This window comes from Chryseobacterium sp. POE27, from assembly GCF_039727685.1.
Classification (GTDB): domain Bacteria; phylum Bacteroidota; class Bacteroidia; order Flavobacteriales; family Weeksellaceae; genus Chryseobacterium.
In genome coordinates this window covers 1-230,686 of the sequence record NZ_CP152475.1, presented here as the reverse complement: position 1 = coordinate 230,686, position 230,686 = coordinate 1, and the positions used below count along the sequence as shown (strand labels likewise).

The following is a 230,686-nucleotide window of genomic DNA, read 5'->3' as shown; positions in this document are numbered from 1 at the left end:
GCAACATGATCTTTACAGCGGAAAAGCCGGTTTCAAAAATACAGACCAGGCCATTCTGGAAAAAGATACCATCCGCAACCTTATCAATTATAAAAAAGGAGTGATTGAAAAAATATTTGAAATTGACAGTCGTAAGAATAAAAAAAGGGACTTATCTAAAGATCAGAATTATTACATTTTAACGATGATGTCAAATTAATAAAGAAAAAATTACAATTAAAATTATATTTTTTTATATTTAACCATTTATTAATTTTCTATACATAATTTATTAATAATACTTTTATCATAAAATATTATTATTTGTGGAGTTATTTTTCTTTTCATAATTAATTTTTATTGAATATCCAATAAAAACAATTACTGTATATCGCTAATTCTCAGCGACAAAAATTACAAATTATTAGCAATTTTTCACAATAATGCTCTGATTTGAAGTCTATACATTTGCATCATATTTTTGAACTAATAACATTAAAAAATAATCGCATTTATGAAAAAGTGTATTCTAGCATCATTTGTTCTATTCGGATTTGCAACAATCGCTGCACAAACCGTTACTCTAAACGTAAGATTAAAGCCTATTCAGACTTTGGTCGTTAACAACTCACAAAAAATCGTTAACTTAGACTACGTAACTAAAGATGACTATGCTAATGGTGTATCATCCCTTAACGCTGACCACTTGAGCATTTACAGTACCGGAGGATTCCAGGTGAAAGTAAAAGCTGCTAACTCGGCTTTACAAAACGGAAATAAAAACATTCAGGCTAACACTATCCAGATTAAAGCCAGCGCAGGTACTGATGCCGTAAACGGAGCACAATATACACAAGGTGCTACTCTATCTGCTAACGAAACTACTTTAGTAACTTCCACTTCAGGAGGTGTTGACAAGAAAATCAACATCGAATACAAAGGTGCAGGTGCTAATGCATACCTAGACAACTATATTGCAGGACAGGATCCTACGGTATATACTACTGAACTTACCTACACTATTATTGCACAATAAGATACTGTAGATTATAATAAAAATAGAATGCTACAAGTAATTGTGGCATTTTTTTTCTGCTGTCACAGTCTTTACTTTTACAATGAACAAGACCCACTCACTCCATTTTTTTTTCAGCTTTTTTTCTGGTTTCTTTTCTTTCAATGATTCAGGCACAGACCGGCATTTCGGTTTCGCCTCCGAGGCTGTATTTTGAATCAACCGTAGGAAACAGTAATACACAGAAAATAACGGTTACTAACGTGAGTGCAAAAAACTCTTTGGATTTGGCCATAAGCCTTGGTGACTGGGAATACAATGAGAAGGGTGAAAACATTATGTCTGCAGCCAATACCCTGAAAGTATCCTGCGCAGGATGGATCAGTGTAAAAAAAGAAGACAATTATTTTACATTAGGACCGGGAGAGAGAAGGGATATTGATGTTACCATAACAGTTCCCAGTAAACTGTCTGATACATTGGAAGCACATTCTGCAGTTTTATATGTAAACCAGATGAATCCCGTGGATGATGTAGACAGCAAAGGTGCAAAGATAAAAGTAAGTATCCGGTCAGGAATAAAAATATTCCATAAACTTCTTCCTTCGGCTAAAACAAAAAAAATAGAAATACAGAATCTGACTTTTGAGAAATCTAAAAAGCAGCTGGAACTGTTTTTCGAAAATGAAGGAAATATATGGACAGACGGTAAGGTTTTCACAGATCTTGTCAACATGGAAAATGGCAAAAAAAGTGTCTGTTGACCCTATCGTATTCTACACCATGCCGGGTAATAAAAGAGAAATGGATATTTCTCTTCCCGCAGATCTTCCGAAAGGAAAATATACAGCATCCGTGATGATCGATTACGGTGATAATAATCTTGAACTCGGCGAGTTAAATTTTATGTATGATTAAAACACTCTCACTCGTACTGTTGTTAGCAGGGCAGTTTTTATATTCACAAATTTCTTATTATTCGTGGATCAATAGCTACCTGCAAATCAATTCTTACGATGGAAATACTAATCCCGATGCCTATACCGCAATGTTAAGCGGAAACGGCAATTTCAACGTTCCCTTCTGGAGGCTGTCTGCAAAGCTTAAACAGCCGATTATGACTAATGACGGACTCTATACGATGCCCGGAAACAAAGTTTCTTTACATCCGGTTTCGTCATCAGGCCAGGCTTATCCGAATCCTGTTCCTACTATTTCACAGATTGGGATGCCTCTTAACGTGGTACTTCAGCAGGGCCAGGAAGTATTTCTGGTTCCTAAATCCAACGCGTCCCTTTACAATCAGCCTTCTCAGCAGAACGGATATTACAGCTTACAGCTAAAATTCAGTTTAAGTGTGATAGGAGGTGCCTATCTGGGCAGCTACCCTTCCTGGATCAAATTCTATGCACCTGTGGAGTTCACGTTGTATGATCAGTACAATAATGTAATCGGCAGAATGGATCATAACTTTGAGCTGCAGATCGGTACGCTTTCCGGGGTTCCTCCCATAGATGCTCCTGAGCTTTCATTGACGTTTGCTCCAAGCGCACAGAATGCGCTACTCGAATTTAAAAATATAGATGATTATACCAACGGAGTAAGCGTAACATACAATAATGCCTTAATCGTAAAAAGCAATACCAATTACCAGATTAAGCTAAAATCACTGCAATCTCAGTTTACTTCTTCCTATGGAAATACTATCCCGATTGATGCGGTGAAAATGTCTCTAAGCTCCGCAGTGGCCAATACAAGCGTTTTTCCGATCTCATTGAGCGCAGTCTCACAGCTCGTCGCCAAAGGAAATGCCACACAGGGCAATACCGTTTATTATGATGTAAAATATTCAACCATTCATAATGATGAAATCTTTATTAACGCCAAATCAGATGACTATTCAGCAACTCTTCAGTATGAGATAACACCTCAATAAAAACTCAAATGTCCTCTAATAACCTACAGAAAATTTTCATTTTATTTTTTACTTTATGCATCTCGCTTACGGTTTCAGCGCAAACAGGTAACGGTATCAGCATGGAAATCCGCGACGAATCCAGTCTGGGAAGAGATCGTATTATAAGCACCATTATTGAAATTAAAAATAATTCCCAGACCCATTTTAAAGGCAAACTGTATGTGACTGTTCCTTCAGGATTCAGAAACATTTCCGGGAATATGGCCGAAATCGATATTGATTCGGGCAGCAATATCTATCTGCCTGTGAAAATTCTGATCAACAATAACGCAGCCTCCGGGAAAAGTGAAATCAGTTTTACTATAAAAGATATAGCGGATAAAGATGTTATCAAACAGACGATCATCCACGATATCCCCGAAAACAATTCTCTGGCAATCAGTACAGATACGCCTTTAATTTACATGAGTAATGTAGCCGATTCTATCGAAGTAAGAGCGAGGGTTTCAAATTTAGGCAACAAAACTCAGCATGTTACGGTTGTATTTAAAATTCCTGAAGCAGATCAGGGAAGTTTTTTTGTGGAAAAGAAAGGCATCGTGTCAGTACAGAAAGATTCGGTGTTTATCTATCGTTTCAGGCCATCAGGCAATTTAATGAAATCACCTCAATTCAGTGTAAACATCGTCGGATTTAGAGAGCCGGATAAGGAAATTTTCGGAAACAGCATCGTATCTATTCAGAACAATTCGTCGACACAGCATTACCAGTCTTTAGACAATAACAACCTTAATTACACCAAAAACAGTATTACCACAAGCTACAGATTTCTGGGAAATCAAACCTATCTCTATCAGCTTATTGGTTCGGGAGGTTTTAATCTTCCGTCCGGATATGTTTTTATCAGAGGAAATATTTATAAAACCAATGGCCCCGAAGATCCTGTTGTTAATAATACTTTCATCTCATATCGCAGGGAAAAAAGTGAATTTACAGTCGGGAATATCAGCAAGATCATAGAACTTTCCCTCTACGGACGGGGGGCAGAATATGCTTATACTTCGCAGGATAAAAATAAAAGATTGGAAATTGGCTTCATTGATCAAAGTTTCAGTCTGATAGATCGTACCTCTTTCCTAAAATCAGGCTACGGATTTTACGTCAGAGGAACATTGGGAGCAAGCAATGCGAGCCGAAATATTTCAGCTGCATATGTATTTAGAAGTGATCCTTATGAAAAGGTAAAGCATAATTTACTGGGAACCAACTTTCAGTATGCATTTAATAAAGAATGGAATCTCAGTGCCAAATTATACAGCGGAGTCAGCATTTATGAGAGCATCAACACGACAAAGCCATCGGGGGGCTTTGGAAACCCAGTATTCCGGGACTATTAACAAGGTGAATATCAGCGGAAACTATTCTTTTAGCTCAAACTATTATCCCGGAAATCAGAGAGGTATTTTCCAGCTCCAACAAAACGTTTCAGGAAGTATATTTAATGGTCACTCTGTGTATGCGAATATGATGATTTCTAATTTTTCGCCTAAATTTTATTTCTATAACAATAATTTAGAAACCAACAGTGCAAGACTTGAAACCGGATTCAATTTTCCCAAGAGAAAGAATTTCGGATTTGGGATCAGCTTTCAGTATCAGAATGAAAATTCCAATACATATAATACTTTTTTCGGTCTTACAGAAAATAAAGAGTTGAAAGAAATGACCGCAAAAAGATTGGTTGAGCGTATAAGCTGGTCGAGTACGGATAGAAAACACTCTTCCATTATAGGTATAGAAACCGGATTGGCAAACTATCCCGACAGCGATACCGGAAAATATCAGATGAGATTTACGGGAAATTATGCTTATAAATGGCTTAATTTTCAGTTGATCTATCAGTACGGAAGCTATTATCTTTCAGAATATGCATTTTCAAAATTATTGGGAAGTACCGGCACTTACGAAAAAACATCTGCTTCAGCTTTCGTTACGCATACGATGCTTAAAGGCAAACTGAGCATCAATTCAGGATTATCATACACCGACGATACACTTTACGGAAAATCGCCTTCCGGATTTGTCAATCTGAAATACTCAAAAGAGCGTTACGGTTTTTACATGAATTCATCGTGGTTCAATTATTCCCTGAATAATTTCAGCAACAATCTTCTCACCGTTGAAGTTGGCGTTACCATCAATTTACGAAGCAATAATCTGGATTCCGGAAAGAAAAGTAATATTAAGGCTTTTGTGTATTATGACCGTAACAATAACAATGTGTATGATGAAGGAGACGAAAAAGCAGCAGGATACATCATTATGCTTAACAATATCTCGTTCAAAACCAATGAAGGCGGAAATATAGAATACAAGGCGATTCCTTACAACAAATATACTCTGAGACAGGTTATTCAGCAGGGCTGGTATTATGATGAATCTGAATTTGATGTTAATACCCATCAGTATTCTTTACAGATTCCGCTGCATCAGAACGGGACCGTTCAGGGTAGAATAAATTATGTCTATGATACCAAAAAGGCAGTTGAATTTGAACCCAAATCCGGAGGAATAGCCTTTGAAATTTATAAAAATGAAAAAATAATAAGACATGTCATTACTGACGATAACGGAGAAATCATCTCTTTCATCGAATCCGGAGACTACAAGATAAAACTGAACGAAAATTCCCTTCCATCCAATACTTACTGTGAAAATACAGTGCAGGATTTCAAAGTGGAAGCCGGAAAAATGACTCAGCTTGCCACTTTCGACATAAAAGTAAAAGAAAAGAAAATAAGAGTTAAGAAATTTGCCAGCAAATAGCCTGAAATTCACGGATTACGGCTATCGGAATCAGCAGAAAAATAAAAATTTTAACAAATGGCATATAAGATGCCCTAATTATTTTGAATTTTTTCATCTTCTGACTACATTTGTACAAATTTAAATTTATGAATTACACGCTTGATCTCAATACACAGGAGTCTGGCTCAAACCTTGTCTTTAACACGATCACATTCGATACATTTAAGGTGAATATCATTGAAAGATATACCGGAAAAATGAATTTTAATCCCAAATTATGTGAGGTTATATTTAAAGTAAGAACACTTGATGACGAACTTGTTCAAAGAAGAGATGGAAATCTGAGAGTAAAAATCAAAGACAACAATTTTGAAACGTATCAGGAATTATCAAAAATATTAAGCTCGTATAATTACAAAAACAAGCTTCTCAACAGAAAAGAGGCAGATCAGAATTACGTTCATTTTATGCTGAGTATGATCATTCAAAATTATGAGCTCAATTAATTATCCGTATTGAGTTTGGCCAAAACACATAATGATCATTAGCTGGATTATGCTTTATGCGACAGCAAAACACTGCTGTCGTATGAATGGCTGAGCTCAGATACAGATATTAACTGCTTCCCTTAAAATTATTTACCCAGTGTAAGAGTACACTAATTTCTCTTGCCCGCGAATCCTATATTTCCCATTATTCTCAGTATCATTTACTAAGATACACTCGGTGACTCTTATTTGCTGATCCTCAATTCCAACGTTTTATTTCCATTATTTTAATATTTAAAAATCGAAATCAAAACATTTATCAGTCAAAAAATGGTAATTATAACATAATTTTCATTAAATTTATTTCAACAATAAAAGAGATATTTTTAAACATTTTAAATATCTCCGGCACCACACCAAATACTATATCATGAAAAAATTATGCTTGAGTCTATTATTAGTCACTCTTACTACAGAGTTATGGACCCATTTTAAAGCCTGTACAAGGGTCGTTTATAAAGGTCCGGAAAACACCGTAATTACAGCTCGGTCGATGGATTGGCGTGATGAAATACCCGCCAATATCTGGATTCTCCCCAAAGGAACAGAAAGAAATGGCGAAATAGGACCACTCTCCATGAAATGGAAATCAAAGTATGGCAGTGTTGTCAGTACTTCCTGGGATATTGCTACCAGCGACGGAATGAATGAAGCCGGCCTTGTAGCCAATCTCTTATGGCTCGGCGAGTCTCAATACCCTAAGTTTGATCCGAAAGGTAAACAAAAAGGAATTGCCATATCCTTGTGGGCACAATACTTTCTAGATAATTTCGGTACGGTAAAAGAAGCTGTAGATGAAGCAAAAAAAGAAAACTTTATCATTGTAAGCGATTATATTCCCGGAACGGAAAGATTTACCACCGTTCACCTTTCAATTTCAGATGCCTCAGGAGACAGTGCCGTTTTCGAGTATATTAATGGTAAATTAGTCATTCATCATTCCTCCGATTATACGGTAATGACAAACTCTCCTGTTTTTGATCAGCAGCTAGCCTTAAACAATTACTGGAAAGGAATTCCGGGAACCGTAATGCTGCCGGGAACCAACCGTGCCGCAGACCGTTTCGTAAGAGCTTCATATTACATCAATGCCATTCCCCGGACGGCAGATACCAGAACTGCAGTAGCAAGCGTTTTCAGCGTAATCCGTAACTGTTCAGTTCCGTACGGAATCTCTTCCGAAACTGAGCCAAATATTTCTTCTACAAGATGGCGTTCCGTTTCCGATCAGAAAAACCTTACCTATTATTTTGAAACCGTTTTTACACCCAATACATTTTGGGTAAATCTTAAAGAATTTGATCTGAGCAATAAAGGAAAGACCATGAAGCTTGATCTGAGCAATTTCCAAACGTATAATGGAAAGGCCAATACGAGCTTTAAAGAAGCAAAACCTTTTAAATTTTTAGGATTGAATTAATTCAGAAATAAACATCTCACTAAATATAATAGTATGGCTTTTCATATCAAAAAGACTGCAATATCCTTATTCATTATACTTTTCTATTTAACAGCCGCCCAAAAACCCGATTCTTTATACATTAATCAGGAAAAAGAAGAAGTAAAATATCCACAGCTTCAGATCAAAGGGCTGTTCCAGGCACGTTACCTGGTAGGAATGAGCAAAGATGTAGATGTAAATGGCCTTCACCACTCCGATCACAGCGGTACGGATAATAATTTCATGATCAAATACATGAGGGTTCAGCTGCGTGCGCAAATAAGTAAACGGACAGAAGTTGTCGTACTCGCCAACCTCGCTGATTTCAAGAATGATCCCAAATCAAGAGTACTGGAAAATGCCTATTTAAAATATACTTTTAGCCCCAAACTCGCCTTTACAGCAGGACAGTTCCGTCCATGGTTCGGGATTGAAGAGACCTACCCTATTGACATCATCAAATCGCTGGATTGGTCCAATCAATACACTGAGTTTGGAAAACTGGGCTGGACGAGCTTTCAGATCGGTCTTTCCGCCACAGGGCAGCTCAATCTTGGTGAAATTCCGTTCCAATATGCCGTTTCGGTCGTTAATGGGAATGGTAAAAATCAGGTTAATGATAATGACAATGGTAAGCAGTATTCAAGCCGGCTTGTATTCGGTTTATCGGAAAAATATCATCTGAATCTTGGCTTAAACGGCGGAGTCGGTGAAGTTTTCGGTAAAAAAATATATGCTGTAGGCGTAGATGTAAGCTCACTGGTTAATTTTGATCCAAGATGGAGTCTCGATATGCAGCTCGAAGCTAAACAGGCAACCAATCATCCCCTATACTTTGCCGCCAATCCGGAAACCAGGTCTCAGAATCCTGATGAATATCTTATCCGCGGGGCTTATTTCCTGCCAAACATAAGATATGAAGTTAATCACAGGAATTTAAGTGCCTTCGAGCTTTCATGCCGTTACGAATATTTAGATACCAATTTCAGATTAAATTCTAATCCAAGGCAAACCATTACCCCGATGTTCGGTCTTGAATTCCTGAAAAATTACGGAGCCAGAATTCAGCTGGGAATGCAGTTTGACCGCTACAAATATCAGGTAGAAAACACAACGCAGTACGACAATAATCTCTTTATTATTCAGGTTCAGAGCAGATTCTAAAACATTAAACTCAATCATCATGAAAGAAATAAATATTAAAAATGTTGCCATTACTTTTGCTGTAGCACTCATTATCTGGTTCATTCCTGCTCCGGAAGGTGTCAGCGAAAATGCATGGCATTTGTTTGCGATTTTTGCAGCTACTATTTTAGGAATTATCCTTAAAGCCGCTCCTATGGGAACAATGTGTATGATGGCAATTGGTTTTACCGCATTGACACAGGTCCTGGCTCCCGGAGACGCAGGAAAATCAATTACCAAAGCACTCTCCGGTTTCGGAGATAAAGTGATATGGCTGATCGGAATATCATTCTTTATAGCCAGAGGTTTCATTAAAACGGGATTGGGTAACCGCATCGCCTTTCTGTTCATCAGAATTTTCGGTAAAAGTTCACTGGGACTTGCTTACGGACTTGGGCTGGCCGATGTATGTCTGGCTCCTGCCATCCCAAGTAATACGGCAAGAGGGGGCGGTATCATTTATCCGATCATGAAGTCTATGGCGATCAGCTTCGACTCAGTACCCGAAAAGCCGGAAACCCACAGAAAGTTAGGTTCTTATTTAACCTTAAACAGTTATTATATGAACCTCATCTCATCTTCTATGTTCCTGACCGGAACTGCCAGCAACCCGATGTGCCAGAAATTCGCCGCCAATTTAGGAATTGATATTACCTGGATGTCATGGGCTGCCGCAGGTTTTATTCCGGGATTGGCAGCATTCTTTATCGTTCCTTTGGTTTTATATAAATTATATCCGCCGGAATTAAAAAAAACAGGCGATGCCCCGAGAATGGCCGCTGAAAAACTGAAGGAAATGGGACCTATCACCAAAAACGAATGGCTGATGCTTCTCGCCTTTTTTATATTGCTGGCACTCTGGATTTTTGGAGGAAGCCTTTCTATTGATGCTACCACAACCGCTTTCATCGGACTTACTTTACTTTTACTCACTTCTGTTCTCACTTGGGAAGATGTAAAAGCTGAAAAAGGAGCCTGGGATACGATTGTCTGGTTTGCCGTTCTGGTGATGATGGCAAGCTCACTCAATGAATTAGGATTTATCGGATGGTTCAGCAACCTGATCAAAACGGAAATTGGCGGAATGACCTGGACTGTTGCTTTTCCGGTGATTATCCTTGTCTATTTTTTCAGTCACTATATTTTTGCCAGTGCCACAGCGCACGTTGCCGCTATGTATGCCGCTTTGCTGAGCGTTGGTATCGCGGTCGGAATTCCTCCGATGCTGCTGGCAATGATGCTTGGTTTCCTGGGATCAATTTATGGAGTACTCACTCATTACGGCCACGGCCCTGCTCCGGTATTCTTCGGTAGCGGATATGTAGATCTTAAATCCTGGTGGCTTCGCGGATTAGAGATCGGAATTGTTCTTCTTATTATCTATATGGGAATTGGCGGACTCTGGATGAAAGTGTTAGGATATTATTAATAATCCGTTGTATATTTTGGTATTGGATTCGTCACTTCGATTTTTTTTCGTAACAAAGTGAAGAAAAAATGTATCGAGAACGGTATTTATCCTCAAAATCACAGACTTCTCAATATAATTTTTCAAAATCTAAGTCGAAGGAACGAAAATAAATCAAAATGCACAAAAGGTTGTGATGTGAAGTTATATTCTCGCACCTGCAAGTAATATTCTCGCGCCTGCAGATGATCAGACAGTATCTAAGCTTTACTGAGAAGATATTTTATCCTTGTCATCAGAAGGATCACAAGAGCAACCAACAATATCAAAAGATGAACAACCGATCCCAGATTCTCTGCAACCGATCCGCCGGCCTGCACAATGGAAATATACACCCTTAGAAACGGAGAAGCCGGCAGAAGATCCGAGAATACCTGAATTCCTTTTGGCAAAGACTGATAAGGCATGGAATATCCCGTCACCAGAAAGATCGGATAAGAAGAAAATACAAGAACCTGAAATGCAAAAAGTTTGCTTTTAAAGAAGCTCCCGATCAGCATTCCCAATATAATGACAGAAGCAATAAAGATCGCCGTAATAAAAGCGAGATCTACGAAATCACCCCTTACCGCTACACCGAAAATTGAAAAATTAACCACCGCAAAAAATAACCCGAAGATCATAAAAATACAGAAATACAGAACTCCTTTGCCTACAATTATTTTAGAAATGCTAAATCCTGAGATTTCATAAAGACTACGAAGTTTTTTCTCTTCCCGTTCTGATGTGAAACCCGCAGCTACCCCAATCAGAAGGGTCTGCTGAAGGATAATAGCCAGTAATCCCGGCAAAAGAAACGAACCGTACGTCATCCCTGAATTATAAAGCGGCCGGTAATCCATATTGATGGGATTGGTCATTTTCATAGATTCGTCTTCATTCATTCCCTGCTTATTAAAGTAGGTTTTCCGTACCCCCGCTCCTACGGTAAGGCAGACTTTGGTCACCGTACTCAGCAAATCACTGGAAGGCAGGAAACGCGATGCATTAAGAACAAGATTAACATTCGCCTGCTTTTGTAAAAGAATATATTTTTCCAAATCTTTCTGAATATAAAAATATCCTTCCACTTCACCTTTATACATTTTTTCCTGAGCTTCAGCAATATCTGAACTGGGAATAATATCAATCATCGGTGTTGAATTAAGCTGATCCGTCAACAACCGGGAAATTGCACTTCCATCGGCATCGATCAGGGCAAGCTTTACCTTTTCTTCGCCTTTATTAAGGTAGATACTGCCGTACATAAAAGCATACAGTACAGGTGCAATCAGCAAAATCAGAAACAGACTCGAATCTTTCGAGATATTTCTTACCTCCCTTTTCAATATGTCAACAATTTCTTTCAATGCTGAATGTTTTTTAGATATTGATTAATTTTCTTCTGAAAAACGACAACCGCAATGGGAAATGTGATACCGGTAAAGATCAGCAGTTTAACCATTTCAGGATATGCATACCTGATCGGAAGTTCCATGAAGTACAGCTTAATAAATCCGTCCAGAAAATGAGTGTATGGCATTATATCCGCATAGATCTGATCATACCACGGCATAGCCCATCTGGGAAATGTAAAACCACTGAACACAAATGCCGGAGAAGTAAAAAACAGCGCCACGTCTACTACAAAAAGAAGATTATCGGAGATAGCGGAAAGCAGCATCCCGATTCCTATACAGGCAAGAGCCAGTAAAGTGTACAGAATAAAAAAGCTGAAATCCGTTTGTGGCTTTCCCAAATCAAAAACAGGAAACACAACAAAACTGATCAGGATAAATAAAATCCACGCGATACAAAGATGAGCCAGCATTTTTCCGATAACGATCTGTGAAGATGAAGTGGAAATATCTAACAGACTTTCGATGGTATTTCTTTTAAATTCAAGATTGAGAATAAGCACAGAAGCCACAATCAGAGCCATCTGAAGTCCTACCGTTACCAATCCGGGCGTGAGATACATCTGGTAATTGAATTCCGGATTGTAAAGAATTGTTGTATTCAGTTTGATCGGTTGAACAAGCGTATTCGCTTTATCGGCAGGCATTCCCTGCTTTTCTGCTTTTTGAAGAACTACGGCAAGTCCACCTTTAATAATAATTTCGGCAGCACCTTTATAAATCATTTTGGCAGGAACCAGATAAGCACCATTGGTATATAAAGTAATATTCGACTGATGATTTTTCTTGGCATCCGATTCCATATTTTTAGGAAAATGAACGGCTCCGAAGATCTTTCCTTCCTTCATCAGCTTTTCAATTTCGGCATTGCTGAAAACCACGTGGGTAAAATGAATGTTCTCATTCTGCTCCATCATGTCTGTCAATGTCCGTGAAACTGAAGAACCGTCTTCATCCCAAACCGCCATCGGAAGCTCACGGGCAAACTGCTTCTGATAAATAAAGCCATAAAACAGAAAAATAATAGGCGGAATAACCAGCAGAACCACATAGAAATTCGGAATCGAAAAAATCCGTTTCCATTCGCGTACCATGATATTGCTGATTTTATTCAATGTTAAATTTTTAATTAGACAGGATAAGCTGTGCGATCATTCCTGAACGAAGTCCTTTTATTGTATTTAAATTTTCAGGCCTTACTTTGATCTGAAAAGTCCGTAGCTCGAATTCTCCGTTCTGCTTTTCGGGAACCCAGTCGGCATAACCTAATGCCGGAGCCAGTTCAGATACTTTACCTTTTACCGTTTCCGGAATACAGCCCGGAATTTTCATCATTACCAGACTTCCTTTCTCTATTTTGGTCATCTGATTCTGGCGCAAATTGAATTTCACAAAAAATGAATTGTCCTTCTGGATGGTCATCATCGGATATCCCGCATTCACCATTTCGCCTTTATTGGAAACAATAGTTGATATTCTTCCTGATACCGGCGCTTTCAGAGAAGCATTGTCTTTAATTTCCTGTGTAAGCTTTTCCGCATTCTGAGCCTGATTAAGAATAGCCTGTGCAGAGTTCTTCAACTCCTTATTACTGCCTCTTTGCAACAGCTGCACATTAAGATTGGCGGTTTCGAGTTCTTTCTGTGCCGCTTTATATTTAAAATAAATCACATCCCGCTCTTGCCCGGAAACAACCCCTTCCGAATATAAATTCTGAAACCGACTGTAGGTTTTAGACATCAGATCCATCTGCTGCTGAGCGATCTGCTGCAGATTTTTTGCCGAAGCCAATACCTCAGGCTCTACGCCACGATCTACTTTATCCAGCTGGTTGCTGGCAATTTCAACAGCTTCAGCAACCTGAGACTGAATGGTTTCAATCTCGGAAGTTTTCATTTGAGCTACCAACTGACCTTCTTTCACCTCATCCCCTTCCTTTACCGGAATATTCAGAACACGGCCGGGAAGCGATGCGGAAACATCTACAAATTCAGCATCTACCATTCCGATTACTGCATCTTTCGGCGTTTCGGCGGATTTATCTTTCAGGAGATAAACCAGCGCTGCCGCAAGTACAGCAATCGGAATAAAAACAGCCCAGTAGTTTTTTATAAAGTTTTTCATCTGTTGGTTGGTTATTCTTCGGATCACATCCGATTTATGATTGATTTATATAATATCTAAAAATTATTTACTCTAAACTATAATCACGGAATATAGTTTGTGATATTCTCAGGATTTCCTGTAATATAAAAATACGTTGCCAATGCAGTCTGATAAGCTACCAGAGAGGTGTAATACAACTTTTCAGTTTCGTATTGCAGTTGTAGTGCATCATTCACATCTTTTACGGATGAAAGGCTGTTTTCCATTCTTTTTCTAATCATTTCCGTTGTGTTATACGCCTGTTTTCTTGATGCATCAAACGTTTCGCTCTGCTCTTTAAGACTTACCAGCTTATTCTCTGCTATTTTGGTTGCAAGATTCACCGACTTTTGTTTTTGTTCTATCAAAAGATCTGCTTCTTTAACCAAAGATTCAGAAGCCAGGTTTTTGGAGCGGCGTTCCGGATCAAAAAGTGTCCATTGCAGTTCCAGCCCGATAAGCCAGGGAGGCGTAATGACGGGAAGATCTTTCCTGAAAAACTGAACATTTCCGATGGCAAAAAGATTGGGTTTTGATAAAGATCTTGTAATATCTACCCCTGTTTCAGCTTCTGCTTTTTTACTTTGAAGAAGCTTTATGTCTGCATTATTTCCAGAGGATATGAATGCTGGAATTTCGGTAGATTCATTCAGCTTTTCATTGATTTCTACCGGCTCATCAAGGGAAATTCCCATCATATCTTTCAGGATATACAAGGCATTCTCTTTTTCCATTACCAAACTCTTTAGGTTTGTTTCCCCATGAACTCTGGCAATATCCGCCCAGTTTTTCTGATAGGGAGGTATGATTTCAGCTTTCAGTAGATTGCCTGCGTAGGTTTCATTTTTCTGTAGAGATTCCAGGCTGTTTTTTTGTTTCTCAATCATTGAATTGAGATACATCACCTGAATATATTGTAAGGCAATATTGTATGCCGTAAGATCTTTTGAAGACTGAAGGTTGGCTTCACCGCTTTTCATCTGTTCTTCGGAAAGTTTGCGGGATGATTTTAATTTTCCTCCTAAATAAATCGGCTGACGCACGACAAGCCCTGCAAGAAAGTAACTCTGCTTGGTAATTTCCGGATTGTAATTCGGATACACGGCACCGATGATATCTTTTGAAGTCTGATAAATAACATCCTGTACCTGCTGAGAAAGCTGGTTTCCTGTCACCTGCTGATAAACAGTATTGGCGGAATAGACTGCCTGATTTGCCGAGCCTTCCACGATGCCGTCTTTTACCTGCTGAAGATTTACCCTTAACGGTTCACCGATGTAGTTGTATCCCGCGAGAAGATCCAGTTTGGGAAGTCCGTTATTTTGGGTAGCTTTAAAAAGCTTCTGCCTTGTTTCAAGAGACTGCTCGGCAAGCTTTACTATGGTATTATTTTGCTGCGCTTTTTCGATGCAATATTGTAAAGAAAACTGCTGACAGAATATTTTTGCTGAAAGTATCAGAAAAAGCGACAGAGTAGTTTTCTTTGTGTTCATAAGTACTTGTGTATGGTGATTATTTTTTCAGAACTCTAACAAATTTAATGAAAAAGTACCATAGTCACGTCATGACGGCCTGTTAAAAAACGGTGATTTATTCCTTTTACATGCTGTTTGTTTTTATTTTTAAATTAAAAAACCCTTCGTAAAGAAGGGCTACATTATAAAAGATTTACCATTTTATTCTCGGGAGAACTTTCTTGACTTCTCTTTCGATATTTCCTCCGGCTTTACGCAGCTCATTTCCGGTGTTGCGCAGTAATTTAACTGCTTCATGATTATATCCCGGGCCGACTGTAAAATCCTGAACTACATTGTTAAAGTTTCTCACGATATCATTGTTGGGACCAAAATGCTGGCTGATCTCTTTTCCCAGCGAATTCAGAGTCTTTACGATGGTATTGTTCTTTCCGAAACATCCACTGTCGCCGCCAACGCCATTTGTTAAGCACTTATTCAGCTCCATTGCGGTAAGTTGTCCGCCGGCACAACCTACAAAAACATAGGGCTGTCCGCCGGAAGTTGCGGCACACTGAACAGCAATCGTTGCTTCCGTATTCAGATTAAACTTATCTGCTCCGTAACACATGGCGGTATTCATAAAATTAACCTGACCAGTCTGTGCCTGCTGCTTTACACAGGAAACCAGCTTCTGCAGATCGGGATCTGAAACTTCCCCTGCCAGGCACAAAGGATACTTGCTGTAGTCGGCACCAAATTCTCTGTAACACTTGGTAAGGGTCTGGGCATATTGCTGTTCTCTGCTGCCTCCCATTACGGAGACCATACACAGCGTCTGTTCTTCAACGGTCGCGGAATTCTTAACACATTTATACACTTCATTTTCTTTTTTTCCGGTCATACTGGCGATCATACAGTCACCGAATGCGTTTTGATTGAGCTGATTATTGGATGTCAGTGACTGATTATAGCAATTAACTGCAGCCTGCTCCGAGGTCATCATCACATCGCCGAACGGCTGATCTCGGTTCACGAGATTGACAGGAATGGGTGTCACATTTCCACTGGCCGTCATAATTCCTATATTGGGATTGAACTGTGGAGGCTGATAATTTACCACCGGCGGCGCCGGTGGCTGGAAATCGTATTTTCCGATTACTCTGCTGCCTAAGGCATAATCTATTTCGATAAAGTTTCCACGGTAATCGAGGAAGTAGGCATTTCTGTAGGGATTAACAGCCGGCAGTCTCAGAAACATCATCCCGGAAGGATCACGCTGAGCAAAACCTCTGTTTCCCGGATTTCCGTCCTGAACGATCAGCCCGTTATCATATAAAGAGAAAGACTGCCCCCGCAGCTGATCGATAACCTTCCCGACATAGTTTTGTGCAGAGAAACTAACACTGGTAAAAAGGAAGAGGCAAATCCCCAGGACACATTTCATTTTTTTAATTAATGTTTTCATAATCAGTTATTTTTATAGCATAAAGTTACCTTTTTTACCTAAAAATTTTAACCGTTTTATTAAAAATACTACAAAAGTGTAATGCCTGCTGTGGTATTTCGTGATGATACCGCAAGAATATAATCTGCAGATATAAGAATATTGTTTTGACCTATTAATTTTGAACTGTTATATTTCAAAATCATTGAAACGCACTTATTTATCTTATTTCAAGTGTTTAAAATTGACTCTTTTATTTTACTTATCAAAGGTTAGACAAAGTCTCAAATAATACTAATCTATCCTGATTTTCTTTAACATATAACATCAAAAATAAGATAGCCATTAATTTTCCAATTAATCTATAAAAAGTTTGTAAAAGAAAACAATTAATCGTAATATTGCGATAAAATTATTCTATAAAATTATGGGAGCAACTAAAACAGATCACTTTACAGATGAACAAAATAAGATCGCTACGATTGCGAAAGCATTAGGACATCCCGCAAGGGTTGCTATTATTGAGTATCTCTTGAAAGTAAATACTTGTATCTGTGGTGATATTGTTAATGAATTACCACTGGCACAGGCAACGGTTTCTCAACATTTAAAGGAATTAAAGAATGCAGGCCTGATTAAAGGAAACATTGAAGGAACGGCAATTTGCTACTGTATCGATGAAAATACGTTTGGAATACTAAAAGATTATTTTTCCAATATAATTCTGACGACTACCAATCAGAAATGCTGTTAAGGCATTTTTTTTAAATACATATATCGTAATATTGCATTTAACCAATAAATAAAAAGCTTATGAAACTATCTGAAATTAAAGAAATCTTACCAACATTAGATAATGTTGAATTTCAATTAGAAAATGGAACATTTGTTCCTGAGCACTTCCATGTAACAGAAGTGGGAACTGTAACAAAACATTTCATTGACTGCGGAGGGACTATAAGAAAGGAAAGGGTTGTTAATTTTCAATTGTGGAATGCTGACGATTTTGAACATCGCTTAAAACCTTCTAAACTTTTAAATATTATAAAGTTATCAGAAGATAAATTGGGAATTGAAGATGATGAAATTGAAGTTGAGTATCAAGATACAACAATAGGCAAATTTGATTTGGAATTTAACGGGAAAAATTTTGTTCTTAAAAATAAAACAACAGCGTGTTTGGCTCAGGATGCCTGCGGAATTCCTACGGAAAAACAAAAACTCAACTTATCTGAACTTTCTAATAATCAAGCTTCTTGTTGCACTCCAAATTCCGGGTGTTGCTAAAATTCAATTAAAAAATAAACTATGTATCCTAAATTATCAGAAACAATAGAATTACTGAGAAATCAAGAAATCGGGGAAGAAAGAAAGGCTATTTTAGCACCATTAATTGATTTTATTCAAAAAAGGCTGGAAGAACAAAAAGAAGTAATCCTTAACTTTATTTGTACCCATAATTCAAGAAGAAGCCATTTATCACAGGTCTGGGCACAGGTTGCAAGTTTTCATTATGATGTACCGAATGTAACCTGCTATTCAGGAGGAACCGAAGAAACAGCGATGTTTCCTAAAGTTGCAGAGACTTTGCAGGAACAGGGACTGTTTATCAGTAAAATTTCTGATACAGAAAATCCTGTATATGCTATCAAGTATAATGAAGATAAACATCCAATTATTGGATTTTCTAAAAGATATGACAGTTCATTTAATCCTACTCGTGGGTTTGCAGCCATCATGACGTGTTCTCAGGCTGATGGCGGATGTCCTTTTATTGCAAGGGCAGATAAACGAATTCCTATTACTTTTGAAGACCCTAAAATTTCAGATGGCACATCTGAACAAACAAAGGTTTACAAGGAAAGAAGCTTGCAGATTGGTGCTGAAATGTTCTATGTCTTTTCACAGATAAAAAAATAAGAATGATTTAAACAAACGTAATGCAACCAAAATTAAAATTTCTTGACAGATTCCTCACTCTTTGGATATTCCTGGCCATGTTTTTAGGAATAGGCTTAGGATATTTCTTTCCTAAAATTTCTGAGGTTACCAATTCCTTATCAATAGGAGCTACCAATATTCCATTGGCAATTGGCTTAATCATTATGATGTACCCGCCATTAGCAAAGGTTGATTATTCATTATTGCCTAAAGTTTTTCAAGACAAAAAGGCCATTGGAATTTCTTTGTTACTGAATTGGATTATCGGTCCGGTTTTAATGTTCCTGTTAGCAATTATTTTCCTGAGAGATGAACCCAATTATATGATTGGTTTAATTCTTATTGGTTTGGCGAGATGTATTGCCATGGTACTTGTATGGAATGACTTAGCAAAAGGTAATCGTGAGTATGGAGCATTGCTGGTAGCTTTGAACAGTATATTCCAGGTATTAAGTTACAGTTTTATGGTTTGGCTTTTTATCAATGTGTTGCCTGAAAAATTAGGTTTGGCTAATTTTAATGTAAGTGTATCCATGAGAGATGTTACCGAAAGTGTTTTGATCTATTTGGGGATTCCATTTTTAGCAGGTTTTCTGAGCCGATACTTTTTAACTAAATTGAAAGGCTTGGAGTGGTACAATAGAAAGTTCATTCCTAAAATATCTCCGTTAACATTATATGCTTTACTATTTACGATTGTACTCATGTTCAGTCTGAAAGGAGATAAGATTTTAGAATTACCATTTGACGTTTTAAAAGTAGCTGTACCGCTAATAGTGTACTTCGTACTCATGTTCTTTGTAAGTTTCTTTATCAACAAATCATTTGGTATTCCTTATGATAAAAATGCTTCGATAGCTTTTACAGCAACAGGAAATAATTTTGAATTGGCAATTGCAGTAGCGATTGCAATATTTGGAATTCACTCTCAACAGGCATTTGTGGGAGTAATTGGTCCTTTAGTAGAAGTACCTGTTTTAATAGTGCTTGTTAGAATAAGCTTATGGCTAAAACGGATATATTACAAATAACTCCATCCTCTCCACTGGCTAACTTTTCAAAATAAAAATCCTGCAGAAAAATCGGCAGGATTTTATGTATATTTTGATTACATTTTAATTTCCCATGGCTTTATGGTCCGTAAAAAATCTGAAGTTTTCTTTTTTCTCAATAAGCTGCATCGGATATAATTCCGGATTGTAGGTTCCGTTCAGGATTTCATTCAAGGCATGTCTTTTGGTTTCACCGAATGCAACGGCCAGTATATTTTCAGCCTTATTAATGATCGGTGCCGTGAGTGTGATTCTGAACATTTCCTGAGGTTTCAGATAGTAGGCTTCAACCCATTTATCTTTTTCATTCAGAATTTCTTCACCCGGAAATAGTGATGCCGTGTGGCCGTCGTCTCCCATACCCAGAAGGATAAAATCAAAAACACCTTCATCTCCAAGAACGTTTCGGATCTGGGCTTCATATTCTTTTGCAAAATCTTCAGGAAGAACGTTATCCTTATACATTGGGAAAACATGACCTTTGTTGACAGGTACTTTGTCGAGCAGGGTTTCAAAAGTCATTTTCGCGTTGCTTTTGTCGTCATTTAACGGGACCCAGCGCTCATCAACCCAGAAAAAATAGATTTTGCTCCAGTCAATTCTTGTGGCATACTCATCTGCGAGTAATTTAAAAATAGCTTTAGGTGAAGAGCCTCCACTCAATGCTACGACAAACTTTCCTTTTTCCTGTATTGATTTTTCTGAAAGCTCAGCAAAAGTTTCCGCTGCTCCTTTATATAATTGATCTAAATCATCAAATACTGTGATATTCATTTTCAGTTCTTTACATTAATAGTATTCTACCACCAGCTGTGTCCCTGTCTTTCTACCAGTGCAACACTATCTTCCGGACCCCAGCTTCCTGCTTTGTAATTCGGGAATGAAGCATCTTTATTGTTTGCCCAGGCTTCCTGAATTGTTTTTACCACATCCCAGGCTTCTTCTACCTGATCAGAACGCATAAATAAGGTTAAATCACCCAAAAGAGCATCCAGCAGCAAAGTTTCATAGGCTTCCGGTGTATCTTCCTGACATACAAAATTATCAAATATCATCTCCACGGGTTTTAACGCCAATGAAAGCCCTGGTTTTTTTGCCATAAACTGCAGCCTGATATCCATCAGAGGCTGAATATTAATAATAAGACGGTTCGCTGCCAAATGATGTTGGGTATCCGAAAAAGTTGAATGCGGAAGTGGCTTAAACTGAATGGTAATGTAAGAATGCTTTTCTTTCATTTTTTTTCCGGTGCGTACATAGAAAGGAACTCCTTCCCAACGCTCATTGTCGAGATAAAATTTTACAGCCGCGAAAGTTTCAGTGTTGGAATCCGGTGCTATACCATTTTCCTGGCGATAGCCCTTTACCTCTACTCCATTCACTATATTTTTTCCATACTGTCCTCTTACTGCATAGTGATCAACTTTATCAGCAGGAATTCTGCGGATCGACTTGAGAACATCTACTTTCCTGTCTCTGATCTCACCGGATTCCAGTGATGCAGGCGGTTCCATCACCACCATGCAGAGAATCTGCAGCAAATGATTCTGAATCATATCTCTCAGTGCTCCGGTCTGCTCATAGAAGCTTCCTCTTGTCTCCACGCCAACTTCTTCTGCCACGGTAATCTGTACAGATTCTATATGTTTATGATCCCAAAGCGGTTCGAAAATAGAATTCCCAAATCTGAAAGCGAGAATATTCTGTACCGTTTCTTTCCCTAAATAATGATCGATACGGTAGATCTGCTCTTCTTCAAATGTTTCGGAGAGAAGATTATTCAGTTCAATCGCCGATTGTTTATCATGCCCGAACGGTTTTTCAATAATGATACGGTCTTTTTTAGGATCCGATGCGAGTGAGCTGCTTTTGATATGATTGGAAATTGTCGAAATAAAATTGGGACCGATGGATAGGTAGAACAATCTGTTGGCCCTTGTTCCGTAAATCTTATCGAAATCACTCAGCTTCTGTTGGAGATCCGTGTAAGATTTTTCCTCATCGAGTTGATGTCTGAAATAGGTAATATGCGCCTGAAAGCCTGCCCAGTCTTCCGAAGTAAGTTTCTTTCTAGAGAAGCTTTCAAGATTTTCTTTGACGTAGCTCTTAAAATCTTCATCGGTATTCTCTGCCCGGCCCAAAGCAAGGATATTAAACCCTTTAGGCATTCTTCCATCGATATATAAATTATAAAATGCCGGAAAAAGTTTTCTTTTTGCCAGGTCACCTGTCGCACCGAAGATGATAATGGTGGTGGGTCTCAGGGTTTTATTTTCGTTCATTCTTCTCCGAATTTATTGATTTGTACTGTTCCATGAAGTATGGAAAACACCTTCCCTGTCGATTCTCTGATAGGTATGCGCTCCAAAATAATCTCTTTGTGCCTGAATCAGATTTACCGGAAGTGATTTTGTGGTATAAGCATCAAAATATCCCAATGCTGTCTGCAATCCGAGACTTGGAATTCCGTTTAAAACGGCAAATGATGAGGTTTTTCGTAATGATTTTATTTTAGATTTTACCAGTTCGGAAATTTCTTTATTCAGTAAAATATTGGTCAGCTCAGGATTTTCCGTGTAAGCGGCATAAAATTTCTCTAAAAGTAAAGAACGGATAATACAGCCGCCTCTCCATATTTTCACCACATCTTTCAGCGGAATTTCAAACTGGTATTCCTCTGAAGCTTTGATCAGTAAAGCCAAGCCTTGTGCATAGCTGATAAGAGTTGCAAGATAAAGAGCATCTCCCACTTCACGGATAAACAATTCTTTGTCTTCAGGAGTGGTGATTTCTTTTTCTGAATATATTTCAGCAGCCTGAATTCTTTCTTCTTTATAAGCAGATAAAATTCTGGATGTCACGGCAATATCGATGGTCGGGATTGACACTCCTATTTCCATTGCCTGTTCGGACGTCCATTTTCCGGTACCTTTTGCGCCGGCCTTGTCTAAGATCTGATCCAAAAGGTCACCATCTGTCAGTGTATCTTTCTGTTTGAATATATCTCTTGTGATTTCTATCAGGAAAGAGTTCATTTCGCCGTTATTCCAGTCTCTGAATACTTCATAAAGCTCATCATTATTGAGATTTGCTCCTCTTTTAAGAAGATCGTAAGCTTCGCTGATCAGCTGCATAATGGCATACTCGATTCCGTTGTGTACCATTTTCACATAATTTCCGGCAGATCCTTTTCCCATATAAGCGGTACATGGTTCGTTATCCACTTTCGCCGCAATAGATTCCAGCATTGGTTTGAGAAGATTAAATGCTTCGGCATCTCCACCGGGCATGATACTCGGTCCTGTTCTGGCTCCTTTTTCTCCACCTGAAACACCGATTCCCATGAAATGCAGGTTTTTAGATGCCATATCGGCAATACGTCTGTTGGTATCCTGAAAATAAGAATTTCCGGCATCAATAACGATATCTCCTTTGGTCAAAAGCGGCGAAATATTGTTGAGAACAGCATCTACTGGTTTTCCGGCAGGAACCATAAGAATGATTTTCCTGGGGATTTCGAGTGATGCTACAAATTCTTCCAGTGAGCCTGTTCCTTTGATTTTCATTTCTGGGGTGGCATTGCTGTGGAGCTGATTTACTTTCTCCTCATCAAGGTCGAAACCTGCCACAGAGAATCCGTTGTCAGCGATATTGTAGAGAAGATTTCTACCCATGACACCGAGACCGATCATCCCGTAATTATATCCTTCCATTGTATTGATATTATTATAAATTCTGTTATAGAGACAATAAATTTACGCAAATGCATATGATGAAAAAAATAATGATGAAAAAAACATATTTCACATTTAAGTACAATACAAATAAAAATCTAAACAAAACATTAAAACTATTAGATTTATTCAAAACATACCACTTTTTATTATCATTTTAAATTTAAAAAGCTACTATTCTTTATTATTGACGAATTTCATTTTAAAAGAAATATTAAATATTTTCAAAATTGCTTTCATAAGATATTAATCCAAATCTTTTAGTTATTTTTGGTCTTACCACTGCTTTAAATAAAGTGATATATCTATGAAAGCTCTCAACATATCAGGAGTGATCAAACAAATTCGCTGGAAAGAGATCCTGGCTGTTGTTATTCTGCTGCTGGCTTTTGTTTTTTTCAGAAGCGAAAGGCACGAACTGACATCCATTGGTCCGCAACTCCGCAATTCCGATCCGGTATGGATAGGTGCAGGAATCTTTCTTTCTCTTGTTTATATTTTTCTTCAGGGATTAATGTATGTGACGAGCTTCAAAAGTGTCGGTATGAATATAAAAATTTCCGATGCTGTCGGCTTGTTTCTGAAACGTAATTTTTTAAGTGTATTTCTTCCTGCCGGCGGTGTAAGTTCTTTAGCTTATTTACCGAGGAATATCAGGATATTGGGGTATAAATCATCCAAAATTCATCAGGCCAGTGCCATTTATGGCTTTGTAGGGCTTCTGACAGTGCTTATTGTAGGAATACCTCTTCTTATATATGCTGTTTCCATCAATAAAAACCTGGGTAACAGCTGGAGCGGAATTTTGATATTATGTATTTTACTTCTAATTATATACGGCATTTTCGTGTCATTCAGAAAAAGAAACGGGCTTTATCGTTTCATCGAAAGAAAATTTCCGAAGATAATCAGTTCTTCTGAGGAAATTTTCAGCAGTGAGGTCGATAAAAAACATTTCTGGTACACCGTTGCCATATCCATTATTATAGAATTCTGCGGAGTCTTCCATTTATTGATTGCCATGTATGCCTTCGGTGTCCGGGATTCTTTTTCTGCGGCTGCGATCTCGTATGTCATTTCTGTTTTACTGATGATTGTTTCGCCTTTTCTGAGAGGTTTGGGAGCGGTTGAATTTTCACTCACATACATTCTTTCCAATTTTGGATATAAGCATTATGAGGGACTGGGAATTACTCTTCTTTACCGTTTTTTTGAATTCTGGCTGCCGTTATTGTTGGGGATTGCAGCATTTCTATGGAGTGGAAGGAAGCTATTTGCGAGGCTGTTACCCGTTATCATGATTTTCTTACTGGGAATTATTAATATTCTTTCGGTTATCACTCCTGCATTGGCAGATCGTTTAAGGCTTGTGAAGAATTACCTTTCATTAGATTTTATTCATCTCTCCAAAATGCTTACGCTTATTGCGGGCGTTCTGTTACTCGTTACTTCAGCAAATCTTTTCAAAGGAACCAAAAGAGCATGGTATTTTGCCGTGGCTCTTGCGATAACTTCTATTATTTTCAATGTTGCTAAAGCCCTCGATTATGAAGAAGCACTTTTTGCGCTGTTTACACTTGGCTTATTATTCTACAGTCGTAAGGAATATACTTTTAAAACAAACAGAATCTCACTTCAGCGGGGATTTGGATGGTTTATAGGTATTTTTACGGCAATTTTCATCTTTAATTATCTGGCATTTTATTTCATCAGCAAATCCCATTTCGGGATAGATTTCACCAAGCAACAGGCACTTTATTATACATTACACACTTTTCTTTTATTTAAAGATTCCGGGCTGGTACCGCATACAGGTTTTGCGAAAGACTTTCAGAAGCTTAATTATATTCTGGGAATACTTTCATGGCTGATGCTTATTTTTTCATTTTATAAAACAAATACTTATAAAAATCAGGATAATGACCAAAATCATAGTGACGCAGAAAATCTGGTTAAAGAATATGGCGTCTCCTCTTTAGATTATTTTAAACTGACCTGGGACAAACAGCTATTTTTTGCTGAAAACAGAGATGGTTTTTTATCTTACAGAACAGCCAATGGATTTGCCGTAGTATTGGAAGATCCCGTTTGTGCAGACCGTGATAAAACCAGCCTGATTCATGAATTTGAAATGCACTGTAGAAACCACAGCCTTAAAACCGCATATTACCGTGTGGGTGAAAGCAGCCTGATCTATTTTGATCCTTTCAGGAAACAGAAATTATTTATTGGCCAGGATGCGATTCTTGATGCTGAAAATTTCAGTCTGACAGGGAAGGAAAGAAAGTCACTGAGAAACGGAATCAATACCCTTCAGAAATCCGGATATTCGGCAGAAATAAAGTATGCGCCGCTGGATCAGGAAATGCTGGATCAAACAGAACGTGTTTCCAACGAATGGCTAAAGGAATTTGATAAGAAAGAAATCGTTTTTGCCGAAGGAATGTTTGACCGGGAAGTTTTAAAGAATCAGGATATGATCACAATTTCCGACCCCGAAGGGAATTGTGTTGCCTTTCTTAATATTATTCCCTATTGCGCACCGGATGAATGCAGCTATGATATGATCCGAAAAACGGAAAGTGCTCCCAATGGCAGTACCGATGCACTGATCGTAAAACTTGTAGATTATGCTAAAGCTAAAAACCTGAAATTTATCAATATGGGAATGACACCAATGGCAGGATTGACAGAACCCAACAATACTGCTGAAGAAGTGCTGAAGTTTGCTTACCAGAGAGTTGGAAGCTTTAAGCATTATCAGACCCTGAGAAACTTTAAGGAAAAATACGCAGATCTTTGGGAAAATAAATACCTGGTGTATGATAACGACCTCGATCTGCTTCAGTTGCCCGCAGTTTTAAATAAAATAATGAAACCGTGAAAAATATTTTTAAAATAACCATATGCCTGTTAATCAGTCTATTGATGAACAGTTGCCATTCTGAAAGTGATTTTAAGATCTCCCAATGGAATTCCCATTCCGACAAACCGATCATTTTTTATATCAGCGGTGATGCCGGCTTTAATACTTTCTCAAAGACCTTTGGCGAGAATCTCCATTCGTTCGGTTACGATGTTTTTGCCCTGAATACAAAAACCTATTTCTGGAATAAAAAAACACCTGAGCAAACCTCTTCAGATATTGAAAGTTATATTAATAAGCAGCTTAAAGGCCGTAAAAATCAACATGTTATACTTCTCGGATTTTCATTCGGAGCCGATGTAACTCCTTTTGTTTATAATCGTTTTTCTGATAATTTAAAAAGTAAAATTCAAAAGGTTTTCATCATCGGACCATCTAAGAGTAATGATTTTAAAATTCATCTTGAAGAGTATTTCGGGCAGGAAATCAAAGGTAGCCTGCCAGTGATTCCGGAAATTAACAAAATGGCAGAAGTCCCTGTAACGGTCGTTCTCTCCGATTTTGAATTTGCTCATTTTCCTTATCAGGAAATTACTTTGAAAAACAATTATCAGATGAAGCATATTACCGGCGATCATCATTACGGCGGAAATACAAAAATGCTGGCTGATTTTATAAATAATAATCTTAAATAATTTTTTTCTTTTGAGAAAAACCTATTTGCTGAAAACTGCGTCTAAATTGACTTGCCCGCTTGTATAAAAATTGTATTTTAGCAGGATTATTATTTAATTTTCAATCAAATAAAAAACCAAATGAAGATAGTTTCTTTGAAAATTGCCACTTCCGCAGCAGCAGTTTGTTTCAGCACATTTGCTTTTGCCCAGCAAAAATATTCTGTGAGTGGCACTGTGAAAGACATAAGAAACGGCGAATTACTGATCGGCGTTACGGTGAAAGTAGCCGAAGATCCTTCAATTTCAGTGGTTTCCAACGATTATGGTTTCTATTCTCTGTCCGTTCCCAAAGGCACTTATCATTTAATCATTTCAAATCCCGGCTTTAAAGATTTTCAGCAAAACATTACGGTTGAAGATGATGTAAAACAAGATTTACAACTAAGTTCTGAAGAAGAGAGAACTGCAAAAATTGATGAAGTGGTGATCTCCGGTGTTAAAAAGGACAAAAACCTGACCTCCGCCCAAATGGGTACGGAAACTTTAAGCATAAAGAATATCGAAAAACTGCCTGTTCTTTTTGGCGAAAAAGATATTATGAAAACCATTCAGCTTTTACCGGGAATCAAAAGCAACGGTGAAGGCAGCAGTGGATTCAGTGTGCGGGGAGGTGCTACAGATCAGAATCTTATTTTGCTTGATGAGGCAGCGGTTTATAATGCTTCTCATTTGCTTGGCTTTTTCAGTACTTTTAACAGTGACGCACTGAAAGACGCAAGCATTATTAAAGGAAATAGTCCGGCACAATACGGCGGCCGCCTTTCTTCGGTACTGGATGTCAAAATGAAAGACGGAAACAATAAAGACTACAACATCAACGGAGGAATTGGTCTTATCAGCAGCCGGCTAAGCGTTGAAGGTCCCATTCAAAAGGAAAAATCTTCATTTATCGTTTCAGGAAGAAGAACGTATGCCGATCTTTTCCTGAAGAGTACCAAAGATTTTAAAGATAACAAGCTCTATTTTTATGATTTAAATTTAAAAGCCAATTATCAGATCAATGAAAATAACAGGCTCTATTTATCGGGATATTTCGGGAGAGATGTCCTGGGACTGGGCGATACGTTTTCAACAGATTGGGGAAATACGACAGCCACCCTTCGATGGAACAGCATTATCAGCAGCAAACTGTTTTCCAATACTTCTTTGATTTACAGTAATTACAACTATAATGTAAGCTTAACCAGCAATAACAATACTTTCGGATTGTCTTCCAAGATCGAAGACTGGAATCTTAAACAGGATTTTACATGGTTTGCCGGAAATGAACATTCCGTAAAATTTGGACTTCAGTCGATTTACCATACCATTACACCAAGCAGTGCTTCAGGAACGAGTGTCAGCAGTTTTCCAAGAAATCCAAGATATTCATGGGAAAACGCTCTCTACATCAACGACGATTATAAGCTGACCGAAAAGCTAACCGTAAATTACGGATTGAGACTTTCTCTGTTCAGCGTATTAGGTGGAGATACTTTTAATACGTATGAAAATGGGAATATTACAGGTTCTGAATTTCTTGAAAAAGGTAAATTCGGAAAAACATATGTGAATCTTGAGCCGAGAATCACCGCCAACTACCGACTTAATGATTTCAGCAGCATTAAAGGAGGATATTCGAGAAATACACAGAATCTGCATTTGCTGAGCAACAGCGGAAGCGGAAATCCTACGGACCAATGGATAGGAAGCAGTTTCACGGTAAAACCGGAAATTGCAGATCAGATAAGCACAGGCTACAGCAGGAATTTCAGCAATAACAACTATGAAGTGAATGCCGAGCTGTATTACAAATCAATGCAAAACCAGATCGACTATAAAAACGGTGCGCAGATCACATTCGATACAGCCGCTGACGTAGAGAGTGAGCTTCTCTTCGGTAAAGGAAGAGCTTACGGTTTTGAAATTATTGCCAAGAAAAAAAGCGGAAAACTCACAGGATGGATTTCTTACACTTTATCTAAAACGGAAAGAAAGATCGACGGCATCAACAATAATGAGTGGTATAATGCCCGAATGGATAAAACACATGACCTCTCTATAGTAGCCACTTATCAGCTTAATCCGAAATGGTCTTTTTCAGGATTATTTCTTTACAGCACCGGTAATGCAGTGACTTTTCCAACCGGGAAATATGAGCTTAACGGCCAGACTGTATTCCAGTACAGCACGAGAAATGCAGACCGAATGCCGGCATATCACAGGATGGATCTGAATGCCACTTATGAACCAGAGAGCAATAAACATTTTAAAGGCTCATGGTCATTTGGAATTTATAATGTGTACGGTCGTGAAAATGCCTACACCATTACCTTCGAAGATAATCCTGATAAACCGGGGACAACAAGAGCAATGCAGACTTCTTTATTCCGTTGGGTTCCCAATATCACTTATAATTTTAAATTTTAATTATGAAAAATCTATTTCTCATCATATCATCAGTATTCCTATTAAACTCTTGTGAAAAAGAAATTGACCTTGACCTTGAGAATGAAAGCGGCCAGATTGTAATTGAAGGCAATGTTACTGATCAGACAGAGGCATATTTTGTGAGGATCACAAAATCTGTCGCATTTACATCAGCCAATCAATATCCTGCGGTAGAAAATGCACAGGTTATCATTAGTGATGATGCGGGACATACGGAAACATTGCAATACATAGGTAAAGGAAATTACCGTGCATCAACATTTACAGGCGAGCCGGGAAGAACTTACACCCTTAAAGTAAATGCGGAGGGAAAAGAATATACTGCACTGAGTACGATGCCCCAACCGATTTCTTTCGACGGTCTGCAACAGGATTCTTTTTCATTCGCCGGAGAAACCAGTTATACTCTTTTGCCTGTTTTTACAGATCCGCCTGCCTTGGGAAACCGTTATCTTTTCAGCTTTACCGTGAATAATAATCCAAAGAAGTTTTTTTCGGAATTTTCCGATAATGTGAACAATGGTATGCTTAATCAAAGACCTCTTCTATTACCCAATGATGACAGTGATCCGGGCGATATAAAAGTTGTACCCGGAGACAACATCAACGTAGAAATGCAGTGTATAGACCAAAATGTTTATACCTTCTACTCTGCTCTTCTACAGCTTTCTGATAATGGCGCAGGTGGTGGAATTACTCCTGCCAATCCGCCGAGCAATATCAGCAATGGTGCTTTGGGATATTTTTCTGCCCATACGGTAAGAAAGCTGTCTGCGGTTATTCAATAATTTATATAAAATTATTTTTCACCACTGTCCGGTTATAAATCCGGATCAATACTGTATTTCAATTAGTACTAAGAATATATCTTTGATTCGATCGGAAGACATATTAATTTTTTCTTCACCACCAGAAAAAGATCATCGAAATAAAAACGCAATGAAATATCATTTATCTGATTGATTACCTCCCCATCTTCGTTACTACATAAAAGTGCGAAATTTTCTCCTTCAATTCTCTTCAAATGCCAGTTTTGTATATCACAGTTCAATTTTGATTGTTCATCCACAATAAGATCCAACAGCCAATCGCAGTCTTCACCGCTAATTAAATCAAAAACACCCTGAGTAAGACTGTATCCTTCTTTAAAGCGATACAAATCCTCCGCTGATTTATACATATCGTATAATGTATTGGCTGAATTTCTTTTTTTTGCGCGTTTAATGCTCATGAAACTAGTTTTTTTAATAAGTGTTTTTTCCATTTCAGTTCTTTTTTATATTATTTATGTCTATGTCGAAGCAATGAGGTGTATCCCTTTGCTTACTGATCATTTTTACAAATTCATCATATTCGCCCGGCAACAGTAGGTAATTACCCACCTTCCAGATAATCATCTCGTTAAAGAAAAAATCCGGTGACGGGAATGATTTTTCAAAAAGGATATTGCTGTTATAATCTTTAGCTCTAAGAATATATGCTAAACCTTCTTCTCTCTTAAAAGTCCAGGATTCGAAAATATTATCTGCAGAAATTTTTGGCTGAAAACATATAATCTGTAAAAGCCAGAAACACTCTTCTTCCTTAGATATTTTGAAAACCCCTTCAGAAAGTAAATACCCTGATTCAAACTCAACAAAATCTTTCGAATGCACAAAACGACTGTAATAGTCATTCGCCGATTGCATATAATTTTTCATTTATATAATTATTCTATAATTTTGTTTTATCTTTGACAAATATAGACTAAATTCCGACCAATAAAAAATAATTATGGACAAAATTATGACCACAAAAGAAAGAATTTTACTTTTTCTTGAAAAAAAGAACATTAAAAAGGAATCTTTTTACAGAGAAACAGGCATAGCGGCGTCTAATTTCAAAGGTGTCGGCCTTAAAAGTGACTTGGGAGTAGATAAACTAGCAAAGATTTTAAAAGTATATCCTGAACTAAATGACAACTTGGTATGGCTGATTACGGGGGAAGGAAAGTTTGAAGTAGAGAATGTACAACAGAAAAAAGACCACCAGTCTGGTGATCTTTATAGTAGTGATATTAACGATAAAATTGGAGATCTGCTTGCGAACCTTTTCGCCCAGTATAATACGCAGGACAAAAGTTTAATGTTCTTGCAAAGTCAGATCAATAAAATTGAAAACAAATACAGTAAAGCGATTTCCGAACAAAATAAAATTTTAAATGAAATACTTTTAGCAACAAAATTATCTGCTAAATAAAATTAGTTCTTATTTACTATAATCTTTTCTGAACCGTACATAAAACTTTTCGTCGGTACAGACATGACTAAATAACCAAGCTCACTAGTAAAAACTTCCAAATCTTCAAGGGTTTTAATAAAACCATTGTTAATTTCTTTTTTTACCAAATTCATTTTTCTTATATATTCCTCTTCAGATATTACTGTATTGTCGTAATCTTCCCACAATTTATCCGAGAGAGCAACAAGAATCTTTAATCTTTCTCTATGACTACTCATGTTTTCCTACTCGTTTAAATAATATGGAAGAAAATCTCTCTAACGTGCTGTTGTTAAATTTATCAAGAAGGTAAATCTTCCGATAATAACTGTCAAGCATAAAAACCAGGACAATGATTACAATCAATAAAGATACGATTGCCATATCTGCAATCGCTGAAATCTTATTCTCATTGAAAAAAACAAATTTCACATAAGTACTTAAGTGAAAATATCCCGATATTAAAGCTGCGTAAAATGTAAATCTGTTAGCTTTGAACAATCCGCCCAATGCCAGCAGTATCATACAAACCGGTATTGATAAAAAGTAAATCGCAGAATCCAGATCCAGTCTTCTTTCACCGGCATTATTTTGTAACTGTACATTTACATCAATAAAATACCCAACTATATTGTTCAGAAATGGCAATATAGCTGCGATAACGACAAAAGCAGATGCTGAGATCTCAATGATCAGCTTACTTAGGCCTGTCCGGTTTTGTCGGGTCGATTGTATCGTCTGAGTTCCCTCCAATCTGCTGTGAGGTTCCGTCTGCGTTGAGCGGGGCTGGGATTCCTTGTGTTGCATTGATAATTTCCTTGGTTTTCAGTGAATCTTCTACTATTTTAGCTGTTTCTGTACTGGCTGTTTCCGTATTTTCTTTTGACGTTTTGGAAAACCGGGAACTTTTACTTTGTTCAGGTGTCGAGGGGAATTCCTCACTCCTATCCGAACAAGCCGCTAAAAGTGACAATAATGAGATTCCTGATAATAATAGTTTTATTTTCATAATAAATAATTTTTAATATCTAAAGATAAGACATCTGTCTCAAATTTAGTATAGTAAAAATATAAATAATTACTTTATTTCTAATACAAAATAACGGCAAAATATTCTCCAAAGGGATGTTATATCACCGCGTATTGAAATCAAAAGTACTAAAAAAATAAATACGAACACAATACTTAATAAAAATCAATAAGGAAAATATTTAAAATCAGATGATTACTCTACTTTTTGACATCAGTTTCATGTAATTCTGAAGTAATAATACAGCTTAAAAAAACAATTTAAATAAAATCATTAAAATCATATATATCAATATCTTACATCATATTTATTATTAAATGCATCTCTATTACTTTCTTTATTTGATAAGCAATAACTCCTTTTTTTGATTGTCTGAAAAAAAAATTAAAAAAAATTCATAACATTTTGGCGCACATTATCAATTGATCTAAAAAGTGTGAAAATTAGACCATCCATTATTCCGAAAATATTTTGTTATTTCGAAAAATTCAGTTTGAATAAATTGATATTTTAATATGCAAATCTCTGTATATTTTAAATTAGAAAAGACTGTTTTCTATCAAATTATAAGGATTTCATTTATACACAAGTAAAATATACCATAACTGCAATGATTCGTGACATGGTCTGAGTATTGATGTGACTTACCTTTGTAACCGCAATTCACAATGGTATGGAAAAACCTGCAAAAATTAAAACAATACTCGTCGCTATCGATTTTACGGAAAAGACTGATAGCGCAACGATACTTGCCGTACACATGGCAAAGCGCCATAATGCACGTATTATTCTCTTCCACAATTTCACCAATTTCTTCATTATTGACAGAACCGGGAGACAGATGGTAGGAGAAGAAACCGTCAGCAAACACTATAAAGAGGCAGAAGTTAGTCTCGAAAGGATGAAAAACTCCCTTGAGGAATCGTATAATGATATTACTTTTATGACCGCTATAGGAAACGATACGATCATAAACAGTATCAATAAAATAATTCAGTCTGAAGACGTAGACATTGTCATTACAGGAACTTCCGGAAAGCAAGGCATCAGGGAATTGATTTTGGGATCATCATCTTATCAGATCCTTACCGGAGCCAGTTGTTCGGTACTTTTGATGCCTGAAAACTCTCATCAATACACATTTGAGAAAATTCTGGTTCCTGTACGTGTTCTTGAAAAACTTAATGAAAAACTGGAGATTTCAAAACTCATTGCTGAAAAGAACAAAGGATTCATCAGTCTTCTGGGTGTTTCAGGAAACGAAAAGATCAGTGAGATCAGAAAAGTTTTTATAAAGATACGGGAATCTCTGAAAGGAGCTGATACGGAATATTATGCATCCTTTGTGGTAAGCAATGACAAAGCTGTTGAAATTTCAAAAGCTTCAAAGGATGCAGAATTTGATCTTATCATCCTGAATTACCAGGACGAAGAAAGCTGGAAATCATTCTTTGCGGAGAATTTTTTCAAACAGATCATTAACAATACCTCCGTACCATTATTGTTTTTTAAAGACGGAGAAACTACCATACAGAATTCAGAGCCGTCAGGCTATGATATTACAATGCCCTTTCCGGGTTAATAATTAATTTAGATGATAACATTAAAAATATACAGTTCACAACATTCAACACAACCAATCGATACCACAAGAATTACAGGATTTCTTTTTAAGCATCTTGAACAGTACGGAGATTCCGAAGCAGATATTGCCAAGGCTATACGCTACTCTCTTGGAGAAAACAACAAACCCGGCGGACTCATTGTCACCGCTACAGACGAATCCACAGAAGAACTCAGAGGAGTCTGTGTTGTCAATAAAACCGGTATGAGCGGATATATTCCGGAAAATATTCTGGTTTACATCGCCACTGATAAAGCGGTAAGAGGACAAGGTATCGGAAAGAAAATACTACAACAGGTGATCGAAAGCACAGACGGAGATATCGCACTCCACTGTGAAAACGAAAACCCGGCGAAGCACCTCTACGAAAAAATGGGGTTCACCAGCAAATACATTGAAATGCGATTAAAAAAATAACATGTCTTATATTACTTTAAATACACAAAAACTAGCTCAAAATTATAATCATTTAAATCATCTTTTTGAAAAACACCGGATCGAATGGGCAGTCGTTGCCAAACTTCTCTGCGGAAACGAAACATTTCTGAAGTGTCTTCTTTCCGTCATTGATAAGGATGTCTGCGATTCACGCCTCAGCAATCTTAAGAAAATCAAAGAGCTGTCACCCCAAACCAAAACCGTTTACATCAAACCTCCTGCAAAACGCCTTGCCGAAAGCATTGTAAAATATGCCGATGTAAGCTTTAATTCCGAGCTGGAAACTATAAAAGCTTTATCTGAAGAAGCATTCAGACAGCATAAAATCCACAGGATTGTCATCATGATCGAAATGGGAGAACTCCGTGAAGGCATTATGGCCGACTCTCTTCTCGATTTTTACGCAGAAGTCATGAAGCTTCCGAATATTGAGGTTACCGGAATCGGAACCAACCTGAAATGCCTTAACGGAATTCTTCCTGACCGTGAGAAACTAACAAAGCTTGTAAAATACAGGAGAATTGCCGAACAGCACTTTAAGAAAAATATTCCATACATCAGTGCAGGATCATCTGTAACGATCCCTCTTCTTAACAGCGGAAACGTCCCCGAAGGAATCAATCATTTCCGTGTAGGAGAAAGTCTGTTTTTCGGAACCGATGTTTTTAATGACACTTACCTTAAAGGAATGCATACGGATGTATTTCAACTGACTGCAGAAGTGATAGAACTCCACGAAAAACCAATGGTTCCAACAGGAAAGGTCGGTAAAAACCTTACAGGAGAAAGCCCGGAATACAATCAGAAAGACAGAGGCAAGACTTCGATAAGAGCGATTGTGGATCTCGGTGTCCTTGATATTGATGTTAAACAGGTTACTCCACTTAATGAAGGCATAGAAGTTCTGGGTGCTAGTTCCGATATGATGATCCTGAACATCACCAATGAGGAAAAAGACATCAAAGTGGGCGACGAGCTTAATTTCGGAGTGAGCTACCTCGCAGTCTTACGGGCGATGAATTCGGATTATGTCGACAAAAAGGTAATCACCACAGAAAAATTCAGGAAAGTATCTGAGAAAGCAACAGTATAATTACAATACTACCCAAATACCGCATGATCTGCGGTATTTTTTATATTTTTATGCATCACGAAAAGCTTTATAATTTGGAACAGGACATCAAAACACTGCAGCTGCATCATCTGGAAAAGGTACATGCCCTCAAAAATGAGATACAGATCTTGCCCATTGCAAAGCTTTTCGGGAAGATCAATATGCAAAAACCATTGAGAAACAGGTTCTATGCTGTTTTTCTCTTTAAAGATGCTACAGGATCGGTGGTGATTGACAACCAAATATATGATCTCAGAAAAGACCGTTTCTTTTTTTTAAACTACAATCAGGTGTACCAATTCAGCCCGCTATCCGAGCCTGAGGGATATGTACTTCTTTTTACCAAATCCTTCTACAATTATGTTTATACAGGAAATAAACTGATCAGAAGTGACACCGCATTGGTTACCATGCCACAAACAATCGATGTTAAAGCTTCCTCCAGAAATGAGTACTGGCAAAACTTTGAGGCCATCAGAAAAGAATTTCACAACACCAGACTGTTTTCAAAAGAGATCATCTGTATGCAGCTTAAGATCTTTATACTACGATTCATCAGAGCGGCAAAAATGACCAAAACACGCCGCATGGCTACCGACCATAAAAAGGAGATTGCTGAGAAGTTTTCCGAGCTGGTGAATCAGCATTACAAGCAATTCAAAACCACTGCTCCATATGCCGAAATGCTTAATCTTACTCCAAATTATTTAAATACTTTAATAAAAGATCAAATGGCTTTAAGCGCAGGCCGCTTAATAAAAAACCGTGTCATCCTGGAAGCCGAAAGACTGCTCCTGCACACTACCCTTTCCGTGACAGAGATATCCTACGAACTGGGATTTACCGATAACTCACATTTCGGAAAATATTTCAAATCCGTCAACCATATGTCTCCCAAACTATACAGAAACCAAAGCATTGTAGGATGAATCCTGAATGATGAAAGATATTCATTAACCAACATTTAACAAATCAAACAATACCACAGTTTTAAGTTTTTGTAAAGGGTTTTAGTACATTCGCCAAAAAAAATAAAAGTGCCCTATACGATAAAGACGACTAAAGATGGTTTGATCTATATTAAATCTTCCTGCATCATCAGTATAAGAAAACCCAATACCATTGACAGTGCAAAGGTTGCCGGCTATCCATTGATTATTAATGCCGATCAGGTAACGTTTCTGAGTTTTAATATGGAAAGTAAAGTAACCTACTTTATGATGAACGGTTTTCAGATCTCAATGAATGTTCTTTTTGATGAAGCTGAAGAAGCACTCCGAATTGCCAAAAGCTATGTTGAGAAAGTTATCAAAGCATAAACTTACTTCAACAAATAGCAATGCTTTATTATTTAAACCAATAAAAAACATCCGCAGAAATACGGATGTTTATTGATTAAAGTCTTGAACCTGATTTATTTGACTTTTAAAACCTTTAATATTTTATGAAAAATCTCATTGTTTTCATAAACTCCCATAAAGTTTTCGGTTCCGGGTCCGTAAGAAAACACAGGAATAAGCGTAGCCGAGTGATCTTCTGTTGTAAAATCTCCTTCCACAGTACTTGAAGCCATATCTCCGTGCGGAATACTGAAGCCGCCTGTTTCATGGTCGGCGGTAATAACAACCAAAGTTCCGGGATTACGATCGGCAAACTGTATGGCTTTTGTGATCGCTCTGTCGAAATCAATGCCTTCCGTCACGATCGTTCCTACGTTATTTGCATGACCGCCGGAGTCGATCTGTGCTCCTTCGATCATAATGAAAAAAGGCCTTTTCTTGTTGTTCAGAAACTCAAGTGCTCCCTCTACGGTTTCTGCCAGAATATTTCCACGGCCTTTTAACACCTGTGGCACCCCATTGTCGGAAAGGTAGAATGCTAAGCGATCCGCCTTATTCCCTGCAATCTCCTTTGTATTTCCGGCCACTTTAAAATTATCCGCTCCGGAAATCTTTGATTTCCCTCCTCCTGCAAAAAAGGTAAGCTTTGATTTTGTAAGATCTTCTGCAATCTGCTTTTCCATACCGCGGTCTTTTTGGTGGGCATAGAATGCAGCAGGAGTTGCACCTGTAATTTCGTCTGTGGTGATAACACCTGTATTAAAGCCTTTTTCAGAAAGAATTTCAGTGATATTAGGAATTGATTTCCCCGAAGGATCTACGCCGATAAAGCGGTTTTTAGTTTTCTTTCCTGTGGCGAAAGCACTTCCTCCTGCAGCAGAATCTGTAGTAAAATTATCTGCGGAAGTTGTTTTTATCAATCCGATATTTTTAAGCTGTGTTAAAGTCAGTTGTCCTTTATTTGCCAAAACAGAAGATGAAATCTGCGAAAGTCCGTTTCCGTCACCAATGAGGAAAATGACATTCTTCACAGGAATATCTTTATTCTCATACAAAAATTCTGGATGATACACTTCACTTACCAAGGTATTCTTAAAAGTTCTCTGATCCAGTTTATTAAGATACTCTGCACATTCTTTCGGATGATCCGTATTGATATAATCTACGCCTGCGTGTGCAAAAAATTCCCAGGACGTTTTGCCGTCAGGAATGGCCCAGAACCTGAAAGGTTTTTTGAAAGATTTTGCTTTTTTAATGACTTCCGTTACTTTAGGAAGATCATCTGTCGTTAATCCGCCTTTGCCGTTCCACACCGAATAGTCTTTAAAATTTAAACTGACCAATCCTACTTTTTCCCATTGCGGCGGCGTAAGATTTTCCAGCGACTGATAATCAAATTTTATAAAATCAGGGTAAGCGGTAAACTTTTCAGGAGACGGCTTGTTTCCGGAAATGACAAAGCTGATATTTTTATGACTGATGATTTCAGGATATTTGGAAATATGAGAGACTATATTTTTCAAAGTCGGCTCTCCGTCGGTTTTAAGGTCTATTAAAATCTGGACCGGCTGATTGCTGATGATGCCCAGCTCCAAAGCTTTTGCGATAGGCTTAAGATAAAGATTGTCAAACGTTCTTTCTTTTCCGATACCTGTCTGTTCATGAGAAACATAAAGCTCATTGTCAACAAGAAAAACATCAGCTTCAATCGATGTTGCTCCCGCACCCAATGCATACCAGAAAGGCACTTTCTGCTCATAATCGTTGTGCGAATGAACAGCATAATTCTGTGCAAAAGCCATGCTTGCTACTGTCATTGCCACTGTAAGGCCTATTTTCTTTATTCTTAAAAACATAATGATCTTATTTAATATGAATACCTGATTTTTTTAATGCTTCTACCAATTTATGATAGATCGTATTGTTTGGATAGACTCCGGAAAACAGTTCTTCGCCTTTTCCCATAGCAAACACAGGAACGAGTGCCGCAGTGTGCTGCCCGTCAATAAAATTAATCTGAACCTTATCTTTTACTTCTCTTTCTTTTCCGCCAGCCGGATCTTTTTCCATAAATTTCCCAATGCTTGCACCTCCTGTTTCATGATCTGCCGTGACCACCAGAAGCGTATTAGGATTCTTCTTAATAAAATCCATTACCACCCCAATTGTTTTGTCGAAATCGAGAACTTCTTTCACCATCATTTCGGCATTATTCGCATGGCCGCCCCAATCGATGAAGGAGCCTTCTATCATCAGGAAAAACGGTTTTTTATCATTGGAAAGAAAATCCAGTGCAGTCTGAGTCGCTTCCGGAAGGAAATCTTTTCGCCCTTGTACCTTGTTTGGAAGCTCATCCTGCGCCATCAGATATAAATTTCTCTTTCCAACAACCGGTTTTGAGAGAGATGTCGTATCAATTCTATAATTTTTCTTAGTTAAATCTTTCAGAAGATCCTTTTTGTCTTTTCTTTTATTAAAGAACTTAAGTCCTCCCCCTGCGGCAAAATCAATATCAGATTTGATAAAGTCAAGAGCAATATCCTCATGCAGATCGCGGTCTTTTACGTGTGCATAATAGGCAGCCGGAGTGGCATGGGTAATGCTTGTGAGACAAACCAAACCGGTTTTGTAGCCTTTATCCTGAAGCTGTTCAAGGATTGTCGGGATAGCAAGTGAATCTTTATTAAGGCCAATAGCTCTTTTATAAGTTTTTTGCCCCGTCGACAGAGCGGTTGCTCCTGCTGCAGAGTCTGTCACCCTGTCGCTCGTACATGAAGTTTCTGAAAGCCCAACATATTTAAAATTCTGGAAATTTGGCTTACCCTCTCCGAAATAGAATGCAGAGGTCACCTGTGAAACACCCATTCCATCCCCGATCATAAAAATGATATTAACAGGCTTTTGGGTTTGAGCATGCAAAAAAGATTCTAAAAGAAGCATTAAAAGAGCAGCAATCCTCTTTACATTAAGGCTTTTACAAACATAGTACATATTGATTATTATTTTGATAATTAATTATTTTAAAAACAACGGGCAAAATTACATCAAAAACAAGTCTTAAAAAGTAGAGTTAATGATACACAAAGCAATATTAACAGCTCATTCTCTCATTAGAAGCCATTTACCACATTTTGCTTAACACAAAGTTCACTGAAATTTAATTTTTCGCAATAAAATTTACATTTTGTTAAATTTAAAAAGCAGTTACTTAACGGTAATTTAACGACAATTGGGAGGAATTGAACCTAATTTTGCACCAAAATAATTAAGGAATGAAACGTATTTACCTCGTGCCAACTGTTTTGATGAGTTGTGTCAGCTTAACATTTGCACAAAAAAAAGAATCTGACACCATCACGAGTAACGACAAACTCAAAGACATCGACGAAATTGTAATGGTGGGATACGGATCACAAAAGAAATCAGACGTTACAGGATCTGTAGGAACTGTAAAGAGTGAAGATTTTAATAAAGGTCTTGTTGCCAATGTTGGCCAGCTGTTGCAGGGGAAAATAGCCGGGGTAAATGTATCCAATGTAAGTGGTGAGCCGGGAGCCAACCAGAATATTATCATCAGAGGGGTGGGAAGTTTACGTTCAGGAACAACGCCGCTATACGTGATCGACGGTTTTGTGGTGGATAACAGTAATGTAGGAGTTGCCAACAACCCGATGAACTTCATTAATCCTCAGGACATCGAATCCATAAATGTTCTTAAAGACGCCTCTGCTGCTGCAATTTACGGAGCAAGAGGTGCCAATGGGGTTATTGTAATTACCACTAAAAAAGGTAAAAAAGGAAGAACACAGATGAACCTTTCTTCCAATCTTACGATTTCAAGCCTTGCCAATAAAATGAATGTCTTCAGTGCAGATGAGTTCAGAAAACAGGTTACTGCAATGGGTGCCAAGCTTGACGATATGGGAGGAAATACCGATTGGCAGGACGAACTGACCAGAACTGCCATTTCCAATACTGTGAATTTCTCTGCGTCAGGAGCTACGGATACTTCAAATTACTATGCAGCTTTGGGGTATGAAAACCAAGAAGGTATCCTTTACAATAGTAATCTGAGAAGATATTCCGGGCGTATCAATGTTTCTCAGAAAGCCTTTGACGGACGAGTAAATATCGACTTCAACCTCAACGGAAGCAGAACAGAAAATAACAGACCGAGCGTTACCAGTATGGTTTCTACAATGCTTACTTTAAATCCTACGTACCCTGCTTATACGAATGGTGAGCCAACTACCGTTTTCAGCAATGGAGCTTTCAACCCGTTGATCCGTCAGGAAATATATAAGGATTTTACAGCCAACAACAGAATCCTGGCCAATATTTCGCCATCGGTTGAGATCATTAAAGGTTTAACCTATAAGCTGAATCTGGGGATAGATTATTCTACTGCCGACAGGGTAATTCAGAATACGCCACATGCAGTACCGTTGGAAATCGGAACTTTGAATTTAAATTATTACTCCAACAACAATACCCTGGTAGAAAATACTTTAACCTATAAATTTAAAATTAACAATCATGACTTCAATGTAATGGCGGGGCAGTCTTATCAAAGGCTTTATCTTGTGGCAAGAAGCTGGGATTATTCAGGATTTCCAAACAATGGTATAGAGCCTCAGTACCAAATCGGGGCTGCCAATAAGAATAATACAACATCCTCATCTATTGCGAATAAAAACGAGCTGCAGTCATGGTTTGGAAGAATCAATTATGATTTTAATGATAAATATCTCTTCACTGCAACGTTAAGGGCAGACGGTTCGTCAAAATTCGGAGAAAACAACCGTTATGGTTTTTTCCCTTCATTGGCAGCCGGATGGAATATCAGCAAAGAAAGTTTTCTTAGCAATGTAAATGAAATCAGCAACTTAAAGCTAAGGGTAAGCTGGGGGAAAACCGGGAATCAGGAAATCCCGAGCAAAATGACCAAAAGAAGCTACAAATCTGCTTCTGACGGCAGCGGGCAGGCAACGTATCCTTTAAATGACAGTTCGAATTATCCTGTAGGGGTGTACCTGGTAAGAACCGACAACCCGGATCTTCAATGGGAGGTTACCACACAGACCAACGTAGGATTGGATTTCGGAATTTTCAATAACCGATTGACCGGTACTGTAGATTTCTTTAAAAAAAGTATCCGATAATATCCTTTTGGAGATTAACCCTGTAGACCCGATCGAGCCTGCACCTACCATGTGGAAGAATATTCCCAATATGACGATCAACAACACCGGCTGGGAACTTTCTCTGAACTATAACAGTGAACCTACGAAAGCATTTACCTACAGCATCGGTGCCAATGCAGCATTCATTAAGAATGAAGTAAAAGATTCTCCGTACCGTGTGATTTCTACGGGTGAAGCACAGGGGCCGGGAACCACAAATGCCGTTATCAACGGGTATATCAACGGACAACCGATCGGAACATTTTATGTAAAAGAATTTTTAGGACTGAATGCCAACGGAACCAATATTTTCAGAGATGTAGACGGAGACGGTATTATTACGGATAATGACAGAGTTGCCGCAGGAAGTGCTCTTCCGGATTTTACATACAACTTTTATGTGAAAGCAGCCTACAAAAACTTTGATCTTGGATTAAACTTTAACGGAGTTGCCGGAAATATGATTTATAACAATACCGCTTCCACCTTATTTACAAGAGGAAGACTGGGACTTTCTCAGAATACAACCGATGCTGCAACCCAGTTTCCTAATGAAAGTACAAACAATACCAATGTAATTTCAACAAGATATCTTGAAAAAGGAGATTTCTTAAGGCTAAACAATGCTACTTTAGGGTACAGCCTTAATCCGAAAGTTTTAGGTATCGGTGAGCATATCAGAAATATAAGATTCTCTTTAACTGCACAGAACCTGTTTGTGATTACCAAATATTCAGGTTTTGATCCGGAAATCAATACAGGGCTTTCCCAGGGAGGTATTCAGTCTTTCGGGATTGACTACAGTACCTATCCAAAAGCAAGAAGCTTTGTATTCGGTGTAAACGTCGCATTTTAATTAAACCCTAAAAAAGAAAACAATGAAAAATAAAATTTTAATCTCTATACTAAGCTTAAGTGCTTTGGTTGCTGTAGGATGTACAAACCTTGAAGAGCAGGTAATCGATGAATCATTGGATGCACAATCGGATAACATCGTAGCTTCTTTTATTGCTCCCGCCTATGGTCCGCTTCCTGATGCCTTTACCCATACCAAAAACTACGGACTTCAGCTGATCAGTACAGATGAGGCAATCCTTCCTCCGAGAGGAAGTGGAAACGACTGGTACGACGGCGGAAAATATATTGAACTTCACCAGCACACCATGACAACCACCAACGTTGTGGTACAGCAGACATGGGATGCTTTCAGGCTGATGCTTTCCAGAACAGTGACAGCCATTGAAAAGCTACAGCCTTTAGCAGCAACCAATAGCGATGCAGCGAAAGCTGTTGCCGAAATGAGAGCGTTGAGAGCCTATTATAATATGCTGTTTCTTGATTATTGGGGAATTGCCTTTAAAAAAGATTCTTCAGGTCAGGATTCCCAGATTTTAAGAAGACAGGAAGCGATCAGTTATATCGAAAGTGAGTTTTTAGCGGTTGTTAACAATTTAGATAATACCGCCCGTCCGGGAAGAATGTCGCAGGCTGCCGTTAATGGCTTTTTAGCGCAACTTTATCTTAATGCCGCGGTGTACAGAGATCCTTACGGTACCCCTTCATTCGCAGCAGCAGATATGGATAAAGTCATTGAGTACACCAATAAAGTGATCAATTCGGGATTATTCACTTTATCTCCAGAATACTTTGCTATTTTTGATGATAACAATCACACGAATAAAGAATTGATCTTTGCCATCGATCAGCGTCAGGATCTTACCACTTCTCACAACAGATTGGGATACTGGTCACTATCCGGAAGTCAGTATCCGCTTGCCGCTTTTCCGAAAGCCAACGGAACAGACGGACCTGCCATTACTCCTGATTTCTACCAGACCTGGGTGCAGGCTTACGGAAGTACGGATCCTGCTCAGGCAGACGCCAGATTTTATAAAGAGAACTTTACGGTTCCTCAAAACCTAAAAGACCTTACCGGCGTAACCCCTGCCAACGATGAAGATCATTACTTCCTGGTAGATGGATCTACGTATGAGATCAACAGGGGAATCCAGAGAGGAATTCAGTGGGGGCTGAGAAATCCTGCAAACGGGCAGCCTTTCAAGATGAAGGACGGACAATACAAAATCTACCCGATGATCGAGCAAAGAAACGGATTTACCAACTATGTAAACCACGTCCTGGAAGTCGATCTTGAAGATCCTAGCCATAAAGATTACGCAGATGGTTACCGAGTATCGAAGTATCAGTTCAGCAGAACATCCGATACAGGAAGAAACAGAGGAAATGCAGATATCGTTCTTTTACGTCTGGCAGATATTTATTTAATGAGAGCTGAAGCGCAGTTGAGAAAAGGAAATGCCGCCGCTGCTTTGTCAGACGTAAATTTCGTAAGAGCGTCAAGAACTGCAAGACCGGCTGTTACGCCTCCTGCACTGACCAGTATTAATTTAAACACCCTTTACAGGGAAAGAGGTTTTGAGTTTTATTGGGAATATTCAAGAAGAACAGACATGATCCGTTTCGGACATTACGAAGATACCTACACTTCCAAAACCAATACAGATGTGAGAAAGAGACTGTTTCCTATTCCACAATCTGCAATAGACGGAGCATCAAGCGCACCAGGATATCTGGTTCAGAACCAAGGTTACTAATTTTTTTACTTTTATAATTGATGAAAGCTGCCCAGAAATAGGGCAGCTTTTATTTTTCAAGCCTATTTGATCTTTTGTACCAGGCATTGTCACTATCCGGTTTGTAACCTTCAGCTCCCGGAAGAATTATATACGGAATTTATCCATAATCATCCGTTAAAATCTGCGAGAGACTCTTACGCTCATCCTGACAAATAATTTCTTTTTCTGTACAATCCCTTTATTAAAGGGGTTTTCCGAAGATCACTGATCTCATAAAAAAAAGTAGTCTATCGTAGACTACTTTTCTCAGCTACAAATGTAAACAAATTCTTTTTTACTTGCAAACACAACAAATTGTTTTCTAATTTCTTAGTTTTGTTCATCATAAAGTCTTTAAAGAAAAACCTGGAGCAAAACAGCCGGAATTTACATCCCGTTTTACACCTGTTTTTTAAGAAGTTTTGCAATGGTGAGCCTTGTATGTAAAAAAAGTAGTCTACGATAGACTACTTTCTTACAAAACATGAGACTACAAATGATATTTCCCTCTAAAGCCCTCTCCCTCACACGCAAAAGCGTCGTATTGTTGTGCTTTTTGGTGGTCTTGATATCATCATTGTTGAGCGCTCAAACGTTTTTACACTCCGATTCTGTAGTCTTTGTATCCGAAGACTCGTATTTGTATGCAGAATCTCCAATATATATTTCCAGTCAAAACCTGAGAAAAGCATCTTTTAAGAAGTGGTCCGGGGTTTTGATTAAAACCTCTTGTTCCAAAGTTTCCCATAAGAAGTCCATAAGAAGTCCAACGGAAAATACTTGTTATAAGAGTAGTCCAACAGGCAGACATACCTTTGGTCTGTTTCCTAATTCATCTTCAATAGCTTTTATCGGAAGCTCTTTTCCGGTAAAGCTTCAGCATAAAATAATACCATCATCTTTTATTCTATTTATAAGCGCAAGAAGGGATGAGCAAAAACATGTTCATTTCACTTCTCTTCCTTTTCAGCTTAAACCTATTACGATCAATCATTTCGGCCGTCCTCCGCCTGTTCTTCAATCTTAAGGCACAAGAGTTTTTAACACATCAGTCACATAAGAAGTTAGGTTACAACTTTGAAAACAGAAAGAACACATCAGTTTTTGAAAATCTTTGATTTTCCTTTGCGACAAATGGTCATTCACTATTCACTCTATTTGTCATCCCGTAGGGATCTCAGCAAAGAATTCCACATAACATTTGTGAAATTAGTGTTCAACCATTAGTGCCATTCGTGTTTCGTCAATTCGAGTGTTTTTTCGTAACAAGGTGAAGAAAAAATATATCGAGAATGAATTTACCCTCAAACAAACTTCTTGATACGATTTCTTCAAAATCTACTCGAAGTGACGAGCCTGTCGAAGCTATTATTGAGTCGGAGGGTTTGAGAGTGGGAGCGTTTTAGGGTTGGAGGGGAATATGGGATGGTTTGAGAGGGGAAATAGTGGCTTCGGCTCCGCTCAGCCACCAAGACTCTCCCACACTCAAACTCTAAAACTCTCCAACTCTAAAAGCTCTGCGAGCTCTTATAAGTGCAACGCCTTTGTGAAACTAAAAAACACATCATAGATAAAAAAAATCTTCGTGCACTTAGTGTTCAAATAAACATAGACTAAGTCACCAAAAACATAAACAAACATAAATACAAAACAATGAAACAATTAATTACAACCGCTGTTCTGCTCTTCAGTATGACAGCATTCGCTCAAGTGGGGATTAATAACACGTCTCCAAAAGCAACCCTCGACATCACCGCCAAAACAACAGACGGCAGCAAACCCGAAGGATTGATTATTCCTCAGTTAACCGGAGATAAGATCCGTGCAGCTACCACAGCAACACCAACTCCGGTGTACGGAACGGCACAGAAGGGGCTTATCGTTTATGCATCTACCGCAGATTCGGCTCCCGCAGGGGCAACGGCCAGCATTACTGCGCCAGGATATTATTATTTCGATGGAAGTGCATGGCAGAAGATTGCAACCGGTAACACCTTAAATACCTCCCTTGCCAGCGGAAACATTTTGGTGGGAAGTGCATCGAATGTAGCCACAGCCGTAATCCCAACAGGAGATGTAGCCATTTCCAATGCGGGAATAACTTCCATAGGAGCAGGAAAAGTAACCAACGGTCATTTGGCCAGTGCAGCCGCTCTTACGGTAAAAGGAAATGCAACGAATGCGGCTGCATCCCCTACTGATATTGCCGCAGGAACAGACGGCTATGTATTGAGAAGAAGTGGAACTTCTTTAGGTTTCGGAACGGTAGCGACCGCAGGAATTGCAGATGGTGCCGTGACCACAGCTAAGATCGCAGCCGATGCCATAACATCAACCCAAATAGCCACTGGAACAGTAACCAATGCAGACTTGGCCAGTGCAGCCGCTCTAACGGTAAAAGGAAACGCAACAAATGCCGCTGCATCCCCAACCGATATTGCCGCAGGAACCGATGGTTATGTACTAAGAAGAAGCGGAACGACCTTAGGATTTGGGACGGTAGCAACCACAGGAATTGCAGATGGTGCGGTAACAGCTTCAAAACTTAATCAGATGTCCGCCACCTCAGGACAAGTTCTGGGCTGGAATGGCAGCAGTTGGGTACCTACGAGCAGTGATACCACCAACGATGCCTGGATCAATGACACGACCAACGGTCTGGTAAAGTTGGGAACGAAAGCAGATGGGACAGCGAGGTCAGCAGGGACAGACTTCGTTGTAAAAGATAATGGTCAGATCGGGATAGGAACAAGTTCTCCATCAACAAAGCTAGAGATTAATTCAAGTACATCTGGAGCAATTAAAATAGTTGACGGTACACAGGCGGACGGAAGGGTTTTAACTTCAGATGCCAATGGAGTCGGAAGCTGGTCACCTGCACCTGTTACTTCTCTTTATTTTTTATCATCTAGTACCTTCACTGGATCTACTGATTTTGCAGGAACCACCGCTCCTGTTTCTGGAGCCCCTTCAGGTGGAAGTACTCGTTATTTATCAACAGGGACAGTTGTCAATTTGGGACCAGCAACGGCTATTACTTCAGGAGCAGCAGGCTTGTCATATAGAATACCTGTAGCAGGTATGTATAGAATAACATTATATACTGATATAATTGCTACCAATATGAGTATGCGAATAACTGCTTACAGAAATGGAAGTACGATACTGAATAACTCAGATTCAGGTAATGGTTCCTCACTTGTAATGATCAATTTATGGAATTTGCAGGCAGGTGATTTCATTCTTCCAGCCAGTAATACTGTCCCAAGTGGAACTCAAGCGGTGGAAACGACTTTTACTGTAGAACGTGTAAATTAAAAATTGACAAATTAGTTCAGAGTCCGATGTCCGATGTCGCGGATTTGAAATCTCAGCTGGCGCGAGCGTCTCGCTCGTGCCGGTTTTAAGTAGGGTTCGAATAGGATGTGGCCACGAGCGGGACGCTCGCGCCAGCCACCTGATATCAACAAATTAATATCTAATAACAATTTAACAACCATTTTAAAAATAGCAAAACAATGGCAAACATATTACACAAAATCAAGGCATATCTCTACGATAACGTTTTAACGAAAGACAATCCCAATGATTTCACGGCCCGCACAGCCAGCGAGCGCAGTCTCAATGTACAGCAGATCTGCCAATCAGCAGCCAACCGTGGTGGTTCAGATATCTCCGCTTCAGCAATGGAGCATGCTACAGAGCTGTTCCTTAAGGAAATGGCGTATCAATTGTGTGATGGGTACTCCATCAATACTGGTTATTTCACGGCTAATACCACCATTCGTGGGGTATTTGATAGTCCGTCAGAGACTTTTAATAAAGATAAGCACAGTATTATCTTCCAGTTCAACCAGGGAGAAAAGCTACGGGCAGAGATTCCCAATATTGAAGTCGAAATCCTAGGTGTGGCAGAGGCTTCTGCCGTGATTCTTCAGGTAACGGATGTAAAGAGTGGCTCGGTTAATGATCTTCTTACTCCCGGAAGAAACCTCAAGATTGCCGGAAGCAAAATCAAAGTAGCGGGTAATGATCCTTTTATCGGGGTATTCTTTGTGAATGTAAGCACTAATCTAAGAACGATGGTAGAAGAAAGTGATATGGTAACCAATAATCCTTCGGAGGTTATGGTGGTGATTCCGAACTTGTCAGCAGGAACCCATCGCTTAGAGATCGTGACGCAATTTACCCAAGGTGCCCTGCTCAAGGAACCGAGAACCGCTACATTCGATAAATTGCTTACGGTACTATGATGAAGAAAATCAGTCATATTTGTCAACACCTCGTTGACCGCCCGATCAAGGGTGTGTAGATGGTAGCATCAACGAGGTGTTGACCGTACTGTCAAGGGTGTGTTGACGGTACGATGTAAGCAGCGTTGACAAAACGTAGATATTTTAGTAGGGAGGCTGTCCGGAAGGGCAGTCTTTTTTTGTTTGAGGGTTTGAGGGTTTCTGAGTGGAGGGATCTTGGTGGCTGAGCGGAGCCGAGGCCACCGAAACTTTATTAAGCGTTGCTATGATGTCTGTCACCGAAGCTATGCACTCCTGTCATCCTGATTCCTGCCGAAGTACTTCATCATCCGACATAGGAATCTGAGGCGTTAAGAAAAATAATTTTATGAACGTTAAGAAAATCCCACTGTTTGAGTGCGACACAAATATTAAACCGAAGAATTAATAGTGAATTCGCACGAGTTTTGGGATTTTTAGAGAATAAAACTATTTTTTAGCCTTCAGGTTCCAAGTCTTGAATTTTTGTTTCTTTTGTTTCAAGACAAAAGAAAAGTATAAAAATATATGTTTAGATTCTTTCAGAAGGACAAGGCTGAATCATAACATACGAATAGATGGCTGTCACTGAATTTATGCACTCCTGTCACCCTGAGCTTGTCGAAGGGACAGTACAATACTCACATCCTAATAACTAAGGCTTCGACAGGCTCAGCCTGACACCGTATATCACATTGTTTTTGAACACGAAGCCCACTAAGATTTTTTGAAAGTATTGTGTATATTTAGTTTCACAAAGCCGTTCCACTTAGAAGAGAAAACAAAGCCAACTATTGTAATGGCTGACTGCAATTGATAATAGGGACAACTTAAAAATTCCCCTCGGTGGAGGGGTGGCGAAAATTCAAAGAATTTTTGACGGGGTGGTGTAAGAATACTGCCACACAATCACCTTTATTTTAACCACTCCGATTGTCATCCCGTAGGGATCTAAGCACGAATCATTCCATATTACTATTACCAACTATGCCGAGATTCCTAACGGAAATCGAAGATTCGACGGAGTCAATGACAAAGTGGGGGTTTTAGGGTCGGAGGGTTTGAGAGTATGAGAGTGGGAGTATTGGTGGCTGAACGGAGCCGAAGCCACCATTGAACGGATGCTACCACGTTACCTTGTCATCCCGATAAGGATCTAGGCCCGAATCTTTCCATGCTAATGTTACCAACTATGTCGAGTTCCTAACGGAATGACAAGGTGTGTGTTTTAGGTTGGGAGAGTTTTAGAGTCGGAGGGTTTAGAGTTTGATCGTGGGAGAGTCTTGGTGGCTGAGGTGACTCGAAGCCACCACTGATGCTGAGTTTAAGGATCGGTTGAACAGTGTATAGATAAAAGAAATATTACTATCTTTAAATCGGGAATAATACAAAGAATAGTATTATCCTAACTCACTGTGATAATCCAGAAAATGTTCTGAGCAGACCAACGTTTATTTTAAATTATGCAACATCTAGATCATCTTTTACAGAACTATTTCGGTACGTTATCTCATGAAGAGCTGTCGTTTATTGAGCCCTATTTCAGGGAAGAAAAACTGACAAAGAATGACTTTTTTATCAGATCCGGAAAGATATGCAACAGGCTGAGTATTGTAAAGACAGGTATTTTAAGGGTGTATGCATTGTCCGAAGATGGTAAGGAAGTTACCCAATGGTTCGCTCAGGAAAACTTCTTATTGACTGAAGTTTCGGGATTCTTTTTTGATCAACCCAGCCGTTGGAATATACAGGCGCTTACCGAGACAGAGCTTCTGACGATCACTAAAGATGATTACATAAAACTTTGCCATGATTTTCCAAGATGGTCTGAGATTGAAAAGAGATTGATCATGAAGTGCTTTTCGATGATGGAAGACCGTATTTTTACTCACCTTTCGCTTACCGCCGAGCAGCGGTACAATCTGTACTTTGAGCAGAATAAGAGTCTCTTTACCCAGGTTCCGCTGCAATTCATCGCCTCGGTTCTAGGGATGTCGCCGGAAACCTTCAGCAGGATAAGAAAACGCCGGGTTTAAAATTCTTGACTTTTATCAAGAGGAACTTTGCAGAAATGAGGGAACTTTGCTTCATTAAATCAATATCGTCATGAACAGTAAAATGGATCTCCTTTTGAAACTTGAACAGGCAGGGCAGTTTATCCTTTCTATCCTTTTATTCAATCAACTCAATTTTGCCTGGTGGGTATTTCCTGCATGCATATTACTTCCTGATATATCGATGGTCGGATATCTGTTCGGCAATAAATCAGGGGCCTACACGTATAATTTCTTTCATCACAAGCTGGTTGCAGTTATCGTTATTGCATTGGGATTTTGGTTAGATAATTCCATCCTTTCACTGGCAGGGATTATTCTCTTTGGCCATTCGGCGATGGATCGTTTTTTTGGCTATGGCCTCAAATTTACAGATGGCTTTAAGCATACTCATCTCGGAGGGATCGGAACCAAAAGTGAGGAGGTAGAGAAATAAAAACTTCGTTGAAGAAAGTATTAAATTAAGCCCATTATCATTATAGATGCCTAAATCCTTTCATCATGCTACCCTACTCCATTTTTTTACCTATTTTTACGTGATAATAGATCAACGTATATGAGAAAAATACTATTCGCAGGAATAATAACTTTAGGAGGTTTTTTTAATGGCCAATGCACAGTGCAAACCGGTATCCTCCATTACAGAAAATTTTGACAGCTGGAAGGAGATCGGCCCATGCTGGACCGCTCAACAAGGAAAGGCAATGCTTTACGCCAGCGACAAAAAGATCATATTTTATTCCATGACCAATCCCGGTGAAAATATGTATCTGGTAACCCCTAGAATCAAGGCAGGAAACTATACTTTAACGCTTGATATTTCAGATAACGGAGGCGATACCATTCTGGAACTTTTCTCTATTAACAATACTTCCGATCCTAAATCTTATATTTCTATAGCTAAACCTTCAAAAATAGCCGGAGGTAAAAAAACATTCACCATTTCTCTGAAAAAAGAGGCGAATCTTGGGCTGAAAGTATTGCTGAATAGCGTTCATCAGGCAGTGTATGTAGATAATCTTTCTTTAAAACCTAAAAAATAATTGATTAATAATTAAGTTTTTTATTAACCATAAAAGCTACAAAAGATTTAGATTCTTTTGATTAAAGTTAATAAACATTAAGAATAAAGAACACAATAGTTTTTAAAATCTTTGATTTTTGTTCTTTTGAAAGCTTTGATCAGCTTATAAAACTTTTAAAATTGTCTTTTGCACCTTTTGCGGTTAAATTTAATTTAAACATTCTATTGTAATAAATCTCCAAAGTATCAGCTTTGGAGATTTATTTTGTTCACAGTTTATTATATTTGTGATCGACTAATAAACATCTTAGTTAAGACCATATCTTAATTAAAACAAAACTTTAAAATTATGGAGAACAGCAAAGCACCTGTATTCACGATGACAATCGTTGCCATTATTGTCGGCGGAGCATTATACAAACAGTTTGATTTCAAAACACGGAGCCTCGAAAACCCCGCTTTATCGGCACTGTATGCGATCATTTTTTTATTTGCCATTTTTATTCTGGTAAGAAATTACAGAAAGACCGCAAGAAAATAAATCAACACAGAAACTGTTTTGGATTATCCTCAAAACATCCCGGAACCATTTTTCAGTCCCCAACCACTTCCCCACTTCAATCTCAAAGCTAAATCTATTGAGGCTAGTTTGTTTTTGCATAACATCCAATCCGGATTGGCAATAAACTTGTATGTAAGTATCCCGGACATCGTCTGAAGATTCGTCGCAACATACAAAGCGACATTTTTAACCTGAAGACTCTTTTCTAAATTAACACTAAAAATATTCAATATGAAAGTATTATTTGTACTTACCTCCCACGATGAGCTGGGAAACACCGGCAAAAAAACAGGTTTTTGGGTAGAAGAATTTGCGGCACCCTATTATTCATTTAAAGATGAAGGATTTGACATTGTAGTCGCTACGCCAAAAGGCGGACAGGCACCCATTGATCCCAAAAGTGAAGATCCTGATGCCCAGACTCCCGCTACAGAACGCTATTACAAAGATGAAGAAGTGCAAAACATCATTGCCAATACCCACAGATTAAGTGATCAGAAAGCCGCAGATTTCGATGCTGTTTTCTATCCGGGAGGCCACGGACCACTTTGGGACCTGGCGTACGATAAAGATTCTCAACAATTAATTCTTGATTTCTATAATACGGAAAAACCTGTAGGAGCCGTTTGTCATGCACCTGGTGTTTTTAAAGATATAAAACTGGGAAATGGTGATCCGTTCGTAAAAGGTAAAAATGTTACCGGTTTTTCCAACACCGAGGAAGAGGCGGTACAGCTGACCGACGTTGTTCCTTTCCTGGTAGAAGATGAACTGAAAAAATCCGGCGGGCATTACAGCAAAACCGATGACTGGGGCGTACACGTTATTCAGGACGGCCTTCTGATCACCGGGCAAAATCCTGCTTCATCCGAAGTTGCAGCCGAAAAACTGATCGCGCTCCTGAAGAAAATAAAGTAAGCATAAAAACAAAACCATCTCTAGCAGGATGGTTTTGACTTTTATTCGCATTACTTAAACCATCATGATGCGTAATTAAAGTCAGCATTAACCACTCTCCTATTTTAAACTTTCAACAATGAACACACTCACAAAAGATATTATAAAAGGAATTGCAGTTGGATTATTGGCTTCTTTCATTAAATCTATCGCAGAACCGCCTTTACAAAAGCTGGGTGAAAGCTTATTTCCACCAAAACCAGATGAACTCGATTTACGGGGTGCAGATGTTACGTATCAGCCGGAAAATATGCCGCCGGCAGTATTGGCCAAAGAAATTTATAAGAACATTTGCTATAAGGAACTGTCGTACAATGACACTTTACAATCGATGAAAGTAATCCATTATACATTAGGAACCGCGATTGGAATTACGTATGTTTTGTTAGCAAATAACAATAAATACATTAAAGCAGGTGAAGGCTCCGCAGCAGGTATTGCGGTATGGGCATTCACACACGGTTCTGCCGTTCCGGCATTAGGGTTACAGGGAAAAGTTTCTGAAATGCCCACATCATGGTGGGTTTGGGAATTCGGTTCACACATCATTTTCGGACTGGCCATGGAACAGAGCCGGAAGATTTTAAATCAATTATTGAATTAACCGCAAAAGATGCAAAAGACAATTTTAAAAGTTTTATGAACTGATCATAGCTTTCAAAAGAATAAAATCAAAGATTTTTAAAAACTATTGTTAGCTTTTTCTTTTTATAAAAAGGGCTTAAGATAGAAACTTCTAATCTTTTGGAGCTTTTGTGGTTAAAAAAACTTATCACAAGCTTATAATGAAATTAGATTAATGTATTCGCTTACCTAGATTCTTTAACATAAATTTATTATCGCTGAGAAATAGAATTTTGATCTCGTTTTTGTATTTTAGGCAAAATTTTTAAAAGTGAAAAAAGTAATAGTTGCATTATGCATATCAGTATCAGCATTAGGTTTTGCTCAGGATTACTCGGTGCCGGCGGTGAGTCCGCGCCAGAAAGTTGAACAGCAGTTTTCTATGTCAAAAATTACAATAGACTACGGAAGACCGGGCGTGAAAGGAAGAAAAATATTTGGAGAACTGGTGCCTTACGGACAGGTTTGGAGAGCAGGCGCCAACTCATCTACCAAAATTACTTTCGGGCAGTCGGTGAATTTTGGCGGAAAAATCGTTCAGCCAGGAACATACGGATTATTCATCATTCCTACCGAAAAAGAATGGAAAGTAATATTAAACAAAGACTTCCAGCAGTGGGGCGCTTACACTTACGATCCTAAGCAGGATGTCGTGGATGTTACTGTTCCGGTAAACAAGCTTGCCGATAAGCAGGAATGGTTTGAAATCACGCTAAATCCAACAGGCGAAAATTCCGCAAATCTGGTTTTAAAATGGGACATGGCTCAGGCTGAGGTAGCATTAAAACCTTCAAGCCCTGAAGCTGTAACTAAAATTGCAGACAAACTAAAGGAAATAAAGAAAATAGAAGCTGACGCTGCCAAAACAAAGAGCTAAAAGTATTCAAATCATATATTCTGTCTGATCAGAATCCACAAAATATTATCCGATGAATTTTTCTATTCAAACTATATTAGAAAATCAGGAATATCAATTAATCCCCTTACAACAAGGGGATTTTGAGTCTTTATATAATGTTGCTTCCGATCCCGAAGTCTGGAAACAGCATCCCAATAAAGACCGATATCAAAAAGAGGTTTTTGAAATCTTTTTTAATGGTGCTATGAAAAGTGGCGGCGCTTTTAAAATTGTTGAAAAATCTACAGACGAAATCCTGGGAAGCAGCCGTTTTTATGATTACAACGAAAAAGAAAACAGCATTTTCATAGGATACACTTTCTACGGAACAAAGTGCTGGGGAAAAGGAATTAATCCACAGATCAAAAAACTGATGCTGGATTATATCTTTCAGTTTGTTGATACTGTTTATTTCCATGTCGGAAAAGACAATATTCGATCCAGAATCGCTATAGAAAAACTGGGAGCAGGGAACAAAGGCGAATATGAAATCGCTTACTTCGGAGAACCTTCAAGAATGAATATCTTATATCAAATCAAAAAAGAAAACTGGTTATGAAAAAATTTAAAATTCAGCAGACGCCATTTATAGTACCAACAACCGACGGAAAACTGATTGAGGAACACTGGGGAAATTCCACTGGAAACTCCAATATCTCTATCGCACACATGGTAGCGCCTCCGGATTGGAGCGAACCCCATCAGACACCCGAATTTGATGAATTCACCCTTATTATTTCAGGAAAAAAGCAATTTGAAATCGACGGTGAAACAGTGATCTTAGAAAAAGGACAAAGTATCTTCATCGAAAAAGGAGCAAGAATTCGCTACAGCAACCCTTTCCCTGAAGAATGTGAGTATGTCTCCATCTGCCTTCCCGCCTTTTCCATGGAATCGGTACACAGGGAAGATGAAGGAGTGGATTGAAAAATGTAATAATCTAAAAATGTAACAGTGTAACAATAATGAGATTAAATTGTTATACTGTTACATTAATTTATTGGTATATTATTTAAGGATTTCCTTAAGGAACATCAATGTATGATTCCAGGCTCTTTTTGCCATTACTTCGTTATAATCCGGTGACTTCGGATCCGTGAAGGTATGTTTTGAATGCGCATACGTAATGATCTGCCAGTCAGCATTGCCCTCATTCATTTCTTTTATCAAATTATTATAGTCTTCCGGCGACACACTTTTGTCATCAGCAGGATTTTCAACCAGAATTTTTGCAGCAATCGGTCCGTTTTTTCGTTCCTGAGCTTTTCCTATGCTTCCGTGTATGGAAACCACACCCACAACAGGCAGATTGCCTCTGGCCGATTCCAAAGCACCGGTTCCTCCGAAACAATAGCCTATTACCGCAATTTTATTTGCTATAGCGCCATTTTTCTTTAATTCTTCCAACGCAAGCGAAATTCTTTTCTGGTAAGCTTCATAGTTTTTCTTGTAATATCCTGAATTTCTTGCCGCTGTATCCATATTCGTCGGGATATTCCCTTCTCCGTAAATATCTGCGACAAAAGCAATATATCCTTGTTTCTCTAGCTCAGCAGCAGCTGTTTTTGCTTCGTCATCGATACCCTTCCAGGCAGGAAGAATAAGAACTCCCGGAAGCTTTTTCCCGGCGTTAGACGTTACCAGTCCATTGAGTTTTTGCGGACCGTCCTGATAAGTAACGGTTTTCAGTTTCTGACTGAAAAAATTTCCTGAAGTGAGTAAAATTCCGGCAAGTAAAATTGAACGTATCATATTTTGTAATTTAATTTTTTAAGGAGCTTTTTTTGACTATGTCGAATCGTATTTATTGTTTTTTGGAGCAATTTGATTACATTGGAAAGCAATATATATATATATCTTTTATTTGAAGCTTTTTGATTTCGTCGAATTGTATTTACTTATTTATTTTTTAAAGGAGCAATTTCCCGCTTTCGCTACTCGCTTTTCCTGGTTACGGCGGGCTTCGCCCGCCGTAACCAGGAAAGAGCTCAGACATACCGCTCAATCGCGGCTAGGAAAGTTTAGCATTTATAACAAATGAATGACAAAAATCTTTTATCTAAATTAATAAAAAATAACCCAATCATTAGCAATAAAATATTTCAAAGCTGTCATTCAACTTACATTTAATCAGGTTTATAAAACCGGTACTCTCCATTCTCATAATAGGCATTGATGTGGTGCAGACCATTCGTTAAAATAATTTCTTTCGCCCCAATAATAGAGTTGTATCTTGCTGTCTGCTCAAAGGTTTTCTCCGTCAGTTTTATTTGTGGTGCTTTACATTCAATTAAAATTTTAGGCTGAGTTTTCTCTGTGATAAGAAGATCTATTCTTTTGGTCAAACCATTTAAAACAATTTTTTTTTCAGTAATTAAAGCAGAAACAGAATAAGATTTTACGGTGAGATAATAGTGAACCCAATGCTGTCGCACCCATTCTTCAGGAGTGAGCAAAAGGTAAGTTTTACGAACCAAATCATAAATAAAAAACTTATCTTTGTCTCTCTTGAATTTAAAATCAAAAGTTTCCTGAAAATTCAGTTTTGGAAGTTCCATTTATAAGATGAAAGAATTAGATTTAATCCTCAAAAATATTAAAAATAAAGAAGTTTTACCGATTTATTTTTTCCACGGAGAAGAACCTTACTTTATAGATCTTGCTGTAAAAGCCTTCGAGCACGATTTTCTGACTGAGGATGAAAAGGCATTCAACCAGACCGTTGTGTACGGAAAAGATACGTCTTATCAGGAGATTCTTTCCCTGGCGAGACAGTTTCCGATGATGGGAGACAAGCAGGTGATCATTGTAAAAGAAGCGCAGGATCTGAAGCTGACCGAAAGTGAAAGCAGTGCTTTAGACGTATATGTTCAAAATCCTGTACCGTCAACAGTATTGGTTTTTGCCCATAAACATAAGAAGCTGGACAGCCGAAAAAAGGTTATGAAATCTTTAGACAAATCCAATGCATTATTTTTAAGCGAATCTATCAGGGAAAATAATCTTCCGAAATGGATTGCTGATGAATGTATTTCATTGGGAATAAAAACAGCACCCAATATCTCTCATTTGCTGGCAGAATACCTTGGAAATGATCTCTCAAGAATTGCCAATGAACTGAATAAATTAAAGATTATCCTCAAACCCGGGGATATTCTGGACGGTAAAATAGTGGAAGATCATATCGGGATCAGTAAAGAATATAATGTATTTGAGCTTCAGAAAGCATTAGGAACCAAAAATGCCAATGCAGCTTTTAAAATTGCACATTTTATGGGTAAGAATCCGAAAAACAATCCTTTCGTCATGATGCTGGCAAGTCTTTATAATTATTTTTCTAATGTGATCATTTATAATACGATGGCCGGTCAGCCACCGCAGGTTATTGCCGCACAGATGGGTGTAAATCCCTATTTTATAAAAGATTATGCAGAATCGGCACGACTCTATCCTCTAAAACATGCAACGAGAGTGATCTCTATTCTTCGTGAATTTGACATGAAAGGAAAAGGACTGGGAGCAGTCAATATGACAGAAGCAGAACTGATTAAAGAACTGGTTTACAAGATTATCAACGTCGATAAAATTAAGATGAAAGTATAAAGAAGTGAATGGTGAATAGTCAATTCATTTCATTTGTCAATTTACCTGAAGAGAATCCAAAGTTGACAATTGACCATTCACATATTAGATATTGACAAGTATCATTAAAATAACTTTAAATAAATATTAAAAATTACGAACTTAGCGGACGTAAATTTTAAATCTTTTGAAAAGCAAATTATGGAGCAAAACATTTTAGATTGTGTGATCGTTGGATCCGGTCCTTCCGGCTTTACAGCAGCAATTTATGCGGCAAGAGCAGATTTGAAACCTGAGTTATACACAGGTTTGGAGCCGGGTGGGCAATTAACTACAACTACGGAGGTGGATAATTTTCCGGGATATCCGGCGGGGATTACAGGTCCTGAAATGATGATGGATTTGCAAAAGCAGGCTGAAAGATTCGACACAAAAGTGCATTATGAGATGATCACCAAGGTTGAATTTTCTAAAGAAGTCGGCGGAGTTCACAAATTATATGCAGGAAACAAGGAAATTCTTGCCAGAACCGTGATTATTTCTACGGGTGCTACTGCAAAATATCTGGGTCTTGATGACGAGAAAAAATATGCGGGCGGAGGTGTTTCTGCGTGTGCGACCTGTGACGGATTTTTCTATAAAGGAAAAGATGTTGTGGTTGTGGGAGCCGGAGATACCGCAGCAGAAGAGGCTACATATCTTGCAAAATTGTGCAAAAAAAGTGACCATGCTGGTAAGAAAAGACACTTTCAGAGCATCCAAAGCAATGATTCACAGGGTACAGAATACACCGAACATCGAGGTTAAATTTCACCATGAATTAATCGCGATTGAAGGTGATAACAATCTGGTTGAAAGAGCGGTAGTAATCAATAATCAGACTCAGGAAACTTCTACGGTGGATGTTGACGGAATTTTTATTGCGATTGGTCACAAGCCGAATACAGATATTTTTGCAGGCCAAATCAATTTGGACGAAAATGGATATATCTTAACTGAAAAAGGCTCTGCGAGAACCAACCTTCCTGGAATTTTTGCCGCGGGAGATGTTCAGGATCATATTTATAGACAAGCGATTACGGCAGCCGGAAGCGGATGTATGGCCGCTATGGATGCAGAAAAATATTTGGCAGAATTACATTAATTATTGAATTTTAATTGAGACAAACGCATTTCTTGAAGTGCGTTTTTTTTATTATCAATACTACAAAACCTTCTTCATACAGCTTATAACCTGCAGTAATAAAAATATTTCTCTGATTTATAGTTGATTATTAAGTTTTGTTAAAATTTTATTGATAAATATTTTGGCAATAAACAAAAACTTTCTATATTTGCACCACTGAAAACGACGATAAAATCGGAGTTTCTGGAGAGTTGGCAGAGTGGTCGATTGCGGCAGTCTTGAAAACTGTTGACTGTAACAGGTCCGGGGGTTCGAATCCCTCACTCTCCGCCAGGTTAGAAACCAAAATAAGCTAAAACGCTGTAAACATCAATGTTTACAGCGTTTTTTGTTTTAGCGCAGGTATCAAAAAAAACCAAAATAGGTCACGATTTATATGTCCTATTTCGTGTCCCATTCAAAAAAACACAAAAATGGGTCACGAAAAATCAAGGAAAACCCGACCAATAGGTAGTCTAACGATTGTACATCTTGCAAAAAGTGGTAACAAAAAGTAAATTATTAATCAATTAAAGTTATCACACAATGAACAAAACATTCAACCTGTTATTCTTTATCAAAAAGAATAAAATCAGAAACAACGGAACCGCTCCCATCTACTTACGAATTACAATAGACGGAAAGGCAGCAGACATTGCTGCCAAAAGGTATATCGATCCGAAGAAATGGGATGTTAAAGCACACAAGGCATTGGGTAATTCGCAAGAAGCTAAAACGCTGAATCTCTATCTTAAAACTTTGGAACAAAAAGTTTACGATTTCCACTACCTTATGCTGAAAGAAGAAAACTTTGTAACAGCAGAGAGTTTAAAATCTAAATTGCTTGGAACCGATATTGAGCAAAGAATGCTCATTCCCATCTTTCAGGAGCATAATGACAAAGTGGAAGCCCTAGTCGGTCAGGATTTTGCTCCGGTACATTAGAACGTTATAAAACATCTTTAAAGCATACGCAGGAATTCATTAGTTGGAAATACAAAGTTTCTGATATTGATATCACAGAAATTGATCACGGTTTTATCAGCGACTATGACTTCTGGCTGCGCAGTGTCCGTAAATGTGGAAACAATACTGCTGTGAAATACCTCAAGAATTTCAAAAAGATCATCCGATTATGTATGGCGCACGGCTGGATCACGAAAGATCCTTTTCTGGGTTACAAAGCAAAGATCAAAGCTGTGGAACGTCCTTACCTTACCAAAGAAGAAATTCAGATGATCTACGAAAAGGACTTTGCATCAGATCGATTAAACCAAGTTCGGGATATTTTTCTATTTAGCTGCTATACCGGCCTCGCCTATGTGGATGTAAAGCAGTTGTCAAAATCCAACATCAATGTGGGGATTGATGGCGATCAATGGATTTTTACCCATCGTCAGAAGACCGGTACCTCTACAAGGGTTCCACTATTACCTATAGCTCGAGAAATGGTTTTAAAATATGAGAATCATCCGCAGTGCGTCAATTCAGATGTCCTTTTTCCTGTTTTGAGTAATCAGAAAATGAATTCTTATCTAAAAGAAATTGCGAGCGTCTGTGGAATCAATAAGGATTTAACGTTCCATATTGCAAGACACACATTTGCTACTACTGTTACTTTGTCCAATGGCGTTCCCATTGAAAGTGTGAGCAAAATGCTTGGACATACGAATATAAAAACCACTCAGCATTATGCGAAGATCCTGGATAAGAAAGTGAGTGATGATATGGCGGTTTTAAGGGGGAAACTTTAGCACGAGAGTTTATCCCGTAATTTTTCTATACTTTTTTGATATATATTTGAACATTTATTTTGTGGATTAACAAATTTGTTAAAAAAGAAAAGTTTAGTTGGAAAAACTTATAAAAATGTCAATATAAGGGGCTGAGGAATTTTGAACAAAATACATGATAAGAGATTGCTCCTAAATAACAGTGATTAACAGTGTAATTTAATTAATAAAACTAAAAAACAACCGTGAAGAAAAACACAATCTTATTATTTCCTATCAAAAAACTACGGGATATAACTTTCGAAATTGGTAATTATCAAAGAGGATACAAGTGGGGGAAAAAAGAAATTTTAGAACTACTTAACGATATTAATGAGTATAAGGAAGATTCCGGACTATACTGTCTCCAGCCAATTATTTTGAAGCCGACAGCTATTGAAAGACAAAAAATACAGATAGATGCCGAAACCATAGAAATCTTCGCAAAGAATGAAGTAATAGATGGTCAGCAGAGAACAACAACACTATTTCTATTGTTGTCATACTTAGAGTTTATTAATGCTATAGATTCTTCTTGGAAGTATGAGATCGATTTCTCAACCAGAACCCGTAGCGGTGTTTTCCTCAAAACAAAACTTCATGAGCTTTTTACTTTCAATATAGATGCACTTCAAGATTCTGATGTTACAGAGCGAGATTACAGCAATTTGAAAACTGCCAATGGGCTTTGGTCAGCTTTTATAATGAAGCATAAAGATTATGATACGGTAGATGTATATCACTTTTTTGTCGTCTGCCTTTTTATCCGCAAGTGGTGTGAAATAATGCTCATTAATAAAGGTTCTGCGGAGGGTTTTGTAAAGAAACTGCTCAACGACGTAAAAGTGATTTGGTATTCGCTGGATTCGGCAATGAACAATGATAGAGTGATAGACGTTTTTCTAAATAACAATAAAGGTAAAATAAAGCTAACAAGCTCAGAATTGATAAAAGCACTATTCATTTTGGACATTAAAAGAAAGGAAGTTCAGGAATTGGCAGATTTCAAAGTTAGTCAGTTTGCTTTGGAATGGGATGCAATAGAAAAATCATTACAGAAAGATTCCTTTTGGTATTTCATACAACCAAACGAAGATTTGTACACAGAGGGAACAAGAATTGATTACCTGTTTGATTTGCATCTTAATAAAAAAGCACAGGATAACCTATTTGCTTACAGATTTTATGAGAAAAATTATAACTACAGTACAGGAAAATCTCCTTCATTTGCAGATGAATGGGAAAAAATAGTACGGCTTCATAACAAAATTGTTGATTGGTTCAAAGATTCAGAACTTTACCATTTCATAGGTTACTTGACGAATGCCCATATCAAAAATCTTGGTCAAATAATAGAAAAACTTAAAGGTAAAGGTAAGAAGGATTCCAAGAAGGAACTCAAAACCTTCATTATCGAAGCTTTTAAAAAAGAGGCAACGGATGATAATAAAAAAAGTTTACAAGATTTACAACTTGGAAAATCTGCATTTTGAAAAACATAAAACAGAAACACAAAAAGTTCTCTTACTCCACAATGTTTTATACTATATCAATAACATTTCTGAAAATAAATTTCCTTTTGAGCTCTATGTAAATATGAAATGGAGCATAGAGCATATTATCCCCCAGAATCCTAAAGAAATTACGGACTTTGAATTGTACAAAAATTGGTTTGCGGAACAGGTAAAGTTTCAGTATGAAGGTAAAGAACTTGAAAACGTAGATATACTAGATCAATTAAAAAGTAAGAAATCCTTTGAAGATCTGAAAACCGATGAGCTGCTAGTTGGACGAATAGATGAATTAGTAAAATTGTTCGCAAATAGAACGCATCAGATTAATAATCTGTTACTTTTGGATAGATATACCAACAGTGCATTGCAAAATGATCTATTTGAAGAGAAAAGAAAAAAATATTGAGATTTGATAGAAATGGACAAACAGATTCAGGGGTCCCTGTTTTTATACCAGTCGAAACATTAAATGCTTTTAATAAAACATTCAACGAAAAATTTTCTTACGCACATTGGACAAATAAGGATGGAGAAGCGTATAAAAAAGGAATTGAAGAAAGGTTAAACGAATTTTTACCAAACTAAAAACTAATAAATGTCAATATCAAATTATACATTTTGGAAACTCCTCAATGATCAGGGAGTTGAGATACCATCTATCCAAAGAGATTATGCTCAAGGTAGAGATTACGGTAAAATCCCCGTAATTAGGAAAAAATTTCTTGAAGCGATCATCCATGCTCTTGTTTCCAGAGAAAAATTAGGACTTGACTTTGTGTATGGGAAAATTTTTGGGCTCAGAAATGAAGAAGAATATAAGAGAAATAAAAAAGCAATCGAGGTCTTGTTGAATAGTATAAAAACTTATGCTAATTCTATTGACCTTACTATTGGAGAAACTTTCGTTGAAGAGAAAGATTTTAAAGATCAAAAGTTAATCTATTTGATTCCCTTAGATGGACAACAAAGATTAACGACTTTATTTCTTATACATTGGTATTTAGCCAAGAGGCTAGGAAATTTTGAAGATTTATCGACATTGAAAAATTTCAAATATAGAACCAGGAAAAGTACGGAAAATTTTATTCATTTATTATGTACTGATGTTAAGTTGGATTTCAAACTTAATCTAAAAGAAGAAATTATTAATCAAGAAGGCTTTTCAAATACTTGGCAGAATGATCCGACCGTCAATTCTATGCTGAATGTAATAGAGGAAATACACAAATTAGTTGATCATAACTATTCCGAACAGGAATTAATATTGTTATATGAAGGTCTTACTACTGAAGATTTAATTTACTTTGATTTTTTAGATTTAAAAGATTTTAATCTTTCTGATGACCTTTATGTAAAAATGAACGCTAGAGGAAAGCAGTTATCTGATTTTGAAAATTTCAAAGCTTGGTTATTCAACAAAATCGAGCAAGAAAATTTAATAAAAGATAATTCGAGGACAGATTACAACCAAAATTTTGATGTTTCTTGGAATGATATTTTTTGGAATGCAAAAAGTAAAAACATATATGAGATTGATAGTAGTTATTTTGAATATTTCAAGCTTAGTTTTCTAAGTCATTTTATAAAAGAATACTCAGCAAAAGAAAATTCTATTATAAATAAAAATGCAAACGGATATTATATTAATTCAGAAGTAGTAGATTTATTGGTCAAAAAATCGCCTGACTTTGATTTCGAAAAATTTTTTGATAATGATGTTTTCAAAAATAATCTGCAAACCTATTTTCGATTTTTAGAATTATGTAAAGTTGAAACCACTGGAGAATCTAATATGATGATTTTAGATTCGACATTGGAAGAGTTTTTTAGTTTCTATCTTGAAAATGATTCTTTTAAGACTTTTAGCCAGTTTTACTTTTCAGCAAATATTATATCAACAAATTGGTGGCAAAAACTTTATTTTTTTGCTATTCAGCGTTATATTTTAAAAGTAGATAAATATCTCAAGCAATATTCTCAAGAAGAATTAAACCATTTAAGAGATTACAACCGCATTATTTCAAATTTAATCTTTAATGCTTATATAGATTCCCCAGATGATTTTAAAAATAATCTACATTCAATAGAGCTACTTCTTGAATCACTAGATTTTTCAAAGTCATTAATAAGACAAATAGATTTAATATCCACAATGTCTTTTCCTAAAATTCAGAAAGATGATGAGATTGCAAAATGTGAACTGCTTGTAAATGAAGATTGGAGAACTCCTATAGTGCTTGCGGAAAAGCATCCTTATTTTTATGGACAAATTAAATTTATTATTGATTTTTCGGGCAGAGATTTAGATGAATTTCAGAATATTTTCAATAAGATTAATCCTTTATTTCGAAAAGAAATTTTAAATCACAAATCTTTTTTATTACAAAGAAGTCTTCTTACAAAAAGTGATTATTTTGTTTCAAAATCTGATAATAAAAAATCATTTCTTAAAAATACTTTTGGTACCGTCAGAGAACGTAATGAAAATTGGAGACAGATTTTTAATGATGATAATAAAAACAAAATCTTGAAATCTCTAATACTTGATACTGATTACGATGAAAACAAATTAGAAATATCATTAAAAACTATTATTCAAAAATGTATTGGCTCTATTTCAATTGACGGTATTAGCTTTGAAAATTTACATTACAAAGAGTTATATATTAGATGTCCTGAAATTTTCAATTATGGACGAGAAAATCTTATACAGCTATTTAATAATCATTATGCTTATCAGCTAAATTCTACATCGACTATTGGTTATTTTAATGAACTAATTACGTTTTACATAAAAAATTTATATTTTAAAAATGTGAAGAAAGTTGAGTACAATTTTGAGATTGGATGGGATAATAATCCTTCTTTAGGAATAAATAATTACATTATCAAACTTGAGCCTTCCAATAATAGAATTACTATAGTCGAAAAATCTATAAATGTGTGCGAAGTCTGCTATAATATAAAAGAAGTTGTACGAAAGATTAATAATCTAACTAATGAAAAATCTAAAGAATTACCAGCAAACTAAAAAAGGTAGTGTCTCACTAACTGTGTAAGTTAAAAAGTTATTCTGGAAAATTTTGAGCCCTCATAGCTCAAAAAATTTTACGGAAATAACTTTTTATTATTTTTAATCATTACATAGTTATGATAGACAAAGAAGACTTATTAAACAACAAGGATTTCTATAAGTCCTTTAAAAATGGAGAAGACCTAACCTCTTTCTTCAAAGAAATGCATAAACGAGCTGTAGAACATATGCTTGATGCAGAATTGGACACCCATCTGGATAATGAAAAGCATCAGAAATCCATCACTGGAAATTTCAGAAACGGACACGGGACCAAGAAGATAAAATCCTCATTTGGCGAATCTGAAATTAAAGTTCCCCGAGATAGAGAAGGTAGTTTTGAACCTGCATTAGTCCCAAAGAGACACAACATCATCGAAGGTTTGGAAAATATTATCATCTCATTTTATGCTAAGGGAATGAGTGTAAGTGATATTGAAGAGCAAATTAAAGAGATGTATGATTTTGAGGTTTCTACTTCTACCATCTCACGAATCACCAATGCTGTTGCCAGTGAAGTGGTAAGCTGGCAAAACCGTCCGCTTGAAGATTTATATCTCATTGTTTGGATGGATGGCATTGTTTTCAAGGTAAGAGAAAACTCCAAAGTCATTAATAAAACAGTTTATCTGGCTGTGGGATTAAACCGTGACGGGAGAAAGGAGGTGTTAGGAATGTGGCTTGGAAAAAATGAAAGTTCAGCTTTCTGGATGGGCGTTCTCACAGATTTAAAAGCTCGTGGTGTAGAGGATATTCTCATCACCGCCACCGATAATTTAAACGGATTTACCCAGACTATCCGTTCTGTTTTTCCTGAATCTCAAACCCAAATTTGTGTTGTACACCAAATCAGAAATACCTGCAAATATGTAGTTTGGAAGGACAGAAAAGACTTTTCTGCCGATATGAAACATATTTACACTGCTCCAACAAAACAAGCAGCTGAAGCAGCTCTGGGTGATTTTGCAGAAAAATGGGAAAGCAAATATTCTTATGCTATCGCATCCTGGCGGAATAATTGGGATGAGCTGACTGTATTTTTTGAATTTCCTTTAGAGATCCGAAAAATCATTTACACCACCAATTTAATTGAAAATCTCAACGGGAAAATCAGAAAATACACCAAAAACAAAATGTCTTTTCCTACCGATGATGCCGTAATGAAATCAGTGTATCTCGCTTTAAAAGAAGCTACTAAAAAATGGACCATGCCAATTCAAAATTGGGGTATTGTTCTTAACCAGTTTATGCTTATTTTTGAACAAAGGCTCAGATTATAAAAATCCAAGCCCCTAACTTTTTAACTTACACACTTCGTGGGAGAGTGTCCTAAAAAAAGTGAGTTGATATTACATGTCAGATAAAGTCTTGGCTATTACATATTATTATTTTTACAATTCAATTATTACATGTTTTTGTCAATATGTAAATACTTAATCCCCTGTTTACTATAATTTATGTAATAAAAATTATATCCTAAAATTTTTAATATAACTCGATGAATAAGAGTAGCGTATGCATCAGATATTTTTTTTATCCTTTGTTGTTCTTCAACTGTATCATAATTTATAGCTTGATGGGTCATTTGGTTACGTGCTAATAAAGCTTGATTTTCAATAGATTTTTTATCAAAATGAATCTCTAGATATTTAAAAAACACTCGCATCTTTTCTCCAATACTAAAATTATAAGGATTCTTTATTTTATTAATTATAGATGACTTAAATTCATATCCCTCCAACTTTTTTTCTAAAGATTCGAGTTCATCTTTGATTAAAATATGATAATTATTCTTTTCATCTTTACTGTATGTTTTTTTGTAATCCATGAACTTTAACAAATGAATCTATTAAACTCTCTAAGCCCGAAGATAATGTTGGTAGATTGGTTCCTAACGGTGAACTTTGACCAATCCAAAGTTTCCATAAACAATCAGAAAGCGATATCTTATTATATTGATTAACGAAATTGCTAAAAAGTTCATTTAGAATTTTCTCAAGAAAATTTCTATCTTTTCCGTTACTTAATGGTATAGGATTCATATTTCTATTTTTATACAACTTTCTCGACCACGGATTTATTGATTCTGTTGCGATAAGTTCATATCCATTAATGAATGAGCTTGATCCAATATTTTGCAGATGACTTCCAAATATAAATGATAAAAACTCTTGTACTATTTTTCTGAAATATTGGTCTGGAAAATCATTTGAAATATTACGATACTCGACTAAAATTCCATCCATATTATCTGGTAAATATTTTTTATTTACTGCTTGAATACAAATAATTTGGTTTTGATAATTCAATACAAAATAATCCCATGAACTTGAGTATCCATTACCGAAGTATTCGATATTCTCTTCGTAATGATCTAAACTGGTTCTATATTTATAATGCTCACTAAAGTTTATTCTTTTTGTTAGTCCACTAAACAAAATATCAGGAATTGAGCAAAGAGAGTAATCGCATATTTTATCCGGTAGAATATTTCTATTATTTACTAATTCAATACCTTCTAAATATACTTCACATCTAAACTCAAAATATAATACATCATCTTTTTTAAATGGAATCTGATTAATAAATGAAATATCAAATCCCTTTATACGATATATATTTCCATTTGATTTGGCTTCAATTGTTTCACCTTTTATAAAGCCGACTTTTTTTAGTTCATCGTCTTCATAGTATTCCAATTCTTTTGGATTTTTTGTTACACCTTTTAATATCCCTTTTAGCCTATAATCATAATCTCTAAAAATTTCAATAGTCGAATTAGAAGGAATTTTATAATGATTAGTTAGTGAAAAAAGTTCAGTTACTTTTAGAGGAAACTCATTGCCTTCCCAATCATAACTTTGAAATTTTTTGTTATCAATCTTTTTCATTTATATCCGCAGTTTTTCATCACATCATTCTTATTATAAAAGTAAATACATTTTTTTTAGATAATCACTGTTATGTATCTCAACCATGTTTATTAATACAACTTTAGTTGAGATATTATTTTTCGTATTCGTTTTGAATGGTCTCTAATACATTTTCTAAATTTTCAGTAATATCTTTTCCAGTAAATCTTAAAACATTTATGTCTAATGTGTTTAAAGCTTCATTAATTTTTTTATCTTTATTTAAATCATGAAATTCTTTTCCGTCACAAAAGATTGCTAGCTTTTTATCTGGAAAATAAAAATCAGCTTGAGTAATAAGTTGTTCTTGTCCCAACCAAATGCCGCTGTCTTGCATTTCGAAATAGTTTGCAATGACATCTCCTGACTTAAAAATATTTGTCTGTATTATTGGAGTCAATTTCTTCAAATACATTCCCTGTAATAGAAATAATTCAATAGGAGAATCACACCCGAAAATTCTACGAGGTTCAGTATTTGAAAAGTTTTTAAAAAATAAATTCGTCTTATATTTTCTATATTTCGCATTGGTTTCTTTTGATGACGTACTATTCTCTAAGACTTTTGTTTCTCGTTTATCAAAAATTGGAGATAAAAAATACATTCCCCAATTAAAACCAACAGTATCAATATAATCATTATAATCTATATTTGAAAAAATTTGATAATCCATTCCCATTCCTTGTTTCCAAGATTGAAAAGGATTAAATTCTGTGAAAACTAAATTTCCTTCTTGGCTTAATTGTTCAACATCCATTTGCTCGAGTAATTCTATCCTCCAAGTATCTATTGTACCTTTGTTTGTCATAGGTAATAAAGAAATATTATACGGTAAACCTTTTAATGAACCGTCTGGACTGTCTTCTATGGCAAAAAAATTAAAAACAATTGAAATTGCTTGAAACTCATTTACTCCGATACTTTTATAATATTCGTATTCTATTTCAGAAGGATTTACTGTTAAAATTGCTGGATGACCTGAATCAGTTAAAAATTTTAATCTCGAATTTGTAATCGGCAATATTCCATTTAAGGCATGAAAGTCTAGATTTAATATCGGCGGAATATTTCTAAAATCAATTTCTAAATCTTTTTGTTTAGGAAAATTTTTATAATATTTTAAATTATCTTCTAAAAATTTAGGTCTATTCAGTATCATACAAATATTTGGTGCGATATGTTAATTAACTGTTACGGTAAAGTCGGAGGTGAATTTTGCTAGCAACAAAGTTTTATTAAAAACGAAAATAGATGTCCAGTTGAAGTCTTTCAGTATTAGTTTTTTTTAACATCATAAGCAGCGTATCACCTTAAAAGCTGCTCAAATAGTTTCTTCCATATTGAAATGTATTTTTCATCAACTTTATCGAAATTCTTATCAAATTTATTTTGCATATCTCTTGCAATATCGACTTTCCAACCTTTTTCTAAAATTATATTCTCTGTTCTAGCCCAGTCTTCGACTTGGTTTACAATAGGTTTATCTTTGGTATAAAAATCTTCAAAATCATTTTCTGCTCTATATTTTTTGTCTATCAGCCTAATTAATGAGTCTGGTTCCAACAAATCTTCAATTTCATAAATATCTTCCCCTATAAAATCTTTCACGCCAATTACTTTTTCTTTTTGGTCCAAATATTTGCCAGTTTTTAATTGTTTTTGGAAATCCTCTCCTGCTTTATCTGAGTCTAATAAAACAATAGGTAAATCATTATCTCGTGAAGCTACCAATTTTGAAACGGGTGACATTCCTCTAACTCCACCAGTTGGAATAAAAACAATCTCTTTTGAGTATTTTAAATCACCATTTCCAATCAAGAATCTTTTTATTAAACTTAAGTATATCTGGTCACTTGGTCCCTCAACTAAAATGGGCTTGCAGCCTAATAAAAGCGTGTCTGATACTGTCAAGCCTAATGCGGCATGAACAGGATAAATAGATTTTTCAGCATCAGTTTCATTATATCGCAAATTGGAAGAAACTTTTGTTCGGCCTGTTTCTAAATCAACATACACAGCTTTTACATTTGCCAAGTTATCCATATCAACCAAGAATGGAGAATGAGAAGTATATAGTAGTTGATTATCCTCTGACAATTTTCTGAAGAACTTCGCTAAGTCATATTGTGCAATTGGATGCAGCGATAAACCGGGTTCGTCTAAGAGTAATATTGTATTGTTATGTTCTTCTTTTGTTTCCACTAAGAATACAAGAAAAAAACTAAAAAACCATTGCAAACCTCTACTTCTTCCTTCAAGCTCAATATGTTCGGGACGAAGTTTATCGGAAACATTTATCCGGAAATGATTTCCATCAGCTTGAAAATCAAAAATATAATCACCTTGCAGCCACCATTTTTTAAAGCTAGTGGTTAATTCCGTCGCTGCAGATCGTAATAGAACACCTCTTTCTTTTTTCTTTTCAGACCATTCCTTTACTTCCTCATCTGTTAAATCAACTTCTTGCGAGCTTATTTCTTGCTCATAATGATTTAGTTTTTTAATAATGACTTTTCTATCGTTACCTAACTCATAAATTTCTTGAGGTGATAAACCAACATATTTAAAAAGTACGTCTAAAGTCCTAACTTTTGCTCTAGCTGATTCAGATAAATCTTTACGTTCTAAATCTTCAATTACCCGAGGTAAAAAGATTTCACTATCTAGATTTCCATAGTCAGAATAATAAACAAATTTTGGTATATTTTTTAGGACTTTTTGCCTAATTTCTTTAGTTGTTGAAATGGGCTTCGCATCAAAAGCATCAATGAAAAATTGAAGATTTTTAGAAATATTGTTTGCAAAATATTCTGGGATATTTTTCTTTCTGCTAAAATTTGTGTTCAATAAATTTTGAATTTCTATTATAATTTTTTCAATATCAGATTTAACAAAATAATCTTCCTCAAAGTTTTTCTTTAGGTTTTCTAACAGATCATTAATTAAGTTTTTGTTTTCATCAGATTCTTTAATGAAAAAATCTTCATTCGCAATATTAGTCTTAAATTGGTTCAAAACTGTTATTATCCTTTCACTCGAAAAACTTCTAACTTCCGAATATGGGAAAGATATACGATATTCTCCGTTATATTTTCTTTGTACTAAAGTTCTTTTGACTTGTTCAATATCACAATCTAATTCTGATGATATTTCATTTGCCAACTTATCGTTTAAAATAAAGTCAGCTTGTATGAATACATCCTCAGAGTGATTGTCTGTCTTGTATTTACTATATAAATTTCGTGGAAAATCGTCTAACGGTACGATTGGTTCATTGTTAGCAGGTCTCAATTTCCACAAAGCTATCAGCAAGTTAGTTTTTCCAGCTTCGTTTGTTCCAACTAAGCAAGTATTATCAGATACTTCTATCCAATCACTTTCTTCTATTGATCTAAAATTAATTACCTTAAATCTGTCTAATATTGTTTTCATCAGTTATAATTTTTGGTTTGGTATTATTAAATTATCAGAAAATTAAGTGCTGAATTTAATTTTAAAATTTAATTAATACAGCACCAAAATGAAGTTATTTCCAATTGCCGAAATCGAAGAAAAATTGTTTTAATCTATAATTATTGAATCTATTAATTCATTGTTGAAATTAAAATTGTCTATTACATTATTAATTGAATATGAAGAATTAAATTTATTTTGTATTTCAACTACTTCTTTTTCAGTGATAATTTCTTTAGTTCTGTCTTTAAATTCTACTAAAAAATTAAATACATCTTTCTCAGATACGATCGAAAATCCAAGAAGCAGAAAACTTAAGCCATTATCAGAGCTTCCTACTGCATTTAATGAAAAAACATATTTCCCATCAATAGGAAGGTATTGATGGCTATTATTTAAAAATCCCAGTTTATTTAGATGTGAATGAGTTAATGGAGCTTCATAATATTTAATGTCAGCATTCAATTTTTTTTCTTCTTTGTCTTTCACGAAGTATACATTCAATTTGTCATTATCTTTATTAACAAATCGTACTATATGTTGTTTTAAATGTGAATCGGTTAAAACATAGTAATGGTTTTCTTTCATATTATAAATATTTCTTTATGTTTTTAAATTACAGTTAATTTATATTCTGACTCTGTAAATGACAAAAATAAAAACCATTATAAAATTCACTATCAGTATTTTCACTGAATCTTCTCAGCGATTATTCTGCAATTGTGAAAGCTGTGACCCCAAATCTCGTCAGAATTTGTTTTTTGCAATTTTTCATCAGATTACAGGTATTGATAATTTATGTTCATTACTTTATTTTGAAATAATTGTACAAACAAATACAGAATGAATTAGTTCTCATTATTTTTATAAAAGTTCTGATTCAATTAATTCCAATTTGGCTTCCTTCAAAATTTTATTCATTATTTCCAAACATTCTTTTCTGACAGTATCGAATTTATTCCTTAGTTTGAAATCCATAATTTCAAGACAAGTTTCGTGTTGTCTAATTCTTCCATCTTGAATTCCTTGTAAATATAGCGTTCTGATTTCGTTAAGCTTTACTACGATTTTTCGTATCTCTTTTCTCCAATTTTCATTTGATAATTCAGTAAAGTCAAAAGTTGTAGCAATTAAATCTTTTCTCTATTATACAATTTTCCGGTCGAAATTGTCTGCATAGTATCTTTAATGGCCTCAATAAAATCTCCGCCACTTTCTTCATATTGCATATGTCTGTCAAAAGCAGGACGAGAAAATGCTCTTCTAAAAGTTAATAAAATATGTTCATTTTTGTCATATTGATAAATTTTATCTAAAACATCTGAAAAGTAGAAATACATTAAATCCTTATGGTTTAAAATCATTGCTTGCAGATCTTCCCAAAACCATATTTCTACTCGAAAAAGATTCTTTTTAGCTCTTTCCTTATTAATTGCTAATATTATATTTTGAATTTTTACATCTCTGAAAAAAGTTGTAGCAAAAATGAATCTTTCGAGTTGGGGATTAAAATTTTCTGCATTAATTATTTCTTTTTTTATAATATCTTCTGTTAGCAAACTGTAATTTAGTAACTGTCCTTGGGAACTTGTATTTATGACTTTTTTTGCCTGAATACCTGTTAGCCTACGTTTTTCATCATATCCTATTAGGTCTATACCATTTTGTTTTTGCCCTTTTCTCCCATACAGTTGCCAACCTTCATCTTTCCAAATTACATCTACCAGTCCTTTTAAAAAACTTTCAAAATCTTCCCACTTCTGGGGTGGTAAAAGAGTCAAATCGAAATTACCCATTTTATGATTTTTTTAGAATTGTTATAGCAATTTATTACTGATAGTTTTGAAAACTTAAATCCCTTTACCAAGCATTATACATTACAAATTGACGAATATTGAAATATTGATATAAAATATCTTCAATTATCAGTAATTTATCTATTGTGCTTAATTCTTTGATTATATTTTTTATATCATTTTCTAAATTTAAACCCGAAATCCTATTAATTGAAGCTGTCAACATAAAATTATATTCTTCGGACTCATCTTTTTAGTCCAAGTAATTCTGATAACAATCGGAAATTTTTATCAATTATATTTTCGCTATTATTATAATTTAATTGCTCAGAAACATCTTGAATGAAATAATATAAATTATTTGATTTCAAATATTCTAAATTTATTGGATCACTGTGAAATCCAACCTTATAATCTTTACAAAATGAATAATGATGATTTACGCTTCTATCCGAAATAATTTCGTGTGGCGGAATTGTAATTGAATTTTTGAATATTGTTTTATTTCTCCAAATTAAATCTCTTCCTCTTAAAGGATGGAAATAAACTTCACGATACTGAACTGGTAATAATGCAGACGAAAGGAATTTTAATTTTTCCAATTAGGTACTTTTAAAGAACAAAGGTGCAACATAAGCTGCTTTGTTATTCTGTGAGAGTTTATATAAGGCATTATGTTGTCCGTATTCTTTATCTTTTTTTAAAAGTTCAAATGCAAAAAAACCTTTTTCGGTTGGCAAAGAGACTGATTTTCGTTGATTTGCTATTTTCCCAGTAAATCTTGGCGAATAAAAATCAGAGCGTTTAAACTGAATATAAAAAGGTACAATGGTATTTAAAACTCCATCGTAACCTAATTCATTTTCATCAGCCTGAGAAATTCTTCGTATTTCTATATTTTTATCAAAGTAATAATAGCATCTATTCAATGCGGTCTCTATTGCTGAAATATAATCTTCTTCAATAAAATCGGGAATAATTTTTTCACCTTGTTTTTTTTAAAGTTTCATTGGTTACTGTTTAGATAATATAGCTAAAATAAATAAATTTCGAATAACTATATAACAAATCCCAACTCTCGTCAGTATTTACTGATTAAATTAAAAAACTCGAGTTATTTTTCAAGGTACTTCTGTATTTCAGCAGCAGAAGTTCCAACAGCCTTAACTGCTTCTTTCAACTTTTCTTTGGTAACACCAAACTTGTTTGACCAGTATTCTAGTTCCCAAGTTTCGTTCAGATTTACTTTACTTGTATCTTGCGGTTTTCTTTTACTTAAATCGTCACTCATAATAAATAATTTTTGGTTAGTAAAGTAAATGTAAAGAGGTTTGATATTATATCATCACGGTTTTCCGTAAAATGAAAAATCCCAACAATTAGTCAGGATTTTCTTATGTTATGATTTTTAAATTCTTTTTGAAGACGTTCAATCTCCATATTCAAATCATTTAATTCTTTTTCATTGAGCTTAGTAAATAAATGTAAGATATCAATCTCAAAAAAATTGCAGAATTTAACCACAATTTCTAACGTTGGATTTGTTTCTGCTCTTTCAATTCTACCCACGTGATTGCTTGATAAGTTAAGTTCATTGCTTACTTGTAACTGTGAAAGTTTATTTTTCAGCCTATTAAATTGGAACAGTTTTCCAATTTGAATTTTTAGTTCTTCTATCTCCCATATATACATTTAGTAAATTTTGTGTTTTAAAAAGATTTTCATCAACACATATATGTTGTTGTATTCGATTTTTTATTATATTTGTAAAATAAGTTACTGAAACGTAACTTTGCGATACTTCAACGAAATATTAGAAGCTATTGCTTAGAATCTCAACTTGAAAACTGGTACTTTAAAAGGGACGAGACGATAAGCAGAAAGCTCACGACCTAGGCGTGGGCTCTCTTATCTGTTCCAAGGTATACCAGTGCCTCAAGTTAGATATTGTAGAGTTCCACGCCGTTTTATTTCCTATGCAGTCCGCTATCTCTACAATTCTCTAAGCTGCTTTTACAAAATACAGTATCAGATTAAGACAGATACAATGGCAGCGCAACCATTGCGGCTTTACAGCTTTCACGGGACACAATTTTCATTCATATTAATTTTTGGCTTGTATGGGCAGGGAGCTTTGTATGAAAGATTTCCAACGCTTCCTCCTATGCGGTCAATAAACCCAACTAAAACGATTGAAAAATAAAAGGATAGACTTTGAAGCCCGATTTTGGTCCGGCAGCAAGAAACATTCCAGGATAAAACTTATTGAATCCTTTTTCCAGTTCAATGATCTGGTTACCGCCAAACAGATGCTCAATAACATTATGATATATGCAGGGAAAAAGAAAATGGCGATCAATGAAGATTCTTCGGCGATCTTCCATTTCCATCAGGCCTTGCGGTCTTTTGTGCGGGCTTGTTATGCAATCAAACTAAAACAAACGACCTGGGAAATGACTAGTTCTCCTGAGAATCCTTCTCCATTGATACAGGCTTCGCTTTCGGATGAGGAATACCGTAATCCAACCCTGGTATTTCAAAATGCTTTTGCAGAATACAGCATCAGGGATTTTTACTACCATATAGCCATTGCAGTCTATTTCTCGATGGGTGTATTTAAAAATGCTGAGGAAAGCAGCCTTATCAGCCCCTATATCCATCTTACCAAAATGCTGGATGCGGCACATCTTATCCTCGAAAGAAGAATCCAAAAGAATCAATAACCGGCAAATTAAAAATTCAGAGAATGGAAAACAGCACTTAGAAATTACCCCAAAATAAAAAATAAAAAAGCCCTTTCCCTCAGTTTGCCGACCACAGGAAAGAGCATAATCAGTTATTAATAATTATTAAAAACCTATTCAAAAGTATGAAAAATATCTTTTGCAGGGGAATCCTGTCCCTTGTTTTTACCTTGGTGGCGGCTACCACATCCTTTGCCCAGAACAACTCTGTTAAAGTCGGAGAAGCTCTTCCCGAAAGTTTCTGGTCAACCACACATCCCGTGGTCAACCACACGCAAAAAACCTTAGATCTTTCCCAGGATAAGAATAAATTGATCTTAATTGATTTCTGGAACACCTGGTGCAGTGCCTGCCTGATGAATATTCCCAAGATTACTTCTTTGCAGCAGAAGTTCGGGGACAGGATCAGGATAATTCCGGTAAGCAACCAGGATAAAGCGGCACTGGATAAATTTTTTTGCATCTCAAAACGGAAAGAAGTTTAATACGCTAACCTCCGTTTACAACGATTCCTATTTCCATCAACTTTTTCCGCACGCAGGCGTCCCGTTCATCATCTGGATCAAAGATGGAAAATTACTGAGTACCACCGACGCAACGCAGCTCACCGAGGAGACCATCAATGAGATACTGGACGGAAAACAATCCTCATTGCAGACCATTATCCAGATGGACCGTAAACGTCCGTTGATGCTTTCCGGGGATTATGATCGTCAGAAAAATATCCAACTCCTCAATTATTCATTCTTTGCCAAAGGCCCTATTCCCGACATTGGTTCCGGCGGAACATTCCGAACCACACCATCAGGAACGATCAATGGCAGACAATTTACCAATCTGCCTCTTTGGGATATGTATTATGCCATCGGCTTTGAACTATTCAGACAGCAGTCTCAAGAATCCTTTACGGGTAAAAGAATGCTTATCGAGGTTAAAGAACCCCAAAAGCTGATGCTTCAACAAAAAGCAGACGGTTCCAATGATACCTCCAATTTGTACAACTACGAATTCATCATTCCTGAAAATAAGGCTGATGCGCTTTATCAATATATGCTGGATGACATCAACCGCTATTCCGGTTATACGGTAACACTGGAAAAGAGACCTGTACAATGTCTGGTGCTGGTGAGAACAAGTCAGAAGGACAAACTGGCAACCAAAGGCGGGGAAAAACGTTCCACCTTTCCACGAACACCTTCTATCCTTAGAAATGCACCGCTCAGTACTATGATCAATATGCTGAACGGCGAAATTCCCATTAAAGAAATCTTTGTCGATGAGACCGGCTATACCGGAAATGTAGATCTGGAAGTTTCAGGTGTCAAAGATATTTCAACTCTAAGAAAAGAACTTCAGAAATATGATCTTGACCTGATCCCGGCAGAGCGAAACCTATTGATGATGGTCATTAAAGATAATTAGTAATGAATCTATCTGTCAATATTCTACTACCAACCGAACTGGACGATTTATCCTTTGGATTCTGAAATTCAAATTGTTCCGATTAAGACACTCTCACTTTTCTGATTCTAAAAATCACATTTAAAGAATTCCTTTGAACTAACATTAACTCAAAACTATACCCAACTATGAAGAAATTATTAATGCTTCCCACCATCTGCTTTGCTTTGCCAGTAATGGCGCAGCAGATGATTACTGGAAGTGTGATAGATGAAACCACCCGATTGCCGGTGAAAGGCGTAACGGTAGCCATACAGAACACCAAAACCGCGACCACAACAGACCAAAATGGGAAATTCAGCCTTAATACATACGAGAAAAAGATTAGCCTGGTTATTCTAGGAAAGGGCTATGAAGAAAAGGTGCTTCCTTTGGAACTGCCACTTTCAGAACCTTTGAGGATTTACCTGTCAGAGAAAGTGGCGCAGATCGATGAAGTGGTACTGACCACCGGCTATCAGAAAATACCGAAAGAACGTTCCACAGGTTCGTTCTCTTCCGTGGGTAAGACAGCATTGAGCACACAGGTCTCCACCAATATCCTTGACCGCCTGGCTGCCACTGCTAACGGCATTGTCATCAGCCGGGGAACTTCACAGGGAACACCCCAGATTATGGTCAGAGGACTCAGCACGATTCAGGGACCTAAAGCGCCCCTCATCGTTGTGGACAATTTTCCCTACGATGGTGACATCAGCAATTTGAATCCCAATATCGTTGAAAACATCACCATCCTCAAAGATGCCGCAGCAGCAAGCATCTGGGGAGCCCGGGCAGCCAACGGGGTCATCGTTATTACCACTAAAGCATCAAAATATAATCAGCCGATAACAGTAGATTTCAATACCTATCTCACGACAAGCCCCAAGCCGGATCTGAATTACCTCAAAGTAATTTCCAGTGCAGATTTCATCGATGTGGAACAGGAGCTTTTTAAAAAGAACTTTTATAATACAGACATCAACTCTTCCAGCCATCCTGTGCTTTCTCCGGTTGTGGATCTTCTCAACAAGGAAAAGAAAGGCCTGCTTTCTCACGAGGCGGTCCAGCAGGAAATTGAACGACTCAAAGACATCGATTCCCGTGACCAGTTCAAAAGGTATATGTACCAGCCACTCGAAAACAGGCAGTATTCACTCAGTATGGCTGGCGGTGCACCCCAGTTTTCGTGGACTTCTTCATTGGGCTATGACGACAATACCGGAAACCTGGGCGAGAAATATCAAAGGTTGAACCTGCGTTTCCAGAACAGCTGGCAACCATTCAAGAACCTGACACTGAATACCGGAATCTTCTTTACCCATTCAGCAACCAGAAACGGAAGAAGTGCTTACGGTAGTATTATTATGAAGACCAATGCAGTTCCGTATATGGAAATGGCCGATGCGAACGGCAATGCGCTTGTCGTCTCAAAATCTTTTGAGCAGGGCTATAAGTCAGGATTAGGCAATGGAAAATTACTGGACTGGAATTATTATCCGCTGACCGACTGGCAGCATTTCTCAGGTACAGGCAGAAGCTCGGAGATTATTCTCAATGCGGGATTGAATTACAAGATCCTGAAGGGACTGGAAGCTGACCTAAAATACCAGTACCAGCGAACTACCGGGCTATCCAACAGCCTGTATGATGAAGAAAGCTATTATGTCAGGGATTATGTCAACCGCTTCACGGTCATCAATTCCAACGGCAGCCTTACCTATAACGTTCCGAAAGGAAGCATACTGGATAAAACGACCTCTCAGCTGCTCATCAACAATTTCCGTGGTCAGCTGAATTTCAACAGAGGATTTGGAAAACATCAAATCTCAGCGATTGCCGGCGGGGAGGTCAGGGATGCCAATTCCCAGTCGGCCAATACCAGATACTACGGTTATGATCCGAACAACCTTTCATTTGGGACCGTGGACTTTAAAAATAAATATCCGCTGATCACGGGTGGTACTTCCTTTATTGATAACCTGAATGCCCTGCGGGAAACGAACAACCGTTTTGTATCCGTATATGCCAATGCTGCCTATACCTTTGATAACCGCTATACCATTTCCGGAAGTGCCAGAAGAGATGCGAGCAACCTGTTCGGGCTGAAGACCAATGACCAGTGGAATCCGTTTTGGTCGGCAGGAATGTCCTGGAATGTTTCTAATGAAAAGTTCTATCCTCTGAAGTGGCTTCCTGAACTGAAGCTCAGGGGTTCTTATGGTTATAATGGTAATATCAATCCTGCAATGGTCGCCGTAACGACAATGGCCATACTCGGTGTTTCCACCTACACCCAGGAGCAGATGGCCAGGTTTGACAACTATTACAATCCACAGCTTCGATGGGAAACGGTCAGGATGATCAATGCGGGACTGGATTTTGCGACCCGCAACAACAGGATCTCCGGCTCTGTGGAATATTTCCGTAAAAAAGGAGAAAACCTCTTCGGGCAGGTTCCGCTGGATTATACCATAGGATTGACAAGTCTTATATGGAATGTTGCAGGTATTGAAGGTAATGGTGTTGATGTGGAACTCAGGACCATCAACATCAATAAAGGATTCCGTTGGCTGACCACGGCTAATTTCAGTACATACAAAGATAAAGTGACAAAATACTATCCAAGCAGTACCATTGCCCGGAACTTTGTGCTTTCTAGTGTGCCTATCTCAGGAATTGAAGGCTTACCGGTCTATTCGATATTTGCTTACCGGTGGGCAGGGCTCGATTCCCAGAATGGTGATCCCAGAGGTTACCTGAATGGCGAGGTCAGTAAGGATTACGCCAAGATGATGGGAGCCGATGTGAAGGATCTGCAATATTTCGGTTCTGCGATTCCTACGGTTTACGGTTCGTTCACCAACACCTTTTCTTATAAACAATTGACCTTGGATGTAGGGATCACCTATAAGCTGGGATATTATTTCAGAAGGCCTTCCATCAATTATACCAGCCTTTTTAAAGATTGGGTCGGACACAGTGATTATGCTTTACGCTGGCAGAAACCCGGAGATGAGGCTTTTACGGATGTGCCTTCCAACCAGTATCAGACCAACTCCAACAGGGATGCCTTCTATGCAGGTTCGGCGGCTCTGATTGAGAAAGGCGACCATATCCGTTTGCAGTACATCAACCTGGGTTATGAGATCAGCAAAAAGCAGTGGCAGCAGATGCCGCTTAAATCCTTACAGCTTTATGCCAATATCAGCAACCTGGGAATCCTGTGGCAGGAAAGCAAAAGCGGGATCGATCCTGATTTTAATTTGGGCAGCAATGTGGTAAAGCCGCCTGTGATGTACACATTAGGTTTAAAAGCTAAATTTTAAAAATATAAAATGAAAAAATCAGAGATATGAAAACAATCAACGTAATCAAAATAATAAGAACAATAAAAATACTTCTTAAATCATCAGTGCTAATATTGGTATTACTATCCGCTTTGAGCTGCAATGATTTTTTAGACGAAAAGTCAGACCTGAAGCTGGCAACGCCTGATAAGCTGGAGGATAACCAAATCCTGCTTAACAACTACGGTTTTCTGAATGTGGATTTTGCATCCAGCGGTGAGACCAGCTCGGATGATTATTACCTGACAGATGCTGATTATAATGCATTGAGCTTTGAGGCTTCCAAACGTCTTTATACCTGGATGCCGGATAATGTGGCGACTTCTGTTTCCTCCGGAAATGATTGGTCAGCGTGTTACCGGAGCATCTACGTTTGTAATGCCGTACTTTTTAATATGAAGGATAAAAACTATACCGGCGAGCAGGCCGATAATATCAGAGGACAGGCGTTGGCTTTGCGTGCTTTCCGCTACCTGGATGCTGCTCAGATCTGGTGTAAGGCTTATAATCCCGCAACCGCAGGAACAGATTTGGGTCTTCCCCTCAGACTGGATCCGGATATGAATATTCCATCTGTACGATCAACGGTCAAGCAGACCTATGAGCAGATCATCAGTGATCTTCAGACGGCCATTCCACTACTGTTACAAAAGCAGATTTCCGGAATGCGGATCTCAAGGGCAGCGGCTTATGGCCTTTTAGCCCGAACTTATCTTTTTATGGGAGATTATGAGAAAGCGCTCAGCAATACGGAAGCGGCATTGAATATTGGTGGTGAGCTGATGGATTTTAATACCCTGAATCCTGATGCAGATTATCCTGTTGCGGAACTGAACAAAGAGGTCCTGCTCTGGGCAGCGATGAAGTATGAATACCATCTGATTCCGGCTAAGATCCCTGACCACATTTACCAGATGTACGATAATAATGATTTGCGGAAAACCATATTTTTTAGAAAGAACACTGCGAATGAAGTGTTGTTCAAGGCGTATTACAATAATGCCAACGGACCGATAGTGAGTGTGGCCATCGATGAGCTGTACCTGATGGCGGCTGAGTGTAAGGTAAGAATGAATAAAATCCAGGAAGGTATAGGTTATCTTAACACCTTGCTTATTAAAAGATGGAAAACAGGAACTTTTGTTCCGATAACTGCCAATTCACAAGCACAGGCTTTGGATATTGTTCTGAAAGAACGGCGGAAAGAGCTGCTGATTCGTGGACTCCGATGGCCAGACCTCAAAAGGTATAACCGGGACGGGGCTAATGTTACGTTGATAAGGACAATTAAAGGACAAACTTATAGCTTACCACCAAACGACCCTCGCTATGCGATCGCCATTCCGGAAGACATCATTACTCTGAGCGGAATGCCACAAAATCCGAGATAAACAAAACAGGGCTGGAATTTTCCAGCCCTGTTTTGTTAAGAATTGATCTGTTACGGTCTTCTTTCACTTGGGTGCCCATGAGACGACGGATAAATCTTACCTTCCGGTTGATCCGTGTGTTATAGGAACCATTATCTTATCTGCCAAAGTAATCAGTTCATTTTGAGTGCCTTGGTCGGCCTCATTTGACAATAGAACAATACCGGAATTCAAGTCAGGATAAAAAACCATATAGCTGCTGAATCCCAGGCTTCCTCCTGTATGTGAGATGCTTCTCCTGCCATCTTCTGTTATTTTTACTTTCCAGTTAAGCGCAACGGCACCATCCTCGATCTTGCCAAAAGTAGGCTGATGACTCAGAGATACCACAGGATCTTTTTCATTCAATTGGAAATCCATATATTTCAACATATCCGAAGTGGATGATGCGATGCTGGCTGCCACTCTGAGATCGTCCCAATCAATCACCGGCATTATTCTTCCTTTGCCGTCGTAGCCCTTTGCCATTTTTAATGGGACTTCTCCGGATTTCAGCAGATAGGTATTTCTCATCTTTAATGGCTTTGCAAAATATTTTTTCAGAAGATTTTCGTAATTATCATTATAAACACGCTCCATTATATATCCCAGCAATTGTGCTGCAGTATTACAGTGCTTCGAAATGCTGCCCGGCAGCACTTTTAATTTCACCTGATGAAGATCCCGATAGAGATCCTGCCTGCTGTAAATTGTGTGTACAGAATCTAAAATATAAGGTATAGCATCCGGATCTGCTTTGCCAAAAATATCTTTATCCGGCATCCAATTGGGGAGTCCCGATGTAAGATTGGCCAAATTCAGCAAAGTGATCGGTGTTCCGTTATATTCCAAGTTAGGATAATCTTCCTTCAGATATTTTCTTATGTCATCATTCAGGTTTACCTTTTTATCAAGAACGGCCTTTGCCAGTAGCGTTGAACCAAATGTCTTTGTAATGGAAGCTAGTTCGTATAGTGTATGTTCTGTCGGAAGATCCTGCTTATCTCTTTCAGTTGAGCCGTAATTATAGATAAATTTCTTCCCATTTTTGATAATACCTACCGAAATACCGACTCTCGAATTATTCTGCATAAATGCAGAAATCGATCGATCTACCAGGGAATCGGATGCTGTTTTTAATTTATTGTCGGTAGGAAATTTTATAGGACCTGTCTGCGCAAAATACCCTGACGCGCAGATTAAAGTGAACATTAATAGCGTTTTTTTCATATAGGCTTAAGTTTTAAAATGTGTTTACTGACACATTCTTATTTTTTATCTTTTAAATAATTGGCCGCATTGATATTGTCAGGATTCAGTTCTAACGATTTCCTGTAGTTAAGGATGGCTTCCTTACGATTTCCAAGGGTTTCCAGTATTTCACCATAGCTATCGTAGACATTGGAACTTTTTGGAAACAACAGGGTATTCAATTTAAAAATTTCCATTGCTTCATTTTTTTTGCCTAGTTCTATAAGCTGATACCCCCAGGAATTGACCTCATCCTCGGTCAGACTAAAGTTTTTATCGTCTTTACTGATTTTGTCGAAAATTTTATTGGCATCTTTAAAATCATTCTTTAACAGTTGCTGGCGCAGGAACTTCAAATTCTTACTTAATCCGAAGCCGTTTTTTACTTTCATATCCGGAAGATAGAAACCGGCAATTTCATCAATGAACCATTCGGGGTTTGAACCCTGGAGATTGGTAAGCACGACTACCGATAAATTGTCCTGAGGATAGACAAACAATGCGGAGCGCATTCCGCCAACGGGTGCCAGTGCAGGGTGCTCTTCTCTGACGACTGTCGGCCAGCCCAGGGCATAACCATTGGTCAACTTATTGAATCCTCCGATATTTCCGTTATTCAATCTGGCTGTAGCAAACATCTGATTCAGGCTTGATTGTTTTTTCAACAGTTTTTTGCTTTGGAGTGCAATAAGCCATTTGGCCAGGTCTTCGGAGGTGGAAATAATCCCGGTTGCCGTTCTGAAAAACAGAGGAAAAGTGGCATAGTCATTATGCAGCTTACCGTCATTGATCCACTTTCCGCCATCATTGTAAATGGTGGAATACGCGTTTGAATTATGTGGAATGACATCGTTTGAATCGCCAAAACGGGTGGAGACCATACCGCAGGGTCTGAATTGATTTTCTTCAATGAATTTTGTAAAATGCTGGCCGCTGAGTTTGGTTATGATCCTTCCTAAAATATAATATCCTGTCTGATTGTAACTGAATTTGTCTCCGGGATTAAATTCCATGGGTAATTTTCTTACCATTTCCCAGTTGCGATTTTCATCACCATCCCCCAATACCTGTTCCTTTTCGTTTATATTATTGGGAAGACCGGAAGTATTGCTTAAAAGCTGATCGATCCTTATAGATCTCCATTCGTTAGGAATGTCGTCAATATATATGGATATCTGGTCCTTTACGTTTAATTTACCCTGTTCCTGCAACTGCATTATTGCTACCCCTACAAAAGCTTTGGTCATAGAATTAATTGAAAAGGTTGTTCCTGAACTGGTTGCTACCTGATGTTCAAGGCTTGCGAAACCGTAATTTTTCAGTTTATCAATTTTTCCGTTCCGTACAATTGCTACCTGAAGACCAGGAATGTTCAACTGTACCATTTTTTGTTTGATGAATAGATCAATACTGTCTGTGGTGTTTTGAGCAGTCAGGTGTTTTGAAAATAATACGGCAAACAGAAGTGATATAAGTTTGATTTTCTGAAATGACTTTTTCATCTTAAATATTTAGTGGTTAATTATACTAATGACAATCGTAATAATCAATTTGTTACATTTATAAAAACCGCTCTTTTCACTATAAGAAAAAAAACAGGGCTGGAAAATTCCAGCCCTGCATCGTTAAGGATTGATCAGTTAAGGTCTTCTTTCACTTGGGTGAATCGCAAGAACCTGGGCATTGGTCAGCCCGTCGATCACATCATTCAGGCTGCTTCCTTCCGGAACGGTCATCGAACAAGGTCTGTTTCCTGACGTAATACAGGATGGACTTGTGCCTTCCTGCCAGTTGGCGACTTCAGCGAAAGCACCTTCTGACACATCACTGCTGTTGTAAAAGTACTGTTTGTCAGCAGACTTTTTCTCCATCACTTTGAAGGACATCACAGCCCCTGAAAATATCACGGCCGCAATCGCTACCGCATTAACTTTTAAAAATTGGTTGAATTTCATTATTCCGGTCTTTTTGTACATCAAAAAAAGATTACCTTAAAAACTTTAGAAATCTGCCTGGGAATTACGGATGAACCGGTAAGAATTACTTGTTGTACCCATAGTTTTCAAAACTTGCCATACCATTATACCGTATTCTTTGTGTTCCCGGACAAATTGTGGTTAGTAAATACATTAAAAATTGTCGGTTGTTAAACAGCTTTCGGCTGCCTAATTTTAAGGTTGAACATTAATAGCAAATTCAGTCATAATCATCCGTAAGCAAACTACGGTAACATACTTAGTCAGCAGGCCTGCTGTATCTTAGATTTAAACCTAAAGCAATAGAAGAAAGGATGACACAGCCAATATTGAAATACAGATGCTGATGCCAACTCATTTTCTCCAAAATTCCGCCGCAGGAACAAGGGAGATTTTTATTTGTCCTTAGTAGTAAAGCAATATATCCGGTGAAGATGAGCATCAAAACAAAGCTTCCTATCAGTCCTGTCGTTCTGGTTTTCCGGTAGCATAACAATCCTACAATCAGAAATTCAGCAATGATTATCATGTATGGCAGGAATTGTGAAAATCCATTCAACAATGATGATGCTGAAACCTGATTCCTAAAATTCTCAAAATCCATTAACTTACTGATGCCGACGTAACAAAACAGCAGGATAAAAAAAGTAGCTGATGAATTCTGAGATTCTTGTTTTCGACATTTTCATAATCATTATTAGTTTTTAAATTTCTTTCCAGTTTATTTGCCCTGAATTCTGAAGACTAAATTACAGTGAATGCAACACTACTAAAAGAAATCGTGGGAACGATTTATATTTACAAGTCACAAATGATACATTTTTACCACTATTTTTGTTTTTAAATAACTGAAAATAAAATATTTGTGTCGTTTTTACGATTTCTGTCAAGGCATTGGCTCCTACAAGTGATTTTAAAAAGATTTTTCCGGTAAATTTGAGTATATCTTATCGCTATGAATTATCATCATAAGCTTTCACTGCTGATTTTCAATCTATTGTCTTTCTTTATGTTGGCGCAGGATTTAGAAAAACTGACATACAAGACGATTTCAGACTTGTATGCGGGTTATCCTGAAAATGATGAAAGAGCAATAGTATTTGTAAACCGCTATATCGAAAAAGCCAAAAGCGAGCATTGCCTTAATAAGCAAATCATCGGTTATGAAGAAGCCATCTTTTATACTAAAAATGTAAACTGCAAATTATCTTACGCTGACAGTGCCATTTCTGTGGCGTTGCAAGCAAAAGTCCCTGATGTCATCTCAAGGTCTTACCTCGGAAAAGGAATCATTTACTATTACAACAAAAGACAGTATAAGCAGGCTTTGGAACAATATCTTAAAGCTTATCAATGGTCTCAAAATTCAGACAACGATTATCAGAAAAACAAGGTTATCTATCATCTGGGTATGGTAAAAAGTTATCTGGGTGATTATCAGGAAGCGTCCAGACATTTTAGAAATACAGCGAGGTATTTTGAGGAACGTCTCAAAGAAAATCTTAATCCCAACATCAAGCTGAATAATGAAGCGGGATATTTTAACAGCATTTATCGGCTCAGCAACTGTTATAGAAATTTAGGATTGTACAGTCAGGAAGATTCGTTGATTGATATGGGTTTGCAAAAACTGGAAAATATCAACGACCATCTATTGGAATACGGTTATTTGCAAACAGGAAAAGGCGTACAGCTTTTGAGAAAAGGAGATAAAAATGAAGCCTTAAAACATTTAAAACTATCACGTGATATTTTACTTATTAATCAGGATTACGGCTCATTAACATTGGTTTATTTTTATTTAGGAAAAGCATATTGGCTCCAAGGAAACAGGGCGGAATCTTTGCGTTACCTGAATAAAGTAGATTCTATGATTCATAAATTCCATTTCATAAGCCCTGAGATACGCTCGAATTATCAATATCTTCTTGATGATGCAAAACAAAATGGTAATGTTGATGGGCAATTATATTATATCGACCAGTTGTTGAAAATGGATTCAATTCTCATTGCCGATTTTCCAATGATGGCATCAAAAATCTATCACGAATATGACAGGATTCCATTACTACAGGGCAAACGATTGTTGGAAAAGAAAAATCATAATATTAACCTATTGACTATTGCTGCGGTTGTATCTATCATTATTATGTTGCTTGTTCTGCTAGATTACCGGCGGCGGATGAAAAAGAAAAGAATTGATATTAAGTATTATGAATTACTGGAAAGAATGAAAAATCAGGATGGTTTTGTTGAGACAATTCCCATTTCTTCCGGTAAAAAAAGAGCCTTTCAGCCAGGAAGTTATCGAAGATATCAAATCAAAACTTAAAAAGTTTGAAGAGCAGAAGCAGTTTCTGACTAAAAATCTGACTTTACCAAAGGTTGCCAAAATGCTTGGCCGAAACCATTCCCAATTGTCCTACGTGCTGAACGAGCATTTGAAAATATCTTTCACGCAGTATCTCAAGACTTTAAGAATCGGTTACATTACCAATCTTCTTATGGAAAATAAAAAGTTTCTGCTGTACAAAGTTGAAGATTTAGCCAAAGAATGTGGAATGTCCAGCCGACAATTGTTTTCATCCCATTTTCTTGAAATTAATGGGATGAGACCCATAGAATTTATAAATAAGAGATTGAAGGAGATTGAAGAGAATTGATTATTTGAAATAAATGCTTTGTAATCTTATACCGATACTTCTTTTACAATGCAAAGATGATTGGCGTAATTTATAATATGTAAATTTGAGTACTGTGTTATAAATAAATTTAGTTTTAACAATATGATAACATCTCTATAAATACTAAAAGAAAATCAAATTAAACTAACTGAAGAAATTATTGAGACAGCATACAAATTGTTGACTCACAAACTTGCATTTGGTGGGCTAACAGCTAGGAATGAAATCGCTTTTCAAATGGAGTTTGGACATATTCTCAAGACAATTGGGCAACTATATGAGTTTCGCCTTGTTGATAAATTTCACCTCGAGTTTGAGACTTATATTTCATTGAATGGGGCCAGTATTAAAAGTAAAACAAATAGAGCAAGAGTTGACTTGTTATTAAAATATCAAGATAATGACAACACGACAAAAGCAGCTATCGAATTGAAATTTTTCAAAAAAGAAAACCACAGAGAACCAAATAATCGTTATGATGTATTTAAAGATATTTCAAATCTTGAACTTTACAAAAGTCACGATATAGATATCTGTTATTTTATTCTAGCAACTGACCATTCCCATTATTGCAATCAAGACAATTATTCATTGGATACAGCAGATTTTGACTTTCGGAACAATAAAGAGTATAAAGCAGGAAAGATTTTGCAATATAAAACAGCAAAACCTTTTGGTCCAGACATAACACTAAAACAAGATTATACTTTTAAGTGGGACAAAATCAATGATTTGCATTTTTTAAAATTAAAAGTCTGAGACTTTTGGATCACTAAGTTCAACCGAAAAGTTAGAAAAACATTACAATAGCTTTACAGGTTCACACAGAGTCGGAAAAACAACTTGACGGAATAGATTCCACCGTAAACATTTGTGTAAAAATCATTTCATTACAGGTCATTTCTGGCATTATTTTATCAACACTAACGATAAAAATAGTAAATGAAAGATTTGTTGTTTGAAAATTGGGAAAAACTTGGTCAGGTCGCATTAATGACCATTGCCTCTTTTGTCATACTGTTCCTTTTCATCAGGATCTCAGGAAAAAGAACCTTGGCTAAGTTCAACGCTTTTGATTTTGTGGTCACGGTCGCCCTGGGTTCCACATTGGCTTATATGATGCTTGCGATGGTTCCATTGGCAGAAGGTGTAATGGTCTTATTTCTGATAATAGCTTTACAATACCTGTTCGCTAAACTGGTCAGTACATCGGACAAAATGGAACACTTGATCAATTCCTCTCCACGCTTACTGTTCTATAAAGGCAAATACCTCAGAGACAATATGAACACCGAGGCCATAACGGTTGATGAGATCAACGCTGTAGTGCGTCAGGAAGGAATTGAAAAGTTAGACGATGTTCTGGCAGTTGTCATCGAGCTCAATGGAGAGATCAGTGTCATCAAAAAATCGGATACTCCAGGTGGTAAAAGTTCTTTGGAAGATCTTGATATCCCTGAGGGTCAATAAAACATAGCTACTATGCAAGAAGTGTTGTCGTTATGAAACAATTTGATTCTTATTTAATAGTTTTACTTCACTAAAAAATCATTTTAGCAGGGACTATTTTAAAAATCTATTTTTTAGTATTAACTGTTTTTAACCAGCTTTGATAGATCGGAAACCAGACCCGGTCACCATTGGATCCGTTGCATAGAACGATGATGCCGCTTTTCGTTGGCAAATCCAAAAATAGAGCAGCACTCCAGCCTACATTTTCGCCGGTGTGTCCTATGGTTCTGAAACCTTCATAATTCATAAAACGATATCCCAGCCCGCTTTCACCTTCGTTGGAACTTGGAAGAACAGGCGTTTCCATTAACTTGATGGTGCTCGGTTTCAATACTTTATTCAATTGTTTTGGATTACGGTTAATTGACAATTCTGCAAAATGTGCCAGATCTTTGATAGTGGTCTGAAGTCCTGCCGCTGCTTTTTCAGTGAAGATCCGGTTTTTTATAGGATTACCATTTTCGTCATAGGCCGTTGCTGAAGTAGCCATCATTTCTACTGTCCATTCATAATTGGTATTTTTCATTCCAAGTGGCAGGAAGATATTATTTTTCATATAGGTGGCAAAACTTTGGTTCGTTCTCTCTTCCAGAAGCAGTTGTGCAAGAGTGTAACCTCCCCCGGAATAGTCCCATTTAGTTCCCGGCTCGCTGATAAGATGTACGGTTTCACCATTGCGTTTGGTTTTCCCGTTCAGTGATTCTTCCAGACTTAACAGTGGTATTCCTTGGTCTGATCCGCCGTAACCGTGTACCGAAAGCCCTGCTGTATGGCTCAAGATCCGTCTCAGTGTTACTTTTGATCTGTCAAATTCAGATTCCGGTAAATGCCATCGGGTTAGATATTGATCAACGGAATCGTCCAGTTTGATAAGATCTTTTTCCGTGAGCTGCATAAAGCCCCAGGCAGAGATCAACTTGGAGATGGAGCCAATATTAAAGATCGTTTCAGAAGTTACAGGTTTTTTGCTTGCAAAATCCGCATAACCGATCGACTGTATCCAGGCAATCTTTCCATCCCGGATCACGGCTACTGCAACTCCGGGAACATTATTCTTTATGGTAAGTTCATTACCTAATGTTTCAATTTCTTCATACAGCGGATCTGTTGTATGAAGAATTGCATTCTGAGAATGTCTGGTTGCCGAACAAGAGAAAATCATTCCCAAATAGACGATCAACAAGGTAAATGAGAAGAAGCTTTTTTAGGTGAATATTATTTCCCATAAATTTTAATTAGCCAACACTCAAATATCCGAAATAATAATCAGCTACAATAAAATATTAATTACGTTTTTATCTTTTCACTCTTTTCATTGGGAAGGTCTGTTTGCGTTTCTGTCCGTTTTTTTGTTCCTGAAATTTCTGCGATCAATGAATCGGAAGTGATTTTTGTGTAAGCGATGATCTGCGGAAAGTCGTGCTCTGGATTTTCAAAGACCAATTTATTTTCAGAAATAGTTTTGGCGACAAAACGAACAGGCAGACCACCATTTTGATTATTAACAGTGGGAATGTAAAACAACTTTTTATTTTCCTGCACGAGCCGGATCTTTTCAAAAACGATCGTGTCTTTGTCTTTTATGCTATAACTTTTCCCCGAAAATTCATTATTGCGAGCCTTGGTCCAGGTTTCATAGATGCTGCCTCTTTGGGTTTTATTTTCCCACGTACCGATTAGCCATTCCGCTTTTTGAATATCATTTTTATAATTTATTGTCCAGGCATAAAGAATAGCCAAACTAACAACCGTAATAAAAAATTTTGCTCCTGTTTTCATAATTTTAGCTCATTGAATAATTGTCATTTGGCAAAGTTGCAATGTTTTTGAAAACTAAAATTGTAAAAATGGGACAAGTCTAATCCGTGCCGTAAAAAAAGCGAGGACATTTTAAGGTGAGTACCATAAAATTCTTTGGGCGTAGATCCGGTAAATTCTTTAAACTCTTTGATAAAGTGTGCCTGATCGTAATACTCGTTTTCGTAAGCCAGTTCTGCGAGGTTGGAGAACTGATCGTTGAGCAACATTTTGAGGGCAGCCTGCAATCGGATCGTCCTGGATAATTGTTTTGGACTGAGGCCAATGGCTGAAGAAAATTTGCGTAACAATTGTCTTCGATTGACTTGGGTAAGCTGGGACAGTTCATCGACCGAAAGTTGTCCGTTGGCTGTGATTATAGTTTCAACAGTTGATTTGACAATGCGATCAATGGTTTCGATGTCGGTCAGTCGATCAAGTAAAAATATTTCAATAAGCTTTATTCTTTCCGAAGTGGAATTGGCATTTAGGACCTGTTGCCCAATTTCCTGTCCATCCTTTCCAAACAGCTTTTCCAATGAAACGGCGGTATTTTCCATCTCTTTTATGGAATTACTGGTAAAAGGCAAAAATCCTTCCGGATGAAAGCGAACGGAGAAAATTCCTGTCTCGCCAGTTGGCTCGATTTCAAGTGGCCGTGTCAGTTGTCCGATGACAAAACATCTGGGTTGGATAATGCTGTTCCTATTATCCAAGTATTGTTTGTATAGATCTCCATAATGAAAGATCATCTCCATACATCCGTCAGGAACGATGGTTTGCTTTTCAGACGTTTCTTCTTTCGGGCTTTCCAATGTCCAATAACTTTTGATAAATGCTGTTAAGTCCTGATCCGGTTCAAATGTCTGGTAATTCATCTGGCTTGTTTTTGAAAATCTATTTTGGACCGAATTTATAAAATGTTTTTGTAGTTATGCTTTTATTGCTATCAGTTCGATCATTACTGAAGTAATTAATTTCATTTTTACTGTTAATATCTAAAAGATAATAGTAAGTATTGGGTAAAATAGACGCAGGATATACATACCAGTTGGTTCCTCCGTCAAAGGATAAAAAGACAGATTCATACCCAACTAAATAAATTTCTTTATCTCTCTCAATAACTGTCTTACTATCGGAATAATCAGAAACTTTATCATTTAAAATCATCTTTCCTGAGCCGTTCTTAAAGATTAATTCTCGATCATTTACAAGCTGAAAATTTTTATAATCTCTTATACTATCTTTTTTTTGAAACTCTTGTTCTTTGTTAGAACTCTGAACATCCCTTTTCTCATCTACTTGAAACTTTCACTTATCATTGATCTTTTTTAACGATAATTGAAAATCAACGTTGTTATATTGATCTGGCCAGTACTTACCTAATATCACAGAGTCATTTTGAATCGATAATTCGTTATATTCAAAAAAGTTGTTGTTTTTAGGCGTTTTTAGAGAGTCGATCACTTTCATATTTTTAAGCAAGTAGTATATACCTTGTTCTCTTATTCTGTTTTTCAATTCATCCGGTTCAGTGACCTTGTAATATACTACTGCGTGATTTTTGTCAATAAAAGTAATTTTTCTTTCATTTTTGTATTTATCAAAAATTGAATATTTGTCAAATATCTCTTTTGCTTTTTTGTCCTTTTGCCAGGTTTTACCTTCATCTTTTGAGCTGTAAATATTTTTTTCTGGTGGTATCTTATTATATAAAATCGCTGAGCTATAATTATTAGATTCCTGTTTTATCCAAACAGGTAAATAGATCACTTTCACTTTACTGAAAGGATTCACGTAAGGACTTTCACAGTTAAAATTCAATCCATCTTTGTTTGGAAGGAAAAGTTCCACCCTATTTTCTTCCTTATATAAAGAGAAAGATGTTGTTCTATCCCCCGAAATATCAACCATTCCCCAAAAACGATTTGGATCTCTGGTAGGTTCAGGTTTTTCCATCCAGGAATACTTTATGGATAAATTATTAATCTTTGTAGGTTCTATTCTTTTTTCTAAAGTTAGATGTCCATTCAAAAAGTAATGATCTATAACATATTGATCTTCCCTGGTTTCTCGCAGATTGTCTGCAGGCTTGTAATATAGTAAACTTGAATTGTAAATGTTTTTAGGGATGATGAAGTATTTCCGGTTTAAGTTCTTTGTATTTAAAAATTTTACTTTTCCGTTTGTTTTAGGCAATTTGTTTGAGATGTATTTATTCCAATTTGGAAAATAATAGTGTCCGGCTAAAAATGGTAGCTTATAATTGAACTTGCAACTATTTTTGAGACAAAATTTATATACTCCTTATGCTACATTTTTAGATTGATTAGACATTAAATTTTGATACTCTTTTATGGTTAAATTTCCTAAAGCCGAATGCCTTCTGTGAGTGTTGTAAAATGTTTCTATATATTCAAACACAGAGTTTTTGACGTGGTCTCTAGTTTCATATTTATTTTGATAGACAAGTTCGGTTTTCAGAGTTTTGAAAAAGCTCTCAGCTACAGCATTGTCATAACAATTTCCTTTTCCGCTCATACTTCGGGTAATGTTTTTTCCGACTATTGATGTAAATTCTGTACACGCATACTGTATCCCTCTATCTGAATGGAAAATCAAGCTATCATGATCTTGTAAAGGCCGATGAAGCCTTGCGCCTTGCCATCTTCAAGGCTGCAATACTGGTGTCCTGAGCCTTCATCGTCTCACTTAATGACCAGCCGATAACCTTTCTGTCAAACAAATCAATGACTGTAGTAAGATACAACCAACCCTGACCTGTGCGGATATACGTAATATCAGACACCCAGACCTCTTTACTGCTTTTAACCTGAAAGTTTTGATTCAAATAATTTTCAGCAACAGGGTATCGATGAGATGAGTTGGGTAGTTTTCTTAAATTTTTTCTTTACAATACTTCTCAGGTTGCGTTCTCTCATTAATCTAGCCACTAAAGGACGTGAGGCTCTCATTCCTTTTGCTTCTAGTTCTCGGGCAATACGAGGGCTTCCATATCTCCCACGGCTCCAATGATAAATACTGAAGATTTCTGCTGATAAAATGGCTCTTCTTTCTGACCGACTACTCGGTTTTCTTTTCTTCCAATGATAAAAACTGCTCCTGCTTACCTTTAATACTTTGCACATCTTCCCGACAGGAAACACTCCAGCGTGTTCTTTGATAAATTTATATCTTACCCATCTCTCTTGGAGAAGATGCCTACCTTTTTTAAGATGTCACGTTCAAGCTTTGTTTCTTCCAGTTCCTTACGTAGCCTCAATAGCTCTTCCCTTATCGGATCAGAGGATATTTGTTTTTCCTTTGTAAGCTTACCTTCTTTGTGAAGCTTTCTCCAATTGACTAAACTTTCTTTACAAATTCCCAATTCTTCAGCTACCGAGGATATATTGCCTCGCTGCTCACTTAAAGATACTGCTTGGATCTTAAACTCTAAACTGTAATTTTTTCTGATCTTTTTCATACTCTTAAAGATAAAGAGTATAAGAATTGTGTCCTAACAAAGTTAGCAACTCCAACAAGAGGCTGTCTCAAAAGTAAGGCAGCCTCTTTATTCTATAATCTAAATGACTTAAGTTTACTTGGATTCTTAGTTTGTAGATTAATTAAAATTCTTTTCTTTTTGTCATTGGAGTATTGTAATATTAAAGTGTCTACTTTAAACTTTAATACATCATATGTCTTATTTTCTATTTCCAGAACATTATCTTTTTGTTGATAATTCCATTTCATAACCTGCTTAACGTCATCCATTCTAAAACTCTTTAAAGAGTTGGTTGAAAAATCAAAACCCTTATAGTCAATACTTCCATCAGGATAAAATATGTATCCATAATTAATATTTTCATAAATGTTTTCTTCTTTGTTGTATGCGAAAATATACCAAAAACTATTCTTTTCTGTTATTTTTTGTTCTAACGAACTTTTGGTACAGCTTAATAAAAAAAAACTATTTAAGATTAGGAGCGCTATTAGATTTTTCATAAGTTACAGATTTAGTTTTATTATCTGGAGTATTGATGTACATTTTCCCACTTGATTTATCAAATAATAATGAATAACCTGATTTGTTAGTATTAAAATCTTTTATTAAATCATCTGCTCTTTCTGTATTTCCCTCTTGATAATATGAATTCATTATTAATTGCGAAAAATATCCCACTTCACCTTCTTGATGGATTGTTGATGATTCTTTAAATGTCCAATGACTGACAGCTTTATTAGCAACCACGGCATGAGAATAAAAAGTAGAAGCTTCAATATTATGATTATCGTCATATTTATGCATGTTTTCATGATATGTAATATTCATTAAATCATATTTATTATTTACCATAGGATGAAGATAGCCGTTCTTCTGAGCATTAAAAACAATACCTCCATCATTATTATAATATGCGGTGGAGTTATTACTTCTTTCCGATGTTGTACTAATATTTGTCGCCCCAATTTTTGAACCATAATAGGCAATAACATTTTTACTTGCTTTCATATTAAAACCATAAGCATTCGACATGGGAAGATTTCCTAGTAATAAAGATTTATTATTATGAACCAGGGTAATATATTTAGAACCATTATTAACAACTCTATTAATACTACCATCATTATTTAAATAAATAATGTCTTTCGGTGCCATTCCGTCTGGATCGGTAAATCTTACTGGATTATCAAACGTATATACATACGGCGACCAGCTTGGCATTTTCTCCGCCAACGGATCTACGCCATACCAAATACTCAACCTCGGGTTATAATATCTCGCACCATAATAATACAATCCTGTATCTTCATCCAATTCCTTTGCATTGAACTTATATGGATTATTGTATGATCCGTCCATCTGCTCCAGCATGGTTTCTCCGAATGGTAAATTTAGGAAAAATTGTGTTGCATCACCTTGTTTATTCTTCGCTATGCTGGAAACGATGATTACCAAACAAAAATTTAAAGACTTCTTTAATAAAAATGTAGCGGCATTATAAACTAAAATCCCTCGCAAAGCGAGGGGAGTTTTTATATTGCTTCCAATACTAATATTTCACTATTATAAATTTCAACCAGCCTATTTTCTGTATTATAGTTATCCTCCTCCAAATAAAAAGGTTTATCTATAACATCTGATATTGATGAAACAAAATCTATAATTTTCTTTAGATTATCATTATTCAAAATATCCTCATAAATGACATCAAAGTCTAAATCATTTATTCCATTAAAATAACAGTTAACTTTAATGGTTTCCAAATCAATTACAGCCATATAACCATTTTCTGTATCTCCATCCCAAAAATGTAATAACAAATTATAGTCAATTTTTTCATATTCCTGATTTGATACATATTCTTTAAAAACGACATTATAGGTATTGTTTAAATATGATATTAATTTCTCCCAGTTTTCAATAGACAAATCATACGCTCCTATGTTAATAAAATATTTATTCTCAATTTTCTCAATTGCTTTTCTCACTGATTCTAAAATCATAATATTATTTTTTAAGTACTTTTTGAACATTAGTTACATCTCTTTTTGGAAGTTCTCTAAATCCACCAAACTCTCCTTGTCTATTAACATTAAAACCCCTGCCAGTTGCTTTATCATAAAAAGTTTTAGTTCCATTCTTTTCTAAATCTATCATTGGTTTAGAAGTAACAATATCATTTACAATTTTCATTGCATCTTCAGTTGCTGTTTTTCCTGAATATATTACATTTTCAAAACTACTTCCTGCTCTTCCAGCGTGCTTCTGCAAAGCTCTACCAATGGCCGACATTCCTCCTTTGGATGGGGCTAACATCGAATTCAATAATTTCCCTGCATTAGGGATAAATCTATTTGATATTTTTGATGCTATATTACTAAGTAATGGACCTGCTATTTTTCCAATTCCACCTCCTATAAGTGTTCCTGCAGAAGTATCTACAGCTTCATGTATAAATCTATTATCAGCACCATTATAAGGCTTCTTCTCTACCCAATAATCAGAATCTCCTCCAAGTCCACTATTAACCCAATTTTTAAAAGAAGCCCAAGTATTGGTTGTGTTTTGATAGTATCTTCCGCCTCTAATTGTTACAACTTGGGACATATCATTATCATCGTGACTCTTAGTCGCATATGATCTGTCTGCTTCCCATTTGGATCAATATATCGTATTGGATTTTGATATGTATAAATATACGGATTCAGGTTTCCAGAGTTGTAAACCCCGCCATTATGTTGCCCATCTCCGTAAAACTCAGCTTCCATTACAGGATTGTAAACTGCAAGTGGGTCGACACCATACGAAATACTCAACCTCGGGTTATAATATCTCGCTCCATAATAATACAATCCCGTATCTTCATCCAATTCCTTTGCATTGAATTTATAAGGGTTGTCATAAGATCCGTCCATCTGCTCCAGCATGGTTTCTCCGAATGGTAAATTTAGGAAAAATTGTGTTGCATCACCTTGTTTATTCTTCGATATTTAAATCTCCTTTAACTTTTATAAGCATACTATTATAGTTCATTTCCTTATCATACAGCCAAATAGTATCTGTATTATATTTGATAATTTTTTCTTTGCCACCTAAATAAGTTAAAATTGAATCTTGAGAAATATTCCAAGTATAATCAACAAGTATATCTCCATAGCCACCAAATGGCCATCGTTTATTTTTTATCTTAGAAAAAGAATATTTAGATATCTTGCCATTTTTATCAAACTTGAATGTAAATCCATAAAATTCTGATCTGTCTCTTGGCCACTCATAGTTCCAATATCCAATACTGTCATTATAGAGTATTGTTTTTTTGATTTCTTTTTTGAGGGTTTTTACAAGACATCAAAGCAAAAGCACCTATTAATAATGTAATATTTTTCATTAATCTGTAGGTTTTTTAAGGCTTTCAGCCCTTTTAGGTTTATAATTATTGATATGGACATTCATTTTATAGGAGCCCGATAACCACTCCGGAGTAATGGTAACTCCGGCAGTATTATTTTTATTAAAATCATTTATTCTACCGTTTACAGCTTCTACGCTCATCTCATCCTTTTCATACGCATTCCATAGATGTTCAGCATACCCAAATGCAACCGTGAATTGCACTCCTGAAGATGCTTTGCTATAATCGGATGAAGTCGCTTGATTGTAATAGATATCAGCGTGGGCAGAAAATGTATATTCACCAGATATATTTTCATATTTATGTCCTTTTGGTCCCGCTTCGTGATCTAATGTACTTCTTATATCGTAGTAATTGTCTAAATTGCCTTTTTTAGCACTCAATACTTTACCTGCAAAATAAACAGAATTATCCTTACTGCTGTAATAGGCAGTTGCTCCTTCTTTATAATTGTCTACTCCATATCTACCATAATAGCCCTTTTGTCTTGCATAATGTGCTAAAATATTACTTACAGCTTTTCTCGTTCCCCATTTACTATAATCTAACTCTGATAATTTTGCAGACCAAGTTACACCATGTACTATTACATTATTAGTTTTTTTATTATCTCTAAATATGAAATTACCATTAATATCGAAATGATCATCTGGAGGAACAGGCATTCTACCATCTGGATCAACATATTTTATAGGATTATCAAACGTATATACATACGGCGACCAACTTGGCATTTTTCCTGCAAGTGGATCCACCCCATACCAAATACTCAACCTCGGGTTATAATATCTCGCTCCATAATAATACAATCCTGTATCTTCATCCAGTTCCTTCGCATTGAATTTATATGGATTGTCATAAGATCCGTCCATCTGCTCCAGCATGGTTTCTCCGAATGGTAAATTTAGGAAAAATTGTGTTGCATCACCTTGTGAATTGGTAACAAAATTTGCTGTTCCCAAATGATCGCCATGCAGATAATATAAATCAGGATGCTGATACACTTCCCTTAGCTCGACAGAAACGTTGCTCCCCAAGTCTGTTTGTTGGAGGTATCGCTTAAAGTCAGCTTCCGTATCTGCTTTCTTTTCTGCTTTATCGTCAGAAGTTCTGCTTCTGTATAATACTGAAGGATCATCAAATCGATCAGCACCATCCATTAGTCGGCTCGCAAATCTTTTCGAACCCTCGAAGTAATGCTTTGTGTACTGACCTGTTGAACTTACTGTTACATAAGGATTGGGGTACAATTTATAATCGATCATTCTAAGTTCATCAATAATTACAGGTGCTCCGTTCTGATAAAGTTGTGTAGGCGCTTCTAATCCATACCGGATTACTCTTTCTCCTTTATCGTCATAAGTATGATACTGATAAACTCCGGTATTATCATTATAGAATGCTTTCATACGATCCTGCTCATCCCAGAACATTTTTCTTGTTCCATTATTATCGGTGTGGTTTACAGCATTACCATTATGGTCATATTCAAATGTTTCTGTATTACCTGTTGAGCTGTCATCTACTTTATCAAGCTTATGCGTAGCATCTATATAGGTATAATTGTTTTCATATGTATTTTCCGGAACTACGACCTGATCTCTTTCATGATGTTGGATTTTTCTAACAATCCCTCCGACATGATTATACTGCATTTCAAGATTATAGGTTGACTTCACCATATCATTTGATGTTATCGGTGGCATTTCCTCCCCTTGGTCAATGGTCGTACTTGTTATGGTTCCTATCAACCTGTTTAAAGTATCATACCCTAGTTCAAATTCAAATGCTCCGCCCATTCCATTTGCCAAAGGATTAGCAATATTTCTGATTTTAGTGATATTGGAATATTCATCATATCTGTATGAATTACTTAGCATTTGATTGTTTGATTGATCAAATAATGAGTAATAATTCAATCTTCTCTGTGAATCGTATTGATAAGTTTGAGAAGTTCCGTTACCATATTTGATATTTATACGCTGCTCCAAGCCATCGTAATCAATATTCTGAATGTAGGTTTCACCATTATTATTATTTACCGATTTAAGGTTTCCGCCTCTATCATAATGGTAAGAAACAATCTCATCATCAGGATATTTAATTTTAGTAATACGATTCCAGCTGTCATAATTAAAATAGGTTTTGAAATACTTTTCAGGAATATTGTATCCCCGTACAGTCCTTACTTCCGTCAGTACCTCACCCATTCTTCCATAGGTATATTTTGTACTTCCGGATCCGTCATCTTTTACACGAATTTTTCCTGCATTATTATTTGCTGCGGTCGAAGGATAGTATTCGTAATATACACTATTTGGGTTTGGGTCACCTGAAGGCAGATCAGGTAGTACAATTCCTGTCAATCTGTTGTAATCATATTTATAGAATATGAAATGAGTGCTTATGCTTGCATCATTTACCAGATTATCTGTTGTAAGTCTTAAAAGATTTCCTGCCTGATCATACTCGTATTCGGTTTTTCCTTTATCAGGATGCTGCTGATGCGTACGTCTTCCTACAAGATCATAATCATAGATGGTTTCTATTCCTTCGGGATCTTTTACGAAAATAAGTTCTCCTAGCGTATTGTATTTAAAGCCGGTCGTCAATGGTTGATTATCAAGATAATCGTCTTTTCGAACTAATTTCCCTTCCGCATTGGTATAGGATTCTGATTTTTCATTTGAAAATTCTTCCGTGATTTTAAACAAGTTATTGTCGATAGCATATTTTGTATATTTTACGACGCCATCTTCATCTGTAAATGCGATAACCCGGTCGCGGCTGTCGTATACATTAGAAGTATTAGGGCCGCCGAATGAACCATTCAGATTTTGACTACCCAAACCTTCAGATGACGGAATATACTGCACGAGTGGCCTACCTAAACCGTCATATGTTGTCCTACCTGATACTATTCTTGCTTCGTATCCATACAGATCGATATCTTTTTTGGTCTGTATAATTCTTCCCAGAAAATCGGAATAGGTATCCGTCATAATGGTGTTTCCGGAACCTGCATATTCAGGATCGTAGTTTGAGGTAGACGCTCTGTAAAGTTTAATGGTAGCATCGTTGTTTGCAATTCCTGCATGATCAAACCAGTATCTGTATTTTACGGTCGGTACGGTAGAACCGCTTGCAATTTCGTTTGGTCCCATGACCGTTCTTGTTCTTCCGAAACCGTCATAGGTGAATACCATTGCATTTCCACCTGTATCTACTTTTCTTGTTACAACATCGAAAAGCGGATTGTAAGTTGCCGTAGATTTAATATTGAATACATCTTTTACTTCAAGTATATATTTACCGGTTCCGGCTGTTCCATCATCATAGGTATAATCAATGGAATATCTCTGTAAATTATCATTTGGAGGATAAGTGACTTTTGTTACATTTCCTGCAGTATTATACAGAATATCGGTCGTAATATTATTAGTACCATCAAAAACAGCATAAGTACCTACATCTCCGTTGTTCGGGTTGATATTGAGAGCTCTTCTTCTTCTCAATAATTGTGAATTTGTTGTTCCTTTATATACCTCAACAAGAATTGGAACACCAATAATATTGTTATTGAATGCCTGATAAGAAATATTGGTATTATAAGACGTTGACGGACTTGTATATTGATACTTTTCAAGAAGACCTTTTGTGGTATATGTAAACTTTTCTGTTGTAACAATGCTTCCTCCAGATTCGTAAGTTGTTTTTATTTTTTCATCCAGTAAAGCAATAGCCATTTTTCTGCCTTCTCTGCCGCCACTGTCATAATTGAAGGCTAAATCGGAATTCAGATTGATAAGTGTCGCATTAAGCATGAACCTTCTCAATTTATAATTATACTTCATATCAGATAGAGTACCGTTACTTCCTACCACTGTAGTCTGATTCAATATTCCACTTAACAAATAGGAATTATTGAAATATTTATCAGTAGTAGTTCTTACTGCTGAACCATTGTTCATTTCCTGTTTAACAACAGTATCAAAACCAAAATCTTCTCTTTCTCTTCTGTCATATTTTCTATTTTGGAACTCATATAAGGTTTCCATCTTAGTTCCCTGATCTGTGGTATATTTTGCTGAAAATGCATCCGGCTCGAGGACACTTATACTTTTAACTACAAATTTTGCATACGGATTATTATAATTTGCTCTTGCCAATTTATAATCCATTAAATAGGTTCCTTTTGAGAAAGTATTTGTAATTGATTTTAATTTATTTGTTCTTCCAACCTGTGAGTAATTTACAATAAATCCACTGTTTGTATCCTGAACTAAATCTGTAAATCCGTCACCATTCATATCCTTGAATGCTTTTCTTGTTTCAGAAACGTTCATCCCTAAGTTCACAGTTGCTCCGGCTCCGGCTTTAATCCAAAGAATTAATACTACAACAGGAGGAATAAGGGTAATAGGCCCCATACTAAACATATAATCTCCTCCGAAAGAGAATGATCCGTTGAATGATCTTGTTTCATCCGCAAAATCAATATCTCCCCCACTCTTCATCAGGGGTACCCCTGTAGCAAAACTGCTTCCAAGGTTATATCTCACTGTAGTAGCTCCATTAGAAGCAACTTCAAGAATATCTATTAATCCGTCACTGTTTACATCTTCATATACTACATCTGCTGTTCCTGTTGAAGCTCCCGCACTTACTCCTGCACTGATTCCAAAACCAAAGCTGGATAGTGCCCCAAGGTTAGCCGAAGATCCTAATCCGACTCCTAATGAAATACTGAAGCTTGCTTTCGGATGAGATTTATAAGTAATCATATTTTGGTAAGTTGCGTCTCCTCCCAGGCTTTTGCCTAAATTCAAAGCAACTGTCATATTAGGGGTATTTCCTGCTCTTATTCTATCAGGAAGTCCATCGCCATTGATATCCATCCAAAATCCTGAACCTGCATCATATGAATTATAATACTGATTAAGACTTGCACTTACTGATGCACTTCCTGACCACGGCATTCCGGTATCTGGCTCAGTAGATGTTCCGTTATCTCCATGTGCTCCGATTCTACCTGTTACCGGAGGGCTATTGTAGGAGAAACCTGCTGAGTTACTTTTCATATAGCTTAAAGAATTCGTAGGATAATCGCCATATGAAACAAGCTGAATATCTTCCAAACTTCCCGTAGAATTAGTAAGTTGCATTGATGAAGGATAAACCATATCGGGATAACCGTCTCCATTCATATCTGTGAAAGTCTGTGTTTCTAAACTTGGCTCGTTAAGCGTTGTCTCTGAGTTTCCTCCACTTACTGGTCCTAAACTTCCTCCCAGCGTTTTATTATGTGACCCACTTCTTTGATCCCTGCTGATTGCTTTCATACTTGTATCCACCGAAAGCTGTCCCGAAGTATAGGTTGTCGGCGTTACAAGAGGAACTGTAGGAACAGGATCTGTAAAATAGGTAACCTCATCATCAGTTTTGAAAGTTTCTCCCGATGAGTACTGTTCAGGTCCTGAGCCTACCCAACGTTCTATTTTATCTCTTCCGTATTTTATTAATTGAGGCTTCAGAGGAGATATAATTTGTGAAACGGTACTATTCCCTGCATTAGGATCAGGTGTTGTCGCTAAAATACAATCGGCTAAAGCATCATAATTATTTTGTACATCCGGAATATTTAAACAGGTAGAATAAGTATTCTGAGGGGTAGTTGGTGTCGCAAATTCTGACAAACTGATAGGCCACCCATACAAATAGTTGTCATAAGCTCCCGGCTTATATAAAAATTGCCCCCAGTTGTTAAAAAACATAGATTTTGTATTATACATGGCCGTATTTACTGCAGTTGCAGTTGTTGTACCATACATTGTTGCACCATCATAATAAATATTGAATGGCTTTCCTGCAAAATAATCAGAATATTTATTAAACAATTCATAATCGCCGCCAGTCTTGCAGTAGACTTCAACTGTTACCAAATGATCATTACCTATAGATCCGAAAGTAGGGTTCCCGGTAAAAAAGGTAATAGGAGAAAGTCCCGAAATATTTGAACCGTCGATCATATTCTGTTCTATAAGCGTGCTATTACCTGGGGAAACAAGAACTCTTCTTTTTGCAAGAACCTGATTTCCTTTTTTTATAATATAATAGAAACTTCCCGTTGACAAAGTGGCAAAATTGGTAACATTTTTGTTAATCTGGATGCCAAAATCATGTGGACCATTAAAAAAACCAGTATATGGGACAGCATAAATATCCAGTTTTGGTTGTAACTTAGTAACCACAAAAGACGGATATTCAGGAATACCGAAGAACCCAATAACTATAGGTGTAGGACTGTAAGCAACAGAGGCATGGTAAGTTACATGAAGCTTCTCACTCCAGTTAGTCGCAACAAAATTTGTAAAAGAATCAGATTCCACAATAAATCTCAGATAGAACTTCTCACCGTTATGAACAGTAAAGTTTAGCGTATGTGCCTGAGTTGTTAAATTTGATGGGGTATAAATTTCCGGTGTAATAAGTGGTGTAATTGCTCCCGTATTTACATCTTCAGTTACAATTCTAAATTTTATATCATCTGATAAATCGGGCAGAGTGAAAGATAATACATCAATTGTAACTGTTCCCGGAGCATCCAATAGAATTGGCGCAATGGCATTATTTAAAAGAAAATTGCTTTCATAATTACCATTATTTAACTGAAACTGATCCTGTGACAATTCAAAAGTATTTGGGATCTCATTTCCTGTAACCTGATCTACGTAAGTAATGGTAGGGTTTGAAGTAACCGCTACGTTTTTCACTTTGTTTTTGTGTAGTCTTACGTAAATTTTCTCACCACTTTTTACAAATAACATGTCAGGATTATCAATACCGTTCGGAATACCATAGTTGGGATCCATAGGTACAGATTGCATCTGAGTATAATAATCATTATATCGGCTGATAACAATATTCTGAGGAGCATCTGTCGATAAAAGCTGTTTTAAATATATTCTTGTATTAACATAGGTAGGAGGTACGCTCCCGCTCTGAGGAGTAGGATTTTTAATCTCTACACCATAGTACATTTGATCTGATAAAGTGCTAGATGGATCTGAAACAAATGTTGGTGCGATTGAAACATTATCTGTAAACCTCACATATCCGTCTCTTGGTGCCACCCAGACTTTAACAATATCTCCAACATCCATCGGATCCGGTTCAGGTTCTCCCGGACAAGGGTCCGGAACAGATCCGATATCCCCGCACCATTTGATAGGAGCCTGTATTGCTTTCGCTTTTACAACCATGTTCTCAGTATATTCTGAATGCTTTGTCATGAAAGATGTATTGGCACCAGAATCAAATCTGTTGAACCAGACTTCTCCGTCATGCACAATATCCATCAGGCCATCTGAATTAGCATCAATCAAATAGGTTTTCGTAGAACCTTTGGTTGTAGAATTTGTTTCAGATTTACTGTAAATTATTGCTCCCATATCCCATCCCCTATTTTTGGTCTTCGTTTCCGTATAGGAAAAATCACCTCCGGTATAGTTTTCAATTCGCTTAGACTCTGAAAAGCTTAATTTTCCTTGATCATCCAGTTTTCCGGATCTTAAAAGCAGTCCCCTATTCGGATTTCTGTAAATCATGTCCTGGATACCATCTCCATTGAAATCTATTAACTGTTGAGCATTTCTTGCTTTAGCAGTAGAGTTTCCAAAAGGGAAGCCGAACATCAGATGTCCATAGGCTGCGCTTGAGGGAGTGTAAAAATTTAATCCCGCTGCAATTCTTATATTTAACCCTGTTTCGGTACTTATATTTCCATTGATCTTAGAAGGCCTGATTAAACTTGTTACAAAATCTGAATAAGGTTCATCATTAGACGCATTCTGAAAATTAATGGTAGTATCCGCCCCAAATATCTTTACGCTACCCGATCCATCTTTTACATCATTATAATAATCAAAAGTATAGCTGTCGGAGATCTCGTTACATGTAGGCTCTATACCTCCGGGGCCACCGCCATTACCACCGGTTCCATCGTCCATATCTCTTATGGGAGCCCTATTGTTTGATGTTTTGCTATCCTCGGGTTCTTTATTCTCTTGAGCAGCTTTTGCAAGCGTTGTAGAACACGGATTATTGGGAACGATATAAATTCTTTTCAGGAGAGTTTTATAAAATTCTCCGTTTATATAATCCATTTTATAGGTTCTGATAAGCTCGGTTTTATATTTAACCTCAATATTCTTTAACAGAAAAGCATCCGATCTCGGAACTCCCTGTTTTGCATTGACATTGATGTCTTGTCGGGTAATACTTGTTTCTTTATTGAAGTTTACACTATAATCTTTATTTTTTCCGTATTCAATTTTTTTAATCTGGAAAAATGCTCCTGATGCAAATTCATTATAATAAGTAAATTCCATTTTATTACCATGTGCATCTTCTACCATTCGAAGTCCCCAGTGAACAACTCCTCCCGAGCCAGAAAGCATTGAATCTGCAGAACCTCCATAGTATCTTTTGGTACCATCAGTAGAAGTCACTTTCCATGTATAATTACTTGGAGCTGTTCCTATTCTTTCAATAAGTGTAAAATCATGATTTTTTCTTAAATAGAACTGTTTTTTCGTACCATCATTAGGATCTGTATAGTCAGATCTGTTCTGTTTTTCGGTAGTAATAGAGGTATTGTTTTCGTTCACATCATTATGTCTGTGAGGAAGATATTCGTTGGGATACACCAGCATTTCTCCGTCTAAAGAGTAAAGTTCTGTTTCTTTTCCTTCATTAAAAACCGGCGTTCCCCATCTTGTATCCACGGTGATAGAAGATAATCCGTTGATATTCCAGCCTTCTCCCATCCAGCTATTTCCTCCTGCACTGCTGTAGCCTATTGATAATGAAGGCTGAAGCCCTCCCAAACCAGCAGGAACACGAATAGGATAATTGGCGCTCGCATCTCCTTGCTGTGTAGCCGTAGGAACATCCATCAATTGTAAGCCTGCCGTAGGATCTGCTGCTTTTAATCCGCTGATGTTTGTAGGTGTAAATGATTCGAGCTGTGAAGATTCAGGAACCGAAATAACTCCGTTGATATAATCGGTATCTCCTTTTGTCTCAACAGTAACTACTTTTTTCTCCAAATCTACTTTACTGCTAGGATCAACTTTCCATTTTTTTGATGTGTAATCGAAATAAAAAGCTTTCAGTTCTTTTGCAGATCTTGCTCCTAATTTCTTTTCATCGTATGGAAAAGAGAAAATCATATTTTTTGTAAATTCTCCTGAACGATTTTCCAAACGGTATGCGCTGGAGTTTACAGTCATGCTTTTAATTTCTCTGGAAACAGCAGGATAATCTTTTTTTCCTAAGCTTTAAAACCTGAACCTGAGCATTATTCTCAACAGAATTTTTTTCAATCGTAATGGTTGAGTTTTCATACGTTTCTGTATATTCTGCGTCCTTTGAAATAGTAATAATAAGGGGCGCAAATTTTTCTTCATTCAATGTTTTGAATGAAGATTTACTCTCAGGAATTTTATATTCTCTCGCTCCGCTTGCATTGGTAATAGACACAAAGCCTTTTGCTTTATCTGTGTCTGTAAGCTCAATTAAAGTTTCATATTCTCCTTTTACAGAGGATACTGATTTGTCTTTAACAAGTACAGATCCGCTTTCAAGACCTTTAATATAAAGCTTATTGCCTGATAACAAAGATGACGTATGATCGGAAGATTTAAGATTATTTTCAAAAATAATTTTTACATTTTTTACCTTATATTTTACTCCATTCAGAGAAGAGGTAAATAGAATTGTATTTTTTCCTTTTTCTAAAGAATTTAAAGAAATTTCTTCTTTCTGAGTGCTCCATTTACTACTTGCAACGATAATATTTCCTCCGAAAGCAATATTTTTATTAATTGATCTTGAAACTGAATTATAAGAATCCAGCCCGAAAAGATCATACACCAGATATGCTTTGATATTCTGTCTGTTTATTTCCGGAATATTAATCGTAAAAAAAGTTATCGGATATATTGTCTGATTCATCATCAGAAAATTCGCCGATGGTTCCCTGCTTTTCTTCGGAATAAAAAATATTATCTGAATTTTTACTTTCCGAAAATGCAGCATTTGAAATAAATTCAGTCTTAAAATCCTCTTTATTTAGGCCTTTAATAATACCAGAAGTATTATACTTAGAGAAATTCTTTTCTGAATCTTCTATTGAATCTATATCTTCTGCTATGGAATGGTAGACATATTTATCCATCATTCGGAGTTTAAAAGACCGAACTTTTTGTCTGTCTTGTTTCGTAAAGCTAGCAGATATGAACATGCAGGCAAAAAAACACAAAATCAGACAAGACTTTCTCGTAAAAGGAAGCTGTTTTCTGTTTATTTTCATGGTATAATTTATTCTACGATTAGTTTGAAAGTTTTTATGATTTTCCCGTTCTGAGTAAGGTTGACCAGATATGAACTCTGAAGCGGAAGATGATTGACATATGACCTGGCACTGCTACTGACCTTATCCAGGGCAATAAGTCGTCCACCCCCGTCATAAATAGAAATGATCAGGTTTTCCATTGGTGGGAAAACAATCGTGAAGTTCTGATCCTTTTTTACCGGATTTGGATACAAAGCAACTTTTGTAAGTTCCAGTGAAAGGTCTTTCGGATTTAATTCCTGGCCTGGGTAAGGATTCTGACTGCTAATATCTGCCTTGGTATCTTTTAGCGGAGTCACTCCAAAAGTGAAATGTGTTTTATCTCCGGAATCAAAAGCGTCCAAAAAATCTATCTTGCTGAAGGTAACGAACTTTTCATTCTCAACGCCTTGGATTTTTTTAATCTCACCATTATCTTTTTTAAGCAGCATCCAATAAGAAAGCGGCAATGAACGAGGGTTGAAAGCTTCTTTTTTTAATCCGCACCTGATAATCTGTCTTTGGAATTTTCCCACCAATAAAAGTGATTTCCCAGTTTCTTTCCAGGACATCCAAATCTTTTTCAGATTTTAATGACATGGCTTTATTGTCATCAGACCACATCACAAAGTTATTGTTATCAATGATGGCAGGATTTTCGGAATTGGTTCTATTGATAGTATTCATCCCAATGGCCAGGAATTGATCTGCCTGGTTTGATGATTGCTTCTGATAAAGCTCATTGCCGTCATCCCTGCCCAATCCAGTAGGACGATATTTAAACTCAGCGTGTTTTGCAGGGTCCCAAATTAGTTTTCCATTACTTCCAATGTATTTTCCTTTTTCTAGTGAAATACCGTACTTAATAGAAAGATAACTGTGTACTTTATTAAGCTCCATCATTTGAGCTTTTCTGGAGATAAAGATAAGTTCGTATAGATTTTGGTCTGAAAATCTTATCTTTAAACTGTCAGCTTTATTTTCCGAGTCTGCACTGGCAGTAAATGTAAAAATGCTGGGTTTTTGAACAACCTTGTCAGATATTTGCCCTCGCTTATATTTTGTATTGCCTAATGAAACTCCATTATCAGAATTATCCCATATTGTCTCGTCCTCCTTTGAAGTATGGACAACACTTAATGTGTGACTTCTATTTTTACTGTATTTAATATATTTTTTTAGAGCCTTTTCTTTAATCCCACAATGGAAATTCAGGAGATTTTCATCCTTACATCTTGTAGCTTCTCTTGAGGAGGGATTTACCCTTTCCCAAACCTGAGGATTTGTAGAGGCGAGTTGCGAGAATAAGAAATGAGAAAAAAAGAAAAATACGAGAAAGAGAAATTTAGGCGCGAGCGCATTATTCATAGCATTAGTTTTTTTGGTTATGATGCCTGATTTACAATCAGGACTTATTTTGAGGCCCTTAACTACTTTTTGAAAATTTATAAAGGGCAACTAAACAGAGTACTTATTAGACGGGGGACGTCATTATCTGCTATTCTATATATTTTATTAAGTGCACAGCGGATTCTTGATTATTAACCGCTTTTGATATTCTTTTATAATCCACTGTGAAACTATTTTCTAGCTGTCACCGCAAAAATATAATAAGTGGGTTCATCACACAATCCGTATTTTCACGGAAAACTCATCTCGGATGAATGTGTTTTCTTGGTGTAAAAATAAAAATAAAAATTTAGTTGTAAGCGACTTACGGTTATAAATTTAAATTCTTTAAATAGCATATCTAAATTTTCGAAATGACAACATTGGGAACTAAGCTGGCTCGCCTAAGGACAAATAAAGGATTTACACAACAGGAAGTTGCTGACCAATCGGAATAGCGTAATTTTCAAATTCGTATGTCCTGCGAGAATATTCCCCGACCATATGTGGTAATTGCCATTCTTCCCGTTAATGGTCATTCCTGCCTGAAAAATAGAAGCTGCTATGTATCGTTTTTATATATACGAGTAAAATCCCACCATAACTTCAAATCCCTTTTGTCCATTTAAAAGCCGTTGCGAATAAACAGTCGCGGTGCTTACTGTAAGCAGAACGAGTGTCATAATAAATTTGTTCATTTCACTTAATTTTTTAATTTAGAATATGAGTTTCAGCTGAGTAACTGATTTCGCGTGGATTAAATCGATATTTTCCACTTCGATTCTTTGGTTCCTATCACCATTACGTTTAAATATTTCAATGACCAGCATTTCATCAGCAGCAAGGGTGAACTGGTCAAGTACAAAAACGTTGCGTTCAGAACTATTCTCATCAATATCCGCAACGGAAAAATATGATCGTAAAGGAACCAACTCAATTTCCTGGCTGGCGGTCAGTTTGCCAGTTTTTCCTTGTCAACAATTTTGAAGGTCATAAAATTAACCGGAAAAGGTACATTGGTGTTGTTTTTTAATTCAATGTTGAAATAATACTTTCCATCGTAGATGTAGATTCCCTTGAATAAAAAACTGATCCCAAAACTGTAGGAACCGATATGCCTGATGAGTTTTTTATTTTTGACATATATTGTTCCTAAGGCGGCACTAGTTAAAGATGGCGCACTGCTTCCCATCCGCTGAATACGAAAGAAAATTTCTTCAAATCGCATTAAAGCTTAAAAGCCTACAATTTTAAAAGAATTATAGGCTTTCTTTTTTCAGTCCATGTGCCAAAATTTTCAAATTCCACTTGATTCCTTTCAGAACGGTATTAATTCAATTTTTATTAACATTTAAATTATTGAACTATGCTAGAAAAAGTTACGGGCTGAACTTCTTTTTGAAGAGCCAATCAGGAAAATCTAAAGACCTCATATGTACTTCCCAAATTCAGACCAGTTAAAAATAAAATTCTAAACCGGACGTAGCGAGGCTATTAGAAAAACTCTTAATTTTAATTAGTATGAAAAAGAATCAAGTTTACGGAATCCCAGATTGTAAAAGCAATCAAAGAGCATGAGAATGGCAAGAATGTTTACGATTTCTGCGGAGAATTAGAAATTGGCACCGCCACCTTTTACAAATTGTGTCAAAGATACGGAGGAGGAGCTTACATAAGATGAATACCACTTAACAAAATTTCCTGACATTTGTAGGATGAATGATACAAAAAGACTTTCCAGACTTGTAGCCATTTTAACGCAATTACAAACAAGACGGCTTGTAACATCTACTAAACTTGCAGAAAAATTTGGCGTTAGCACAAGGACAATTTACAGAGATTTAAAGGCATTAGAGCAAGCAGGTGTCCCAATTCTGACAGAAGACGGCAAAGGCTATACGCTGATGGAAGGCTACAAAATTCCACCTATTATGTTTAGTGAAAACCAAGTAAACGCCTTAATTCTTGCAGAACAATTAGTTTTAAAAAACAAAGACCGCTCATTAATTAGTGATTATGCCGAAGCCATTGACAAAATAAAAGCGGTTTTAAGACAAAGTGAGAAAGACAAAGCTAATTTACTTTCATTAAGAACAAAATTTGCAAAGCTTGATAATTATGAGATTAAGAGTAACATTTTATCTTCTTTGCAAAATGCACTTACCAATTTCTATCTTGTACAATTAGACTACATCAATGCAGAAAATAATAAAAGCAAAAGAATTGTTGAGCCTTTTGCTTTATTAAACATTACAGAAGGTTGGTTGATGGTTGCCTTTTGTCGTTTAAGAAAAGAATTTAGATATTTTAGGTTAGACAGAATTCAAAAATTACAAATTCAACAGGAGAAATTTACCCCACACAAAATGACCCTGCAAGATTTTTTTGAAAAATATCACGACCATTAAATACCCTTGACATAACGTTGTCAATGACTCATTTTAATTTTGTGACATTATTAATCAAGACAAAAATTTATGTTACAAAAAATTTCTAAAATCAGTTGGCTGGGAGTATTCCTCTCTTTAATATTTTATTCTTTTCTCGGTTGGCTATGGTTCACGGTATTATTTTCCAATCAATATGCCAGTACATTAGGCAAATTAGGTTTGATGCCTGCCAATCCAGAGCCAATTTATTTTTATGGACCACCTTTGACCATTCTACCAACAATAGTTACAACCGCTTTATTAATGATGGTGCTAAACATAAACACAAGGAAGGCGGCCATTGAGTTTGCCCTGGTAATAGGATTTGGATTTTTGGTCGCCAATACGTTTGACATTGCCATTAACCCAAATATCCCACACCCAATGTCGTATGGTTTGTTAGTTGGTGGATTTCAATTGGTTGGTATGTTAGGATCTTGCTTAATTTTGCAAGCAATGCGCAAAAAAAATGAGTAAGCAAGAAATAGAACAATTCTATCCTGAGACCAAACAGCATTGGCGAAAGTGGTTAGAGAAAAATCACATTCGTAAAGATGCTGTTTGGCTTATTTATTACAAAAAAAATGCGGGTAGCCCAACAATCAATTGGACTGACGCAGTTGATGAAGCCTTATGTTTTGGCTGGATAGATAGTAAAGCCGAAACGATAGACAAGGATACTTTTAGACAATATTTCTGCAAACGAAAACCCAACAGTACCTGGAGTAAAATCAACAAACAAAAAATTGAAACTCTGACATCAAAAGGATTAATGGCAAAGGCAGGTTTTGATGTTATAGATATTGCAAAACAAAATGGTTCCTGGACAATTTTGGACGAAGTAGAAGAACTGATTATACCATCAGAATTGGAAAAAGCATTTGAAAATTTTCAAAACTCAAAAGACTTTTTTTCTTCGTTAAGCAAAAGTAAGCAAAAGGTTTTACTCCAGTGGATAGCGCTTGCAAAGACAGACACGACAAGACAAAGAAGAATTTTGGAAATAGCAGAAAATGCTTCTCAAAAACAACAGCCCAAACAATTTAGACCGAAAAAAAAAGACATATAAACAGCACTAACCCAAAAGTGACAAGTCCGTTCTTCGTAAGACAGCTTAAATACATTTCTCCAAATGAAGTTTAGTGATAAAATCGCCATCTTCAGGTAGCCGCGAACCATTGTCAGTAAATTTCATTTATCATCCCTGATTCTGAGACCCTATTCCTTGTTTTTATTTAAAAATAATTTCAGTTTAGTAACAGGAATTGCTACTACCTCTTTTTCCAGGAAATTTCACATTGTTAGTTGCATGAATTACTTTTGCGCATTCAAATCACTGAAAGCAATGCAACCGATTGCACATAGTAAGCCTGCAAAAGAATTTTAACTATAAACATGCATGTATTGGATGAGTTAGTCTTCAAAAGTATTGATAATAAGATAATTATTTTATTAAAATTACAGACTCAAAATATTAATTTAGGTAAAATACTTTATACAAATCTTTTACTCTGAGCCAAGTCAGAAGCTAAATATCAAAAAACGTTGTAAATATTACTATATTATTTTAAGATTGATGATGTTTATCATTTTTTATCTCATTGAAAATCAATATTTTTAATCAAAAAATTAAATGAAAATAGAGCAAATTTATACAGGGTGTCTTTCCCATGCCGCTTATTTTTTAGAAAGTGATGGTGAAGTAGCTATTTTTGATCCGTTACGTGATGTAGATTCTTATATATCAATGGCTAAAGCCAATCATGCTGAAATAAAATATATTTTTGAAACCCACTTTCACGCTGATTTTGTGAGCGGTCATCTTGAATTAAAGGAAAAAACAGGAGCAGAAATTATTCTAGGTCCCACAGCAAACCCCTCCTATGAAGCTGTCATAGCAAATGACAGTGATCTTTTCAAAGTGGGCAAGTGTATGGTGAAAGCAATCCATACACCTGGTCACACGATGGAAAGCACATCTTATCTGATCTTTGATGAAAATGGTCAACAACACTCTATTATAACAGGAGATACTTTATTTATTGGTGATGTGGGCCGGCCGGATCTTGCACAACATGTAAACAGTGATCTTACCCAGGATAAATTAGCAAGGTTATTATTTCATTCATTAAGAGAAAAAAATAATGCCTCTTGACGATCACCTCATTGTATATCCCAATCATGGAGCCGGAAGTGCCTGCGGAAAAATGATGAGTAAAGAAACTACAGACACCCTAGGACACCAGAAAGAAACAAACTATGCGCTGAGAAAAGATATGACCGAAGATGAATTTGTAGCCGAATTGCTAAGCGGATTAACCGATCCTCCGAAATATTTCCCAAAAAACGTTTTGCTGAATATTAATGGTTATAATTCCCTTGATTCTGTATTAAAACAGGCTAAAAAGCCGATGACTCCTGATGATTTTGAAAAAATTTCTGAAACGGATGCAGTGATTTTAGATACTCGGGATGCATTTGTATTTTCAAAAGGTTCTATCCCTAATAGCATCAACGTAGGACTTGACGGGCATTTTGCCAATTGGGTTGGTGAGATGATTACTGATCTCAATCAGAAAATCGTACTGGTTGCCGATCCAGGCAAAGAAGAGGAAAGTATGATAAGACTTTCCAGGGTGGGCTATGACCATACTATCGGATATCTTCAGGGCGGTTTTGAAGCCTGGAAAAATTCAGGGAAAAAGATTGAAATTGTAGAACGAATCACAGCTCTAGAATTTGCGGAAAATTATGATCAGAAATTACCTGTTTTTGATGTAAGGAAAAATAGCGAATTTGAATCAGAACACATTATTGATGCGGTTAATATTCCATTAAATAAGATCAGCTCTCGTCTTGAACTTTTCCCCAGAGATCAAATGTTTGTAATACATTGTGCCGGCGGTTACAGAAGTATGATCGCTGCTTCTATTTTAAAGCAAAACGGATTCAATAATTTTAAAGAAATAGCAGGCGGCTTTTCTGAGATAAAGAAAACAAATATTCCAAAAACAAGTTATCATGCTCAAAAGACCTTCTTATAGACTGGGAGATCAACAATTTAATTAACATCTTTGCATACAAAAAAGCCTCGCAAGACAACTTGCGAGGCTTTAAATATTTAATTCTAAAGATTTACATTGTTTCCATTTTAAATGTCATGCTTTCGATGACTTTCAGGATAGCTTCTACCGTATCCATAGAAGTTAAGCAGGGAACACCGTTTTCCACACTCATTCTTCTGATCTGGAATCCGTCTCTTTCAGAACGTTTTCCTTTCGTCATGGTGTTTACAACGTACTGAACTTTTCCTTTTTGAATCAGGTCGATTAAGTTTACACTTTCCTCCCCGATTTTATACCCGATTTTGCACGGAATTCCTTTTTCTTCAAAGAATTTAGCGGTTCCCTCCGTAGCCCAAATCCTGAATCCTACTTCATGGAATCTCGCTGCCAGATCAGCCGCTTCCTGCTTGTGCTTATCGGCCACTGTAAACAAAATTGAGCCATGCATCGGAACTTTTCTTCCTGCTGCCACCAATCCTTTGTATAATGCTTTTTCAAGTGTTGTATCTTTACCCATAACCTCTCCTGTAGACTTCATTTCAGGGCCTAAAGAGATATCAACCTTCGTTAATTTAGAGAAAGAAAACACAGGAACTTTTACAAAAACACCTTCTTTATTGGGAACCAAACCGCTTTCGTAGCCCAAATCTTTCAGTTTCTGACCTAAAATAGCTTTTGTTGCTAAATTTGCCATCGGAACGCCTGTAATTTTAGACAAGAAAGGAACAGTTCTGGACGATCGCGGATTTACCTCGATTACATACACATTTCCTTCAAAAAGAACGTACTGGATATTCATTAATCCTACAACATTCAATCCTTTTGCCAGCCTTTTGGTATAATCTACCAGCGTATCAATTTCGCTTTGTGAAACATTCTGAGGAGGATACACCGCGATAGAGTCTCCGGAGTGAACTCCCGCTCTTTCGATGTGCTCCATAATTCCCGGAATAACTACTGTTTCACCATCGCAAATTGCATCTACCTCAACTTCTTTTCCAACCATATATTTGTCGACCAAGACCGGATGTTCCGGACTTGCCTCTACCGCAAATTCCATATAATGAGCCAGTTCAGATTCAGCATAAACAATTTCCATCGCTCTTCCTCCCAAAACGTAACTCGGACGAACCAATACCGGATACCCGATTTCGTTAGCAATTTTGATTGCTTCCTCTTTTGAAGTAGATGTTTTTCCTAAAGGCTGCGGAATCTGCATTTCCTGAAGGGCTTTCTCAAACTTATCCCTGTTTTCGGCTCTGTCTAAGTCTTCAAGCGTTGTTCCTAAGATCTGAACGCCGTGTGAAGCCAATTTATCTGCAAGGTTAATGGCCGTTTGTCCTCCGAACTGCACCACTACTCCTTTTGGTTTTTCAAGCTCGATGATATTCATTACATCTTCTTCCGTTAAAGGCTCGAAGTACAATTTATCTGAAATGGAGAAGTCTGTAGAAACCGTTTCAGGATTATTATTGATGATGATCGCTTCGTATCCCATTTCTTTGATTGCCCAAACCGAGTGAACAGTTGCATAATCAAACTCAACACCCTGTCCGATTCTGATTGGTCCTGAACCTAACACGATGATTTTTTCTTTATCTGAAGCTACAGATTCGTTTTCTTCTTCGTAAGTTCCGTAGAAATATGGAGTTTCAGATTCAAATTCAGCGGCGCAGGTATCTACCATTTTGTATACCGGCATTATTCCGTTTTCTTTTCTGAAATTAAAGATTTCACGTTCTGTTACATCCCAAAGAACTGCAATATTTACATCAGCAAACCCTAACTTTTTAGCTTCTAATAAAATTTCTTTATTGAATTTATTTTCAGCAATCGTCTTTTCGAAATCAATGAGTTTTTTGATTTTCCAGATAAAGAATTTATCAATTTTACTCCATTCTACGATCTGTTCCCAGTCATAGCCTTTTCTCAAAGCATCACCGATGATGAACAATCTTTCATCGTCACAAACTCTGATTCTTCTTTCGATTTCTTCTGCCGTTAAAGCTGCAGCCTGTTTCGTTTTTAAACCGATATGTCTGATTCCGGTCTCCAAAGAGCGGATGGCTTTCTGTAGAGATTCCTCGAAATTTCTTCCGATAGCCATTACTTCACCCGTTGCTTTCATTTGAGTCGACAATCTTCTGTCAGCCGTTTCAAATTTATCAAACGGGAATCTTGGGAATTTAGTTACTACATAATCCAAAGCCGGTTCAAAGCAAGCGTATGTTTTTCCTGTAACCGGATTCATAATTTCATCTAAAGTCAATCCAACAGCTATTTTTGCAGCAATTTTAGCAATCGGATACCCTGTTGCTTTTGATGCTAAAGCCGATGAACGGGAAACTCTAGGGTTTACCTCAATGATATAATATTCGAATGAATGCGGGTCTAATGCCAACTGTACATTACATCCACCCTCGATTCCCAACGCTCTGATGATTTTTAACGAAGCATTTCTCAAAAGCTGATATTCTCTGTCTGAAAGCGTTTGAGAAGGTGCCACCACAATTGAGTCTCCTGTGTGAACCCCTACCGGATCTATATTTTCCATGTTACAAACCACAATGGCATTGTCGTTTGCATCACGCATTACTTCATATTCAATTTCTTTGAAACCGGCGATTGATTTTTCGATCAAACACTGAGTTACAGGACTGTGTTTCAATCCTAATTCAGCAATTTCTTTCAATTCAACTTCGTTGGAAGCGATACCGCCTCCTGTTCCACCCATGGTGAAAGCAGGACGAACAATCACTGGATATCCGATATTATCAGCAAAATTTAATGCTCCTTCAACCGTGTTCACGATATCAGATTCAGGAACAGGTTCGTTCAGTTCTCTCATCAACTCACGGAACAAATCTCTGTCTTCCGCTCTGTTGATCGCTGAAAGCTTCGTTCCCAACACTTCTACTTTACATTCTTCAAGAATTCCTGATTTTTCCAATTCTACTGCCATATTCAGTCCGGTTTGTCCACCAAGAGTTGGTAAAAGCGCATCCGGACGCTCTTTTCTGATGATATGACTTACAAACTGAAGTGAAATCGGCTCGATGTAAACTTTATCTGCGATTTCCACATCCGTCATAATCGTTGCAGGATTTGAGTTGATCAAAATTACCTTGTAGCCTTCTTCCTTCAAAGACAGACAAGCCTGCGTTCCCGCATAATCAAATTCCGCCGCCTGACCAATGATGATAGGCCCTGAACCGATTACTAAAATTGTTTTTATGTCGTTTCTTTTCATTTTTTTCTTTTTTATTATACCACGGATTTTCATCCGTGGCTATTGTTGTTGAACCATTTCATGGTTCTTTTGTTTTTGGGTAGCCACGAAGTGGCTGAATCTTAATAGCCGTAGGTGAAACCTACGGATTGGGAATTTTAACCCCATTCGGACAACCCATGAAATGGGTTGAACATAATTTACCAAAGATATTTTTCATCAAATTCAATTCCATGAGATTTTAGCAAATTTTTATATTCATCCTCAAAAGATTCAGTTTTATGATGTTCCTTTTGATTTTTAATATAATTGACAATCATATCCTTTTCTCTTTCAGAATAAGTGAACGCTCCGTAACCACTTTGCCATTCTTCAAAATCAGGAAATAATCCGCATTGCTTCATCCACAAATTGCTTGAAACCTTTATATCTTTTACAAAACTGCTCAACGAAACCGACGGATGCAGATCTGTAAATAAATGAATATGATCCGGCATTCCATTAATCCTATAAAGTTTGCAATTCTTATTCTTTACAATTCCCCAAATGTATTTATATAATTCATCCTCATGCTCAATACTCAACACAGGTTTTCTGTGCTTCGTACTAAATACAATCTGATAATATATTTGGCGAAATGTTGACATTTTCTTTCTTATTTTTCCACGGATTACATCCATGGCTATTGTTGTTGAACCACTTCGTGGTTCGCTTTTATTTATTCTTAAAATCTTCCATTAACTGGATAAAATCATCAAATAAATAATTTGCATCTTCAGGGCCCGGGCTCGCTTCCGGGTGATACTGAACTGAGAAACAAGGATGAATTTTGTGTTTCAGACCTTCGTTTGTTCTGTCATTCAATGCGATGTGTGTTTCAATTAAATCTGTTCCTTTCAAACTTTCCTGATCCACTGCATAACCGTGGTTTTGAGAAGTGATCGCTACTTTGTTCTTTTCCAAATCTAATACCGGGTGGTTTCCTCCTCGGTGTCCAAATTTTAATTTGAACGTTTTTGCTCCACAAGCCAAACCGATTAACTGGTGTCCTAAGCAGATTCCGAAAATGGGAACTTTTCCTAAGATTCCGCGGATCATTTCAAGAGCCTGTTGGTTGTCTTCCGGATCCCCGGGACCGTTGGACAGCATTACTCCATCCGGATCCATCAATAAAATTTCTTCTACTGTCGTGTCGTGAGAAACAACCGTAATATCGCAGTTTCTTTGAGATAACTCTCTGATAATCCCTAATTTAGAACCAAAATCTACCAATACAACTTTCAAACCTCTGCCAGGATTTGCATACGCTGTTTTTGTGGAAACTGTTTCTACCTGATTGGTTGGGAAGGTTGTATCTTTTAATTCTGAAACAACTTCATTTTCATCAGCATCAATATTTACAATTTTTCCTTTCACAACTCCCTGATTACGTAGAATTCTTGTCAGTCTTCTCGTATCGATTCCTGAAATTCCTGAAAGGCTTTTCTTTTTAAATAATTCATCTAAAGTAATCTGAGTACGGAAATTGGATGGCAGATCACAAAGTTCTTTCACGATAAGACCTTTGATCGCCGGCTCAATACTCTCATAATCATCTCTATTAATCCCATAGTTTCCGATAAGCGGATAGGTCATACACACGATCTGACCGCAATAAGACGGGTCGGAAATCAGCTCCTGATACCCTGTCATTCCGGTGTTGAAAACCACTTCTCCTGCAGTTTCCAATTCTGCTCCGAAACCTTCTCCATGAAATACTTCACCGGACTCCAGTATTAACTTTTTCTTCATTTTAAACTTTTATCTTATTTCTATTTTATCTTTTCTTTAAACCACCCCGTCAAAAATTCTTTGAATTTTTGCCACCCCTCCAAAGGAGTGGAATTTACGCATACTACTTTTAACTTGATTCTTTTCTCTTGGTTCTTATTTAAAAGTATAGCCTTCTTTCTCCAAAGCTTCTTTTAAAATTGCCATTCTTGCAAAAACACCGTTCTGCATCTGTCTGAATATTCTTGATCGTTGGCATTCTACCAGGTCAGAATCAATTTCAACTCCTCTATTGATGGGCGCCGGATGCATGATAATGGCTTCTTTTTTCATCGTTTTCTCCCTTTCTTTTGTTAAACCATATTTCCTATGGTATTCGGAAGCGGAAAAACTCATTTTAGAGTCGTGTCTTTCGTGTTGAATTCTTAATAACATCAGAACATCAACCTCATGAATCATTTCATCAACACTTAAATACGTACCATTGATTAAGGCCCCTTCATCAAACCATTGTTCAGGTCCTGAGAAGTATACTTTTGCCCCTAATCTTCTCAACGCTTCTGCGCTGGAGTTGGCAACGCGGCTGTGTTTTACATCTCCCACGATCCCTACTTTCAACCCTTCAAACTTTCCGAATTCCTGATAAATTGTCATTAAGTCAAGCATGCATTGTGATGGATGGTTTCCCGTTCCGTCTCCGCCGTTAATAACAGGAATTTTAATATTTTTAAGGTCATCAAAATATCTGTCTTTCTTATCTCTGATTACAACCAGGTTTACGCCTAAGCTTTCAATGGTTTTTACCGTGTCATACAAGCTTTCTCCTTTATTTACGGAACTGTTGGATGCGTCAAAAGGTACTACCTGAAGTCCCAGTTTTCTTTCGGCGATATCGAAACTGGTTTTTGTTCTGGTGCTGTCTTCAAAGAAGAGATTTGAGCAAAAAACCTCGCCTTCAATTCTTACAGTTTTACCTTCTGCAAAAGCCAATGCTTCATGTACTATTCGGTTAATTCTCTCGGTGCTTAGTTCTGTAATCGTAAACATAATATTTTAAAATTTTTACAAAAAAAAAGCGAAGAAAATATCTTCGCTTAAAATAAATAAATATCGTAAAGGGCGTCTACGCCCGGTAATTCTAATGATATAAATACTGTGTTATTCATTAGGTGCAAAGATACAACAATTCTGCAAAATGACAAAACCAAAATTTGATTTAACTAAAAAATCTTATTCTTTCTTTATTTCATTTTTAAATATTATTTTTGTTCAAACTCAAGTTTGTTATGGATTTAAAAGATAAAATGATTCTCAGCATTATTCAGGAAGACTCTACGTATTCTGTAAAAGAAATTTCAGAAAAGATCGGTCTTACCTTTACTCCGACGTATGAGCGTATCAAACAATTGGAGAAACAGGGAATCATTGAAAAATATGTAGGTCTTCTAAACCGTGAAAAACTGGGTCTAAATATTGTTGTTTACTGCAATGTGAGACTGAAAGAACAATCCAAAAAAGTATTGGAGACTTTCGAGAAAAACATTATGCAGCATGATGAAGTTCAGGAAATCATCAGTCTTTCCGGCGAATACGATTATATGTTGAAAATCATTGCTAAAGACATTAATTCTTACAATGAATTCACTGTTAATGTGATTTCAAACATTCCTAATATTGGGCAATATCACAGTTCTATCGTGCTTCACGAGGTGAAGAAGTCTACAAAGTTTAAGATTGATCTGGATTAAAATTAAATTGAACCATTAAGGTTTTATTTAAGGAGTTAAGAATATTTAAGATTCGAAAGCGAATAATAAAACAGTAATTAAAAATCTATAGATTTTTCTCAATTAAGCTTAACTTCTTAATAGAAATCTTAATGGTTTAAAATAAAATCAACCCAATAATTTATTTTTCAATTTATTAAACTGATATTCTATTTTATCCAGACAAAGATTCCCGATACTTCCCTGATGCGTATGATTCAGGTTTTTAATTTCAAAATCAAACTCACCCTTTTCAATCTCCTGTCCTACCTTTATATAAGCATCTCGAAATGAGCTTCCGTTTTTCACTTCTTCATTGATTTTTTCTACGCTGAAAAGATATTGATATTTTTCATCCTCCAAAATTCCGTCTTTCACCTGAATGTTCGGTAAGGTATAATTTAAAATCTCCAGACATTCCTTTAATGAATCGATTGCCGGGAAAAGAATTTCCTTCGTTAATTGCATATCGCGGTGATATCCGGACGGAAGATTATTCGTCAACAAAATAAACTCATTCGGCAACGATTGAATTCTGTTGCAGCGCGCACGAACCAACTCGAAAATATCAGGATTTTTCTTGTGAGGCATGATGCTGCTTCCGGTTGTAAATTCTTTAGGAAAGCTGATAAAATCAAAATTCTGACTTAAATACAGACAAACATCGTACGAAAATTTACTTAAAGTTCCCGCCAAAGTCGCCATTGCCATCGACAGCATTTTCTCTGACTTCCCTCTTGTCATCTGAGCATACACTGAATTGTAATTCATCGATTGAAAGCCTAAATTATACGTCGTACTTTCACGGTCAATTGGGAATGATGAACCATAACCTGCCGCCGAACCCAGTGGATTTTTATTAATAATATTTTTAACCGAGAAAAGCATTTCCACATCATCCAACAACGCTTCTGCATACGCTCCAAACCACAATCCGAATGATGAAGGCATCGCAATCTGTAGATGAGTATATCCCGGAAGCAGAACATTTTTATGCTGTTCCGCTAGTTTGATTAATATCTGAAAGAATTCATCTGTCAACGATGTAATTTCACGGATTTCATCCAATAAATACAGTTTAATATCCAACAAAACCTGATCGTTTCTGGAACGCGCCGTATGGATTTTTTTTCCGGTATCTCCCAGTTTTTCAATTAAAACAGATTCTACCTGCGAATGAATATCTTCCGCATTTTTATCAATTTTAAAAGTTCCGTTTTCTATTTCTTCTAAAATCTCCGCTAAAACAGACAACATCTGTTTAGATTCTTCATTGGAAATAATTCCGACCTCTGCCAACATTTTACAGTGCGCCATTGAACCTTTGACATCGTATTTCGCCAAGCGTGCATCAAAGTCAAGATCTTTCCCGACTGTAAATTTGTTGACTAATATATTGGTGGCATTATCGTCTTTTTGCCATATTTTTTTCATAAAATTCTTTTTTTATTTTAAAATTTTCTTTTGCCCTGAAGCAAAAAGAAACAAAAGTTCAAGACTGGAAACTCCGGCTAAAAATTGAAATTGAATCCTAAAATCCCCAAAACTTGCGCAAATTCAAAACTTGTTCTTCGATTCAAAATTAGTGTCGCGCTTCAAACAGTGGGAATTTTTTAACGGATAAATTTAAATTTTCTTAATGCCTCCGTTTCCTAGGTCAATTTATAGGACCTTTTCAAGGATTTGGATATAAACATCAATTCCCTCTTCTATTTCCTTTATATATATGTATTCATCCGCGGTGTGGGAGCGTGTGCTGTTACCTGGACCAAGTTTTACCGATGTACAAGGAATAATCGCCTGATCGGATGAAGTTGGTGAGCCGTAAGTTGTCCTTCCGATTTCCAGACCTGCCTGTACAAACGGATGATCCATTTCAATTTTTGAAGAATTTAACCTGAAAGATCTTGCCGTCAAAGTTGATTTCATTTGCGATTGGATGATTTCAAATGCCTCTTTATTAGAATATTCATCCGTAACTCTTACATCTAAAGTAAAAGTGCACGATTCCGGGACAACATTATGCTGAACGCCTGCGTGAATTCCTGACAGTGTTACTTTAACCTCACCCAAATAATCCGAAACTTTTGGAAATTTAAAGCTTAAAATATGCTGTAAATCGTCCATACACTTCACAATCGAGTTATCTTCATTAGGATGAGCGGCGTGAGAAGGAGTGCCTTTCATTTCGCCGTCAATCACCAACAATCCTTTTTCTGCGATCGCCAGATTCATCTGCGTTGGTTCCCCCACAATAGCGAGTTCCACATTCGGAAGCTGTGGAAATAAAGCTTCAATCCCGTCAAAACCTGAAATTTCCTCCTCCGCTGTCAAAGCAATAACTAAATTATATTGCAAATCTTCTTTTTCATAAAAATATAAAAAAACCTGCGCCATCGAAACCAGAGAAGCACCTGCATCATTGCTTCCCAATCCGAATAATTTTCCGTCCTTTTCAATGGGTAAAAACGGATCTAAAGTGTAAGCTTTATTCGGTTTTACCGTGTCGTGATGCGTATTCAATAAAATCGATGGTTTGAAAACATCAAAATTTTTATTCACCGCCCAGATATTATTTTTAAAACGTTTTGTGGGAATCTGATGTTTTTTAAAAAAAGTTTCAATTTCTACAGACGTATTAAATTCATCTTTGCTGAATGACGGAATTTCAATCAGTTTCTTTAATAATTCAACTGCATTATTCAGTAATTCTTCTTTACTATAAACAGATTTCAGTTCCTTCATGATGGTTTTCGATATGTTTTTTTAGTTCGGATTCCTTAATTAAGAATACCTTATTGACTTTATTTTTCACTGCTCCAAGAGCATTTTCCAATTTTGGAAGAATTCCTTTGTGAAGTTTTCCTTCATCTTTTAAGGTTGAGAATTCGTCTTCAGAAATATTTTTAATCACAGATTCCGGATTATTTACATCTTCCAAAACGCCTTCTTTATCAAAGCAATACAACAATTCTACATCATATTTTACCGATAAAGCCTGTGCAATCACCGAAGCAATTGTGTCCGCATTCGTATTGAAAAGATGTCCTTTTTTATCATGAGTAATTGCCGAAAAGACCGGAACCAATTCCAGTTTAAGTAACTTAGAAATCAGTTTCCTATTCACGCTTTTTTCCGTAATATCTCCCACAAATCCGAAATCTATTTCTTCATCTTCTCGTTTTGTGGCTTTAATTAAATTGGCATCCGCTCCCGAAAAACCTATTGCTTTACATTTTTTCTGCTGAAGTTTTGCCACAATATTTTTGTTGATTCCTCCTGCATACACCATCGCCACAATATCCAAAGTATCTTTATCTGTGATTCTACGTCCATTGATCATCTTCTGTTCAATTCCTAATTTATCCGCTAAAGTTGTGGCTAGTTTTCCGCCGCCATGAACAAGAATTTTCCTTTCCTGAATTTCAGCAAACTGTTCCAGAAATTGCTCTAATAATTCCTCATCATCAATTAATGCCCCGCCAATTTTTATGACATATAATTTATTTTTCATTAAAAATTAAATGATTTAAAAATTCTGAACACATCATTTCTTATTCAATTCATCTAAAATTTTCGAGAAAACTGCCTGAGCAGAGAAAATCCGGTTTTTTGCCTGCTGATAAATGATCGAATTTTCACCGTCCATTACTTCATCACTCAATTCTACATTTCGACGAACCGGTAGACAGTGCATCACTTTTGCCTGATTGGTATTGGCTAATTTTTCGTTTGTTAACATCCAGTTTTCTTTTACTTCAGGCATCGCTGCATACTCATCAAAAGACGACCAGTTTTTAACATAAATAAAGTCTGCATCTTTCACAGCTTCATCCTGATTATGGATTACTTTTACGTCTTTCGTGAAGTTTTTATCTAAATCATATCCTTCCGGATTTGCGATGACAAAATCTACACCCATTTCCTGCATCCATTCTGCAAAAGAATTTCCCACCGCATGAGCAATTGGTTTGATGTGTGGCGCCCACGTTAGAACAACTTTCGGTTTACGGTTTACACTGAGCTTGTCGAAGTGCCAATTTTCTGTGATCGTGATGCAATCTGCCAGGCTTTGCAAAGGATGACGTGTCGCTGACTCCAACGAAATAACCGGCACTTTTGCATGTTGCTCAAACTGGCTTAAAATGCTTTCATTCACATCATCTTCCTTACTTTTCATTCCTGCAAAACAACGGACTGCAATGATATCACAATATTGGTTCAACACTTCAATCGCATCTTTGATGTGCTCAACCGTATCGCCATTCATTACGGCGCCATCAGCAAATTCCAAGTTCCATGCTTCCTGTGCGGCATTTAAGGTTAAAACATTTAAACCTAAATTTTGCGCTGCAATCTGGCTGCTTAAGCGCGTTCTCAAACTTGAATTTAAAAATACAAGTCCTATGGTTTTCCCTTTTCCCTTCCCGGTTTCCGAAAGAGGATTTTCTTTAATTTGTAATGCTTTTTTTATAATTTCCTGTAAGTCTTCAACATCACTTACAGAGGTGAATTTTTTCATTTTGATTTTTGATTTTAAAGATTTTTTATCTTACATATTTATGGTGAGTTTTTAACGCTATAGGTCGCGAAGTTTTTTTAATTAAACTTGAAAATATTTTTGTTCGCAAGGGCGTTTTACTCAGCAATTGAACGGCTCGTTTGTCATTCTGAGGAAGGAAGAATCTATTTTTTATTGATTGGAGGTTATTCACTACCACTTCGTTCCCGTTCAGAATGACAAAACTCACAGTTAGATTTCCTCAAGAACTGCTTTCAAAGCATCGATGAATATATCGGTTTCTTCTTTTTTTAATGGTAAGCGCCGGAAGAATCCTCAACACCGCCTTATCATTGGAATTTCCTGTGAAAATATGATGATCGTACAGCAATCTGTTCCTGACTTCGGAGCAGTCTCTATCGAGTTCAATTCCAATCATCAGACCCTTTCTTCGGGTCGTTTTAATATGTGGAAAATCTTTAATTCCATTTTCAATATAAGCGCCCATTTCCTGAACATTTTCAATGAGATTTTCATCTTTCATTACATCTAATACAGCAATCGCAGCAACACAAGCCAAATGATTTCCTCCAAAAGTGGTTCCCAATAAACCATTGGTTGCCTGAAATTTAGGATGAATTAAAACGCCACCAATCGGGAAACCGTTGCCCATCCCTTTTGCCGTTGTGATAATATCCGCTTCAATTCCAAATTCCTGATGAGCAAAGAAATATCCGCTTCTTCCGTATCCTGATTGTACTTCATCCAAAATCAAAACTGCGTTATATTTTTCACACAATTCTTTAATTTTATTTAAAAATTCAACCGTTGGAATCATAATTCCTCCAACTCCCTGAATTCCTTCAATAATTACCGATGAAATTTCGTTTCCTTGTTGGTCGAAAATTTCTTCCAGTTGTTCGATATTATTCCACTTAGACTTAATGAATCTTTCATCATAATTTACCGGAGCTACAATTTTCGGATTATCTGTCACCGAAACTGCCGCCGAAGTCCTTCCGTGAAATGAGCCTGAAAAATAAAGCACTTTACTTTTTCCGTTGTGAAAAGAAGCTAGTTTTAAAGAATTTTCGTTCGCTTCAGCTCCTGAATTACACAAGAATAAATTATAATCTTCTAAGCCTGAAAGTTTTCCTAATTTCTCAGCCAGTTCAGTCTGCAGTTGGTTCTGCACCGAGTTGGAATAGAAAGAAATTTTATCTAATTGGTTTTTTAATTGAGTTTTATAATGCGGATGATTGTGTCCGATAGAAATCACCGCGTGACCTCCATAAAAATCAAGATATTTTTCTCCTTTATCGTCCCAGAGAAAAGATCCCTGAGCTTTTATCGGATTGATATTGAATAATGGATATACGTTGAATAAATTCATGTCTATTTATAAATGATAATTGATGTTTGATGAATGATTTCATCTTTTTTATATTTTTCCTTTGTTTTGAAATCGAAGATTCGACGTAGTCAAACAAAAGAAACAAAAATTGCCTCCATAAGGTCGGCGAATGTTATTTCAAGACTGGAAACTGCGGCTAAAATTTTAAATAATGTCCTAAAATTTCTAAACTCCGTTTCCTAAGTCAATTTTAAATTAAACTGTAAAATTCACAATTGACTTATTGACTATTGACATTAAAATGCAACAGGCTTCAAGTTCAGTCCTGAATTTTCTTCCCAGCCCATCGCAATATTCATATTTTGAACCGCCTGTCCGGAAGCTCCTTTCAACAAATTGTCAATCGCTGAGTGAATAACTGCAGTATTCCCACTTTTTTCAATATGAATCACACAGCGATTCGTGTTGACAACCTGCTTTAGATCAATTGCTTTTTCGCTTACCTTTACAAAAGGTTCATCAGCATAAAAATCCCTAAACAATTGATATATTTTTGAAAGTTCTACATCTGTTTTCAACGTAGAACTCGTAAAAATTCCTCTCGCAAAATCTCCTCTCCACGGAACAAAATTCAAACTGATTTCATTGGTATTAAAAGAAACTAACTGCTGTAAAATCTCGTCAACATGCTGATGGGTCAAAGTTTTATACGCCGAAATATTATCATTCCTCCAGGTAAAATGCGTTGTCGCCTGCAAAGACTGCCCAGCACCTGTTGATCCCGTAATTCCAGTCGTGTACACCTCATTCAGCAAACCCCTTTGAGCCAATGGAAGCAAAGCCAGCTGAATTGCCGTCGCAAAGCATCCCGGATTTGCAATACTTTTTGCGTCTGAAAGTTGTTTTTTGTTGATTTCAGGCAAACCATAGATAAAATTTCTGTTTCCAAAATTTCCGTCCAAACGGAAATCATTTCCTAAATCGATTACCAACGTTGAATCTTTTACAGGATTTTGAGCCAACCAATTCTGACTTTCTTTGTGAGGAAGGCATAAAAATAAAATATCTACTTCTTCAGGCTTATCCGTTAAAATCATTTCACAAACTGTCGCTAAATCCGGGTACAAATCTGAAATTTTTGTCCCTGAATTTGAACGACTATATAAAAAACTCACAGACACTTTAGGATGAAAAGCCAGCAGGCGAACCAATTCGCTTCCCGTATAACCGTTGGCGCCAATGATTCCTATTTTTTTTTCATTTCATTATTTTTCACAGTTTCATCCATGAATATTACTATTGAACCCTATCGGGTTCTGATTTTTTGTTAATTTTATTTTCCATAGGCTTCACCTACGGCTATTAATATTGAACCCTTCGGGTTCACCATCATAATGCTGAATTAATCTGATGATATATATTTAAAGAATTGCTTACAATTTTCGTGTAGCCTTTCACGTCTTCTCCTGTCCACGCTCTATTTGCTTCACCGTAGCTTCCGAATTTATCGGACATTAGATCGTGTTCAGATTCAATTCCGTTTAATACAAACCGGTAAGGATGAAGGGTTACAAAAACTTTTCCGCTGACCGTTTTTTGAGAATCAATTAAGAAAGACTCAATATTTCTCATTACAGGATCCAAGAAAAGTGCTTCGTGAAGCCAGTTTCCGTACCAATCTGATAGTTGAGATTTCATCATCTGCTGGTATTTTGAAAGCGTATGTTTTTCCAGTAAATGATGCGCTTTGATGATCACAGACGCCGCAGCTGCCTCAAAACCGACTCTTCCTTTAATTCCCACAATTGTATCTCCAACGTGAATATCTCTACCAATTCCATAGGCCGAAGCCAACTTTTCAATTTTCTGAATTGCATATACTGAATGTTCAAAATTTTCTCCGTTCACAGATACAACTTCACCATTTTTAAACTCAATTTCCAATTCTGACGGATGGGTTTCTTTAATCTGAGAAGGAAAAGCTTCTTCAGGAAGATAATTTCTTGAAGTCAGCGTTTCTTTTCCGCCCACTGAAGTTCCCCAAAGTCCTTTATTGACAGAATATTGTGCTTTTTGAAATTCCATTTCATAACCATGACTTTTCAAAAACTCAATTTCTTCTTCACGGGACAAAGCCATATCACGAATCGGCGTAATGATCTCAACATTCGGACACATTACCTGAAAAATCAAGTCGAAACGAACCTGGTCATTTCCTGCTCCCGTACTTCCGTGAGCGATTGTGTCTGCTCCAACTTCAATCGCATATTTTGCAATTTCCTGCGCCTGAATGGTGCGTTCTGCACTTACAGACAGAGGATAAGTATTGTTTTTCAACACATTACCAAAGATCAAATATTTTACGCAAGAATTATAATAGTCTTCCTGAGCATCTACGCACCTGTATTTTTTAACCCCAAGATTCAGGGCTTTTTTCTCCAATTCTTTTTCGTCTTCTTTAGAAAAACCTCCGGTGTTTACAGTGACTGCATACACGTCATATCCCAGTATTTCGCTGAGATATTTGGCGCAGTACGAGGTATCAAGACCTCCGCTAAATGCTAAAACTACTTTCTTGCTCATTATTGTATTGATTTTCAGACTGAGATTTATCAGCGTTGTTTTTTATATTATCTGGAACGAAAAGCATCGCCGTGCAAAGACAGTTTTTTTCGTTCTTTTTTCATTAAAATATCATAATTCACACAACTTTTACAGCCGTTCCAGAATTCCTCATCCTGAGTGAGTTCAGAATAAATTACAGGCTTGTATCCTAAATCGCTGTTGATTTTCATAACCGCTAATCCTGTCGTCAATCCGAAAATTTTAGCATTCGGATACTTATTTCGTGATAAAGCGAAAACTTTATCCTTTATTAAGGTAGCTACTCCCAGGTGTCTGAAATCAGGAGAAACGATCAGTCCGGAATTGGCTACAAACTGACCGTGAGACCATGTTTCTATATAACAAAATCCCACCCATTTTCCTTTATCTGTAGCCACTACAGCGTTTCCTTCAGTAATTTTTTTACTGAGGTATTCTATGGAACGTTTTGCGATTCCCGTTCCTCTGCGCTGTGCAGAATCGTACATTTCCTGCTGTATTTCACTCACATACATCAAATGAATGGAGGAGGAAATTTCTATTTCCATTTATTTATCTAAAATTTTCCGCAAATTTAAAATATAATTTCTTTAATAAGCAAATAAAAAAGATTATTTTATTGATTTAATTTAATATTCAGGTAATTTTATCTTTATACTAAATTAATATTATGCTAAATTATTATATATTTGCTAAAAAGATATAGTTATGGAAAATAACTGTCCGAAATGCAACAACAACAAGGTTGTAAAAAGCGGAATTGTTAATGAAAAGCAACGCTTTTTATGCAAAGAATGCAACTATTATTTTACGGTAAAAAAATTAGGAAAACAGATCGATGATTATTATGTTACCAAAGCATTACAGCTGTATCTTGAAGGATTGAGTTTCCGTGAGATCGAAAGAATTATAGGTGTTTCTCATGTCACCATAAGTTCTTGGATTAAAAAATATAACATCACAAGACCTCCACATTCAGAATTTCATCCTGTCTACAAAATTCTGAAACAAAACGAGCTTACAGAATATATTTCTAAAGAAGAAAATCTTAAAAATTCAGGATTGATCATCACTCAGTTTGCTGATAAGTATATGTTGATTAAATGGGAGAGATTTAAGAAATAAGTTTTGGGAATTATGAGTTATTAATTATAAGTTTTGAGTTTTCTAATGTATAAATAAGACCAATAAATAATTATAAATCAAATAAATATCAAATTATTTTAAAAATTCAACCATTTCAAGAATTCATAATTCACAACTTAAAACTAATAACTATATATTTACCATTAATATATATTGAATTTTCGTAAATAAATTATTAATTACAATTTGGCATTCACAAAAAACAACGCCAAAAATTAATAATTTATGAAGAAAATACTTACTTGCATAGGATTAGCTTTAATGGGCGGTTCTTTATATGCACAAGGTTCTCCGGATTATGGCAACGGATTAAAAATTAACCTGAACCAACAGGGAGATAAATTCGTCCGCTTCATTTTGTGGGATCAGTTCTGGCTTAGAAATACACAGATGAATCCCGGAAGTATGGTAGGTGGAGAACCCACAGACAACTCCTGGAGCTTGGGAAACAGAAGATTACGTGCTTTAGCATATGCTCAGATTTCTAAAAGATATATGATTTTAGCTCATTTCGGAATCAATAATCAGACATTTATTAATGGAGGCGGCTCTGGAACTTCAGGAACAGGAGGTTACGGAAATGGTAAAAAGCCACAGATGTTTTTTCATGATGCCTGGAATGAATATGCCGTACTTTTACCCGGAGAAGCAGGAAAATTCAGTCTATCCTTAGGAGCAGGTTTACACTATTATATGGGTCTTTCGCGTATGACAATGGCTTCCACGCTGAATTTCCTTACGGTGGATTCTCCTATTTTTACGTGGCCGCTGATCGATAATTCAGACCAGTTCGCACGCCAGCTGGGTATGTTTGCCAAAGGAAAATACGGAAAACTGGAATACCGTTTCAGTTTAAACAAACCTTTCGCAACAGATCTTGTTCCTACAAATGTTACAGATGCGTCAAAAGCCGTAGCCGTTGACAACAATGGAAATCCGAGCTTTTCAAAAGCAGGCTATGTAGAATATCAGTTTCTGGATGAAGAATCCAATACACTGCCATTTAAAGTGGGATCTTATCTGGGGACCAAAAAAAGTATTTAATCTGGGTGCCGGTTTTTACCATCAGGCAGACGGAACCAGAACTTCAGTGAATTCAACTATTGAAAAGCATGATATTAGCCTTTGGGCGGTAGATGCATTTGCGGATATTCCTCTTGGAAATGCCAAAAATAAAATGGCTGTTTCTGCTTATGCCGGATATTATAACTACCAGTTCGGCCCGAATTACCTCAGAAATCTCGGCATTATGAATATTGCTGCTTCAGACCCCAATTTTGTTGGAAATAAAGCCATTGCAGGACCGGGAAACCTTCAACCGACTATCGGAACAGGAAATATTATCTATGCGCAGGCAGGATTGCTGCTACCAAGCCAAGCCGAGAAGCCGAAAATCAGGATTCAGCCTTTCGCAGCATTTACTCATAAAGATTTTGACGCCCTTAGCAAGCCTTCATCACAATTTGACTTCGGGGCCAACTGGTTTATCGACGGTCATCATGCGAAAATCACTACACAATATTCTACACGCCCTGTGTACACTAGCCCTACAGAAGATCCTACCTCCAAAGGTGAATTTATTGTTCAGTTTCAGATTTATCTTTAAACAATCAGGATAACAATTAATTATTAACAAACTAAATTAAACAATATGAGCGAAAAGCACTATGAAAGCTATGAGAATATGACGGAGAAACAGAAAAACCGCACCATCTGGAGCGTGATCACAGCCTCATCTCTCGGCACTCTTATCGAATGGTATGATTTCTACATTTTCGGAAGTCTTGCCGTTGTACTGGCTACAAAATTTTTCCCGGCAGATAATCCTACCGCTGCATTTTTGTCCACTCTTGCTACTTTTGCGGCAGGATTTGTGGTACGTCCGTTCGGAGCATTATTTTTTGGACGGCTGGGAGACCTTATCGGAAGAAAATATACTTTCCTTGTCACTCTTCTGATTATGGGATTTTCTACCTTCCTGATCGGATGTATTCCGAGCTATGAAACCATCGGATTTATGGCACCCGTTTTAGTTTTAATTTTAAGATTATTACAAGGGTTAGCACTGGGAGGCGAATATGGCGGTGCCGCTACCTATGTCGCAGAATATGCACAACCCAACAGAAGAGGATACTGGACGTCATGGATACAGACTACCGCAACAGCAGGACTTTTCATTTCTTTAATTGTAATTCTGGTAACCAAAACCTCACTTTCTGCGGAAGAATTTGATGGTTGGGGATGGAGAATCCCGTTCTGGATTTCCATTTTAATGGTTGGCGTTTCTTACATCATCAGAAAAAACATGAAAGAATCTCCACTCTTTGCAAAGGCTAAAAGCGAGGGAAAAACATCCAAAAATCCTTTAAAAGAAAGTTTCGGAAATAAATTCAATTTTAAATTTGTGCTTCTGGCTTTATTCGGAGCCGCTATGGGACAAGGGGTAATCTGGTACACAGGACAGTTTTATGCGATGAGCTTCCTGCAGAAAGTCATGAACGTAGAATCTGCACAGGTAGATTCTCTGATGGCTACCGCGCTGTTTTTAGGAACACCTTTCTTTGTATTTTTCGGGTGGCTTTCGGATAAGATCGGAAGAAAAGCCGTCATGATGACCGGAATGCTGGTCGCTATTTTGGCATACAGACCTATTTATGACTCCATGTTTAAAAGCGTAAATTTTGAAACCAAAACTGTAGCTGCTAACGGAATTACAGAAAAAAGAACCGTAAAAGTTCATGATAAAATCGCAACGGACAGCCTGATTACATTCCACAAAGAAACACTTTATACCGACGGTACTCTGGCGAAAAAAGACAGCATCGTACACTGGTCCGCAGCCGGCCCGGTAATGAAGGATGGAAAAGCGGAAGAACCTAAAGTAAGCCAATCTGTAAAACTGAATGATGACACCAAGTGGTATCTTGTGCTGATGGTCTTCATCCAGGTGATCTTTGTAACAATGGTATATGGACCAATTGCAGCATTCTTGGTAGAGATGTTCCCGGTAAGAATACGCTACACTTCGATGTCTCTGCCTTATCATATTGGAAACGGAGTATTCGGAGGATTGCTTCCAGCGGTAGCTACTTATCTTGTAACGACAGGAAAAGAAGCAGGACATGCAGCATGGTATCTGGAAGGACTCTGGTATCCGATCGGCGTGGCCACCGTCTGTCTGGTAATCGGGATATTCTATCTGAAAAGCAAGAACAATAATATTCACGAATAACAGTGGTTTCAATCAAATTTTTATTAATTTTAAATGTATTAAAATGAACGGACTCAAAAAAATATTAGGCCTTGTCTGGATCGCGGTTGCGCTGGTCGTAGGATATTTCGGAATTACAGTATTGGGAATTCCCAAAATCACTTCGGGAAAGCAGGAAGATCTTGTTTTCGGGATTATTATCCTGTTTGTTCTGATGCCTATTATCTCTGGCGGATTGGGAATTTTCGGATATTATTCCTTAACCGGCGAATATTCTGACGACAAAAACTAATGTAAACAATGAATGATAATTGGTAAACGATGCTAAACAGCATTAATTATCCAATTATCATTCATAAATTATCACCTATGAAAAAGAGACATGAACAAAAACTGATTTTGCTGAGCATCGGAATGATGGTTGCTTTCAGTATTCCTGTCTCTTTACTTTTTAACAGTGAGCAGGAAGTCTTGGGATATCCTATGCTTTTGGTATATCTCTTTGCCGTATGGATGATTTCCATCATCATTGCTTTGGTAATCGTAAAAAAATATGAGTAGTTTCGCACTGTTCTCTGTGGTTTTGCTCTATCTGGCACTTTTGTTCTTCGTTGCCTACATGGCAGAGAAGAAAAAGAGTAAGCTCTGGATCAACAATCCTTACATTTACGCACTTTCCCTCGCAGTGTACTGCACTGCGTGGACATATTATGGAAGCATCGGCGTTGCAGCCACCAGCGGGCTTAATTATCTTCCGATTTACATCGGACCTATCATCGTTATTCCTTCGTGGATTTACATCAATACCCGGATCGTAAGAATTTCAAGGATTAATAAGATCAGCAGCTTGGCCGATTTTATTTCACTCCGCTATGGAAACAGCAGAAGCCTGAGTGCCATCATTACGCTGGTTTGCCTTTTCGCGATCATTCCTTACATCGGGCTTCAGATTAAAGCTATTTCCGAAACCTTTCACCTCGTTACAGAAACCCCTGTTTCAAAAAATATCCTGACGGACAGCGCAACCTTTGTTGTGTTACTCATCGCTGTATTTTCTTCTTATTATGGGACGAGATATGTTGATGCTTCCGAAAAACGGTTGGGAATCATTTCAGCAATTGCCTTGGAAAGTTTTTTAAAACTGTTTTTCATTATTATCCTGGGGCTTTTCGTCATTTATTTTGTATTTGACGGATTTTCAGACATTTATCATAAAGCCAGCAAATTCAGTGATTTTAAAGCTAAAAATACTTTTAACGGAATTGAAGGAGCCCTCAACTGGATGGTACTTTGCATGATATCAGGAACTGCCATTTGCCTCCTACCGAGACAGTTTCACACGGCTATTATCGAAAACAGACAGGAAAAGCATATTAAAACAGCCATCTGGTTTTTTCCGTTGTATCTGTTGATTTTTACCCTGTTTATATTTCCGATTGCATGGGCCGGTAGGTTGATTTTCAATGGACAACAGGTAAATCCGGAATTTTATTCGATCCTGATTCCTCAACACTTTGACAATACAGTGATTATGGTGCTGGTTTTTCTGGGCGGATTAAGCTCCAGCATTTCCATGATTATTATTTCAGCGATTACTTTATCGATCATGCTTTCTAATAACATGATCATTCCGTATGGGTTGCTGGGAAAATTCAAAGCCGAAGATGAAACCCAAAATACACGAAATATTACCCGAATCAGGAAATTCAGCATTTTCGGACTCATCATTATGGCATTTGCCTTTTACAAATATTTTATCCTGAAAACTTCGCTGGATTCCGTTGGGCTGATTTCATTTGTGATTATTGCACAACTGGCTCCTGCCTATTTTGGAGCTATTTTTTGGAGAAGAGGAAGCTACAAAGGCGTTCTGGCAGGTTTAGTAGCAGGATTGGTGATTTGCTATTTCGGGCTGATTATTCCGCAATATTATTTTTCATACAATCAGGAATTTAAAGGAATTCTGAGAGAGATGTACGACGCTTTCAGTTTTTTCAACATTCCTTATCTCGGAAGGATTCCGCAGATCTTTTTCTGGTCGATGTTGGTAAACACAGGGCTTTTTGCAGGTATTTCGGTAAGCATGAAAGGAAATTACCGTGAAAGGAACTTTGCAGAATTGTACGTCGATATAGATAAGTATATTCAGAACCACGAAAATGCATTTATCTGGCGGGGAACGGCTTATGTTTCAGACATTAAAAATATTTTAGAGAGATTTTTAGGTAAAAAGAAAACTGAACAGGCACTGAGGATTTTCAATCTTAAATATAATATTGATTCAGAAACGGAAACGGCAGATTCAAGGTTTATTAAATTTTCTGAAAATCTTCTGGCAGGAAGGATCGGGACAGCATCTGCGAAAATTCTGATCGAAGGCGTCACCAAAGAAGACAAGATATCGCTTAAAGAAGTATTGAATATTCTTGAAGAATCTAAAGAAAATATTATTTTAAACAAAAAATTAACGGAACAATCCCAGGAATTAAAGAAACTTTCAGATGATTTGACGAATGCCAATCAAAGCCTGATCGTAAAAGACCGGCAGAAAGACGACTTCCTGGATTCTGTTGCCCACGAACTGCGGACACCGATTACCGCTATCCGCTCGGCCGGAGAAATTCTCGCTGATGACGATGATATCCCGCTGGAAATCAAAAAAGAATTTTTAAACAACATTATCACAGAATCCGACCGTTTGAGCGAGATCATTAATGATATTCTTTACCTCGATAAGCTGGAACATGGCGAAATAGCTCTCCACATTAAGGAAAATAACATTCTGGAAACGTATAAAAAAAGCGTTAAACCCGCTGCTACACCTAATTCAGCAGAAAAATATCCACATCAGTGAGGTCAATCTGTTAAATCATTTTATCTTTGAATATGATGAATCAAGAATGATTCAATTATTTCAGAATATTTTAGGAAATGCGTTAAAATTCACCGATGAACAGGGTACAATACAGACCAAGTTCTTCAGCAGAGATAAAGATTTAATCATCACAGTCTTCAACACCGGAAAACATATCCCGGAAGAAGATCTGAAAATGATTTTTGACAAGTTTTATCAGTCGAAAAACCAAAATATTTTAAAACAGGCGGGAAGCGGCCTCGGGCTTGCGATCTGCAAGAAAATTATCGAGAACCACGGCGGAACTATACAGGCAGAAAACAGTGGCCTGGGTGTCACTTTTACCATACAACTGCCGGAACGATAATAGAAAATGAAGTTGAACGATAAGAAAGCATTATGAAAAAGATAATCATTGCCGATGATGAGCATAAAATATTAATGTCGCTGGAATACAGCTTTAAAAAAAATGGCTACGACGTCTACATTGCCCGCGATGGGACGGAAGTATTAGAATTTTTGAAAACTATGGTTCCTGATGTTATTCTTCTGGATATTATGATGCCTAATCTGGATGGCTTCAGCACATTAAATATTATTAAGCAGGATGAAAAATTAAGAGACACTAAAGTTATTTTCCTGAGCGCGAAAAATAATCCGAAAGACATTGAAAAAGGTCTGGAAATGGGCGCTGATGCTTATGTAACAAAACCTTATTCTATAAAGAAACTGATGCAGCTGATTGAGGAAATGATTTAAAAGGATAAATAGATGAGAGATGAATAGATTATAGACTGATAGATAATAGACTAATAGATAATAGACGCAGAGAGAATTATTGATGATTCCGGAGAGAATTATGAAGCAACGCTAAAGTTTAGCACTTACTAATTATCAATTGTCAACAACAATGTAAAGCACAAAAAAATTACCATGAACGCAGAAAATTTATTTAAAAAAAAGTTTAGAACATAAAGAAGAATTCTGGAAAGAACAGGCTCAGGAAATCAAATGGTTTGAATTTCCGACAAAAATTCTTTCTGAAAGCGAGAACGGATATCCACAATGGTTTTCCGATGGAAAGCTGAATATGTGTTATTTGTGCATCGACAAACATATTGAAGATGGTTTTGGTAATCAGGCAGCGATTGTATATGATTCTCCGGTAACCGGACAGAAAAAGACATACACATTCAATCAGGCAAAAGAGGAAATTGCAAAACTGGCGGGAGGCCTGGTTTCATTAGGTTTAGAAAAAGGCGATACCGCCGTTATTTATATGCCGATGATTCCACAAACGCTTTTTGCTATGCTGGCGTGCGCAAGAATCGGCGTGATTCATAATGTGGTTTTCGGAGGTTTTGCACCACACGAACTTGTCGTAAGAATCGATGACTGCAAACCCAAAGCGCTGATTACAGCAACCGCAGGAGTGGAAATTGCCAAAAGAATTCCCTACCTGCCTCTGGTTGAAAAAGCAATTGAACTGGCTCAGGATAAAGTAGAAAACATCATTGTTTACAACAGGAAATTAGTAGATAACCAACACGAAATGTTTGATGGACTGATTGATTATCAGGAATTAGTTGAACAATCGATACCTGCGGATTGTGTTCCGGTAGAATCTACTCACCCACTCTATTTACTGTACACTTCAGGAACCACCGGAAAACCGAAAGGCATCACCCGAGACACCGGCGGTTACGCGACAGCGTTAAAATTTTCAATGACCAAGATTTACGGTGTTGAGCCCGGAGAAACCTATTGGGCAGCATCAGATTTCGGATGGGCAGTTGGCCACAGCTTTTCTGTGTACGGGCCTTTAATTAACAGAAATACAACTATTATTTTTGAAGGAAAACCAGTCATGACGCCTGATGCAGGAACCTTCTGGAGAATTATTTCGGAATATAAAGTTTCGGTGATGTTTACGGCCCCTACCGCCATAAGAGCCATCAAAAAGGAAGATCCGGACGGCGAATTGGTGAAAAAATACGATTTAACCCAATTTAAAAAACAATTTCTGGCCGGAGAAAGGTGCGACGTTGCCACACTTGACTGGTTTGCTGAACATATTGGAGTTCCTGCTATCGATCACTGGTGGCAGACGGAATCGGGCTGGCCAATGCTGGGGCTGATGACTTTTGACGACCAGTACACTATTAAAAGAGCTTCCGCAGGAAAAACCGATTCCGGGATATGATATTAAAATTTTTGATGAAAACGGCTATGAGCTGGATGCTCATCATGAAGGCTATCTGGTAATTAAACTGCCACTTCCACCCGGCGCATTGTTAGGAATCTGGAACGATCATGAACGATTTGTAAAAAGCTATCTATCACAATATCAAGGGTATTATTTTTCAGGAGACGGGGCGATCAGGGATGAGGACGGCTATGTATTCATTACCGGAAGAGTAGATGATGTAATTAATGTCGCAGGACACCGTCTTTCTACATCAGAAATGGAGGAAATCGTTTCTTCCCATCCGGAAGTAGCTGAGTGTGCCGTCGTGGGCATTGATGATGAATTAAAAGGACAGGTTCCTTTTGCAACAGTAGTCGTAAAAAACGGTTCTGCTATTTCGGAAGAACAGCTGGAAAAAGATATTGTAAAGATGGTCCGGGAAAATATTGGAGCGGTAGCCTGTCTTAAGAATGTTATGACCGTAAAGCGCTTACCCAAAACACGTTCAGGAAAAATCTTAAGAAAACTGATCAGAACGTTATTGGACGGAAGAGAATTTCAGGTACCGCCAACGATTGATGATGAAAACATTATCGGTGAAATTCAACAGAAAATTCAGCAGTATAAAGCATAGCAATAATTTATATTTCTTTTAATTAACAATAACTTAACATATTATTTGATTAAAAATAATCAATACAAATAATAAAATTTTTAAAAATCAAAACAGAAAAATAATTCTAAAACAGAAAGTATGAGAAACTACCTGATAGAAGATTTACCACATTATTTTGAAGAGTATAAAAACTCTATTAAAAATCCTAAAAAATTCTGGGATAAGATCGCCGATCAAAATTTTGTATGGTATCAGCGATGGAGTAAAGTGGTAAAATATGACATGAATGAAGCCAAAATTACCTGGTTCAAAAATGCAAAACTGAATATCACCAAAAACTGTCTGGACAGGCATCTTTCAGTGCGGGGAGAGAAAACAGCCATCATCTGGGAACCCAACGATCCGAAAGAAGAAGCACAGCATATTTCCTATAACGAACTGTACACCAGAGTGAATAAAACAGCTAATGTTCTGCGTGAAATGGGCATTGAAAAAGGAGACAGAGTGTGTATTTATCTTCCGATGATCCCTGAGCTGGCCATTACAATGCTTGCCTGTGCAAAGCTGGGAGCTGTACATTCGGTGATCTTTGCGGGATTTTCTGCATCAGCTGTTTCTTCCAGAGTGAATGACTGTGGAGCCAAAATGGTGATTACTTCAGACGGAAGCTACAGAGGAAGCAAAGTTCTTGACCTGAAAAGTATTGTGGATGAAGCTTTAGAAAAATCGCCAAGCGTAGAAAAAGTGTTGGTGGTAAAAAGAACCAATAACGAAATCAACATGAAAGAACACCGGGATTTCTGGATGGCAGATCTCTACGAAAGTGCATCTCCGGATTTCGTTACTATGATTATGGATGCCGAAGATCCGCTTTTCATTCTGTACACCTCTGGCTCTACGGGAAAGCCGAAAGGAATGCTGCATACCTGTGCCGGATACATGGTTTATACCGCTTACACTTTTAAAAATGTATTTAATTATAAAGAAAACGACATCTATTGGTGTACCGCTGATATCGGATGGATTACAGGACATTCTTACATTCTTTACGGTCCGCTTCTCAATGGTGCCACAACCGTTATTTTCGAAGGAGTTCCAACCTATCCTGAACCCGACAGATTTTGGGAAGTGATTGAAAAACATAAAGTCACACAATTTTATACGGCACCCACTGCTATCCGTTCCCTGGCAAAAGAAAGCTCAGAATGGGTAGACAAACACGATCTGAGTACGCTGAAAGTAATTGGTTCGGTAGGAGAACCAATCAACGAGGAAGCATGGCACTGGTTCAATGATCACGTAGGAAAGAAAAAATGCCCGGTAGTCGATACCTGGTGGCAGACAGAAACCGGTGGAATCATGATCTCCCCCTCTTCCTTTCGTAACACCTACCAAACCTACCTACGCCACCCTTCCTTTACCGGGAATACAACCGGTTCTGATGGACGACAAACGTAATGAAATCATGGGCAATCAGGTTACCGGAAATCTTTGCATCCGTTTTCCATGGCCTGGAATTGCACGAACGATCTGGGGAGATCATCAACGCTACAAAGAAACCTACTTTACCGCTTTTCCGGGAAAATATTTCACTGGTGACGGTGCTTTACGGGATGAGGTAGGTTATTACAGGATCACCGGCCGTGTGGATGATGTGATTATTGTTTCCGGACATAATTTAGGAACTGCTCCTATTGAAGACAGCATCAACGAACATCCTGCTGTAGCAGAATCGGCAATTGTCGGATATCCTCATGATATCAAAGGAAATGCTTTATACGGCTTTGTTATTCTGAAAGAAACCGGAGAAAGCCGTCAAAAAGAAAACCTTAAAAAAAGAGATCAATCAGCTGATTTCCGAACAGATCGGCCCGATTGCCAAGCTGGATAAAATACAGTTTGTTTCCGGACTTCCAAAAACACGTTCCGGAAAAATCATGCGTAGAATCTTAAGAAAAATTGCAGAAGGTGATTTCAGTAATTTCGGGGATATTACGACCTTACTTAATCCTGAAATTGTAGAGGAAATTAAAAATGAAAGAATTGATTAATCAATAGTGGAACGGGCTTAGGCCCGTTTTTTATTTAAATAATTAAAACTTAATAGATGTATCAAATAAAATTTTAAATATTTATAGATATTATAATAAAATAACAAAATCATTCAATTTATATTAATTTAAATAAGAAAATTTTAGTACCTTTAATCAAAATTAAAACCATTGCTATGTCAAATATTTTAGCTGGATTATTTGAACATCACAGCGATTATAAGAAATTGGAAGCAGATCTGGAAAGTTCTGGTTTTCAGAATTCAGATTACATTGTATATCTCAATGACGGAAATCATTCGCCCTACATGGTAAGTGTGGCCGTGAAAGACCATCAGATTGACAGTGCAAGGAATGTTTTCAGCCAGAATACCGTATTAAAAACGTATCTTTTTGAAAATATGGACCTTGAGCAAGCAAATTATATCGACATTAAAAATTATATTAATGTAAGAAATAAAGCAGAAATCCATAACAGTCCGGATGTGAGAATTAAAGGTTCTACCAGCGGAATGGACTCTGAGGTAAAGTTTTAAAACAAATGATAAGAATTAATAACCGGAATCCGTAGATTAGTCTACGGATTTTTCGTATTTGAAAAGTGCAAAAAATTTCGTATTTTCGTTTAAATATAGGCTTTAGCACGAATGAGTTACGACGTAGAACAAGAGAACAAAGAAATCTTAGCGCGATATAAGGACCTGATTTCTAACACATACAGAACTTTGGATGAAGAAAATAACAAGCTCATCCGAAAAGCGTTCGATATCGCACTGGACGCTCACAAAGACCAGCGAAGAAAAACGGGTGAACCATACATTTACCACCCCATTGCTGTTGCAAAAATTGTTGCAACAGAAATCGGTTTGGGCGCGACTTCCATTGCCTGTGCGCTTCTGCATGATGTGATTGAAGATTCAGATTATACATACGAAGACCTGAAGAAAATTTTTGGTGAAAAAATTGCCAATATCGTCAATGGCCTCACCAAGATCTCAATTATGAACCATCAGAATATATCGGTTCAGTCGGAGAATTACAGGAAACTTCTGCTTACCCTTTCAGAAGATTTCAGGGTAATCCTGATTAAAATTGCAGACCGTCTTCACAATATGCGTACCCTGGAAAGCATGGCACCGGACAAACAGAAAAAAATCGCTTCCGAAACGGTGTATATTTATGCTCCCATGGCGCACCGTTTAGGTTTGTATAACATTAAATCCGAACTGGAAGATTTATCTTTAAAATATAATAATCCCGACGTTTACACAGAAATCACCGAGAAACTTGAACTGGCCAAGGAAAACCGTGAACGCTACATTGAAGAATTTAAAAAAGAAGTTTCTGAAAAACTCCATGAAGAAGGATTAAACTTTAAAATAAAAGGCAGGGCAAAAGCTATTTCTTCCATTTACAGGAAAATGCTGAAGCAGGGCGTTTCTTTTGAAGAAGTTTATGACAATTATGCCATCCGGATCATTTACAGGTCTGACGCTAAAAATGAAAAATTCCTCGCCTGGAAAATTTATTCTATTGTAACGGATGTTTATCACAGTAACCCTTCGAGAATGCGCGACTGGATTACGCAGCCACGTTCCACAGGATACGAAAGTCTTCACCTAACGGTTCTGGGGCCCGACAAAAAATGGATTGAAGTACAGATCCGTTCCGAAAGAATGGATGAAATTGCTGAAAAAGGCGTGGCGGCACATTACAAATATAAAGAAGGCTACAAGCAGAGCTCCGATGACCGGAATTTTGAAAACTGGGTTACTGAAATACGCGAAGTGCTTGAACAGCAGCAGAATCTTTCTACCTCTGAACTTCTGGACAATATCAAACTGAATTTATATTCTAAGGAAGTTTTTGTCTTTACGCCAAAAGGTGAGATTAAAATTCTGCCTACCAATGCTACAGCTCTCGATTTTGCATTTTCCGTTCACTCTGATCTGGGCATGAAGTGTTTAGGAGCAAAAATTAATGGAAAACTGGTTCCGATTTCTTATGTTTTGCAGAATGGGGATCAGGTGGACATTCTCTCTTCGCAAAATCAGAAGCCCAAATCTGACTGGCTGGAATTCGTGGTTACTTCTAAAGCTAAGTCAAAGATTAAGAGTTATTTAAATTCACAAAAAAATCAACTGGTAGAAGATGGAAAAGAAATTCTTCAGCGAAAGCTTCGTCACGCAAAGATTAGCTTCAATGATGATGAGGTGAATAAGCTTCAGAAATTTTTTAATCTGAAAAGCTCACAGGAATTGTTCCTGAAATTTCAGAGTAACGAATTGGATGCAAGCAGCTTAAGAAAGTATATTGAAAGTAAAAATGTATTTAACAACCTACTTTCAAGATTCAGAAAATCTCCTTCAAAAAATACAGCTTATATAGAGCCGAAGGAACAGAATCTGGATATGATTGTCTTTGGAAAAGACGAAGAAAAACTGAATTACACTTATGCAAAGTGCTGTACCGTAATTCCCGGAGACAAAATTTTCGGGTTCATCACAATTTCAGACGGAATCAAGGTACACAGCGACAATTGTCCGAATGCTATCAATCTTCGGGCGCAGTATGATTACAGGGTTATTCCTGCCAAATGGGTTAATGCAGAAAGCTTTAAGAACAGAGTAAAAATTGAAATTGAAGGACTCGACAGAATGGGAATGATTAATGATATTACAACTGTAATCAGTGGTGCTATGGGAATGGATATGAAAAGTATGTCTATTGAATCTAATGACGGAATTTTTACTGGAAACATTAACCTTGAAGTGAAAAATAAAAGCCAGCTGGAGCAGACCTTTAAAAAGCTGAAAGATATTGATGGAGTTTCGAAAGTAAGAAGAATATAATTTAAAAAAATGAATCTGACAGTATATTTTAAGAAGTTTTTCAGCAGCAGCCAAACTTCGGGTATCCTCTTGATTTTTTGTGTATTAATCGCTTTATTAATTGCCAATTCGCACGCGGCAGCAAATTTTCAGTATTTTTTAGATAAAGAAATCGGCACTGCAGTTTTTGGTTTGAAATATCCTGTCAGTATCTGGATCAATGACGGCCTGATGGCTGTATTCTTTCTACTTGTAGGTCTTGAAATAAAAAGAGAAATGGTCGAAGGCGAACTCTCTTCATTTAAGAATGCTTCGTTACCTATTTTTGCAGCAATCGGCGGAATGGTGGTTCCTGCTCTTATTTATACAGCTTTCAACTTTGGAACGGCATATGGAAACGGATGGGGAATTCCTATGGCTACCGACATTGCTTTTTCACTGGCAATTATTTCCATGTTGGGTAAAAAAATTCCGAACTCAATTAAAATTTTTCTGGCTGCTCTGGCCATCGTTGATGATCTGGGAGCCATTCTTGTAATAGCGATATTTTACACCGAACAGATTCACTGGATGTATTTGTTAATGTCATTTGGTGTTACGGCACTTTTATTTTTGCTGAATTTTTTGAAGGTTAAAAAAATTGTTTTTTATCTTATTCCCGGCCTTTTTTTATGGTATTTCCTGCATCATTCGGGAATTCATGCAACAATTGCGGGCGTATTACTTGCATTTTCAATTCCCACTAATATTTCCGATACTGAAATCTCGCCCTTGGAAAAACTTGAACATAAACTCCATTTTCCGGTAAGCTTCCTGATTATGCCAATATTTGCATTAACCAATACCAATATCACTTTTACTACTGAAATGATTTCAGGACTTACAAGTACTTTAGGGTTGGGAATTATCTGCGGACTGGTTGCCGGAAAATTGATCGGAATAAATCTTTTTTCTTTACTGGCAGTAAAATTAAAATTAAGTTCATTACCTCAGAACAGTTCCTGGAAACAAATGCTGGGCGTGGGATTTCTGGCCGGAATCGGCTTTACAATGTCAATATTCATCGCATTACTATCCTTTAAGAATGAGACTGAAATTCAGGACGAAGCTAAATTTGCCATTTTGATAGCATCCTTTTTAGCAGCTGTTACCGGCTATATCATTTTAAATTTTAGCTCTAAACAGGGAATTGAAGAAGATTAAAATTAAGCTTTCAGGTACTATTATTCTTTGTTTTTAGATTCCTGATGTCTGGACTTTTTTTATTTGATCGGATAATAATTTTTCGATCCGGAGCTTTCTGATCGCAAGATTCAGTTCATTTCCGAAAAGAAGGAGATAAACATTTACATTTACCCAAACCATCAGAAGAATCATGCTTCCTATTGAGCCATACAAAACGTTGTAGCGGGCAATATTTTTAACATATAATGCAAAAAAATACGTAGTTACCACAAATAAAACCGTTGTTAAAATAGCTCCCGGAATTGCCTGTCTGAATCTGACGATCTTCACCGTTCCAAGCCAGTAAAAAAGAGTCAGAAGAATAAAATAAAATAAAGGAAAAGACACAAAACCAATGATTTCCGAAAGGTTATTAACCAGCCAAGAGACGTCATAAACGGGTGTAAACTGCTTTAGAACCACTTCTGAATAGTATATCCCGAAAAGCGCCAGAAAAACAATCAGAACAAACCCAATCGTAATAAAAAATGAAAGGATAAATTCTTTTACATCGGTCATCTTTTCATCCGTAGTTTCATTGAAACCATTTATAAGAGAAAAAGTTCCATTAGTTGCAAAAACCAATGCTAAAACAATCGTCAAATTGCTGATTCCCTTCATATTGGGAACAATACTCTTTTCGATATATCCACGCACGTCACCTTCCATATTAGAAGGAAAAACATTGTGCATCAGTACATCAAATATATAATACTGCAGCTTTTCATAATGAGGCATATAGGGTATAACTGACAATAAAAACAGGATAAAGGGAAATAAACTGATCGTAAAACTCCAGGAAATAGCGGCTGCCTTTCTGCCTATTTTTTCTTTAAAAATTCCCCGGATATAAATCTGAAACATCTGCCAAACCGATATTCCTAAGAGAGGAATATGTATATCATCGAAAAATTCTTTAACTTTTATTATAAATTTTGGGAGTTTTACAGCCATATTACTTTAAAATATTATCTATTTTATCAAAGTTTCTGTTTACAAATGTAGGAGAATTAAATCGAAAACCAATTCCTATCCTGAAAAGCCATTGTGTGGTAGAGTAAAAATTTTCATTGGAACTATTGATCCAGTTGAGCTGGGCTCCGCCTCCAAAAAACCATTTTCCATTGTCATATCCTATTCTTGCATTTGAATAAAGCCCGACATTAAATTCATGAAAATTTTCGTCGATCAGCTTTGCATAATATAATTCCGGGTAGACTTCCATAATAGCATACCAATGGGGTTTAATTTTCTTTTGGACACCTCCGCCCGACCGTAAAGCAATTCTGAAGTCCTTTGAAGGCGGATCATCATTTTCTGTAAAAATTTGTCCCTGATAGATTGTTTTGTTGACATCACTTAGAATATTATATTGGTAAAACAGCCCTGTACTTACTACGAAAACATCTTTCAGCGGTTGATAGGTCATATTGTTGAAACTTCTATAACCTGATTTATTTCCTACCCACAAATAGGTTGTTTCACCTTTAAAAGAACGGTATTTTGCATCAGGGAACTGCAGGTAACCTTCTTCATTATAATCGTTTCCGTACAACAGTTGCATAAATTCTCTGGTGTCCTGAAAATAGAGGCCTTTCACCTGGCTGAAATAGATATATTGCCTGATCTTGGGGGTGAGGAAAAAAGTGAATCCAAAGTTGAAATATTTTGATTTTCCTTTTTCCGGATCGTCATTATTGATATTCGTGAGCTTGGGAGCAAAAGAAAAACTAATGTCGAGCCAGCGATATCTTAGAAAAAATTCTGTATAAAATGCATCATTGGGTCTTAAACGGAAAACCTTATCTTCATATAACAAACCAAATGAATTATGAAGATAGCTTAATCCTCCAACAACAGAAATTTTCTTTTTATCTTTTTCAAAGTACTGATCTAACTCTTCATCACTAACTTCCTGAGAAAAGGAGATTAGTGGAAAACACAAAAGCAGAAAAGGCAGTATTGTTATTTTCATTGACTTGGCATAATACAAAAATAATAATTTTTTCAGACTTGGATTCCGGTATTGCAGAACGTGATTATGACATTTCTTGATTTATGAATATCTTTGAAGCTTAATTTAAAATAAAAATGCAGATTAACTTGCTTTGTATCGGTAAAACAGATGATAAGGAAATTACTTCTTTAATCAATTATTATCTAAAAAGACTTCCCCAGCACTGGAATTTTGAAATTACTGAAATTCCTGATGTGAAAAACGCAAGAAGTTTATCTGCTGATCTTTTAAAGAAAGAAGAAGCAAAACTGTTCATGAATTATATAGGCAAAACAGACTTCGTCCTGATTTTAGATGAAAAAGGCAAGCAGCTTACAAGCCGGGAATTTTCAAAGAAAATTGACACATGGATGAATTCTTCAGTGAAAAAAGTTCATCTTCTTATTGGTGGCGCGTATGGATTTTCTGATGACATTTATACCCGAGCAAATGAAAAAATATCATTATCGAAAATGACTTTCACGCATCAAATGATAAGGCTTTTTATTGTAGAGCAACTTTATCGCGCAGATCAGATTTTACAGGGAAAACCGTATCATAATGATTAATCAGTTTTTTTAGGTTTCGGGGGGCGGCTTCGCCGCCCCCCGAAACCTAAAACTTACCATAAACTTATTTTTTAACCTCGCATTTAGAGTAATATTCTATCAATAGAGGTTTTTCATAGCCCAGGCTTACCGCCTTATCAAGACTTGCGCAAGCTTCCTTTGGCTTTGCAGTTTCAAATAAAATTAGTGCTTTATTTACGTAAGCCTGCGCAAATTTAGGATCAATAGAGATTGCTTTATTAACATCTGCGAGCGCTTCTTTGTTTTTCTTTAATTTAAAATAAACATCACCTCTTCCGCTGTACAAAAGAGATTCCGGCTTTTCGGAAATCAACTGATTATAATCCTTCAGTGCGCCTTCAAGATCGCCACTGTTTTTTTTCAGATTGGCGAGTCCTGTTCGGGCGTAAATATTGTCCGGAGCAAAGCTTAATATCTGATTCAGGTCTTTTGCAGCCAGATCTTTTTTACCCAGATTTTCATACACTTTAGAGCGGGTAAGATACATGTCTGCATTTTCCGGTTCGAGCTTAAGACCTTGATTAAGATAATCCAATGCAGCCTGTTTATTCCCTTTCTGCCCATGAATAGAGCCCAAATTTGCATACACCGCAGCAGACATAGGATTGGCTCTCAATGCAGATTCGTAGGATTTAAAAGCTGAATTTGTTTTACCGAGTCTTCTTTGGGAAGTTCCGAGATAATTATAATATTCAGATTGTAATTTCTGGATTTTCTCACTCTGAACAAGCTTTGAATATTCTTCTTCAGCACACTTATAATCTGCTTTCTGAAAACATTCTTCAGCAATTTTTTTGTCTTGAGCCTGCAGATATACTATTGAAAATGTTAAAGTTAAAAAAAGTAAATGTTTTTTCATGAGGTTATATTTTGTTTGTTGATCACTTTTTTTTGCGAGCGCAGAAAACACCAGCCCCAATAAAGTTCCAACAAACGCCCCCACCAAAATATCTATCGGGAAATGCACTCCTAAATATATGCGACTGTAAGATACTATTACTGCCCACACAAATATAGCATAAGGAAACCATTTAAGCTTATTTTTTAATAAAATACTTAAATAGGTTGCCAAAAAGAATGTATTGGAAGCATGCGCAGAATAAAACCCGAACTGCCCGCCGCATTTTACAATCCTCATGTGATGCTCTAAGGCAGGATCATGACATGGTCTTAATCTCTCAATACCATGTTTGAAAATACCCGCAACCTGATCGGAAACCGTAACTCCTATAGCGACAAATATCAGAATAAAAACTAAAGATCTTAGTTTATAATTTTTAAATAAGAAATATAAAAAAATAATATAAAGCGGAACCCAGATCCATGTACTTGAAATCAGCATCCAAAACTGATCAAAAGAAGAATTCCCCAAATTATTGAGAAACAAGAATAGCTTTCTGTCTTCCTGAATAATTTCTTCCATATTATCTGCTTATAGGGCCTTCATAGGTTTCGTCTTCGGAAGGTTTCGGCTGTGGAGGTTGATTTGAGGTTTGAGAATCAGTAAGAATATCCTTCTGAACATCTTTCATCGGATTGAAATCTTTTGCAGCATCTCTCACCTTCTCAATCTCACGCTTAATCTCAGAAACAGGATTATCTGTTTCTTTCATGATTTCAGTTTTGATATCTTCCACTGCCCCACGCATCTTCCTTACCCCCGCACCCAGATCTCGGGCAATCTGGGGAAGTTTATCCGGTCCGAATAATACGACAATTGCTATAGCAATCAATGCCATTTCTCCAATGCTTAGTTCCATAACACAAAATTACAAAAGAAATGCGAAACTGAATATGAAATATTAAGTTTTAATAAAATATTAAGTTTGATAGCATTATTCTACTTTCAGTATTGCAATATCTCTGATGAGCTGTTCGATATCTGTCTGTAGAGTTCCGTTGTATATTCCTCTTATTTTTCTGTGCTGGTCTGATAAAATAATATGTTCCGTATGAAGAAATTCTGTGCTGTCGCGGGTAAAACCAAGATCTTCTTCGGCAAAATAGGACTTTCGGGCAAGCTTGTAGATTTCGCCTTTGCTTCCGGTAAGAAAATGCCAGTTGGGATTGGTTATTTTGTGAGATTCTTTAAAAGCTTTCAGCTTGGATGAAGTATCGATCCACGGAGTTACGGAGAAAGACAATAAAACAACATCGGGATCATTCCTGTATTTCTGATCTACCAAGCTCAGATTCCGAATCATGGTCGGACATATACTCCCACAGGAAGTAAAAATAAAACTTGCAATATGCATTTTATGATCGACAGTTTTATCCGTGATGGTTTTGTAATCCTCATCCGTAAATGAAAAAGTACCAATCCTATGAGTAATTTTTTCTGACGCTTCTTCCTTAGACAAAAAATATGGCGTAAAATCTGGTGTATTGTAATAAGGTACTGAACTTTCCTCCTTGTTTTTGCAGGAAAGAATACACAATAAAATCATAAAACTATTTCTGAAAAATACTGTCCGTGACATTTACGCAATTTTTTGTTCCTAATAATCCATATCTTTTTCCATGGTTTACCACATAATTGGATCTTATCTTTCCGTTGTCGTAAAACTGTTTCTGGATTCCCTCTTCATAGCCCAGTTTATAATGCATTTCTTTTACCAGACGGCCGTCCCTGTTCCATTCTTTGTATTCTCCATTATTTTCACCTTTAAGGAAAAAACCGGATATTTTCATATTTCCATTATCCCACCATTCTCTAAGACTTTTAACCTTTACTCCTTTATCAAAAAAACGTTGTGCAGATAATTTTCCACTGGGAAAAAACTGTTTCCATTCTCCATTTTCTTTACCATTTTTAAATTTCATTATTTCTGCCGTATCTTTCGTGCCAGGGTACAAAGAATAAACAACTCCTGAAAAGAGTTTACCATCATGAAAAACCTGGCCATTATTATTCTCCAGGTGAATTGCATTCAGATTATAATAACTCAGTTTTTTTTCTTCCGGTGATTCACATGATATCAATAAGAAAAATAAGAGATTAATTACTAACAGTTCCCGGTGTGCCATAAAAACCATTTCCGTTGATGTACGGATCATTATTTGTGATGTGATAATGGTAAATACCGTTAGGATAATCTGCTGTTGCAGATGTATGCCCGTGGTAAGCATCAAGTGAAGCATTTGTAACGGTTACGCCTCCTTCTTCAGGCCCGTAAACAGGAAAGCCATCCAGCAAAAAGCCAAGCAATGCAGATTTGGATGCTTTTACCGTGGTTAAATATTTAGGTTCCACATGATAATGATAATCTCCTGCCTGCGCCGGATGCCCCCACCATTGGTCAAAGGAAACAATTTCGCCTGAAAGAGGCTGATTTGGACCTGCATATTGGTTAAAAAAAGCAACTCCATTAAGAGAAACTCCTATAGGACCAAGAGGCGTGGCAGTATGAGCAGAATTAACAGCAGGATTAATCGGAATTTTAAATGTATAATTTTTTGTTGAAATAGAATTCGGATTTTTAGAAAATGTAAAGTCTCCATACGTAGTTCCGGAAAAGTTTTCATACAGGCTATTTGCTGCAGGGTAATAAATACTTTTATGGTCGGGTGTACCATTTGTTTTGATATAAACATAAGTACCGTCTGAAGTAATGCTCAAAGCACCGTAAATCTTCTTGTAAATTGTGGGAACTTCCGAATTGTTTTCATTATTGCTGTCGTCTTGGGAAGAATCGTCACCGGAACTGCAACCGGAAAATATTACTATTGTAATAAATGCCAATAAAATTTTAAAATTTTTCATATTCATGCTATTTTCATCAAATATATGAAAATAGCACAATTTAAAACCAGATTACTCTAAATTTAATCAACATAAACCTGTCAGACGAATCAAACTGATGATTTGCTTTATAGATTAATTTCTTCTTTTTTTAATTTTCTTTTTCTGAAAGTTGAAATACGTAATAATCACACTTATACTCATTAAAATAAAAGCCAGAAAGAATGGAGCCCCTGAAAACTTAAACGGTGCTTCATCATGAGTAAAATAGTAAAACAAATTCGTCATCATCGGCGGCCCGATAATCGCAGTCGCACTCATAAGACTGGTAAGCGCCCCCTGCAATTCTCCCTGCTCATTTGAAGGAACACTTTTGGTAATGACCGACTGAAGTGCAGGGCCACAGATCCCTCCCAGACAATATGGAATTAAAAAGACGAACATCATCCAGCCCTGAGTGGCAAATGCAAATAACAACATCCCGATGGCATAAAGCGTCAGTCCGTAATAAATGCTTTTCTGTTCGCCAAATCTCGGAGTTGTCCATCTGATCAGACCGCCCTGTACAAGACCTACCAGCAAACCAACAACGCCTAAAGATATCCCCACCATTCTTTCGTTCCAGCTAAATTTATACATGGTAAAAAAGCTCCAGTTACTCTGTACGGCATGCCCTGCAATATAGATTAAAATCAAAGAAACGATCAATCCTGAAATTTCCGGATGCTTTCCTAAAAATTTAAACGAACCAACCGGGTTCGCCCGCTTCCAGTTGAATTCTCTTCTTTTATCTTTATCTAAACTTTCAGGAAGAATAAAATAACCGTAAAGAAAATTTAACAAACATAATACAGCCGCCGCATAAAATGGAACTCTCGCTCCATAATGGCCCAACAACCCTCCTAAAACTGGTCCGATAATAAATCCGAGTCCGAAAGCAGCACCAATAAGTCCAAAATTCTTTGCACGGTCTTCATCTGTTGAAATATCTGCAATATAAGCACTGGCGGTAGTTACACTTGCACCCGTAATTCCCGCAATAATTCTTCCGATAAACAGCCAGAGTATCGTTGGAGCCAAAGCCAGTAAAATATAGTCAATCGCAAATCCGAAAAGAGAAATCAGAATGATTGGTCTTCTTCCGAATTTATCACTCAGGTTTCCAACAACCGGAGAAAAAATGAATTGCGTAAACGCATAGGCAAACCCAAGCCAGCCGCCATATTTTGCAGCCTCACTTATATCACTGTGAATCAGCTCCTCAATAAGTTTAGGAACCACCGGAATGATAATTCCCCATCCCGTAATATCAATGAGCAATGTAATAAATATAAAGCTCATCGCAGCTTTCTTCCTTGAGTTTTCCATAATGGTGCAAAAATAGTGAAATCGGAGAATAGTTTGAATTGTCAATTGGTAATTTTACTCGCAAAATCAATTTTTAAATTAAATTCACTTTGACTCCGAAGGAACTAACTATTAACTATTAAAAAATGCCAACAAAAAAAGCCTTTCGTACTGAAAGGCTTTTTCTTATTTATCGTAGTATAAATTATTTTGAAGCAAGTACTTCTTTATTCGTAGTCGACTTACCGTGAACTTCTTCTTCCTTACCGGTTTTCAAGAAGTCATAGGCAATTGCAGATGCTACGAAGATTGATGAATATGTACCGAATCCAATACCGATCAACATGGCAAACATAAATCCTCTCAGGTTATCTCCACCGAAAATAAAGATCGCTAAAATTACTAAGATCGTAGTAAATGAGGTGTTGAATGTTCTACCCAACGTACTGGAAATAGAATCATCAAATAATCCAGCCAATGTTAAAGATTTCTTCTCTCTTAAATATTCCCTGATTCTGTCGAAGATAATTACCGTATCATTGATAGAATATCCCAATACTGTAAGAATCGCCGCCACAAAATCCTGATTGATCTCCATATTGAATGGCATATATTTATGGAGTAATGAATATGCTCCCAAAATAATAACCGCATCGTGGAATAATGCTGCAACAGCACCAAGGGAGAATTGCCATTTTCTGAATCTTACCAAAATGTAGATGAAAATACCTGCCAAAGCCGCAATTACCGCAAGGATACCATGAGTTTTGATATCATCAGCCACTGTAGGTCCTACTTTTTCAGAAGAAATGATTCCGGCATGAGCTTTTTCAGGGGCTTTGAAATCTTTCATCGTTGTATTTGCAGGAAGGCTGGATTTTAATCCTTCGTATAATTTCTGCTCAACAGTCTGGTCTGCTTTTAAAGATTCATCTTCAATAAGATAATCCGTAGAAATTTTCAGCTGTTTGTCGTTACCGAAAGTTTTAGCTTCAACAGAAGAGTTCTTACCATCTTCAGTCTGAAACATTTTAACAAGACTAGCCTCAACATCTTCAGCATTTACCGCTTTATCGAATCTCACTACATAATTTCTACCTCCGGTAAAGTCGATACCGTATTTAAAGCCATGAATAGCGATAGATGCAATACAAACAATCGTTAAAATACCTGAAATGATGTAAGCATATTTTCTTTTCCCTATAAAATCGATCCATGTATTTCTGAAAAGATTTTTCGTAGCCCCCGTCCATACGGAAAGGTGTTTTCCTTTATTTAATCTTGAGAAGATCATTACCCTTGAGATCAATACCGAAGTAAAGAAAGTCATCAAAATACCGATTCCCAATGTTAATGCAAAACCTTTGATTGGCCCAGTTCCGAAAAGGAAAAGCACACCAGCAGTAAGCAATGTTGTTAAGTGACCATCTACAATTGCATTTAAGGCGTGTTTGAAACCATCTTTGTATGCTTCAAGAATACTCTTGCCGGCGAAGAGTTCTTCTTTTGTTCTTTCATATATAATCACGTTCGTATCTACCGCCATAGCCATCGTAAGCACGATACCCGCGATACCAGGAAGTGTAAGGGTAGCATCTACGGAATCCATAATTCCAAAAATGTAGAATAAGTTGATGATCATTGCAATGACAGCATATACCCCAGCTCCACCGTAATAGAAAATGATATACGCTATAATTAATAAGAATGCAATTCCGAAAGACATCATCCCGGCATCGATAGACTCTTGTCCCAGTGATGGTCCTACTACGGTAGCCTGAACTACTTTCGCACCTGCAGGTAATTTTCCTGCACCTAAAACATCTACCAATTCCTTGGCTTCTTCCTGAGAGAAATTACCGGAAATCTGTGTTCTACCATTAGGAATGGCATTCACAACATTTGGTGCGGTATAAACTCTGTTGTCAAGCGTTACAGCAACAGGTTTACCAACATTCTTTTCAGTCAGAGTTTTCCATTCTTTAGCTCCTTTGGAATCCATCTGCATATCTACCACTACTCTGCTCAGCTCATCATAGCCGATATTAGCAGTTTCAACAGCACCATCTACCGGAGCTTTTTGGTTGATATTCCCTCTGATTGCATATAATACTAAGCTTTCAGCATCAGTTGCTTCGGGCTTGTATCCCCACATGAATTGTGTATATTTAATATTAGCCGGACGTAAAGACTGCGCTACTTTGCTGTTCAGAATTTTGTTTACAGCAGCAGTATCAGACAATTTTACGTTGGCAACACCATTCGTTCTTAATTTATCAAGGTGAATAATATTCATGAAGTTTGTTGTTTTTGCAACCCCCATAGAATCACCTTTTGCAGCCACCACCGAAGTTAATGTCTGGAAATATGGCGCAATTTCAGGAACCTGCTGTACTTCCCAGAACTGAAGTTTTGCAGAAGTCTGAAGCATCTTTTTTTACTTTATCGATGTCCTTCATACCGGGCATTTCCACAGAAATTCTTGCGGTACCAGGCACTCTCTGTACATTCGGCTGCACAGCACCCATTTTGTCAATTCTGGTTCTGATTACTTCGTAAGCGGTACCTACAGACGCATCGATTTTTTCTTTTAACAATGCTTTTTACCTGCTCGTCAGGAGTATTGTACTTTACTTCAGTAAGCGTTGTGTTTCCGAAAAGTTCCGGATCTGCCAGCTTCAGATTTGTACCTTTTGCTTTGTTAATTGCATCGAACTGATCAAAAAAAGTTGTCGATGTAAGATTTTGTAGAATTCTTCTGAACTTCATCCGTTTTATTCAAAGCCTCGATAAGAACCGGATTGGTAGAATAATTTGTCAAATCATTCACCAGGTCTCTCTGGTTGATCTCCAAAAGAACGTTGATCCCGCCTTTAAGGTCAAGACCAAGCTTCATTTCCTTGTCTTTGGCTTTGGTGTAATAAAGTTTTGTGAATCCAAGATTCAGAGTATCCTTAGAAAGTCTAGCGATTTCTTTCTGATACTTCTCCGGATTGTCTCCTGCAATAGCAGTCGCCTGCTTTTCAATTTTGCTGGCGTACCATGTTGGTAATAGCTCGTTTAAGCAAATCAACCCTAGTACAATAGCAACAATTGTAATAAGTCCTTTTCCTTGCATTTTGTTATAACTACGTTAAATTAAGTCGGCAAATATAATCATTTTCTTGTATTTTATGAATATTTAACAACAGAAATCCTTTATTTTCAGATATATCGGCATTCTTATTTTCATTTAAGATTTAATAATTTTTTAATGGTATTTTAATGAATTTTATAATGTTTAATTGGTACGAAATTTTCATTGCTGTTTAATACACTAAATATCAAAATATTATGAAAAATCTACTTTTTGGCGCAAGCTTATTTTCTTCTTTCTTTTTTAATGCCCAAAGCATTAACCTGGAAGAATTTGCAGCCGGGTTTACAGCACCGGTAGAAATTACAAATGCCAATGACAGCAGAATGTTTGTAGTTCAGCAAAACGGAATCATCAAAATCGTACAGCCTGACGGAACTACAAATTCGACCAATTTCCTGAATATCAGCTCAAAAATAACCTATGGAGGTGAAAGAGGACTTTTAGGACTGGCTTTTCATCCGCAATACTCAACCAATGGGTATTTTTTTGTGTATTACAACGATACCAGCGGAAATATTACGGTAGCCAGGTACACCAGAAGTTCAAATCCTGATGTGGCCGACGTAACAACGGAAAAAATTATTTTAAACCAACCCAAACCGTTCGATAATCACAATGGCGGAAGCATACATTTTGCTCCCGACGGATATCTTTGGATCGTGACCGGTGACGGCGGAAGCGGCGGAGATCCTAATAACAACTCGCAAAACAAAAATTCTCTTTTAGGAAAACTCCTGAGATTGGATATCAATTCTACAGGAGCGTACAATATTCCCGCTGACAATCCTTTTGTAGGGACTGACGGAGCTGATGAAGTTTGGGCTTACGGATTGAGAAATGCATGGAAATTCAATTTCGACACTGTTTCAGGAAACGTGATGATTGCGGATGTCGGTCAAGGACAGATTGAGGAAATCAATAGAATGCCTTTAACACAAGCAGGAATCAACTACGGATGGAGATGCTACGAAGGTAATAATGCATACAACATAACAGGATGTGCTGCACAGTCCACGATGACATTCCCTGTAGCAGCATACGACCATTCAGGCGGAAAATGTTCTATTACAGGCGGATATGTTTACAGAGGAACCCAATATCCGGCTTTACAGGGAAAATATATTTTTGCAGATTATTGCTCAACCCAGATCGGAATCATGAATAATGATGATTCTATCACCTGGTCGCCTGCATTTTCCGGAAATAATTTTTCTACGTTTGGAATCAATAATCAGAATGAACTTTTTGTAGCCGCAGTCAATAATGGTAAAATATTCAGGGTAACAACATCAACTTTAGCAACGAATGAAAATGATTTTTCCTCTCAAATAAAAATTTATCCTAATCCGGCTTCCAAAAAGGTTTTCATAGAAGGAATTAAAGACAAAAATACAACAGTTGAAATCCTGAATACCGAAGGAAGAAAAGTTCTGGAGCAAGGGAAAATTGAAAATGATAACAGCCTGAATATTTCAGGAATTCCAAGCGGAGTTTATTTTATTCACCTTAATTCAGACAACCAAAAATCATACAGTAAAAAACTCATCATCAAATAACCGGAATACACATCCATAATCCCTTTAAGCTCCGGTATTTTAACCGGAGTTTAATTTTGCTTTCAAAATTAACCCTAATGACTTTAAAAATTCATCCTGATGATTTTCCGAAATTACCTTGATGATTTTTCTAAATTATCTTGACAAATTTTGAGATTGATACGGATGAATATTTCCGAAGGTAAAAATGTTAATAAAAAAATGTTTCTGTCCGGGTACATCGGGCAGAAACATTTTAAGAACATATTTTAATGTTATTTTTATTATATCGTCATTGAGAAAATCCTTGTTTCAGGTTTATTTCTCATCATTCTAAGGTCAAATACCATCGCTACATTTCTCGTAAAAGCTCTTCCTTTTTCCGTTATTTTGATCTGATTATCATGAATTTCAACCAATTCATCTTTTTCCATCTCTTTTAACATTTCAAATGCATTTTGCAATTCAGGAAATGAATTATGCATATCAAAATGAGTTTCAAGCTGGCACATCAAATTAAGAATATGCCTTCTTACTATAAGATCTTCTTTATTTAAAATATGACCTTTTACCACAGGAATTTCGCCTTCTTCAACCATTTTCTGATACTCTTCCACTGTTTTTACATTCTGTGCAAAAGCATACCACGAATCTGAAATAGCCGACATTCCGAGCCCGACCATCAACTGGGTCTTGCTGGAAGTATATCCCATGAAATTTCTGTGTAGCTTTTTTTGAATCAGAGACTGATAAAGATCGTCGTGTTCAAGAGAAAAATGATCCATTCCTACTTCGATATATCCTAAATCCTGAAGTAATCTTTTACCATCTTCATACAGCCGGCGTTTTTCCTCACCACTTGGAAGGTCGTTTTCATCAAAACCTCTCTGCCCAACACCTTTTACCCACGGAACGTGTGCGTAGGAATAGAAAGCAAGACGGTCGGGTTTTAATTCCATCGTTTTACGGATGGTATATTCCATCGCTTCCCAAGTCTGATGGGGAAGACCAAAAACAAGATCATGACTGATCCCCGTATATCCGATTTCCCTTGCCCATTCCGTTACTTTTTTTACGTTTTCAAAAGGCTGAATCCTGTTGATCGCCTTCTGCACTTTCAGATCATAATCCTGAACTCCGAAGCTTGCTCTTCTGAAACCAAGATCATATAAGGTCTGTAGATGCTCTCTGGTGGTATTATTAGGATGTCCTTCAAAAGAAAACTCCTGATCTTCGGCAATTTCAACCGTTTCAAAAATCCCTTCCAGTAAGGTTTTTAAATTCTGTGGAGAAAAGAAAGTTGGCGTTCCACCGCCCAGGTGAAGTTCCTTAAGCTTTGGCTTTTCATTAAATAAATTAAGATAAAGCTGCCATTCTTTCAATACACTTTCCATGTATGGTATTTCTACGCTATGCTGCTTGGTGATGCGTTTATGGCAGGCACAAAATGTACACAACGCCTCACAAAAAGGCAGGTGAATATAGATAGAAATCCCTTCTTCTGCATTCGATTCCTTAAACGTTCTGATGACACTCTGCTTCCACAATTCCGGGGAAAAACTGCTTTCATCCCAATACGGAACCGTAGGATAAGAGGTGTAACGTGGTCCGGGAATATTATATTTATCTATTAAAGAATTCATTTCGATTTAAAATTTTAATGAACTTTCGTAAAAGTTTCATAATGCAAAATTAAAGATATCTGATGAATTTCTAATCATGAAATATATTAGGGTCTTTTTCAGAAATTTATAATGACTCTAAATACTGCAATTTTTGCTCAGGATTATTTAACTGCAAGAGATGCAAAAGTTTAGATAATTTTAATTAAACCTAATCAGAATGTAAAAAGATCTAATCAGAGCGCAAAAGGACTTAAACGGATCTAAGGTTGCAGAGCCTGTAGTCTTTTGTTTTCTTTTGAATGTGCAGAAAACGGTTTACGGTTAAATTAATTAATTTGCGGTCCTAACTATCAAACAGATAATCAGAACTTCAGTTTCATCACAGAAATCTTGTCCTTTCCTGCGAATACAACTGTATTTTCATCAATCCACTGGCACACGAAAAATCCTTTTTCATCGGAAATTTTTCTCCAGGTTTTCCCAAAATCTGAAGAGTAGCTGATGTGTTGATCTCCTACTGCTATAATTTCTTGTCCTTTTGAATCGGGTTTTATTTTTACACAAGTCATGTAACCTGCATTTTGTCCCGAAGCCTGGATGGTCCAGCTTTCTCCGCCGTTATTTGTAGTAGCGATATTGTTGATATTCTCATTTTGCTTAGTATAATCTCCACCTACTGCAATACCGAATAAATCTTTGTAAAAATCGATGGAATAAATCCCTTGTGATGATGTTCCGGAAATAAAAGGCTGTTTCGGAAATTGCCAAACAATGTTGGTATCAAAATCTTTTCTAAAAACCCTGGAAGTAGCACCTCCTGTGGCGATCCACAAATGATTTTCCGATGATGCCATATTAGAATTACTTGCAGCAAATGCAGCTTCTCCTTTTTTTAAATTCCAACCCGTTTGTTTGATTTGTCCAAAAAAGATTATTTTTTTTATTATACTGCAAAATACGTGCATTCCCATCTTTGTCGGGATCGCTTAATGCAAATGCCTTATTTTCATTTACAAAATGTAGCGCATCATAAAAAGCAGTTTTCAAAGTATCTTCAAAAATAATACTATGTTTTAAGTTACTTTTATTGATCCGAAAAAAATAAGCCGGGCTTTCAATGTTTATCGTATAAAAATATTTTTTGTCCTGAGCTAAAGTTCTAAACTGAAGTTTTTTATCTGATAATTCTATCTGTCTTTGTTTTTTAGGATGTTTCAGATCAACAAAGCCAAATTTAGAATCCGTACCGCTGTACCAGACTTTGTTGTCATATATTTCAATTGCTCTTATACTAATTTTATCATTTAGAATAGTCGTAAAACTTTCTATTTGTTGAGAAAATGTAAAAACTCCCAATAACGAAAATAAAAGTGGTAAGGTCTTTTTCATAGGTAACAAAAATAAAAAATCCACAAACTTCTCTGTGGATTTTTTGAATTTATATTAAATTAATTATAAATCTAAATCGGTTTTTTGTAAAGGCTCCTGCTCTGCCTTGAAAGTTTCTCCGTAACCAACTTTGTGAAGCTTACTGTTTCTAAGACTATAGGTGAAATAAATGATCACTCCTAATGCAAGCCATGCCAATGAAAGATATTTTGCTTCATGGCTCAGGTTCCAGATTAGGTAAACATTGATACAGATTCCTAAAGTTGCAATAACAGGCAATGCAGGAACTTTAAATGTTCTTGGTAACTGAGGTTCCTTTTTTCTTAAAATCCAAACTGCCACACAAACCATTGTAAACGCGAACAACGTACCGAAACTTGTCATATCAGCCAATTTGCTAATTGGTGTAAATGCAGCAACCGTGGCAATTAAAATCCCTAAAAGCATTAAACTTTTTGCAGGAGTTTTTCTTACAGGATGTACATCACTGAACAATTTAGGAATAAGACCATCTTTAGACATTCCTAAAAATATTCTCGATTGTCCCATGATCATTACCATTAACACGGAAACCAGTCCTACTGTTGCAGCTATCGTGATAATATAACCCGCCCATCCTTGTCCGGCAATTTCAAATGCATACGCTACAGGCGCCTTAATCGCATCCGGATAATTTCCGTGAGGATCAAAATCCTTATAGTTCATCATTCCTGTAAGTACCAAAGACACTAATATATATAATGCTGTACAAACCAAAAGTGAAACAATAATCGCAAAAGGAACATCTTTTTTAGGATTAATAGCTTCCCCTGCCTGTGTAGAAACCGCATCGAAGCCCACATACGCAAAGAAAATGGCAGCAGCTCCCGATATAATACCCTGAATACCATATGCCTCTTTCATACTATCCCCTTCTTTAACCATTGTAGCTACAGGGATAAAAGGATTCCAGTTTTCAGTATTAATGAAGAAAGCACCAGCGACGATTACAAATATTACCGCAGAAACTTTCATAATCACAATAAGATTATTTGCTTTTGCAGCTTCTTTGGTTCCTTTAATAAGGATCGAAATCACTACAAGAACGATTACAAAAGCAGGCAAATTCATTGAAAACCCTTCTCCTGTATAACTTGCAGGATCTGAAGTAAGATAATCCGGCAAATGAAGCCCGAACATTTTCAAAAGCTTATTAAAATATCCGGACCAGGATACAGCCACCGTCATAGATCCCATTGCATATTCCAGGATAAGTCCCCATCCGATAATCCATGCAAAAATTTCTCCTACAGTTCCGTATGCATACGCATAAGCAGAACCTTCTACTGGTAAAATAGATGCAAATTCTGAATAACATAATGCTGCAAATACACAGGCGATTCCAGCGATAATGAAAGAAAGAGCTAATGCAGGTCCTGCATGGTAGTAAGCTCCGGTACCTGTAAGTACGAAAATTCCCCCACCAATAATAGCTCCGATTCCGATAGCTGTAAGACTCCATTTACCGAGCACTCTTTTGAGCTGACTGCTTTTCATATCATTTTCGAAAGCACTCATCGGTTTCTTGGTCCAAATTTTAGACATATTTTATTATTTATTAAAGATTTACGAAAATATAAAAAATTTAGAAACCTTAACGTTTATTAATAGATTTTCGTCATTTATTTTAAAGTAAGGTATATAAAAAACTGATTTTCATATTATTTAAATCATTTTAAAGTATCTCTTTTTTTGTTTATTTTTGATCTTATGAATCTATACGATCTTTTCGTAGAACCCTACGAAAGCTACACTACACTGCAGATTTTCCTTGAAGCCACCGCTACCGTATTCGGAATTTTAAGCGTTTATTTTTCCATTAAAAAAAATATCTGGGTATATCCCACCGGTATCATATCTACCCTGATCTATGTGTACATCCTCTTCAATTTCGGACTTTTGGGAGACTGTATGATTAATGTATATTATACTGTGATGAGCGTTTATGGATGGATTTTATGGGCGAAAAACTCAGAAGATCACGTCCATGTGGACGTTTCATTGGCATCAAAAAAAGAATGGCTGTATGGGATTTTACTTTTTGCTATAAGTTTAATCTTAGTAACTATAGTATATTATTATAAACCTTACATCGATAATCATTTTTCAATGAAAAACGTAAGTCTTGGTTTGTATCACCTCGATTGGGGCAACTGGCTCGACGTCGTTACCACCTCTGTATTTCTGGTAGGCATGTGGTTTATGGCAAAAAGACGGATTGAAAACTGGATTTTCTGGATCATCGGAGATTTTATCTGCATACCCATGATGATTTACAAAGGTCTCGGAATCACTTCGGTTCAATATTTGGTATTTACTATAATGGCAATCCAGGGCTATATTATCTGGAAGAATAGTTTAAGAAAAAGTTTAGAAAAGTCATGAAAAATTTATTAAAAATAGCATTAAGTGTTGTCACCATAGCGACTTTAGCATCGTGTACAGCCTACGCAGATCCGTATGCAAATACATACGGCGACCCATATTACGATAACGGATATTATTACGCCCCACAGGGATATTACGGTGGTGGCGGATATTGGGGAAATGACGGATATTATTACAGAAATAATATGAATTATTACTATGATAACGGAATTCCGTATTACTATCAAAACTATAACAATTCAAGAAGGAAGGTGTATGTTGAAAGAAGATCCGACAATGGAACAATCTCTGCCAGACCAAATAACGGATTCCGTGGAAATGTAAATGACGGAACATCCAACAATGGAAGTTTCAGAAACAATAACAGGCAAAATAACAATCAGAGATCAAATAACGGTTTCAGAAACCAGCAGCAGAATGCTCCTAAACAGCAGAATAATAGCGGGGGATTCAGAAATAACTCTTCGAATAATACTAATAATTCAAACAGCGGTTTCAGGAATAATTCGTCTAACAGCAATTCCAATAGCGGAGGTTTCAGAAACAATTCCGGGACGCCGACGCAACAAAGTACTCCTCAGCCGAATACCAACAGGAACACAAACGGCGGCGGTTTTAGATAAAAACGATTATAAATAAGAAAACGGACAGCTAACACTGTTCGTTTTTTGTTTTAATTGCACTAATTTTGCATGTTTAATTCGAGATAAATATCATCTATTATATGGAATTTTATAAATATCAGGGAACCGGAAACGATTTTGTAATGATCGATAACCGCTCCGGAGAATGGGACGATCTTTCCATTACCCATATTCAGAAACTTTGTGACCGCCGTTTCGGCATCGGTGCAGATGGTTTAATAAAAATAAACTCTGCGGAAGGTTTTGACTTCGAGGTGGATTATTATAACTCCGATGGTTCGAAAAGCTTTTGTGGGAATGGCGCGCGCTGCTCAGTTGCCTTCGCTTTTTTCCTTGATATTTTTGAAGGAAAATGCAGATTTACAGCTATTGACGGAGAACATATTGCAGAAATTCACAACGGAATTGTAAAGCTGAAAATGAATGATGTTAAAACCATTTTCAATGATGGTGAAGATATCGTAATGGATACCGGATCTCCGCATTATGTAAAATATGTTGAAGATATTGTTAATTATGAAGTTTTTGCAGAAGGAAACAGTATCCGTAATTCTGAAAATTATAAAGAAAAGGGAATTAATGTAAATTTTGTGGAAAAAATTAATGATGATGAAATTTTCGTAAGAACCTATGAACGAGGCGTTGAGGATGAAACATATAGCTGCGGTACCGGAGTTACAGCTTCAGCTTTAACTTTTCTCCAAAATAACAATCTAATTTCCGTAAAAGTAAAGACTTTGGGAGGAAACCTAAAAGTATATGCTGAAAAAGAGGGAGATTCCTTCAGGAACATTTGGCTTGAAGGACCTGCAAAACAGGTTTTTAAAGGTAAAATCGAACTTATTTAAAGCAAATATTTAATCAAAATTCTATGAAAAAAGCTATACTCATCGTTATTCTGCTTGTTTTTGTGATAGGTGGATTTTTTGGTTTTAGATTTTATACTAAATATTACGGGAACAATATTAAAAAAAGATGGTTATGTTCTCATTCCTCACAATGCGAATTTTAAACAGATTCTTGATTCTGTAGCAAAATATGTTGACAATAAAGAGACATTTGAAGCGGTTGCCAAAGAAAAAGAGTTGGATAAGCATTTCAAAGCGGGACGATATCATTTTCAGAAAGGTTTGGGAAATGCTAACCTTATCAATATGATCAAAGCCGGAAACCAAAGTGAAAACAGTTTCAGAATAGGTGACTTTGGAGACGTGTATCAGATGCTTGGAAAAGTTACAAAAAAAACAGAGCTGGATTCTTTACAATTCGTAAACGGATTGAATACCATTGCTATCGAAAAAGGTTATAATAATGCAGAAGATCTTAAAAAGTATTTCTTTATTGATACCTATAATTTTTTCTGGACGGTAACTCCTGAAGAATTTTTCAAAAAATTCAATGATCAGTATAATGAATTCTGGAACTCGGAAAGAAAGGCAAAAGAACAGCAATCAGGTCTTACAAGAGATCAGATTTACGCGTTGGCTTCTATTGTTTATAAAGAATCCGGAGGTAAGAAAGATGAAATGAGAACGATCGCAGGATTGTATCTTAACCGTTACCGAAAAGGGATGAAATTGCAGTCGGATCCGACGGTAATTTATGCTATCAATAAGCAGACTAATTTCCAACAGTCCATTAAAAGGGTTTTCTATAAACACTTATCTACTCCATCGCCTTATAACACGTACGCCAATAAAGGCATTCCTCCGGGACCGATCTGTGTAGTGGATAAGAATTCAGTGGATGCCGTTTTAAATGCTGAAAAAAATGATTACATTTTTATGTGTGCAGATCCGGCAAGATTAGGATACCATAAATTCACAGCAAGTGCAGAGCAACACGCCATTAATGCAAAAGCATATCAGGACTGGCTGAATTCAAAAAATATAAAATAATAATCATAATTAACTTTTTTTAACAATTTAATAATTAACATTTCGAATTTAAAAGCGACATATATATTACAAATAATAAATTAGGCTTGATATTTGAAATTAAAATCAATTGATAATTTCACAATATTAAGAGAAATCTTTCACGATTTTACACAAAAAGATACCTTATGAATCAGACGGAAATCATTAACATTTTTACAAAAAAAACCTTAGGGCTTACATTTGTACTTTCTGCAGCCGCTTTGGCTTTTGCACAGGAGAAGGTAGGTATTTCCGGGTCGGTAGTCAGTAAGAACAACCAGCCCGTTCCTTACGCATCTGTTACTTTCAGTAATAAAGCAAACAAACAATTCAGTGATGCTACGCTCACCGATGAAAAAGGCCAATATAAACTTGAACTTACTCCCGGTCAATATGACATTACGGTAGAGGCTATCGATTACAAAAAAAGTGTCGTTACAAAACAAATAACTGCTGCGGGCAATATAGGAGCACTTTCTATTGATCCTGAATCAAGTGCGACCAACATCAAAACCGGAGACATCCAGGGGGGTTGTTATTACAGCGCCTTCTACAAAACCTTACAAAGTAGAACTGGATAAAAGAACATACGATCCGTCTCAGGATATCGTAAGTAAAGGAGGAAATCTTCAGGATGTACTTGCGAATGTGCCTTCAGTTTCTGTAGATACGGACGGTACCGTTTCGATGAGAGGAAGTTCTAATGTGAAATTTTTAATTAACGGAAAACCTTCTGCCTTACTGGGAATTGATGACGGAGCAAATGCTTTGCAAAGCATCCCCGCTGACCAGATTGAAAGAATTGAAGTAATTACCAATCCTTCTTCTAAGTTTGAAGCAAGCGGAACAGCAGGTATTTTGAACATCATCCTAAAGAAAAGTAAAAAAACAGGTTTTAACGGAAGTATTACCGGAACTCTGGGATATTTACCTCAAACCAATCTCAACACCAATCTTAGCTGGAGAAAAGGAAATCTCACATGGTTCCTGAATGGTGGCGGTGGATATAGAGAATCTAAAAATACGAACAGAAATAATGCAACATATTTCACCCCGACACTAGATAATAAGGTAAATGCGGATCAAGAATCCATAACAAAGAGTAAAAACGATAACTATAATGCATCTACAGGTTTTGTGTATGATTTTTCTGACAAAACTTCAGTCAATGCATCAGGAACAGTAAGAACTTTTGATAGTGAAAATGACGGAAATGTATTTTATGGATATCGTTTTACTAATGGAAGCTTTTCGTCTGCGAGAAGACAAAATACCGGATCAAATAATAATCTTGCTTTTCAGGGAGACTTTGGACTAGACCATAAATTTGATGATAAAGGACAAAACCTATCGTTATCTTTAAGCTTGCAGAGAAATAGATCATATAACGATACAGATGTACTTCAGACTGAAAATGATGCTTTCACCCTACAAAATCTTATCGACCAAAATACGATTAATAAAACAGTAATTGCTAAGGCAGATTATGAACTGCCATTAGGAGAAAATTCTAAAATTGAGGCAGGATACAGATTGGATATCAATCAAAATGATTATGAAAATGATGTTTCACAAAGATATTCAACTACTGCAGATTATTTCTTTTTACCAAAGTTCACTTACAATGCAAATTACAAGGAGACCTTCAATGCAGGATATGCTCAGTTTAAAAGTAAAATTGGCAATCTTGCATATCAGCTGGGTTTAAGAAATGAATATTCTCAGATAGATATTAAATATCAAAATTTAGATTCTGATTCTAAACCGATTGATAAAACTAAAACTTACAACAACTTATTTCCTAGCGTTTTCTTAAGCTACGAAATAGCTAAGGACAATCAGTTTTTGGTTAATTACTCAAGAAGAATCGACCGTCCGAGATCTTTCTTCCTGATTCCTAATCCGAGTTATACGGATAATCAGAATATTTTCGATGGGAATATCGACCTGAATCCTTCTTATGTAGATTCTTACGAATTCGGATATAGTATTTCTAAAAATAAATTTACCATAAATCCAACCTTATATTTTAGACATACAACAGATGATGTAAAAATGGTTGTATTTACAGGTAATGATGGGGCTTTTCATACAAAACCTATCAATTTGGGAACCGATGACCGCTATGGTTTGGATCTTAATTTTAACTGGGATGCAACAAAATGGCTGAAGTTTTTAGGAAACGTAGATTTATTCGGGTACAAGACAACAGGTGTTTTTGCTGATGCCGGTTTAGTAAAAGAACCACTTTCATTTGAAGGTACCGGGTTTTCCAGCAGGGCAAGATTAACTACTACTTTTAAAGTTGATAAGACATTTAGTTTCCAATTCCAGGGATTCTACAGAGGAGCACAGAAATCTCAGAATCAGGATAGAAAAGACATGTATGCCATCAGCTTTGGAGCTTCCAAAACAGTATTGGCCGGCAATGGTACAATAAGTTTCAATATTCAGGATATCTTTAATACAAGAGCGATGAGAAGCCTTACGACAACACCTTCCTTTGAGAGAGAATCTTACATGCAATGGCAACCAAGACAGTTTGCCCTTTCATTTACGTACAGATTCAAGCAGGGTGAAAAAATAGAACAGCCTAAAAGGAAAAAAGACATTAACTCCAACGCTGCAGGAGACGATCAGCAGGGAGGTCCAATGTAAACTTCCTCTATACAACAAAAAAAATCCCGAAACTTAATTCGGGATTTTTTATTTAATTGTTTCAGCTTTTGAAACTTTTTCTAATTCTGCTTCGTAAATTCTTTTTCGCAAATCACTTGAAGAAAACCTGTGATCTCTCTTATTATAAAAGATCTCTATTCCTTTTTCTTCACAGTATTTTTTCCCTGTAAAATCACGGTCAAGATAATCGTCACCGATAATTCTCACATCAATCACAAAAGACTTTAGAATATCTTCCAGATCCTGCTCCGTGTAATAAGGAATAATCTCATCTACAGCATTTACTGCTTTTAATTGAATATATCTTTCAACGATAGTCTGTGTAGGCTTATTTTTATTAGGACGATCATGCGAAGGATCAATCTGCAAACCCACTATAAGATAATCGCAAACTGTTTTTGCTTCTTCAAGCATCTTGATATGACCTGCGTGCAACAAATCAAATGAGGAAAACGTGATGCCTATTCTTTGTGTTTTCATATGTATAAATTCTTTTAAATTATAACTTGGCTTCTTGATTTCGTATTTCAAGATACTTTTGCCATTCCCAAACGGTTTTCAGTGCTTCTTCCAGAGAAGTGTCGGATTTCCAGCCGAGTTCTCTTTCCGCTTTGTCTACATTGGCATAGGCTATTGTAATATCACCCTCCCTTCGGTTACAGATCTGATAAGGAACCTGTACACTGTTTGCAGTTTCAAAAGCTTTAACAACTTCCAAAACCGAAGATCCTTTTCCAGTTCCCAGGTTATATATATCAACCACAGTGCCATCAGAAGTATTTTGCATTAATTTTTGCAATGCTGCAACGTGAGCCTTGGCAAGATCTACCACATAAATATAATCGCGAACCGCGGTACCGTCTTCGGTAGGATAATCATTTCCCCAGATATTAAGTTTTTCACGGATTCCAGCCGCCGTCTGCATGACGTAAGGCACCAAATTATTCGGGACTCCAATCGGTAGTTCTCCAATTTTAGCAGAAGGATGCGCTCCAATCGGATTAAAATATCTTAGTAAAGTGATTTTCCGTTGATAAGCCTTAGCAAAATCAATTAAAATCTCCTCTCCCATCTGCTTGGTTTTTCCATAAACACTTTCCGGCATTTTAAGAGGGGTATTCTCGTCGATAGGCATCGTATCTGCCTGTCCGTAGACTGTACACGAAGAACTGAAGATGAAATTTGAAATACTTCTTTCTTTAAATTCCTGTAAAATATTAATTAAAGAAAATAAATTATTTTCATAATAATCAATCGGCTTTAGCTGGCTTTCTCCAACTGCCTTTGATGCTGCAAAATTAATACAGCCTTCAATATTGTGGGCATCAAAAACCTGGGTTAAAAGTTCTCTCCTTTTTAAATCAAAAGGATAAAAAACAGGCTTTCTACCTGTAATCTCTTCAATATTTTTTAATATAAATCGCTCTGAATTGGATAAATCATCCACAATAACAACTTCAAAATTGTTATTCAAAAGCTCTACAACTGTGTGCGAACCGATATATCCTAAACCTCCTGTTACAAGTATTGCCATTTTTTAATTTTTATTTTTTAATCATTTTGTGTTCCTATTGTATCGACTTCAGATATATCAAAACTAAATTTTCTTTTATTATTTAAATAAATTAGAGATGAAAAAAATCACAGAAAATATTACAATAATAGCAATAAATAAATATCTGGCTTCATCCTTTTCATATTTTGAATAATGAATACTAAAATCGAAAAAGTTTAAAATAATAGCTAAAAGATACATGATGCTGAGAAAGCTTACAACTTTGGCCGGCTTTACAAAAAGTAAAATTAAAGCAATTGAATAAATAATAATATAACCTGAATACAATACTATTTCTATACTTTGATTCAAATTTTTAAAAGTATATTTTTCAAAAAAGATTAGTGAATACAAGCTTAATGATGAAATCGTAAACAGAATCACACTAATTATAATATTAGCGATATATAATTTCTTGCTATTAAAGATATTTCTTCTCATTACTTCATAAACTCCAGCACCGCATCCGTAATATACTTCAGCTGCTCATCATCAAGCTCTGTATGCATCGGAAGAGAAATTACCTGATCCAACAGCTTGTCTGTATTTACAAAATCAGCATCATTACTTTCCTGATAATACGCTTTCTGTTTTCTCAGTGCTACCGGATAATAGATCATTGCAGGAATTTCTTTTTCTGTCAGAAACTTTTGGAGTTCATTACGTTTTCCGTTCAGGATTCTCAGGGTATATTGATGGAAAACATGAGTAGAATATTCAGCTCTTTTCGGCGTTAAAATATGTTCATTTTCGGCAAAAGCTTCATCATAATAATCTGCTGCCTTTTTTCTTGCTTCGTTATAATTGTCAAGATTAGGTAATTTTTTCCTCAAAATAGCAGCCTGAATACTGTCTAATCTTGAATTTACTCCAACCTCATCATGATAATATCTTTCGTACATTCCATGGTTGACGATACCTCTCAAGCGATGCGCCAATTCATCGTTATTGGTGAAAATAGCTCCCCCCATCTCCATAACAACCTAAATTTTTAGATGGAAAAAAAGAGGTTGTACCGACCGTTGACATTGTTCCTGCTTTTTTTACGGTTCCGTCTGAGAAATTAAATTCAGCACCGATAGCCTGTGCGTTGTCCTCGATAACATATAATTGATGCTCTTCGGCAATCTTCAAAATTTCCTCCATATTGGCACATTGCCCGAAAATATGAACGGGAATAATAGCTTTTGTTTTGGGAGTAATAGCTTTTTTAATCGCTTCTGTTGAGATCGTAAATGTATCATAATCAACATCTACCAAAACAGATTTCAATTTCAGTAAATGAATTACCTCAACTGTCGCCGCAAAGGTGAAATCTGCGGTAATGATCTCATCTCCTTCTTTAAGATCCAAAGACATCAAGGCAATCTGAAGTGCATCGGTACCGTTTGCACAAGGAATTACGTGTTTTACGTCTAAATAAGACTCCAATTCATTCTGGAAAGACTTTACCTCGGGACCGTTGATGAAAGCCGCCGAATCCATTACATTTAAAACTGCATTATCTACTTCATTTTTTATTTTGTAATACTGACTTTGTAAGTCAACCATTTGAATCTTTTTCATAAATAAATATTTCTGTAAAAATAAGGAATTTAAAATCCTTTCAAAAATTTTATTGATTTTGTTTTATCTTTATCTGAAAATAAATACATGAAAAAAATTTTACTCTTTTCTTTTTTAGCCGTTTGCTCTGTAAGCTTTGCGCAAACCTCACTTGTTTTTGTTTTTTTTAATGACAAACCCAACAAAGCAGCATTCTATGCCAATCCGCTGTCTGAACTTTCCCAGAAATCCCTTGACCGCAGAACAGCATTAGGCGTAGCACTCAACGATCAGGATGCACCGATTGAACAATCATATATTACCAACATTCAAAACTTAGGATTTACGGTTACAGATTATTCAAAATGGCTGAATGGGGTTGCCGTAAATGCTACTCCCACACAAATAGCATTGCTGCAGTCACAAACCTACGTTAATTCTGTAGAAAGTTTTGCTAAAAATACATCAGGAGTTCCGAAAATCAAAAATATCAACAAATGGAGAGATCCGATGGGTGATGCCAATAAAAATTTAACGGTTTTTGATTATGGTTCCGGTTCAGAGCAGATTGATCAGATCAACCTTCGCCCGTTGCATCTTGCAGGTTATACAGGAACAGGCGTTACGATCGCTGTCATTGATGCCGGTTTTCCAAATGTAAATACAGGTTCAGCCTATGCAAGACTCTGGTCGAACGGCCACATTAAAGGCGGATACGATTTTGTTACAAAGGGAACGGACGTCTACAATACATCACTTAGCGCTCACGGATCTGTGGTTCTGGGAGCTATTGGAGGCTATGTGCAGGACACCTTTGTAGGATCTGCTCCAGATGCTGATTTTTATCTTTACCGAAGCGAAAATGCCACCGTAGAAATCCCTGAGGAAGAACTCTACTGGATAGAAGCCGCAGAAGAAGCAGATAGAAAAGGAGTTGATATGATCACCACCTCTTTAGGCTATTCCACTTTTGACGATCCGAAATACAGTTATACGTATTCCAATATGAATGGCAGCACGTCTTTCATTGCGCGTGGTGCCGAAATTGCCGTTAATAAAGGAATGTTTGTACTATTTGCAGCCGGTAATTCGGGGGTTCAGCCGTGGCATTACATTATGACGCCGGCAGATAATGCAAAAGTATTCACCATCGGTTCCGTGGATGCTAACGGAGCATCTTCTGATTTTTCGTCTTATGGGCCTAATTCTGCAGGGGTAATAAAACCGGATGCCAGTGCGAGGGGCAGTTTAGCAACAACGGTCAACAATAACAATTCAACCGTTATAGTAAGTGGAACCTCTATAGCCACTCCGATTGCAGCTGGAGGAGTTGCGTGCCTGATTCAGGCATTTTCAACGATGGACAGGGATCTGATGAGGAACAAACTCAGGCAAACAGCATCCCTCTATCCCAATCATTCCGATCAGATGGGCTTTGGAATACTGAATTTTGGAAGTTTGTATAATAATATTTTAAATACTTCCGAATTGGTGAAGAAAAACAACATTGCTATTTTTCCGAATCCTGCTAAAGATATTCTTAATGTTGCTTCGGAAAGTGACGTTTTAGCACTGGAAGTTTATGACAATCTGGGAAGATTGGTCATGAAGGCTAATCATCAAAAATCGCTGAAGGTTGAAGATTTTGCGAAAGGAGTCTATTATCTGAAAATTCAGACGAAAGATAAAGTCTATTATGAGAAATTTATCAAAGAATAAAGCAAAAAACCTCTCGTGATGAGAGGTTTTTCATATGATAAGATTATTAAAAATCAAGCCGGTCAAAATCTTTAATTTCAGATAAAAGAACAGGTTTCCGATTATCAATGGTAGACCAGGTTTCCTTGAAAACTTCATCACCATCTTCTTCTGAATCTTTGTTGATATTATCTTTAAACTGTTTTTTACCTGTTAAAAAATTAATGCTCGTTTCGTTTTGCACAATCGGCCCGCGATTATAGCTCGAATCGTAGCCAATCAGCTGAAAATCATTATTTCTATATTTAAAAGTATAAGTCCAGTAGCCATATCTGCCGTGCATATAATTAATATAGAGGTTATTTTTGTCTATGGAGACATCCATTTCAGGAGCGTAATACACACCGCCATCTTCATTTTCGGACGAAAAACAGCTTTTGTTTTCAACAATCTTGTTATAGCTGCCATCTTCTGTTTTAAACAAAACAATAATTCCCCGGCGGTTGCGGTCCAGCTTTCCCCGGTATTCATGGGTGATAATTTTGTCTTTTTCGGTTCCTTTGATAATCAGAACATAATCTTTATGCCCGTCATTATTCAGATTACCTTCAATCTTATCAAAAATCACAAATCCTTTTGGAACAAAATCAGAAGGCTGTTTCTTCTCAATAGTTTTCACATGATCTTTCAATGCTTTTTCCACCGACAACGCTTCATTTTTGGCTGCAGGCGGCAATTTGTTTTGTGTTGAATCTTTACAGGAATCAAACAACAGCAAAGCGATAAATACGGAAACTGAAAAGAATACATTTTTCATACTACTAATTTTAAGCTGAATTTCTGCTCGCATTAATATTACCAAACAATGAACGTGTCACAAGCTTTTCATAAGCTTCTTTATTTCCTTCCCCCTTCTGAATTTTCATTAAAGCATATTGCTGAATACTCAGTAACGGAAGTACAATTCTTTCCCGGATCTTGACCGATTTTCTTGAAAGCGGATCTTCTTCCTGAAGCATTTTAAAACCTGTAAGTTCCAGCATAATATTTTTGGAAAGATTATATTCATCAAACAAAACATTCCAGAAAGCTCCGAATTTTGGGTTGTTTTTAATATAATACGTTAATGGAAAATACGTTTTATTCATGCTCATCATTGAGTTTAGCACCAATGTTTTAAAGAAATCCGAACCTTTATACAATTCTCTCACTTCATCAAATCTTCCCTGCTCTTTCATCCGCTGCATAGCAAAACCGAATCCGAAAAATCCCGGAACGTTCTGTTTAAGCTGCGCCCATGATCCTACAAAAGGAATCGCTCTCAGATCTTCAAATTTCAGTTCGTTACCGGCACCTCTTTTTGACGGACGGCTGCCGATATTGGTTTTTCCATAATATTCCAGCGTACTCATTTCCTGTAGATAAGGAACAAACATCGGATGAGCCTTTAAATCTGAATATTTTTTATAGCTGATATCCGCCAGTTCTATAATCAATGCCCTCTCCTTTTCTGTAAGATCTTTTTTGGAATTTTTAAAGACATCATTTTCCACACCGGCTGTGAGAAGCTGCTCAAAATTATATTTAGCCTGCTCTTTATTTCCAAAAATACTGGTAATCGTCTGCCCCTGAATCGTTAATTCAATTTTATGATTGGCAATGGTTTTTCCCTGAGAAGCATAGAAGTCGTGCGTTTTTCCGCCACCTCTTGCAGGAGGGCCACCACGCCCATCGAAAAAGACGACTTTGATGCCGCTTTCTTCGGACAATTTTGTAAGCACTTCTTTAGCCTTATAAATTTCCCAGTTGGCTTTCAGGTAACCGCCGTCTTTGGTTCCGTCTGAAAAGCCAAGCATGATCGTCTGTTGATTTCCTCTTCTTTCCAGATGTTTTTTGTACACAGGATTCTGGTATAGTTCGGCCATCACATTTTTCGAATTGGCAAGACCTTCCATCGTTTCAAAAAGCGGAACAATATCCATATTGATTTCTTCATCCTGATAGCCGCAGATTCTGAAAAACGCATAGACATTCATCACATCTTTCACTGCATCGGAATTGGAAATGATATAGCGGTTCATTCCTCTTGAGCCATTAAGCTTTTGGATGTCAGAAATTTGTGAAACCGTAAGCAAGGTATCTTTAACGATATCTTCAAAATCATCAGGATTAATCTTTTCCGAAACCCGAATTAAGCTGTTGAATTTTTCTTCATAATCAGCATCGGCATTCCCGTTCAGCTTAGCAAAAACTTCATCAATGACTCTCTGATGAATCCTGCTGTCTTGGCGAGCATCCAGCGTAGCGAAGTGGGTTCCGAAAATTTTCACCCGATCTCTGAAGTCAGTAAGTAAACCGATAAATAATGAATTATGCTGTTCTGTAAGAATTTTTTCTGCTTCGTCAATTCTTCTGATGATATCTTCAGCCGTTATTTTTTCGTTCCTGAAAATGGCAGCATACAGCTCATTGCTCAGTTTGGTAAGAACTTCAGAAACGCCTCTGAAGCTCAATCTTCTTCTTACCGATTTCAGATTATTATAGTAGGCTTTCAGTATAGCCGAATGAAGTTCTTCCGCTACCCTTTTGGTAACTTCCGCTGTCACAAAAGGATTTCCGTCACGGTCACCGCCGGGCCAGAAGCCTAGTTGGATGAGATCTTCATGAAGATGGAAATGTTCATTTCCAAAGGTTGATTTTATTTTATTGAAAAGTTCTCCGATCGAATCATAATACACATATCTCAGGTAATAGATAATGCTCATCGCCTCGTCAATCGGTGTGGGTTTTTCTTTGTTGACGAAAGGTGTCTTACCCAGCTGCTGCAAAAGCATATCGATATTGGTGATCGAGTCGTGGGTTATTGCATTTCTCAGATCATGGAGAATTCTCTGAACAGAATTCGGGTAAAACTGTGTCGGGTGTGCGGTAAAAACGATTTTGACGGTAAAGTCCTTCAGTTTCTGTCGGACTTCCTCAAGTTTATGATCCTGAAGCGAATGTTCATAGAGATTGGTGACTGTCCCTTTATCGCTGTCGGAATGAAGATTAGGAAATGCTGCATCTTCGATGCTATCGAACAAAACCACCTGTCTTTCGATGTATTGTATGATTTTAAAAAGGAGTTCGAGTTTCTGCTCTTCGGTTTGTAGATCGGTATGGCTTTTAAAGAACTCTTCAACGATTTCCTCGGGCGTTTTTCCGGCTTCGTAGCCGATTTTGCTTTCTTCACAAAGAAAGGGAAGCAGCATCCCGATATTCGTCATTTTATCATAAGGCAGGCTCATAAACAATGAATTGTAGATCTGGAACTTATTTTCCACGATCTGCCTGAATTTTTCTGCGCGTTGGTCGTGTATCATAATAACAAATGTAGGGGATTTTTAAGAAATTCGTTTTAAATCTATTTATAATTTCTTTTATAAAATAATAAATTATCGTATTTTCGACTTAATATCAAATGAACTAAATATATAAAATGAACAAAAAATATGATTTCTTCATCAGTCATGCGTCAGAAGATAAAGAAATATTTGTAAGACCACTAGCGGAAGAACTATTGAAATTAGGTTTTAAAGTTTGGTATGACGAATTAACATTGAAATTTGGAGATTCATTGTTCGAGGAAATTTCCAATGGAATTAGAAAATCAAATTATGGTTTAGTAATTATTAGTGAAAACTTCTTGAAGAAAGAATGGACTAAAAAAGAATTAAATGGATTAATTTCAAAAGAAATTTTCACAAAAGAAAAAACTATATTACCTGTTTGGTTAAATATTTCTTCCGATTCTATATATGAATTTTCACCATTATTAGCTGACAAAGTATCTATTAAAGTCATAAATAACGAAATTGATAAGGTGATTAAAAAGGTCTTGGAATTAAATAACACTAGTATTGTCGAATATGATGAAGTAAAAAAAAGTTCAATTCTTAATAAATTGTAATGAATTTGAACGTAAAAAATATATTATTGATACAGAAACTAGAATTAAAAATTTAGTTCATTTTGAAGAAGCATTCTTCGATTGGTATTGTTCTGACGAAAATTTAGAAGATGAGTTTTTAATAGAAAAGAAGAAAAGAGAATTATTACGTCAATATAATTTACCACTTAATATTGCGTACAATCCAGAGTTCAAACCATGTAGTGATATGAATTTAATGATTCGCCTGACAAAGAAATGGCTTTCAAAAAAAGCTTCAATTAAAGAAATTTATGAAATGATTTTTTTAATTGATTGGTATCATGAACTTGATTTACCATATATTTTGTGGGAATTTCCTAATGATTCTCTAAGTGATTGTGAAACATATGATTTTTGTTTTTGGGGTCCATATCTTATAAATGAAAAGAAAAAGGTATCTCATGAAATAATTAAGAATGAAAGTATAAAAGTATGGAGCGAATACTATGAAAATGGTCTCAATCCTATTTTATTAAAAGAGCTTAACATAAATCTTCACAGTTACCATTAGATATATTTTTACATTAATACAAATACTATGAAAAAACTCATCATATTCCTTCTACCCCTTCTCCTCTTCACCGCCTGTGGTGAAGACTGCTACAATGCGCCTCAACCGGTTGTTTTTGAATTCGTGAATGACGATGGAGAAAATCTTATTGCCAACGGAACGCTGACTACCTACTCCATTCAGGATGAAAATCACGTATCTATACAACTGACGAAAACCTCAGACAACAGAGTACTTCTCGAAAATGTCGGGGCTTATGACGGTACCAAAAAATATACGTTTTATTCTAATGTCAAGGTTTTTGATTTTACCATACAGTCATCAGAATTTAACAGCGGTTGTGAGGGCTTTCAGATCAACAAACTGACTTTTACAGGTATCGCCATCGATGTAAAGGATGAAAACGGATATTACAAAATTATATTCCAGTAAATTTACTTTTTACTTGTTTAAACTTTCTATTAACCGCAAAAGAGGCAAAAGATTTAGATACTTTTAATTAAATTTCATAAACATGAAGAATAAAGAACACAATAGTTTTTAAAAATCTTTGATTTTTATTCTTTTGAGAACTTTGTTTCTCTAATAACAACTTTAAAATAGTCTTTTGCCTCTTTTGTGGTTAAATTTAAAATAGTTTAAACAGCTTTTTTTGCTAAATTGAAAAAAACAACAGAATGAAAGTATTACTTCCGGTTTTATTTCTATGTTCAGGATTGATTTTCGGCCAGAAAACAGTTCCCGCAGATTACAAAAAAGATCCCGGAAATTTTAGACAATCCCGAATTGCTTTTTCCTTTTATTGTTCCTGATAAAAAATACGATTACTGGTCGGTGCTCCGCAACAATCCTGATCCCGACAAAGCCATCATCTATGAAAGTCAGGCACCGGATTTTATGACATTAAATGATCCCGCTCCGGAAAAAGGATTTTTTCAGAAATGCCTGGGAGAAGATTGCTTTTCTTATCTTTTGGCCTGTGAAAAAGGCAAAACGAAATACTTTTCCACCGAACAGCAACTGAGAAATTTTATCGGAACGGTCGATAATCTTCCGGAAGCTATTTTAATAGCCAACACTTACGGTTATACTGTTGACACAGGCAATGCATTGAGCAGCTCTTATAAAATGGATGATAAAAATATATTCCTATATCTCACCAAGCTTACAAACAATGCTGCAGGCAAAGAATCTTTTTTCATTAAAATCAACAGGAAAACGGGAAAGCACGAGGTAAAAAGCAATGGAGTTTATTAATATAAATACATCATTTCTATTTCTGTAATATCTGCAACTTTATTTCATACACAGAATTACTTTTTACGTTTAAAATAGGTCTGAATTCTATTGTACAGCGTATTGTTTAACTGATTCACCTTTTCAAACGAAGCTATAAAGCACTGAAAAATAACAAATTGTACTTGATCGGCTCTTCGGACTGGTTGATTGCTTCTTCGGAGTACTTGACCGGCTCTTCGGAATGGTTGATTGCTTCTTCGGAACGGTTGATCGCTTCATCGAACTGATTGATCCCCTATTCAAAGTACTTGACGATCTCATCGAAGTAGTTGATGGTCTCAACTGAATGCCTGAATGCCACTTTGCATACCAAAATACTTTAATCCGTCTGTTCGAGTGGGTCTTCGCAATGCAATGGAGAAAAACATATCGAGAACTTTTTACAATTAAGACATCTGTTCTCGATACAAAATTCTTTCAGAATTTTACTCGAACCGACGAAACGTTATTTACAATAGATCCGATAGTTTTAATAAAAATGAATCATTATAATTTTAAAACTTTATTAACGGTTATTTCACGATCCATTGCGTAAATTTGGGTTAAAATAAATTAAAGAACAATGCTTAATTTCGAATTTAAAAATCCAACTAAAATACTTTTCGGAAAAGGTGAAATTGCTAAAATTTCAAAAGAAATCCCGACCGAAGCCAGAATCTTACTCATTTACGGTGGTGGAAGCATCAAAAACAACGGCGTTTACGACCAGGTAAAAGAAGCGTTGAAGGATCATGATGTGTATGAATTCGGTGGGGTACCTGCCAATCCTGAGTATGAAGTACTCATTAATGCTTTAAACTTCATCAAAGAAAATGAAATCACTTTTCTTCTTGCTGTGGGCGGAGGATCTGTAATCGACGGAACCAAATTTCTCTCAGCAGCAGCCAACTATGAAGGTGAGCCATGGGAAATTCTTACAAAACCGGTAAGAACTTTTGAAGGAGAAGGAATGCCTTTCGGAACAGTATTAACATTACCGGCAACCGGCTCTGAAATGAATTCGGGCTACGTGATTTCAAGAAGGGAAACCAATGAAAAATTGTCTTCAGGAGGTCCTGGACTTTTCCCTGAGTTTTCAGTGCTGGATCCTGAAGTGGTAAAATCAATTCCGCCAAGACAGATTGTTAACGGACTGACGGATGCTTATACCCACGTTCTGGAGCAATATATGACAGCTCCTTCATCAGCCGATTTACAGGAAAGAATTGCAGAAAGTATCCTGATCAGCTTACAGGAAACTGCTCCGAAAGTTCTTGCAGATGATTTCGATTATGATGCAGCCGGAAATTTCATGTGGTGCTGTACGATGGCGCTCAATGGTCTGATTCAGAAAGGAGTTATCACAGACTGGGCAGTACATGCCATGGGCCATGAACTCACGGCTTATTTCGGAATAGATCATGCGAGAACGCTGGCGATTATTGCTCCTTCTCATTATCGCTACAATTTTGAAACTAAAAAAGGAAAACTCGCGCAATATGCAGAAAGAGTCTGGGGAATAAAAGACGGAAACATTGAGGAAAAAGCAGAAGCCGGAATCAAAAAGCTGGAAGAATTCTTTCACAGCCTGCATATTCAGACAAAACTTTCAGAATACACGGAAGATTTCAAAGGAACTGCGGAAAGAGTAGAAAAAGCATTCACAGAAAGAAACTGGATGGGCCTCGGAGAGTACAAAAAACTAACTCCCCAGGATGCTTATAAGATTGTGGAGATGAGTTATTAGGAAGCTGGAGGCTGGGTGATGGAGGTTTATTTTCACTATGTTAAAAAAAAATTAAGCGTATACGATAAACTTCCAGCATCCATCTTCAAACCTCAAACCAAAAAATCAAGCGGTATAATAGTAAACTTCCAGCATCAAGCTTCAAACTTCCGGCACAGATTATTTTTTCTACAAACATTCGTTTAAAAATCCTTAATTTCATTAGAGATATTTCAAATTTATTTATATTTTAGCATATTCTTAAATTTGTGAAAATGAAAAAACAATTACTTTTATTTGCCTTTGCCTTTTCTGCGTTATCGCTTAGCTCATGTCAGGATGATGATACCCAAGCTTATGAAATGGATATGATGAAAGGTGAATGGAAAACCAGTAAAACAGAAGTAATTTCAGGAAAAGACGATAAAACAGTTATTGAAACAGATGTTCCTACCGGATGTTCTGCGAAGAATATTACGGAATACAGAACTGATTATTATACTGCTTATTCTGCCTATACAGGAACGGGAGCAGACTGTCAACTAAGTTACAAATCAGAAGGAACGTATGAGTATGATACAGATACAAAAGATCTTACCATCAAATACACCAATGACAGCCCTAGAAAATACAAAGTAATTGTGCTTACAAGCTCGGAAATGAAACTTAAACAGATGTTCGGAAACATCGATCAGGACGGAGACCAGGTGATTGATAACACGTACATTTCCTACAAAAGATAAAATCAAAACTCTCGAATTTCTCGGGAGTTTTTTAATGAAAGAATTTTATTAACTGAAAATTATTAAAACAATGAAGAAGATGTTATCAGCATTTTTATTGCTGACTTTTGCGCTTTTCTTTTCACAGGAAAAGAAACCAATGTTCTGGCAGGACATTCAGAACTTTAAAAAACAGGATCAGGAAACGGCACCTCCTAAAGATGCCATTCTATTAATCGGAAGCTCATCATTCACAAAATGGACGGATGTTTCCAATTATTTTCCTGACAAAACTATTATCAACAGAGGTTTTGGAGGCTCAAGACTGACAGATCTTAATGATTATGCGACAGATCTCCTAAACTATCAGCCCAAACAGATTATCATCTACTGCGGAGAGAATGATTTTGCTGATGATGACAAATTAAAAGCGGATGTAATTGTAGACAGATTTAAAACATTTTATAAAAAAATAAGGACAAAATTCCCGAAAATAGAAGTTGATTATATTTCCATAAAATATTCTCCAAGCCGCGAAAAGCTTTGGCCTCAAATGAAAGAAGCCAACAAAAAAATTGCTGCTTTTATGAAAAAGCAACCAAATTCTGAATTTATCGACATTACAAAAGTAATGGAAGATAAAAATGGAAATGTGAGAAAAGATCTTTTCGTGGAAGATATGCTTCACATGACACCGGAAGGCTATCAGCTTTGGGCTTCGGTCATGCTTCCTTATATGAAATAAATAAATGAGATTGATACAAAATCATTTCATTCTGATTACAAACAACAAAACTCCCGAAAATTTCGGGAGTTTGTTTTTATTTCTTTTTCTTAGACTTAGAGATTGCTTTTTGCTGAGCCCTGTTTGCCCCGAATTTTTTCGGCGCTTTTCTTTTGGACGGGCCGCCCCAGTTTTCTTTCTTGTTTTTATCTTTCTTTTCATGGAAAGCTCCTCCGCCATCATTCAGTTTTACCTGAGCCGGATTTTTCATTACAACCTGCTCTTCTTCGGAAGCAATTTTTTTAGGATTGATCTTTACTTCTGCAGGGAAGTCGATATACTTTAGTTCTTTATCCATCAGCAATTCAATGTCAAGCGCTAAAGTTTCTTCCTTCTTAGTAACAAATGTCACAGCTTTTCCATCTTTATCCGCCCTACCGGTTCTACCGATCCTGTGAATATACTGTTCGGGAATATCAGGCGTTTCAAAGTTGATAACATGAGTAATATCTGAAATATCAAGACCTCTCGCCATTACATCTGTTGTAATAAGTCCTCTTATTTCCTCATTCTCAAAACTTTTCATTGCTTTGAGCCTGTAATTCTGTGATTTATTGGAATGAATAACATCAAACTGGTCCGGGAAAAGCTCATCGATCTTGGTAAAAACGAGATCTGCATTTTTCTTATTATTGGTGAAAATCAACACTTTTGACATCTCAGTATCTTTCTTCAATAAATATTCAAGAAGGTTGATCTTTGTATTAAAGTTTTCTACTTTATAAGCGGTCTGTTCAATTTTTTCGAGCGGAGTTCCGGATTTTGCTAATGAAATCTCAACCGGACTTGCAAAATACTCATCCAGCATTTCATCTACAGATTCTGTCATGGTTGCAGAGAAAAGAATATTCTGTCTTTTCTCCTTCATCATTTCAAAAATATGGGTCAGCTGCGGTCTGAAACCAAGATTCAGCATTTCGTCAAACTCATCAATAATCAACTTCTGAACCTCTTTCAGGGAAATAGCATTATCAATTGCCAGATCCATCACTCTCCCAGGAGTTCCTACCAGAATATCACAGCCTCCGTCGAACAACAGCTTTTGGGTATTGATATTCTTTCCTCCGTAAATTCCTATAACTCTTGCAGTGATATTTTCCGTTAATTTCTCAACAATTTCTGAAACCTGTACTACAAGCTCTCTTGTAGGAACAAGAATCAAAACAGTAGGATTTCCGTTTTTGTTATACTTCCATGTTTTAAGGACAGGTAAAAGATAGGCCAGCGTTTTTCCTGTTCCGGTCTGTGCAATTCCCATTACATCACGCCCGGAAAGGATAGGTTTGAGGCTCTTCTCCTGAATCGGTGTAGGTTCGAATAATTCCAGATCTGCCAAAACATCAAGAATCTTAACCGGAAGTTCAAAATCTGCAAAAGTGAGTTTTTCCATTTTGCAAAGATAGGTAATTAATTTTTTAAACTTTGGCGGGAAGCTTTGAAGATGGATGATAGAAGTTTTTTAGAGATAGAGATACTTCGACAGGCTCAGCATGGCATTTCTAATACTAACTGTTTTAAAGAAAATTTGTAGCGATGTCATGCTGAGCGAAGTCGAAGCATCTCTAACAATTATTTTCTTGTAATCCTTAACAAAATAATGACAACCAATAAAATTGAAAAAATAAAACCCAGCACCGCTACCAAAGACATCTCCCCTATTCTAGGTCCGGATTCTGATACAAAAACAATTGCTGTTGCAATGATATTTGCCCCTAGAATCATAGCCAGAATCAGATTGATAATGCTTGATTTTATTAATTGATTCGTTTTTTCAATATTTTTGATTTCGCTGGAAACAGTAAATTTATTTTCGTCTAACTTCTGTAGAACAGAACGTAATTCTTTGGGGATTTCATCTACATTATCTGTAAAGTTCATCACCTTATCCATTCCTGCCTTAAAAATATTCTGCGGACTTATCTTTTTCGTAAATATTTTTTTTGTGTAAGGATGTAAACTTTTTACAATATCCAGATCCGGATTAATCGTTCGTCCGACTCCTTCAATCAGACCTATTCCTTTAAATAAAAGATAAAAATAATCCGGCATATACAGTCGGTTATCCTTCAGGACATCTTTCATCTTATTCATTACGGCATGAGGATCAATTTCTTTCAGTGAAGTGCTGTGAACGAAATCTAAAATATCTTCAACATCACCTTCAAATCTCCTTTCGTCGGGAATCTGATAGCTGACTGCCATTTTCTTCAGATAACGTACAATTTTATGTGGATTTTTCGCAACGAAACTTACAATAAGATTCTCAAGAATTTCTTTATCATTTGGCGGAATTTTTCCAACTGCTCCGAAATCTATGAAAACAACTTTTCCGTCTTTTTTTACCAGAATATTTCCCGCATGAGGATCTGCGTGAAAGAAACCATAGTCGAGAATCTGTGACACGAAAAGCCTCAGACCGGCTTCAGAAACCGTGACAGGGCTGATGGAATTAGCAAGAAGTGTTGTTTTATCGGTCACTTTTATCCCATCAATAAATTCCATACAGAGAATATTATTGTTGGAAAACTCTTCGTAAACCGTCGGAACGTAAGTCACTTTACTGTTTTTGAAATTTCTCCTGAACTGCAGAATATTTTCCTTTTCATTAATTAAAGAAACTTCTTCCAGCAAAGATTTTTCAAATGTTGAAATGGCCTGTTTAAGATTTAGCTTGTCTCCGATCTCGGAATATGATGAGATCAGTTTTTCAATATCTTTAAGGAGCAATAAATCATCTTCGATAACAGACTGTACATCAGGTTTCTTTATTTTTAAGATCACCTCGGTGCCATCTGCCAGTGACGCTTTATAGACCTGAGCAATTGATGCCGTGGCCAGAGGCTCATTCTGAATGTCAGAAAAATGTTCGGAAACGACAATATTAAATTCATTTTCAAGGATTTCAGCAACATTCATTTCTATTTTATCCACCTTATCCTGAAGTTTCTGAAGCTCCTGGATCAGCTCAGGAGGAAGAAGATCTTCCCTGTTGCTAAAGCTCTGGCCAAGTTTTACAAAAGTAGGTCCCAGCTCCTCCAAAGCCAATCTGATTCTTTCGTAAACGGTACCTTTAGATACGATTTCTTCAGGATTGGCGGAAATTTCCACCTGCTTATTTCCAACATTCATCCTGGCCAGAAGATCTTTGAAACCGTATTTACTCAACACGGAAATCAATTTGGCAGATCTTTTAAATTTTCTTTGTTGCTTGTCAAACATAATTTATAAAAATACAAAAAAACAAGCCAAAATCATTTCAAAAAGCGTTCCCTAATTGTATGCAAATTTATACAACAAAAAGCTTTTTCCATTTTGAAACAGTATTACGGCTCAGCTTGTAATGTAAAGCAAGCTTGGTATTATTTAAGCCGTGCTGCTTCTGAAATTCCAGAATTTTAATAATGGTTGATTTGCTGTATGATCGGTGTTGCTGATTAGATTTTGTAATATCCTTCGTAGACGGAGGAAAAATGATGTTGTTAATCGCTATCACATCCAGCTCAGTAAAGACTTTTTTTATTTAAAATCTTTTCACATTCGCTCTTTTTTTCAGGAAACTTTTTATTGAGAATATCAGTATAAATCCTTCTAAAATCAGGCTGTGAAGTATTTTTTTTCATAATTAATTATTATTCAGATTTACCATATTTTTTAGTCCACCTATGCAGGGTAGATTTCGGGATTCTATATTCCTTTACAATCTGCGGCATTGTTTTTTCCTCATTTTCTATGAGTTCAACAATAAAATCAATAACTTCTCTTGTATAAATACTTTTACGGAAGTTTGGCAGCATTGATTTTTTTTCTTCTGTTTTATCAACTTTAGAAGGTGGTGCATAGAGAATAAGATGCTGGGAATATATCCTGAAAAAAATCATATTCCAGAAGTTTACTCCACCTCATAAGCACATCAGTATCAAGACTTTTAGAGGCATACATTTCATTAATCTGTGCTTTTGTAGATTTCATGAATTTGCAGATTCTCTCTAATTCTATTGAGGTATCGGCTACACGTGTCTGTATGATACTTCCGATATGTATTTCTTTATAGTCAAATTTCATCTCTGTTTACTATATATAATGTATGGTTATTTTTAATTCGCTGATTTTTAAACATTCATAAACTTTTATAAAGTCAACCTTAGATTGAGCTAAGAAAAATTTTATCCTAAATATTTATGAAATATTGTTAACATGGAAATTCTATCGTTGTGGTAAAAATTGCAGAATCGTTTCATCAGCTATCAATTTTCAGCTGAAACAGAACTCATAAGCAATACAAATATTTTATCTCTTAAAGGGGAATATTTTACTTTTTTCATACTTATTATCAACGACTTACTAAGTTCTATAAAATACGATTTGGCATAATATCAGTTCTCTTATGACTGGTATTCCGACAAATTTAGTCAAATTGTAACAATAATGCAATATGTTTAAAGTATTGATATTTAATATCAACGACAAAACAATTTTCTTGTAACATTTACTGGATGATATTTCAAGTTTTTATTGAAGAAAACTATTTGTAATGAGATGCATTAAAGTATTCTAATGCTATTAATTATCAGCTTCATACATGATCTAATCAATGATTAGAATTTAATTTTTAACATAGACTATCTTCCAGATAAGTATCGGATCTGAAACAAAAAATAAACCTCTCAAAAAGGAAGTTTATTTATCGGTTAGATTACAATTTACTTTAAATATGTTTCATAAAGATCTTTTCTGCGGTCTTTCATGACCTGAACGGAGCCGTGATGATGAAGGTCTTTGAGTAAGTTCAGATCCACATCGACGATCAGGGTCATTTCGGTATTGGGGGTTGCTTCTCCTTTTACGGCATTTGACGGAAATGCAAAATCTGATGGCGTGAAAACAGCAGCCTGGCCAAACTGAATATCCATATTATTGACTCCCGGAAGATTGCCTACACAACCCGCTATAGCAACATAGCATTCATTTTCAATTGCTCGTGCAGCGGCGCAGTGACGCACTCTCATGTAAGCATTCTGCGTGTCGGTAAGGTAAGGAACAAAAAGAATCTTCATCCCCTGATCTGCAAGAATTCTCGGAAGCTCAGGAAACTCAACATCATAGCAAATCACTAATCCGATTTTCCCGCAGTCGGTATCAAAAACACGGATTTCGCTTCCTCCTTTCATACCGTAATATTTTTTCTCGTTTGGCGTGATGTGAATTTTACGGTATTCATCGACTCTTCCATCTCTATGAAGGAGGTAACTTACATTATACAGATCATTATTTTCAAAAATCGGCATACTGCCTGAAATGATATTGACATTATAACTGATCGCCAAATCTGAAATTCTCATCTTTATTTCATCTGTCAGCTTAGCCAGCTCAATCATACTGTCTCTTTCGGAAAGCTTGTTGAAGGGCGCTAATAAAGGGGTATTGAACAGTTCCGGGAACAGCACGAAATCTGCTTTGTAATCGCCCATCACATCTACAAAAAATTCTACCTGTTCGTAGAAAGCATCAATATCCTTAAAATGTCTCATTTGCCACTGAACAAGACCAAGGCGGATGATGCTATCCTGCATCGTATTCGGTTTTTTGCTGTAATAGATGTTGTTCCATTGTAGCAGAACTGCATTTTCTTTTGAAGATTCGTCTTCTGGTAAATATTTTTTTAAAACCCTGATCGGTAAAAAGTTATTGGATAACTGAAAGGATAAAACAGGATCATAGATTTCTTTATCACGCACTCTCCTGATATATTCTCTCGGCGATAGTTCGCTGTGTTTATGATAATTCGGGATTCTGCCACCGAGAATGATTGATTTTAAGTTTAATAATTCACACAGTTCTTTTCTGGCATCATATAATCTTCTGCCCAATCTCAATTCCCGAAACTCGGGGTCTACAAAAACTTCAATTCCATATAAAACATCACCGGTAGAAGAATGGGTATTAAATGTATAATTTCCTGTGATATCACTGTATGTGTGATCGTCTCCGAATTCATTGTAATTAACTATAATTGAGAGTGCCACCGCAGCTAATTTACCATCTACAGTGATACATATCTGTCCTTTAGGAAATATTCCTGTTAGTTTTTCTATACTTTTTCTAGACCATATTGATTCTGACATTTGGGGATAGGCCCGTTTCATTGTAACAACCAATTCTTCATAATCCTGAACAGTCAGCGGTCTTGTTTCTATTTGCATTTGATGTAATTTTATTTAAATTTAGGGAAAAATTAGACAAACACAGTTTAAAAAATTTAAAAGATATTGCTAAAAAGCCATGAAAACATTTCCAATAATTCAATATATCACTTTGCTAATTATTTTTGCTTCAAGAATATTTTATTCCAATTCGATAATTAATTTAACACATAATTTCAATTTACTGTCTGTTTCAGAAATAAGGACTAATGATATAAAAACTTTTACTTATCTATATTTAATAGGATCAATGGGCATAAGTTATATTATTTTCCATAATCATTGGATATTCAAAGCTCTTTATTGTTTATTAATCTTTTTAAATATGCTGTTGATTATTTTTTCATTGAAGCAATATTAATCTAACTAAAAAGATGAAAAGAATTTCGGTTATTAATTTATTTGCAGCATTGATATATTTGTTATTATCAATGTATTTTCAAGCAGGTTTTTTTCTTGAATTCATCCCTGTTATTTTGTTAGTTCTAATCCTTAATTTTTATATCATCTGCCAAAATAATAACCGAATAATATTATATATTTTAAACAGTTTACTTTTTATAGTATTACTTTATTTCCTAAGCGCAGGAATAGCTCTAAGGCAAGATTGGTAAACCAAAAAATCCCGCCCGAAGGCAGGATTTATATCTAAAATTCAAGTCAAAATTATTCCCACTCAATAGTTGCAGGCGGTTTGCTTGAAATATCATATGCTACTCTGTTGATTCCTCTTACTTCGTTGATGATTCTGCTTGAAACGGTATCTAAAAACTCGTAAGGAAGTCTGCTCCACGTTGCTGTCATGAAGTCGATGGTGTTGGCAGAACGGACAACTGCTGTATATTCGTACGTTCTCTCATCTCCCATTACCCCGACCGATTTTACCGGAAGAAGCACTACGAACGCCTGAGAAACTTTCTCATACAAATCATTTTTATATAATTCTTCAATGAAAATATCATCCGCTTCCTGAAGGATTCTCACTTTCTCCGCGTCAACAGCCCCCAACACTCTGATCCCCAAACCAGGACCCGGGAAAGGATGTCTGTGCACCAAATGATGAGGAATTCCCAGCTCTTCACCTACTTTTCTTACTTCATCTTTAAACAATTCTCTTAAAGGCTCCAGCAATTCAAACTCCATTTCTTCAGGAAGTCCACCTACATTATGGTGAGATTTGATGACGGCCGAAGGACCGTTTACAGACTGGCTTTCAATAACATCAGGATAAATTGTTCCTTGTGCCAAGAATTTTGCCCCTTCAATTTTGTGAGATTCTTCATCAAAAACATGGATGAATTCGTTTCCGATGATCTTTCTTTTTGCTTCCGGATCATCAACTCCGGCTAATTTTGATAAAAATCTTTCTTTAGCATCAACCAGTTTAATGTTCATATGGAAATGTTCTCCATAATTATCCATTACTTTTTTGCCTTCATCTTTTCTCAAAAGACCTGTATCTACGAAAATACAAGTCAGCTGATCACCGATTGCCCTGTGAATCAAAACTGCAGCAACAGAGGAATCTACTCCACCGGAAAGTCCTAAGATCACTTTCTGATCTCCTACTCTTTCGCGGATTTCTGTTATTGTTTTATCGATATAGTTTGTCAGCTTCCAGTTTTTCTCTGCATTACAGATTCCGAATACGAAATTCTCCAGCATTTTTCCGCCTTCTTCCGTGTGGGAAACTTCAGGATGGAATTGCACGCAATAGATTTTCTTATCTTCATTTGACATGGAGGCCACTACACCCGACTGAGCATTTAACTCAAACCCCGGAGGCAGCTGTCCCACTTCGTCAAAATGACTCATCCAAACGATAGAATTATTAGTTACACCTTTTAATAAAGAACTTTCTTTTACGATTTCAAGGTGAGCTTTTCCGTACTCTCCTTTTACACCTTTATGAACTTTTCCACCTAAAAGATGAGCAGTCAACTGCATTCCGTAACAGATTCCCAACACAGGAATTCCTTGTTCATACAACTCTTTTTCAACAAGATGGGCATTTTCTGCATTGACAGAGCTTGGCCCTCCTGAAAGGATAATTCCTTTTGGCTGCTTTTCTAAAATTGTTTGTAATGGTGTATTGAAAGGTAAAATTTCCGAATACACACCCATCTCACGAATTCTTCTTCCGATAAGCTGGTTGTACTGTGATCCGAAATCTAATATGATAATACCGTTGTTCATTTTTTATAATTGATGAATGATGATTCTGATTAATTCCCTCCGGGTTTCACCCGAGGCTATTATGGTTTCGCCCTTTCAGGGCTCTCTTGAACTCTTTATTTAAGTTTTGGCTAAAGCCAAATTGATTTCTTTTTTCATTTATCGGGCTAAAGCCCGATCCTATTGATGGAACCTTTACAAAAAAAAGACCTGGATTTCTCCAAATCTTTTTCGTGATTTATGTTAGAACTTTCCGATGTCTTCTCTGTAGAAGCCGTAATCGAAATGTACATGACTTGCATCTTCGTAAACTTTCTTGCGGGCATCTTCGTACGTGGCTCCAGTGGCTACGATGTTCAGCACTCTGCCGCCGTTTGAAACTACTTTATCTCCTTTTGTAATGGCTCCTGCATATAACAGCTTGCTTTGTTTTACTTTATCTTCTCCCACGATTTCGAAACCTGTTTCGATGTTTCTTGGATATCCCCCTGAACACATTACCAGACAAATTGCTTTTTCGTCTTTAAATTTAAGCTCGATATCTTTTCCTTCCATACAATCCTGGATAACATCAAGAAGATTATTTTCCATTAAGGCCATCAATACCTGAGTTTCAGGATCTCCGAATCTCATGTTGTATTCAAGAAGATAAGTTCCGTTCTTGGTCACCATTAATCCGAAGAAAATGATTCCTTTAAAACCAAAACCTTCCGCTTTAAGTCCGTTGACAGTCGGTTCAAGGATATTTTTCTCAAAGTCTTCGTAATGTTCCTGGGTAAATTCCGGACTTGGAGCGACAGATCCCATACCTCCTGTGTTTGGTCCTGTATCGCCATTTCCTGCTTTTTTATAATCTTTTGCAGCAACACAAGGGAAAAGTTTATTACCGTTTGAGAAGGCAATAATAGATGCCTCAAAACCTTGTAAGTATTCTTCGATCACCAAACGGATTCCTGCATCGCCATATATTCTTCTGATCATGAAATCATGGATGGTAGCTTCAGCTTCTTCCAGTGTATCGCAGATCACAACACCTTTTCCTCCGGCCAATCCACTGGCTTTTATAACCAAAGGATATTCCTGTTTCTGAACGTATTCTTTAGCGTCATTGTATGAATCAAAAACTACAGCTTTTGCTGTTTTGATATCATAGGTCTGCATAAATTTCTTAGAGAAAGCTTTACTCCCTTCCAGGCTTGCCACCTTTTGGTTTGGTCCGAAAACTTTAAGGTCGTGCTTTTTGAATTCGTCCTTCAAACCAGCTACAAGTGGTGCTTCTGGGCCAACGATCGTTAAATCTACCTTTTCCTTGATTGCAAAATCTCTAAGTTCTTTAATCTCTGATAAATGAACATTTTTTCCTATTACATCAGTGGTAGCGTTTCCGTTGGCGAAAAACATCTTAGTAATTCTCGGATCATTCTGAAGTTTTGCTGCCAAAGCAGATTCTCTTCCACCTTCACCTATGATTAATATTCTCATACTTTATTTAATTATCTAGTCTATAATTTACAAATATATAATTTTGAATGCTATAAATACAATCTCAAAATATAATTTTAGCTAATAGCCAATAGCCGATAGCTAATTGCTTTACAATTAATGTAAAAAATGTCTGATCCCGGTAAACATCATCGGAATATTGTGCTCGTTGGCAGCGTCAATACTGTCCTGATCTTTTACGCTTCCGCCGGGTTGGATGATCGCCGTAATTCCTTCCTGAGCGCAGAAATCTACCACATCACGGAAAGGGAAAAATGCATCTGAAGCCAATACCAATTCTCCTGAGAACTTTTCTTTAGCTCTTTCGATCGCCTGTTGGGTAGCCCAGATTCTGTTTACCTGTCCGCCTCCGATTCCAAAAGCCTGAATTCCGTTGGAAACTACAATCGCGTTGGATTTTACATATTTCACTACTCTCTGAGAGAACAATAACGCTTTTTTCTGCTCTTCCGTAGGCTGAGTTTCAGTAACGACTTTGATATCATCTGAGAAAATGCTGTCATTATCCTGAACTAAAATTCCTCCGTCAATCTTCACCCAAGTTTGCTTGTCAGAAACCGGATTTACGATTTTTATAATTCTCAGATTTTTCTTCTTTCTTAAAATTTCTAAGGCTTCTTCATCAAATTCAGGAGCCATAACAATTTCAAGGAATGTTTTGTTTAATTCCTCCGCTGTTGCTGCATCGATTTTGTAGTTCATTGCAACAATTCCGCCAAAGATAGAAACAGGGTCGCACTCGAAAGTTTTCTGATAGGTTTCCAACGCTGAAGTTCCGATCGCAACGCCACAAGGTGTAGAGTGTTTTACGGCGCAACAAGCCATTTCTTCTTTGAATTCTGTTACCACTTTCCAGCAAAGATCCATATCACGAAGATTATTGAAAGATAATTCTTTACCTCCCAATTGTTCGAAATCTTTCATAGCACCGTTTTCGAAAGTAGAAACGTAGTAAGCAGCTGTCTGATGTGGGTTTTCACCATATCTAAGATCAGAAACTTTTTTGTAAGAGGCATTTAAATAAGTCGGATAATCTTCTTCTAAAAGCATTCTTGAAATCGCTGCATCATAGGCAGAAGTAAGGTTGAATACTTTTCCTGCTAATTTTTTACGGGTTTCGATATAGGTATCACCGTTTTGCTCCATTTCGATTTTCACGGTTGCATAATCTTCAACGTCAGTAATTACCGTCACAGAATCAAAATTTTTAGCAGCAGAACGAAGCATTGAAGGACCTCCGATGTCGATGAATTCCACCTTTTCGTGAAGAGAAATGTCTTTGTTTACATTTTCAAAGAAAGGATAAAGATTTACGATTACCATGTCAATCAGTCCAATTCCGTGTTGCTGAACGGTATTCATGTGCTCTTCATTGGAACGAACGGCCAACAATCCGCCATGAACTTTCGGGTGTAATGTTTTCACTCTTCCATCCAACATTTCAGGAAAATCGGTAACCTCATCAATCTGAATCGGATTTAAACCAGCGTCTTTCAGGTGTTTGAATGTCCCTCCTGTAGAAATCAATTCGTAATTTTGGGCTTCCAAAAACTGTGCGAATTCTATCAATCCGCTTTTGTCAGAAACACTGATTAAAACTCTTTTTTTGCTCATCTTACTTTAAATTTTTTCTTTTTGATAGGATTTTTATCCTATCCTGATTTAAATCGTCCTTTCAGGACTCTTTTGATCAAAAACTTTTACTTTCAATTTACTTTTTACAGCTATTTCAAACTGTCGACCGGGTCTTTCACCTCCGGTCTATTATTTTTACTTAGATTTTTCTTGTTTTTCGAAATATTTAAATCTAAATGTGTTTTGTATTAATGTAATAATGTATCAGTATAACAATGTAACAATCATTTAGATTGGTAAATTGGTACATTACTAGATTGGTACATTATTTAATACTTTGTTTATAGCTTTTGGGAAAATTTCGTATTCAATTAAATGAACTTTTTCCGCTACCGTTTCAGGAGTATCATTTTCTGTAATCTGGAATGATTTCTGAAGAATGGCTTCCCCTTCATCAATTCCTGATGTTACGAAATGTACAGTAGCCCCGCTTTCTTTTTCCTTTGCTTCAATCACCGCGTTGTGAACATGATGTCCCCACATTCCTTTTCCTCCGAATTTCGGAAGCAAAGCCGGATGAATGTTGATTATTTTACCGTTCCAGTTTTCACAGAATTCAGGTTTCAGAATGGATAAAAACCCTGCTAAAACGATTAAGTCTGTATTTCCAGGAATGACTTTGCTCAATTCACTGCTGAAGTTTTTTCCTCTCGGAATCAGAACGTTGTCTATATTATGATTTTTTGCTCTTTCAAGTCCGTAGCACTCTCTGTCGGCCACTACCAACGATATTTTTGCATTCGGGATTTCTCCGTTATCAATAGTATCGATGATTCGCTGAAGATTGGTTCCTGAGCCTGAAACGAGTATAACTAAGTTTTTCATAGATTAATGTAACAATGTATCAGTTTAACAATATAACAATTCATTAAAATTGGTAAAATATTACATTGTTATATTGGTACATTAAAATGATAAGTTTATCTTTTCGTTTCCTTCTGTAATTTCTCCGATTTCGTACGCATCGTCCAAAAGGTGTAATACTTTTTCTGCGTGTTCTGCATCTACCACAACGATCATTCCGACACCCATATTGAATGTTCCGAACATCTCTTCGTGAGCCACACCTCCTCTTTTTTCCAATTCAACCATGATCGAAGGAATATTGATTTTTGATGCGTCAATAGAAGCACACAAGCCTTCAGGAATGATTCTAGGAACATTTTCATATAATCCACCTCCGGTGATGTGGGCAATTCCGCAAACTTTTACTTCTTCAAGAACTTTATGGATATCTTTGTAATACAATCTTGTAGGAACTAAAAGTGTTTCATATAAAGGCTTCCCTTCAAATTCTTCATTGAAATCAGTAAAAACTTTTCTCACCAGTGAAAATCCGTTGGAATGAAATCCTGAACTTGGCAATGCAATAATTTTGTTTCCTGCTTTAATTCCTGAACCGTCAATAATCTGATCTTTTTCAACAATTCCGACGCAAAATCCTGCAACATCATAATCTCCGGGCTGGTACATTCCCGGCATTTCAGCTGTTTCTCCACCGATCAATGCGCAATTGTTGTCTTTACAGGCTTCCACCATTCCTAAGACGATTTCTGCGGCGATTTCAGAATCCAGTTTACCACAAGCTAAATAATCCAGGAAAAATAATGGTTTTGCACCGTGGCAAAGAATATCATTGGCACACATGGCGAAGCAATCTACCCCGATCGAATCGTATTTTTTTGAGTCTAAAGCTACTTTCAGCTTTGTTCCTACCCCATCGGTTCCGGAAACCAACACAGGATTTTTGTATCCTCCGATTTCATAAAAAGCACCAAAACTTCCCAAATGGTTCAGTACATTGGAATTATGGGTTTCGCCAACCGCTTTCTTGATCTTGTCAACGGTTTTGTATCCTTCTTCTTTGTCTACTCCTGCTGATTTGTACGTGTTGCTCATATTATTAATGTAAGAGTGTATCAGTTTAACAATTTAACAATGCTTTTAATTGTTAATGTGCTAAACTGGCACAATTTATTTCTATGTTTAAGTCTTAATTTCGAAAATAAAAAAAGCCGACAATCTTAGTAGATTATCGGCGTTGTATTATCTCAGAATTTCAGAGCCCACAATATTCCCTTTCTTGGAGAAACATTCTTTAAAAGTGGTCTGAATATTCATCTTTTTTTCTTTTTGCAAAGATATTAATTTTAAATTAATATTCAAATCTATTTTTCAAGGATAATTTCTACTGCCGAAATTTTTGCAATCTTTTCCTTCAATTCGCTGTCTTTCTCTTCATTAGAAATTTTCTGAGCCGATTTGTCAAAATTATCATTAAAGAAAGGAAGCGTAAAAGTATCGACGATATTTCCGCCGTGAAGTGGAAAACGTTTTGCTGCCGCTTCTAAAACACCCAATCCTCCTCTTGCTCCGGGAGCTGTTGCCATCAATAACATTGGTTTTTCATTCCAAACTGCTCTGTCTTTGATTCTGGAAGTCCAGTCGAATACATTTTTGAAAGCTGTGGAATACGTTCCGTTGTGCTCGGAAAGAGAAACCAAAAGTATATCTGCAGCATCAATTTTTGAAGCAAAATCTGCTGCCTGTTGAGGCACGCCATTTTCTACTTCACGCTGATGTTTATAGATCGGCATTTCAAATTGATTCATATCTATGATTTCCACTTCTGCATTCTGAATGAGTGAAGCTGCATAAGAAACTAAAAGTTTGTTGATCGATGTATCGGAATTGCTTCCGGCTATGGCTAAAATTTTCATTGTTTTTATTTAAGTTTACAAATTTAATATTATTTAAGGTAAGATGGCAAGTCCATCGGAACTTCCATTAAAAGAATTTCGGTATCTTCAACGGCTTCAATGTTGAAACTTTGGGTATCCCAGATTCCCAGACCATCTCTTTCATTTAAAATCCTGTCGCCAATTTTTGCGCTTCCTTTTAAAACAAATGCATACACCCCGTTTCCTTTTTTATGAAGCATATAATTTTTACCGTTGCCTTTGGTAAAGTTTGCCAGGTTGAACCAAGCATCCTGATGAATCCAGACTCCGTCGTCGTTTTTATCCGGTGATAAAATTTGCTGAAATCCATTTATTTTTTCACCTTCTTTAATGCTTTTCTGATCATACCTCGGTTCAACATCAACTTCTCTTGGAAATACCCAGATCTGTAAAAATTTTACTTCTTCATCCTTATTTTTATTGTATTCGCTGTGCATTACACCGGTTCCGGCACTCATCACCTGGATCTCTCCCTTTCTGATAACAGCTGTAGTTCCCATGGAATCCTTATGCTCCAGATCACCTTCCAGCGGGATTGAAATGATTTCCATGTTTTTGTGCGGATGTGTTCCGAATCCCATTCCCTGAGAAACGGTGTCGTCATTCAGCACTCTGAGAACTCCGAAATGGGTTCTTTCATTGTTTTGATAGTTTGCAAAACTGAATGTATGATAAGAATTCAGCCAGCCATGATTGGCGTGACCTCTTGTATCTGATTTATGATATACTGTTTTCATATTGTGATTATTTATGGTACAAATGTACATTATATCGTTGTCTAAAACTGTTGATATAGGATAAGAAAGAAAATATATAAACAGTCAGAAGATACATTTACTTTATTCAAATCATAAAATTTTATATCTTACCAGCAATTTAATAATTATGAAAAATATTATATCGTTATTTCTTCTCTTTTCAATTTGCTGTTATGGTCAGCAAAAACCACTTAAAAGCTGTATAAACGGAGACTCACTTATGACCAAATATCAAAATATACATACTGCGTATAATAAATTAATTGAAAAGAATAGTAATAATATTTATTTGAAAAATGACAGCTACTATTTTAAAATTTCTAACAATGTAGGGAATTCCAATCCTGAATCTCTGAGACTACTCTTAAAATACGAAGGAAAAGATGTTTTTATGAAGACTGACCCAAATGGCAACCTCTATTCAATTTATCAAAACACAAAGCCTGTGGAAGAAATCTTTTTCCCTAATAAAGATAATTTCGATTTAAAAGTAGAAAATTTGATTACAAATTTATCAATCAGGTATCTTGCGAAAGACAAAAGGCTATATGCCACTTATTATGAAAAAAATAAGGATCAGAAAAATGATATTGTCCTTGCCCAGATGTTTAGAAATTGTACGCTGGTTGCAGAAAAGAATTATAAAAAAGATTTCAGAATTGATAGAAAACAGCTATTGAAAAAGCTCCCAAAAAACTTTTATGATGCCGCGCTAGAGTATCTTGAAAAACAGAAAAATGAAAATAAAATAACCAATGAAGAATATACACAACTTAAAAAGAATGCAGAACTGATAAAAAATAAACTTGAAGCCGGAGAAGATTCCAATGAATTTTTCAAAAAAAGTATATATCAGTAAGATGTACTCAGATGACGAAACGCCTGTTTATCAGGTCGGATTACCTAAAAGACCTGATGGTAATTTCGTCAACTGGCTTTTTGAAATTAATGCAAGAAATAACACTGTACATGAAATTTCCTATATTCCTCATGAATTCTAATTTTCTGGATTATTTTCAAAAAAAAGCGGACACTATAGAGTCCGCTTTTTTTATTAATTTTAATTCTTTTAATTTAAAAATGTACCTGCTGAATTTCTTCTTCAATTTCCTTTGGGGTATCATGTTCTGATTTAATAAAAATCATTGTTAAAACAGCACCCAACAGCATACAGATTCCACCGACTACGATGTAATCAATTGCCATTTTGCAAAATACACCACTTACAATCGGACCTCCGAAAATCCCGTTAATGATCTGAGGAATCACAATAAAGAAGTTGAAAATTCCCATATAGACTCCCATTTTCTTTTGTGGGATTGAATCGATTAGCATGGCGTAAGGCATGGCTAAAATACTTGCCCAGGCAAATCCCAGTCCGACCATTGAAATCCAAAGATGATGAATATCTTTAATGAAATACATTGAGATTAAACCTAACCCTCCACAAGCTAATGCTAAGGCGTGCGTTTGTTTTTTACCTATAAATTTTGCAATCGGCGTTAAAGCAAAAGCAAAAAAAATGGCATAGAAATTATAACTTCCGAACAAACTTCCTGTTAAGTCACCAGCTTTATTAAATTCCGCAGAATGAGTATTATCTGGTGAAAGCCCAAAATGATGTGTCGCCAAAGCACTCGTTGTAAAAACCCACATCGTAAACAAAGCGAACCAGGAAAAGAACTGTACAATTCCTAATTTTTTCATCTGTGAAGGTACATTCGCAAAATCTTTAAAGATATCTGAAAGTTTAGATTTTTTTTCTACTACTTCCTTTCCTCCTTCAAATGAAGCAAATTCTTCCGGTGAGTATTCTTTGGTGGTGGTGATGGTGTACAAAATCGATAAGATCAGCACTGCTGCGCCAATGTAGAAAGCATAAATCACATTGTCTGCCACAAATCCTTCAGGTGCTTCATTTGAAATTCCCATTTTTGTAAGCCAGTTTGGCAAATCTGAACCAATTACCGCTCCGATTCCTATTAAAATAGTCTGAACAGAAAAGCCTATCGTTGCCTGATGTTTCGGCAGCATATCTCCCACCAAAGCACGGAAAGGCTCCATGGCAACATTTATAGAGGCATCCATCATTGCTAAGAAAATCACGGCCATCAGCAAAACATTTGCCGCTATCATCTGCGTTACAGAGGCTGCATTGGGAAGCATCACCAATCCGATGGCGCATAAAACCGCTCCTATTAAAAAATAAGGCTTTCTTCTTCCCAACGGACTCCAGGTGTTATCTCCCATGTGACCGATGATTGGCTGTACAATCAATCCTGTTACAGGTGCCACCAGCCAAAACCACGACAACTCATGAACATCTGCTCCAAAGTTTGCCAAAATCCGGCTTGCATTTCCATTTTGTAAACCAAAAGCCATCTGGATTCCCAAAAATCCCATGCTCATGTTAATGATCTGAGGCATTGACAGATTGGGCTTTACTTTTTTCATCATTATGTTAATTTGATTTTAATTGTTTAATTAAAGTATCTTCAATCGGAGTTTTTTCAACGACCACTTTATCTACAATCTCATTGGGAACCGTTACAGAAAGAACGTATTGTTTTACTTTCCATTGTCCGTTAATTTTTTCAACCACACCGGAACCGCGGCAGATCTTCATTTGAGTATCGAGCAATTCATCGAACCACGCCAGTTTTCCATCATTGCTGAAATAGATATTTCTTTTTAATGATGTGAAATCCCATGTTCTTTTTTTGTCGAAATGAGGTTTAGCCCAGATCATAAAAGCTTTTTTATCCCAGACTTCCGTTGCATCTGTTCCGATGAAGGTAGATTCATCTGCGAAATAATTGAAATAGGTTGTAAAATCTGCTTTTGCAGCTGCGACGTTGAATCCGTCGAGCATTGTCCCGATTTCTGCTTTTTCTTTTTCAAATTTTTTCTGAGCTGAAATGGTCGTAAAGCTCAATATACACATGATGAAAGTAAAGAATATTGTTGTTTTTTTCATATTTAATTATAAACCTTTAAATTTTATTTTTTAACGCAAAGGAGCGCAAAGCTTTCTTCTTAACTACTAACTGTTTTTAAGTTCACAAAGGCGTTTCACTCAGCAAAGGTGAATGAATTTATTTTTAAGTTACTTCAATTCAATAACCATAGAAGTTTTTGCGGGTATGGTGAGATTATTCTGTAATGAAAAGTCTTTATCGGAGATGATGTCTTTTCCTTTTGAAAATCCTTTTAATGATTCAGCAAAATGCTTCAAATCCAATGTTTCTTCTTTTTCATTGTTATTTAAAACAACCATTACGCTTTCCTTTTCGTTATATCTAAAATAAACAAAAACATTGTTCTGCGGGACGAAATTTTTAGTTTTTCCGGTGTGAATGACTTCTTTTCCTTTCCTCCAGTTCAACAGTTTTTTGAGTAAACTGATAAAATTCCTTTTGTTCGGCAGTCTGTTCTGAAGGTTTAAAAGCATTTACTTTGTCAGACTTCCATCCACCCGGAAAATCTCTCCGGATATCGGCATCGCCACCTTTATTTTTATCACCGCGCATTCCGACTTCCGAGCCATAATAAATCTGTGGAATTCCGCGAACGGTTGAGATCATTGTTAAACCTAACTTATAAGCTTTTGGATCATTATTGAATATTTCATTCCATCTTTCGGTATCATGATTTTCAAAGAAAACCATTACGTTATTGATATCGGGGTAAAGGAAATCACTTGCCAGGCTGTTGTATATACGATTCATTCCGCTGTCCCAGCCTTCTTTTTCCTTTAATGCTTTCGGCATATCGCCGTACAACATAAAATCCATCACCGACGGAAGATTGGAATTATAATTTGCCGCTTCACCCGTTTTTGAATCTTTCTGCCATGCCGAAATATATGCCGCTGTATTCAGCCATGTTTCTCCAACGATATTAAATTTCGGATATTCATCGGTAATTGCTTTAGCCCATTTAGCCATCGCCTCTTTATCGTTGTAAGGATAAGTATCTACACGAAAGCCTCCCAAATCTGCATATTCAATCCACCAAATGGCATTTTGGGTAAGATATTTTAAAACTAAAGGATTTTTTTGGTTGATATCAGGCATTGTTGTATCAAACCAACCATCCAACGCTAATTTTTTATCAACATCGGAAGCATTGGTATCAAACTGTGTGGTTGTTTTGTAATTGGAACGTTTAAAACCATTTTCTCCGCTACTAAACCAATGAATCCAGTCTTTTGTCGGCAGATCTTTGATCATCCAGTGTGAAACTCCCCAGTGATTGGTGACATAATCCATCACGAGTTTCATGTTCCTTTTGTTTAATTTTTGGGAAAGTTCACGATAGTCTTCATTGGTTCCGTAGCGGGCATCAATCTTATATAAATCGGTCTGCGCATAGCCATGATAAGAATATACTTTTTCATTGTCTTCATTCACCGGAGTGAGCCAGACTGCCGTTGCCCCGAGATTCTGAATATAATCGAGATTGTTGATAATTCCGCGCAAATCTCCGCCGTGACGTCCGTTGGGAAGGCTTCTGTTTGCTTTTTCCGTTAAGTCCGGGCTTGAATCATTTTTCTCATCACCATTGGCAAAACGGTCGGGCATAATCAGATACATTACATCCTTAGACATAAAAGATTCTCTATCCGCAGAATTGGGTTCTCTCTGCTTTAATTCGTAGGTGTAAGAGCTGGAGATTTTTTTGCCTTTTCTAGTATTTATCTTAAACTTCGGAACAGTGATCTCATTGGTATTTACAGTTATAAAAACGTAATTCGGATTTTCTACTTTCTGAATCTCTTTGATCTGAACTCCGTCTGAAATTTCGATTTCGTCATTGGCAACATTTTTTCCGTAAACCAGGATCTGAAGTTCAGGATTTTTCATTCCTTTCCACCAAAAGGCCGGTTCTACTTTTTGAATTTGTGAAAATGCAACGGATGCTGCCGATAAAGCAAATATTGTATATATTTTTTTCATTTTATGATTTTTAAAACGTTAACAAAGGTTCATCTTTGAAAGGTTCGTTTGTATGGTGTGTAATTATTAGCCCCGATAGAAACGGCATCCTTTTTCGTTACGGCCTCCGCTTCGCTCCGGCCGCAACGAAAAAGATACAGTACTTCGGCAGGCTCAGCATAAATTCCAAGCGGGAAAAAGCTTCTAAAAATAAAAAAAACTTTGTCAAAGATTAAACTTTGACAAAGTTGATAATATATTACAATGGTTTTATCGAAATTGCAAAACCGCCGCTTCGTGCCATTTTAAAATTGATCTTAGACTTACTCGTAATCTGTTTTTTATAAATGTGATAGCTTTGAGGATTGTCGATGTAATCTGCATCTTTTCCGTCTTCATAAATCGTCGCTTCGTACTTCTTACCTTTATCAAGGAAAGAGAAATCGACGGTATGATCACGTTTGTTTTCATCCGTAATCCCTCCTACAAACCAGTTTTCAGTACCTTTTGCTTTTCTTGCGGTGATGATATAATCTCCGGGTTCAGCTGATAAAATTTTAGTATCATCCCAATCTGCCGCTACATCTTTGATAAACTGGAAGGCATCCATGTGTTTTTTGTAGTTTTCAGGCAGGTCGGCAGCCATCTGAAGGGGCATGTACATTACCACATAAAGAGCCAGCTGCTTTACTAAAGTCGTCTTTACAAAACGCTTATCACCCGGGAAATAGTAATCCAATTTCGTCTGGAAAATCCCCGGTGTATAGTCCATCGAGCCCCCCCATCCATCTTGTAAACGGCAAAATGGTTTGGTGATCGGGGTTATTTCCGCCGAAAGCTTCGTATTCCGTTCCACGTGCTGCTTCAGCAGAAATATAGTTCGGGTAGGTGCGGCTTTCTCCGGTAGGTCGCACGGATTCGTGAGAGTTAACCATGATTTTGTACTCATTTGCCTTTTCTGCAATTCTGTAGAAATGGTTGATGGTCCACTGAGAATAATGATGCTCGCCTCGTGGGATCATATCTCCTACATATCCCGTTTTCACGGCATCGTAGCCATATTTATTCATTAGCTGATAAGCTTTATCGGCCCATCTCTCATAGTTCGTTGCAGAACCTGAAGTTTCATGGTGCATAATCAGCTTGATACCTTTTGAATGTGCGTATTCATTCAACATTTTGATATCAAAATCCGGGTAAGGCGTGATGAAATCGAAAACAAATTCTTTTGAATGCCCAAACCAGTCTTCCCAGCCGATATTCCATCCTTCGATCAAAAGCCCCTGGAAACCGTTTTCTGCGGCAAAATCAATGTATTCTTTAACTTTTGTATTGTTGGCAGCATGTTTTCCGTTAGGCGTTAATTTAGAAAAATCGGTTACTCCAATACGGACATTTGATTCCGGTTGGCCATATGCCCATTGTGATTTCCCGATGATCATTTCCCACCATACACCCATGTACTTTGTAGGATGAATGTAAGAAGTATCGGTATATTTTGTAGGTTCGTTAAGGTTGAAAAGCATTTTTGAATCCATCACTTCTTCTGCTTTCGGAGCCACAACAATGGTTCTCCAAGGCGTTACGGAGGGTGTCTGAATATATCCTTTTGCTCCCTGCCTGTCAGCAGTAAGATGTGTTTTGAATTTAAAATTAACCGCATCCACTTCAAGATGAGAAGCCGGATAATCTAAAACTGCCGCTTCTGCAACGTTAATATATAATGGTTCTTTACCTTCCTGCTTCAGCATTACCGGTGACTGCACTGCATTTTTTATCAAAGTCTGCGAAGCATTGGCATCTGCCGCTTTCGGCCATCTTGCAGGGATCTCGGAAAGTTTTGTCTCCTGGTATTGGTACTCCTGAGAATCATAATCGGCAACGATCCACCAGGCTTTCATGTCGGTTGGGAAATCAATCTCGGAATCTTCTTCACGGATTACGAAATAATTAAGGTTTTTCTGCTGCGGAAATTCATACCTGAAGCCCAATCCATCGTTAAAAAGTCTGAACTTAACGATAATATTCCTGTCAGTAGTATCCTGGTGCAGCGTAACTGCTAATTCATTATAGTTGTTAATATAATTTTTCTTCTCCCCTAAAATCGGTTGCCAGGTTTCATTTTTTGCATCACGTTTTTCGTCAACTTTCGTAAAGCCGTTATTAAGATCAAATTTTACATCTTCGGGTTTAGCAATTTCAGATGCAAATTTGATAGAAGTATCTTTAAATAATCTCAATCCCAGTTTTGAATCTTCAACTATTGTTTTTCCGTTGTATTTTAGGTTATAGAAAGGTACGCCCTGCTTCAGCTGGAAATCCATTTCAAATTTTCCGTCCGGCGATTTTAAAGATTGTGCATTAACACCCGCAAACATCATCGAGAACAATAATGCCCCAATTGTAATTTTCTTCATAATGATCATTTATAAACTTTAAAAATAAAGAAAGTGCTGCCGAAAAGCAACACTTTGCTATATTATTCAACTTAAATTAATATTATAATGGCTGGATTTTGTAAGTTCCCATTTTTACATCGATAGAAATTTTATAACTACCTCCTGTTCCATCAAATTTAATATTCCCGTTACTTCCTTTTGGTCCTAAATATCCAGTATTCCCATCAGCTGTAATATTTCCCCAATCCAAATCTCCCCAGCTTTGTTGTCCTAAAAATTTAAATTCAGAAGCAGCCGGAAGTGCTACAGTATATTCAAACTTACCATTTCCTAAGCTTGTCATTGGAATTGCCGTTCCTGCATTCCATCCATTGACAGTTCCTACTAAATATACATTAGCAGGATTCCAAGTATTAACAGATGAAGCTGAAACAGTGATGGATTTTACAGTTGCATCTGCATCAATAAGAACCTTATACATTCCTGTTGTCCCATTAAACTGGATATTTTCAGGAGTTGAGGCCGCTAAGTTTGTTGACCAAGTTTTAAAATATTTGTTCCCTGCGTTCATTCCCGCAGCATCAAGGCTATAATTTGTTGGTCCCCAATCTTGTTGTCCCAAAAATCTAAATGTTTTTCCATTTTCTAAATACGTATAGATTGTTGAAAGATTATCTTTTTTGTATAGTAATTGTGATGTCGCCGCATCCCAGCCTACAGCTGATGCATCACCTACTATATAAAATGATGGATAAGCGGTCATATAAGGCTGAACATTGATCGTTAAAACATTAGAATTAACAGGATTATAACTACCTAATTTAGAAGATAATCTTACTTCTATATCAGTAGCAACATTGGGAGCAAGGCCTGCATCTAACATCATATTATTAAAATCAGCAACGGTATAGCTAACTTTTTTAGCCCCATCTGCTAAATCTATATTTTTGGGGCTGGCGAAATTTGTTCCCTTTAAAGAAATTTGTAATTGATTCTTTTGAGCAACACTTACTCCATAATCAGGAGCACTCCAATCAAAAGTAATGGCAGTTTGAGCTTCATTATCTTTAATTAAAACTAAAGTAGTTTTATCTGCTTTTAGATTAGATGCTGACGGATTTTGTAAAACAGCCTGATCTTCATCTTTATCACAAGAAGCTATTAAAAAAGCTACCACAAAAAGTGTGAATATTTTAAATACATGTTTCATTTTAATAGTGTTTTTTTATTAATAGCCAGGATTTTGAACCAAATTAGGATTTGCTACAATCTCATTAGCTGGCAAAGGAAATAGATTTCTGTAGTCTTCAACAGCTTTACCATCTTTCACGCCCCCTTTCCAAGGCCATAGATAAGAGCCTGTCGTAAATTTACCATAACGAATTAAGTCCGTTCTTCTTGTTCCTTCCCAAGACATTTCTCTTGCTCTTTCATCTAAGAAAAAATCGGTATTAATTGATGTAACCGTATTACCTCCTGCTCTTGTTCTCAAGGCATTCACATACCCTAATGCAGTAGTAACATTTCCTCCCGATCCCCCTCTTGTAACAGCTTCCCCGTACATTAAATAAATATCAGCTAAACGATACAAAGGAATATCTGCGTCTACGAAATTACCAGAGGTATCTGACCCAGGTGCTCCATTAGAATATTTTATATTTTTATATTTGATAAATGCGTAACCGTCTGTAAAAGTTGCTACATTGTTAATTTCTAAATTCTGACCAGTCGTATAAAAATTCCCTCTTTGATCACTTGGAGAACCTGCAAATAGATTAACAAAAGATTTTGTAGTTCTAAGACCACCCCAGCCTCCATTTATTCCAAAATCAGAAGCAGGCATAGATCCTCCAACAGCAGCATGTACCATGAAAGTTGAACCACCATAAGTTTTTGTACTTGTACCATCGTAGTTTACAGATAGAATAACTTCAGGGTTACTTACATTATTATCAGCCATAAATAATGATCCATAATTTGATTTCAGAGAATAACCAGCACTTATAATTTTGTTACAATACGTAATACAATCTGTATATCTTCCTGTACCTGTGTAAACTTGTGCATTTAAATACAATCTTGCTAATAAAGCCCAAGCTGCCGCTTTATCTGCTCTTCCATACTCATTAGTTCTTGCATCTTTAAGATCATTGGCACAAGCCAAAAGTTCAGCTTCTACATACTTGAATAATTCTGCTCTCGTAATTCTTGGTGGAGGATTATTAATAATATCTGTAGTTTCTATTACATTAGGAACGTTTCCAAATAAATCTAATGCGTGATAGTAAGATTGTGCTCTCAAAAAACGCGCTTCGGCACGCATATATTTTGCCTCAGTCAGATTATTTCCTGTAATGCCGTTTGTGGAAAGTTTTTCATCTGTAGTGTTTTTAATAAATTCATTACTTATAGCAATTACACTATAGATTCTGTAATATATCGCTGTTATAAAAGGGTTCGAAGCATCCCAAGTCATTCTATGCATTTCTGGTAGACCAGAATCTGCCCAAGCGATAACAGCTTCATCAGTTGTTAAGACCTGCATACTATACATTTGACGAAGATAATTGGAAAATCCACCATCAATACCTCCAATATCAGTATTTGCATCTCCATTATTCTGATCTCCTTGTCCTCCAATAGCCAGCCCAGCATAGATTTTTGCTAAAGCAGGTTTATAGTTATTAAAGTCTTTATATAATACAGAGGAAGTAAGTCCTAAACTTGGTTCTCTTTCCAGATCTTGTGAGCACGAGCCTGCTGAAATTACAGTTCCCAACACAATAGATCCTATAATTATTTTTTTGTATAAATATTTATTTTTCATGTTAATTAAAATTGAAAGTTAAATCCTAATGAATAAACTTTAGGTCTTTGATAAAATCCATTATCTACACCATTAAAAATCTCTGGATCAATACCTTTATATTTAGTGATTACAAAGACATTTTGTGCCATAGCATTTATTCTTAAATTAGTTCCTTTCCCCATAAATTCTCCAACATTATAACCAACTGTCAAATTATCCATCCTTAAAAATGAAGCATTTTCAACAAACATATCAGAAAATAACTGGGTAGTTGCAAATTGTGTATTTAAAACACTTACATTAGTATTACTCAAGAAATTATTATTTTGAATATTCGCAATTGAACTGTTAGAAGCTGAATTATTATAGACATAGTTTCCTAAGATAGCCCTAAGTGTAGTTCCAAAATCCCATTTTTTGTAAGATATCTTAGTAGAAAAACCTAAAATTGCGCTTGGGTTAGGCGATTTATAAAAATATTTATCAGAATCATCAATTTTTCCATCTGTGTTTCTATCTACATATACTCCTTCAAGAGCTTTTCCATTACTATCATAAACTTGCTGGTAGACAAAGAAAGAGTTGGGTGCATATCCTACAGAATTCCATTCTATATAGTTATTAATTCCTGTAATATTTGATGATGATGTCTGAAATCTATACGAAGAATCAACATATTGTGAGAAGCTAATAATTTTAGGGTTTGCCTTACTGAAGTTAAAATTAACGTCCCATGTTAAATTCTCATTTTTTACAGGTATAATATTCAGATTAAATTCAATTCCTTTATTATCAATTACGCCTACATTTTTCGTAACAAAGTTATTAAGACCTCCTGCCCATGTCGGTACATTCGCAATCAAGCTGTTATCATCCGTTCTTTTTGCAAACAAATCTACCGAACCGTTGATTCTATTATTCAAAATTCCAAAATCTAATCCTATGTTTTTTGCAGTAGTAGTTTCCCATCTTAAATTTGGGTTATAAATATCTGGTCTTAGCAACGTGTAAAAAGTATCACCAAGCTGATACTGTGAAGTACTGCTATTACTATATGAATATGAACCAAAAGCGGTGTAAAAACCTCCTGTTTCTTGTTGCCCAGTTTGTCCCCAACCTGCTCTTAATTTTAAAGAATTAATAAGTTTTACATTCTTCAAGAAACTTTCTTCATTAATTTTCCATGCAACGGATACGCCCGAGAAATTACCCCATAAGTTATTTTTATCTGTACCGTTCCAGAAAGTAGATGACCCATCTCTTCTGATTGATCCGTTAATAATATATCTATTGGCTATAGTAAAAATACCTCTTGCATAGTATGACTGCATCGTTCTTTGGTTATCTCCCGCAGTCGAAAAATCGGTTTTTTGACCATTCCCATAATAAGTTGGTGCTACTGGAGTTATTTCATGTTTATCCTGATAAGAGTAACCTCCAATAATATCAATATTGGTAGCTATAGCGTCTATTTTTTTAACATAATTAAAATATGTTTCCAATAATTTACCTTTAGCTTCCTGCGAATATGAACGATAAGATCCTAAAGTGCCAATACCTTGTGCATAATTCGCAGCCACAGCCGTAGAACCGTCACTTTTTGCATAATCATAAGAAACATTTGCTACTAATCTTAAATCTGGTAAAAAATGAAGCTTATAGTCTACTTGTAAACTTGGAATGATTCTGAAAACAGATGATAGATCTCTTTTACTGTATAGTAGACCAAGAGGGTTTCTTGTTCCATTTACATTTAGTCCGGTAGCTGTGTTTGCAGGATCCAACCACTCATAATATCCTCCATAATTAGAATTACCAGAATATATCGGTTGTGTCGGGTCAAAATAAATAGCAGCACCTATCGCTCCTCCATCAGGGAATCTGTTTTCCGTAAATGTTCCTTTTAAATTTGCATTAATTGATAAATGGTTGTCAAAAAACTTTGGCGATAGATTTAATCCCAAAGAAGTTCTTCTAAATTCATTAGTTTTAACAATACCATTCTGTTCATTATATCCTAAAGATAATCTATAAGGTAAACCTTTAATTCCTCCAGAGAAAGACACATTATTATCAGTACCTAAAGCCTGTTGATAAATTTGGTCTTGCCAATTTGTATTAGCATTTCCCAAATAAGATTTTTGCTGTGTTGTACCATAGGTATTTACAAAACTTCTGAATTGATCTGCATTCATAACATCTGTATTCCCCATTTTAGTTGAGACAGAAAAATTGGTATTAAAATTTACCCTGAATTTTCCCGCCGTTCCTTTTTTGGTTGTAATTAATATAACCCCATTAGTTGCTCTGTTACCATAAATGGCAGTAGCAGAAGCATCTTTAAGAATATCAAAAGTTTCGATATCATTTGGATTAATTAATGATAATGGATTTGTTGCTCCTGCTAAACTATTCGTTTCTAAAGGAACCCCATCAATAACTATTAGAGGATCATTATATTGGAAAGAAGAACTACCTCTCACCCTGATTGTAGATCCTGATCCGGGAGCTCCTCCATTTCCAGTAACTTGTACCCCTGGTGTTTTACCAACAATCAATTGATCAGCAGTTGTAGCTCCTCCATTAAAATCTTTAGCAGTAACAGAAGTTATCGACCCCGTAAGATCCGTCTTCTTCTGTTTCCCATAGCCAATCAGAACAACCTCTTCTATTTTTTTCTCTTTCGTAGCAGAGTCGCTTGTTTGCGCATGAATTATTGTACTTGCCAATAAAAATGCAGGCGCAATTTTTAATACCGTTGTAAAATTTTTCACAATATTATTTTTATATAGTTTCTTTTTTATCGTACAAGGCCAGAGCCTGCTGCAATTTAAAAAAATTTAATAATTATCATAAATTTTAAAAAATTTTATTAAAATTATGTAAATTAAACGAACATTTTAATGCATACATTTAACTGTCAGTTATTTAAACTAAAATATGCATCACATAGCACTATTTTAAATTTAACAAAAAGTTAAACATTTGTTTAACTAAATGTAATATCCGACTGTCCTGATAGACTTTAAAACCGTTTAAAAAGAAGACTTACGGTATTCCGCAGATATTCGTTATCTTTGCACATAAAACTTTACTATAAATGTCGAACAGAAAGATGATTACGGCAGCTTTGCCTTATGCAAACGGACCGGTTCATATAGGACATTTGGCAGGGGTATATATTCCTGCGGATGTTTACGCAAGATTTCAGAGAAGATCAGGAAAAGAGGTAGCGTTTATCTGTGGTTCGGATGAACACGGAATTCCTATTACCATAAGAGCTAAAAAAGAAGGAGTTACCCCACAGGATATTGTTGATAAATACCATGAAATCATTAAGAAATCTTTCTCAGATTTAGGGATTTCATTTGATGAATATTCCAGAACAACTTCTAAAAAACATTACGAAACAAGTCAGGATTTCTTTAAGGTTCTTTATGAAAAAGGGAAGTTCACGGAAGAAGTATCTGAGCAGTATTTTGATGAGCAGGCAGGAGAATTCCTTGCAGACCGGTATATTGTCGGAACATGCCCTAACTGTGGCAACGAAAACGCCTACGGAGATCAGTGCGAGCGATGCGGGTCTACCCTTTCCCCATCCGAATTGATCAATCCAAAATCAATGCTTAGCGGAAATGTTCCTATTTTAAAAGAAACAAAAAACTGGTATCTCCCATTAAATGAATACGAAGATTTCCTTAACGAATGGATCATCGAAGGTCATAAAGACGATTGGAAACCCAATGTGTACGGACAGGTAAAATCATGGCTGAATGACGGACTGAAACCGCGCGCTATGACAAGAGATCTCAACTGGGGTGTCCCGGTTCCGCTTCCTGGTGCTGAAGGAAAAGTATTATATGTATGGTTTGATGCGCCGATCGGCTATATTTCTTTCACCAAAGAATGGGCAGAGAAAAACGGAAAAGACTGGAAAGACTACTGGCAAAGTGAAGAATCTGATCTGGTTCACTTCATCGGAAAGGATAATATTGTGTTCCACTGTATTATTTTCCCAAGTATGATGAAGGCTCACGGAGATTACATTATGCCGGCAAATGTTCCTGCTTTTGAATTCCTGAATCTTGAAAACGATAAAATTTCGACCTCAAGGAACTGGGCGGTTTGGGCGCACGAATATGTAGAAGATTTCCCGGGACAACAGGATGTTTTAAGGTATGCGCTTCTTTCATCGGCTCCGGAAACTAAGGACAATAATTTTACATGGAAAGATTTCCAGACCAAGAATAACTCTGAATTGGTAGGAATTTTTGGAAACTTCATCAACAGAGTTGCCGTGCTGATTCATAAATATTACGACGGCATTGTTCCGCAAGGTGATGTGAACGCTCCTGAACTACAGGAAATCAATAAGTCAGCAAAAGAAATTGCAGGGTTTTTAGAGAACTATGAATTCAGAAACTCTTTAACAGCCTTAATGAATCTTGCCCGTTTCGGAAACCAGTATTTACAGACTGAAGAGCCTTGGAAAACCATTAAAGACAATCCTGAAAAAGCGGCGCATTCATTATTTGTCGGCGCACAGATTGCCGTTGCTTTAGCACAGTTGTGCGAGCCTTTTATGCCTTTCAGTTCTGAGAAGTTACTGAATATGTTTAATGTTGAAAAACAAAGCTGGACTGATATTGAAACAAAATCTGTATTGATAGAAACAGGTCATAAAATCAATGAATCATCTCTTCTTTTCTCTAAGATCGAAGATGATGTTATTGAAGCCCAGATCCAAAAGCTGGAAAACACAAAACAAAACAATAAGAAAACAAACCCTAACGCCAACCCTATGAAAGAAGAAATCACTTTTGATGATTTTACAAAGATTGACTTGAGAACAGCTACTATTGTAGAAGCTGAAAAAGTGGAAAAAGCAGATAAATTATTAAAACTGACGGTTGACACCGGTGTTGATGTAAGAACTGTAGTTTCAGGGATTGCAGAAAGCTTTACTCCGGAAGAAGTGATCGGGAAGCAGGTGATGATCTTATTAAATCTGGCGCCAAGAAAAATCAGAGGAATCGAATCTCAGGGAATGTTATTATTAACAACGAAATCGGATGGTAAGTTATCCTTTGTAACTCCGGATGACAGCAGTGTAGAAAACGGTATTGAGATTGGTTAAAATTTAAATAAAGTATATAAATGGGCATTTCGGTGCCCTTTTTTTGTTATGGTAAGCAAAAATGTACTTCGAAAATTACCGGATAGTGAGCTCAAGAAATATCTTGTCGCAGGGAACCGGTTTACCCCGGAAGCCGTGGAGGCCGCTCTTGAAGTCCTCCAGGAAAGAGGTCACCTTTTCAGTGAATCTGAAAAAGCAACCGTCTATGAAATGATCCGGGCTAAAAGACAGGATGAACAAAACAGGGTAAATGAAGAAAAAGAGACCTGGAAGGACCATATCACAGAAGATCCCAATGCCATAAAGCTTTACTCCAGGACAACAATATTCATTATTACGATAGTATTCACTACTATTCCCGGATCTATTCTATTATGCCTGAATCTGCTGACAGTCAGAAAATATGCTGCTGCTGCTTTCACCTTATTGACGGGCATCGGGTATTTCTTTCTACAGACTTATCTTTTATCAACCATCTTTAATACAACCTATCACTCTTCCCGATACGGTCCTGAAATGGGAATTATTGCGCTGGGGCAATCATCTTACTGGTGACATCAGTCCTCTTCATGCCCAAAAAATTACCTTACAGGCCAAAGCCGCTGTTTCTTCCTGTTATTTTAGCCATCATGATGCTTATAATAATGCTTATCAACTTTAAAGGATGGTTTTCAGCATATCCGGTGCTCTCGGTTTTCAGGCTCATCAGAGATTTCTAAAGCCTGGGAATTTAAACCGTGTGAGACCTGCTTATTTTTTCGTCAGCCTCGCCAAATAAGAATCTTCATCCTTTAAAATTTTCTCTATTGCAAAACCATTATTTTCAGCAGCATTTTTCAAAGTATTAAAATCCAGATACAGCCATTTGATCGGGTCTTCAGATTCACCTTTGTAGTGAACAATATAATCGAGTTCGCCATAATATCCTTCTGCCGGAATATAGACACCGCCATCTTCATCGCGGTCGAACATATAGAGAATATCCGTACTGTCGATCAGGATCTGTCCGTTTTCATTCAGAAGGGAGTGCAATTTTTTAAGGTAAATATCAATTACTTTAAGGCTTTGAAAAATCCCGGTTCCGTTCATCAATAAAAGGATCGTATCATAGGTTTCATCCGAAAACTGAAGCATATTTCCACAAACTGCTTTCCGGATTCCCCGTAACCGGCACACCTCAATAGATTTTGGCGAAATATCAAGGGCCGTAACATCTAGGCTTCTTTCATTCTGAAGATACAGAGAATGCGAACCCGCTCCCGCTCCGATATCAAGGACTTTTCCCTGAGCCAGTATCAAAGCTTTCTGCTCGATTTCATTCATTTCTTCAAAATCACGGAAGAGATATTCTACTGGAAGTTCATCCAGTTCGGAAATTGAAGTTTCAGTCTGCAGATCCTGAGGATTTTCCTGATGGTAATAATCCCAGATCGCCTTTCCCATAAGGTCTTTCATAGTGCTAATTATGGCTGTAAAGATAGCTGTTTTTGATGTATTTTCCGGGTACTATTAAGTTATTAACGCTATGTCCGCAAGAAACGTTTGCTGTAGCAAAGCGAAATGAAGAATCTCTTGTAGTTATTAACGCTATGTTTGCAAAAGTCTATAGTTTTATGCATATTCTTTCGAACGCAAAGGCGCTTTGCTCAGCAAATGATAGCGAATCATAAAACCTGGGTGGCTGAGGTTACTCGAAGCCACCAAGGCACTACCAATCTGAAACACTCTCACACTCATACCCTAAAACTCTTAAACCATCCTCTTTTTTGCAAGATGATTACATCGTACGTCACAAGTACCATGCAAGGTAGCTTGCAAGCATCATGCAAGGTACGTCACAAGCATCGTGTTAGCCTCGACACAATCATCTTGCTCCGTACGGGCAGTTCATCTCGACCTGTCAACTCCTCATGCATCGGGCGGTCAACACATCCTTGACAGTACGGTCAACACATCCACTACAGTACAGTCAACACCGCATTGACAAGCAATAGCGAATTCGCCCAAAAACCTCTTTTGAAAGATAAGCCTATCAAAAAACGCAAAGCTCCATTCTATAACATAAAATGAAGCTTTGACTAAGTAAATGAAAAACAAGGTATCGTTATAGCGCAGGACCTGCTGCATCTTTTATTTCTTCGAGAAGTTTTTTTCTCTCGCGGAGTCTTCTTCTGGCAATGACCGATTTTCCGGTGAGCATCCTGATAAATCGTACGTATTCGAAACGTTCTTTTCCAAAATGATGGGTAAAAACATAGATCAGAATACCGAGGCCGGCAAGGATAATATATCCGAATATCTTTTTGGAGGCGACAATTATTGCATTCAGCTGAATGAGCTTCATATTGGCCGCGGCATTCTGCGGCGTCACCGTCATTCCATCCATATACACAGCAAGATCACCGACAGCCACTACCTGAAAACGATACTGAAACCAGGAATACAGTGCTGAAAAAACACCAACGGCGAGAAACGTTCTCCATACCAGCACCAGGCCGATGGCCGCCAACATATCATCCATTTCAAGTTTGTCCAGGGTATAAAACCATACTGAGATGAAGAGCGCTCCCATTCCGTATCCTTTCAGGAACATCGGAAGATACCAGTAATCATAGCTGAATTCCAATACCATTGAAAAATACATCACAATCGCATAACCCAGCATCGCTGCAAAACCGGAAAAAATGAATATTTTCAGCGGGATCTCTTTTTTAAACCAGAAGATGGCCGTCATACCTGCCAGTATCAGTCCGGGAATCATTAAGAGATTCAGCCGGGCATTTGTAAGTTGGTCGTATCCTAAAACTCCTACTGCAAAAGTATTCTGAATAGAGGTTGTCCCTAAAAACATTCCCAGACATAAGAGCATGAACAGCCCGTGCTGCACATTATTTTTAGTGAAAATTTTAAAAGATAAATAAGGTCTCTTTAACGTCAGCTGTCGTATGGCAAGCAATGCAAAACTGATGAATGCAGCAATTCCGGCATTGATGATCTTATCTGAATTGAGCCAGTCCTGTTGTTTTCCAAACGAAAAAACATAAGCCGAAAACATAAAGGTAGACACAAAGAGCAAAACACTGAGCCAGTCTATATAATGCAGAGGAACTTTTAAGGCAAAATATTTATCATGCATAAAAACCCAGTGCAGAAGAGCCAGAATGAAACATCCTACCGCCGCCATGATGTAGAAATGCTGCCAGTTGTAACGGATGGAAATATCGACCGCGTAATAAGCAACTATCTGATTCAAAACCAGCACAAAGGTGTAAAATGCGCCGTAAAATACTCCTCTATTTCCGATCATCGCCATCAATGGGAGAAAAAGCTCAATTGTCACCATCATTTTTAAAAACCCGATAACCAGAGAGCTGAACACAAAGATCATAGGGTCAAACGTCGTGGAATTCAGGTAGCTTAATAATCCCAACAGGACCAGCAAAACCACCATTTTATCTCTGACTTTAAATCTCATTTTCATTCTGAGAACGATGGGCATACAGGCGCCCATACCGATCGTAGTAGCATAATTCGCCCACATGAAATATTCGGTCATAGCACCTGTGCCACTGACAAGATAACTAATGTTTCCCGTGTACACCCCTCCCAATGGCATCACTACGGCAAGCAGCAATACAATGAGAAGAAGTTGTATAGGTTTGGGAACCCAGTCGTTGTATAGTCCTTTGTTGTACATGATATCTCTATTGTGAATAGTGAATGGTCAATTGTGAATTTAAAATTGACCATTCACATTTGACAATTGACTATTATTTAATATTTACATTCACATTCATCCCTGCACTTAGCTTATTGAGATCAGTTTTATTGTTAGATTCGGTAAATTCTATTCTTACCGGAATTCTCTGCTGAACTTTGATAAAGTTACCGGTAGAGTTATCTGTTGGAACACTGGAATATCTTGAGCCTGTTGCGGCAGAAATAGCCGTTACAACCCCTTCAAACTTTTGTCCGCCCAATGCATCTACGGTCATCATCAGCTTTTCGCCGATCTTCACATCCGGCATTTGGCTTTCAAGGAAATTGGCAGTTACCCATTTCTGTCCGTTTAACACAATGGTGGCAACCTGCTGTCCCGGCTGGATGAGCTGACCTTCAGAGATCGTTCTGCGACCCATTACTCCGTCATACGGTGCTGTGATCACGGTGTAGGATAGATTGATCTTTGTCATATCTAAAGCTGCTTTTGTTCTTTTAATCTCCGCATCATTGATTCCCAGTTTGCTTTTCACTTCGGTAGTAGAGAGGTTTGCAGACTGTTTTTGGTTAATTAAGGTTTCATAAGCAGCTTTCTGGGCTTCATATTCGGTTTTCACCTGATCGTACTGCTGTCTTGTCACCGCTTCGGAAGCCAACAGGTTTTTATAACGGTTAAGATTCTGTTCAGCATTCCACAGCCTTGCTTTTGCACCGGCAATATTGGATTCCATCACACTGACATTATTGGATACCGTATTTACGGAAGAACTGGTAGCTGTTCTCTGGGCAAGGGCATTCTGGTAAGCGGCCTCTGCCTGACCCAGCTGGGTAAGAATTTCGCGGTCATCAAGGATTACCAAAGTATCTCCTTTTTTAACCTTTTGATGTTCTATGAATTTTATCTCTTTTATATAAGCTGAAACCCTTGTGTTGATGGGATTGATGAATTCTTCCACCTGTGCTGCTTCTGTATAGGTTTTATCGCCCACATGATAATATTCGCGCACCAGCCAGAATAACCCGAAACCAATCACCAGGAAGACGATGGTATTGGAGATAATGGCTCTTATTCTGTTCTTTTTATTTTGTTTTTTCTTCGCTGCAGCAGTCCCTTGTACCTGAGCAGAAGATGCATTCTGTATATTTTGTTCCTTGCTTTCCATTGTTTATTTACCTTTTAAAAATTATAATGTTCCCGTAGATTTCAGAAGATTGTAATATTGATACAGCATGTTGATCTCTGCATTGGCATAATCTAATTCTGACTGTAATTTCTGATTCTGTGCATCGATCATTTCTGCCTGTACCGCCAGCTGATTCAGATATTTGGCTTCAGTAATTTTGTAGTTTTCTTCTGCCAGTTGTTTAGCATCATTAAGAATTTCCGCCTGCTGAATCGATTCCTGATATTTGATATAAGCGGCATTCACGGCCATATCCACATTCTGCTGAATCAGGGTTACAGCATCACTCGCCTGGTTTTTCTGAAGCTCACCCAACTTTACCCGTTCTTTGGTTTTGTATAAATTGTCGATGTTATAACTCAGTGAAATTCCTGTCTGCCACCCTCCCGAATACACATCGATTACAGGATTTCTCGTCGTGATAGGCCTTTGTAAAGTATATCCTCCGAAACCTGAAACCGTAGGCATCTTATCCGTTTTAATAATTTCAATATTCTTATCAGCAACATTAACATTGGTTTGTGCAGATTTCAGCAAAGGATTGTTGTCGTGGGCAAGATTCAGGTAATAATCTATTCCGATTCCGGATTCTTTGTTCCCAAGACTTTCAACCGGAACAATTTCTGTATCTGAAGGCAACCCGAGGGCGATATTCAGATTATAATTAAGTATTTTTCTATTGTTGATTAATGTCAGAATTCCCTGATCTAAATTTTTAATAGCCAGCTCACCACGAATCACTTCATTTCGGGTGACCATTCCCTGCTGATAGAATTTCTGAATGTTTTTAAGACGCTCCTGTGCTAGTTTTTTATTGCTCTGAAAAACCTCCTGCTGATTTAAAATTTTATAAACATCGAGATAGTTGGAGATAACCAGAAACTTTACATCCTGTTTGTTCTTTTCCAGATCTAATTCAGAAAGCTGCTCACGAAGCCCGGCCAGCTCAATAGATTTATTGACGAGTCCGCCTTTGAAAATCAACTGCGTCGCCTGAACACCATACGTGCTCCCATAATGAGGCATCGGAACGTTTGTGGACTGGGAAAAATCTTTATCTATAGCCACCGCATCACCTAGATAAAACTGGCTTGTAGAAGCAGTAATATTGGGAAGTTTCTGAAGTTTTACGACATTGGTATTCTGTTTCGCAATATCTATATTCTGCGCCGAAACTTTCAGCTGCTGATGATTCTGAAGGGCAAGTTCTGCCACTTCATTCGCTGTCATCTGTTTTATTTCCTGTGAAAAAAACAGCGCAGGAAAGACTGCTGTCATAAATGACAGCGCTGTTTTTATATTCTGTACCATTTTACCTTGTTTTACGAATGCAAAGTTATGGCACGAAGAAACTCAAACAAATGTTTGAATTTTGGAAAAAGATGTTCAAATGTAGGATTTTAGTTTTCGAACTGATTCCTGTACTGCGTAGGACTTTCGCCTAAATGTTTTTTAAAAAAGTGAGAAAAAGAATACTGATCACTGAAACCAAGCATTCCGGAAATCTCCGAAACAGGCTTATTTGAAGAATTCAGCAGTACCTTCGCTTCATTGATGACAATTAAAGCAATGATCTCACTGGCCGGCTTACCAGTAACAGACTTGATCACCGACGAAAGATGTCTGGTTGTAATCGACTGACGTGCGGCATAGTACTCGACATTTCTTTCTTTGTTATGATATTTCGCCACATCATTAAGAAAAACAAATACAATTTCTTCCTGTCTCGACATCTGATTCATGGCATTGCTGTCTTCTTTAGAAATGATTCCGGCCATCTGATAGCAGAATACAGAAAAAAAGATGTTCTACAATTTCTTTTTTGTAGGTCATCTCTGTTTCAGAATCGAGGATATATTTTAAAAAATTAACGCTTTTCCATACGACTTCCATTTCATCTGCATGAAAGGGAACACCAATGTTCATCTGCTGGCGGAAATACCTGTACGTTATTAATCTGTTGAATTTTAATGATAATGCTGAGATAAATTCTCTTTTATAGGAAACCATTCTCGACTGGAAATCGTCACTGATGGAAATCATTTCATAAACGGTCTCCGGATCTGTTACCATGAACATATTGGCCGAAAGCTCCAGATCACGGAAAGACTGCTTTAGTTTAATGGTTCCTGTTTTAATAAAGATAAATGCAGGATTATCGGGACGGAAAGGTTTGTCGACAGCAATTCTCTCGAAAATATTATGTTGCGTAAAAATCTCAACTCCGAATTTTTCTAAGACAGACATAACACAAATGTAAGCAATCTGTTGAGTGATTACAAAAATTTATTATTTTAGTGATTCCCAATTTATAACTATGAGAAAAATTGATTTGCTCTTTGCAGAATATAGTGAGAGTCACAGAAATTCTACGAACAAACTGATTCACTGGATCTGTGTTCCCTTAATTTTCTGGACAATTCTTGGTTTTATTTCACTTATTCCCTCGAAATCCATATGCTTTATCTACATTGGCTGTATCAGCTATGTAAGCCTTGTTGCAATGGCTTTAGTTACCTTATTTTATATGAGACTTTCTGTGCTTATCAGCATCGTAATGCTCATCATCATGGTAATCATGGAAAGTTTTGCGTACGGAATCAATATTCGCTTCAGGGGAAATTCCTGGATGGTTTATCTTTCTATTTTCATTATCACCTGGATCTTACAATTTGTAGGACATAAAATTGAGGGTAAAAAACCATCTTTCCTGAAAGATCTGCAATTTCTCCTTATCGGACCAATCTGGCTGTTAAGTTTCATTCTGAAAAAGCTGGGAATCAGGTATTAAATTTTAATATATATAAAAGAAGCTCCGAAACAATAACTTCAGAGCCTTTATTTTAAATTAATTGTGATTAAATGATGTTGCTTATACAGACTGGTTTTCTGTTTTTTTGCCTTTAAGATAGCCATGGATACTTTCTTCAGGAAACAGATCGAGTACTGTATTGATATCGATGATCTTATGTTTATTGAGGATATTTTCTATTGATTTTTTCGCATCGGGCTGGTTAATCAGCTGCTCTAAAATCCCGTATGTATTCACCATTTTTTTATGGGTATTTTCTTCATCGCCCCCAAACCAGGAACCGTTAAAATGATGGCTTACATAATTTTTCGGAAGATCCTGCGAGAAATATACCGAGGGATATAAGGTAACGTCATGTCTGAGCTTCTGTATAGTGTCGCTGTAGCGGTCTGCCCCATATTCTTTTTCAAGCATTTCAGAGAAAATATCGGTATTAATGCGTTCTTCAAAACCTTTCTGACGCTCATAATAATCCACAAAATCCGCGGCCAGTTTATGTTTAGGCTCAGCCATCCAGAATGCAGAATATGGAACGCCTTTTACTTCAAAGCCACAAACGGCTGTTTCATTAAGAAATTCATCCAGCGGCAACTTCAGTTCCATATCGGTATCCATATAAATGCCGCCATGTTCATACATCACCTTAGATCGTACATAGTCGGATACGAAGGCCCATTTTTTCTGTTCAAAAGCTTCTTTTACATATTGATTATCTTCCAGGGGAGAATTGCTTTCATTCCATTCTATAATCTCATAATCGGGATGAATTTTCTTCCATGATGCAATACAGTGTTCCGCAAGTTCGTGTTTTGCCTGGCCTCCAAACCAGCAATAGTGTATTTTTTTTGGAATCATATATTATTTTTAAGTGATTGGTTTCTTACAGATGGCAAGAGCCTTTATTTAATGTTTGCAAAAATTAAACCTTAAATTTTAATTCATGAATATTTAAATACCACAAAAAACAGAAACAAGTCCTGCACTGCATTGTAAGACTAGACTTTACAGAATTTAACTCTTTATTATTTAATGAAATCAATTATGGTACATTTATTTCTTTCATGCTCATGATTATATTTCTCTTTATCTTTAATTACAATTATGAAGCAAAACACTGAATTTCCGTACCTTCCGGAACAATATGTGAAAATCACACTCCCGGAATGGGCCAAAAATGCAACGGTTTACGAGCTAAATATCCGACAGTTCTCAGACAAAGGAACTTTTAAGGCCATTGAGCAACAGCTTCCAAGGCTAAAAAAAATGGGAATTGATATTATATGGCTGATGCCGGTACAGCCTATCGGAGAATTGCACCGTAAAGGAAGCATGGGAAGTTATTATTCGGTGAAAGATTATTTGAAAGTAAATCCTGAATTTGGTACACAGGATGATTTCAGAAGCCTGGTAAATGCTATCCACCGAGAAGGAATGTACGTCATTCTGGACTGGGTTGCCAACCATACCAGCTGGGATAATCCTCTGGTGGATGAGCATCCGGAATGGTACCGTAAATCCAGAAAAAATACATTTCAGTCGACACGCTGGAGAGACTATGACGATATCATCGAACTGGATTACCAATATCCTGAACTTCGGAAATATATGACGGAAGCCCTGAAATACTGGATCCGGGAATTTGATATCGATGGCTACCGATGCGATATCGCAAGTTTTATTCCTATTGATTTCTGGGAAAATGCCAGAACTGAGCTTGATGTTATAAAACCTGTATTCATGCTTGCGGAAGCCGAAGACCGTGAGCTTCACCGGAAAGCATTTGACGCTACCTACAACTGGACACTCTGGAACATCCTGCACCAGATCGCCCTGAATGAAAGAAGCGTAAAAACCCTTACTGAAGCGTATCTTGCGGAGCATGTATCTATCTTTCCTAAAGAAGGCATCCGTTTAAATTTTATTGATAATCATGATAAAAATTCATGGGAGGGCAATCAGTACAGCAATTTCGGAGATGCCCTGAAAGCGGCAACCGTTTTTACAGTAATGATGGATGGAATGCCACTCATTTACAGTGGTCAGGAAGCAGGTCTTGACAGGTCTTTAGAGTTTTTCGAGAAAGATCCGATTGACTGGAAATCTCATGAAAACGAAGAGCTTTACACCGTTCTTTTCAAATTAAAGCACCAAAACAAAGCGCTTTGGAACGGCAAATATGGTGGTGAAATGGTAAGGATCATCAATGACAGGATGGACCAGGTGATTTCATTTGTACGCGAAAAAGAGGGCGATAAAGTTCTCACCTTCATGAATCTCAGTAATGAATCTGTAATGGTACAGTGTGATACATCGTTTGATACCGGTGTCTACACAAACCTTTTCACCGGAAAGCAGCAAAATGTTCCGGATACAATGATTCTTAATATGGAGCCATGGGAATATATTATTTTACATGATGAGAAATAAACTCTTTCAGGGATGAATTAATGAAAAGAATTGCTTTTCGGATTAATCTTCCAATGCATATACTGCAAAGCTGGCAAGCCAGTGATCTCCACCGTAATTTCCCTGAAATAATAATGGAAGTCCGTTATTAAGGAAAACTGCTGAGGTTTTCTGAAATTCTTTTTTCAATGGATGATGATCTGGGAGTGATTTGGCAATCCCCTTCATACACCACGCTTTAGAGAAGGAAAGCCCCCCCCAGATGAACGGTTTGATAATCACTCAGATCACTCACAACCGGAATCTTTTCAATATTTTCCAGGCTGCGCTTTTCATAAAACCTGTTCAGCCACTGTACAAATTCTTTTTGAGGAAGAACTCTTCTCATCAAATCTGCAATTTCAAGACTCGGCGAGAAAAAATCTGAACCATCAGGTTCCAGATAAGCCGGAGTTTTTTCATCTTTTAAATAAAAATATTTTGCCTTTTCGATCAGTTGTTTTTCAAAATCGTTATTGCCTGTTGTCCTGGCCCAATCAATAGCAAAAGACATTGCAAATGCTGTGTTTGGGTGAACTCCCGTTCTGTTCGGATAAGTCTGTTTAGGCAGATAGGTTTTCCAGGCAATTAAAATTTTATCCATCAAAGGTTTGAGGTTCTGATGCCAGGTTTTGGCTTTCGGGGAATCCCAGCCAGCCAACTCTTCATCCAGTTTTAATAACCAAGCCCAACCGTAGGTACGCTCGAAAGTTCCTGTCAGCTGATATTTTGTAAAATAATCTGCTTCGGCCTGCAGATTTTCTTTTGTAAAGGAATGGTCGAGAATGTTTTCGATGTCTTTGGCAATTGCAAGGTTTGGCTTTGTTTTCAGTATGCGAACCAGCATCCAGTGACCGTGTACCGAACTGTGCCAGTCGAAACATCCATAAAAAGCGGGATGAAGTGCTTTTGGGCTTAAGGAAACTTCATTAGCATTGTTAATGATATGCGCTGTTTTATTCGGATATTCCTGATTGATACAGTGAAGTGGTTTCTCAGATAATTTTACGGCCATGTCATCCGTAAGTTTCGGAATTTCCTGGGCAAACGTTAATAACGGAAAGAAAATAACAGCTAAAAGACTTTTTTTCATTGACTAAAAATATAAAATTATTTCAACTTGATTTTAAAAATCAAATAAAAAGCAGCGAAATTAAAGATGATTATTGGTAATATTAACTTTTCAGTACAATTTTTGATGTTGATTCAATAAAAACTTCTATTCATGAGAAAATTACTTATACCTCTGTTTTGTTTATTATTAATCCATTGTAAAAAGAATGAAACACAGGCAGTCAATGCAGATATGGTTGATATCATCCAGGAAGATAAAGTAGCTACGGTTGATCCGCCACCACCGTCAAGTGTTGTAGCAAAGGAGATTCCCAGCCCGGAAAGTAGCCCACAAAATCCATCTTTACAAATTAATACGATCTCCAAAAAGATCATTAAAAACGGTGACATGAGAATCCAGGTGGGCGATATCAAAAAAGCTCAGCAGCAGATTAGTTCGATCCTCAAAAAGAATAAGGCATATATTCAGAAGGAAGATTTCCAGAATACGGATGTTGACGAAAATTTAGATATTGTCATAAGAGTTCCTCATCAGAATTTTGATACTTTAATTAATTCTTTTTCTAATGGAGTCGGTTCTGTATTGTCCAAAAATATATCATCAAATGACGTAACAGAAGAATATACCGATATTTCCATAAAACTCGGCAACAAGAAAATTTATCTCGAAAAATACCGTGATATGCTTAAAAGCGCAAAAACAACGAAAGATATGCTGGAAATTCAGGAAAACATTCGTGCGCTTGAAGATGAAATCGATGTAGCGGAAGGGAGACTGCGCTTTATCGATGACCGAGTGAATTACAGCACCTTGAATTTAAATATCTACAAAGAAAAAATCAGAAGTTCGGCTACTTCAAAAATAGGTTTCGGAAGTCGTTTTGGTGATTCCGTAACCGAGGGCTGGAACAGTTTTGTTGAATTTTTACTCGGTATTATTTCTTTTTGGCCATTCTTATTACTGGTTCCGATTGTTATCATTTTCCGGAAAAAATGGAGAAATAGGAAGAAAAAATAATATTTTTATAAGAGATCGCTTCGTCGCTTTGCTTCTCGCGATGACCTAAAACTATTTCCCCAACACAAACACCGCCGGAATTTTATGCAGTTCCGGTTTTTGTTTTTGCCATTCCTTAATCGTTTTTGTTTTAATGAATTCATGTTCAGGATCGTTGATATTAGCGGCGATGCAAAGCTTTGTATTCGGAGATAAAAATTTCGTCAGATCTTCAAAAAGTTGATTATTCCTGTAAGGCGTTTCCATGAATATCTGAGAATATCCCGTCTTTTGAACAAGATTTTCAAGCTGAAGAATTTGTTTTCTCTTTTCTCCTTTATCAATGGGCAGATATCCGTTGAACGTAAATTCCTGACCGTTGAAACCACTTGAAATCAACGCCAGAATAATTGATGAAGGCCCTGAAATCGGGATCACGCGGATATCTTTTTCGTGACACCATTTCACAATCAGGTTTCCAGGATCGGCGATACATGGAAGTCCGGCTTCGGAAAGCAATCCAAAATCCTGACCTTTCAGCATCAGCTCCTGAGCTTCTTTGATATCTGCATTTTCGGTGTATTTATCCAGTAAAAAAAGCTTCAGGTCCGATTGTTTCTTTTCCGGAGCAAAAAATTTAACAACCTTTCTTGCCGTTTTTTCATTTTCAACAAAAAAAGTAATCGGTCTGCATGATATACTCTTTTATTACCGGTGAAAAGTGCGTGATAGAAGTGTTTTCCGAAAGATAAGCAGGAAGTAAAAAAAAGCATTGTTTTATTTTTTTTAATGTAAAATTTCTTTTAAAATTGATTCGCAGCCACGTTCCAGTAAATGAAAGACATCTTCAAAGTCATTCATTTCTCCCCAATACGGATCCGGAACCTCAGCATTCTGATGATCGCCCATGGCTTCCAGAAATAAAGAAACTTTCTGCCTCTGTTTTTCATTTTTCGTCTTTGAAACCACATCTGCCAATACATCAACATCCATACAGTAGATTTTGTCAAATTTTTCAAAATCTGCTTCAGTTATCGGTCTGGATCGCTGTTTTGAAATATCAATTCCATGATTTGCTGCGGTTATTACAGCTCTTTTGTCAGGATGTTTGCCTTCATGAAGAGAAATAGTTCCTGCAGAATCTATAAAAAAATCCTGAGGAGCTTTAGCTTTCATTATTCCTTCGGCAAGAGGACTTCTGCAGATATTTCCCAGACAGACCATTAATATTTTCATGGCAATATATTGATAACGGATTAAATTTAAACAAAACTAAATAAAAAATGAAGAATAAAAATTATTCTCCATTTTAGATATTTAAATTAAATTATTTCTTATTGTTTAATTCTTTCAGATAATTCTTTAACATATTTTTTCACTTCCTTGTCGATCTTAGAAACGTCTTTAATGGTTTCGCAGGCATACATTACCGTAGAGTGATCTTTTCCGCCCATTTCTTCACCGATTTTAGTAAAAGTAGCATTGGTCAGTTCTTTCGCAAAATACATGGCCAATTGTCTTGGAAGAGCGATTTCTCTTTTTCTGGTTTTTGATAAAAGCTGCTCTCTTTTGATCCCGAAATAATCACACACCACTTCCTGAATATAAGGAATATTGATGATTTTCTTCTGATTCGCAGCAATCTTATTGATCGTATCCTTTAATAATTCAAGGCTTAGATCTGATTTATAAATGGTAGAATAAGCAATCACCGAGTTGATGACCCCAATGAGCTCTCTTACATTCGTTTTTGCTTCTGAAGCAAGGAAATCAAGCATATCATCCGTTAAAACGATACCATCTCTGCTTAATTTATCAACGATGATTTGTTTACGGGTATTGTAATCCGGAGATTTGATTTCTGCAGAAAGTCCCCACTTGAAACGGGAAACAATTCTGTCCTGAATATCCATAATATCCGCAGGAGCCTTATCAGACGTAAGAATGATCTGTTTTCCGTTCTGATGCAGATAATCAAAAATATGGAAGAAACTATCCTGTGTGGCAGATTTCCCCGAAAGGAACTGAATATCGTCAATGATCAGAACGTCTACCATCTGGTAAAAATTGGCAAATTCTGTCTGCTTATGAGCTTTGGCAGCCGAAATAAACTGCTGAATAAATTTTTCGGAAGATAAATATAAAACGACTTTATCAGGAAACTGGCTTTTCACTTCCAGTCCTACAGCCTGTCCGAGGTGGGTTTTTCCGACTCCGTATCCACCATATAAAAACAATGGGTTGAAAGCGGTTGCACCAGGTCTTTTAGCGATTGATCTTGCTACGGTTGCCGCAAATTTATTGCTTTCCCCTTCCACATAGTTATCGAAAGAGAAATCAGATTTTAAGTTGGAATCAATATTAATCTTCTTAATTCCCGGCACCACAAAAGGATTTACAATATTGGATGAAAAGCCCTGAGGCATCGTTTCTTGAACCTTTGGAGTAGGAACCGTCTTTCCTTTCATATTCATGGTAACGGGTTTTTCCAAACCGGAAGGTTTGTTTTCCATTACAGAATACCAGAGTTTCACACCTTTTCCTATATTTTTCTTCAGGGCAGCAGAAAGTAAGGACAGGTAATTATCCTCTATATATTCCTTGTAAAAATCACTCGGGACCATCAACGTAAGATTATTGTCAACCAAAGAAATTGGCTGTACTTTGTCGAATAGCAAATCGAAAGATTTTTCAAGTTTTTTCAGATCAGAATTATCTTCAGCTGCATTTAGATTGTCTCGCATGAACTGAAGGCACTTCTGCCATGTCATTATTAAATTTTCATCCAT

General features: G+C 36.7%; 202 protein-coding genes, 1 tRNA gene and 13 pseudogenes (1 of these 216 cut by a window edge). 103 read left to right on the top strand and 113 right to left on the bottom strand.

Going from position 1 to position 230,686, the window contains the following annotated elements:
- The 11 genes from AAHI02_RS01080 to AAHI02_RS01030 all read left to right on the top strand — a co-directional run.
- A protein-coding gene (locus AAHI02_RS01080) for a hypothetical protein (protein WP_346985043.1) crosses the window boundary here: on the top strand, positions 1-199 show its 3' portion. Its footprint begins 215 nt before the window's first position; 199 of the gene's 414 nt are visible here — the last part of the coding sequence; its start codon lies beyond the left edge, outside the window; it ends in the stop codon at positions 197-199.
- 294 nt (positions 200-493) lie between these two features.
- Positions 494-1,015 carry a hypothetical protein gene (locus tag AAHI02_RS01075; RefSeq protein WP_346985042.1) on the top strand — a complete coding sequence of 174 codons (522 nt, stop codon included), beginning with the start codon at positions 494-496 and terminating at the stop codon, positions 1,013-1,015.
- Between the two features lie 143 nt (positions 1,016-1,158).
- On the top strand, positions 1,159-1,758 hold the full coding sequence (locus AAHI02_RS01070) for a molecular chaperone (protein ID WP_346985041.1): 600 nt from the start codon (positions 1,159-1,161) through the stop codon (positions 1,756-1,758).
- The gene (locus AAHI02_RS01065) at positions 1,736-1,912 is read left to right on the top strand and encodes a hypothetical protein (RefSeq protein WP_346985040.1); all 177 of its coding nucleotides are present in this window, start codon (positions 1,736-1,738) and stop codon (positions 1,910-1,912) included. Before AAHI02_RS01070 ends, AAHI02_RS01065 begins: the two co-directional genes overlap by 23 nt.
- Positions 1,905-2,930 (top strand): hypothetical protein, encoded by a 1,026-nt coding sequence (locus tag AAHI02_RS01060; RefSeq protein WP_346985039.1) that lies wholly within the window; start codon positions 1,905-1,907, stop codon positions 2,928-2,930. The genes AAHI02_RS01065 and AAHI02_RS01060 overlap by 8 nt, the downstream gene beginning before the upstream one ends.
- Positions 2,931-2,938: 8 nt before the next feature.
- Positions 2,939-4,309, top strand: a complete 1,371-nt coding sequence (locus AAHI02_RS01055; protein ID WP_346985038.1) for a hypothetical protein — start codon at positions 2,939-2,941, stop codon at positions 4,307-4,309.
- Entirely contained in the window at positions 4,215-5,738 is a 1,524-nt protein-coding gene (locus AAHI02_RS01050; protein WP_346985037.1) for a hypothetical protein, read from the top strand. Before AAHI02_RS01055 ends, AAHI02_RS01050 begins: the two co-directional genes overlap by 95 nt.
- A 128-nt stretch (positions 5,739-5,866) precedes the next feature.
- A complete protein-coding gene (locus AAHI02_RS01045; RefSeq protein WP_346985036.1) occupies positions 5,867-6,226 on the top strand; it encodes a prevent-host-death protein in 360 nt (119 codons plus the stop codon).
- A 412-nt stretch (positions 6,227-6,638) separates the two neighbouring features.
- Entirely contained in the window at positions 6,639-7,688 is a 1,050-nt protein-coding gene (locus AAHI02_RS01040; protein WP_346985035.1) for a linear amide C-N hydrolase, read from the top strand.
- Positions 7,689-7,721: 33 nt separating this feature from the next.
- Positions 7,722-8,873: a porin gene (locus AAHI02_RS01035; protein WP_346985034.1), complete on the top strand. Its 1,152-nt coding sequence runs from the start codon at positions 7,722-7,724 to the stop codon at positions 8,871-8,873.
- Positions 8,874-8,892: 19 nt separating this feature from the next.
- Positions 8,893-10,323, top strand: a complete 1,431-nt coding sequence (locus AAHI02_RS01030) for an anion permease (protein ID WP_346985033.1) — start codon at positions 8,893-8,895, stop codon at positions 10,321-10,323.
- Between the two features lie 239 nt (positions 10,324-10,562).
- Here the strand turns inward: AAHI02_RS01030 and AAHI02_RS01025 are convergent, their stop codons facing one another.
- The 5 genes from AAHI02_RS01025 to AAHI02_RS01005 form a co-directional block, all read right to left on the bottom strand.
- On the bottom strand, positions 10,563-11,711 hold the full coding sequence (locus AAHI02_RS01025) for an ABC transporter permease (RefSeq protein ID WP_346985032.1): 1,149 nt from the start codon (positions 11,709-11,711) through the stop codon (positions 10,563-10,565).
- Entirely contained in the window at positions 11,708-12,874 is a 1,167-nt protein-coding gene (locus AAHI02_RS01020) for an ABC transporter permease (RefSeq protein WP_346985031.1), read from the bottom strand. The genes AAHI02_RS01025 and AAHI02_RS01020 overlap by 4 nt, the downstream gene beginning before the upstream one ends.
- Before the next feature lie 10 nt (positions 12,875-12,884).
- Entirely contained in the window at positions 12,885-13,883 is a 999-nt protein-coding gene (locus AAHI02_RS01015; RefSeq protein ID WP_346985030.1) for an HlyD family efflux transporter periplasmic adaptor subunit, read from the bottom strand.
- A gap of 83 nt (positions 13,884-13,966) precedes the next feature.
- A complete protein-coding gene (locus tag AAHI02_RS01010; RefSeq protein ID WP_346985029.1) occupies positions 13,967-15,397 on the bottom strand; it encodes a TolC family protein in 1,431 nt (476 codons plus the stop codon).
- Positions 15,398-15,572: 175 nt separating this feature from the next.
- The gene (locus AAHI02_RS01005; protein WP_346985028.1) at positions 15,573-16,826 is read right to left on the bottom strand and encodes a hypothetical protein; all 1,254 of its coding nucleotides are present in this window, start codon (positions 16,824-16,826) and stop codon (positions 15,573-15,575) included.
- 406 nt (positions 16,827-17,232) lie between these two features.
- Between AAHI02_RS01005 and AAHI02_RS01000 the strand changes: the two genes are divergently transcribed.
- From AAHI02_RS01000 to arsB, 4 genes are read left to right on the top strand one after another with little or no spacing between them, the layout of a single operon-like run.
- The gene (locus AAHI02_RS01000) at positions 17,233-17,559 is read left to right on the top strand and encodes a metalloregulator ArsR/SmtB family transcription factor (protein WP_346985027.1); all 327 of its coding nucleotides are present in this window, start codon (positions 17,233-17,235) and stop codon (positions 17,557-17,559) included.
- A 59-nt stretch (positions 17,560-17,618) separates the two neighbouring features.
- Complete coding sequence (locus AAHI02_RS00995; RefSeq protein ID WP_346985026.1) at positions 17,619-18,092, top strand: DUF6428 family protein; 474 nt, start codon at positions 17,619-17,621, stop codon at positions 18,090-18,092.
- A 21-nt stretch (positions 18,093-18,113) separates the two neighbouring features.
- Positions 18,114-18,725, top strand: coding sequence for a protein-tyrosine-phosphatase (locus AAHI02_RS00990; RefSeq protein WP_346985025.1), 612 nt, complete (start codon positions 18,114-18,116; stop codon positions 18,723-18,725).
- A gap of 20 nt (positions 18,726-18,745) precedes the next feature.
- The gene (gene arsB / locus AAHI02_RS00985; protein WP_346985024.1) at positions 18,746-19,777 is read left to right on the top strand and encodes an ACR3 family arsenite efflux transporter; all 1,032 of its coding nucleotides are present in this window, start codon (positions 18,746-18,748) and stop codon (positions 19,775-19,777) included.
- Between the two features lie 84 nt (positions 19,778-19,861).
- On the opposite strand, the gene pgl is transcribed toward arsB, so the two are convergent.
- Genes pgl through gndA form a run of 3 tightly spaced genes read right to left on the bottom strand, consistent with a single transcriptional unit; the run spans position 19,862 to position 23,511 of the window.
- Positions 19,862-20,572 carry a 6-phosphogluconolactonase gene (gene pgl / locus AAHI02_RS00980; protein ID WP_346985023.1) on the bottom strand — a complete coding sequence of 237 codons (711 nt, stop codon included), beginning with the start codon at positions 20,570-20,572 and terminating at the stop codon, positions 19,862-19,864.
- 26 nt (positions 20,573-20,598) lie between these two features.
- Positions 20,599-22,080: a glucose-6-phosphate dehydrogenase gene (gene zwf / locus AAHI02_RS00975; RefSeq protein WP_346985022.1), complete on the bottom strand. Its 1,482-nt coding sequence runs from the start codon at positions 22,078-22,080 to the stop codon at positions 20,599-20,601.
- Between the two features lie 12 nt (positions 22,081-22,092).
- Complete coding sequence (gene gndA / locus AAHI02_RS00970; protein WP_346985021.1) at positions 22,093-23,511, bottom strand: NADP-dependent phosphogluconate dehydrogenase; 1,419 nt, start codon at positions 23,509-23,511, stop codon at positions 22,093-22,095.
- Positions 23,512-23,839: 328 nt separating this feature from the next.
- Here gndA and AAHI02_RS00965 point away from each other — a divergent pair, with 328 nt between their 5' ends.
- The 4 genes from AAHI02_RS00965 to AAHI02_RS00950 all read left to right on the top strand — a co-directional run bounded on the left by AAHI02_RS00965 (position 23,840) and on the right by AAHI02_RS00950 (position 30,353).
- Positions 23,840-26,416: a phosphatidylglycerol lysyltransferase domain-containing protein gene (locus AAHI02_RS00965; RefSeq protein WP_346985020.1), complete on the top strand. Its 2,577-nt coding sequence runs from the start codon at positions 23,840-23,842 to the stop codon at positions 26,414-26,416.
- Between the two features lie 44 nt (positions 26,417-26,460).
- On the top strand, positions 26,461-27,093 hold the full coding sequence (locus AAHI02_RS00960; protein WP_346985019.1) for an AcvB/VirJ family lysyl-phosphatidylglycerol hydrolase: 633 nt from the start codon (positions 26,461-26,463) through the stop codon (positions 27,091-27,093).
- Positions 27,094-27,213: 120 nt separating this feature from the next.
- Positions 27,214-29,544 (top strand): TonB-dependent receptor, encoded by a 2,331-nt coding sequence (locus tag AAHI02_RS00955; RefSeq protein WP_346985018.1) that lies wholly within the window; start codon positions 27,214-27,216, stop codon positions 29,542-29,544.
- Positions 29,545-29,546: 2 nt separating this feature from the next.
- Entirely contained in the window at positions 29,547-30,353 is an 807-nt protein-coding gene (locus AAHI02_RS00950) for a DUF4249 domain-containing protein (RefSeq protein WP_346985017.1), read from the top strand.
- 68 nt (positions 30,354-30,421) lie between these two features.
- On the opposite strand, the gene AAHI02_RS00945 is transcribed toward AAHI02_RS00950, so the two are convergent.
- Both AAHI02_RS00945 and AAHI02_RS00940 read right to left on the bottom strand, forming a co-directional pair.
- Positions 30,422-30,829 (bottom strand): DUF6876 family protein, encoded by a 408-nt coding sequence (locus AAHI02_RS00945; RefSeq protein WP_346985016.1) that lies wholly within the window; start codon positions 30,827-30,829, stop codon positions 30,422-30,424.
- 1 nt (position 30,830) lies between these two features.
- Complete coding sequence (locus AAHI02_RS00940; RefSeq protein WP_346985015.1) at positions 30,831-31,265, bottom strand: DUF6876 family protein; 435 nt, start codon at positions 31,263-31,265, stop codon at positions 30,831-30,833.
- A 73-nt stretch (positions 31,266-31,338) separates the two neighbouring features.
- Here AAHI02_RS00940 and AAHI02_RS00935 point away from each other — a divergent pair, with 73 nt between their 5' ends.
- Positions 31,339-31,803, top strand: coding sequence for a hypothetical protein (locus AAHI02_RS00935; protein ID WP_346985014.1), 465 nt, complete (start codon positions 31,339-31,341; stop codon positions 31,801-31,803).
- A 2-nt stretch (positions 31,804-31,805) separates the two neighbouring features.
- On the opposite strand, the gene AAHI02_RS00930 is transcribed toward AAHI02_RS00935, so the two are convergent.
- The 3 genes from AAHI02_RS00930 to AAHI02_RS00920 are packed head-to-tail and all read right to left on the bottom strand — an operon-like array spanning position 31,806 to position 32,833.
- Positions 31,806-32,063: a hypothetical protein gene (locus tag AAHI02_RS00930; protein ID WP_346985013.1), complete on the bottom strand. Its 258-nt coding sequence runs from the start codon at positions 32,061-32,063 to the stop codon at positions 31,806-31,808.
- The gene (locus tag AAHI02_RS00925; RefSeq protein WP_346985012.1) at positions 32,056-32,577 is read right to left on the bottom strand and encodes a hypothetical protein; all 522 of its coding nucleotides are present in this window, start codon (positions 32,575-32,577) and stop codon (positions 32,056-32,058) included. The genes AAHI02_RS00930 and AAHI02_RS00925 overlap by 8 nt, the downstream gene beginning before the upstream one ends.
- Positions 32,522-32,833 (bottom strand): hypothetical protein, encoded by a 312-nt coding sequence (locus AAHI02_RS00920; protein WP_346985011.1) that lies wholly within the window; start codon positions 32,831-32,833, stop codon positions 32,522-32,524. Before AAHI02_RS00920 ends, AAHI02_RS00925 begins: the two co-directional genes overlap by 56 nt.
- Before the next feature lie 694 nt (positions 32,834-33,527).
- On the opposite strand from AAHI02_RS00920, the gene AAHI02_RS00915 reads away from it, so the two are divergent.
- From AAHI02_RS00915 to AAHI02_RS00895, 5 genes are all read left to right on the top strand, one after another.
- Complete coding sequence (locus AAHI02_RS00915; protein ID WP_346985010.1) at positions 33,528-34,436, top strand: universal stress protein; 909 nt, start codon at positions 33,528-33,530, stop codon at positions 34,434-34,436.
- A gap of 12 nt (positions 34,437-34,448) precedes the next feature.
- A complete protein-coding gene (locus AAHI02_RS00910) occupies positions 34,449-34,895 on the top strand; it encodes a GNAT family N-acetyltransferase (protein ID WP_346985009.1) in 447 nt (148 codons plus the stop codon).
- Between the two features lies 1 nt (position 34,896).
- On the top strand, positions 34,897-36,009 hold the full coding sequence (locus tag AAHI02_RS00905; RefSeq protein WP_346985008.1) for an alanine/ornithine racemase family PLP-dependent enzyme: 1,113 nt from the start codon (positions 34,897-34,899) through the stop codon (positions 36,007-36,009).
- Positions 36,010-36,083: 74 nt separating this feature from the next.
- Entirely contained in the window at positions 36,084-36,959 is an 876-nt protein-coding gene (locus AAHI02_RS00900; RefSeq protein ID WP_346985007.1) for a helix-turn-helix domain-containing protein, read from the top strand.
- A 108-nt stretch (positions 36,960-37,067) separates the two neighbouring features.
- Positions 37,068-37,349 carry a hypothetical protein gene (locus tag AAHI02_RS00895; protein WP_346985006.1) on the top strand — a complete coding sequence of 94 codons (282 nt, stop codon included), beginning with the start codon at positions 37,068-37,070 and terminating at the stop codon, positions 37,347-37,349.
- A gap of 95 nt (positions 37,350-37,444) precedes the next feature.
- Here AAHI02_RS00895 and AAHI02_RS00890 read toward each other — a convergent pair whose 3' ends face one another.
- Positions 37,445-39,226 carry an alkaline phosphatase gene (locus AAHI02_RS00890; RefSeq protein WP_346985005.1) on the bottom strand — a complete coding sequence of 594 codons (1,782 nt, stop codon included), beginning with the start codon at positions 39,224-39,226 and terminating at the stop codon, positions 37,445-37,447.
- 7 nt (positions 39,227-39,233) lie between these two features.
- Positions 39,234-40,361 carry an alkaline phosphatase gene (locus tag AAHI02_RS00885; protein WP_346985004.1) on the bottom strand — a complete coding sequence of 376 codons (1,128 nt, stop codon included), beginning with the start codon at positions 40,359-40,361 and terminating at the stop codon, positions 39,234-39,236.
- Positions 40,362-40,642: 281 nt separating this feature from the next.
- On the opposite strand from AAHI02_RS00885, the gene AAHI02_RS00880 reads away from it, so the two are divergent.
- From AAHI02_RS00880 to AAHI02_RS00835, 10 genes are all read left to right on the top strand, one after another.
- Positions 40,643-42,532, top strand: a complete 1,890-nt coding sequence (locus AAHI02_RS00880; RefSeq protein ID WP_346985003.1) for a SusC/RagA family TonB-linked outer membrane protein — start codon at positions 40,643-40,645, stop codon at positions 42,530-42,532.
- A gap of 7 nt (positions 42,533-42,539) precedes the next feature.
- The gene (locus tag AAHI02_RS00875; RefSeq protein ID WP_346985002.1) at positions 42,540-43,409 is read left to right on the top strand and encodes a hypothetical protein; all 870 of its coding nucleotides are present in this window, start codon (positions 42,540-42,542) and stop codon (positions 43,407-43,409) included.
- Positions 43,410-43,431: 22 nt separating this feature from the next.
- Positions 43,432-45,168: a RagB/SusD family nutrient uptake outer membrane protein gene (locus AAHI02_RS00870; protein ID WP_346985001.1), complete on the top strand. Its 1,737-nt coding sequence runs from the start codon at positions 43,432-43,434 to the stop codon at positions 45,166-45,168.
- Positions 45,169-45,685: 517 nt separating this feature from the next.
- Entirely contained in the window at positions 45,686-46,216 is a 531-nt protein-coding gene (locus AAHI02_RS00865; RefSeq protein WP_346985000.1) for a hypothetical protein, read from the top strand.
- Between the two features lie 626 nt (positions 46,217-46,842).
- Positions 46,843-48,507, top strand: a complete 1,665-nt coding sequence (locus AAHI02_RS00860) for a hypothetical protein (protein WP_346984999.1) — start codon at positions 46,843-46,845, stop codon at positions 48,505-48,507.
- A gap of 200 nt (positions 48,508-48,707) precedes the next feature.
- Positions 48,708-49,442, top strand: a complete 735-nt coding sequence (locus tag AAHI02_RS00855; protein ID WP_346984998.1) for a DNA-binding domain-containing protein — start codon at positions 48,708-48,710, stop codon at positions 49,440-49,442.
- Between the two features lie 1,481 nt (positions 49,443-50,923).
- On the top strand, positions 50,924-51,496 hold the full coding sequence (locus AAHI02_RS00850) for a Crp/Fnr family transcriptional regulator (RefSeq protein WP_346984997.1): 573 nt from the start codon (positions 50,924-50,926) through the stop codon (positions 51,494-51,496).
- A gap of 70 nt (positions 51,497-51,566) precedes the next feature.
- Complete coding sequence (locus tag AAHI02_RS00845; RefSeq protein ID WP_346984996.1) at positions 51,567-51,950, top strand: DUF4260 domain-containing protein; 384 nt, start codon at positions 51,567-51,569, stop codon at positions 51,948-51,950.
- A 169-nt stretch (positions 51,951-52,119) separates the two neighbouring features.
- Positions 52,120-52,557 (top strand): hypothetical protein, encoded by a 438-nt coding sequence (locus tag AAHI02_RS00840; protein WP_346984995.1) that lies wholly within the window; start codon positions 52,120-52,122, stop codon positions 52,555-52,557.
- A gap of 330 nt (positions 52,558-52,887) precedes the next feature.
- On the top strand, positions 52,888-53,079 hold the full coding sequence (locus AAHI02_RS00835; protein ID WP_346984994.1) for a hypothetical protein: 192 nt from the start codon (positions 52,888-52,890) through the stop codon (positions 53,077-53,079).
- Between the two features lie 29 nt (positions 53,080-53,108).
- On the opposite strand, the gene AAHI02_RS00830 is transcribed toward AAHI02_RS00835, so the two are convergent.
- Entirely contained in the window at positions 53,109-53,330 is a 222-nt protein-coding gene (locus AAHI02_RS00830; RefSeq protein ID WP_346984993.1) for a hypothetical protein, read from the bottom strand.
- Between the two features lies 1 nt (position 53,331).
- Here AAHI02_RS00830 and AAHI02_RS00825 point away from each other — a divergent pair, with 1 nt between their 5' ends.
- From AAHI02_RS00825 to AAHI02_RS00805, 5 genes are all read left to right on the top strand, one after another.
- Positions 53,332-54,018 carry a type 1 glutamine amidotransferase domain-containing protein gene (locus AAHI02_RS00825; protein ID WP_346984992.1) on the top strand — a complete coding sequence of 229 codons (687 nt, stop codon included), beginning with the start codon at positions 53,332-53,334 and terminating at the stop codon, positions 54,016-54,018.
- 118 nt (positions 54,019-54,136) lie between these two features.
- Positions 54,137-54,661 (top strand): DUF1440 domain-containing protein, encoded by a 525-nt coding sequence (locus AAHI02_RS00820; protein WP_346984991.1) that lies wholly within the window; start codon positions 54,137-54,139, stop codon positions 54,659-54,661.
- Positions 54,662-54,952: 291 nt separating this feature from the next.
- Complete coding sequence (locus AAHI02_RS00815; protein ID WP_346984990.1) at positions 54,953-55,558, top strand: DUF2911 domain-containing protein; 606 nt, start codon at positions 54,953-54,955, stop codon at positions 55,556-55,558.
- 52 nt (positions 55,559-55,610) lie between these two features.
- Positions 55,611-56,138 (top strand): GNAT family N-acetyltransferase, encoded by a 528-nt coding sequence (locus tag AAHI02_RS00810; RefSeq protein WP_346984989.1) that lies wholly within the window; start codon positions 55,611-55,613, stop codon positions 56,136-56,138.
- Complete coding sequence (locus tag AAHI02_RS00805; RefSeq protein WP_346984988.1) at positions 56,135-56,506, top strand: cupin domain-containing protein; 372 nt, start codon at positions 56,135-56,137, stop codon at positions 56,504-56,506. The genes AAHI02_RS00810 and AAHI02_RS00805 overlap by 4 nt, the downstream gene beginning before the upstream one ends.
- Positions 56,507-56,587: 81 nt before the next feature.
- Here the strand turns inward: AAHI02_RS00805 and AAHI02_RS00800 are convergent, their stop codons facing one another.
- Entirely contained in the window at positions 56,588-57,331 is a 744-nt protein-coding gene (locus AAHI02_RS00800; protein ID WP_346984987.1) for a dienelactone hydrolase family protein, read from the bottom strand.
- Positions 57,332-57,705: 374 nt separating this feature from the next.
- Positions 57,706-58,137, bottom strand: coding sequence for a type I restriction enzyme HsdR N-terminal domain-containing protein (locus AAHI02_RS00795; RefSeq protein ID WP_346984986.1), 432 nt, complete (start codon positions 58,135-58,137; stop codon positions 57,706-57,708).
- Positions 58,138-58,144: 7 nt separating this feature from the next.
- On the opposite strand from AAHI02_RS00795, the gene holA reads away from it, so the two are divergent.
- The 10 genes and pseudogenes from holA (at position 58,145) to AAHI02_RS00745 (ending at position 67,965) form a co-directional block, all read left to right on the top strand.
- Complete coding sequence (gene holA / locus AAHI02_RS00790) at positions 58,145-59,182, top strand: DNA polymerase III subunit delta (protein ID WP_346984985.1); 1,038 nt, start codon at positions 58,145-58,147, stop codon at positions 59,180-59,182.
- Between the two features lie 180 nt (positions 59,183-59,362).
- Positions 59,363-60,305: pseudogene (gene trxB / locus AAHI02_RS00785) on the top strand (thioredoxin-disulfide reductase).
- A 227-nt stretch (positions 60,306-60,532) separates the two neighbouring features.
- Positions 60,533-60,620: transfer RNA gene (locus AAHI02_RS00780), tRNA-Ser, on the top strand.
- 252 nt (positions 60,621-60,872) lie between these two features.
- Positions 60,873-61,271, top strand: coding sequence for an Arm DNA-binding domain-containing protein (locus AAHI02_RS00775; protein ID WP_346984984.1), 399 nt, complete (start codon positions 60,873-60,875; stop codon positions 61,269-61,271).
- A gap of 38 nt (positions 61,272-61,309) precedes the next feature.
- Positions 61,310-62,080 (top strand): site-specific integrase, encoded by a 771-nt coding sequence (locus AAHI02_RS00770; RefSeq protein WP_346986651.1) that lies wholly within the window; start codon positions 61,310-61,312, stop codon positions 62,078-62,080.
- A 224-nt stretch (positions 62,081-62,304) separates the two neighbouring features.
- A complete protein-coding gene (locus tag AAHI02_RS00765) occupies positions 62,305-63,591 on the top strand; it encodes a DUF262 domain-containing protein (RefSeq protein WP_346984983.1) in 1,287 nt (428 codons plus the stop codon).
- Positions 63,539-64,018, top strand: a complete 480-nt coding sequence (locus AAHI02_RS00760) for a DUF1524 domain-containing protein (RefSeq protein ID WP_346984982.1) — start codon at positions 63,539-63,541, stop codon at positions 64,016-64,018. The genes AAHI02_RS00765 and AAHI02_RS00760 overlap by 53 nt, the downstream gene beginning before the upstream one ends.
- A complete protein-coding gene (locus tag AAHI02_RS00755) occupies positions 64,015-64,197 on the top strand; it encodes a hypothetical protein (protein WP_346984981.1) in 183 nt (60 codons plus the stop codon). Before AAHI02_RS00760 ends, AAHI02_RS00755 begins: the two co-directional genes overlap by 4 nt.
- 10 nt (positions 64,198-64,207) lie before the next feature.
- Positions 64,208-66,643, top strand: coding sequence for a DUF262 domain-containing protein (locus AAHI02_RS00750; protein ID WP_346984980.1), 2,436 nt, complete (start codon positions 64,208-64,210; stop codon positions 66,641-66,643).
- 119 nt (positions 66,644-66,762) lie between these two features.
- On the top strand, positions 66,763-67,965 hold the full coding sequence (locus tag AAHI02_RS00745; protein ID WP_346983900.1) for an IS256 family transposase: 1,203 nt from the start codon (positions 66,763-66,765) through the stop codon (positions 67,963-67,965).
- A 125-nt stretch (positions 67,966-68,090) separates the two neighbouring features.
- On the opposite strand, the gene AAHI02_RS00740 is transcribed toward AAHI02_RS00745, so the two are convergent.
- From AAHI02_RS00740 to AAHI02_RS00695, 10 genes are all read right to left on the bottom strand, one after another.
- A complete protein-coding gene (locus AAHI02_RS00740; RefSeq protein ID WP_346984979.1) occupies positions 68,091-68,513 on the bottom strand; it encodes a hypothetical protein in 423 nt (140 codons plus the stop codon).
- Positions 68,488-69,576 carry a hypothetical protein gene (locus AAHI02_RS00735; protein ID WP_346984978.1) on the bottom strand — a complete coding sequence of 363 codons (1,089 nt, stop codon included), beginning with the start codon at positions 69,574-69,576 and terminating at the stop codon, positions 68,488-68,490. Before AAHI02_RS00735 ends, AAHI02_RS00740 begins: the two co-directional genes overlap by 26 nt.
- A gap of 115 nt (positions 69,577-69,691) precedes the next feature.
- The gene (locus tag AAHI02_RS00730) at positions 69,692-70,756 is read right to left on the bottom strand and encodes a DUF559 domain-containing protein (RefSeq protein WP_346984977.1); all 1,065 of its coding nucleotides are present in this window, start codon (positions 70,754-70,756) and stop codon (positions 69,692-69,694) included.
- A 146-nt stretch (positions 70,757-70,902) separates the two neighbouring features.
- Positions 70,903-73,029, bottom strand: coding sequence for an AAA family ATPase (locus AAHI02_RS00725; RefSeq protein ID WP_346984976.1), 2,127 nt, complete (start codon positions 73,027-73,029; stop codon positions 70,903-70,905).
- Between the two features lie 129 nt (positions 73,030-73,158).
- The gene (locus tag AAHI02_RS00720) at positions 73,159-73,539 is read right to left on the bottom strand and encodes a hypothetical protein (RefSeq protein WP_346984975.1); all 381 of its coding nucleotides are present in this window, start codon (positions 73,537-73,539) and stop codon (positions 73,159-73,161) included.
- A gap of 641 nt (positions 73,540-74,180) precedes the next feature.
- Positions 74,181-74,846: a hypothetical protein gene (locus AAHI02_RS00715; RefSeq protein WP_346984974.1), complete on the bottom strand. Its 666-nt coding sequence runs from the start codon at positions 74,844-74,846 to the stop codon at positions 74,181-74,183.
- A gap of 245 nt (positions 74,847-75,091) precedes the next feature.
- Positions 75,092-75,448 carry a hypothetical protein gene (locus tag AAHI02_RS00710; protein ID WP_346984973.1) on the bottom strand — a complete coding sequence of 119 codons (357 nt, stop codon included), beginning with the start codon at positions 75,446-75,448 and terminating at the stop codon, positions 75,092-75,094.
- A complete protein-coding gene (locus tag AAHI02_RS00705) occupies positions 75,449-75,775 on the bottom strand; it encodes a hypothetical protein (protein ID WP_346984972.1) in 327 nt (108 codons plus the stop codon).
- A gap of 185 nt (positions 75,776-75,960) precedes the next feature.
- Positions 75,961-76,137, bottom strand: coding sequence for a DUF3606 domain-containing protein (locus AAHI02_RS00700; protein WP_346984971.1), 177 nt, complete (start codon positions 76,135-76,137; stop codon positions 75,961-75,963).
- Between the two features lie 92 nt (positions 76,138-76,229).
- Entirely contained in the window at positions 76,230-76,538 is a 309-nt protein-coding gene (locus AAHI02_RS00695; protein WP_346984970.1) for a helix-turn-helix transcriptional regulator, read from the bottom strand.
- 500 nt (positions 76,539-77,038) lie between these two features.
- Between AAHI02_RS00695 and AAHI02_RS00690 the strand changes: the two genes are divergently transcribed.
- From AAHI02_RS00690 to AAHI02_RS00670, 5 genes are all read left to right on the top strand, one after another.
- Positions 77,039-77,569 (top strand): hypothetical protein, encoded by a 531-nt coding sequence (locus tag AAHI02_RS00690; protein ID WP_346984969.1) that lies wholly within the window; start codon positions 77,039-77,041, stop codon positions 77,567-77,569.
- Positions 77,570-77,715: 146 nt separating this feature from the next.
- Complete coding sequence (locus tag AAHI02_RS00685) at positions 77,716-78,075, top strand: thioredoxin domain-containing protein (protein ID WP_346984968.1); 360 nt, start codon at positions 77,716-77,718, stop codon at positions 78,073-78,075.
- Positions 78,076-78,241: 166 nt separating this feature from the next.
- Entirely contained in the window at positions 78,242-79,012 is a 771-nt protein-coding gene (locus AAHI02_RS00680) for a hypothetical protein (protein WP_346984967.1), read from the top strand.
- Between the two features lie 167 nt (positions 79,013-79,179).
- Positions 79,180-82,359 (top strand): SusC/RagA family TonB-linked outer membrane protein, encoded by a 3,180-nt coding sequence (locus AAHI02_RS00675; RefSeq protein WP_346984966.1) that lies wholly within the window; start codon positions 79,180-79,182, stop codon positions 82,357-82,359.
- Positions 82,360-82,385: 26 nt separating this feature from the next.
- A complete protein-coding gene (locus AAHI02_RS00670; protein ID WP_346984965.1) occupies positions 82,386-83,771 on the top strand; it encodes a RagB/SusD family nutrient uptake outer membrane protein in 1,386 nt (461 codons plus the stop codon).
- A gap of 96 nt (positions 83,772-83,867) precedes the next feature.
- On the opposite strand, the gene AAHI02_RS00665 is transcribed toward AAHI02_RS00670, so the two are convergent.
- From AAHI02_RS00665 to AAHI02_RS00650, 4 genes are all read right to left on the bottom strand, one after another.
- On the bottom strand, positions 83,868-85,019 hold the full coding sequence (locus AAHI02_RS00665; protein ID WP_346984964.1) for a serine hydrolase domain-containing protein: 1,152 nt from the start codon (positions 85,017-85,019) through the stop codon (positions 83,868-83,870).
- Between the two features lie 38 nt (positions 85,020-85,057).
- The gene (locus AAHI02_RS00660; RefSeq protein WP_346984963.1) at positions 85,058-86,542 is read right to left on the bottom strand and encodes a serine hydrolase; all 1,485 of its coding nucleotides are present in this window, start codon (positions 86,540-86,542) and stop codon (positions 85,058-85,060) included.
- Between the two features lie 138 nt (positions 86,543-86,680).
- On the bottom strand, positions 86,681-86,995 hold the full coding sequence (locus AAHI02_RS00655; protein ID WP_346984962.1) for a hypothetical protein: 315 nt from the start codon (positions 86,993-86,995) through the stop codon (positions 86,681-86,683).
- A gap of 280 nt (positions 86,996-87,275) precedes the next feature.
- Entirely contained in the window at positions 87,276-87,620 is a 345-nt protein-coding gene (locus tag AAHI02_RS00650) for a MauE/DoxX family redox-associated membrane protein (protein ID WP_346984961.1), read from the bottom strand.
- Positions 87,621-87,971: 351 nt separating this feature from the next.
- Between AAHI02_RS00650 and AAHI02_RS00645 the strand changes: the two genes are divergently transcribed.
- The 4 genes from AAHI02_RS00645 (at position 87,972) to AAHI02_RS00630 (ending at position 91,170) form a co-directional block, all read left to right on the top strand.
- A complete protein-coding gene (locus AAHI02_RS00645) occupies positions 87,972-89,348 on the top strand; it encodes a hypothetical protein (protein ID WP_346984960.1) in 1,377 nt (458 codons plus the stop codon).
- Complete coding sequence (locus AAHI02_RS00640; RefSeq protein WP_346984959.1) at positions 89,266-89,679, top strand: helix-turn-helix domain-containing protein; 414 nt, start codon at positions 89,266-89,268, stop codon at positions 89,677-89,679. The genes AAHI02_RS00645 and AAHI02_RS00640 overlap by 83 nt, the downstream gene beginning before the upstream one ends.
- A gap of 201 nt (positions 89,680-89,880) precedes the next feature.
- Positions 89,881-90,459 (top strand): hypothetical protein, encoded by a 579-nt coding sequence (locus tag AAHI02_RS00635; RefSeq protein WP_346984958.1) that lies wholly within the window; start codon positions 89,881-89,883, stop codon positions 90,457-90,459.
- A 234-nt stretch (positions 90,460-90,693) separates the two neighbouring features.
- The gene (locus AAHI02_RS00630; RefSeq protein ID WP_346984957.1) at positions 90,694-91,170 is read left to right on the top strand and encodes a YetF domain-containing protein; all 477 of its coding nucleotides are present in this window, start codon (positions 90,694-90,696) and stop codon (positions 91,168-91,170) included.
- A gap of 106 nt (positions 91,171-91,276) precedes the next feature.
- Here AAHI02_RS00630 and AAHI02_RS00625 read toward each other — a convergent pair whose 3' ends face one another.
- The 18 genes and pseudogenes from AAHI02_RS00625 to AAHI02_RS00540 all read right to left on the bottom strand — a co-directional run bounded on the left by AAHI02_RS00625 (position 91,277) and on the right by AAHI02_RS00540 (position 112,939).
- Complete coding sequence (locus tag AAHI02_RS00625; RefSeq protein WP_346984956.1) at positions 91,277-92,395, bottom strand: serine hydrolase domain-containing protein; 1,119 nt, start codon at positions 92,393-92,395, stop codon at positions 91,277-91,279.
- Positions 92,396-92,499: 104 nt separating this feature from the next.
- Positions 92,500-92,991 (bottom strand): DUF6265 family protein, encoded by a 492-nt coding sequence (locus AAHI02_RS00620; protein ID WP_346984955.1) that lies wholly within the window; start codon positions 92,989-92,991, stop codon positions 92,500-92,502.
- A 23-nt stretch (positions 92,992-93,014) separates the two neighbouring features.
- Positions 93,015-93,887: a helix-turn-helix transcriptional regulator gene (locus AAHI02_RS00615; RefSeq protein WP_346984954.1), complete on the bottom strand. Its 873-nt coding sequence runs from the start codon at positions 93,885-93,887 to the stop codon at positions 93,015-93,017.
- Positions 93,888-93,906: 19 nt separating this feature from the next.
- The gene (locus AAHI02_RS00610) at positions 93,907-94,179 is read right to left on the bottom strand and encodes a hypothetical protein (protein ID WP_346984953.1); all 273 of its coding nucleotides are present in this window, start codon (positions 94,177-94,179) and stop codon (positions 93,907-93,909) included.
- A 141-nt stretch (positions 94,180-94,320) separates the two neighbouring features.
- Positions 94,321-95,208 (bottom strand): hypothetical protein, encoded by an 888-nt coding sequence (locus AAHI02_RS00605; RefSeq protein ID WP_346984952.1) that lies wholly within the window; start codon positions 95,206-95,208, stop codon positions 94,321-94,323.
- A 108-nt stretch (positions 95,209-95,316) separates the two neighbouring features.
- Positions 95,317-96,493, bottom strand: a pseudogene (locus AAHI02_RS00600) (IS3 family transposase).
- Between the two features lie 92 nt (positions 96,494-96,585).
- Complete coding sequence (locus AAHI02_RS00595; RefSeq protein ID WP_346984951.1) at positions 96,586-97,014, bottom strand: hypothetical protein; 429 nt, start codon at positions 97,012-97,014, stop codon at positions 96,586-96,588.
- A complete protein-coding gene (locus AAHI02_RS00590) occupies positions 96,980-98,032 on the bottom strand; it encodes an RHS repeat-associated core domain-containing protein (RefSeq protein ID WP_346984950.1) in 1,053 nt (350 codons plus the stop codon). The genes AAHI02_RS00595 and AAHI02_RS00590 overlap by 35 nt, the downstream gene beginning before the upstream one ends.
- A gap of 14 nt (positions 98,033-98,046) precedes the next feature.
- On the bottom strand, positions 98,047-98,517 hold the full coding sequence (locus tag AAHI02_RS00585) for a hypothetical protein (protein ID WP_346984949.1): 471 nt from the start codon (positions 98,515-98,517) through the stop codon (positions 98,047-98,049).
- 4 nt (positions 98,518-98,521) lie between these two features.
- Entirely contained in the window at positions 98,522-99,121 is a 600-nt protein-coding gene (locus tag AAHI02_RS00580; protein WP_346984948.1) for a hypothetical protein, read from the bottom strand.
- A complete protein-coding gene (locus tag AAHI02_RS00575) occupies positions 99,106-99,441 on the bottom strand; it encodes an RHS repeat-associated core domain-containing protein (RefSeq protein WP_346984947.1) in 336 nt (111 codons plus the stop codon). Before AAHI02_RS00575 ends, AAHI02_RS00580 begins: the two co-directional genes overlap by 16 nt.
- Before the next feature lie 460 nt (positions 99,442-99,901).
- Entirely contained in the window at positions 99,902-109,219 is a 9,318-nt protein-coding gene (locus AAHI02_RS00570; RefSeq protein ID WP_346984946.1) for a SpvB/TcaC N-terminal domain-containing protein, read from the bottom strand.
- A 4-nt stretch (positions 109,220-109,223) separates the two neighbouring features.
- Positions 109,224-109,943, bottom strand: coding sequence for a hypothetical protein (locus AAHI02_RS00565; protein ID WP_346984945.1), 720 nt, complete (start codon positions 109,941-109,943; stop codon positions 109,224-109,226).
- Positions 109,903-110,169 carry a hypothetical protein gene (locus AAHI02_RS00560; protein WP_346984944.1) on the bottom strand — a complete coding sequence of 89 codons (267 nt, stop codon included), beginning with the start codon at positions 110,167-110,169 and terminating at the stop codon, positions 109,903-109,905. Before AAHI02_RS00560 ends, AAHI02_RS00565 begins: the two co-directional genes overlap by 41 nt.
- Positions 110,170-110,309: 140 nt before the next feature.
- On the bottom strand, positions 110,310-110,774 hold the full coding sequence (locus AAHI02_RS00555) for a T9SS type A sorting domain-containing protein (protein ID WP_346984943.1): 465 nt from the start codon (positions 110,772-110,774) through the stop codon (positions 110,310-110,312).
- Positions 110,764-111,690: a hypothetical protein gene (locus AAHI02_RS00550; protein WP_346984942.1), complete on the bottom strand. Its 927-nt coding sequence runs from the start codon at positions 111,688-111,690 to the stop codon at positions 110,764-110,766. Before AAHI02_RS00550 ends, AAHI02_RS00555 begins: the two co-directional genes overlap by 11 nt.
- A 737-nt stretch (positions 111,691-112,427) precedes the next feature.
- The gene (locus AAHI02_RS00545; RefSeq protein WP_346984941.1) at positions 112,428-112,643 is read right to left on the bottom strand and encodes a DUF4138 domain-containing protein; all 216 of its coding nucleotides are present in this window, start codon (positions 112,641-112,643) and stop codon (positions 112,428-112,430) included.
- 20 nt (positions 112,644-112,663) lie between these two features.
- Entirely contained in the window at positions 112,664-112,939 is a 276-nt protein-coding gene (locus AAHI02_RS00540; protein ID WP_346984940.1) for a DUF4138 domain-containing protein, read from the bottom strand.
- Between the two features lie 487 nt (positions 112,940-113,426).
- Between AAHI02_RS00540 and AAHI02_RS00535 the strand changes: the two genes are divergently transcribed.
- The 4 genes and pseudogenes from AAHI02_RS00535 to AAHI02_RS00520 all read left to right on the top strand — a co-directional run bounded on the left by AAHI02_RS00535 (position 113,427) and on the right by AAHI02_RS00520 (position 117,184).
- Positions 113,427-114,119, top strand: a complete 693-nt coding sequence (locus tag AAHI02_RS00535; RefSeq protein ID WP_346984939.1) for a YafY family protein — start codon at positions 113,427-113,429, stop codon at positions 114,117-114,119.
- A gap of 69 nt (positions 114,120-114,188) precedes the next feature.
- The gene (locus AAHI02_RS00530; protein ID WP_346984938.1) at positions 114,189-114,617 is read left to right on the top strand and encodes a DUF1761 domain-containing protein; all 429 of its coding nucleotides are present in this window, start codon (positions 114,189-114,191) and stop codon (positions 114,615-114,617) included.
- Entirely contained in the window at positions 114,610-115,209 is a 600-nt protein-coding gene (locus AAHI02_RS00525; RefSeq protein ID WP_346984937.1) for a YdeI/OmpD-associated family protein, read from the top strand. Before AAHI02_RS00530 ends, AAHI02_RS00525 begins: the two co-directional genes overlap by 8 nt.
- Before the next feature lie 564 nt (positions 115,210-115,773).
- Positions 115,774-117,184 (top strand): annotated as a pseudogene (locus AAHI02_RS00520) (MBL fold metallo-hydrolase).
- A 91-nt stretch (positions 117,185-117,275) separates the two neighbouring features.
- On the opposite strand, the gene carB reads toward AAHI02_RS00520, so the two are convergent.
- The 4 genes from carB to AAHI02_RS00500 form a co-directional block, all read right to left on the bottom strand.
- Positions 117,276-120,455, bottom strand: a complete 3,180-nt coding sequence (gene carB / locus AAHI02_RS00515; protein WP_346984936.1) for a carbamoyl-phosphate synthase large subunit — start codon at positions 120,453-120,455, stop codon at positions 117,276-117,278.
- 179 nt (positions 120,456-120,634) lie between these two features.
- Positions 120,635-121,081 (bottom strand): IS200/IS605 family transposase, encoded by a 447-nt coding sequence (tnpA, locus tag AAHI02_RS00510; RefSeq protein WP_346984935.1) that lies wholly within the window; start codon positions 121,079-121,081, stop codon positions 120,635-120,637.
- Positions 121,082-121,148: 67 nt separating this feature from the next.
- Positions 121,149-122,225, bottom strand: a complete 1,077-nt coding sequence (locus tag AAHI02_RS00505; RefSeq protein WP_346984934.1) for a carbamoyl phosphate synthase small subunit — start codon at positions 122,223-122,225, stop codon at positions 121,149-121,151.
- Between the two features lie 135 nt (positions 122,226-122,360).
- Complete coding sequence (locus AAHI02_RS00500; RefSeq protein ID WP_346984933.1) at positions 122,361-123,251, bottom strand: aspartate carbamoyltransferase catalytic subunit; 891 nt, start codon at positions 123,249-123,251, stop codon at positions 122,361-122,363.
- Between the two features lie 239 nt (positions 123,252-123,490).
- Here AAHI02_RS00500 and AAHI02_RS00495 point away from each other — a divergent pair, with 239 nt between their 5' ends.
- A complete protein-coding gene (locus tag AAHI02_RS00495) occupies positions 123,491-123,952 on the top strand; it encodes an Lrp/AsnC family transcriptional regulator (protein ID WP_042721718.1) in 462 nt (153 codons plus the stop codon).
- 147 nt (positions 123,953-124,099) lie between these two features.
- Here AAHI02_RS00495 and argH read toward each other — a convergent pair whose 3' ends face one another.
- From argH to AAHI02_RS00455, 8 genes and pseudogenes are all read right to left on the bottom strand, one after another.
- Positions 124,100-125,404, bottom strand: coding sequence for an argininosuccinate lyase (gene argH, locus AAHI02_RS00490; protein WP_346984932.1), 1,305 nt, complete (start codon positions 125,402-125,404; stop codon positions 124,100-124,102).
- A 228-nt stretch (positions 125,405-125,632) separates the two neighbouring features.
- Positions 125,633-126,715 carry a M20 family metallo-hydrolase gene (locus tag AAHI02_RS00485; protein WP_346984931.1) on the bottom strand — a complete coding sequence of 361 codons (1,083 nt, stop codon included), beginning with the start codon at positions 126,713-126,715 and terminating at the stop codon, positions 125,633-125,635.
- A complete protein-coding gene (argB, locus tag AAHI02_RS00480) occupies positions 126,690-127,484 on the bottom strand; it encodes an acetylglutamate kinase (RefSeq protein ID WP_346984930.1) in 795 nt (264 codons plus the stop codon). Before argB ends, AAHI02_RS00485 begins: the two co-directional genes overlap by 26 nt.
- A 33-nt stretch (positions 127,485-127,517) precedes the next feature.
- Complete coding sequence (locus tag AAHI02_RS00475) at positions 127,518-128,492, bottom strand: N-acetylornithine carbamoyltransferase (protein ID WP_346984929.1); 975 nt, start codon at positions 128,490-128,492, stop codon at positions 127,518-127,520.
- 231 nt (positions 128,493-128,723) lie between these two features.
- A pseudogene (locus AAHI02_RS00470) lies at positions 128,724-129,864 on the bottom strand (aspartate aminotransferase family protein).
- Between the two features lie 257 nt (positions 129,865-130,121).
- Positions 130,122-131,075 (bottom strand): N-acetyl-gamma-glutamyl-phosphate reductase, encoded by a 954-nt coding sequence (gene argC, locus AAHI02_RS00465; RefSeq protein WP_346986650.1) that lies wholly within the window; start codon positions 131,073-131,075, stop codon positions 130,122-130,124.
- 139 nt (positions 131,076-131,214) lie between these two features.
- Positions 131,215-132,408 carry an argininosuccinate synthase domain-containing protein gene (locus AAHI02_RS00460; RefSeq protein ID WP_346984928.1) on the bottom strand — a complete coding sequence of 398 codons (1,194 nt, stop codon included), beginning with the start codon at positions 132,406-132,408 and terminating at the stop codon, positions 131,215-131,217.
- A pseudogene (locus AAHI02_RS00455) lies at positions 132,380-132,977 on the bottom strand (GNAT family N-acetyltransferase). Before AAHI02_RS00455 ends, AAHI02_RS00460 begins: the two are co-directional and overlap by 29 nt.
- Positions 132,978-133,137: 160 nt before the next feature.
- On the opposite strand from AAHI02_RS00455, the gene AAHI02_RS00450 reads away from it, so the two are divergent.
- The 16 genes and pseudogenes from AAHI02_RS00450 to nhaA all read left to right on the top strand — a co-directional run bounded on the left by AAHI02_RS00450 (position 133,138) and on the right by nhaA (position 148,529).
- Complete coding sequence (locus AAHI02_RS00450) at positions 133,138-133,554, top strand: hypothetical protein (RefSeq protein WP_346984927.1); 417 nt, start codon at positions 133,138-133,140, stop codon at positions 133,552-133,554.
- Between the two features lie 246 nt (positions 133,555-133,800).
- The gene (locus AAHI02_RS00445) at positions 133,801-134,619 is read left to right on the top strand and encodes a hypothetical protein (protein ID WP_346984926.1); all 819 of its coding nucleotides are present in this window, start codon (positions 133,801-133,803) and stop codon (positions 134,617-134,619) included.
- Positions 134,555-135,181: a hypothetical protein gene (locus tag AAHI02_RS00440; RefSeq protein WP_346984925.1), complete on the top strand. Its 627-nt coding sequence runs from the start codon at positions 134,555-134,557 to the stop codon at positions 135,179-135,181. The genes AAHI02_RS00445 and AAHI02_RS00440 overlap by 65 nt, the downstream gene beginning before the upstream one ends.
- Before the next feature lie 45 nt (positions 135,182-135,226).
- Positions 135,227-136,807 (top strand): MFS transporter, encoded by a 1,581-nt coding sequence (locus tag AAHI02_RS00435; RefSeq protein ID WP_346984924.1) that lies wholly within the window; start codon positions 135,227-135,229, stop codon positions 136,805-136,807.
- A gap of 43 nt (positions 136,808-136,850) precedes the next feature.
- On the top strand, positions 136,851-137,078 hold the full coding sequence (locus AAHI02_RS00430) for a DUF6814 family protein (RefSeq protein WP_346984923.1): 228 nt from the start codon (positions 136,851-136,853) through the stop codon (positions 137,076-137,078).
- A 77-nt stretch (positions 137,079-137,155) separates the two neighbouring features.
- A complete protein-coding gene (locus AAHI02_RS00425; protein WP_042721707.1) occupies positions 137,156-137,347 on the top strand; it encodes a hypothetical protein in 192 nt (63 codons plus the stop codon).
- Positions 137,340-139,640 (top strand): histidine kinase dimerization/phospho-acceptor domain-containing protein, encoded by a 2,301-nt coding sequence (locus AAHI02_RS00420; RefSeq protein WP_346984922.1) that lies wholly within the window; start codon positions 137,340-137,342, stop codon positions 139,638-139,640. The genes AAHI02_RS00425 and AAHI02_RS00420 overlap by 8 nt, the downstream gene beginning before the upstream one ends.
- Positions 139,641-139,686: 46 nt before the next feature.
- Positions 139,687-140,007 (top strand): ATP-binding protein, encoded by a 321-nt coding sequence (locus tag AAHI02_RS00415; RefSeq protein WP_346984921.1) that lies wholly within the window; start codon positions 139,687-139,689, stop codon positions 140,005-140,007.
- 32 nt (positions 140,008-140,039) lie between these two features.
- Positions 140,040-140,399 carry a response regulator gene (locus AAHI02_RS00410; protein ID WP_346984920.1) on the top strand — a complete coding sequence of 120 codons (360 nt, stop codon included), beginning with the start codon at positions 140,040-140,042 and terminating at the stop codon, positions 140,397-140,399.
- Positions 140,400-140,586: 187 nt separating this feature from the next.
- Positions 140,587-140,685, top strand: a pseudogene (locus tag AAHI02_RS00405) (acetyl-coenzyme A synthetase N-terminal domain-containing protein); the annotation flags it as partial.
- 45 nt (positions 140,686-140,730) lie between these two features.
- On the top strand, positions 140,731-141,843 hold the full coding sequence (locus AAHI02_RS00400; protein WP_346984919.1) for an AMP-binding protein: 1,113 nt from the start codon (positions 140,731-140,733) through the stop codon (positions 141,841-141,843).
- Positions 141,785-142,462: a hypothetical protein gene (locus AAHI02_RS00395; protein ID WP_346984918.1), complete on the top strand. Its 678-nt coding sequence runs from the start codon at positions 141,785-141,787 to the stop codon at positions 142,460-142,462. The genes AAHI02_RS00400 and AAHI02_RS00395 overlap by 59 nt, the downstream gene beginning before the upstream one ends.
- Positions 142,463-142,582: 120 nt before the next feature.
- Positions 142,583-144,495, top strand: a pseudogene (gene acs / locus AAHI02_RS00390) (acetate--CoA ligase).
- 176 nt (positions 144,496-144,671) lie between these two features.
- Complete coding sequence (locus tag AAHI02_RS00385; protein ID WP_346984917.1) at positions 144,672-145,031, top strand: hypothetical protein; 360 nt, start codon at positions 144,672-144,674, stop codon at positions 145,029-145,031.
- A 111-nt stretch (positions 145,032-145,142) separates the two neighbouring features.
- Complete coding sequence (locus tag AAHI02_RS00380; RefSeq protein WP_346984916.1) at positions 145,143-147,347, top strand: RelA/SpoT family protein; 2,205 nt, start codon at positions 145,143-145,145, stop codon at positions 147,345-147,347.
- A gap of 9 nt (positions 147,348-147,356) precedes the next feature.
- On the top strand, positions 147,357-148,529 hold the full coding sequence (nhaA, locus tag AAHI02_RS00375; protein WP_346984915.1) for a Na+/H+ antiporter NhaA: 1,173 nt from the start codon (positions 147,357-147,359) through the stop codon (positions 148,527-148,529).
- Positions 148,530-148,562: 33 nt separating this feature from the next.
- On the opposite strand, the gene AAHI02_RS00370 is transcribed toward nhaA, so the two are convergent.
- Both AAHI02_RS00370 and AAHI02_RS00365 read right to left on the bottom strand, forming a co-directional pair.
- A complete protein-coding gene (locus AAHI02_RS00370) occupies positions 148,563-149,504 on the bottom strand; it encodes a YihY/virulence factor BrkB family protein (RefSeq protein ID WP_346984914.1) in 942 nt (313 codons plus the stop codon).
- 1 nt (position 149,505) lies between these two features.
- Positions 149,506-150,525: a DUF4421 family protein gene (locus AAHI02_RS00365; protein WP_346984913.1), complete on the bottom strand. Its 1,020-nt coding sequence runs from the start codon at positions 150,523-150,525 to the stop codon at positions 149,506-149,508.
- Positions 150,526-150,641: 116 nt separating this feature from the next.
- On the opposite strand from AAHI02_RS00365, the gene AAHI02_RS00360 reads away from it, so the two are divergent.
- Positions 150,642-151,115 carry a 23S rRNA (pseudouridine(1915)-N(3))-methyltransferase RlmH gene (locus AAHI02_RS00360; RefSeq protein WP_346984912.1) on the top strand — a complete coding sequence of 158 codons (474 nt, stop codon included), beginning with the start codon at positions 150,642-150,644 and terminating at the stop codon, positions 151,113-151,115.
- 64 nt (positions 151,116-151,179) lie between these two features.
- Here the strand turns inward: AAHI02_RS00360 and AAHI02_RS00355 are convergent, their stop codons facing one another.
- The 7 genes and pseudogenes from AAHI02_RS00355 to secD all read right to left on the bottom strand — a co-directional run bounded on the left by AAHI02_RS00355 (position 151,180) and on the right by secD (position 159,343).
- Positions 151,180-152,559: a phosphatase PAP2 family protein gene (locus AAHI02_RS00355; protein WP_346984911.1), complete on the bottom strand. Its 1,380-nt coding sequence runs from the start codon at positions 152,557-152,559 to the stop codon at positions 151,180-151,182.
- 1 nt (position 152,560) lies between these two features.
- On the bottom strand, positions 152,561-152,896 hold the full coding sequence (locus tag AAHI02_RS00350; RefSeq protein WP_346984910.1) for a twin-arginine translocase TatA/TatE family subunit: 336 nt from the start codon (positions 152,894-152,896) through the stop codon (positions 152,561-152,563).
- Between the two features lie 75 nt (positions 152,897-152,971).
- Entirely contained in the window at positions 152,972-153,616 is a 645-nt protein-coding gene (locus AAHI02_RS00345; protein ID WP_346984909.1) for an SCO family protein, read from the bottom strand.
- On the bottom strand, positions 153,588-154,163 hold the full coding sequence (locus AAHI02_RS00340; protein ID WP_346984908.1) for a toxin-antitoxin system YwqK family antitoxin: 576 nt from the start codon (positions 154,161-154,163) through the stop codon (positions 153,588-153,590). Before AAHI02_RS00340 ends, AAHI02_RS00345 begins: the two co-directional genes overlap by 29 nt.
- Positions 154,135-154,899 carry a YHYH protein gene (locus AAHI02_RS00335; RefSeq protein WP_346984907.1) on the bottom strand — a complete coding sequence of 255 codons (765 nt, stop codon included), beginning with the start codon at positions 154,897-154,899 and terminating at the stop codon, positions 154,135-154,137. Before AAHI02_RS00335 ends, AAHI02_RS00340 begins: the two co-directional genes overlap by 29 nt.
- 114 nt (positions 154,900-155,013) lie before the next feature.
- Positions 155,014-156,246, bottom strand: a complete 1,233-nt coding sequence (locus tag AAHI02_RS00330; protein ID WP_346984906.1) for a TCR/Tet family MFS transporter — start codon at positions 156,244-156,246, stop codon at positions 155,014-155,016.
- A 184-nt stretch (positions 156,247-156,430) separates the two neighbouring features.
- Positions 156,431-159,343, bottom strand: a pseudogene (gene secD / locus AAHI02_RS00325) (protein translocase subunit SecD).
- Between the two features lie 215 nt (positions 159,344-159,558).
- Between secD and AAHI02_RS00320 the strand changes: the two are divergent.
- Positions 159,559-160,920, top strand: a complete 1,362-nt coding sequence (locus AAHI02_RS00320; protein ID WP_346984905.1) for a PQQ-dependent sugar dehydrogenase — start codon at positions 159,559-159,561, stop codon at positions 160,918-160,920.
- Between the two features lie 263 nt (positions 160,921-161,183).
- On the opposite strand, the gene hemN is transcribed toward AAHI02_RS00320, so the two are convergent.
- The 4 genes from hemN to AAHI02_RS00300 form a co-directional block, all read right to left on the bottom strand.
- Complete coding sequence (hemN, locus tag AAHI02_RS00315; RefSeq protein ID WP_346984904.1) at positions 161,184-162,542, bottom strand: oxygen-independent coproporphyrinogen III oxidase; 1,359 nt, start codon at positions 162,540-162,542, stop codon at positions 161,184-161,186.
- Between the two features lie 344 nt (positions 162,543-162,886).
- Positions 162,887-163,378: a hypothetical protein gene (locus tag AAHI02_RS00310; RefSeq protein WP_346984903.1), complete on the bottom strand. Its 492-nt coding sequence runs from the start codon at positions 163,376-163,378 to the stop codon at positions 162,887-162,889.
- 7 nt (positions 163,379-163,385) lie between these two features.
- Positions 163,386-163,937, bottom strand: a complete 552-nt coding sequence (locus tag AAHI02_RS00305) for a hypothetical protein (RefSeq protein ID WP_346984902.1) — start codon at positions 163,935-163,937, stop codon at positions 163,386-163,388.
- A gap of 39 nt (positions 163,938-163,976) precedes the next feature.
- The gene (locus AAHI02_RS00300; RefSeq protein ID WP_346984901.1) at positions 163,977-165,497 is read right to left on the bottom strand and encodes an amino acid permease; all 1,521 of its coding nucleotides are present in this window, start codon (positions 165,495-165,497) and stop codon (positions 163,977-163,979) included.
- A gap of 165 nt (positions 165,498-165,662) precedes the next feature.
- Here AAHI02_RS00300 and pnuC point away from each other — a divergent pair, with 165 nt between their 5' ends.
- The 6 genes and pseudogenes from pnuC (at position 165,663) to AAHI02_RS00270 (ending at position 171,561) form a co-directional block, all read left to right on the top strand.
- Positions 165,663-166,337 carry a nicotinamide riboside transporter PnuC gene (gene pnuC / locus AAHI02_RS00295; RefSeq protein WP_346984900.1) on the top strand — a complete coding sequence of 225 codons (675 nt, stop codon included), beginning with the start codon at positions 165,663-165,665 and terminating at the stop codon, positions 166,335-166,337.
- Complete coding sequence (locus AAHI02_RS00290; RefSeq protein ID WP_346984899.1) at positions 166,334-166,963, top strand: hypothetical protein; 630 nt, start codon at positions 166,334-166,336, stop codon at positions 166,961-166,963. Before pnuC ends, AAHI02_RS00290 begins: the two co-directional genes overlap by 4 nt.
- Before the next feature lie 101 nt (positions 166,964-167,064).
- Positions 167,065-167,832, top strand: coding sequence for a diaminopimelate epimerase (gene dapF, locus AAHI02_RS00285; RefSeq protein ID WP_346984898.1), 768 nt, complete (start codon positions 167,065-167,067; stop codon positions 167,830-167,832).
- A 23-nt stretch (positions 167,833-167,855) separates the two neighbouring features.
- Positions 167,856-168,882 (top strand): annotated as a pseudogene (mltG, locus tag AAHI02_RS00280) (endolytic transglycosylase MltG).
- Positions 168,883-169,049: 167 nt separating this feature from the next.
- Entirely contained in the window at positions 169,050-169,484 is a 435-nt protein-coding gene (locus tag AAHI02_RS00275) for a carboxypeptidase-like regulatory domain-containing protein (protein ID WP_346984897.1), read from the top strand.
- Positions 169,399-171,561: a TonB-dependent receptor gene (locus tag AAHI02_RS00270; protein WP_346984896.1), complete on the top strand. Its 2,163-nt coding sequence runs from the start codon at positions 169,399-169,401 to the stop codon at positions 171,559-171,561. The genes AAHI02_RS00275 and AAHI02_RS00270 overlap by 86 nt, the downstream gene beginning before the upstream one ends.
- Positions 171,562-171,609: 48 nt before the next feature.
- On the opposite strand, the gene AAHI02_RS00265 is transcribed toward AAHI02_RS00270, so the two are convergent.
- The 3 genes and pseudogenes from AAHI02_RS00265 to AAHI02_RS00255 form a co-directional block, all read right to left on the bottom strand.
- Positions 171,610-172,062 (bottom strand): adenylyltransferase/cytidyltransferase family protein, encoded by a 453-nt coding sequence (locus tag AAHI02_RS00265; RefSeq protein WP_346984895.1) that lies wholly within the window; start codon positions 172,060-172,062, stop codon positions 171,610-171,612.
- A 19-nt stretch (positions 172,063-172,081) separates the two neighbouring features.
- Positions 172,082-173,116 carry a UDP-glucose 4-epimerase GalE gene (galE, locus tag AAHI02_RS00260; RefSeq protein ID WP_346984894.1) on the bottom strand — a complete coding sequence of 345 codons (1,035 nt, stop codon included), beginning with the start codon at positions 173,114-173,116 and terminating at the stop codon, positions 172,082-172,084.
- A 461-nt stretch (positions 173,117-173,577) separates the two neighbouring features.
- Positions 173,578-174,703 (bottom strand): annotated as a pseudogene (locus AAHI02_RS00255) (DegT/DnrJ/EryC1/StrS family aminotransferase).
- Positions 174,704-174,790: 87 nt separating this feature from the next.
- Between AAHI02_RS00255 and AAHI02_RS00250 the strand changes: the two are divergent.
- Positions 174,791-176,401: a S8/S53 family peptidase gene (locus AAHI02_RS00250; RefSeq protein WP_346984893.1), complete on the top strand. Its 1,611-nt coding sequence runs from the start codon at positions 174,791-174,793 to the stop codon at positions 176,399-176,401.
- 46 nt (positions 176,402-176,447) lie between these two features.
- On the opposite strand, the gene AAHI02_RS00245 is transcribed toward AAHI02_RS00250, so the two are convergent.
- Both AAHI02_RS00245 and AAHI02_RS00240 read right to left on the bottom strand, forming a co-directional pair.
- A complete protein-coding gene (locus tag AAHI02_RS00245; RefSeq protein WP_346984892.1) occupies positions 176,448-177,197 on the bottom strand; it encodes a hypothetical protein in 750 nt (249 codons plus the stop codon).
- Between the two features lie 10 nt (positions 177,198-177,207).
- Entirely contained in the window at positions 177,208-179,742 is a 2,535-nt protein-coding gene (locus AAHI02_RS00240; protein WP_346984891.1) for a phosphoenolpyruvate carboxylase, read from the bottom strand.
- A 116-nt stretch (positions 179,743-179,858) separates the two neighbouring features.
- Between AAHI02_RS00240 and AAHI02_RS00235 the strand changes: the two genes are divergently transcribed.
- The 7 genes from AAHI02_RS00235 to AAHI02_RS00205 all read left to right on the top strand — a co-directional run bounded on the left by AAHI02_RS00235 (position 179,859) and on the right by AAHI02_RS00205 (position 185,332).
- The gene (locus AAHI02_RS00235) at positions 179,859-180,329 is read left to right on the top strand and encodes a toll/interleukin-1 receptor domain-containing protein (protein WP_346984890.1); all 471 of its coding nucleotides are present in this window, start codon (positions 179,859-179,861) and stop codon (positions 180,327-180,329) included.
- A gap of 208 nt (positions 180,330-180,537) precedes the next feature.
- Positions 180,538-180,861, top strand: a complete 324-nt coding sequence (locus AAHI02_RS00230) for a hypothetical protein (protein WP_346984889.1) — start codon at positions 180,538-180,540, stop codon at positions 180,859-180,861.
- A gap of 27 nt (positions 180,862-180,888) precedes the next feature.
- Positions 180,889-181,293, top strand: a complete 405-nt coding sequence (locus AAHI02_RS00225; protein ID WP_346984888.1) for a hypothetical protein — start codon at positions 180,889-180,891, stop codon at positions 181,291-181,293.
- Between the two features lie 354 nt (positions 181,294-181,647).
- Positions 181,648-182,118, top strand: a complete 471-nt coding sequence (locus AAHI02_RS00220; protein ID WP_346984887.1) for a hypothetical protein — start codon at positions 181,648-181,650, stop codon at positions 182,116-182,118.
- A 604-nt stretch (positions 182,119-182,722) separates the two neighbouring features.
- On the top strand, positions 182,723-183,886 hold the full coding sequence (locus tag AAHI02_RS00215) for an iron-containing alcohol dehydrogenase (RefSeq protein WP_346984886.1): 1,164 nt from the start codon (positions 182,723-182,725) through the stop codon (positions 183,884-183,886).
- A 254-nt stretch (positions 183,887-184,140) separates the two neighbouring features.
- Entirely contained in the window at positions 184,141-184,608 is a 468-nt protein-coding gene (locus tag AAHI02_RS00210; protein WP_346984885.1) for a lipocalin family protein, read from the top strand.
- A 70-nt stretch (positions 184,609-184,678) separates the two neighbouring features.
- A complete protein-coding gene (locus tag AAHI02_RS00205; protein WP_346984884.1) occupies positions 184,679-185,332 on the top strand; it encodes a GDSL-type esterase/lipase family protein in 654 nt (217 codons plus the stop codon).
- 76 nt (positions 185,333-185,408) lie between these two features.
- On the opposite strand, the gene AAHI02_RS00200 is transcribed toward AAHI02_RS00205, so the two are convergent.
- The 13 genes from AAHI02_RS00200 to AAHI02_RS00140 all read right to left on the bottom strand — a co-directional run bounded on the left by AAHI02_RS00200 (position 185,409) and on the right by AAHI02_RS00140 (position 200,362).
- Positions 185,409-186,761, bottom strand: coding sequence for a DEAD/DEAH box helicase (locus AAHI02_RS00200; RefSeq protein WP_346984883.1), 1,353 nt, complete (start codon positions 186,759-186,761; stop codon positions 185,409-185,411).
- Positions 186,762-186,940: 179 nt separating this feature from the next.
- A complete protein-coding gene (locus AAHI02_RS00195) occupies positions 186,941-188,590 on the bottom strand; it encodes an AarF/UbiB family protein (RefSeq protein WP_346984882.1) in 1,650 nt (549 codons plus the stop codon).
- 67 nt (positions 188,591-188,657) lie between these two features.
- Positions 188,658-188,864, bottom strand: coding sequence for a hypothetical protein (locus tag AAHI02_RS00190; RefSeq protein ID WP_346984881.1), 207 nt, complete (start codon positions 188,862-188,864; stop codon positions 188,658-188,660).
- Between the two features lie 136 nt (positions 188,865-189,000).
- Entirely contained in the window at positions 189,001-189,165 is a 165-nt protein-coding gene (locus AAHI02_RS00185; RefSeq protein WP_346984880.1) for a hypothetical protein, read from the bottom strand.
- A gap of 28 nt (positions 189,166-189,193) precedes the next feature.
- Complete coding sequence (locus tag AAHI02_RS00180) at positions 189,194-189,433, bottom strand: hypothetical protein (protein ID WP_346984879.1); 240 nt, start codon at positions 189,431-189,433, stop codon at positions 189,194-189,196.
- 638 nt (positions 189,434-190,071) lie between these two features.
- Entirely contained in the window at positions 190,072-191,571 is a 1,500-nt protein-coding gene (locus tag AAHI02_RS00175; protein WP_346984878.1) for a carbon-nitrogen hydrolase family protein, read from the bottom strand.
- 666 nt (positions 191,572-192,237) lie between these two features.
- Complete coding sequence (gene guaA / locus AAHI02_RS00170) at positions 192,238-193,767, bottom strand: glutamine-hydrolyzing GMP synthase (protein WP_346984877.1); 1,530 nt, start codon at positions 193,765-193,767, stop codon at positions 192,238-192,240.
- Positions 193,768-193,989: 222 nt separating this feature from the next.
- On the bottom strand, positions 193,990-195,228 hold the full coding sequence (purD, locus tag AAHI02_RS00165) for a phosphoribosylamine--glycine ligase (RefSeq protein ID WP_346984876.1): 1,239 nt from the start codon (positions 195,226-195,228) through the stop codon (positions 193,990-193,992).
- A 117-nt stretch (positions 195,229-195,345) separates the two neighbouring features.
- The gene (gene purH, locus AAHI02_RS00160) at positions 195,346-196,863 is read right to left on the bottom strand and encodes a bifunctional phosphoribosylaminoimidazolecarboxamide formyltransferase/IMP cyclohydrolase (protein WP_346984875.1); all 1,518 of its coding nucleotides are present in this window, start codon (positions 196,861-196,863) and stop codon (positions 195,346-195,348) included.
- 273 nt (positions 196,864-197,136) lie between these two features.
- Positions 197,137-197,709 carry a phosphoribosylglycinamide formyltransferase gene (gene purN, locus AAHI02_RS00155; RefSeq protein ID WP_346984874.1) on the bottom strand — a complete coding sequence of 191 codons (573 nt, stop codon included), beginning with the start codon at positions 197,707-197,709 and terminating at the stop codon, positions 197,137-197,139.
- Between the two features lie 81 nt (positions 197,710-197,790).
- Positions 197,791-198,783, bottom strand: coding sequence for a phosphoribosylformylglycinamidine cyclo-ligase (gene purM / locus AAHI02_RS00150; protein ID WP_346984873.1), 993 nt, complete (start codon positions 198,781-198,783; stop codon positions 197,791-197,793).
- 269 nt (positions 198,784-199,052) lie between these two features.
- On the bottom strand, positions 199,053-199,604 hold the full coding sequence (locus AAHI02_RS00145; RefSeq protein WP_346984872.1) for an NAD(P)H-dependent oxidoreductase: 552 nt from the start codon (positions 199,602-199,604) through the stop codon (positions 199,053-199,055).
- A 29-nt stretch (positions 199,605-199,633) separates the two neighbouring features.
- Positions 199,634-200,362 carry a pirin family protein gene (locus AAHI02_RS00140; RefSeq protein WP_346984871.1) on the bottom strand — a complete coding sequence of 243 codons (729 nt, stop codon included), beginning with the start codon at positions 200,360-200,362 and terminating at the stop codon, positions 199,634-199,636.
- Positions 200,363-200,603: 241 nt separating this feature from the next.
- Here AAHI02_RS00140 and AAHI02_RS00135 point away from each other — a divergent pair, with 241 nt between their 5' ends.
- Both AAHI02_RS00135 and AAHI02_RS00130 read left to right on the top strand, forming a co-directional pair.
- Positions 200,604-201,242 (top strand): hypothetical protein, encoded by a 639-nt coding sequence (locus AAHI02_RS00135; RefSeq protein ID WP_346984870.1) that lies wholly within the window; start codon positions 200,604-200,606, stop codon positions 201,240-201,242.
- Positions 201,211-201,384, top strand: coding sequence for a hypothetical protein (locus AAHI02_RS00130; protein WP_346984869.1), 174 nt, complete (start codon positions 201,211-201,213; stop codon positions 201,382-201,384). The genes AAHI02_RS00135 and AAHI02_RS00130 overlap by 32 nt, the downstream gene beginning before the upstream one ends.
- A gap of 73 nt (positions 201,385-201,457) precedes the next feature.
- Here the strand turns inward: AAHI02_RS00130 and AAHI02_RS00125 are convergent, their stop codons facing one another.
- From AAHI02_RS00125 to AAHI02_RS00090, 8 genes and pseudogenes are all read right to left on the bottom strand, one after another.
- Positions 201,458-202,840, bottom strand: coding sequence for an MFS transporter (locus tag AAHI02_RS00125; RefSeq protein WP_346984868.1), 1,383 nt, complete (start codon positions 202,838-202,840; stop codon positions 201,458-201,460).
- Positions 202,841-202,844: 4 nt separating this feature from the next.
- Positions 202,845-203,360 (bottom strand): nuclear transport factor 2 family protein, encoded by a 516-nt coding sequence (locus AAHI02_RS00120; protein WP_346984867.1) that lies wholly within the window; start codon positions 203,358-203,360, stop codon positions 202,845-202,847.
- A gap of 129 nt (positions 203,361-203,489) precedes the next feature.
- Positions 203,490-205,341: pseudogene (locus AAHI02_RS00115) on the bottom strand (glycoside hydrolase family 13 protein).
- A 238-nt stretch (positions 205,342-205,579) separates the two neighbouring features.
- Entirely contained in the window at positions 205,580-205,930 is a 351-nt protein-coding gene (locus tag AAHI02_RS00110; RefSeq protein WP_346986649.1) for a glycoside hydrolase family 97 C-terminal domain-containing protein, read from the bottom strand.
- Positions 205,931-205,960: 30 nt separating this feature from the next.
- A pseudogene (locus tag AAHI02_RS00105) lies at positions 205,961-207,644 on the bottom strand (glycoside hydrolase family 97 catalytic domain-containing protein); the annotation flags it as partial.
- 175 nt (positions 207,645-207,819) lie between these two features.
- A complete protein-coding gene (locus tag AAHI02_RS00100) occupies positions 207,820-208,929 on the bottom strand; it encodes a SusE domain-containing protein (protein ID WP_346984866.1) in 1,110 nt (369 codons plus the stop codon).
- An 18-nt stretch (positions 208,930-208,947) separates the two neighbouring features.
- Positions 208,948-210,546: a RagB/SusD family nutrient uptake outer membrane protein gene (locus AAHI02_RS00095; RefSeq protein ID WP_346984865.1), complete on the bottom strand. Its 1,599-nt coding sequence runs from the start codon at positions 210,544-210,546 to the stop codon at positions 208,948-208,950.
- A 5-nt stretch (positions 210,547-210,551) separates the two neighbouring features.
- Positions 210,552-213,302: a SusC/RagA family TonB-linked outer membrane protein gene (locus AAHI02_RS00090; protein ID WP_346984864.1), complete on the bottom strand. Its 2,751-nt coding sequence runs from the start codon at positions 213,300-213,302 to the stop codon at positions 210,552-210,554.
- Between the two features lie 326 nt (positions 213,303-213,628).
- Between AAHI02_RS00090 and metG the strand changes: the two genes are divergently transcribed.
- Positions 213,629-215,665 (top strand): methionine--tRNA ligase, encoded by a 2,037-nt coding sequence (gene metG / locus AAHI02_RS00085; RefSeq protein WP_346984863.1) that lies wholly within the window; start codon positions 213,629-213,631, stop codon positions 215,663-215,665.
- 48 nt (positions 215,666-215,713) lie between these two features.
- Positions 215,714-216,220 carry a hypothetical protein gene (locus tag AAHI02_RS00080; RefSeq protein ID WP_346984862.1) on the top strand — a complete coding sequence of 169 codons (507 nt, stop codon included), beginning with the start codon at positions 215,714-215,716 and terminating at the stop codon, positions 216,218-216,220.
- Positions 216,221-216,415: 195 nt separating this feature from the next.
- Here AAHI02_RS00080 and AAHI02_RS00075 read toward each other — a convergent pair whose 3' ends face one another.
- The 6 genes from AAHI02_RS00075 to AAHI02_RS00050 all read right to left on the bottom strand — a co-directional run bounded on the left by AAHI02_RS00075 (position 216,416) and on the right by AAHI02_RS00050 (position 222,816).
- On the bottom strand, positions 216,416-217,120 hold the full coding sequence (locus AAHI02_RS00075) for a class I SAM-dependent methyltransferase (protein WP_346984861.1): 705 nt from the start codon (positions 217,118-217,120) through the stop codon (positions 216,416-216,418).
- Positions 217,121-217,769: 649 nt separating this feature from the next.
- Positions 217,770-219,362: an MFS transporter gene (locus AAHI02_RS00070; protein ID WP_346984860.1), complete on the bottom strand. Its 1,593-nt coding sequence runs from the start codon at positions 219,360-219,362 to the stop codon at positions 217,770-217,772.
- Between the two features lie 73 nt (positions 219,363-219,435).
- The gene (locus tag AAHI02_RS00065; protein WP_346984859.1) at positions 219,436-220,548 is read right to left on the bottom strand and encodes an HlyD family secretion protein; all 1,113 of its coding nucleotides are present in this window, start codon (positions 220,546-220,548) and stop codon (positions 219,436-219,438) included.
- A 21-nt stretch (positions 220,549-220,569) separates the two neighbouring features.
- Entirely contained in the window at positions 220,570-221,880 is a 1,311-nt protein-coding gene (locus tag AAHI02_RS00060) for a TolC family protein (protein ID WP_346984858.1), read from the bottom strand.
- An 89-nt stretch (positions 221,881-221,969) separates the two neighbouring features.
- On the bottom strand, positions 221,970-222,347 hold the full coding sequence (locus tag AAHI02_RS00055; RefSeq protein WP_346984857.1) for a helix-turn-helix domain-containing protein: 378 nt from the start codon (positions 222,345-222,347) through the stop codon (positions 221,970-221,972).
- Positions 222,328-222,816, bottom strand: coding sequence for a hypothetical protein (locus AAHI02_RS00050; protein WP_346984856.1), 489 nt, complete (start codon positions 222,814-222,816; stop codon positions 222,328-222,330). The genes AAHI02_RS00055 and AAHI02_RS00050 overlap by 20 nt, the downstream gene beginning before the upstream one ends.
- 70 nt (positions 222,817-222,886) lie before the next feature.
- On the opposite strand from AAHI02_RS00050, the gene AAHI02_RS00045 reads away from it, so the two are divergent.
- Positions 222,887-223,360 carry an Mpo1-like protein gene (locus tag AAHI02_RS00045; protein ID WP_346984855.1) on the top strand — a complete coding sequence of 158 codons (474 nt, stop codon included), beginning with the start codon at positions 222,887-222,889 and terminating at the stop codon, positions 223,358-223,360.
- Positions 223,361-223,441: 81 nt separating this feature from the next.
- On the opposite strand, the gene AAHI02_RS00040 is transcribed toward AAHI02_RS00045, so the two are convergent.
- Complete coding sequence (locus AAHI02_RS00040; protein ID WP_346984854.1) at positions 223,442-224,236, bottom strand: glycosyltransferase; 795 nt, start codon at positions 224,234-224,236, stop codon at positions 223,442-223,444.
- Between the two features lie 246 nt (positions 224,237-224,482).
- Between AAHI02_RS00040 and AAHI02_RS00035 the strand changes: the two genes are divergently transcribed.
- Positions 224,483-225,808: an alpha-amylase family glycosyl hydrolase gene (locus AAHI02_RS00035; protein ID WP_346984853.1), complete on the top strand. Its 1,326-nt coding sequence runs from the start codon at positions 224,483-224,485 to the stop codon at positions 225,806-225,808.
- A 42-nt stretch (positions 225,809-225,850) separates the two neighbouring features.
- Here the strand turns inward: AAHI02_RS00035 and AAHI02_RS00030 are convergent, their stop codons facing one another.
- Complete coding sequence (locus AAHI02_RS00030; protein ID WP_346984852.1) at positions 225,851-226,015, bottom strand: DUF2891 family protein; 165 nt, start codon at positions 226,013-226,015, stop codon at positions 225,851-225,853.
- Between the two features lie 10 nt (positions 226,016-226,025).
- Positions 226,026-226,919, bottom strand: coding sequence for a DUF2891 domain-containing protein (locus tag AAHI02_RS00025; protein ID WP_346984851.1), 894 nt, complete (start codon positions 226,917-226,919; stop codon positions 226,026-226,028).
- 132 nt (positions 226,920-227,051) lie between these two features.
- Here AAHI02_RS00025 and AAHI02_RS00020 point away from each other — a divergent pair, with 132 nt between their 5' ends.
- Complete coding sequence (locus AAHI02_RS00020; protein WP_346984850.1) at positions 227,052-227,918, top strand: DUF4349 domain-containing protein; 867 nt, start codon at positions 227,052-227,054, stop codon at positions 227,916-227,918.
- 51 nt (positions 227,919-227,969) lie between these two features.
- Here AAHI02_RS00020 and AAHI02_RS00015 read toward each other — a convergent pair.
- The 3 genes and pseudogenes from AAHI02_RS00015 to dnaA all read right to left on the bottom strand — a co-directional run bounded on the left by AAHI02_RS00015 (position 227,970) and on the right by dnaA (position 230,686).
- Positions 227,970-228,678 (bottom strand): annotated as a pseudogene (locus AAHI02_RS00015) (SAM-dependent methyltransferase).
- A 5-nt stretch (positions 228,679-228,683) separates the two neighbouring features.
- Positions 228,684-229,133, bottom strand: coding sequence for a low molecular weight protein-tyrosine-phosphatase (locus AAHI02_RS00010; protein ID WP_346984849.1), 450 nt, complete (start codon positions 229,131-229,133; stop codon positions 228,684-228,686).
- 98 nt (positions 229,134-229,231) lie between these two features.
- Positions 229,232-230,686: a chromosomal replication initiator protein DnaA gene (gene dnaA, locus AAHI02_RS00005; RefSeq protein ID WP_346984848.1), complete on the bottom strand. Its 1,455-nt coding sequence runs from the start codon at positions 230,684-230,686 to the stop codon at positions 229,232-229,234.

Coding starts and splice junctions, on each gene's coding strand:
- AAHI02_RS01075 (WP_346985042.1), top strand. CDS start 494: ATGAAAAAGTGTATTCTAGCATCATTTGTTCTATTCGGATTTGCAACA.
- AAHI02_RS01070 (WP_346985041.1), top strand. CDS start 1,159: ATGATTCAGGCACAGACCGGCATTTCGGTTTCGCCTCCGAGGCTGTAT.
- AAHI02_RS01065 (WP_346985040.1), top strand. CDS start 1,736: ATGGCAAAAAAAGTGTCTGTTGACCCTATCGTATTCTACACCATGCCG.
- AAHI02_RS01060 (WP_346985039.1), top strand. CDS start 1,905: ATGATTAAAACACTCTCACTCGTACTGTTGTTAGCAGGGCAGTTTTTA.
- AAHI02_RS01055 (WP_346985038.1), top strand. CDS start 2,939: ATGTCCTCTAATAACCTACAGAAAATTTTCATTTTATTTTTTACTTTA.
- AAHI02_RS01045 (WP_346985036.1), top strand. CDS start 5,867: ATGAATTACACGCTTGATCTCAATACACAGGAGTCTGGCTCAAACCTT.
- AAHI02_RS01040 (WP_346985035.1), top strand. CDS start 6,639: ATGAAAAAATTATGCTTGAGTCTATTATTAGTCACTCTTACTACAGAG.
- AAHI02_RS01035 (WP_346985034.1), top strand. CDS start 7,722: ATGGCTTTTCATATCAAAAAGACTGCAATATCCTTATTCATTATACTT.
- AAHI02_RS01030 (WP_346985033.1), top strand. CDS start 8,893: ATGAAAGAAATAAATATTAAAAATGTTGCCATTACTTTTGCTGTAGCA.
- AAHI02_RS01015 (WP_346985030.1), bottom strand. CDS start 13,883: ATGAAAAACTTTATAAAAAACTACTGGGCTGTTTTTATTCCGATTGCT.
- AAHI02_RS01010 (WP_346985029.1), bottom strand. CDS start 15,397: ATGAACACAAAGAAAACTACTCTGTCGCTTTTTCTGATACTTTCAGCA.
- AAHI02_RS01005 (WP_346985028.1), bottom strand. CDS start 16,826: ATGAAAACATTAATTAAAAAAATGAAATGTGTCCTGGGGATTTGCCTC.
- AAHI02_RS01000 (WP_346985027.1), top strand. CDS start 17,233: ATGGGAGCAACTAAAACAGATCACTTTACAGATGAACAAAATAAGATC.
- AAHI02_RS00995 (WP_346985026.1), top strand. CDS start 17,619: ATGAAACTATCTGAAATTAAAGAAATCTTACCAACATTAGATAATGTT.
- AAHI02_RS00990 (WP_346985025.1), top strand. CDS start 18,114: ATGTATCCTAAATTATCAGAAACAATAGAATTACTGAGAAATCAAGAA.
- arsB (WP_346985024.1), top strand. CDS start 18,746: ATGCAACCAAAATTAAAATTTCTTGACAGATTCCTCACTCTTTGGATA.
- pgl (WP_346985023.1), bottom strand. CDS start 20,572: ATGAATATCACAGTATTTGATGATTTAGATCAATTATATAAAGGAGCA.
- zwf (WP_346985022.1), bottom strand. CDS start 22,080: ATGAACGAAAATAAAACCCTGAGACCCACCACCATTATCATCTTCGGT.
- gndA (WP_346985021.1), bottom strand. CDS start 23,511: ATGGAAGGATATAATTACGGGATGATCGGTCTCGGTGTCATGGGTAGA.
- AAHI02_RS00965 (WP_346985020.1), top strand. CDS start 23,840: ATGAAAGCTCTCAACATATCAGGAGTGATCAAACAAATTCGCTGGAAA.
- AAHI02_RS00960 (WP_346985019.1), top strand. CDS start 26,461: ATGAACAGTTGCCATTCTGAAAGTGATTTTAAGATCTCCCAATGGAAT.
- AAHI02_RS00955 (WP_346985018.1), top strand. CDS start 27,214: ATGAAGATAGTTTCTTTGAAAATTGCCACTTCCGCAGCAGCAGTTTGT.
- AAHI02_RS00950 (WP_346985017.1), top strand. CDS start 29,547: ATGAAAAATCTATTTCTCATCATATCATCAGTATTCCTATTAAACTCT.
- AAHI02_RS00945 (WP_346985016.1), bottom strand. CDS start 30,829: ATGGAAAAAACACTTATTAAAAAAACTAGTTTCATGAGCATTAAACGC.
- AAHI02_RS00940 (WP_346985015.1), bottom strand. CDS start 31,265: ATGAAAAATTATATGCAATCGGCGAATGACTATTACAGTCGTTTTGTG.
- AAHI02_RS00935 (WP_346985014.1), top strand. CDS start 31,339: ATGGACAAAATTATGACCACAAAAGAAAGAATTTTACTTTTTCTTGAA.
- AAHI02_RS00930 (WP_346985013.1), bottom strand. CDS start 32,063: ATGAGTAGTCATAGAGAAAGATTAAAGATTCTTGTTGCTCTCTCGGAT.
- AAHI02_RS00920 (WP_346985011.1), bottom strand. CDS start 32,833: ATGAAAATAAAACTATTATTATCAGGAATCTCATTATTGTCACTTTTA.
- AAHI02_RS00915 (WP_346985010.1), top strand. CDS start 33,528: ATGGAAAAACCTGCAAAAATTAAAACAATACTCGTCGCTATCGATTTT.
- AAHI02_RS00910 (WP_346985009.1), top strand. CDS start 34,449: ATGATAACATTAAAAATATACAGTTCACAACATTCAACACAACCAATC.
- AAHI02_RS00905 (WP_346985008.1), top strand. CDS start 34,897: ATGTCTTATATTACTTTAAATACACAAAAACTAGCTCAAAATTATAAT.
- AAHI02_RS00890 (WP_346985005.1), bottom strand. CDS start 39,226: ATGTTTTTAAGAATAAAGAAAATAGGCCTTACAGTGGCAATGACAGTA.
- AAHI02_RS00885 (WP_346985004.1), bottom strand. CDS start 40,361: ATGTACTATGTTTGTAAAAGCCTTAATGTAAAGAGGATTGCTGCTCTT.
- AAHI02_RS00880 (WP_346985003.1), top strand. CDS start 40,643: ATGAAACGTATTTACCTCGTGCCAACTGTTTTGATGAGTTGTGTCAGC.
- AAHI02_RS00870 (WP_346985001.1), top strand. CDS start 43,432: ATGAAAAATAAAATTTTAATCTCTATACTAAGCTTAAGTGCTTTGGTT.
- AAHI02_RS00865 (WP_346985000.1), top strand. CDS start 45,686: ATGATATTTCCCTCTAAAGCCCTCTCCCTCACACGCAAAAGCGTCGTA.
- AAHI02_RS00860 (WP_346984999.1), top strand. CDS start 46,843: ATGAAACAATTAATTACAACCGCTGTTCTGCTCTTCAGTATGACAGCA.
- AAHI02_RS00855 (WP_346984998.1), top strand. CDS start 48,708: ATGGCAAACATATTACACAAAATCAAGGCATATCTCTACGATAACGTT.
- AAHI02_RS00850 (WP_346984997.1), top strand. CDS start 50,924: ATGCAACATCTAGATCATCTTTTACAGAACTATTTCGGTACGTTATCT.
- AAHI02_RS00845 (WP_346984996.1), top strand. CDS start 51,567: ATGAACAGTAAAATGGATCTCCTTTTGAAACTTGAACAGGCAGGGCAG.
- AAHI02_RS00840 (WP_346984995.1), top strand. CDS start 52,120: ATGGCCAATGCACAGTGCAAACCGGTATCCTCCATTACAGAAAATTTT.
- AAHI02_RS00835 (WP_346984994.1), top strand. CDS start 52,888: ATGGAGAACAGCAAAGCACCTGTATTCACGATGACAATCGTTGCCATT.
- AAHI02_RS00825 (WP_346984992.1), top strand. CDS start 53,332: ATGAAAGTATTATTTGTACTTACCTCCCACGATGAGCTGGGAAACACC.
- AAHI02_RS00820 (WP_346984991.1), top strand. CDS start 54,137: ATGAACACACTCACAAAAGATATTATAAAAGGAATTGCAGTTGGATTA.
- AAHI02_RS00810 (WP_346984989.1), top strand. CDS start 55,611: ATGAATTTTTCTATTCAAACTATATTAGAAAATCAGGAATATCAATTA.
- AAHI02_RS00805 (WP_346984988.1), top strand. CDS start 56,135: ATGAAAAAATTTAAAATTCAGCAGACGCCATTTATAGTACCAACAACC.
- AAHI02_RS00800 (WP_346984987.1), bottom strand. CDS start 57,331: ATGATACGTTCAATTTTACTTGCCGGAATTTTACTCACTTCAGGAAAT.
- AAHI02_RS00795 (WP_346984986.1), bottom strand. CDS start 58,137: ATGGAACTTCCAAAACTGAATTTTCAGGAAACTTTTGATTTTAAATTC.
- holA (WP_346984985.1), top strand. CDS start 58,145: ATGAAAGAATTAGATTTAATCCTCAAAAATATTAAAAATAAAGAAGTT.
- AAHI02_RS00775 (WP_346984984.1), top strand. CDS start 60,873: ATGAACAAAACATTCAACCTGTTATTCTTTATCAAAAAGAATAAAATC.
- AAHI02_RS00760 (WP_346984982.1), top strand. CDS start 63,539: ATGATAATAAAAAAAGTTTACAAGATTTACAACTTGGAAAATCTGCAT.
- AAHI02_RS00750 (WP_346984980.1), top strand. CDS start 64,208: ATGTCAATATCAAATTATACATTTTGGAAACTCCTCAATGATCAGGGA.
- AAHI02_RS00745 (WP_346983900.1), top strand. CDS start 66,763: ATGATAGACAAAGAAGACTTATTAAACAACAAGGATTTCTATAAGTCC.
- AAHI02_RS00740 (WP_346984979.1), bottom strand. CDS start 68,513: ATGGATTACAAAAAAACATACAGTAAAGATGAAAAGAATAATTATCAT.
- AAHI02_RS00735 (WP_346984978.1), bottom strand. CDS start 69,576: ATGAAAAAGATTGATAACAAAAAATTTCAAAGTTATGATTGGGAAGGC.
- AAHI02_RS00730 (WP_346984977.1), bottom strand. CDS start 70,756: ATGATACTGAATAGACCTAAATTTTTAGAAGATAATTTAAAATATTAT.
- AAHI02_RS00725 (WP_346984976.1), bottom strand. CDS start 73,029: ATGAAAACAATATTAGACAGATTTAAGGTAATTAATTTTAGATCAATA.
- AAHI02_RS00715 (WP_346984974.1), bottom strand. CDS start 74,846: ATGGGTAATTTCGATTTGACTCTTTTACCACCCCAGAAGTGGGAAGAT.
- AAHI02_RS00700 (WP_346984971.1), bottom strand. CDS start 76,137: ATGAGTGACGATTTAAGTAAAAGAAAACCGCAAGATACAAGTAAAGTA.
- AAHI02_RS00695 (WP_346984970.1), bottom strand. CDS start 76,538: ATGTATATATGGGAGATAGAAGAACTAAAAATTCAAATTGGAAAACTG.
- AAHI02_RS00685 (WP_346984968.1), top strand. CDS start 77,716: ATGAAAAATATCTTTTGCAGGGGAATCCTGTCCCTTGTTTTTACCTTG.
- AAHI02_RS00675 (WP_346984966.1), top strand. CDS start 79,180: ATGAAGAAATTATTAATGCTTCCCACCATCTGCTTTGCTTTGCCAGTA.
- AAHI02_RS00670 (WP_346984965.1), top strand. CDS start 82,386: ATGAAAACAATCAACGTAATCAAAATAATAAGAACAATAAAAATACTT.
- AAHI02_RS00665 (WP_346984964.1), bottom strand. CDS start 85,019: ATGAAAAAAACGCTATTAATGTTCACTTTAATCTGCGCGTCAGGGTAT.
- AAHI02_RS00660 (WP_346984963.1), bottom strand. CDS start 86,542: ATGAAAAAGTCATTTCAGAAAATCAAACTTATATCACTTCTGTTTGCC.
- AAHI02_RS00655 (WP_346984962.1), bottom strand. CDS start 86,995: ATGAAATTCAACCAATTTTTAAAAGTTAATGCGGTAGCGATTGCGGCC.
- AAHI02_RS00650 (WP_346984961.1), bottom strand. CDS start 87,620: ATGGATTTTGAGAATTTTAGGAATCAGGTTTCAGCATCATCATTGTTG.
- AAHI02_RS00645 (WP_346984960.1), top strand. CDS start 87,972: ATGAATTATCATCATAAGCTTTCACTGCTGATTTTCAATCTATTGTCT.
- AAHI02_RS00630 (WP_346984957.1), top strand. CDS start 90,694: ATGACCATTGCCTCTTTTGTCATACTGTTCCTTTTCATCAGGATCTCA.
- AAHI02_RS00620 (WP_346984955.1), bottom strand. CDS start 92,991: ATGAAAACAGGAGCAAAATTTTTTATTACGGTTGTTAGTTTGGCTATT.
- AAHI02_RS00615 (WP_346984954.1), bottom strand. CDS start 93,887: ATGAATTACCAGACATTTGAACCGGATCAGGACTTAACAGCATTTATC.
- AAHI02_RS00610 (WP_346984953.1), bottom strand. CDS start 94,179: ATGATTTTAAATGATAAAGTTTCTGATTATTCCGATAGTAAGACAGTT.
- AAHI02_RS00595 (WP_346984951.1), bottom strand. CDS start 97,014: ATGAAAAATCTAATAGCGCTCCTAATCTTAAATAGTTTTTTTTTATTA.
- AAHI02_RS00585 (WP_346984949.1), bottom strand. CDS start 98,517: ATGATTTTAGAATCAGTGAGAAAAGCAATTGAGAAAATTGAGAATAAA.
- AAHI02_RS00580 (WP_346984948.1), bottom strand. CDS start 99,121: ATGTCCCAAGTTGTAACAATTAGAGGCGGAAGATACTATCAAAACACA.
- AAHI02_RS00575 (WP_346984947.1), bottom strand. CDS start 99,441: ATGCTGGAGCAGATGGACGGATCTTATGACAACCCTTATAAATTCAAT.
- AAHI02_RS00570 (WP_346984946.1), bottom strand. CDS start 109,219: ATGACTGTAAACTCCAGCGCATACCGTTTGGAAAATCGTTCAGGAGAA.
- AAHI02_RS00565 (WP_346984945.1), bottom strand. CDS start 109,943: ATGAATCAGACAATATATCCGATAACTTTTTTTACGATTAATATTCCG.
- AAHI02_RS00560 (WP_346984944.1), bottom strand. CDS start 110,169: ATGATGGATAAATATGTCTACCATTCCATAGCAGAAGATATAGATTCA.
- AAHI02_RS00555 (WP_346984943.1), bottom strand. CDS start 110,774: ATGCTGCTTAAAAAAGATAATGGTGAGATTAAAAAAATCCAAGGCGTT.
- AAHI02_RS00550 (WP_346984942.1), bottom strand. CDS start 111,690: ATGAATAATGCGCTCGCGCCTAAATTTCTCTTTCTCGTATTTTTCTTT.
- AAHI02_RS00540 (WP_346984940.1), bottom strand. CDS start 112,939: ATGCGATTTGAAGAAATTTTCTTTCGTATTCAGCGGATGGGAAGCAGT.
- AAHI02_RS00535 (WP_346984939.1), top strand. CDS start 113,427: ATGAATGATACAAAAAGACTTTCCAGACTTGTAGCCATTTTAACGCAA.
- AAHI02_RS00530 (WP_346984938.1), top strand. CDS start 114,189: ATGTTACAAAAAATTTCTAAAATCAGTTGGCTGGGAGTATTCCTCTCT.
- AAHI02_RS00525 (WP_346984937.1), top strand. CDS start 114,610: ATGAGTAAGCAAGAAATAGAACAATTCTATCCTGAGACCAAACAGCAT.
- carB (WP_346984936.1), bottom strand. CDS start 120,455: ATGAAAAGAAACGACATAAAAACAATTTTAGTAATCGGTTCAGGGCCT.
- tnpA (WP_346984935.1), bottom strand. CDS start 121,081: ATGTCAACATTTCGCCAAATATATTATCAGATTGTATTTAGTACGAAG.
- AAHI02_RS00505 (WP_346984934.1), bottom strand. CDS start 122,225: ATGAAGAAAAAGTTAATACTGGAGTCCGGTGAAGTATTTCATGGAGAA.
- AAHI02_RS00500 (WP_346984933.1), bottom strand. CDS start 123,251: ATGTTTACGATTACAGAACTAAGCACCGAGAGAATTAACCGAATAGTA.
- AAHI02_RS00495 (WP_042721718.1), top strand. CDS start 123,491: ATGGATTTAAAAGATAAAATGATTCTCAGCATTATTCAGGAAGACTCT.
- argH (WP_346984932.1), bottom strand. CDS start 125,404: ATGAAAAAAATATGGCAAAAAGACGATAATGCCACCAATATATTAGTC.
- AAHI02_RS00485 (WP_346984931.1), bottom strand. CDS start 126,715: ATGAAGGAACTGAAATCTGTTTATAGTAAAGAAGAATTACTGAATAAT.
- argB (WP_346984930.1), bottom strand. CDS start 127,484: ATGAAAAATAAATTATATGTCATAAAAATTGGCGGGGCATTAATTGAT.
- AAHI02_RS00475 (WP_346984929.1), bottom strand. CDS start 128,492: ATGAAAAAATTCACCTCTGTAAGTGATGTTGAAGACTTACAGGAAATT.
- AAHI02_RS00460 (WP_346984928.1), bottom strand. CDS start 132,408: ATGAGCAAGAAAGTAGTTTTAGCATTTAGCGGAGGTCTTGATACCTCG.
- AAHI02_RS00450 (WP_346984927.1), top strand. CDS start 133,138: ATGGAAAATAACTGTCCGAAATGCAACAACAACAAGGTTGTAAAAAGC.
- AAHI02_RS00445 (WP_346984926.1), top strand. CDS start 133,801: ATGAAGAAAATACTTACTTGCATAGGATTAGCTTTAATGGGCGGTTCT.
- AAHI02_RS00440 (WP_346984925.1), top strand. CDS start 134,555: ATGAAGAATCCAATACACTGCCATTTAAAGTGGGATCTTATCTGGGGA.
- AAHI02_RS00435 (WP_346984924.1), top strand. CDS start 135,227: ATGAGCGAAAAGCACTATGAAAGCTATGAGAATATGACGGAGAAACAG.
- AAHI02_RS00430 (WP_346984923.1), top strand. CDS start 136,851: ATGAACGGACTCAAAAAAATATTAGGCCTTGTCTGGATCGCGGTTGCG.
- AAHI02_RS00425 (WP_042721707.1), top strand. CDS start 137,156: ATGAAAAAGAGACATGAACAAAAACTGATTTTGCTGAGCATCGGAATG.
- AAHI02_RS00420 (WP_346984922.1), top strand. CDS start 137,340: ATGAGTAGTTTCGCACTGTTCTCTGTGGTTTTGCTCTATCTGGCACTT.
- AAHI02_RS00415 (WP_346984921.1), top strand. CDS start 139,687: ATGATTCAATTATTTCAGAATATTTTAGGAAATGCGTTAAAATTCACC.
- AAHI02_RS00410 (WP_346984920.1), top strand. CDS start 140,040: ATGAAAAAGATAATCATTGCCGATGATGAGCATAAAATATTAATGTCG.
- AAHI02_RS00400 (WP_346984919.1), top strand. CDS start 140,731: ATGTGTTATTTGTGCATCGACAAACATATTGAAGATGGTTTTGGTAAT.
- AAHI02_RS00385 (WP_346984917.1), top strand. CDS start 144,672: ATGTCAAATATTTTAGCTGGATTATTTGAACATCACAGCGATTATAAG.
- AAHI02_RS00380 (WP_346984916.1), top strand. CDS start 145,143: ATGAGTTACGACGTAGAACAAGAGAACAAAGAAATCTTAGCGCGATAT.
- nhaA (WP_346984915.1), top strand. CDS start 147,357: ATGAATCTGACAGTATATTTTAAGAAGTTTTTCAGCAGCAGCCAAACT.
- AAHI02_RS00370 (WP_346984914.1), bottom strand. CDS start 149,504: ATGGCTGTAAAACTCCCAAAATTTATAATAAAAGTTAAAGAATTTTTC.
- AAHI02_RS00365 (WP_346984913.1), bottom strand. CDS start 150,525: ATGAAAATAACAATACTGCCTTTTCTGCTTTTGTGTTTTCCACTAATC.
- AAHI02_RS00360 (WP_346984912.1), top strand. CDS start 150,642: ATGCAGATTAACTTGCTTTGTATCGGTAAAACAGATGATAAGGAAATT.
- AAHI02_RS00355 (WP_346984911.1), bottom strand. CDS start 152,559: ATGGAAGAAATTATTCAGGAAGACAGAAAGCTATTCTTGTTTCTCAAT.
- AAHI02_RS00350 (WP_346984910.1), bottom strand. CDS start 152,896: ATGGAACTAAGCATTGGAGAAATGGCATTGATTGCTATAGCAATTGTC.
- AAHI02_RS00345 (WP_346984909.1), bottom strand. CDS start 153,616: ATGTCACGGACAGTATTTTTCAGAAATAGTTTTATGATTTTATTGTGT.
- AAHI02_RS00340 (WP_346984908.1), bottom strand. CDS start 154,163: ATGGCACACCGGGAACTGTTAGTAATTAATCTCTTATTTTTCTTATTG.
- AAHI02_RS00335 (WP_346984907.1), bottom strand. CDS start 154,899: ATGAAAAATTTTAAAATTTTATTGGCATTTATTACAATAGTAATATTT.
- AAHI02_RS00330 (WP_346984906.1), bottom strand. CDS start 156,246: ATGGAAAACTCAAGGAAGAAAGCTGCGATGAGCTTTATATTTATTACA.
- AAHI02_RS00320 (WP_346984905.1), top strand. CDS start 159,559: ATGAAAAATCTACTTTTTGGCGCAAGCTTATTTTCTTCTTTCTTTTTT.
- hemN (WP_346984904.1), bottom strand. CDS start 162,542: ATGAATTCTTTAATAGATAAATATAATATTCCCGGACCACGTTACACC.
- AAHI02_RS00310 (WP_346984903.1), bottom strand. CDS start 163,378: ATGGCATCATCGGAAAATCATTTGTGGATCGCCACAGGAGGTGCTACT.
- AAHI02_RS00300 (WP_346984901.1), bottom strand. CDS start 165,497: ATGTCTAAAATTTGGACCAAGAAACCGATGAGTGCTTTCGAAAATGAT.
- pnuC (WP_346984900.1), top strand. CDS start 165,663: ATGAATCTATACGATCTTTTCGTAGAACCCTACGAAAGCTACACTACA.
- AAHI02_RS00290 (WP_346984899.1), top strand. CDS start 166,334: ATGAAAAATTTATTAAAAATAGCATTAAGTGTTGTCACCATAGCGACT.
- dapF (WP_346984898.1), top strand. CDS start 167,065: ATGGAATTTTATAAATATCAGGGAACCGGAAACGATTTTGTAATGATC.
- AAHI02_RS00275 (WP_346984897.1), top strand. CDS start 169,050: ATGAATCAGACGGAAATCATTAACATTTTTACAAAAAAAACCTTAGGG.
- AAHI02_RS00265 (WP_346984895.1), bottom strand. CDS start 172,062: ATGAAAACACAAAGAATAGGCATCACGTTTTCCTCATTTGATTTGTTG.
- galE (WP_346984894.1), bottom strand. CDS start 173,116: ATGGCAATACTTGTAACAGGAGGTTTAGGATATATCGGTTCGCACACA.
- AAHI02_RS00250 (WP_346984893.1), top strand. CDS start 174,791: ATGAAAAAAATTTTACTCTTTTCTTTTTTAGCCGTTTGCTCTGTAAGC.
- AAHI02_RS00245 (WP_346984892.1), bottom strand. CDS start 177,197: ATGAAAAATGTATTCTTTTCAGTTTCCGTATTTATCGCTTTGCTGTTG.
- AAHI02_RS00240 (WP_346984891.1), bottom strand. CDS start 179,742: ATGATACACGACCAACGCGCAGAAAAATTCAGGCAGATCGTGGAAAAT.
- AAHI02_RS00235 (WP_346984890.1), top strand. CDS start 179,859: ATGAACAAAAAATATGATTTCTTCATCAGTCATGCGTCAGAAGATAAA.
- AAHI02_RS00230 (WP_346984889.1), top strand. CDS start 180,538: ATGAATTTAATGATTCGCCTGACAAAGAAATGGCTTTCAAAAAAAGCT.
- AAHI02_RS00225 (WP_346984888.1), top strand. CDS start 180,889: ATGAAAAAACTCATCATATTCCTTCTACCCCTTCTCCTCTTCACCGCC.
- AAHI02_RS00215 (WP_346984886.1), top strand. CDS start 182,723: ATGCTTAATTTCGAATTTAAAAATCCAACTAAAATACTTTTCGGAAAA.
- AAHI02_RS00210 (WP_346984885.1), top strand. CDS start 184,141: ATGAAAAAACAATTACTTTTATTTGCCTTTGCCTTTTCTGCGTTATCG.
- AAHI02_RS00205 (WP_346984884.1), top strand. CDS start 184,679: ATGAAGAAGATGTTATCAGCATTTTTATTGCTGACTTTTGCGCTTTTC.
- AAHI02_RS00200 (WP_346984883.1), bottom strand. CDS start 186,761: ATGGAAAAACTCACTTTTGCAGATTTTGAACTTCCGGTTAAGATTCTT.
- AAHI02_RS00195 (WP_346984882.1), bottom strand. CDS start 188,590: ATGTTTGACAAGCAACAAAGAAAATTTAAAAGATCTGCCAAATTGATT.
- AAHI02_RS00185 (WP_346984880.1), bottom strand. CDS start 189,165: ATGCTGCCAAACTTCCGTAAAAGTATTTATACAAGAGAAGTTATTGAT.
- AAHI02_RS00180 (WP_346984879.1), bottom strand. CDS start 189,433: ATGAAATTTGACTATAAAGAAATACATATCGGAAGTATCATACAGACA.
- AAHI02_RS00175 (WP_346984878.1), bottom strand. CDS start 191,571: ATGCAAATAGAAACAAGACCGCTGACTGTTCAGGATTATGAAGAATTG.
- guaA (WP_346984877.1), bottom strand. CDS start 193,767: ATGAACAACGGTATTATCATATTAGATTTCGGATCACAGTACAACCAG.
- purD (WP_346984876.1), bottom strand. CDS start 195,228: ATGAGAATATTAATCATAGGTGAAGGTGGAAGAGAATCTGCTTTGGCA.
- purH (WP_346984875.1), bottom strand. CDS start 196,863: ATGAGCAAAAAAAGAGTTTTAATCAGTGTTTCTGACAAAAGCGGATTG.
- purN (WP_346984874.1), bottom strand. CDS start 197,709: ATGAAAAACTTAGTTATACTCGTTTCAGGCTCAGGAACCAATCTTCAG.
- purM (WP_346984873.1), bottom strand. CDS start 198,783: ATGAGCAACACGTACAAATCAGCAGGAGTAGACAAAGAAGAAGGATAC.
- AAHI02_RS00145 (WP_346984872.1), bottom strand. CDS start 199,604: ATGAAAATTTTAGCCATAGCCGGAAGCAATTCCGATACATCGATCAAC.
- AAHI02_RS00140 (WP_346984871.1), bottom strand. CDS start 200,362: ATGAAAACAGTATATCATAAATCAGATACAAGAGGTCACGCCAATCAT.
- AAHI02_RS00135 (WP_346984870.1), top strand. CDS start 200,604: ATGACCAAATATCAAAATATACATACTGCGTATAATAAATTAATTGAA.
- AAHI02_RS00130 (WP_346984869.1), top strand. CDS start 201,211: ATGAATTTTTCAAAAAAAGTATATATCAGTAAGATGTACTCAGATGAC.
- AAHI02_RS00125 (WP_346984868.1), bottom strand. CDS start 202,840: ATGATGAAAAAAGTAAAGCCCAATCTGTCAATGCCTCAGATCATTAAC.
- AAHI02_RS00120 (WP_346984867.1), bottom strand. CDS start 203,360: ATGAAAAAAACAACAATATTCTTTACTTTCATCATGTGTATATTGAGC.
- AAHI02_RS00110 (WP_346986649.1), bottom strand. CDS start 205,930: ATGGATGCCTTCCAGTTTATCAAAGATGTAGCGGCAGATTGGGATGAT.
- AAHI02_RS00100 (WP_346984866.1), bottom strand. CDS start 208,929: ATGAAACATGTATTTAAAATATTCACACTTTTTGTGGTAGCTTTTTTA.
- AAHI02_RS00095 (WP_346984865.1), bottom strand. CDS start 210,546: ATGAAAAATAAATATTTATACAAAAAAATAATTATAGGATCTATTGTG.
- metG (WP_346984863.1), top strand. CDS start 213,629: ATGTCGAACAGAAAGATGATTACGGCAGCTTTGCCTTATGCAAACGGA.
- AAHI02_RS00080 (WP_346984862.1), top strand. CDS start 215,714: ATGGTAAGCAAAAATGTACTTCGAAAATTACCGGATAGTGAGCTCAAG.
- AAHI02_RS00075 (WP_346984861.1), bottom strand. CDS start 217,120: ATGAAAGACCTTATGGGAAAGGCGATCTGGGATTATTACCATCAGGAA.
- AAHI02_RS00070 (WP_346984860.1), bottom strand. CDS start 219,362: ATGTACAACAAAGGACTATACAACGACTGGGTTCCCAAACCTATACAA.
- AAHI02_RS00065 (WP_346984859.1), bottom strand. CDS start 220,548: ATGGAAAGCAAGGAACAAAATATACAGAATGCATCTTCTGCTCAGGTA.
- AAHI02_RS00060 (WP_346984858.1), bottom strand. CDS start 221,880: ATGGTACAGAATATAAAAACAGCGCTGTCATTTATGACAGCAGTCTTT.
- AAHI02_RS00055 (WP_346984857.1), bottom strand. CDS start 222,347: ATGGCCGGAATCATTTCTAAAGAAGACAGCAATGCCATGAATCAGATG.
- AAHI02_RS00050 (WP_346984856.1), bottom strand. CDS start 222,816: ATGTCTGTCTTAGAAAAATTCGGAGTTGAGATTTTTACGCAACATAAT.
- AAHI02_RS00045 (WP_346984855.1), top strand. CDS start 222,887: ATGAGAAAAATTGATTTGCTCTTTGCAGAATATAGTGAGAGTCACAGA.
- AAHI02_RS00040 (WP_346984854.1), bottom strand. CDS start 224,236: ATGATTCCAAAAAAAATACACTATTGCTGGTTTGGAGGCCAGGCAAAA.
- AAHI02_RS00035 (WP_346984853.1), top strand. CDS start 224,483: ATGAAGCAAAACACTGAATTTCCGTACCTTCCGGAACAATATGTGAAA.
- AAHI02_RS00030 (WP_346984852.1), bottom strand. CDS start 226,015: ATGAAGGGGATTGCCAAATCACTCCCAGATCATCATCCATTGAAAAAA.
- AAHI02_RS00025 (WP_346984851.1), bottom strand. CDS start 226,919: ATGAAAAAAAGTCTTTTAGCTGTTATTTTCTTTCCGTTATTAACGTTT.
- AAHI02_RS00020 (WP_346984850.1), top strand. CDS start 227,052: ATGAGAAAATTACTTATACCTCTGTTTTGTTTATTATTAATCCATTGT.
- AAHI02_RS00010 (WP_346984849.1), bottom strand. CDS start 229,133: ATGAAAATATTAATGGTCTGTCTGGGAAATATCTGCAGAAGTCCTCTT.
- dnaA (WP_346984848.1), bottom strand. CDS start 230,686: ATGGATGAAAATTTAATAATGACATGGCAGAAGTGCCTTCAGTTCATG.